The organism is Pseudoxanthomonas sp. UC19_8 (assembly GCF_042700505.1).
GTDB classification, from domain to species: Bacteria; Pseudomonadota; Gammaproteobacteria; order Xanthomonadales; family Xanthomonadaceae; genus Pseudoxanthomonas_A; species Pseudoxanthomonas_A winnipegensis.
In genome coordinates this window covers 3374356-3604144 of the sequence record NZ_CP170559.1, presented here as the reverse complement: position 1 = coordinate 3604144, position 229789 = coordinate 3374356, and the positions used below count along the sequence as shown (strand labels likewise).

The window sequence follows — 229789 nt, the reverse complement described above, 5'->3', positions numbered from 1 at the left end:
GTAGAACGCATCCCGCGCGCCGTCCGGATACTCGCGGCTGGCGTTGAAGAAGCGCGCGACGCCGTCGCGGTCCAGCTTCCACGTCTTGCAGGCCGCCTCCAGCGCCGGGTCCGGCGCGCGTCCCGCATCCGGCACGTAGACCGACGCGCCGACGCTCAGCACTTCCACCTTGGGATGGCTGGCGCCGGCGGGCGCCGCGCCGCTGTCAGCGGGTCGGGCCTGCGGGCTGCTGCACGCCGCCAGCAGCGGCAGCGCCAGGCACGTACAGACCATCGCCCTCGCCCGCAGTCTTGTAGGAAATGGTGTCGTGCTTGTAGATGTCATGGTTGTCCAATCCATACTGCTGCTGCAGTACGCCGACCAGGCGATTGATCGAGGCGGTCTGCTCGGCGGTCGGCGCGTCCCAGGTCTTGGTCGTCGCGTTGTAGGCGCCGACGACCTCGATCCCGATGCTGTCGCTGTTGTTGGGATAGCGGATGGGATAGGGGTTCGCGTTCTCGTGGCTGTTGATGGCCGTGGGTTTGAAGCCGGTCTTCGCATGCCAGGTCTTGTCGGGCTCGATCAGCGTGCCTTCCTCGGCGCCGCGCGAACGGATCTTGCCCACGTGCCAGGTCTGGTGGTCCAGGCTCGCGGTCTGGTAGATCGTGCCGTCCTTGTCGATCAGGAAGTGCGCGCCGGCAGGCTGACCGCCGGCGTTGTAGCCGTCCAGCGTGCTTTTTGCGGTAGAGGACTCGGTGCGGTGCATCACGATGGCTTCCGGCGATGTCAGCGCGCCATGCTCGAGCGCGGTGACGCGCGCATTGCGAATCTCCGGGACCGTGAGCATGCCGTCCTTGTCCACCTGGGAGGCAGGCAATGCGAAGGGACGCAGGCTGTCCGCCGCGGGCGTCTGCGCGCTCGAGGTCGGCGCGCTGGCCCGCATGGGGTCCGCCCCATAAGGCGGGGTGTAGGTGGCGAAGACGGAGGGAACCTTTGCGGACGGATCGCCGAGCACCACCTGGCTGATCTGCTCCGGGAAGCGCGGGTCGGCCTTGACCTGCGCATAGAGTGCGGCGGCGACGTTGGCGTTCTGCTCGCCCTGCCAGCGGTGCAGCCCCTCGACGCCCCGCAGGAGTTGCTGATACAGCGCGTGGTCGGGGTGGGATGGATCGCTGGGCATCCGGTTCGGATCTGCCATGTCAGCTCCTTTGCATGGTGGGGTGCGTCCCCCTTGTTTCGATACTAGCGCACGGGATCGATCGACCGGCTGTGCCAGATCGAGATGCTTGTCCCTGATTCGCCGCTGCGCGATGCGGTGCAACGGACGTGGTGCAGCGGGTCTTCGCGGCGCAGTGGAAGCGCGCGCGGCTGTCTGCGGTCGACTCCTGCTTGCGGCGAGCGGCAGCGACGGGGCAGCCGCTGGCGACCTCAAGCCTCGGAGGACGCCGCGCTGCGCACGTACCGTTCCACCGGCTTGCCGTGCAGCTCGGTGTTGCCGTCGAAGCGCAGGCCCAGGCGCTCGGCCACGCGCCGCGAGGCGATGTTGCCGGGGTCGATGAGGGCGTGGACCTGCGGCTCGCGGCGGGTCTGGAAGGCATAGTCGAGGACGGCTGCGGCGGCTTCGCCGGCCAGGCCCTGGCCCCAGAACGGGCGGTAGATGCTCCAGCCCAGTTCGAGGTCGTCGCTGCCTTCGCGCAGGAAAGCGCCGACATGGCCGGCCGGTTCGCCGCCCTCGCGCAGCGTCGCCGACCACCAGCCGGCGCCGTACAGCTGCCACATGCCGACGTGCGAGCAGAAGAAGCGCCAGGCGGTGGGACGGTCGACCACGCCGAGGAACTCGGCGCTGACCGGGTCGGACAGGTGCCGGGCGAAGGGCTCGAAATCGGCGGCGCGGTACTCGCGCAGGATCAGGCGCGGCGTCTCCAGCACGGGGACGGTCGCGGCGGAGGCGGGCGTGGCAGGCGACATGGAAGCGGGCCGATCAGATGCGTGGGAAACGGCATTGGGCCAGTCGATCCCGGTGCGGTGCAAGCACGACGCGCAGCGCTGCCGTGCTACCCGGCCGTGTTCGATGGCTGATCGTGTTCTGTACCCGCCAAATCCATGCGCTCTTCGGCGGAACCGGATGACGAGAGGTCGAAGTCGAGTCGCGCCTCAGCGATACGGCCCCGGCCCCTTCCACACCAGCTCGCCGCGGTGATACACGCGCTGCATGTTGATGATGTCGCGCGAGTCGCCGATGCCCTTGAGCTCGGGCGAATCCGGCGGCAGCGCGCGGCACGGGCCGGAGCCGTTGCGCAGCACGATCTCCAGCGGGCACACCATCAGGTACTCGGTGCCGGGCAGGGGGATGAAGAATTCCTTCATGCCCTGCGCCATCCAGGTGCGCACGCGTTCTTCCACGCGCGGTTCGTAATAGGCCTGGTAGCCGCCGACCGACAGGCTGGCGCCATCCATGCCGCTGTCGCGGCCGCGGCCCTGGTTGAGCGCGGGGCTGTCGTCGAAGCCGGCGTTCTCCGGCGCGCTGTCCTGGGCGATGTAGCCGGGCGGGTGGCCCCAGTTGGGCGAGCGGCGGTCGGTCGGCGGCGGGTTGGCCGGCGGGCGCGTGGACGCCTGCGGTGGGGTCTGCGCCGGCGCGGGCACGGGCGGGCTGGGCGTGGCGCTGGGCGCGGGCGTGGTGTCGGCCTCGGTCAGCAGCGGGTCGGCCGCGTGGTCCACGCGCGTGGTCTGCAGGCGCGAGGCCGGCGGCGGCTTGCGCGCGATCTTCGGCTTGGGCGGGACCGGCGTCGGCGGCGTGGGCTGGCGCGAGGGCCGTGGGCTGGGCGGGGCCGGATCGGCCGGCGCGGTGCTCTCGCCGATGAAGTCCACCCGCGTGCGACCGCCGGCCGGCGCGCCCTGGGTGGTCTGCACCACCGGCACGTCGGCATGCAGCAGTACCCACAGCATCAGCAGGTGCAGCAGCAGGCTCAGCAGCGCGCCGACCCAGGGGTCGACGCGGTCGTTCCAGGGCCGGGTCCGCGCACGCGCGGGGTTCGACGCGTCGCTCATGCCGTCGGTGCGTCGAGGGGGCGGGACTTCATGGCGCTCTGGTGCGTGCAGCGGTGGGATGCGCGCATCGTAGCGCGCCGGCACGCGGCTTCCGTGGCAGGCGTTGACGCGAGGTCGCGTGGGTCTCGGGGAGGACGCCAGCGGCGCAATGCCGCTGCCGCCCCGGGTGCGCCGGGCTGGCTGGCTCGCACCGGACGGCGGCGGGGCGCGCGCACGGCACGGCCACGACATCCTCTGGACGCCCAGTGTGCGATTCACGTATACAACAGCCGTTGGATCGATTCGAACCCTGGCGCGGAACGGCCCGGGTGTCGGGAGGAGCGGCGAGTGCAGAACGAAAGCGTGCAACACCAGGGCCCCGCAAGGGGCGCAGGCATCGCACAGGGTGCCGACCTGACAATGGCGCCGTTGCACGGCCTGGCCTGCGTCACCGATCGCGCCGGCCAACTGCTGCAGCTGGGCCAGGACCTGCGCCGGCTGACCCTGGCCGACGGGGCCGAGGCGCCGGCCGCGCTGCTCGACCTGGTGGCGGCGCAGGGCCGGCCCGGCCTGCGCGCGACCCTGGATGCGCTGGACGCCGGTGCCGCGCCGCAGACCCTGGAGCTGCCGCTGCGCACGCCGGCCGGCCTGCGCTGGTGCGCGTTCGAGGTCAGCGCGCAGCCGGCGCTGGACGGCGGCACGCCCACCCTGCTGTGGCAGGGCACCGACATCCACCGCTACAAGCAGCGCATCGCCGAGCTGGAGCAGCTGACCACGGCGCAGTCGCGCATGCTCGATGTCAGCCAGGACTGCATCAAGATCATCTCCCTGGACGGCCGCCTGCTGCACATGAACCGCGCCGGCTGCCAGGCGCTGGGCGTGGCGGCCGACTCGGGCTTCGGCATGCCCTGGCTGCCGCTGCTGCCGCAGGACGTGCATCGTCCCGGTGCGCGCGCCCTGGAGCGCGTGCGGGAGGGCCACGCCGACCGCTTCACCGGCCGCAGTGAGACCGAGGGCGGGGCGCCGGAGTACTGGGACAACCTGTTGACGCCGATGCTCGACGAGGCGCAGCAGCCCAAGGCGATCCTGTGCATCTCGCGCAACGTCACCGGTGAGCGGCTGGCGCTGGAGGCCGCGCGCGACAGCGAAGCGCGGCTGGTGGTGGCCGCCCAGGTCGGCGGGCTGGGCATCTGGGACTACGACGTGTCCGAGGATCACTTCGAATGCGACGAGACCTGGTGCCGGATCATGGGCCTGCCACCGGGGCAGGCGGTGTCCACGCTGGAGGAGTTCCAGCGGCTGATCCACCCGGACGATCGCGAGCGCGCCACGCAGGTGGAGACCCTCGCCGCCGAGATGCTGAGCGGCGCCAAGCACTATTCGACGGCCTACCGCGTCGTGCGTCCGGACGGCGAGGTACGCTGGATCCGTTCGGCGGCGCGGATGGAGACCCGTGGGGGCGCCGCGCGGCGCGCGGTGGGCTTCGCGGTCGATGTCACCGATGCGATGCGCGGCGAGCATGCCCTGCGCGACGCCAACCGTCGGCTGCGGCACGAGCGCGATGTCCTCAGCCGCGAGGCGCAGGAGGATGCGCTGACCGGCTTGGCCAACCGGCGCGGCATGGACCGGCAGCTGGACGATCTGTTGGCCGGCGCCGGTGGCGCACCGGTATGCGTGGGCATGATCGACCTGGACGACTTCAAGGCGTTCAACGACCTGCACGGCCATCTGGAAGGCGACCGCGCGCTGCGCCAGGTGGCGCAGGCGCTGGGCGACGCGGTGCGGCCCACCGATCTGGTTGCGCGCTATGGCGGCGAGGAGTTCGTCTTCGTGCTCGCCGGCACGGAGAACCCCGAGCCCTTCCTGCGGCGCGTGTTCGAGCGCGTGCATGCGCTGGGCATCGCCCACGCCGGGACCCAGGCCGGCATCCTGACCATCAGCTGCGGCTGCGTGGTCTGCCATGACGCGGCGCCGGACCAGGTCGAGACCATCCTGGCCGCCAGCGACGCCGCCCTGTACGAAGCCAAGCGCCGCGGCCGCGATCAGTACGTGATCGTGCGCCAGACGCTGGCGCCGGGGGGATGATGGTTGCGGATACCGTCATTCCCGCGAAGGCGGGAATCAGGGACTTTCGCGCAGTGGGTCAAGGCGCTGGGTTCCCGCGTTCGCGGGAACGACGGGTGCGGGTTTCCTCAGGAAGGAAAGTCCGACTTCTGGGTACAGCTGGGAGGGCCGAGAAAGCGGGGAAAGCCCGTCGCCACGGTCGGCTACCACCTGTAGAGCGGAGCTTGCTCCGCTGCTCTTCGTTCGGTTCGTGGGAAAGGCCCCAGCGGAGCAAGCTCCGCTCTACAGGCAGACCGCCGCGAAATTTGAGGAGACAGTTGCTCCCGCAGGTGCAGTGACTGACAGCCGCCAGCCACTTCCTCCCATCATTCCCGCGTTCGCGGGAACAACGGGTTGGGTTTTCTCAGGAAGGAAAGTCTGATTTCTGGGTACAGCTGGGAGGGCCGAGAAAGGGGGGGAAAGCCCGTCGCCACGGGCGGCTCCCACCTGTAGAGCGGAGCTTGCTCCGCTGCTCTTCGTTCAGTGCCTGGGAAAGGCCCCAGCGGAGCAAGCTCCGCTCTACAGGACCGCCGCGAGGTTTGAGGAGACAGTTGCTCCCGCAAGTGCAGTGACTGACAGCCGCCAGCCACTTCCTCCCATCATTCCCGCGTTCGCGGGAACGACGGGTTGGGTTTCCTCAGGAAGGAAAGTCTGACTTCTGGGTACAGCTGAGAGGACCGAGAAAGCGGGGAAAGCCCGTCGCCGCCACGGGCGGCTCCCACCTGTAGAGCGGAGCTTGCTCCGCTGCTCTTCGTTCGGTTCGTGGGGAAGGCCCCAGCGGAGCAAGCTCCGCTCTACAGGCAGACCGCCGCGAGATTTGAGGAGACAGTCGCTCCCGCAAGGGCAGTGACTGACAGCCGCCAGCCACTTCCTCCCGTCATTCCCGCGAAAGCGGGAATCCAGGGACTTTCGCGCGGTGGATCGAGGCGCTGGGTTCCCGCGTTCGCGGGAATGACGGCTCTTTGCGTCTTCAGCGGCCGCTCGAGCGTTCCAGCACGGTCTTGACGGCGGGGTCGTGCGCCGTGGCCTGCATGAAGCGGGCCAGGTTGGGATACTTGCGCCAGCTCTCGCCGGCCTTGTCCGACCAGCGCGCCATGACGAAGGCGTAGGCGTCGGCCACGCTGCGGCGGCCGGCGTAGACGTGGTCGGTGTCGCCGATCAGCGCGTCCAGGTGGGCCAGCACGCGCGCGATGCGTGCGGGTGCGGCGTCGCGCACCGCCTGCAGGGCCGCCTCGCTGGCATCGGTGGTGTAGCGCTCAGGGGTGAAGAAGGGCCAGAACGCCGGATGCATGTCGCCGGTCAGGAAGGCCAGCGTCTCGTTGAACACGAACTGCGCCTCGATGCCCGCGTCGGCGCCCAGCCCAGCCTCGGGATGGCGCTGGACGATGTACTGCAGGATGGCGTCGGCCTGGGTCATCGCGCGTGCGCCGCCGATGTCCAGCGCCGGCACCGTGCCCAGCGGGTTGATGGCGCGGTAGGCGTCCGCGTGCTGGTCGACCTTCACCGCCTCGTAGTCGGCACCGGCCCATTCCAGGGCGATCCAACAGGCCAGGGCGCATGTGCCGGGGGCGTAGTAGAGCTTCATCATGGGGCTGTTCCTTGCGTATGTCCGGCGGGTGCGGGCCGCATGATTCCATGTGCCGGGTCGATCTGCTGTCGTCGGGTGCCCTGCGGCGTTGCAGGCCCGTGCCATCGGGCATGGTCGATGCGGATTCCGAGCTTCCTCCTGCCATGCTGTCCGCTCCCCCACTGTGCTGCTGGTCGGCGACGTCAAAAGCAGCAGCATCAATCGCCGCCTTACCGGTCGCCTGCTCCGGGTGAACAGTGCCGCGTTCCTACGGCTCCCGGCATTGCGCCAGGACCAGCTCGCGCAGCCAGCGATGCGCCGCGTCGCCGTGCAGGCGCGGGTGCCACATCTGCGAGACGGTGATGCCGGCGAGCGGCACCGGCAGGCCGAAGGCATGGAGCGCCGCCGCGTCCGCGGCGCCCTGGCTGGCGGCATAGGAGGCGGGCACCAGCGCGATCAGGTCCGAAGCGCGGGCCACGGCCACCGCGGCTGGGAAGCCCGGCACCACCGCGACGATGCGACGTCGCAGGCCGAGCCTGGCCAGGGCGTCATCGACCGGGCCGTGGTCGCGCGCATGGCGCGAGGCGACCACATGGCCATGCGCGACGTAGTCCTGTGCCGTGACCTCGCGCGGCCTGGCCAGCGGATGTCCCGCACGGACCACGCCGACGAAGTGGTCGCGGAACAGCGCCTGCACGCGCACTTCCGGGCCCATCGCGTTCAGCACGCCGATCTCCAGGTCGGCCTCGCCCGCGCGCAGCGGCGCGGCGGTCTTCTGCGCCTTGGCCGCGAAGCGCAGCTGCACGCCAGGGGCCGCGTGCGCGACGGCGGCGATCAGGCGCGGGCCGAAGGCTTCGATGAAGCCGTCGTTGGCGCGGAGGGTGAACACGCGCTGCAGCGTGGCCAGGTCGAGCGTCGTCGGCGGCGGCTGCAGGACGGCGCGCGCGTCCTCGACCGCGGTGCGCGCACGGTCGCGGAGCGCTTCGGCATAGGGCGTGAGCACCATCTGCCGGCCAGCGCGCACCAGCAGCGCATCGCCGGTGGTGTCGCGCAGCCGGGTGAGCGTGCGGCTCAGCGCCGAGGGGCTCAGGCCCAGCCTGCGCGCGGCGCCGGCGACGCTGCCGCTGGCCAGCAGCGCGTCCAGGGCGATCAGCAGGTTGAGGTCGGGCGCGGGCATGGCGTGCGGCGGCGGGTCGGGGACGCGTGCATGCCATGCACTCTATCAATGCATGCCGTGCGTCTTCCGCATGCGTGGGGACGCCCCTAGCCTGAGGGGACTGGCGCACGGCGCCGCACGGGAGTTGCACCATGAAACCCTCATCCAACACCGTCCTGCTGATCGGCGCCTCGCGCGGGCTTGGCTACGCGATGGTGGAGCAGTTCCTGGCGCGCGGCTGGCGGGTGATCGCCACGGCCCGCGCGCATTCGACCGAGCGCCTGGACGCGCTGTCGCGCCAGCATCCCGGGGCGTTGCGCGTGGAGACGGTGGACATCACCGAGCCGGCGCAGGTCGCCGCCCTGCGCGCGCGCCTGGAAGGCGAGGCGATCGACCTGCTGTTCGTCAATGCCGGCGTGGTCAATACCGATGACGACGCGATCGTGGCGGACGTGGCCACCGACGAATTCCTGCGGGTGATGCTGACCAACACCCTGAGCCCGATGCGCGTGGTCGAAGCGCTGCAGGACCTGGTGCCCTCAAGCGGCACGATCGGGCTGATGTCCTCGGGCCAGGGCAGTCTGGCCAACAACACCCGGGCCGGGCATGAGGCGTACCGGGCCAGCAAGGCGGCGCTGAACATGTGCATGCGCAGCTTCGCCGCGCGCCATGCCGACGACCCGCGCACGCTGCTGCTGATGGCGCCGGGCTGGGTCAAGACCGACATGGGCGGGCCGGACGCGCGGCTGACCATCGAGGAGAGCATCCCGAACCTGCTCGACGCCATGGAGGCGCAGCGCGGCCGCGCCGGGTTGCAGTATCTGGATTATCTGGGCCGCACGGTGCCGTGGTGAGGGCGGCGACTCAGGCGTCGGCAGCCTTGGTGGCGGGCGGCGGGGCGCCCTGCGGGTCGTACCAGAACGGGATGAAGTAGTCGCGCTGGCGCTGCACGCCGCGCTCCCCGCCGCCGGCGTTCCACAGCAGGCGCAGGTCGTGCCGGCCCGGCGCCTTGCCCTCCAGGTCGAGATAGCCGACCAGGCCGCGCATGCCCAGGTCGCGACGCTCCATCGGGACGAAGTCGGTCAGCGCGACCGGCCGGCCATCCAGCGTCACGGTCCAGATCTTCGCCAGGCAGGCGACGGCCTGATCGGCGGCGGCGCGGCCCTGGGCCGCGTTGCGGCCGTGCGCCAGGGTTGGACAGGCCTGCTCGGCGCGTGGATTGTCCAGACGCGGGCGATGCGGGATGAACACCCGCAGCCGTCCCTCCTCGATGCGGTCGGAGGGAATCATCGGATAGCGCAGCATCACATCGTCCGGCCCGCGCATGGATTCGTAGTGGGCGCTGAGCATGCCGTGATCGACCGCCTCGCTGGTGACCACGCGATAGCGGCTGAGCAGGGAGAAGCTGGCCGAGGAGACGATCTGCATCCCGCCGATCACCATCGCCGCGGAGAGGACGAGGAAATACACCGCGCTGAAGCCGCGGTTGCCCAGATTGCTCTGCAGGGTGAACTGTACCGGGCCCCCCAGGCGCTGCAGCGCGATCGTGGAGAACACCCGCAGCAGGCGATCCGTCGTCCGCTCCAGCCCTTGCGCGAGCTGATCGCGCTGGTCGCGGCGCGCGACGAGCTTGTCGAGCACGAAGATCGCCATGCCGCCCAACAGGAACGCGACATAGGGCACCGCGAAGGCGATGAATGTCGCGCGCTCGCTGTCTTCGAACAGCAGGCCGATCAGCGTCGCCGGGATCAGCAGCCCCAGGCCGAGCACGCCGATCCACGCCAGCGTCAGCGCGACCAGCACGGTCGTGGCGAACAACACCGAGGCGGTGCGGTCGACGCGATCGATCACCTGGCCCAGGTCGCCGATCGCGCCGCGATAGAAGCGGCGCGAGACCGGGCCCATCGCCGACAGGCGCTCCCAGCGGATGCCGCCGGGGAAGTGCGATTTCAGGCCGACCAGGCCGACCCAGTAGCCGCGGATCGCCAGGTGGACGAGGAAGGCGAACCCCAGCGCGTAGCTCAGTCCGACGCCGATATTGAAGGCGAACTGCAGCACGTACCAGGTCGCGCCCTCGGCGTGCAGCTCGCTGCCGACCCAGGCCTCGAACAGGCGCGGCGGCAGCGTGAGCAGCGCGAAGGCGAGCAGGCCGGAGATCAGCAGTTCCAGCTCGTCGGTGCGCTCGCGCAGGCGCTCGAAGCTGATGCGGCGACCCGCAGGCATGTCGGCGTCGCCGTCCTGCACGGCCTGGTCGGTGTGGTCCATCCTGACTCCCCGGTTCCCCGCGGGCGAGTGTAGGGGCGTCCCGCGTCGGCGGATAGGTCGCGGGGTGCCGCATCGGCAACGCATGCGTGTGACGTGTCGCCGGTGCCATGTGCATGGCATCCGGCATCGGCGGGGTCGGCGATGATGCAGTCGCGGCGACAGCGCACCGCACGGGGATTACAGCGGGCAGGATCCAGACCGGACGGGCGCCCGATGTCAGGTCGGCGGACCGATGCTACGGTGGTCCATCGCCCTGATCCTGTGCTGGAGCCCGTCATGCCCTTCATCCACCGCGCCGCCGCTTCGGTGCCGCGTCCCCACACCCGACTGGCCGCCGCGCTGGGCCTGGCGCTGCTGGCCGGCACGGCCTCGGCGCAGATCGTGCGCAAGGCCGATGTCCCGCCGCCGCAGGACGTGGCCTATCCCGGCCAGATCCAGCTCAAGGTCGATGCCAGCGACACCCGCCAGGGCATCTTCCGCGTCCACGAGTCCCTGCCGGTGCAGGCCGGCCGGGTCACGCTGCTGTATCCGGAGTGGATCCCCGGCGCACATTCGCCCAGCGGCCCGGTCGCGCAGCTGGCCGGGCTGAGCTTCAGCGCCAACGGCAAGCCGCTGCCGTGGAAGCGCGATCCCTATGACGTCTACGCCTTCCATGTGGACGTGCCGGCCGGCGCGACCACGCTGGAGGCGGACTTCCAGTATCTGTCCAGCCGCGGCGGCGGTTTCCAGATGACCGACCGCATGCTGATGCTGGACTGGGACCAGATGTCGCTGTATCCGGCCGGCTACTACACGCGCGGCATCCAGGTGCAGCCCAGCGTGACGCTGCCGGCCGGCTGGCAGTTCGGCAGCGCCCTGCGCGCGGCGTCGAAGGACGGCGCCAGCACCACCTTCAACCCGGTGTCCTACGAGACGCTGGTCGATTCGCCGATCTACGCCGGCCTGCACTTCAAGCAGGTCGATCTGACGCCCAAGGGCGGCGCGCCGGTGATGCTTAACATCGTCGCCGACGAGGCCAAGGACCTGGAGATCACGCCCGAGCAGCTGGCCGCGCATCGCGCGCTGCCGGTGCAGGCCACGCGCCTGTTCGGCTCGCACCATTACGACCACTACGACTTCCTGTTCTCGCTGTCCGACGAGCTGGCCGGCAACGGCCTGGAGCATCACCAGTCCAGCGAGAACGGCCTGGACCGCGGCTACTTCACCGGCTGGAAGGACAACCCCACCGACCGCGACCTGCTGGCGCACGAGTTCACCCACTCCTGGAATGGCAAGTTCCGCCGCGGCGCGGACCTGTCCACGCCCAACTTCAGCGAGCCGATGGGCGATTCGCTGCTGTGGGTGTACGAGGGTGCCACGCAGTACTGGGGCTTCGTGCTGACCGCGCGCGCCGGGCTGTGGACACCGCAGCAGTTCCGCGACGCGCTGGCGATGGTGGCGGCCAACTACGACCGCAACCGGGTCGGCTTCCAGTGGCGCACGCTGGAGGACACCACCAACGATCCCACCGCTGCCCATCGCGAGGCGCTGCCCTACCGCAGCTGGCAGATGAGCGAGGAGTACTACAGCGCCGGGCAGATGGTGTGGCTGCAGATCGACGCACGCCTGCGCCAGCTCACCGGCAACCGCAAGTCGCTGGACGATTTCGCCAAGGCGTTCTTCGGCGTGGACGACGGCAGCTACGTGGTCCATCCCTACACCTTCCAGGACGTGGTCAACACGCTGGATGGCGTGGCGCACGACGACTGGGCGGGTTTCCTCAAGACGCGCGTGCAGACGGTGGCCCCGCCGCTGCTGGACGGTATCGCCGCCAGCGGCTGGAAGCTGGTCTACACCGACACGCCCAGCGAGTACGAGGCCCAGTACAACCGCGCCGCGCAGTCGCCGCGGCATCGCTACAACTTCGCCTGGTCGATCGGCCTGACCATGAACCCGGACGGCAGCATCAACGACGTGCGCTGGAACGGGCCAGCGTTCAAGGCCGGGGTCAGCACCGGCGCCAAGCTGGTGGCGGTGAACGGGCAGGAGTATTCGACCGAGACGCTGGCCCAGGCGATCTCCGCCGCCAAGGGCCGCCAGACGCCGATCACCCTGCTGCTGCAGTTCCAGGGTGGGTTGCGCACGGTGCAGGTGGACTACCACGATGGGCTGCAGTATCCGCACCTGGTACGCGTGGAGGGCACGCCGGATTACTTGAGTCAGATCATCCAGCCCAGGGGTTGAGCGCGGCTGGTGGGGCGGTGGTGGCCGGGGTGCGGACAAGCCACGGTCATCCCGTAAGCACTTCAACCCTTTCGCGTAGCCACAGCCGTCGTTCCCGCGAACGCGGGAACCCATGGACGTTTGCGCAGACCTTTACAGACGCATGTCTGACCATCCAGCGCCTTTGCCGTTGGCGCGGAAGTCCATGGATTCCCGCTTTCGCGGGACCTTTGCAAAACTCCCCTCGGCTGCGTTCGGGTGGCACTCATCGGCTGACTGCGCCGATCTAGGTCAAAGCCAAAAGCAAAAGCACCCCACCCCAACCCTCCCCTTCGCCTTCGGCGAAAGGGAGGGGGCCAAGCCCAGTAGGCGGTGGCACAGCAAGCAACCTACTGCCCCCTCCCTTGCGCGCAGCGCAGGGGAGGGCTGGGGAGGGGTCGGGGCTTTCCCGATCAACTGGCCAGCCACCAAGGCGCAATCGTCGTTCCCGATCAGCGATGTTTTGCAAAGGTGCCGCTTTCGCGGGAATGACGGTAGAGGGGTCTGCGTGTGCTGAAGCGGCGTTGCGCTGCGCAGCGCGCTCGGCCTTTGCCGGAACGACGGCGTGGGCCGCCGGCCCGGCGTTCAGCCGCCGCGTGCCGCGGTCTCGACGATGCGGTAGAGCTTGAGGACGGCTTCCATCTCGGCGTCGCTCATGTCGCCGAAGGTCTTCTTGCGCAGGGCGTTCAACTGGGTCTCCAGCTGCTGGCGGATGGCTTCGCCGGCCTCGGTCAGCCAGAGCTTGTTGGCGCGGCGGTCGCTGACATCGTTCTCGCGCCGGACCAGGCCGGCGGCGGCCAGCTTGTCCAGGATGCGCACCAGCGAGGGCCCCTCGACGCCGATCAGCTGGGCCAGCTCGATCTGGCGCACGCCGCCGCCGGCACGGCCGATCATCAGCAGGGGTGTGGTCATCGCGTTGGACAGGCCGTGGCCGGCCAGCGCCGCGTCCACCACCTTCTGCCATTGACGGCCGGCCTGCATCAGGCCGGAGGACATGCGGAAACGAAGCGGATCGGAGGCGGCCATCGGGGCGGTGGGGACGCGCGGGGAGTGATGAACATACTATCGATTGCGCGACGCTTGTCACGCCGAATTCACGCTCTTTTTGTCTGGGCGGCGCGGACGACGATCGAAGCCGACCGCCGGGCGAGCGATGCCATGTGCTGACGCGACCTCGACAAGAGCGCCCACATGCTCCGTCCTCCCCACTGCGGCCCCCCACGATGCCCAACGCTCCAACCCCGAAGTACGCCAGCCCCTCGCGCGTGCGCGAAGGCCGCCCGTTTCCCCGCGGCGCCACCTATGACGGCAAGGGCACCAACTTCGCCTTGTTCAGTGCCAACGCCACCGCCGTGGAGCTGTGCCTGTTCGACGAGGCCGGCAACGAGACTCGCATCGAGCTGCCCGAGTACACCAACGAGATCTGGCACGGCTATCTGCCCGACGTCGGCCCCGGGCAGCGCTACGGCTACCGGGTGCATGGCCCCTACGCGCCGGCCGAGGGCCACCGCTTCAACCCCAACAAGCTGCTGCTGGACCCGTACGCGGTGGAGATCGAGGGCGACCTGATCTGGGCCGACGAGCTCTACGGCTACACCGTCGGGCACCCCGATGGCGATCTGAGCTTCGACGAACGCGACAGCGCGCCGTTCATGCCCAAGGCCGTGGTGGTGCAGGACGACTACGACTGGGAGGACGACGAGCGGCTGCTCACGCCGTGGAGCCAGACCCTCGTCTACGAGACCCACGTGCGCGGCTACACCAAGCGCCATCCGCAGGTGCCGCAGGACCTGCAGGGCACTTTCGCCGGCCTGGCCCAGGCGCCGGTGCTGGACTACATCAAGTCGCTCGGCGTCAGCGCGGTCGAACTGCTGCCGGTGCACGCCTACCTGGACGACCAGCACCTGCTGGATCGCGACCTGCGCAACTACTGGGGCTACAACACGCTGGGCTTCTTCGCGCTGAAGTCGCGCTATCTGGCCAGCGGCCACCGCGACGAGTTCCGCGACATGGTCAAGGCCATGCACCGCAAGGGCCTGGAGGTGATCCTGGATGTGGTCTACAACCACACCGCCGAAGGCAACGAGATGGGGCCGACGCTGTCGTTCAAGGGCATCGACAACGCCAGCTACTACCGCCTGGCCGACGACCCGCGCTACTACATCAACGACACCGGCACCGGCAACACGCTCAACCTGAGCAACTTCCGCGTGGTGCAGTTCGTCAACGACTCGCTGCGCTACTGGGCGCGCGAGATGCATGTGGACGGCTTCCGCTTCGACCTGGCCACCATCCTGGGGCGCGAGCCCAGCGGCTTCGACCAGCGCGGCGGCTTCCTCGACGCCTGCGGCCAGGATCCGCTGCTGAGCCAGGTCAAGCTGATCGCCGAACCCTGGGACTGCGGGCCGGGCGGCTACCAGGTGGGTCACTTCCCGCCGGGCTGGGCCGAATGGAACGACAAGTTCCGCGACAACGCGCGCGCGTTCTGGCGCGGCGACGAGGGCAAGCTCGCCGAATTCGCCACGCGCTTCACCGGCTCGGCCGATCTGTTCGACCGACGCGGGCGGCGGCCGTGGTCGTCGGTGAACTTCATCACCGCCCATGACGGCTTCACCCTGCGCGACCTGGTCAGCTACAACGAGAAGCACAACGAGGCCAACGGCGAGAACAACCAGGACGGTTCCAACAACGACGGCTCGTGCAACTACGGCGCGGAAGGGCCGACCGACGATGCGCAGATCAACGCGCTGCGCGAGCGGCAGATGCGCAACCTGCTGGCCACGCTGCTGCTGGCCAAGGGCACGCCGATGCTGCTGGCCGGCGACGAGCGCGCGCAGACCCAGGGCGGCAACAACAACACCTATTGCCAGGACAACGAGATCACCTGGATCAACTGGGACGCCGACCCGACCGAGGGCCGCCTGGCCGACTTCGTGCGCCAGCTCACCGCGCTGCGTCGTCGCTATCCCATCCTGACCCGTGGCCGCTTCCTCAATGGCCAGTATAACGAGCAGGCCGGGGTGCGCGACCTGACCTGGCTCAACCCGGGCGGCAGCGAGATGGAGGACGCGCACTGGAGCGATGGTGGCGCGCGTTCGGTGGGCCTGCTGCTGGAAGGCAAGGCGCAGGTGTCCGGTGTGCGCGAGTACGGTCAGGACGCGACGCTGCTGATCCTGATCAACGCGTATCACGAGGGCGTCAATTTCAGGCTTCCCGATTCGGAGACGCATCTGAAGTGGGAGCTGGTGCTGTCCACCGACGATGCGCTCGGCACCGATGTGGTGCCCGAGGGGGCGCAGGATTTCCTGGCACCGCCGCGCAGCATCAGTGTGTTCGAGTGCAAGAGCTGAGGGGCGGGCGCCGGCGCTGAGCGATCGGCGCCGCGCGCTTCTTTTGAAGATGCAAGGTGAAGCGTCGCTCGCAAGGGCGGCGCTTCTTGCGTTATGCGCGCGCTGGGGCTGGTGCGGCTTCGTGCACGCGTGGCCATCGCGTCGCAGCGCTTTGTCATGCCCGCATGAGGAATCGCCATGGATAAGTTCACGGTCGCTTTTTACGCGAGCCGTGAGGATGGATCACTCCCGCACGCGCATCGCCGTGCCCCATCGACACATCGACCGCAGGAGTCTCGCCATGCCCGACTATCCCCGCCCGCCGTTCCCGCCACAGCAGCAGAGCTTCCCGGGCAAGACCAGCAAGATGGATCCCAAGCCCGACATCGGTGAGGACAGTTATGAGGGTCACGGCCTGCTCAAGGGCAAGCGCACCCTGGTGACCGGTGGCGACAGCGGCATCGGCGCGGCCGTGGCGCTGGCCTTTGCGCGCGAAGGCGCCGACGTGGCCATCGCCTACCTGCCCAGCGAGCAGGACGATGCCGACCAGGTCGCCTCGCTGATGGAGCAGGCGGGCGTCAAGGTGCTCAAGGTGGCCTGCGACATCAGCCAGCCGAGCGAGGTCGAGCGTCTGGTCGGCGAGGTGAAGTCCGCCTTCGGCGGCCTCGATGTGCTGGTCAACAATGCGGCCTACCAGAAGTACTTCCAGTCCATCGACGAGGTGACGCTGGAGGAATGGCGCAAGACCTTCGACACCAACGTGCACGGCACCTTCTACCTGACCAAGTGCGCGCTCGAGCTGCTTGGCAAGGGTGCCTCGATCATCAATACCGCCTCGGTCAATTCCAAGGATCCCACGCCCAACATCCTGCCGTACTCGACCACCAAGGGCGCCCTGGCCAACCTCACCCTGGGCTTGGCGCAGTGGCTGGCCGAGCGCAAGATCCGCGTCAATGCGGTGCTGCCGGGGCCGATCTGGACGCCGTTCATTCCGGCCGGCATGGCCGAGGACAAAGTGAAGAACTTCGGTTCGCAGACGCCGTTCGGCCGTCCTGGCCAGCCGGCGGAACTCGCCTCGACCTACGTCATGCTGGCCAGCGACAGCTCCAGCTATACCTCGGGTGCGTTGATCACCATCGCCGGGGCGCAGGCGGTGCTGTAAGGCGCAACGTCGCACTTGTAGAGCGGAGCTTGCTCCGCTGCTCTTCGCCCGGTTCGTGTGAAGCCTCCAGCCGAGCACGCCCAGCTGCTTCTGGTTCGTGGGGAAGGCCTCAGCGGAGCAAGCTCCGCTCTACAGGCGGGAGCCGCCGTTGTGACCTTTTCGGCCAATGGCGGCAATGAAGCGCGTGCGGTGCTGTAAGGCGCAGCGTCGCACTTGTAGAGCGGAGCTCGCTCCGCTGCTCTTCGCTCGGTTCTTGGAAGCCCTCAGCCGAGCAAGCTCAGCTGCTTCTGGTTCGTGGGGAAGGCCCCAGCGGAGCAAGCTCCGCTCTACAGGTGGGCGCCGTCGTTGTGACCTTTTCGGCTAATGGCGGCAATGAAGCGCTATCGGCATTGCGTGAGCGGGGTCGGCTTATTCGCTTTCGCCCTGCGCGCCGGCCGACAGCGAACGATCGTGCAGCGGGCAGCCGGACTTGCGGGCGCGGAAGTCCTGCGAGGCCTGGTAGGCGCGCTTGCGGATACGCATGATGTCGCCCAGCGGGCGGTGGTCCTGCACGCCGTGCCAGGGACTGAAGCCCATCCGATCGTCGACCAGGCGGGCCCTGTCCTGGCTCCAGCCGACCTGCGGCGATGCGGTCAGGCGCGCCACCGTGCGGAACGGGCTCTCCTCTTCGTCCCAGACCACAGTGGCATCGTCGATGGGCATGCGCTCCAGATCGGTGGACAGCTGCGCGCGCAGTTCCCACACGCCGCCCTGCGAGGCGAAGTGCGCGCTGACCGCATCACGCAGTGCATTGGCCTGCTTGAGGTCGATGCGTTCGTCCTGGTGTGCCAGCAGCGCCGGGTCCACCGGGACCAGCTGCAGCTTGGCCACGTGCGCGCCGTAGCGCAGCGGCAGCTGAGTGAAGAAGGTCTCGCCCAGGATGTGGTGCGGCGGCTCGCCGCCCATCGCCTTGAGCTTGGCGCTCTGGCCGCCGACCGCTTCGAGCGCGCGTTCGGTGCCACGCAGCAGGGCGGAGAGCACCTGCTTGGTGCGCTCGGCGCGGTCGGTGGTCGGCGCCAGCAGCTTGAGGCTGCGCAGGAAGGCCCTGGCGTTGGGCGCGTTGAACTGCGGGCCGTTGACCATGAGCAGGTCCTGGCAGTGCGCCGCTTCGCTGCCTTCCAGGCGCTCGCCGGGGACATCGAGGAACTTCAGCGCCAGCCCGCGCGGCGTGGACACGCGGTCGGGCAGCAGGTCGCCGGGCGTGGTGGAGAAGCGCATCACCGCCTCGTAGCGGCCGGGCTGCGCGAACAGGCCCTGGGCCAGTGCCGGCGGCAGGTCGGGCAGCACCTCCAGCGTGGCGGCGAGCAGGCCGTGGCTCTTGGCGTGCACGCTGCGCAGCGCGTGGTGGCTGTCCTCCCAGGTCTGCTGCGAGATGCGCAGCAGGACTTCGCTCATCTCCTCGGCCAGCGCGGCCTCGTCCGGATGGGGGAGGGCCATCTGCGGTGAGTAGGCGGCATAGCGGCGGGCGTCTGACATGGCGGGGCGGTCCTGTGGCCGGCGGAGGCGAGCGAGATCGCGCGAGCCTTGCCCGGGTGCGGTAAATGTGCTGCGAAGCAAGCGGCGCGCAGGCCTCACCCGGCGTTACGCGAGCGCGGGGCTTGGCGCGGGTAGAGACCCGGCGGGTCTCCAACCGACTGCTTGTCGAACCAAGCACCGTGGGACGCTGCCCTAGACCTGGCCTTCGCCGAGCTCTGAACCGTCGCGCGATCCAAATCCTCGTCGCTCCCGCGCACGCGGGAGCCCATGGACGTTGCGCCACGGGACCGAACGTCCATGGATCCCCGCGTTCGCGGGGATGACGTGACGAGGTTGGCTGAGGCCGTTTCCTCGGCCGCGCGATGTACACGCCGTGCGAAGCCAACCTGCACACGCCCCACACCAGGCGGACGCAATGCTCGCGCTCCACCTCAACCGCCCCGGCCAGGCCATGCCCCAGCTCCAGCTGTTCTTCCTCCACGCGCTCGGCGCCAGTGCGGGCGAATGGGAGCGGGTGATCGCGCGGCTGGGCGACCGGGCCGATTGCATTGCGCTGGATATCCCCGGCTTCGGCGGCACGTCCGCGGGCGGATGCACCGATGTGCCGGCGCTGGTGGACTGGTTCTGCGCCACCGTGGCCGCGCGTGCGCCCTCGCGCTGGTGTGTGGTCGGCCACAGCATGGGCGGCAAGATCGCCACGCTCGCCGCCGCCCGCGCGCGCGAAGGCGCCCCGGGCCTGGCCGGCCTGTGCGGGGTGGTGCTGGTCGCCGCCTCGCCGCCATCGCCCGAGCCGATGGAGGAGCAACGCCGCCAACAGATGCTGGACTGGTTCGCCGATGGCGCGCCCACGCCGGCGCAAGCCGCGCAGTTCGTCGACGACAACAGCGCGCGCCGGTTGGACGAGGCACCGCGCGAGCAGGCCATCGCCGATGTGCGGCGCAGCGATCCGCGCGCCTGGCGCGCCTGGCTGCAACAGGGCAGCAAGGAAGATGCCTCCGCCCAGGCCGGCCGGATCGCATTGCCGGCGCTGCTCCTGGCCGGCGCCGAGGACGGCGACCTGGACGCCGATGCGCAGCGGCGCCTGAACCTGCCGCATTACCCGGAGGCGGGAGAGGTCGTCGCCATCGCCGATGCCGCGCATCTGATCCCCTACGAACAGCCCGATGCGCTGGCCGCGCACATCGACGCGTTGCTGCAGTGGGCGGAAGCCAGCGCCTTGCCGCCCGCGTTCATCGACCTGCTCAACCTGCCGCGCGTGCAGCCGCGCATGCGCGCCACGCTGCTGGCGCGCCACCGCGGCCCGCCGCGCGATGCGCCGCGCGTGCTGTCCGACGCGCAGCGCGCGGTGCTGGCCGCCGTGGTGGCCAGCGTGCTGGCGCTGGACGATGCGACCCAGGCGGCCGACCTGGCGCGTCGCCTGGACGTGGGCTTGGCCACGCAGGCCGGCGACGGCTGGCGCTTCGCCGAGCTGCCCGCCGACGCGCAGGCCTGGCCGCTCGGGCTGGATGCGCTTGATGCGATGACCGGCGGCTGGTGCGCGCGCGATCCGCTCGCGCAGGAGGCGTGGCTGACCCGCATCGCGCGCGGTGACGCGCAGCCCAACCCGCAAAGCGCGCTGGATGGCGCGCAGTTGGCGCGCTGGTTCGAGGACGTGCGCGCCGAGATCGCACGCACCTGGGCCAGCCTGCCGGCGACGATGGCGGCGATGGGCTACGACGGCTTCGCCACCGGCAGCGCGCCGGGCGAGGGCGAAGGCTACGTCCTGGCCGGCGCCGACCAGCGCGAGCCCTGGCAGCGGCTGCCGGACAAGCGCGAATGACGGTGGCGCAGGCAGACCGCGTCCAGGCGGTGATCGTGGGCAGCGGCGCCGGCGGTGCGCCGCTGGCCGCGCGCCTGGCGCAGGCGGGTGTCTGCGTGCTGGTGCTGGAAGCGGGTGCGGCGTTCGCGCCGACCGATCATCTGCCCGACGAGCTGACCACCGACCTGTACTGGATGGAGGAACGCCTGAGCGGCGGCGCCACGCCGACGGCCTTCGGGGCCAACAACTCCGGCCAGGGCGTGGGCGGCTCGACCCTGCACTGGGGTGCGTTCTGCCCGCGTCCGGATGCGGCCGAGCTGCGCCTGCGCCGCAGCAGCGGCCAGGGCTGGGACTGGCCGATCGCGCACGCCGAACTGATCGACTACATCGCCCGGGTCGAGGCCTTCATCGGGGTGTCCGGCCCCTCGCCGTATCCCTGGGACCCGGCGCGCGCCTATGCGTACGCGCCGCCACTGCGCAACGCGCCGGCCCAAGCCATGGCACGCGGCTGCGCGGCGCTGGGCATCACCGCCACCGACAGCCCCGCCGCGCTGGTCACCGCCGCGCACGCGCAGCCGCACTGGGGCACGCGGCGCGCCTGCACCAACTGCGGCGCCTGCCATCAGGGCTGCATCTACGCCTCCAAGGCCGCCACCGACACCAGCTGGCTGCCGCTGGCGCGCGCACACGGTGCGCAGGTGCGCGCCGACTGCCGCGTGGTCGATGTGCATCGCGACGCGCGCGGCCGCATCGCCGGTGTGGTCTATCGCCATGACGGGCGCGAAGTGAGCGTGGGCTGCGACGCGCTGTTTCTGTGCGCCGGCGGCGTGGAGACCCCGCGCCTGCTGCTCAATCTGGGGCTGGCCAATTCCAGCGGCCAGGTCGGGCGCAACTTCATGGCGCACGTGGCCACCCAGGTGTGGGGCAGGTTCGACGCGGACATGCGCATGAACCGCGGCTACCCTTCGTCCCTGATCAGCGAGGACATGCGTGTGCCGGCCGATGCCGACTTCGCCGGCGGCTATCTGATCCAGAGCCTCGGTGTGCAGCCGCTGACCCTGGCCAACACGCTGGCGCGCGGCGCCGGGCTGTGGGGCCGTGCGCTGACTTCGCGGCTGCGCGACTACAACCAGCTGGCCGGCATCGGCATCAACGGCGACTGCCTGCCGGCGCAGGGCAATCGCCTGACGCTGTCCGACGAGGTGGACGCCTTCGGCCTGCGCAAGGCGCGCATCGACTTCAGCTACGGCCCCAACGAACGCGCGCTCGATGCCCATGCCCGGCGCACGCTCACCGCCATCTGGGAGGCCGCCGGCGCGCGCGACATCCTCGCCGCCGACCGCTCGGCGCACACGCTGGGCACCTGCCGCATGGGCAGCGATCCCGAGCACGCCGTGGTCAATGCCGACGGCCGCAGCTTCGACATCGACAACCTCTACGTCTGCGACAACTCCACCTTCCCCAGCGCGCTGGCGGCCAACCCGGCCCTGACCCAGATGGCGCTGGGCCTGCGCACGGCCGAGCGCTTCCTGGCGGCCTGACTTCCCCCTATCCACCACGAGGAGCACAGCATGGATCTTGAAATCAACGGTCGCATCGCCCTGATCAGCGGCGCCGACTCCGGCATGGGCAAGGAGACCGCGCGCCTGCTGCTGCAGGCCGGCGTGCGCGTGGCCATCACCGATCGCGCCGACGGCACCTTGCCGCAGGCGCTGGAAGAGCTCTCGCCGCTGGGCGAGGTCATCGCCGTGCCCGGCGACGTCACCCAGGCGCAGGACGTCGAGGACATCTGGCAGCAGGTGCGCGCGCGGCTGGGCGAGCCGGACATCTACGTCAACGCCGCCGGCGTGACCGGCGCCACCGGCGACTTCCTCGAGGTGGACGATGCCGGCTGGCTGCAGACCCTGGACATCAATCTGATGGGCGCGGTGCGCATGTGCCGCCAGGCGATCCCGGCGATGCGCAAGCGCGGCTGGGGCCGCATCGTGCTGTTCGCCTCCGAGGATGCCGTGCAGCCCTATGTGGACGAACTGCCGTACTGCGCCTCCAAGGCCGGCATCCTCAGCCTGGCCAAAGGCCTGTCCAAGGCCTACGGGTGCGACAACGTGCTGGTCAATACGGTCTCGCCGGCGTTCATCGCCACGCCGATGACCGACGCGATGATGAAAAAGCGCGCCAAGGAGAAGGGCGTGAGCTTCGAGGAGGCCATCGCCAGCTTCCTGGACGAGGAGCGCCCCGGCATGGTGCTCAAGCGCCGCGGCCGCGCCGAGGAAGTGGCCGCGGCGGTGGCCTTCCTGTGCTCCGAGCGCGCCAGCTTCATCAACGGCGCCGGACTGCGCGTGGATTCGGGCTCGGTGTTCACCATCGCGGGTTGAGCGCGCGCAGAGGCGCGCGGTCGACTTTTATCCCCCTCCAACTCCACGCCGTCATCCCCGCGAACGCGGGGATCCATGGACGTCCGGCCGGGTTGCGTAACGTCCATGGACTCCCGCTTTCGCGGGAGTGACGAGCGTTTGGATGTCGGAGAGGGACGCTGCGTCGCCCGCGAAGCACTTGAATTCGTCATCCCCGCGAACGCGGGGATCCAGGGACTTTCTGTCCGATCGCGCCAAGGCGCTGGACTCCCGCGTTCGCGGGAGTGACGGTGGGTTGGATGGCGAGGTGCGGTTGGATAGCCGCTGTGGGTTGGAGCGCCAAGCCGTGGATCGCAGGTTGCATCGCACCCGAAAACCAAGCACATGCGGCACATCCCACCCCCTCATCCCCCGCCTTCAATCTCTGCCAGCGTCGACAGCGCCATGACATGCGCCAGATGGCTCAGCCCCTGCGGCGTGTTGCCCAAAAGCGCACCGGTGTCCGGGTCGATCATCTCGCTCATCACCCCATTGCACGGCGTCAGCGCCTGGCCGAGGCGCTCCAGCCGGCGCCGCGCCTCCTGCGGATCGCCCAGGCGCGCGTAGCTCTCCGCGATCCAGAACGAGCACGCCAGGAAGCAGCCTTCCTCCTGGTCCATGCCGCTGTAGCGGTAGTGGAAATCGCCGGCGCCCAGTTCCCGGTCCAGCGCCGCCATGGTCAGCTTCAACCGCTCCGGTCCGTCGAAGCCGAAGCGCGCCGCCAGCGCGATGGCCGCGTCCAGCTTGTCGCTGCCCGGGTACATCGCGAAGGCCTGCAGGTCCTCGGACCAGCAGTGCGTCTCGATCCAGTCCTTGATGCGATCGCGTTCGCGGCCCCAGCGGTCGCGGCAGGTGGTCGGCAGCTGGCCCTGGTCGGCCAGTTCGACCGCGCGCGCCAGCGCCTGCCAGCAGCTGACCTTGGACATGGTGTAGTCCTGCAGCTCCTGCAGCTCCCACATCCCTGAGTCGGGCAGGCGCCAGCGGTCGGCGCATTCGTCGGCGATATGCGAGAGCAGCTCGGCGCTGGCCGGATCCAGGATGTTGCCGCAGTCGACGAAGCAGTACGCGGTCTCGAAGATGTCGCCGTAGATGCCGTGCTGGTGCTGGGCGCCGGCCAGGTTGCCTCTCACCACCGGCTGGCTGCCGCGATAGCCCGGTGCGCGCAGTTCCGACACGTCCGGCACCAAGGCGCCGTCCAGGGTGAAGACCACGCGCGAGCCATGCCGGCGCAGCTGGCGCAGCAGCCAGGTGAAGGCGGCCTTGGACTCGGCCTCCAGCCCCGCCGCCAGGAAGGCCTGGATGGTGTAGCCCGCGTCGCGGATCCAGGCGTAGCGATAGTCGTAGTTCTTGTGACCGCCGATGCGCTCGGGCAGCGAGGTCGTGGCGGCCGCGGCGATCGCGCCGGAGGGCGAGTACAGCAGCAGCTTCAGCGCCAGGGCGCTGCGCACGAAGGCCTCGCGCTGGTCGCCGTCGAAGGACACGTTGCGCGCCCAGTCGCGCCACTCGCGGTCGGTCAGGTCGATGCGGCCGTCGATCTCCTCGATGGTCGGGGCCACCAGCGGCTCCTCCTCGCCGACCACCAGCGCCACGGTGATGCGCTCGCCGGCGCTCACCTCCACCGTGCCGCAGGCGCCGGCATCAGACCAGGCGATGTCGAGGCGGTCGTGGTGGATCATCAGTCCCAGCAGCCGCTCGACATGGAAGACGGTGTGCGGGCCGATGCGCGAGTGGTACGGGTTGGCGTTGCGCGCGCGCATGCCCAGCTTCATCTCCAGCCCGAAGCGCACCTGCCCGCGCACGCCGTCGATGCGCCGGGCCAGCTCGGACCAGGGCAGGCGGCCGGCGTTGCCGCTGTTGAGCGACTCGGTCAGCGTCGCCTCGCCGGTGTCGGTGGTGAAGGTGGTCACCAGCACGTTGCTGTCCGGCAGGTAGCGGCGCCGGGCGGTGAACGCGCCCTCCGGCGCCAGGGTGAAGTGGCCGCCTTCGGGGCCGTCGAGCAGCCGGTCGAACAGGGGCGGGCTGTCCATGTTCGGCGCGCACCACCAGTCCAGGCCGCCATCGAGCCCGCTCAGCGCCACCGAGCGGCCTTCGCCCAGCGCGCCGTAATGCGCGATCGGCAGCACCCCCTCCACGCGCTGCGGCGCGATGGCGCCGGTCTGGGCCCCGCGCGCGTCAGTCGACATGGCGCGGGCCGGTGCGGGAGGTGCGCGGGCACCGGGCAGGGGAGGGCGTCATGCCGGCATCTTTTCGTTGGGCGGGTGGGCCCTGGACGTTAGGGGCGCCACCGCCCAGGCCGGGTGAAGGTGGCCGGGCAACACGGCGTTTCGCCGCGCGCGCGGGCGCGGCGCCAGCCGGTCCGGTACGATGCCCGCCCCCTTTGGTGGTGCAGCAGAAGGCTGTTCCGATGAGCGAATCCGACAACACCCGTGGCGGCGTCAGCCGCGACCAGGCCGAGGATGCCGTGCGCACCCTGCTGCGCTGGGCCGGCGAGGACCCGCAGCGCGAAGGCCTGCTGGACACGCCCAAGCGTGTGGCCAAGGCCTATGGCGACTGGTTCAGCGGCTACCAGCGCGACCCGCACGAGTACCTGGCGCGCACCTTCGAGGAAGTGGCCGGCTACGACGAGCTGATCGTGCTGCGTGACATCGAGTACGAAAGCCATTGCGAGCATCACATGGCGCCGATCATCGGCAAGGTCCATGTCGGCTACCTGCCCGACGGCAAGGTGGTGGGCATCAGCAAGCTGGCGCGCGTGGTCGACGCCTACGCCCGGCGCTTCCAGGTGCAGGAGAAGATGACCGCGCAGATCGCCCAATGCATCCAGGACGTGCTGCAGCCGCGCGGCGTGGGCGTGGTGGTCGAGGGCGCCCACGAATGCATGACGACCCGCGGCGTGCACAAGCGCGGGGTCAGCATGGTCACCTCCAAGATGCTGGGCGCCTTCCGCGAGGACGCGCGCACCCGCGCCGAGTTCCTGCGCTTCATCGAGGTCGGCGGCAAGCGCTGACCGGATCGTCAGCGCCGCATCGGCTCGGCGCTGGCTAGGATCGCGCTGGAGCCCCCCACCGCCCAGGCAATCGCCATGACCCAGGTCGAGACCGCGCGCTACAGCCGGCGCGCCCGCATCTTCCACTGGACGACCTTCGCCCTGGTCGTCGCCGCCTACGTGACCATCAACCTGCGCAAGGCCTTCGAGCGCGGCAGCGACGCGCGCATGCTGGTGGTCGAGTCGCATTTCCTCATCGGCATCGCGGTGCTGCTGGTGGTGCTGCCGCGGCTGGCGGCGCGGCTGGGCGAGCGCGCGCCGCCGATCGTGCCGCCGCTGCCGCGCTGGATGCAGCGCGCCGGCGATGCCACGCATGTGCTGCTCTATGCCTTCCTGATCGTGCAGCCGCTGCTGGGCATCGTCGCGCGCCTGGCCACGGGCCGGGGCATCGGCCTGCCGTTCACCGACTGGGCGATCCCGTCCTTCTTCGGCACCCACGAGCACCTGGCGCATACCCTGGAATCGGCCCATGTCTGGCTGGGCGAGGCGTTCTACTGGGTGATCGGCCTGCACATCCTGGCGGCCCTGTTCCACCTGCTGGTGCGGCGGGACAACGCCCTGCAACGCATGACCTGATCGGATGTGTATACTGCGCGCCCCGAAAGGCGCTCAGTGCGGCTGACGGGGTCTCCTTGGGGAGTAGCCAGCGTCCGCCCAACAGCGCACGCGTAGCCGTCAACACACTTGGCCTGTACCGGCCATGGCGGATGCAACCACACCGGTTGGCGAGACCAACGAGCAGTCCAGCACGGCTGATGGCCGGCGTGTTGGGCGGTTCGTGTCGTCCGCATTCCCGGCCCGGTGTCCCAACCCCCATGAACCCGATTTCCATCCTCCTGCTCGGTCTGGCCATGTCCACCGATGCGTTCGCCGCCGCCCTGGGCAAGGGCGCGGCCATGGCCAAGCCCACGCTCGCCCAGGCGCTGCGCGTCGGCCTGATCTTCGGCGTGGTCGAAGCCATCACCCCGGTGATCGGCTGGCTGATCGGCTCGGCCGCCTCCAAGTACGTGGAGCGCTTCGACCACTGGATCGCCTTCGTCCTGCTCGGCGCGCTGGGCCTGCACATGATCTGGAAGGCGCTGCACGAAGACGATGAGGATGCCGCCGAGGCCGGCGAGAACCGCCACGGCAATATCGTCACCCTGGCCCTGACCGGCCTGGCCACCAGCATCGATGCGATGGCCGTGGGCGTGGGCCTGGCCTTCGTGCAGGTGCCGATCTACCTGGTGGCCGGCGTGATCGGCCTGTGCACCTTCACCATGGTCACCATCGGCGTGATGGCCGGGCGCGCGCTGGGCGCGGTGATCGGCCGCCGCGCCGAGCTGGTCGGCGGCGTGATCCTGATCCTGGTCGGCGCGGCGATCCTCTACGAACACCTCAGCGGCGCGGCCGGTGGTTAAGCCGGCACCGAAGGCGTGCCCCTGCGACAGCGGCGCGCCCTACGCGCGCTGCTGCGGCCCGCTGCACGGCGGCGCGCCGGCAGCGGATGCCGCGGCGCTGATGCGTTCGCGCTACAGCGCCTACGTGCTGGGCGAGGCCGACTACCTGCGCGCCAGCTGGCATCCCAGCACGCGTCCGGCGCAGCTGTCGCTGGCCGACGCGCCCGGCCAGCGCACCGTCTGGCTGGGGCTGAAGGTGGAATCGCACACCGTCTCCGGCGCCGATACCGCCGAGGTGGCGTTCACCGCGCGGCTGCGCGTGGGCGGCGGCTCGGCCCAGCGCATGCACGAACGCAGTCGCTTCGTGCGCGAAGGCGGGCACTGGTTCTACGTGGACGGCGACGTCGGCTGAAAGCGGCGCGACGCGCGCGCACGAAGTGGCGGTCAAGACCAGCCGCGCGTGATGCAGCGTTGCAGTGCTGCGGTGGGTTTCTCGCGCAACGGGTCTAGCATCTGTTGCATGACGTTGCGCCTTAGTGCGCGCGCTTTCTTCGACACTTCGCCAAGGAGACTCCCCCATGTCCCAAGCCCACGGCTATGCCGCGACTTCCGCCGATGCGCCGCTGGCGCCGTTCGTGTTCGAACGTCGCACCCCCGGTCCGCACGATGTGCAGATGGACATCCTGTACTGCGGCATCTGCCATTCGGACCTGCACACCGCCCGCAACGAATGGCAGAACACGATCTTTCCCTCGGTGCCGGGCCACGAGATCGTCGGCCGTGTCACCGCCGTCGGCAGTGAGGTCAAGGGCTTCAAGGTCGGCGACCTGGCCGGCGTCGGCTGCATGGTGGACAGCTGCCGCACCTGCCCTTCCTGCGCGGCGGGCGAGGAGCAGTACTGCGACAACGGCTTCACCGGCACCTACAACGGCCCGCTGTTTGGCGGCGGCGAGAACACCTACGGCGGTTACTCGGACCATGTCGTGGTCGACGAGCGCTACGTGCTGCGCGTGACCCACGGCACCGACAACCTGGCCGCGGTCGCGCCGCTGCTGTGCGCCGGCATCACCGTGTACTCGCCCATGGCGCACTGGCAGGTCGGTCCGGGCCAGTCGGTCGGCGTGGTCGGTCTGGGCGGCCTGGGGCACATGGCGGTCAAGATCGCCAAGGCGCTGGGGGCGCACGTGGTGTTGTTCACCACCTCGGAGAGCAAGCGCGAGGACGGCAAGCGCCTGGGCGCCGACGAGGTGGTGATCTCCAAGGATCCCGAGCAGATGGCCGCGCAGGCCGGCAAGCTGGATTTCATCCTCAACACCGTGGCCGCCTCGCACAACCTGGATCCGTTCCTCAATGCGCTCAAGCGCGATGGCGCGATGGTGCTGGTCGGTGCTCCGGAACACCCGCATCCGACGCCGACGGTGTTCAACCTGATCATGCGCCGCCGGACCATCGCCGGCTCGCTGATCGGCGGCATCGCCCAGACCCAGGAGATGCTGGATTTCTGCGCCAAGCACGGCATCGTGTCGGACATCGAGATGATCGAGCCCCGGCAGATCAACGAGGCCTACGAGCGCATGCTCAAGGGCGATGTGAAGTACCGCTTCGTGATGGATCTGGCCAAGCTGGACAAGGCCGCCTAAGGCCTCATACGACAGGCGGCGAAGCGACGGGCGGCTACACTGGCCGCCCGTCTTCATGTGCGATGTCATGACCCACACGCTGACCGAGACCACGCTGCACGGCCTGCCCGTGCTGCGGATCGAAACGCCGCTGTGCACCGCGCAGCTCTCGCTCCACGGCGGCCAGCTGCTGTCGTTCGTGCCCGCCGGCGGCGCCGATGTGCTGTGGCTGTCGCCGCTGGCCCAGGGCGCGCCCAAGGCGATCCGCGGCGGCGTGCCGGTGTGCTGGCCCTACTTCGCCCGCGAGCATCAGCCGGCCGACGCGATCCAGCATGGCTTCGCGCGGATCAGCGCGTGGACGCTGGCCGAGGCGCGCGAGGACGGCGACGGCAACGTGCACCTGACGCTGGACCTGCCGACGCACGCCTCCACACCGCTGCGCCTGAAGCAGACCCTGGTGCTCGGCGCAGGCCTGCAGCAGGCGCTGACCACGCACAACCCTTCCGCGGAGGCGGTCGCCTTCACCGATGCGCTGCACAGCTACTTCCACGTCGGCGACGTGCGTCAGGTCCGCCTGAGCGGGCTGGACGGGCTGGACTACGACGACAAGTTCACCGGGCAGACCTTCCCCCAGTCCGGCGACTGGACCCTGTCCGACCCGCGCGATCCCGGCCGCAGCGACCGCATCTACCACGATGCCGGCGGGCACTACGTGCTGCACGATCCGGTGCTGTCTCGGCAGCTGCGCATCAGCACCACGGGCAGCCGCTCGGTGGTGGTGTGGAACCCCGGCCAGGCCGGGGCGCAGGCCATGGCCGACGTGCCCGATGACGCGTGGCCGGCCTTCGTCTGCGTCGAGGCGGCCAATGCCGGGCGCGATGTCATCAAGCTGGCCCCCGGCGCAAGCCACACCCTCGGCCAGGCCGTGGAAGTGCTGCCCGCTTAGGCGGCGTCCGCCTCACGCAGGCCGCCCGCCTGAAGATGCGCGGCCTGGCGTCAGGGCACGGCCGCCGTGGCGCAGGCCCGCTGCGCGCCGCAGGCAGGCGCGACCAGGCTCAGCCGTCGACCCGCGCCCATCGACACCGGCACGCCGGCCACCGCGTCCGGCGATGGCAGCGCGCGCGGGATCCATTGGTGCGTGCCGGCCAGATCGGCCGCGCCGCTGGCTTCGCAGCCGACCTCGCCGAACCGCTGGCGCAGCAGGGCGACGCGTCCGCGTCCGGCCAGCGGCTCGGCCGCGCCCAGCCCGGCATCGGTCGTCAGTGCGCACACCAGGCTGTCGCTGGGCGCACGGCTCGCCGCGGGTGACGGGCTGATCTGCGAGGGCGCGCGCGCGTCGGCCTCGGGCCGGCAGCCGCACAGGCCGACGGCGATCAGCAGGCCGCCGAGACTGGCGCCTGCCGCTTTCCACTCCCTCATCCAAGCCTCCCGGCGGTCCACACTGCGGAACCGCACAGCTGGAAGAACCTCGATTGCGTCCGGAACCGGCCATCGGCGGCCGGCGGCCCTTACAGCCTGGGATAGGCGAAGCGCCCCAGCTGCACCAGCTTGGCCAGCGCCGCCTGGCGCTCCATGCCCTCCAGGCCGTTGGTCAGGAACACCAGCGTCTGCCCGTCCCGGGCGATGGACAGCACCGCGATATCGGCCAGCACGCCGCGCTCGAGATCGCGCGGCTCGACCACGGCGGTGGCGTAGTGGCCCAGGCCCGGGGGCGAGACCATGCGGACGCTGGCGCGCGCGCCGGGCTTGCTCGCGTCGATGAAGCCGGTCACCAGGTCGCTGACCTCATCCTGCGGCGTATGACCCTTGGAAGGCCATTGCTGCACCAGCAGGCGGCCGAAGTCGCCGTTCCACTCGCAGGCCTTGATGCCGAAGGTCTGGTGGTGCTCGGGCGTGGCGGTGGAGGTGCCGCTGAAGACGGTCTCCAGCTCGTCCGCGGTGATCAGGTCGCACACCGTTTCGGCCTTGGCCTTGGCCTCGGCCACCGGCGCCGTGGACGGCGGCGCAGCGACGGGCGCGGCGGCAGGCGGCGGCGGACGCGAGCACGCCGCCAGGACCAGGACCAGCGCGAAGAATGACGAACGCAGGGCATGCAGCAGGGCAGGAGACACGCGGACCTCCGGCGTGGCGCCGGGCGGGGGAATCCCGGCTTGTCCCTGTGCTAACACCAAAAGCGGCCAATTCAGGACACCTGTCACGTTTCCGGCCCGTGGCAGGGGCCGAGGCGGGGGACGCAGGCACCGTCACCGGTTCTGTACATCTGCCGCGTTTGCCTGCCGACGTTGCAGCGCTGCAACGGACGCGCCGCGGCGCGCACCTACACTGAACCACCGTCTCTGCGGCGTTCGATCAGATGGAAGACAGCGTGCGTTCCCCGTCCGGGGCGAGGGAACCGCAGGGCACGATGCGCGCCAAGGAGCGCATCGACATCGTCGATGCCGACGGCCGGGTGCGCCTGACCAGCGCGGCGCACCCCGATCCCCAGCCCGGCGATCTCTGGCTGGCGCGCTGGGACCAGGCGCAGCGCGCTCAGCTGCGACAGGCGCTGGACGCAGCCTGGGCCGGGGAGCCGGAACGCCGCGTCGCACCGCAGGCCCAGACCGCGGACGGCGAAGCCGACGGCTGGGAAATCCACATGGCCCCGCTGCGCGATGTCCACGGCGCGATCGACGCGGTGGTCGCGATCAGTCGCCAGACCAGCGAGGAGCGCCACGACCAGGCTGCGGCGTACGCCCATGACGCCCTTCCATACGCGGGCACGCTTCTGCAGGCCGCAGCGGCGGACGCCGAGGATGGCCTACAGCGCGAGCCCGACCCGCACAGGGCCGACCATCGGCTGCTGCGCGCCCGCGACGATGTGGCGCTGGGCGTGCGCCGCGAACAGGCGCTGCAGGACCAGCTCGATCTGGCCACCGTGGCCCGCGACAGCGCCGAGCAGGTCAGCCGCCAGGCGCAGAAGCGCGCGGCCATGGGCCAGCTGGTGGCCGGCATCGCGCACGACTTCAACAACATGCTCCAGATCGTGCAGACCACGTTGGACATGATGGCGCTGCAGGCCGCGACCGATCCGCGCCAGGCGCGCCTGCTGGCCCGGTCGCAGGAGGCCGTCGGCCATGCGGTGGACCTGGCCCGGCGTCTGCTGGCGTTCGGGCGCGAGCATCCCTATCGCGCCGAGGCCCTGGACCTGGCGCAGGTGGTGAACGACATGCTGCCGCTGATCGCGCATGGCCTGGGCGCACGCATGACGATGGCCCTGGCGCCGGCCGAGGTGGCGCTGCCGATCCGCTCGGATCGGCATTCGATCGAGCAGGCGCTGATGAACCTGTGCGTCAACGCGCGCGATGCCTGCCAGGGGCACGGCCGTATCGACGTCGCGCTGGGCCTCGAAGACGTCGCCGCCGGGCAGGACGGCACGCTGCAGCGCGCCGGCGGCCGCTATGCCTACGTGGAGGTGCGCGATGACGGCTGCGGCATGGACGCGGCCACCCGCGCGCGCATCTTCGAACCCTTCTTCACCACCAAGCCCGAAGGCATGGGCACCGGGCTGGGCCTGGCCCAGGTGTCCGGGCTGATGCGCCAGTCCGAAGGCTTCGCCACGGTGCGGTCCGAGCCGGGCCAGGGTGCCTGCGTGCGGCTGTACTTCCCCGCGCTGCAGGCGTGAGCCTCGATGCGCTGCGACCACACGTCCGGGTATGGCGCCGCTGACCGCGCTGGTAGGCTTGGCGCGATGCCCTCCCACCCTCGTCCGACCCCGCATGCCCGCTGACGCCGCCCTTGCCCCCGTTCCCCTGGCGCGTGCGCTGCGTGAGGCGACCGCCCAGGCCCACGCCGCGGTCGAAGCGTTGCCGCACATGCACGCGCTCGCGCACGGCGCGCTGCCTTCCGATCAGTACGTGCGGGTGCTGCAACAGCATCTGGCCCTGGTCGAACCCTGGGAGCGCACGCATGCGGCCTGGCTGCAGACGCTGGCGGCGCAGGGCTGGCATTACCGTGCGCGCGGGCCGGCGCTGCGCGCCGACCTGGCCACGCTCGGCGTCACCGCGCCCGCGGCCGCGCCGTTGACCGAAGCGGAGCCGGCGGCCGCGGCCTGGGGCCAGCTGTACGTGATCGAAGGCTCGCTGCTGGGCGGGCGTCTGATCGCGCGCGCCTTCCGCGCCGCGCAGCCGGCGCTGTCCGCCGCGCTGGCCTACTTCGATCTGGGCAGCGAGGCGCCCGGCGCATGGCGCCAGTTCCAGGCCTGCCTGGAGGCGGCGCTGCCCTCCGCCGCGCAGCGCCAGGCCGCCATCGGCGGCGCGCAGTCGATGTTCGCCCGTTTCCATCAGCAGCTCGCCGCCGGGGTGGCCGCATGAGCCTGTCGCCGGACACCGTGGACATGGATGCCTGCGCGCGCGAGCCGATCCATATCCCCGGCTCGGTCCAGCCGTACGGCGCGTTGCTCGTCATCGAGCCTGCCAGCGGACAGGTACTGCAGGCCAGCGGCAGCGCCGCCGACCTGCTGGGCGTGCCGCATGCGCAGCTGATCGGCCAGCGCTGGGACGCGCTGCTGACGCTGGAGGCGCGCACGCTGCCGGCGGCCGACGAGGTACGCGAGCCCCTGCACCTGGCGCACGAAGCCGTCGGCTTCCCCCAGCGCGCCGATGCGCCGTCGGAGGTCTACGTGGCGGCCTGGCATCTGGCGCCCAGCCAGTGGCTGGTGGAGATCGAGCCGCGCGACTCGCAAGCCTCCGACGTCGGCGTGCGCGACGTGCTGCCGGTGCTGCGCCTGGTCGAGCGCGACCGCCACATCCACGAGGCCAGCCTGCGCGTGGCGCGCGAGATCCACGCCCAGCTCGGCTACGACCGGGTGATGGTCTACCGCTTCGACAATGAGTGGAACGGCGACGTCATCGCCGAGGCCAGGCGTCCCGAGCTTGAGGCCTACCTGGGCCTGCACTACCCGGCCACCGATATCCCGGCGCAGGCGCGCGCGCTGTACCTGCGCAACCGCGTGCGCCAGATCGCGCACGTGGGCTACCGGCCCTCGCCGATCGAACCGCCGCTGGACCCGCGCGATCACGCGCCGGTGGATCTGAGCGACGTCAGCATCCGCAGCGTCTCGCCGGTGCACCTGGAGTACCTGGGCAACATGGGCGTGAGCGCCACGCTGGTGACCTCCATCGTGGTCAACGACGTGCTGTGGGGGCTGATCGCCTGCCATCACTACGCGCCGCTGTTCGCCAGCCACGCCATGCGCGATGTTGCCGATGCGCTGACCCGCGGCCTGGCCGCGCGCATCGGCGCGCTGCAGGCGGTCGAGCGCGCGCGCACCGAGGCCGTGCTGCTGACCGTGCGCGAGAAGCTGATCACCGCCTTCAACAATGCCGACACGCTCTCCACCGAGATGCTGACCGAGCTGGCGCCGGAACTGATGGACGTGGTCGATGCCGACGGCGTGGCGATCTACAACGGCGATGAGGTGATCGGCTACGGCACGCTGCCGTCGGTCGAGGATCTGGTGCGCATCCGCCAGCAGATCGAAGCGCGCGACGACGAGGTCCTGCGCGAGGGCGTGGTCGGCGCGCTGCACGTGGACGCCATCGGCAGCGCCTTCCCGGAACTGGCCGACCTGGCGCCGCTGGCGGCCGGCCTGATCTTCGTGCCGCTGATGCCGCAGGCGCGCAGCGCGCTGCTGTGGACGCGCCGCGAGCAGATCGAGACGATCAACTGGGCCGGCAACCCGGAGCTGGCCAAGCTGGTGGACATCCCCAACTCGCGCCTGTCGCCGCGCAAGAGTTTCGATCTGTGGCAGCAGACCGTGCGCGGCCAGGCGCGGCCGTGGTCGCTGCTGCATCTGGAATCGGCGCGCAGCCTGCGCGTGCTGATCGAGCTGATGGAGCGCAAGCGCGTGCAGCAGGACTTCAGCCTGCTGGAAGCCTCGCTGGCGCGCCTGCGCCAGGGCGTAGCGATCATCGAGCGCGGGCCGACCGGGATCGGCCGGGTGCTGTTCGCCAACGACGCCTTCGCCCACCTGGCCGACGAGGACGCCAGCGGCATGATCGGCCGCGACATGCGCGCCCTGCTCGACCCTTCGGTGTCCGAGGCGCAGCTGCAGGCGCTCAAGCAGGGCCTGCACGCGCGCGAACCCAGCAATGCGGTGCTGCCGCTGCGCGTGGCCAATGCCGACCCGGTGTTGCAGCAGTTCGACTTCGAGCCGCTGCCGGCCAGCCGCGGCCAGGTCAGCCACTGGCTGCTGCAGCTGCGCGACCCGGACTGATCCCGGGCGTGGAGCGGCGCTGGCGCCTGGCCTCAGCGCTTGGCCTTGACCTTGATCTCGACCGGTTGAGTCTTGGCCGTTTGCGACTCGCCGATGGATAGACGTGCCGCCGTCGCGGCGGCGAGCGCCTGGCGCGCACGCTCGGACAGGATCGCCATCTGCGGCTTGGCGCTGCCATCGTCGTTCGGCTGCACGCTGAACATGTAGTCGCCCCACCACGCACCGCCGGCCCAGTAGGTCCAGCCCAGCCAGACCTCGGCGTTGTCCTGGATGTAGCCCAGCATGCCGTCCAGCGCGGCCAGGCAGGTGGCGTTGGCGGCGGCGCCGAACTCGCCAAGGAAACCGCGCTTGCCATTGGCGCGCAGCCAGTCGGTGAAGGCCTCGAGCTTCTCGGCGCCGATGGTGGTGCTCACGCAGGTGGGCGAGGTGCCCGAGGAGTCGCTGTCCAGATACTGGTGGACTTCGTAGGCCAGGTTGCTGGCCGGGTCGCGCAGGCCGACCAGCGCATCGGCGTTGGACACGCCGCCGCCGGCCTCGGCACTGGTCCAGCTGTGCGCGCCGGTCCAAGGCCACGCCCGGCACCAGGATGAGGTTGTTCGCTCCGGTGGCGCGGATGGCGTCGATGGCCGTCTGCGCCGTGCGCGCCCAGCGGGTCGCATTGAGGCCCACCGGCTCGTTCATCAGGCCGAAGATCACCGTCTCATCGTTGCCGAAGGCGAGCGCAAGCCGCCGCCAGAGATCGGCGAAGGCCGAGTCGGGCACCGCCTGCGAGCCGATCGCCTGGTCGTTGAACACCGCGTAGTTGTGCGGATCCAGGATCAACATCTGGCCATGGTCGTGCGCGCGGGTGACGGCGGTGCGCAGCTGCGCCAGCTGGGCGCTATCCAACGCGCCGCCGAGCGCCGGCTGCAGGCGCTCCCACAAAAACGGCAGGCGGATGACGTTCATCCCGCCATCGGCGAAGTCGCCGAAGTCGCCGTCGGAAGGGTAGGTGTAGTCCTTGAACAGCACGCCGGGCTTGTTGTCCGAGGCGAACTCGGCGCCAGCCAGGTTGACGCCCACGTACGCGAGCGCGCGGGTCTGCGCGGCGGCGAGCGCCGGCAGGCAGGCCAGCGCGACGGCCAGGGCGAAACGCATCAGGACTGGGAAGGCGATCGGGCGCATGGCGATGGCTCTGGTGTCGGTCACCGTCGGAGCGGACGCGGGCGACGGCAAACGGGCGAAGGAGCGGCGAGCACGAGGCAGGCCGATGGCGGCGTTGCGAAGCGGGCGAACTCGGCGGCGACCACGATCCTGCGCAGACGCTAAAGGCGCTCGATGCTGCGATCGCGCCGCGTCCTCACCGATGCGCTCGGTGGTTGGTCCCTGGGCTCGGGAGCCGAGCGCACGCATCCAGCATAGGCGCAAGCCGGATGCCGGATTCGATGGATTCTTGGGTCGTGTCGCGTTCTGGAACACGTCGCATGCTTCGTTCCGGACCGATCGCGCAAGCCGCGTGCGGCCTTGCGTTGCGCGCTATCCAGGTCGCGCCGTGGCCGTGCCTCCCGGCCGCGTGCGCCAACGCCGGACCGCCGCCCACACGGCGGCGATTCCGGCTTGGTGGTGCCGAATTAGTCGTGCGCGGGCTTGCCGGTGACCTGCCCGGCGTACTTGCGCAGCGTCGGCAGCTGCGGCTTGGCGCTGCCATCGCGATTGGGCTGCACATTGAACGGATAGCTCGGTGCCCACCACGCCCCGGCCGCCCAGTAGCTCCAGCCCAGCCACTGCTGCGGATGGGCCTGGATGTAGGCCAGCATCGCGTCCAGCGCCGGGATGCATTCCGCGCTGGCGCCGAACTCGCCCAGGAAGCCGACCTTCTTGTTGGCCTCCAGCCAGCGCGTGAAGCCTTCCAGCCGGCGCGCGCCGATCTGCGGATCGTCGCCGCACTCGGGCTTGGTGCCGGAGGAATCGCGGTCCAGGTATTGATGCGCCTCGAAGGCCAGGCGGTTGGCCGGATCCTTCAAACTGGCCAGCGCATCGCCGTTGGAGACGCCGCGCCCGGCCGAGGCGCTGGTCCAGCTGTGCGCGCCGCTCCAGGCCGTGCCCGGCACCAGGATCAGGTTCTTGGCGCCGGTGCCGCGGATCGCATCGATCGCCGCCTGCGCGGCGGCGGCCCAGTCGTTGGCGCTGATGTCGTGCGGCTCGTTCATCAGGCCGAACAGCACCTTGTCGTTGTTGGCGAAGGCCGGCTCGCTGGCCAGCCGCCGCCATAGGTCGGCGAAGGCCGCGACCGGCACGGCCGCGCTGCCGATCGTCTGGCCGTTGTAGCCGCCGTAGTTGTGCACATCCAGCAGCAGGGTGATGCCGTGCTTGCTCGCGGTCTGCGCGGTCTTGCGCAGCAGGTCCAACTGGGCGCGGTCGAACTCGCCGTTCAACGTCGGCTGCAGGCGTTCCCACAGGAACGGCAGCCGCACCACGTTCATGCCCTGCGCGGCGAAGTAGGCGAAGTCCGATTCGGACGGATAGGTGTAGTCCTTGTACAACGTGCCGGGCTTCTTGCTGGACTGGAACTCGGCACCGGCCAGGTTGACGCCGGCGTAGCGCAGGGCCTGTTCGGCGTGGGCCAGGGGGGCGAAGGCCAGGGCGGTCGCCAGCAGCAGGCCGGCGGGGCGATAGCGGATCGGGCGCATGGGACGTCTCCGGATCAGGCGCCGCCGGCCGTCGGCGGTTCCGCGCGAGCGCGGAGCACGACAGGCCACGATGCGAAAGACTCACGGCTGCGAGCAGCCATCGGCGGCAGGTGGGGGAACGGCCGCATCGTGATCCCGAGCCTAGGCGATCGTGTGCGACCGCAGCATGAAACCCGCGGTGACTGACGCAGGTGTCATGCCTTGCGGGGCTTCAGGACGAGCAACGTCAGCACGCCGCCGACCAGGCCCCAGAACGCCGCGCCGATGCCGGCCAGGCTCAGGCCCGAGGCGGTGATCAGGAAGGTCACCAGCGCCGCCTCGCGGCTGCCCTCGTCCTTCACCGCCGTGCCCAGCGCGCCGCCGAGCGTGCCCAGCAGCGCGATGCCGGCGATGGCCATGACCAGCTCCTTCGGGAACGCCGCCAGCAGCGTCACCACCGTGGCGCCGAACAGGCCGACGACCAGATAGAACAGCCCCGCCCAGACCGCGGCCATGTAGCGCCGCGTGCGGTCCGGATGCGCCTCGGGGCCCATGCAGATCGCCGCGGTGATCGCCGCCAGGTTCAACGAGAACGCGCCCAGCGGCGCCAGCAGCGCGGTGAGCACGCCGGTCCAGCCGATCACCGGCGAGACCGGCACCTCGAAGCCCGAGGCGCGGATCACCGCCACGCCCGGCACGTTCTGCGAGGCCATGGTCACCACGAACATCGGCAACGCGATGCCCAGCAGCGCGGCCAGCGAGAACCGCGGCGTCACCCAGTCCGGCTGGGCCAGGGTCAGATGCGCCTGTTCCAGATGCAGGGTGCCGCTGGCGGCGGCCACCAGCACGCCGACCAGCAGGCAGGCGATCACCGCATAGCGCGCCCACCAGCGACGCATCACCAGGTAGGTGACCAGCATCGCCAGCACCAGCAGCGGCTGGGTCTTGAGCGCGACGAAGGTGTCCAGGCCGAAGCGCAGCAGCACCCCGGCCAGCATGCCGGCGGCCAGCGGCAGCGGGATGCGGTGCAGCGTCTTCTCGAACAGGCCGGAGAACCCGGCCACGGCCACCAGCACCGCGCACACCACGAAGGCACCGATCGCCTCGGGCAGCGGCAGGCCGGTGTGGCTGGCCGCCAGCATCGCCGCCGCCGGCGTCGACCACGCGGTGACCACCGGCACGCCATAGCGCAGCGACAGCGCGATGCAGCTCACGCCCATGCCCAGCCCCAGCGCCAGGATCCACGAGCCGATCTGCGCCTGACTGGCCCCCACCGCCTGCGCCGCCTGGAACACGATCACCACCGAACTGGCGAAGCCCACCAGCACCGTGACGAAGCCGGCCGCCATGGCCGAGAGCGAAGAATCGCGCAGCACGCGCGCAGGCAAGGCAGGCATGTTCGAGGCGAAACGAGGGGAGGGAAGCGTTGAGCTTAACGGGCGGCTTCAACGACGCCCAGTTCGGTTGCATTGGCAACCGGATGCAGGACGTGGAAGGCCGCTGGATTCCCGCCTTCGCGGGAATGACGAAGGGGTGTCAGCTGCGGGCGATGCAGTCCGCCGCTGCGATAGTCAGACCCTCGTCGCTCCCGCGCACGCGGGAGCCCATGGACGTTACGCGGTCTGCCAGGCCGTCCATGGATCCCCGCCTTCGCGGGAATGACGATGGGGGTCTCTGTTCGTCGGGCGCTTTCAGCCCAGCAGCAGCTCGGCGATGCTCTGGGCGGCGTCGCGGCCTTCGGCCACGGCGGTGACTACCAGGTCGGCGCCGCGCACGGCGTCGCCGCCGGCGAACAGCTTGGGGTGCGTGGTCTGGTAGGGCAGGCGCTCGTCGCCGCCGGCGACGATGCGGCCGTTGGCCTGGCCTTCCACGCCCACCGCCGACAGCCAAGTGGGCAGGGTCGGGGAGAAGCCGAAGGCGATGATCACCACGTCGGCGTCCAGCAGCGATTCGCTGCCTTCGATCAGTTCGGCGTTGCGGCGGCCGCGCGCGTCGGGCTCGCCCAGGCGGGTCTCGGCCACGCGTACGCCGACCAGCTGACCGTCGGCGCCGGCCTCGATCGACAGCGGCTGGCGGTTGAACAGAAAGCGCACGCCTTCCTCGCGTGCATTGGCGACCTCGCGTGCGCTGCCGGGCATGTTGGCCTCGTCGCGGCGGTAGGCGCAGGTGACCTTGGCCGCGCCCAGGCGGATGGCGCTGCGCACGCAGTCCATGCCGGTGTCGCCGCCGCCCAGCACGACCACGCGCTTGCCGGTGAGATCGGGCAGGGTGATCTTGTCCTCCCAGCCGGCGATCGGCCGGCCCCAGCCGTCGCTGCCGGTGACGATGCGGCTGTTCTGCACCAGGAAGGGCAGGGCCGGCAGCACGTTGGGCAGGTCCTGCCCGGGCAGGCCGCCGTCGGTGTAGCGGTACGCGCCGGTGCCCAGGAACACCGCGTCGAACTCCTCCAGCAGCGCATCGAGGCTGACGTCGCGCCCGATCTCCACGCCCAGGCGGAACTCCACGCCCATGCCCTCGAGCACCTCGCGGCGCTGGGCGATCACGGTCTTGTCGAGCTTGAAGCTGGGGATACCGAACTGCAGCAGCCCGCCGATCTGCTCATAGCGGTCGAACACCACCGCATGGATGCCGGCGCGCGCCAGCCGGTCGGCGCAGCCCAGCCCGGCCGGGCCGGCGCCGATCACCGCCACGCGCTTGCCGGTGGGCTGCACGCTGGACAGGTCCGGGCGCCAGCCGGTGGCCAGCGCGGTGTCGACGATGTACTTCTCCACCGCGCCGATGGTGACCGCGCCGAACTCCTCCAGCGTGCAGCTGCCTTCGCACAGGCGGTCCTGCGGACACACCCGGCCGCAGACTTCCGGCAGCGGATTGGTCGAGTGGCACAGCGTGGCGGCCTCGTGGATGCGGTTCTCCTGCACCAGCTGCAGCCACTGCGGGATGGCATTGTGCACCGGGCACTTCCAGCTGCAGTACGGGTTGCCGCAGTCCAGGCAGCGGCCGGCCTGGTACTGCGCGTCGGCCTTGTCGAACTTGCCGTACAGCTCGCCCCAGTCGCCGGACGTGCGCAGCTCCACCGGGATGCGCGAGGGCATCTGCCGGGGCAGGTCGAGGAACTGGAAGGCGTGCTTGCGGCTCATTGTCTGGGGAATCGGGAATAGGGAATCGGGAATGGCAAAAGCAAAAGCGGCTCTGCCTGCGAGGTAGGAAACGGGGGGAACCGGGCTTTTACCACTCCCGATTCCCCATTCCCGATTCCCGGCGCCGCCATCAGGCGGCGCGCCTCAACGCGTCAGTCAGCGACTCGATGCTGGCGGCCTTGGGTTTGACCAGCCAGAACTTACCGATGTAGTCGCGGAACTCGTCCAGGATCTGCTGGGCCCAGATGCTGCCGGTGAGTTCGCGATGGCGCTGGATCAGGGTGTGGATGTGCTGGCGGTAGCTCTCGAAGCCTTCGCCGCTGATGCGGTGGATGTCGATCAGCTCGTGGTTGTAGCGGTCCACGAAATCGCGGTCCACGTCCAGCACATAGGCCAGCCCGCCGGTGAAGCCGGCGCCGAAGTTCAGGCCGACCCGGCCCAGCACCATGACGATGCCATCGGTCATGTACTCGCAGCAGTGGTCGCCGGCGCCTTCCACTACCGCCAGCGCGCCGGAGTTGCGCACCGCGAAGCGCTCGCCGGCGCGGCCGGCGGCGAACAGCTCGCCGCCGGTGGCGCCGTACAGGCAGGTGTTGCCCAGGATGGCGGTGTTGCGCGCTTCGAAGCGCGCCCCGCGCGGCGGGCGCACCACCAGCCGGCCGCCGGCCATGCCCTTGCCCACGTAGTCGTTGGCCTCGCCTTCCAGTTCCATGTTCAGGCCGCCGGCGTTGAACGCGCCGAAGCTCTGCCCGGCCGTGCCGCGGAAGCGCAGCTGGATCGGCGCATCGCTCATGCCGTGGTTGCCGTGGGCGCGGGCGATGGCGCCGGACAGGCGCGTGCCGATCGAGCGGTCGGTGTTGTGGATCAGGTGGCGGTGGTCGCCGCCGGCCTTGGTCGCGATCGCCCGGGCCAGCTCCGAATCCAGCTGCGTGGCCAGGCTGTCCGGCGGCTCGTACATGCGCTGCGCGGCGCAGGTGCCGCCGTCGACCTGGGCGCCGGCCAGCAGCCGCGTCAGGTCCACGTGCACGCCCGGACGCGGGCTGTGGACGACCTGCTCGAGCAGGTCGGTGCGGCCGACGATCTCGTCCAGCGAGCGCACGCCCAGGCGCGAGAGCCACACGCGCACTTCCTCGGTGAGCAGGCGGAAGTAGTTCTCCACGCGCTCGGGCAGGCCGGTGAAGTGGTCCGCGCGCAGCCGCTCGTCCTGGGTGGCTACGCCGGTGGCGCAGTTGTTGAGGTGGCAGATGCGCAGGTACTTGCAGCCCAGCACGATCATCGGGCCGGTGCCGAAGCCGAAGCTGTCCGCGCCCAGCAGCGCGGCCTTGATCACGTCCAGGCCGGTCTTCAGGCCGCCGTCGGTCTGCAGCACGGTGCGCTCGCGCAGCTGGTTCTGCACCAGGGCCTGGTGGGCCTCGGCCACGCCCAGCTCCCACGGCACGCCCGCATAGCGGATCGAGCTGATCGGCGAGGCGCCGGTGCCGCCGTCGTGGCCGGAGATGGTGATCAGGTCCGCGCCGGCCTTGACCACGCCGGCGGCGATGGTGCCCACGCCGGCATGGCTGACCAGCTTCACCGACACCAGCGCCTTCGGGTTGACCTGCTTGAGGTCGAAGATCAGCTGGGCCAGGTCCTCGATGGAATAGATGTCGTGGTGCGGCGGCGGGCTGATCAGGCCGATGCCGGGCTTGGCGTAGCGCAGGCGCGCGATCAGCTCGTTGACCTTGTGCCCGGGCAGCTGGCCGCCTTCGCCGGGCTTGGCGCCCTGGGCGACCTTGATCTGCAGCACCTCGGCATTGACCAGGTACTCGGGCGTGACGCCGAAGCGGCCCGAGGCCACCTGCTTGATCTTGGAGCGCTTCTCGGTGCCGTAGCGGGCCGGGTCCTCACCGCCCTCGCCGGAGTTGGAACGCCCGCCCAGCCGGTTCATGGCGATGGCCAGCGCCTCGTGGGCCTCGGGCGAGAGCGCGCCCAGCGAGATGGCGGCGGTGTCGAAGCGGCGCAGCACGTCGCCGGCCTCGGCGACCTGATCCAGCGGCAGCGGCGTATCGGCCAGCTTGAGCTGCAGCAGGTCGCGCAGGGTCGAGACCGGGCGGTTGTGCACCGCGTCGGTATAGGCCTGCCAGTCCTTGGCATCGCCGGTGCGCGTGGCGCGCTGCAGCGTCATGACCACGTCCGGGTTGTACATGTGGTACTCGCCGCCGTGGACGTACTTGATCAGGCCGCCGACCTCGGGCTTGCGCAGGTCGTTCCAGGCGTTGCGGGTCAGCTGGCGGGCCTCGGTATCCAGGCGCTCGAAGCCCACGCCGCCCACGCGGTTGGCCGCGCCGGGGAAGCACAGCTCCACCACCTCGCGGTCCAGGCCGACCACCTCGAACAGCTGCGCGGCGCGATAGCTGGCGATGGTGCAGATGCCCATCTTGGAGATGATCTTGGACAGGCCCTTGTAGACGCCCTTGCGGTACTTGCGGCCGATCTGGGCCACTTCGCCGCCGGCCTTGAGCAGCAGGATGCCGCGCCGGCCCAGGTCGAACAGCGTCTGGTAGGCCAAGTACGGATACACCGCCGTGGCGCCCACGCCCAGCAGGCAGGCCATGTGGTGCGGATCGCGCGCGGTGCCGGTCTCGATGATCAGGTTGACGTCGCAGCGCAGGCCGACGTTGGACAGGTGGTGGTGCACCGCGCCGGTGGCCAGCAGTGCGTGGACCATCGGCCGGTCGGCGACCGGATAGCGGTCGGACAGCAGCAGCATGACCATGCCTTCGCGCGCGGCGGCCTCGGCCTCCCGGCAGATGCGCTCGATGCCGGCCTTGAGGCCTTCCTCGGGCGCATAGGACAGGTCGATCAAGCGGTTCTTGTGCGCGTACTGGTCCATCTTCAACAGCTGGCGCAGCTTGCGCTGGGACAGCACCGGCGAGTTGAGGATGACGTGGTTCACCGTCTCCGGGCCGGCGTGGAAGATGTTGGTCTCCCGGCCCAGCTGGGTGGACAGCGACATGGCGATGCCTTCGCGCAGCGGGTCGATCGGCGGATTGGTCACCTGCGCGAAGGCCTGGCGGAAGTAGTCGTACAGCGGCCGGGTGTGCTGGCTCAGCACGGCCATGGGCGTGTCGTCGCCCATCGAGCCGGTGGCTTCCTGCTCGGTCTCGGCCAGCGGGCGCAGGATCTGCTCCACTTCCTCGGTGCTGAGCTGGAACAGCTTGTGGTAGCTGCGCAGGGTCTTCTCGTCGAAGGGCTCCTCCACCAGCGAGGGGTCGATCAGCTCGGTCTGCAGGTAGGTCACGCCCTGCTGCAACCACTGCTTGAACGGCGCGCGGCCGCGGTTGATGCGATCGATCGCGTCGGAGTCGAGCAGGTCGCCGCGCTTGAGGTCGATGGCCATCATCTCGCCCGGGCCCAGCTTGCCCTTGCGCGTGATGCGCTCAGCCGGCAGCTCCCACACGCCCGCCTCGGAGGCGACCAGGAAGTGGCGGTCGGAGGTCAGCATCCAGCGCGCCGGGCGCAGGCCGTTGCGGTCGAGCATGCACGCCGCATAGCGCGCGTCGCAGGCGACGATGCCGGCCGGGCCGTCCCACGGCTCGGTGTTCAGGCCGTAGAACTCGTAGAACGCGGCCAGGTCGGCGTCCTTGAACTCCAGCGAGGCCGTCGCCGGCGGCACCAGGATACGCAGCGCCTGGATCAGCTCCATGCCGCCGGCGACCAGCAGCTCGAGCATGTTGTCCAGGCTCTGCGAATCGGAGCCGTGCATGGAGATCACCGGATCGAACTGGGCGATGTCGAACTTCGGCGTCTTCCACACCTTGCTGCGCGCCTGCGCCCAGGAGCGGTTGCCCTCGATGGTGTTGATCTCGCCGTTGTGCGCCAGCAGGCGGAACGGGTGCGCCAGCGGCCAGCGCGGCATGGTGTTGGTCGAGAAGCGCTGGTGGAACACCACCGCGCTGGAGGTCAGGTCGTTGCGCTGCAGGTCCGGGTAGAACACCGGCAGCTTGTCGGGCAGCACCATGCCCTTGTAGCCGATCACGTGCGGCGAGAGGGTCACTACATAGAAATCGGGCGTGGTCTCGCGCAGGGTCTGCTCAGCGCGGCGGCGCGCCAGGAACAGGGCCAGGGCGAAGGCCTCCACGTCCTGCTCGGCACCGGCCTCGACGAAGATCTGCTCGATGCGCGGCAGGGTGGCCTTGGCCAGCTCGCCGCACACCGATTCGTCGGTCGGCGGCACGCGCCAGCCGCACACGCGCACGCCGGTGGCGGTGAGCTCGGCCTCCAGGCGGTCGCGGCAGTCGTGCGCGGCATCGCCGTCGCCCGGCAGGAACACCAGGCCGGCGGCGAAGCGGGCGCCGACCTCGATATGCGCCTCGCGCGCCAGCGCCCGCAGGAAGCCTTCCGGTTTGCGAATCAGCAGGCCGCAGCCGTCCCCGGTCAGGCCATCGGCCGCCACGCCGCCGCGATGGGTCATGCGCGACAGGGCGGTGATGGCGGTATCGACGAGCTGGCGCGAGGGCTGGTCGTCCAGCTGCGCGATCATGCCGAAGCCACAGGCATCGCGTTCGTCGTTGGGGTCGTACAGCCCGTGGCGGTTGCGGGGGGCCATTGGTGCTACCTCGAAAACGAAGGAGGGGCAGGCGGCACCCGAGCCCTTCGATGGGCGGCGCAGACGTGAAGAAGGTGTCACCGGACTTGCGATGACACCACAACTTGGTGCGCCGCCGCAACGCCTGCGCCACCTTGGTGCAGTGACGGTTTCAGGGGCAACGAAACCGCCGCTTTTTCAGGGGTTCCGCGCCCGGGGCCGACCCGGGCGCGGGCGGGCTGTTCAGCCGCAGCGCACCGACACCGCCACGCCCTTCTCGTCGACCTCGATGTTGAGCCGGCTCTCGTTGAATTCCAGCGTCACCGGCTGGTTGGGCTTGAGCGTGCGCGCGCTCTTGGCGCCGGCGTCCTTCTGCGCCTGGTCCACGTCGGCCTGGGCCGGCGTCTTGCCGACGATCCACTGCGCCTGGGTGGCGTCGCAGGCGCTGGCGTCGGCCGGCGGCGCGGCTTCCGGCGTCGGGGTGGCGGCGGCATCGGCGCGCTGCTCGGACTGGGCCACGGCCTGTTCCTGTTCGTCGGGATTGGGCGCGGCGCAGCCGGCCAGCGCGAGCAGCAACATCAGCGAGGAGGCGGAGAGGGGGGACATGCGAAGGCTCCGTGACGATGAGGGCCTCATGTTAACCAGCCGACGCGCCCGCGCATGCGTCGGTTGACGGCGCTTTCATGCACGAGCAGACAACGTGCCGCCGGCATGGCTGCCTCTCCCAATTCCCGCAAGCGCACCCCCGCCCCGCCCGTGGTCCCGCCGCCGATGGCCGACGTGGCCAAGCTGGCCGGCCTGGTCTATGTCAGCGATGCCGAGCCCGGTTACTCGCGGCGACGCGCCGGCAAGGGCTTCGGCTATCGCGACCCGGAAGGCCGCGCGGTGCGCGATGCGCTGACCCTGACCCGCATCCGCGCGCTGGCCATCCCGCCGGCCTATACCGAGGTCTGGATCTGCCTGCAGGAGCGCGGGCATCTGCAGGCCACCGGGCGCGATGCGCGCCGGCGCAAGCAGTACCGCTATCACCCGGACTGGATGCAGGTCACCGGCGAGGGCAAGTTCGACCGCATCGTCCAGTTCGGCGCCACGCTGCCGCGCCTGCGTCGGCGCCTGCGCCAGGATCTCAAGCGCCCCGGCTTCCCGCGCGAGAAGGTGCTGGCGATCGTGGTGGCGGTGATGGCCGAGACGCTGGTGCGCATCGGCAACGCCACCTACGCCCGCGAGAACCGCTCCTTCGGCCTGACCACGTTGCGCAACCGGCACGTAGCCTTCGCCCGTGACCGGGTGCGGCTGAAGTTCCGCGGCAAGGGCGGGCTGGAGCACGACATCGGCATCGACGATGCGCGCCTGGTCAAGCTGATCCGCGCGGTGCAGCACCTGCCGGGGCAGGCGCTGTTCCAGTACCAGGACGACGACGGCACGCTGCAGCCGGTCGACTCCGGGCAGGTCAACGCCTACCTGCACGAGGTGATGGGCGAGGACTTCACCGCCAAGGACTTCCGCACCTGGGGCGGCACGCTGGCGGCGTTCAAGCTGCTGGCGGCCACGCCGCTGCCCGAGCCGCCCAGCAAGGCCGCGCTGAACCGCGCCAAGAACGGGGTGATCAAGGAGGTCGCCCGGGCGCTGGGCAATACGCCGGCGGTGTGCCGCAAGGCGTACATCGACCCCTGCGTGTTCGTGGCCTGGGAGGACGGGCGGCTGCAGAAGATCGCCGGCGACGCGCGCGGCGAGCGGCAGTGGGAGCAGGCCGCGCTGAAGCTGATGGCCAAGGTCCACAAGGTCTCGCTGGGCAAGGCCAAGCGCGCGGCCGCGGCCTGATCCGGACCCGGACACGACGACGCCGGCGCGAGCGCCGGCGTCGGGACAGCGGATGCGCCCGCGAGAGGCTTACTGCATCGCCACCGTGGTGCCGCTGCAGCCGATGGCGGTGATCGCGTTGTGCTCGCCGACCTGCACGTGCACGGTCGAGCCGCCTTCGGTCGCGGTCGCGGCCTGATCGCCGGTGGACAGCGCGGTGCTGTCGCTGTCCACGCGGATGCGCTCCAGCGTCGGCTGCGCGGCGGCCAGGCCGACCGCGCCCTTGACCATGTCGGTATGGCAGGTGCCGGAGATGGTGCCGTCCAGCGGCTGGAACGCCAGCGGCGCCGAGGCGCAGGCGGACAGGGCCAGGGACACGGCGGCGGCGGTCAGGGCAAGACGCATGGCAACTCTCTCCAGTGGGCAGCGGAGCCAAGCATTGCCGCGATCGTGTTGCGCCGTGATGAAGCCGCGTGTCATCGCATGTCAGCGGACCCTAGAGCCGCGCCAGCGTGCGGATGCGCACTTCGGCGGCGCCCACGCCGTGACGGTCGGCCGCGCGCTGCTGCAGGTCGTGCAGCCAGGCCGCGTCCGCGCCGGGCAGCGGGTCGCCGGGCGGCCCGGGCTGGATCAGCTGGCCCCAGGCGATCGGCTGGCCGCCCACCCACACTTCGTAATCGACGAAGTAGCGAACCGCGACCGGCGTGCGCGCCGGGCCCGGCTCAGGTGCCCACATGGACATCGTCCAGTCCGCTGCAGCCCAGATGTTCCAGCGCCAGCGACAGGGCCAGGGTGTAGCTGTGCGCGCCGTAGCCCTGGGCCCGGCCGACGCGCCGGCCGCTGGCGTCGGGCAGGCAGGCCTCGGGCTGGCCGGGCGGGTCATCGTGCACTTCGATGTAGGGCAGGGGCTGCTGTGCGAGCAGCGCCTGCAGCCGCGGGCTGGCGCTGCAGGCGCCGGGATCGAGCAGCACCAGCTCGACCTGGGTGCGCCGGCACAGGGTGAGGGTCTGCAGCAGCTCGCGCTCGCTGGCGCAGCTGCGCAGGGCGATGGTCTTGCCGGCGCAGCAGGCCAGTTCGGCCAGCCCGTGCATCACCGGCGAAGGAAGCGAGGCCGGCGGCGTCGGCGGGGCATGGAGGCGGTCGGGGCCGCGGACGATGACGATGGACATGGCGGCGGCCCTCAGTGCGCGTCGAGCGGCGCGGCGACCAGGCGCGCGGCCACGGCCAGCGCCATGGTCAGGCGCGCGGCGGCGTCGCGGTCGACGTTGAACACGGCCAGCGCCTCGTGCTGCGGATGGGCCCAGTGGGCGAACTCCTGGGCGCTGTGGTCGTGCAGTTCGATATACGGCGCGTCCAGCGCATCGAGCGCGTCGCGCAAGGCCGCGCCGTGCAGGGCGCAGTCGCGCGCGGACCACGCGCCGGGGTCGAGCACCACCAGCGGCGCGCGCTGGCGGCGGGCCAGGTGCAGGCCGCCGACCATGGCCGGCAGCGTGTCGCACTGGATCAGGTCGATGGACAGCGCGGCATGCGGGGGCAGTGAGACCGGGCCGGCGGCCGGCCCTTGGAGCAACACGATGGACATGAACATGGCAGCTGACAGCGCACCACGGTGCGGGACGCGCATGGTTCGCGCCGAGGGCATCAACGCGCCATGCGCATTGGCGCCTGCGGCATAAATTCTTCGCAATCTCTGCGCCGCGCAGCACGCGCACCTGGCGATTTGATGCGGTTTTTATGTCAGAGGCAGCGGGCGCGGATGGTGTCTTTACGCCGCCCCTTCCTATCTTGCGCTGGCCTTGCAGCGTGGCGTGGCGAGGCCGCCCACGCACCCAACCCAGCAGATCGACCTCCCGTGCAAAGGCCGTGGAATGTCGTCATACCGCGCGTCCGCTGATTGCCGGACGACGCCAAGGAAGCTTCGTTTTGAACATCGAGACCTCACTCAACGCGCCGCGTGGGCGCGCGCCGCTGGCCTCTGGCGCACTCGTGCTGCTCGGCCTGGCCTGTGCGGCCCCGGCCATGGCGGCCGGCGACGACGCGCCGCTCTGCACCGACCGCCCGACCAAGAGCAATGCGGTCTGCACCGTTCCCGCCGGCGATTGGCAGGTGGAAGCGGATGTCACCAGCTACACCCGCGATACCCAGCCCGCGACCAGGACCGAGACCTTCGCCTTCGCCAATACCGGGCTGAAGTACGGACTGAGCGACAACACCGACCTCCAGCTGTACTGGTCCCCGCAGCTGGAGGTCCGGACGCTGGATCGCACCAATGGCGCCAGCTCCAGCCTGTCCGGCGGCGGCGATGCGACCCTGCGCCTGAAGACCCGCTTCTACGAAGGTCAATCGGTGAGCATGGCGGTGATTCCTTTCGTCAAAATGCCGACCGCCGCCGACGGCCTGGGCAACGACAAGTGGGAAGGGGGCGTGGCCCTGCCGATCAGCCTCAGCCTGCCGCGCGGCTTCACCCTGTTGCTGGGGCCGGAGCTGGATGCGCTGGCCGACAGCGACGGCAGCGGCACGCACCTGGGCGTGACCAATCTGGTCAACCTCTCCCACGCGCTCACCCCGCGACTGGGCGTGGCGGTGGAGCTGTGGTCCTCGGTGAACAAGGACCCCGCCGGCACGATCAGGCAGGCCTCCGCGGACCTGGCGGTCAGCTACCTGCTGGCTCCGAAGTTCCAGATCGATCTCGGCGCCAACTTCGGTCTGAACGACCGGACGCCCGATGTCCAGGGCTACGTCGGATTCGCACATCGGTTCTGAGCCGCGCGGCCTGGCCGGGCGGAGAATTGATGAAGAATTTACGCAAGGCGGCGCATCGCGCCTAGCGCCTTTACCGGCACGCGCCCGACACTTTCGCCCGTTCCGGCACACCCGGTGCGGGCGCCGCATGCAGGGACCTGCATGCCCCCTTCCCTCATTCCCCTGCGGATCGCGTGGCACGCCTGGCCGCCGACCGCAGTCCATGGAGACACAACCAATGCCTGGCTGGCTAGCTTTGACCTGTGGTGCGCTGGTGATCCTCGCCGCTGCCTACCTGCTCTACGTCGTGCTGCGACCCGAAGACTTCTGAAGGAACCCACGACATGCTTGAGATCTTCCTGATCCTGGCCGCCGCGCTGCTGCTGGCCTGGCCGCTGGGTCTGTACCTGGCCCGGGTGATGCGCGGCGCACCGATGCGCGGCGATGCGCTGTTCGGCCTCGTCGAGCGGCCGCTCTATGCGCTGCTGGGCGTGGACCCGGCGCGCGGCATGTCCTGGCGCGGCTATGCCGGCGCCTTCGTGCTGAGCAATGTGGTGGTGGGCGTGCTGGTGTGGGCGATGTTCATGACCCAGGCCTGGCTGCCGCTCAACCCCGACGGCGTGCCCAACATGCGCTGGGACCTGGCGCTGCACACCATGGTCTCGTTCCTGACCAACACCAACCAGCAGCATTACTCCGGCCAGGCGCAGCTGTCCTACCTGTCGCAGATGGTGGCCATCACCGGGCTGCAGGTGATCACCCCGATGATGGGCCTGGGGCTGGCGGTGGCCACGCTGCGCGCGTTCTTCGGCAAAGGCCGCGCCGCCGAGGCGCAGGAAGGCGATGCGCGCGCGGTCGATGTGGGCAATTACTACAGCGATGTGATCCGCGCCTGCGTGCGCTTCATGCTGCCGCTGTGCCTGCTGTGGACGCTGCTGCTGGGCAGCCAGGGCGTGCCCTCCACGCTGCAGGCCGGTCCCACCGCCACGCCGATCGCGCACAGCGCGGACTTCAGCGCGCAGAAGCTGCCGCTGGGCCCGGTCGCGGCGATGGTCGCGGTCAAGCAGCTGGGCACCAACGGCGGCGGCTGGTACGGGCCCAACAGCGCGATGCCGCTGGAGAACCCGACCCCGTTCTCCAACGCGCTGGAATGCATCGCGCTGGTGCTGATCCCGATCGCGGTGGTGGTGATGGTCGGCGCGTTCACCGGCCGGCGCAAGCTGGCCGGGCTGATCTTCGGCAGCATGCTGGCGATGTCGGCCGCCTCCACCGCGGCGCTGGTGTGGGCCGAGGGCAATTCGGCCAGCGCCGCCAGCCCGCTGCTGATGGAAGGCAAGGAGGTGCGCTTCGGCGCCGATGCCTCCGCGCTGTGGGCGGCGCTGACCACGCAGACCTCCAACGGCTCGGTCAACGCCATGCACGATTCGCTCAGCCCGCTCAGCGGCGGCGTGGCCATGATCGACATGCTGATCAACGCCATCTGGGGCGGCATCGGCTGCGGCCTGCAGCAGTTCATCGTGTATCTGCTGCTGGGCGTGTTCCTGGCCGGGCTGATGACCGGGCGCACGCCGGAGCTGTTCGGGCGCAAGATCGAGACCGGCCAGGTCAAGCTGCTGGCGCTGCTGATCCTGCTGCAGCCGATCGTGCTGCTGCTGTTCACCGCCATCGCGCTGGCGGTGCCCGCCCTGACCGCCAACTCCAATCCCGGCTTCCACGGCATCAGCCAGGTGTTCTACGAGTACGCCTCGGCCTTCGCCAACAATGGCTCGGGCTTCGAGGGCCTGGGCGACAGCACGCCGTGGTGGAACCTCAGCTGCACCCTGGTGCTGCTGCTGGGCCGCTACCCGGCGCTGATCGTGCCGCTGGTGGTCGCCGCGCAGCTGGCGGCCAAGCGCGCCGCGCCCGAGTCGCCGGGCAGCCTGCAGATCGAAACCCCCACCTTCGCCCTGACCCTGATCGCGGTGATCGCCGTGCTGACCGTGCTGCAGTTCATGCCGGTGCTGGTGCTGGGCCCGGTCGCCGAACACCTGGCGCTGATGGCGCACTGAAGGACGCTGAACATGAACTCCCAAGTCCACTCCCACCGCGCGCCGCAGCGCCTGCTCGATGGCGCGGCCATCCGTGCCGCGCTGCGCGATGCGGTGCTCAAGCTCAACCCCGCCAAGCTGGTGCGCAGCCCGGTCATGGCCGTGGTCATGGCCGGCACCCTGGTCGCGCTGCTGGTCACGCTGACCGGCAACGCGCCGCTGGGCTTCGGCCTGGCGGTCAGCGCGATCCTGCTGCTGACGGTGCTGTTCGGCAATTTCGCCGAGGCCATCGCCGAGGCGCGCGGCCGCGGCCAGGCCGCCTCGCTGCGCACCGCGCGCCAGGACCTGATCGCGCGCAAGGTCGATGCCATCCAGGGCCATGCCAGCGAACGCAGCCTGCCCGCCGCGCAGCTGCGCCCGGGCGATCTGGTGATCGTCTCGGCCGGGCAGCAGATCCCGGCCGACGGCGAGATCGTGCGCGGCCTGGCGACCATCAACGAGGCCGCCGTCACCGGCGAGTCGGCGCCGGTGCTGCGCGAGGCCGGCACCGACCGCAGTGGCGTGATCGGCGGCACCAAGGTGCTGACCGACGAGATCGTGGTCAAGGTCACCGCCGAGCCGGGCAACAGCTTCCTGGACCGCATGATCGCCCTGGTCGAGGGCGCCAACCGGCAGAAGACGCCCAACGAGATCGCCCTGACCCTGCTGCTGGCGGCGATGACGCTGACCTTCCTGATCGTGGTCGCCACGCTGCCGGCCATCGGCGCCTTCGTCGGCGTGCGCGTGGACCCGCTGCTGCTGATCGCGCTGCTGGTGTGCCTGATCCCGACCACCATCGGCGGCCTGCTGCCGGCCATCGGCATCGCCGGCATGAACCGCGCCCTGGCGGCCAACGTGCTGGCCAAGTCCGGCAAGGCGGTGGAAGTTGCGGGCGATGTGGACGTGCTGCTGCTGGACAAGACCGGCACCATCACCCACGGCGATCGCCAGGCCACCCACTTCCACACCCTGGCCGGCATCGACGCGACCCAGCTGCGCGAGGCCGCGCTGCTGTCCTCGCTGGCCGACCCGACGCCGGAGGGCAAGTCGATCGTGCGGCTGGCGCGCGAGCAGGGCTGCACTGTGACGGAGCCGGAGAGCGCCGAGTACCTGGCCTTCACTGCGCAGACCCGCATGTCCGGCGTGGACGTGGCCGGTCGCGCGATCCGCAAGGGCGCCGTGGATGCCATCGCCGCCTACGTGACCGCGCTGGGCGGCAGCGTGCCTTCCGAACTGGCCGGCCGCGTCGAGCAGGTCGCGCGCGGCGGCGCCACCCCGCTGGTGGTGGCCGAAGGCCGGCACGTGCTGGGCGTGATCGAGCTGTCCGACGTGGTCAAGCACGGCATCAAGGAAAAGTTCGCCCAGCTGCGCGCGATGGGCATCAAGACGGTGATGATCACCGGCGACAACCCGCTCACCGCCGCGGCCATCGCCGCCGAGGCCGGCGTGGACGACTACATCGCCCAGGCCCGCCCCGAGGACAAGCTCGCCCGCATCCGCGCCGAGCAGGCCGGCGGGCGGCTGGTGGCCATGGTCGGCGACGGCACCAACGACGCCCCGGCGCTGGCCCAGGCCGACGTGGGCCTGGCGATGAACTCCGGCACCCAGGCCGCCAAGGAGGCCGGCAACATGGTCGACCTGGACAGCGATCCGGCCAAGCTGCTGGCGGTGGTGGAAGTGGGCAAGCAGCAGCTGATCACGCGCGGCGCGCTGACCACCTTCTCGCTGGCCAACGACGTGTCCAAGTACTTCGCCATCCTGCCGGCGCTGTTCGCCGCGGCGATCCCCTCGATGGCCGCTTTGAACGTGATGCACCTGTCCAGCCCGCGCAACGCGGTGCTGGCGGCGCTGATCTTCAATGCGCTGGTGATCCCGGCGCTGATCCCGCTGGCCCTGCGCGGCGTGCGCTTCCGCCCGGCCACGGCCACCGTGCTGCTGCGCCGGAACATGCTGATCTATGGCGTGGGCGGCGTGGTGCTGCCGTTCGTGGCGATCAAGCTGATCGATCTGGTCCTGGCCGCGGTGGTGGGCGCATGAGCCGCGTCGACCTCGCCCAGACCCTGATGTCCCGCCCTTCCGGAAAAGGAGCTGCCATGTCTTCCCCTGTTCTGCAGTACCGCGCCGCGTGGCGGCCGGCCCTGGTGCTGTCCCTGGTCGCGCTGCTGGTGATGGGGCTGCTGTACGCCCTGGCCGGCACGGGCCTGGCGCGCGTGGCGTTTCCCGAGCAGGCCACCGGCAGCCTGCTGCGGCGCGGCGATACCGTGATCGGCTCGGCGCTGGTGGCGCAGCCGTTCGCGGGCGATCAGTGGTTCCAGCCGCGCCCCTCGGCGGCCAAGTATGACCCGATGTCGGCCGCCGGCAGTAACCAGGCGCGCAGCAATCCCGACGCGATCAAGCGTGTGGACGACGCGATCGCGCAAGTCGCCGCGCGCGAGGGAGTGACACCCGCGCAGGTGCCTTCGGACCTGGTGACCCAGTCCGGCGGCGGGCTCGATCCGGACATCTCGCCGGCCGCGGCCCGGATCCAGATCGCCCGCGTGGCCCGTGCGCGCGGCTTGCCGGTGGAGACGGTGGCCGCGCTGGTGCAGGCGCATACGACCGGCAAGCAGTTCGGCGTGTTCGGGCAGCCGCGGGTGAATGTGGTGGCGTTGAATCTGGCGTTGGAGGACGCCTCCAAGCGCTGAGATCGAGGCAGGCGTCGGCTCCCCCCAAATCCGTCATTTTCGCGAACGCGGGAATCCGGGACGTTGTTTCTCGCTTTGCGCATGCGGCGCACTCCCAGCGGCAGGCCCCGGGAGAGCCCAAGGCAAGGGCAAAAGCGCAAAGTCCCCGGATTCCCGCTTTCGCGGGAATGACGAATTTTAGGTTGATGCCCGGTGCCGGCGCTTGGCTCTACGCAGATCGAAAGCCCCAACCCACCAAAACCCCAAGCAACCCAAGCAAAATCTCCCCATGACCGACCCCCGTACCCGCCAGGCCGACGCCCTCATCGAGGGGCTGCAACGCGAGCATGGCGGCCAGCTCACCGTGTTCCTCGGCGCGGCGCCCGGCGTGGGCAAGACCTACGCCATGCTCGGCCGTGCGCGCGAGCAGCTCCGGCGCGGCACCGACCTGGTGGTCGGCATCGTGGAGACCCATGGCCGCAGCGAGACCGCCGCCCTGGCCGAAGGCCTGCCGCAGCAGCCGCGCAAGCGCGTCGAGTACCAGGGCCGGGTGCTGGAGGAGATGGACCTGGACGCGCTGCTGGCGCGCAAGCCGGCCCTGGTGCTGGTGGACGAGCTGGCGCACCGCAACGCGCCGGGCAGCCGCCACGAGCGCCGCTGGCAGGACGTGGTCGAGCTGCTCGATGCCGGCATCGACGTGTGGACCACGATCAACGTCCAGCACCTGGAAAGCCTCAACGACATGGTGCTGCGCATCACCGGCGTGCGCGTGTCCGAAACCGTGCCCGATGCGGTGTTCGACCGGCTCAACGACATCGTGCTGGTGGACATCCCGCCGCGCGAGCTGGTCGAACGCCTGCAGCAGGGCAAGGTCTATCTGCCCGACCAGGCGGCGCAGGCGCTGCAGGCGTTCTTCTCGCCGTCCAACCTCACCGCGCTGCGCGAGCTGGCCATGCAGACCGCGGCCGAGCACGTGGACAACGCGCTGCGCGAGAACGCCGCCGCGCGCGGCCAGGCCGGCGTGCCCGTGCGCCGGCGCGTGCTGGTGGCCATCGACGGCGGCGGCCAGAGCGAATACCTGGTGCGCGTGGCCCGGCGCATCGCCGAACGCCGCGGCGCGCCGTGGACGGTGGTCACCGTGCAGCGGCGCGGCTTCGACGCCGACAGCCAGCAGGAGATCGACCGCGCCTTCGCCCTGGCGCGCCGCCTGGGCGGCGAGGCCGAGCTGCTGCACGGCCCCAACATCGCCGACGCCCTGCTAGACCATGCCGGCCACACCGGCGTGTCCACCCTGGTGCTGGGCCGCACCCGCGAGCGGCCGCTGGCGCGCATGGTCAACCGCACCCTGACCCAGCAGCTGATCCAGCGCGGCGCGCACCTGGAGATCAACATCGTCAGCACGCCGGCCGCGCGCGCCCGGGCGCGACGCAGCCTGCATGCGCTGCCGCAGCGGCTGAGCCGGCACGATGCCGGCTTCTCGCTGCTGGCGACGGTCGCCGCGGTGGCGCTGGCCTGGATCGCGCAGCGCTGGGTCGGGCTGGACGACCTGTCGATGGTGTTCATCGTCGCGGTGGTGGTGGTGGCCGCGCGCACGCGCATGGCCGCGGCGGTGCTCAGCGCCGTGCTGTGCTTTTTGGCCTACAACTTCTTCTTCATCGAGCCGCGCTTCACCCTGCACATCAGCGCCGAGCAGGGCGTGGTGACGGTGTTCCTGTTCCTGGCCGCCGCGCTGGTCGCCGGGCGCCTGGCCTCGCGCCTGCGCATGCAGGTGCTGGCGCTGGCGGCGGCCAACCGCCATGCCACGGCGATGCAGCAGCTGGGGCGCGAGCTGTCCACCGCCGCCGACCTGGGCCAGGTGCTGCAGGCCGGGCGCCGGGCGCTGGAGCGCGCGCTGGACGCGCAGGCCTGGCTGCGCGTGGGCGAGCAGGTCGAGGCCGCGCCCACCGCCGCGCTGGGTGACACCGACCACGCCGCCGCGGCCTGGACCCAGCGCCACGGCGCGCCCAGCGGCCGGCATACCGACACCCTGGCCGGCGCGGGCTGGTGGTTCGTGCCGATGACCGCCGGCGAGCGCACCACCATCGGCGTGGCCGGGCTGCGCATGGACGATCCCTCGCCCCCGGGCCTGGAACGCCGCCGCCTGGCCGAGGCCATGGTCGAGGACATCGCCCAGGCGGCCCTGCGCACGCGCCTGGTCGGCGACCTGGAGAACGCCCGCATGAGCGGCGAGACCGAGCGCCTGCGCTCGGCCCTGCTGTCCTCGGTCAGCCACGATCTGCGCTCGCCGCTGGCGGCGATGATCGGCTCGGCCAGCAGCCTGTCCGGCTACGGCCAGGCCATGCCGGTCGAGGACCGGCGCGCGCTGCTGGATACCATCCTCACCGAAGGCGAGCGCCTGGACCGCTACATCCAGAACCTGCTGGACATGACCCGCCTGGGCCACACCGGCCTGACCCTCAACCGCGACTGGATCGGCGTGGACGAACTGATCGGTTCGGCCGTGCGCCGCCTGCAGCGCTACCAGCCCGGCGTGCGCGTGGAGACCGCGCTGGCGCCGGAGCTGCCGATGCTGTGGGTGCATCCGGCGCTGGTCGAGCAGGCGGTGTTCAACGTGCTGGAGAACGCGGCCAAGTTCTCCCCGCCGGACCAAGCGGTGCGCGTGTCGGCCCAGCTGGCGCCCGGCGGCCTGCGCATCGATGTGGCCGACCGTGGCCCGGGCATCCCCGAGGACGAGCGCGCGCGCATCTTCGACATGTTCTACAGCGTCGAGCGCGGCGACCGCGGCCGCCACGGCACCGGCCTGGGGCTGACCATCTGCCAGGGCATGATCGGCGCGCACGGCGGCAGCGTGGAGGCACTTCCCGGTCAGGATGGGCGCGGTACGCTGATCCGCATCACCCTGCCGCTGATGCAGCCACCGCCCCGCAACGATGCCGACGACGACTGAAGCCCCCACCACGCCCGCGCGCGTGCTGGTGATCGACGACGAAGCGCAGATCCGCCGCTTCCTCGACATCTCCCTGCGCGCGCAGGGCTACGTGGTGCTGCAGGCGGCCGATGGCCGCGCCGGCCTGGAGACGCTGGCCACGCAGGGCGCGGACCTGGTGATCCTGGATATCGGCCTGCCCGATCTGGATGGCCACGAGGTGCTGGCGCAGCTGCGCCAATGGAGCCAGGTGCCGGTGCTGATGCTTAGCGTGCGCGCCGCCGAGAGCGAGAAGGTCGCCGCGCTCGACGGCGGCGCCAACGACTACGTCACCAAGCCGTTCGGCACGCAGGAGCTGATGGCGCGCGTGCGCGGCCTGCTGCGCCAGCACGTGGTGGCCGATGCCAGCGCGCCGCCGCTGTTCGACGACGGCCACCTGCACATCGACCTGGTGCGCCGCGAAGTGCACCTGGACGGCGCCCCCGTGGTGCTGACCCGCAAGGAGTTCGCCCTGCTCTCGCTGCTGGTGGCCAACGCCGGCCGCGTGGTCACCCAGCCGCAGCTGCTGCGCGAGGTCTGGGGCCCCACCCACACCGAGGACACCCACTACCTGCGCGTGCTGGTCGGCAAGCTGCGCGCCAAGCTCGGCGACTCGGCCCTGGCGCCGAAGTACCTGGCGACCGAGCCGGGGGTGGGGCTGCGCTTTCTGGGGTGTTGAGCTGCGGGTCGCTCCTCTACCTGCCCGGATCGGGCTTCGCGATGCGTGGTCGATCTTCGGCGTGACTTGAATGAGCCGAGCTCAAGCCGCCCGTACTCAAGGCAACTTGGAGGCGACGGCTTGGGCATGCCCGGCGCATGAGCTCATGCGCGATCGCCATATCGTGTAGTGCGATGCGCTGCCTACCATGGCCGCGAAGCACGCATGGGGTGCGTGCACAAGCCCTGGACCTGCACGATGTCTGCCACGCACGACGACGCCCTGCGCCCGCAGGATGAGGAACACGCCCACCGCCTGGTGGACCGCCACGGGCGCCTGGTGCGCAACACGCCGCAGGATCAGGACTGGGCCGATCTGCTGTCGCCGGCGCGGCGCCGCCTGATCGGGGCGAGCGCGCTGGCCGCCGGTGGGCTGGCGCTGTCGGCGCAGGGCGCGGTGGCGGCCCCGGCGGCTGGCGAAAATTTCACCGCGCCGGGCAAGCCCGGCTTCCGCGCCATCGTGCCGCCGCCGGACGCGGGCAAGAGCCCCTGGGGCGAGCACACCGCCGCCGAGCCCACGCCGCGGCCGCGCAGCATCCGGCCCGGCGAGAGGACGCTGCCGGCCAGGCCGCGCGCCTATACCGACGTGAAGAGCTATCACGCGCATATCTACTTCGACGAGGACACCTACGAGAAGGCCGCGCTGATCCGCCGCTGGACCGCCGAGCGCTTCCCGGTGGAGCTGGGCAACTGGAACCTGGAGCCGCGCGGCCCGCACGTCACCCCGTCGTTCTACTTCGGCTTCACCAACGACCTGCTGCCGGTGGTCGTGCCGTGGCTGCAGTTGAACAGCCTGGGCCTGACCATCCTGCTGCACCCCAACACCGGCGACGAGCGCGCCGATCACCTTTACTACGCGCTGTGGGTCAACCGCTCCCAGCCGGTCAACGGCTATCTGATGCCCGACCTGGAGAAGGGCGGCGAGCCGCACCTGGAGCGGATCTACCCGAACATCGTGCCGACCGTTCCCCTGGAGACCTGACACCCACGGCCGTTCGTCGGCCATGACCTCCGGCAGGGTTGACTACAGTTGTCGTCACGGCTAGGTTGACTACAAATGTAGGCAACCGGAGACGGCCATGCGCCGCAAGAGCATCGGGGACCAGGAGCTGGCGCTGCTCCAGTACATCGGCGAGCAGGGCGAGGCGACGGTAGGCGAGGTGGCCGCCGGCTTCGGCGAGGCGCGCGGGCTGGCGCGCTCGACCGTGCTGACCATGATGGAGCGCCTGCGCACCAAGGCCTACCTGCGGCGCAAGCAGGTCGACGGCGTGTACCGCTACGCCGCCACGGCCGGCCAGGACGCGGTGGTCCAGGGCGCGGTGCAGAGCTTCGTGGAGAAGACGCTGCAGGGCTCGGTCTCGCCGTTCGTGGCGTGGATGTCCCAGCGCAGCGAGGTCAGCGACGATGAGCTGGCCGAACTCGAGGCGCTGGTCGCCAAGCTGCAGTCGCAGCGCAAGGAGGGCTGAGCATGGACGCCCTCGCCTCGGAACTGATCACGCGCCTGGCCACGACCAGCTTGCAGACCGCGCTGCTGGTCGCGCTGGTGTGGGCCCTGTGCCGCGCGCTGCCGCGCCTGCCGGCGTCCACGCAATGCTGGCTGTGGTGGACGGTGGCGCTGCAGGCGGTGATCGGCCTGGTCGCCGCGCCGCTGGAGCTGCCGTGGCTGCCGGCCGCCGCGCGCGCATCGGCCGCCGCGCCCGCTTTGGTGCCTGCGGCCGAAGCGACCGCGCCGCTCGTGATCGCGCCGCTCGCTTCGGCGCCCACCCTCGCGCCGCTGTGGGTGCTGCCGGCCTGGCAGACGGCGCTGCTGGCGCTGTGGCTGGCCGGGATCGTCGTGATGGCCTTGCGAACGGCGCTGGCCTGGCGCGCGAGCCGCGCGCTGGTGCGCGCCTCGCATCCCTGCGACGACGCGGTGCTGTCCGGCGCCCTGCGCCTGGCGGCCGAGGCCCACGGCCTGCGCACCGCACCGCCGCTGCGGCTGTCGCGCCAGATCAGCTCGCCGCAGCTGGTCGGCGTGCGGCGCCCAGTGCTGCTGCTGCCCACGCCCGAAGCCGCCCGCATCGGCGACGACGACCTGGACATGGCCCTCACCCACGAGCTGGTCCACCTGCGTCGCCGCGACCTGTGGTGGGGCCTGCTGCCTGTGCTGGCCCAGCACGTGGCCTTCTTCCATCCGCTGGTGCATTACGCGGTGCGCGAATACGGCGTGGCCCGCGAGGCCGCCGTCGATGCCGCGGTGATCGCCGGCAACCGTCACTGTCGCGGCGATTACGGCCGCCTGCTGGTCCGCCTCGGCGTCGCGCCGAGACCGGGGGCGGGCCTGGCCAGTGCATCGCCGTCCTTCCTCAGCCTCAAACGGAGACTGCTCATGCTGCAGAACACGCACTCCTTCCCGCGCATCGGCGCGGTCCTGATCCTGGCCGGTGTTGCGGTGGCCGGCGTCACTCCGCTGCGGCTGGTGGCGGCCGCGCCGGCCCCGCAGACGCCGGTAGCCGAAGCCAAGCCCGCTGCCGCCGCGCAACCGGCCGCCGCCGCCGCGCCCGCGGCACCTGCGGCCCGGGCGGCCGGCATGCGTGCCCTGCTGGCGCCTCCCGCTCCGCCGCCGCCGCCGCCCGCGCCGCCGGCAGACGCGGTTCCTGCGCCGCCGGCCCCGCCCAAGCCGCCGGCCACGGCGTTCAGCACCCGGGGCCTGTTCCACCAGTCGCATGACGCCAGCCGCGACGCCTACGTGCTGGTGCAGGGCAATGAGAGCACGATGAGCGGGTCCTCCGAAGATCTGCGCCGGGCGCGCGCGCTGGACGATGGCAAGGGCGTGCTGTTCGTGCGTCGCGCCGGCAAGAGCTACGTGATCCGCGACGCGGCCACCCTGTCGCGCTTCAAGGCGGTGTATGCCGAGACCTCTCGCATTGGCGAGGCCCAGGGCAAGCTCGGCGAGCAGCAGGGCGCGCTGGGCGAACGGCAGGGCAGCATCGGCGGGCGCATGGGCGAGATCGGCAGTCGCCTGGGTGATCTCGCCGTGCGCGAGGCGCAGCTGAGCCTGGCCGGCGGCGACAGTGCCGCCGCACGCAAGGCCATCGAGGACGCCCACCGCGCCACCGAGAAGGCCCGCGCGGAAATGGACGACCCGGCCATGCAACGCGAGATGGCCGAGCTGTCCCGCCAGCAGGAGGCGCTGGGCCAGCAGCAGGCCGTGCTGGGCAAACAGCAGGCCGCCGCCAGCGCACGCGCGCAACGCGAGGCGGAGAGCATCATCAACCAGACCCTCCAGAGCGGCCTCGCCCAGCCCATCGACGGCTGAGTGCTTGGTGCGAGAAGCGGGCGGGTCGTGAACGAGGCTTCGGCACCCGCATGATGCGGGTGCCGAATGCTTTCCGGGTTCTTCGAATCGCGGCACCGCGGCCGGTCTCGGCACTCGCTGGGCCACGGCGACGGTGAGAGCGAAGCAGACATGCTGCAGGCCGGCATCCCGTCAGTGAGGCGAGCAGCGGTTACGGAACGCGTCGCGAATCGAAGCTTGGAGCGATCTATCTGAGCGGCACGCTCAGGGGCCGTCCTCGCCAGCCATCGGGCATGAACCAGCGTCCCGCAGCGGCTTCCATCCGCTTCGCCGCGACAGCGGTGCCGGCTTGTCGGGTAAGATGCGCGCCGGTCTCGGGCACCGGCCGCTTGCTGACGCCATGTCACGGTGAAGCCCCGAAGCAGTGAACCCTCACCCTCGAAGCATTTCGCAGGTGGGCAACGCAAGCGCCCCACCCCCATCGAAATGCCTCAGATGAGGAGTGAGCGATGTCGTCCCGACACGCCCAGCAAGCCGGAGCGGCGCAGCCGTTCCTGACGGCGCCGGTTGGCCGTCTATTCGTTTCCAACGCCCTGCCGATGGCGATCGTGTTGTCGCTGGGCGGCCTGCTCAATGCGGTCGATGGCATCTTCGTCGGGCGCTTTGTCGGCCCCGACGCACTGGCGGCCGTCAGCGCGCTCTTTCCCCTGGTCATGCTGACCACGGCGCTGTCCGCGCTGGTGGGCGGTGGCCTGTCCAGCCGCATGGCCCGCCACCTGGGTGCCGGGCAACACGCCGCAGCGTTCGATGACCTGCGCGCGGCGCGGGCCTTGGCCCTGGTCATCGGCTTCGGACTGATGGCGCTGTTCCTGGCGTGCGGCAGGCCGCTTGCGGCGGCGTTGGCAGGCGGCGGCTCGCGGGCGGCACAGCTGAGTCACGACTACCTGCGCGTCATCGTGCTGGCCGCGCCTTTGCAGCTGCTGCTCGGCGTCTACGCCGACGCCTCGCGCACCGAGGGCCGCGCCGCCGTGGTCGCGCGGCTTTCGGTCGTGATGAACCTGGTCAACATCGCGGCCAACGCGGTGCTGATCGCAGGGTGCGGCCTGGGCGTGGCCGGTTCCGCGCTCGGCACGCTGCTGGCGCAGGCCGTGGGATTGGTCCTGTTGGTCGCCGCACGCCGGCGCGCGGTGCGGGGGTTGCCGACGCCCCCGCGACCCGGCGCGATTCCCGCGCAGGCCTGGCGCAGCATCCTGCTGCTGGGCCTGCCGGTCAGCCTGGGGCTGCTGGGCACCGTCGTGGTGTCGGCGACGGTGATCCTGGCGCTGCGCACGGCGCCGGATCGCGAGACGACGCTGGCGGCCTATGGCATCGTGACCCGCCTGATGGGATTGGCCTTCCTGGTGCAGATGGCCATGGCGCTGGCGGTGCAGACGATCGTGGGCCATCACCTGGGCGCGGGCCTCCCGCAGCGCGCCACGGCGTGCGTGCGTCTGGGCATGGTCGCCGCCGCGCTCTGGTGCCTGTGCGTGGCGCTCGTGCTGCTGGCCGGCGGTGCCGAGCTGGGGTGGTGGTTCACCCCCTCGCGCGAGGTCGCCCACGACGTCGCCAGGATCCTGCAGGCACAGCTGCTGTTCTACGTCTGCTCCGGGCCGCTGCTGGTATTGGCGCTGTCCGTCCAGGCGGCGGGCAGGGCGCGCGAGGCGGCGCTGCTCACGCTGCTCAAGCCCTGGGTGCTCACGCCGGGACTTGTCCTGATCTGCGTCGCGTCGTGGGGCAACCGCGCGCTGTGGTGGGCGTTTCCGTTGGCGGACGCGATGCTGCTGTGCGCCGTGTTTGTCGTCTGGCGTCTGCGCCGTGGGCGAGGTCCGGTTGGCGATGCGACCCGCGAGGGGACGCCATGACCCTGACCCTCGTCGAAGCCAAACGCCAGGCCAAGGCATTGCGCATAGCGCTGCAGGCGCAGGGGACGGCAATCCGTCATGCCCAGGCGCTGGAGGCGATCGCCGCCCAGCACGGCGCGAAGGACTGGAACACCTTGCATGCGCGCCTGGCGCGGCAGCAGGGGCTGCCCGCCCTGGACTTGAACGCGCGTATGCATGGGCGCTACCTGGGGCAGCCTTTCACCGGCCGCGTCGTGACGTTGTCTGCCGTCGGCGACTTGTTCCGGATCGAGATCCGGCTCGATGCGCCGGTGGATACGGTGCGGTTCGCCAGTTTCTCCAACCTGCGCAGCCTGGTGCGCGCCACGGTCGATGCGCACGGGCGATCGCCGCAGAAGACCTCCGACGGCGTGCCGCATCTGGTGCTGGACGCAGGCGCCAGGCGGCGCTGAACGCGTCCGCGTCGCGACCCGTACGCGCGGCGTCAGCGGTCGAGCCTCGAATGCGATGCCTACAGGCAGGCTGCCCGGCGCAAGTTGAAGTCGTCACCGAAGTGCGCTTAGATCGGCCTGCCTGCTCGGAGCAGGCCGATCTCCCTCCCGCCAAGGACGCTGCCCATGAAATCCGCATCGGTCATCGCGCCCGGCCTTCTTCTGGCGCTTGTCGCCACCGCCTGTGGATCCACGCCCATGCAAAGCCAAGTCCCGCGCACCCATGTGGACGTCAAGGACAACCAGCCCCCGAAGCCGGTCATCCACCGTAATCCGCATCCCACGGCATACGAGGTCACCGTGGCCATCAAGGATGCGCCGGGGCCGTTCGAGGTGGTCGACGCGGCCATGCAGTACCAGGTGCTGGATCCGAGCTGTCGCCCCGATCTGGGCGGCATGGCGGGGACGCGCGCGACGCTCGTGGAGTGGGTGCCAGTTCAACTGCGGCCCGCTACGAATGGCGGTTACCGCGGCGTGATCTATGAGGATCTGCTCAAGGACGAGGACTACTACGGACTGGGCGTATGCCACTGGACGATGGTGGCGGTTCAATTCCGGCTCAAAGCGACCTCAAAACCCTCGGATGCTGAGTTTTCCTATCACCTGCATCGAGATGACATCAGAGATGGCGCGAGTCTCAAGGCGTACTTCTGGAAGGGGATGTATCCGAGGGCGCCTGTCGATGGCATGACCGTCCCTGGTAACGAAACTCCTGACAAGTTCAAGAATGAAGTCAGGGATCAGCTCTTCTATCTGCAGGTGGAACTGAAGAAGGAAGCGTGATGACAATCTCGACGGAGCAGGACGCTGCGTTAGCTGCTGATGCCTATCAGACCTATCCCAACGACGGTCGGAAGCACAGCATCAATGTCGATGGAATCGACTTCGATGTGGTCGCCCAGCGGAGCGATCCGAACGGCTACCAGGGAACCCTCTACCGCCGGGCCGATACCGGCGAGTTGGTGGTCGCGCATCGTGGCACCGAGTTCGATCGCGAGCTGGTGAAGGACGGGCTTATCGCCGATGGTGGGATGGTGTTCGTCGGCGCCAACAGCCAAGCCGACTCGGCAAAGCGATTCACGGAGCAGGCGCTTGAGCAGGCCAGAGCGCTCAACCTTGCGGAGGGCAAGGAAATCTCCGTCACCGTCACCGGCCATTCCTTGGGAGGAACGCTCGCCCAGATCACAGCGTACGAGTACGGCCTCAAGGGCGAGACCTTCGATGCATACGGCGCCGCGGGCCTGACCCGGCACATCCCGGAAGGCGGCCAGGACGTCATCAACCACATGCGCGCGACCGACTTCGTGAGCGCCGCCAGCCGCCATTACGGTGAAGTCCGCACCTATGCGACCGAGCAGGACATCGCCGCGCTCAAGGGCCACGGCTATGCCAACGACCATCGCGTGCTGACCGATCTGCGCAATCCGTTCGGCGTGGCGGTGGGTGTCGGCGTCGCCGCGCATTACAGCAGCAACTTCCTGCCGACCAATCCGGAAGGGGGCGGCTCGATCATCAACACCGAGGACGCGGCGCGTTACGCCGAGTATCGGCCGATGATCGACAAGTACCGCAACGACATCCATCTGGTGCATCAGGGCCTGGCCCTGCCGCGCAACGTCGTCCACGGCATGGCCGATGCGTTGGGCCATGGGCGCGAGGCGCGCCATCGGCAGGTCGGTGGCGAGGTCGAGCCGGTCTCCGTGCCGCTGCCTGGCCATGCGGATCTGCGGCTGGACCCGATGTTCCAGCAGATCCAGGGGCATGTGGCCCGGCTGGATGCCAGTCTGGGCCGCACGCCGGATGCGGCCAGCGAGCGCATGAGCGCCAGCCTCTACGCCAAGGCCGTCGAGTCGGGCATGACCCGGGTCGATGGCGTGCATCTGAGCATCGAGGGCGCGCAGTCCCGCGCCGGCGAACGCGTATTCGCCGTGCAGGGCAATCCGGCCGATCCGGCGCATCTGCGCACGTCCGTGTCCACGCAGGAGGCGGTGCAGGCGCCGGTCGAACAGTCCTTCAGCCAGGCCGAGCAGAGCCGAACCATGCAGCAGCAGGCGGCCGCGCAGTCGCGGCAGGCGCCGCAGCAGCACGAATCGATGGGTGCGCTCGGCCGCTGAGCGCGTCCTGACTCTACGGCGCCTCTTCGAACGACAGCACCTCGCGATCGTCGGCTTCGGCCTGCACCAGCCGGTGGAACAACTGGGCCAGCGTGACCACGTCCTGGTGGTTGTGCTCGGCGACGCGGCGCAGGTTGCCGGCGCTGCCGCCGCGCAGGAACGACAGCCACGCGGCCGGCGCCTCTGCGCCGGGCAGGTCGTCCTGGCGCACGATGCGCAGCAGCTGGCGCTCGATGGTGGCGAGCCGGCAGTTCTCCCAGGTGCCGCGATAGCGGCGGCGGGTGGGAAACAGCAGGTCGACATGGTCGAGCGCGGACAGCGGCTCGGCCATCCGCGCCAGGCGGTAGCGCGTCTTCAGCAGCGGCGCGTCGTAGCAGCGGCCGTTGTAGCTGGACAGCACCGTGGTCGGCGACAGCCAGCCGGCGAAGGCGCGCAGCATCGGCGCTTCGGCCGCCATGGTGGAGATCATCAGCTGGCGCACGCGCAGGCCTTCGTTGCCGTCGGCGTCCACATGCCAGTCCGCCGCGCCGATCATGAAGGCGCGGGTGCCGGTGCCGCCGGCCAGGCCGGTGGTCTCGGTGTCGAAGAACAGCAGGTCGCGCGGGTGCACCGCGTCTTCGTGGCGCTTGGCGAAGGCCAGCGACAAGGCCGCGCGAGGGATGGGTTGCGGCAGGAAGGCCTCGATCAGGTGCAGGCCGGGCGAGAGTTCGCGCCCGGGCAGGCTGCGATCCAGTGAGGCCGGCTTGCGTGCGGGTACCGGCGTCGTGCCGGGTTTGCGTTCGCGGGTGGCGATCAGCCGGCGCAGGGCGTCCAGGCTGCGCGGTGGTTGGGTGTCGTTGGCAGCAGGGTTGGAGGGCGTTCGCAGGCGGACCGGGCGTGTGGAGTGCGGATCAAGAGCGAGATCAAGATCAAGAGCTTGACCCCTCCCCCTCAATCGCTCGCCGCGATCTCGAGCTCCCCCTGCTTCGCAAAGGGAGGGGGCAGAAGCGGGGCTGGGGCGATCGGACGCATTGAGGGCTCCCTGTCTTTCGCGCTGCGAAGCGGAGTTCGGGATTGCGGGAAACGACTGAGAAGGTTGGGCACCGCTGTCCTGCGCCGTTTCCGCAGCAGCAGACGCGGCGGCGCTTGGCGCCGCAGGCGCCTGCCGGACCGTCGGATCGCCGGCCTGCCTGCGCAGCGCGCGCAGGCGCTCCAGGCTCATGCTCACGACCGCGCCTCCCGGGCCGGACGGTCTTCATCCAGCATCTGCGGCGCGGGGTCGATCGGCGCGAACACCGCTTCGCCGTCGAAGGGCGCTTCGCGCCGTGCATGCGCTTCCAGGTCCGACAGCAGCGCCAGCACCTTCAGCGCCAGGGTCTTGGGCGAGGTGCCTTTGCCGTCCTCGTGCGCGGCCAGGACCGGGCCGACGCAGGCGGGGCAGCCGGCGCTGCAGTCGCAGCGCTGCACCAGCTCGCCGGCGCGCTGCACCAGTTCGGCCTGGCGCTGCCACAGCGGTTCGCTCAGGCCCACCCCGCCGGGGAAGTTGTCGTACAGGTAGACGGTAGGTACGAAGGCCTGCTCCAGTTCCACCACGCCTTCGGCGCCATCGGCGCCGCGCAGCTGGCCGCGGCCGGTCTGATCGGCCAGGGCGAACCACGCGCCATCGCCATTGCCCACCGCCTTCTGCAGATCGCGCGCGTCGGCCATCACCGCCACCGTGGCAACCACATGCAGCGCGTAGGCGGCGCCGAGGAAGCCGTCCAGCGCGTCCTGCTTGGAGGCGAAGGCCTTGCCGAGCGTGGCCTGCGGCAGCTGCCACCACAGCGCAGTGGTGTGCAGCTCCTGGTCGGGCAGGTTGACCGGGCCGTAGCCGATGTTCTCGTGGGTGTAGTAGCGGATCTTCTTATAGCCGCTCACGCGCCGCACCACGTGCACCTCGCCGTGGTGCGCGTCGCCGCGCCCGGCCGGGCCGCCATCGAAGCGCTCCAGCACCTTGAGCTTGGTGTAGTCGATGCTGTCGGTGTAGTAGTCCACGTGCGTGCGGGTGACGAAGGCCTTGCGTCCTTCCCAGTCCAGATGCTCGACCTGGTAGGGCGTGGACTGGACCATGTGGATCGCACCCTCGTACAGGGTCAGCGCGGCGGCCGAGTAGTCGACCTCGGCGATGATGGTCTGCTTGCCGTTGGTCTTGTCGACCACCACGAAGTTGCCGTCGGCCACCGAGCGCAGGCTGACCGCGTTGGCCGGGTAGCTGTCGGCGATCCACTCCCAGCGCTCGCCTTCCTGGTGCACGACCTCGCTCTCGGCCAGGGCCTGCAGGTAGACCAGCGGGTCGATGGGGCCGAAGGCCTCGCCGGCATTGAACGGCAGCTCGAACGCCGCGCAGCGGATGTGGTCAAACAGGATCAGCGGCTGGTCCGGCGCGGTGCGCGCGTGTTCGGGCGGCGCGTCGGCGAAGAACTCCGGGTGCCGCACCACGTACTGGTCCAGCGGCTGCGAGCTGGCCACCAATACGCCCAGGCTGGCGCGCTGGCGGCGGCCGGCGCGGCCGAAGCGCTGCCAGGTCGCCGCCACGCTGCCCGGATAGCCGTTGAGCACCACCACGTCCAGGCTGCCGATATCCACGCCCAGCTCCAGCGCGGAGGTCGAGACGATGCCGTCGATGCGGCCGTCGCGCATCGCGCGCTCGGCCTCGCGCCGTTCGGTCGGCAGGTAGCCGCCGCGATAGGCGCGGATGCGCGGCGCCTTGCGCGGGTCGTGGTCGAAGATGTCCTTCAGGTACTTGGTCAGCACCTCCACCATCAGCCGGCTCTGCGCGAACACCAGCGTCTTCAGCCCCGACTTGATCGCGATGCGCGCGATGCGGTTGGACTGCGAACGCGCCGAGGCGCGCAGGCCCAGGTCGGCGTTGACCACCGGCGGGTTCCACAGCAGCACATGCTTGTCGCCGGTGGGCGCGCCGGACTCGGTGATGGCATGCACGCGGTCCTCGATCAGGCTTTCGGCATGCGCCTGCGGGTTGCCGATGGTGGCCGAGCACAGGATGAACTGCGGGTTGGCGCCGTAGAAGGCGCAGATGCGCTTCAGCCGCCGCAGCACGTTGGTGACGTGGCTGCCGAACACGCCGCGGTAGGTGTGGATCTCGTCGATCACCACGAAGGCCAGGTTCTCGAAGAACTGCGCCCACTTGGTGTGATGCGGCAGGATCGCCTGGTGCAGCATGTCCGGGTTGGACACCACGATGTCGCCATGCAGGCGGATGGCCTGGCGCGCATCGCCCGGGGTGTCGCCGTCGAAGGTGAAGGCCTTGACCCCCAGCTCGCCGGCGCGGTTGAGGTCCAGCAGCTCGGCCACCTGGTCCTGCGCCAGCGCCTTGGTCGGGAAAAGGTACAGCGCCTTGGCCTTGCCGCGCATCGCCGCACTCACCACCGGCAGCGTGTAGCACAGCGACTTGCCGCTGGCGGTGGGCGTGACCACGGCGATGTGCTCGCCGCGCTGCGTGGCGGCCCAGGCCTGCGCCTGATGCGCGTACAGCTGCTCGATGCCGCGCGCGCGCAGGGCGTCGGCCAGCGCACGCGGCACATCGTCCGGAATCGGCGCGTAGCGGCCTTCGCGCCCGGGCAGGGTGAAGCGCCCGGTGATGCGGTCGGCATAGCGCTGGGCCAGGCGCGCGCCCAGCACCGCGCCGTCGCGCGAGGGCTGCCCCTGGGTGGTCGCCAGGGCGCGTTCGCTGGCTTCGGTGCGGGGGGCGAGGGAGTAGGTCATGCGAGGGCCCGGGCGGTCAGGGCGAGGCAGGGGAGCACGGCGGCGTCTCAGCCGGCGAGACGGCGCGGGCGCCTTCGCTTCGTTTCGACCCGGGTTGCGGCTACTGTCTGCGCACTTGCCTACCTGGATGTCCTGGATGACCGCCACCCCTGTGCCTTCTTCCCCGCTGCGGCCCTTCGCGGCGCGCGTGCTGGTCGTGCTGGCGATCGGCGCGCTGGCGCTGCTGGCCTGGCAGCTGTCCGAGCTGCTGCTGATCATGTTCGGCGCGGTGGTGGTGGCCGTGCTGCTGCACGGGCTGACCCTGCTGGTGCGGCGCTGGATCCGGGTGCCCGACTGGGCCGCGCTGGGCCTGGTGGTCACCGTGCTGGTGGTGGTGCTGGCCGGGATCTTCACCCTGTTCGGCACCGAGGTGGCCGGGCAGATTGACACCTTCCGCGAGACCCTGCCGGCGGCCTGGAACAAGTTCCACGCCTGGCTGCAGGCCAGCCCGCTGGGCCCGCAGCTGGAGCGCCTGCCCGAGCAGCTGCGCCAGGGCGCCTCGACCCTGGCCGCGCACGCCGGTGCCTTCGTCATGTCGGCCGGACGCGGGGTGACCGACGCGGTGCTGATGGTGGTCGGCGGGCTATACCTGGCCGCGCAGCCGGACCTCTACCGCCGCGGCGTGCTGCGCCTGCTGCCGCTGGACCAGCGCCCGGTCGCCGACGAGGCCCTGAGCAGCAGCGGCAAGGCCCTGCGCGCCTGGCTGGGCGGCCAGCTGCTGGCGATGGCGGTGATCGGCACGCTGACCGGCCTGGGCCTGTGGGCGCTGGGCGTGCCGGTGGCGCTGGGCATCGGCCTGTTGACCGCGCTGCTGGACTTCATTCCCATCGTCGGCCCGGTGCTGGCGGCGATCCCGGCCATCCTGCTCGGTTTCACCGTCTCGCCGGAGGTGGCGTTGGGCACGCTGGCGCTGTTCGTGGTGCTGCAGCAGCTCGAAGGCCATGTGCTGCAGCCGCTGATCCAGGCGCGCGCGGTGGACCTGCCGCCGGCGCTGCTGCTGTTCTCGCTGTTCGGCATCGGTGCCCTGTTCGGGCCGATGGGCGTGGTCCTGGCCGCGCCGATGACGGTGGTGCTGTACGTGCTGGTCAAGCAGCTCTATGTGCGCCATGCGCTTGGCGATACCGAAGTCGATCCCCAGGCCTGAACCGCCCCTGCGCGCGGCGGGCGTGTTCGCCGGCCGCGCAACGGAAAACCAACCCGCGGCCCCGGGCGATGGCGGTAGAGTCTGGCGCGCCGTGCAACGGCGCCTTTCGCACTGACGGCCGACAAGGAGCAGCACTCTGAGCAGGATCGCCATCGTCCGTAGCCTCTGGCTGGCCATGCTGGCCTGCGCGCCGCTGGCCACTGCGCAGCAGGTGCCCGACGACCGCTCCGCCGGCACCCAGGCGACGCAGGACACGCAGGACACGGCCGCGCCGCCGCCCGGCCTGAGCGCCGGCAGCGACGTGCCCACCCTGGGCGAGGTCAAGGCGCTGCCGCCGGAAGAGGGCGAGGTGGTGGATCTCTATCGCTTCCGCAATCCAATCCAGGTCGATCCGAATCCCTTCTCCAAGGCCTATCAGCCGCCGCCGTCGGTCAAGGACATCTCCGAGAGCGGCGGCTATGTGGCCTACGGCCTCTCCAAGCTGGTCGGCGCCGCCGCCAAGGGCCTGCAGGCGATCCCCGGCGTCAAGGGTCAGGTCCACCCCCCGACCGCGCGCCCGCCACCGCTGAGCCTGGAGCAGATGGACCGCGCCGCCCGCGCCTGCGGCGAGGACAGCCAGGGCTGTGCGGACGGCGCTTCGGCCAACGATGTGAGCAGGTGAGCGCATGAGGGCGCCCCGGTGTGCGCGGCTGCTCGCCTACGCCGTGCTGGCGCCAGGCATTGGCGCGACTCCGGCCTTCGCTCAACAGGCATCGCCCCCGCCACCCACAACGCCGCCCACCGCCTTCACCACCCTCGATCGCGTCCAGGCCCTGCGCCCGGACGAGGAGGTGCTGGATCTCTACACCTTCAAGAATCCCGTCACCGTCGAGCCCAATACGTTCGATAAGGTCTACAACCCCGGCATCAGCCCTGAACTGATGGGCAAGGATCCTCGCGACGGCGGCTATGGAGGCTACGTCTACTACGGCATCAACCAAGGCCTGCTGCACACCTGGAAATGCATCAAGCAAGTCACCGGCATGCGCCCCTACGAGCATCCCGCCACTGCTCGCCCGCCGCCGTTGAGCCTGGAGCAGATGGACCGCGCTGCCCGCACCTGCGGCGATGAGCGGCAGGGCTGCACTGACAACGCCGCTGCCGGCGTCGAGTGATTGAGCGGTGGCCGATGCATCGGCGTGTCTCGCCGTTCGCACGATGCCCGATTTGCTCATCGGCTTCCGACCCTGCGCGCGCACAGTGGGTGCTGATGTCATCGGCGCTGCTCACACCGCTGCAGATGGCCGTGACGCACTCCGACTGCTGTTGCTTTAAGGTGGCCCCTGCCGCAGTGGGGTTCTGCGGTTCGGGGAACAGGCAGGATGCTCAAGAAAATGACATTGGTGCTCTGTGCTTGGGCGATCGCTTCGGCCGTCTTCGCCAACACGCCGTGCTCAGGATCCAAGGGCGGCATCAATCACTGCGCTAACGGGCGTTTTGTCTGCAACGACGGCTCGGTCAGCGCGTCCAAACGCATCTGCAGCGGTGGTGAGGGAGTTACGGATGCGTTGTCGCTGACACATCCTGTCCCGGCTTCGTCGGGAGGCTGCTCCTGCAGCACGGCAACGTTCTGCGCCGGCCCGCGCGGTGGACGCTATTGTCTGACGCCCTCTGGCCGCAAGAGCTATATCCCCAGGGACTGACGCCCGAATGCGAAAGTGCATCTCGATGCGAACACGCGAACATCAAGGAAGACGTCATGGGTGAGGTCTATCTGACTGTCATTGTCGGGACGTTGCTGCTAACGCTGTACCTCCTGTATAGCTTGCCGGCGCCCGAGAACACTCCATTGGTGCGGATCATGACGGTGCTTGGGTGTTGCGTGCTTGGATACTGGATGCTGTCCGCCGTCCAGGATTCATTCGAGTTGGGCAGGATCGATTGTGGACGGCGTCTACATCACACCTGCAAACGGGATAAGGATCCTTTTAGCTTCATCGCCGCGCAGAGCTTGCACGTTGGTGTAGCGATCGTGGCCTTTTCGGCGGCCATCCATTCGCTAATCAAGCGCAGTAACTAGTGCGACGAAACATACTCCGCCACCGCCTGCTTCGGCGGCACGGCGAAGCTGTCGCGCATGCGCCGCACTTCGCGCGCGGGGGGCAGGCCGAACAGGCGCTTGAACTCGCGGTTGAACTGCGAGGGGCTCTCGTAGCCGACCGCGTGGCAGGCTGCGGCGGCGGTCATGCCTTCGCGCACCATCAGCAGGCGCGCCTGGTGCAGGCGCGTGGACTTGAGGTATTGCATGGGCGAGGTGCAGGTGACGGCCTTGAAGTGGCTATGGAAGGACGGTGCGCTCATGCCGGCTTCCTCGGCCAGCTGCGCGACGGTCAGCGGCTGCGCGTAGGCCGCATGCAGATGCCGCAGCGCCTTGCCGATCCGGCCGAAGCGGCCCTGCATCGCCAGCGCCGCGCGCAGCGTGGGACCCTGCGGTCCGGTGAGGAGGCGGTAATACAGCTCGCGCAGCTGCTGCGGGCCAAGGATGGCCGCCTCCATCGGCGCGGCCAGCGCCAGCAGCAGGCGCTGCACGGCCTGGTGCAGCGGCGGATCGATCGGGCTGGACAGCAGGCTCTGCGGCGCGGCGGTGCGGGGCGGGCCGCCGTGGCGGTCGATCTCCAGCATCAGCTCGGCGGCGAGCGGGAAGTCCAGGTGCAGGTACAGCGCCAGCAGCGGCGCCTGCGCGGTGGCGTCGGTCTCCATGGTGAAGGGCACCGGCACCGAGACGGCCAGGTACTGGTGCGCGTCGTAGACATAGGTGCGCCGGCCGAAGTAGCCGCGCTTGCGGCCCTGGCAGACGATGACGATGCCGGGGTCGTACAGCACCGGCGTGCGCGCCAGCGGCCGGTCCGAGCGCAGCAGGCGCACGCTCTCCAGCGCGGTCAGCGTATAGCCCTCGTGCGGTGCCAGCGCCTGCACCAGCGGCGCCAGCGGCAGCAGCCCGGCGCCGGTCGCATCCGGCGGTGATGAAGAGTCGTTCATAGGAATAGGCAAGGATCGGAGGCGGATTGGCCTTCGAAGGCGGGTTGCGGATTTCTATTGTGCACTCCTCTCGCACAACCGGAGTCCGTCCATGTCCACCTCCAAACAGCTGCTCATCACCGGTGTCAGCAGCGGCTTCGGCCGCGCGCTCGCCCAGGAGGCGCTGGCCGCCGGCCATCGCGTGGTCGGCACGGTGCGCAGCGCGCAGGCGGCCGACGCGTTCGAAGCCCTGGCCCCGGGCCGCGCCATCGCCCGCGTGTTGGACGTCACCGACACCGCCGCGATCGCGCCGGTCGTCGAGGGCATCGAGGCCGAGCTCGGCGCGATCGATGTGCTGGTCAACAACGCCGGCTATGGCCACGAAGGCGTGCTGGAGGAATCGTCGCTGGAGGAGCTGCGGCGGCAGTTCGAGGTCAACGTGTTCGGCGCCGTGGCGGTGATCCAGGCGGTCCTGCCGCACATGCGCGCACGCCGCGCCGGCCACATCCTCAACATCACCTCTATGGGCGGCTTCATCACCCTGCCGGGCATCGCCTACTACTGCGGCAGCAAGTTCGCGCTGGAGGGCATCGGCGAGGTGCTGGGCAAGGAGGTGGCCGACCTGGGCATCCGCGTGACCTCGGTGGCGCCGGGCTCGTTCCGCACCGACTGGGCCGGACGCTCGATGGTGCGCACGCCGCGCAGCATCGGCGACTACGACGCGCTGTTCGATCCCATCCGCCAGCGGCGGCAGGAGGTCAGCGGCAAACAGCTGGGCGACCCGCGCAAGGCCGCGCGGGCCATGCTGGCGGTCATCGATGCGCCGGCGCCGCCCGCGCATCTGCTGCTGGGCAGCGACGCCCTGCGGCTGGTGCGCGAGAAGCTGAAGGCGCTGGAGGCCGAGCTGGCGCAGTGGGAAGCGCTGACGGTCTCGACCGACGGCTGAAAGCGGTGCGCCCCAAGCGCTAACCCAAGTTCGTCGCCGGAGCCAGAACCCAGGTCATTGGCGCCGTGGCCAGGGGCTGCGGAAGAATCCCGATGTCGGCGACCCGATGCGATCGTCCTTGGCGCTCCCACCACGCTGCTGCGCGCGTGCGAGGTCGCGCCGTGCTGCCCTGGTCACGCCCAAGCCCAGCAGACACTTATCTAAGAGTATTCATCAGTAAGCCCCATCGCAGGCGGCTTCGACGCCCGCGATGGGGGTGGTTCAATGCGCTGCGGAAGGGACCTAGAACGCGTACTCCGCCGTCAGGCCCAGCAGGGCGGTCGAGCGCTTGGGACCATCGAAGCGGATGCCGGTGACCGGGTCGCGCACCTCGCCGGCCTTGGCCCGGAAGTAATCGTAGTGCAGGCCGACGCTGAAGTTCTGCGTGGCGTTCCAGCCGGTACCGATGCCGGCGTAGTAGCTGTTGCGACCGCTGTCGCCGCCGCTCTTCAGGCCCAGGTTCTGGCCGACGGAGTTGTAGTAGTCGATGTTGTTGTCCGAGGCGCGGAAGTAGCCGCCGCGCGCGCCGATGTACCACTGCGGGGTCACGTTGAAGCGTGCGTTGCCGCCCACGTGCCAGCCGCGCAGGGCGTTCTCGCTGTCGCGCTGGTTGACCTCGTCGCTGTTGAACGCGTTGGAGACCTTGAGGTTGCCGAGGTCGGCGTAACCGCCTTCCACGCCGAGGCCCCACTGCGGGCCGACCTTCCAGCGGTAGCCCACGCTGCCGTCATAGCCGGTGCGGCGGCCATGGCGGCCTTCGAACACGTTGAAGTCGCCGCTGCCGAAGCGACCCGCGGTGCCTCCGTCGGTGCGGCCGACGCTGCCCGAGACGAACCAGTTGCCCTGGCCGACCTGCAGGTCCGGGCGATAGGTATCGCCGCCGGTTTGCGCAAACGCGGACGGGGCGATGAGGGCTGCGCTGATGGCCGCAGGGAGGAAAATCTTCTTCATACAAATGACCTTTCGACTGGGGGGCGAGCGTGGTGATGTCCACAGGGATCGCCGGTTTCAGAACCGTCGCTGGCGCGGATGCGCCGTGTGCGACACAAACCAGTAGGAGGCTTCGCATCTGAAGCGCATCCAAACCTTCACGTTTGCCTCAGACGGATTTAACGCGTGGGTTCAAGCGGGAGTTATGCGGGTGAGAAGCATGCGAAGAAGCGTCCTGTATGTAAGACCTTTCACCAGCGGTTGCGGCCAGGGCAGACCGTCGCCGGTACTCAGCACTCATGGGCGAGGCATGAAGCGCGACACGCACGACGGATCCCGATATCCAGGACGTTGAGGCTGTCCTGTCCGCGCACGATCTCGCGATATCGCAAGGCCTCCATGACACCCGCTCCTGGCGCAGCGACGACCTCGACCCCCACAGCTGTCGACAGAGCGTCGTGCGGGCAGGACCGGTCGCCCGGGACACCGCTAGCACCAAGGCATTAGCTCCAATGGGCTATCTGCCGCGTCGTCGCGCTGGTCTATAACGCCGCACCGGCTCTTCGCGTCTGTCTTCGATGTCAGGCGCGCAGGGCACGACAGCCTTGGGAGGGGTGGACGATGCGACGATTGATGCATGCGATGCGCGGGTGCATGGCCTGCCTGCTGCTGGCGACGATGCCGGCATGGGCGCAGACCGGCGAGACGGCGACACAGACCCTGGCGCTCTGGCCCGAAGGCAGCCTGCCGCAGGTGGTCAAGGGCCCGGAGAAGATCGGCAAGCAGGGCAGCGCCACCGGTTCGGTGAGCCAGGTCTCCAACCCGCGCATCGAGATCTATCGCGCCGCGCATCCCAACGGCACCGCGGCGCTAATCGTGGGCGGTGGCGGTTATTTCCGCATCCAGGTCGGCACCGCGGCGCGGCCGATGGCGCAGTGGCTGGCCTCGATCGGCGTGACCAGCGCGGTGCTGTACTACCGACTGCCGGCCGACGGCTGGAAGGCCGAGGCGCCCTTCCAGGATGCGCAGCGGGCGATGCGGCTGATGCGCCAGCATGCGGCGCAGTGGGGCTTCGATGCGGACAGGATCGGCATCATCGGCTCCTCGGCCGGTGCCAACCTGAGCGGCATCATCGCCACGCGCTGGGACTACGATTTCTATCCGCGCGTGGACGCGGCCGATGCGCTGTCCGCGCGTCCGGCCTTCTTAGGCATGCTGTATCCGGTGGTGTCGATGAAGCCGCCGCTGGACAAGACCCGCAGCGCGCGCGAGCTGTCCACCCAGGCCGACTATCGCACCGCGTATTCGGTCGAGGACCACGTGCGCCCCGATATGCCGCCGGTGTTCCTGGCCCAGGCGGTGGACGACCCCATCGTCGATGTCGGCCACAGCCTGCTGATGTACCAGACCGCGCTGAAGGCCAAGGTGCCGGTGGAACTGCACATCTTCGAACGCGGCGGCCACAGCTGGGGGCTGGGCAAGCCGGGCACCGAACCGGCGCAGTGGCCGCGCCTGTTCGCCACCTGGGCGCGCATGCATGGCTTCATGCAGACGGCCGGCGCGTCCGGCGCCGATCCTGCTGCGTCCGGCGCCGCCGACGGCGAATGACACCCGCGGCCCGCGGGCCGCACCTCTACGGGGAATCCTCACCATGAAGCACGTCCGACACGCCGCGCTGGCCGCGGCGATCGCCAGCGCCTTGTCCGCGCTCAGCGCCCCGGCGCTGGCCGACAGCGCCACCGAGGCGCAGCTGCGCAAGATGATCGAGCTGCAGGCGCAGCAGATCGCGCAGCAGCAGCAACAGCTCAGCGCCATGAACGCACGCCTGTCGGCGCTGGAAGGCGGCAAGCCGGGCGCGGCGGTGGCCGGCACGTCGGCCGATCCCACCCAGGCCCAGGTCGCCGCGGCGGTGGCCGACACGCGCAGCGACGACGAGCTGGCCATCCTCAAGGCCCAGGTCGCGCAGATGTCGGTCGCCGGTGGCGGCGCCAAGAGCGACGGCAACGTCAGCTGGAGCGACGGCGGTCCGGAGTTCAAGAGCGCCGATGGCCGCTTCAGCTTCCATCCGCGTGGACGCGTGCTGATGGACTTCACCAGCACGCACGGCTCGCGCTTCGACGCGCGCAACGTCACCGGCACCGACATGGCCAGCGGCCGCCTCGGCGCCGAGGGCGAGGCCGGCCCGCTGGGCTACAAGATCGAGGCCGACTTCGCCGGCAACGAAGTGACCATGAAGGACGTCTACCTGTCCTGGGACACCAAGCTGGGCGGGCTGCCGGCCGAGGTCTACGTGGGCAGCAAGCTCAAGGACCGCAGCATCGACGGCGCCACCGGCGGCACCACCACGCCCTTCATGGAGCGCAACGCGGTCGGCTCGGTGGGCGGCATGCAGAGCGGCTTCTTCGGCCTGGGCGTGACGACCAAGCTCTACGGCAGCAACTGGCACGCCAGCCTGGCGGTGACCGGCGACGACATCGGCGGCGACAGCAGCGCCAGCGACACCATCGCCTACACCGCGCGCGCGCACTGGAATCCGATCAAGACCAGCGCCGGCTTCCTGCATGTGGGCGGCTGGTACTGGTACGAGGACCTGGGCAAGGACATCACCAGCATCAACAAGACCTCGCGCGTGGCGCTGGGCTGGAACGGCCAGGTCGCCATCTCCGCCAGTTCGATCGGCGGGGTGACCGACGACCACGCCTGGGGCGCGGAGCTGGGCGGTACCTGGCGCAGCGGCTGGGCCTTCGCCGAGACCACGGTGCGCACCATCAATTCTTCCACCGAGGCCTCGCGCGAGCAGAAGGCCAGCAGCTACTACGCTGGCTGGCTGCTGACCGGCGAGAAGCCGGGCTTCTCCTCGCGTTCGGGCGTGTGGACCACCACCAAGGTGCTGCGTCCGGTGACCGAGGGCGGCTGGGGCGCGTTCGAGGTGCTGGCGCGCTACGACGACTACGACTTCACCGACGCCGCGCGCGGCGGGGAAGGGCAGGCCTTCACCTTCGGCGTCAACTGGTATCTGACCAGCTTCGCGCGGCTGATGCTCAATGTCGTGCACTGGCGCACCGACAACAAGGTCGGCAGCTACCAGGGGCCGGACTCGGGCAATACGGTCGGCGTGCGCGCGCAGGTCTCGTTCTGAGCCGAGGCCTTCAGTCGGTCGGGGCTTCGGCGCGCAGGCGCGTCCACAGGCGTGCGTTGGCCTGAGTGTCGGGTTCGAGCGCGGCCAGCTGGACCAGGGCGTCGGCGTCGCTCAGCTGGTCCAGGCGCGCCAGCGCGGCCAGCACGGCGGCCAGGCGGCCGTAGCGCAGGGCGATGCCCAGCGGCGTGGCCGGGGCCTGGCCATCGCGCTGCGGGCGCTGCTCCATCAGCGCCTCGGCCATCGGCACCGGCAGGTCCCAGCCGGCGGTGACGGTGCGGGCGGTGGCGATGGTATGGCGGTCCAGCAGGGTCGCGGCCACCGCGAGCTCCGGCGCGGCGCCGTCGTGGCGGGCGTAGGTCTCCTGCAGCACACGCAGCACCACCACCGCGCCCAGGCCCTGCAGCAGGCCCAGCAGCTGCGCGGACAGCGCGTCCTCGCCGCGCCCGTGGCGCGCGGCGTGGTCGGCCGCGGCGGTGGCCGCGTGCAGGGCGTAGCCCCAGATCGCGGCGGGGAGCTGGGCGAACATGCCGCCCTCCAGGCTCAGCACCGGCTGCATCAGGGCGGTCGCGGCGATGCGGCGGATGCCGTCGGTGCCGATCAGCGCCACGCCGCGTTCCAGCGTATCCACCGGCGGCGCGCCGGCGGCGCGGTACAGCGCGCTGTTGGCGATGCGCAGCAGGCTGGTCGCCAGGGCCGGGTCCTGGGCGATGATCGCGGCGATGGCGCGGCCGTCGGCGGCCGGGTCGTTGACCGCGCGCATCAGCTGCGGCAGCAGGTTGGGGCGGCGCGGCATGTACTGCGGCTGCAGGTCCAGGCAGTCCAGGATCGAGTCGGCCTGGTGCAGCACCTGCGCCTGGAGGCCCTCGATGGGCTGGGTCGCGTCGGCCAGGTCCGGCCGGTGCATGGTCGCCGCGTACAGCCTGCGCATCAGTGGGTGCAGGCGCGGGACCTCGGCCGGCGTCGAAGGCGGCGGCGCCTGCTCGGCCGCGGGCGTGGCCGCGACCACGGCGAGGGTCTGGCCGGGTCGACGACGCCGTGCCGCCCACCACACGCCAACGACGAGCAGCAGCACGAGACCCAGCAGCAGCGGCGCAAGTGTCATGGCGTTCGCCTGACGCAGAAGTTAGAGCTGCGTCACTATCCGTTGCCTTGCCGGTGCCGGCAAGGGCTCGAGCAGCGTCGGCGCAAACGACCGCGCCCCCGCAGGGGGCCTGCGGGGGCGCGGTGTTGGATCGCCTCGACCGGAGGCCGGCCGGGCGTAGGGGCTCAGCCGAAGACGCGGAAGCGCTGGGCGTCGTCGATGAAGTCCTTGTCGCCGATCTCGGCCTCGTGCGAGCCGAACGGCATCTGCGCGCGCAGCTTCCAGCTGGCCGGCAGGTTCCACTCGGCCGCCGCGGCGGCGTCGGGCAGCGGGTTGTAGTGCTGCAGGCTGGCGCCCACGCCGACGGTGGCCAGCGCCGTCCACACCGCCAGCTGGGCCATGCCGCTGGATTGCTCGGACCACACCGGGAAGTTGTCGGCGTACAGGGCGAACTTCTCCTGCAGGCCCTTGACCACGTCCTGGTCCTCGTAGAACAGGATGGTGCCGGCCCCGGCCGCGAAGCTGGCCAGCTTCTTCTCGGTCGCGTCGAAGGCATCGGCCGGCACGATCTTCTTCAGCTCCTGGCGGACCAGGTCCCAGAACTTGTCGTTCTGCGCGCCGTAGAGGATGACCACGCGCGAGCTCTGCGAGTTGAACGAGGACGGCGCGTGCTTGACCGCCTCCTGGATCAGCGCGGTGAGCTCTTCGCGCGAGACGGGCAGCGACTTGCCGAGGGCGTACTGGGTGCGACGCGTCTTGTGCGCGTCGAGGAAGGCGTTGGTCATGGCGGCAGGGCCTAAGGTGAGAATCCAGCGGCCAGCCTAAACAGCCCCAAGGCGGGCAGACAGCCCACTGCGCGACAAAGTCCGTTGCCGATGCTGCAACAGCACATCGCCCTTGGCGCCCAGGCCGCGTCGCTGCTGCGTCCGCAGGTGGGCCGATGTGCCTGCTGTGCGGGCGTGTCTGTACGGACGTTCAGGCAGGCCGGCGCCCGCCGTCCCTGCGCTCACTCCGGCATGCGCCCGGCGCAGGCAGGCTGCCCCGGCTTGTGCTCCGAGCCGGGCGCGCTGGCCCGATAATTCCTTTCAGGCCGGCGCCGCGCCGGACGGTCTTCCACGAGACGTTCGCATGTCCGCACCCGCCGATCCTGCCAAGCCGACGCCCCCGCACGAACCCGATCGACTGGCCGCCTTGCGCGCGCTGCAGGTGCTGGACACCCCGGCCGAGCCGATGTTCGACGATCTGGCCTGGCTGGCCGCCTGCCTGTGCCAGGCGCCGATCGCGCTGGTCAGCCTGGTCGATGAAGAGCGGCAGTGGTTCAAGGCGCGCGTCGGCCTGGGCCTGCCGCAGACGCCCCGGCACATGGCGCTGTGCGCGCACGCGCTGGAGCACGGCGGGCTGCTGGAAGTGTCCGACCTGAGCGCCGATGCGCGCTTCGTGGACAATCCGCTGGTGCTGGGCGAGCCGCACATGCGCTTCTACGCCGGCGCGCCGCTGGTGGGCAGCGGCGGCCATGTCTACGGCGCGCTGTGCGTCATCGACACGGTGCCGCGCCAGCTCACCGAGGCCCAGCGCGAGGGCCTGCTGCGGCTGGCCACGCGCACCACCGGCGCGCTGGAGACGCGCAGCGTGCTGCACCACGCCGAGGCGCGCGAGCGGACCCTCGAGCGCCTGCTCGAGTCCATGCCCGATGCGGTGGTCACCTGCGACGCGCAGGGCCAGCTGGGCCAGTTCAATCGCCAGGCGCGCGCCTGGCACGGCCTGGACCCGGCCAAGGTGCCGCAGGCGCAGTGGGCCCGGCATTTCGACCTGTTCCAGGCCGACGGCAGGACGCCGTTGAGCACCGACCAGATCCCGCTGGTGCGCGCGCTGTCGGGCGAACACGTGCAGGAGGCCGAGATCGTGATCCTGGCCGCCGGCCAGCCCTCGCGCTCGGTGCTGTGCAACGGCGATCCGCTGCGCGCGCCCGACGGCTCGCTGCTGGGCGCGGTGGTGGTGATGCACGACATCACCCGGCTGCGCGCCTCGCAGGAGGCGGCGCTGGTGGAAGGCCAGCGCTTCCGCGAGGCGTTCTCCGCCGCCGCGCAGGGCATGGCGCTGGTGTCGCTGGAAGGCCAGTGGCTGGACGTCAACGACGCGGTGTGCGCGATCTTCGGCTACACGCGCGATGAGCTGATGCGGCTGGACTTCCAGCGGCTGACCCATCCGCAGGACCTGGATGTCGATCTGGACCTGCTGGACGAACTGCTGCGTGGCGAGCGCACCAGCTACCAGCTGGACAAGCGTTACTTCCACCGGGACGGCCACCTGCTCCACGCCCACCTGTCGGTGTCGCTGATCCGCGACGCGCACGGCGCGCCGCTGCACCTGGTCTCGCAGATCCAGGACTTCACCCAGCAGCGTCAGGCCGAATCCGCGCTGCGCGAAAGCGAGCAGCGCCTGCGCACCATCACCGACAACGTGCCGGCGCTGGTGGCGCGGGTGGGCCAGGATCTGCGCTACGAGTTCGTCAACAGCCATTACGCGCACTGGCTGGGGCGGCCGCCCGGCGATGTCATCGGCCGGCACATGGCCGAGGTGCTCGCCCCCGAGCACTTCGCCAGCCTCCTGCCGCACGCCGATGTCGCACTGGCCGGGCAGACGGCCGAGTTCGACCTGGACGTGGTCGACCGCCACGGCGAGCTGCGCCATATGCACGCCATCTACGTGCCGGACACGACCCCGCGGGCACCCGGCGATGCGCGCCGTGCCGGCTTCCTGCTGACCGTGCACGACGTCACCGCCCAGACCCGGCTTTCGCGCATGCTGCAGGAGCGCGCGCTGACCGACCCGCTCACCGGCCTGCCCAACCGCCTGGCCTGGATGGTCGAGCTGGACATCGCCCTGGCCCGTGCGCGCACCACCGGCGAGCCGCTGGCGGTGCTGTTCATCGACCTGGACGGCTTCAAGCCGATCAACGACACCTACGGCCACGAGACCGGCGATGCGGTGCTGTGCGGCTTCGGCGAGCGCCTGCGCCAGACGCTGCGCCCGGAGGACTTCGTCGCCCGCCTGGCCGGCGATGAATTCGTGGTGCTGCTGCACCACGTGCACGATGCCTCGGACCCGGAAGCGGTGGTGCGCAAGCTGGAGTACGCCATGCGCACGCCGCTGCTGGCCAATGCGCACGCGCTGCAGGTGACGCCGAGCATCGGCGTGTCGGTGCAGTACGGGCCGCATTACGACATCGCGGCGCTGATGCGCGAGGCCGACGTGGCCATGTACCAGGTCAAGCGCGCGCACGCCGCGCGGGCCTGACCCTCATGCGGGCTCATCGCGCAAGTGCTTGCCGCAGTGCGGCTTGACTGCGCCAGCGAAGGCGTCCGGGGCAGCCCGGCGATCACATTCCCAACCGCTTGTTCAGTGGCAAACGCCGTGGCGGCAAGGCTTGCACGCCCTGCAATGCGGATGGCATCTGGCCTACACCCCTCGTAAACATCGCTGTGCCCACCATGCCGCCCGGTCTCGACCCGCCGCCAGGCAGCGCATCGCATGAACGCAGTAAGACAACAGCCTCTGTCGGCCGCGGCCCGCGACATCGAGGAGCGCATCTTCCGCCGGGGCGTGAGCGACGCAGGAAGTGCGCCAGGCCATCGATCTGGTGGCCGAGTACGTGGCCACGCACACCGAGCAGGCGCCCGAAGGGCAGGACTGGTGGAGCGCGTTCGCCGAGGTCTATGAGGACCTGACGCGCAACTTCAGCGTCGCCCAGACCGAGGCCTTCGAGATCGCCACCGATACCATCCTGGTCGCCTGCGGCCGCCCGCGCTGGAGCTGCATGCGCGGCGGCGCCGGCGCGCGCCGCGCCATCACGCAGTCGGGCGGCATGCCGGGCCGTTGGTCGTCGGCGGCCTGAGGCGGGCCATCGCAGCTCTCCGCTCCCTCCTGTAGAGCGGAGCTTGCTCCGCTGCGTTTCGTTCGGTTCGTGGGGAAGGCCCCAGCGGAGTCCCCAAGAGGGGATTGCCACAAGCTCCGCTCTACAGGCAGGCCACTGCGGGATTTGAGGAGACAGTTGCTCCCACCGAGCGGCCAGGTCCTGTGATCCGGGGCGAAGGTCGTGACCGGGTGTGCAGTCCTGCGCGCATTCGGATTTTTCCTACGCCGTATCGGGATATCGCCCGACGGCCTGCGTCAGGCGAGACGGGCGATGCTCGATCCGCCCCGGCAGCAGCCCTCGCAACGGCAAGGAACGCCGCTCGCAAGGACCATGGGCGCGACCCTGAGCAAGTCGCACGCAGTGCCGGTGGCGTTCTCCTTCTGGCCGGTTCCCCCCGGCCTTTTTTTTGCCCGCGCGCCGCGGCTACGGCAGCGCGACCGGCGCGGCCAACGGCGACACGCCGCGTTCGTCGAAGGCTTCCACCGATACCACATAGCCAGGGTCGGTGTTCAACGCGCGCAGGTCCAGCGTGGTGCCGCGGTCGGCGAAGACCTGGTAGGTCAGGGTCAGCCGGTCGGCGCGCAGGCCCCAGCGCACGTTGTAACCGACCGCGCCGGGGACCGGGTTCCAGTGGACGGTCGCGTTGCGGCGATCGGTCTCGCGGGTGGCGCGCAGGCCGGAGGGCGCGGGCGGGGCGGGGCCGTCGGCGTTGCCGAACACGCGCAGGTCGCTGATCGCCAGGTGCTGCGCGCCGACATGGCCGTGCACGTAGCGGATGTAGCGCGTGCGCACCGGCTCGGGCAGCGGCAGGTAGGCGTTGGGGCGGTCGCGGCGCGTGGCCGGGTCGTCGCCGACCTCGGCCAGCGGCGCCCAGTGCCGGCCATCGTGCGAGTGCTGCAGCCGGAAGCTGGTGTACACCTGCGGCCCGTCGCCGAACACCCCGGACTGGAAGTCGGCGAAGTCGACCTGCACCGCGCGCACCGTGCGCTCGCCGCCCAGGTCCACGCTCAGCGTCTGGCCGGCGTCGGCCGAGGCGGCCACCCAGAACGTGCGCGGATCCTCGTCGGTGACATTGGCCGCGCGATGGGTGCCGTCGTCGGACGAGGCCGTGGCCCGCTTGCGGTAGGACAGCAGCATCCAGCCGGTGAACAGCGCCTCGGGATCATCGACCGGGCCGTCCGGCATCCAGTGCGGGAAGTCGCCGAAGCGCGTGGACACGCGCATCTGGCCGTCGGGGTAGAAGCCGGCCGGGAACAGGGCGATGCGCCGCTCGAAGGTCCAGTTCGCCCCGATCCACGGCGTGCCGCTGTTGAACCAGTTGCCGTGCGCGTCCTGGAAGGTCGAGCCGTGTCCGGCGCCCTGGACGAAGCCGCCCGGCTTGTAGGCGACCGGGTTGTACGCCGCGTAGGTGAACGGCCCCAGCGGCGCATCGCCCACATAGGTGCCGGTCGCGTAGCTGTTGTGTTCGGTGCCTGGCGCGGCGTACTGCAGGTAGTAGCGCCCGGCGTGCTTGGTCATCCACGCGCCTTCCAGGTAGTTGCCCACCGGCCGGCCATCGGGGAACACCGCGCCGCGATGGTCCTGGCCAAAGCGCTCCCAGCCGTGGTGCGCCGGGTCCAGCGCCAGCAGGGCCTGGGGATGGCCGCGATAGGCCAGGCCGCGCGCGGTGCGGTCCAGCGCGATGCCGTAGAGCGGGAACACGTCCGAGCTGCCCCAGTACAGATACCACTGGCCGTCGTCGTCGATGAACAGGTCCGGGTCCCAGGGGCCCGACGGGATCATGCCCGGCGGCACCTGGCTGTCCCAGTTCTCCTTCACCGCATCGGGCAGTTCGGGCAGCAGGCGGGTGAGGAAGTCCAACCGGCCGCTGGCCGGATTGGTGCTCTGCAGCACCGCGCGCGGGGCGAAGGCCGACTGCATCAGCACCAGGCGCTGCCCGTCGGACACGGCCGCCGGCGCGACCAGGGCTTCGAACGGCCAGCGGCTGGGCCGGACGAAGGTCCAGTGCAGCAGGTCGGTGGAGCGCCAGTAGCCGTCGGCGATGGTCAGGAACAGGTACCAGGCGTCGCCGTGGCGCACGATCGCCGGGTCCGCGCCGGTGCGGTAGCTGATGCCTTCGTTGAGCTGCTCGAAGTTGTAGCGATAGTCCAGGTCGACCGGATTGGCCCAGGTGCGCGCCGGCGGCTGCTGGGCGAGCGCGGCGCCGGCGCACAGCGTCGTGCACGCCAGCAGGAACAGGGGACGGAACATGGCGCTCCCGGCGCGCGTTGGGGAAGCGCATGGTGCCGCAGGATCGCGTCGCCGGCTGGCGCGGCGCAGCACGCCCGGGCGGCGGGGGAGTGGGATTGCCGTCACGCCGGCTTCCCGGCCGCCGGGTAACGTCCAACCCATGGATCAGGACCCGAGCCGCCGCGATTGGCCAGACTGGCTGGACCTCGAGGTCGAGCAGGAATACTGGCGGACGCGCTTCATGGACCTGCCCTGCGCCAAGGCGGGCGACGACATCCACCGCTGCTGGCCGCTGATCGAGCTGGTCTACACGCTGTACGTGCGTTACCCGCGCGCCTCGCTGATCGAGGCGCTGGCGCATTACGAGGCCGGATCGCGCGGTCATCCGCACGGCATGGACCATCAGCAGCTGACCGAGCTGTTCGCCCGCATCTGGGGCCGCATCCTCAAGGTCGCCCGCGGCCGCACGCTGCCGGCCTGGGCGCCCGGCGGGCCGGGGAAGGCCCGTTCCTGACGACCGCCGTGCGCGGCATATGCCATCGAAGGCGGACGACATGCCCGATGGCTATTTCAGTCGCCGTCTGACGGCCCCTAGGGTGGCAGGTCCGGCGGCGCACGGCGCCGTTGGACGTGATCCCTCCCGGAGCCGCCCATGGCTGTCGCTGCCCACGCCGTTTCCCCTGCCATCGCCGACGCGGTGGAGATCGTCCCCTTCGACGCGCCGCTGGGCGCGGAAGTCTGGGGCCTGGACCTGTCGCGCCCGCTGAGCGTGGCGACCTTCGCGCGCATCCACCGCGCGCACCTGGACCACCACGTGCTGGTGTTCCGCGATGCGCGCATCACCCCGGCCCAGCAGGTGGACTTCAGCCGCCGCTTCGGGCCGCTGCAGATCCACGTGCTGCGCAACTTCCAGCTGGCCGGGCATCCGGAGGTGCTGGTGGTGTCCAACATCAAGCAGGACGGCAAGCCGATCGGCCTGGGCGATGCGGGCCACTACTGGCATTCGGACCTGTCCTACAAGGAGCGGCCCAGCCTGGGCTCGCTGCTGCATGCGCAGGAGCTGCCGCGCGAGGGCGGCGACACCTTGTTCGCCAACCAGCACCTGGCCTTCGACACGCTGCCGGCCGAGCTGCGCCGCGCCATCGACGGCCGCCTCGCCGAGCACAGCTACCTGGCCAAGTACGAGGAGCTGCGTGCGCGCAATCCCTATCGCCCGGCGCTGACCCAGGAACAGATCGACGAGGTCGTGCCGGTACGGCATCCGGTGGTGCGTATCCATCCGGAGACCGGCCGCCGCGCGCTGTTCGTCAGCGAGCACTTCACCACCCGCATCGTCGACCTGCCGCAGGACGAAAGCGATGCGCTGCTGGCCGAGCTGTTCGCGCTGAGCACGCGGGAATCCCTGGTGTACCGCCATCGCTGGCAGCCGCACGACCTGGTGTTCTGGGACAACCGCTCGGTCATGCACCTGGCCGCCGGCACGCCCGACAGCGAACGCCGCCTGCTCTACCGCACCACCATCGAGGGCGACGCGCCGTTCTGAAGCGACGCGCCCAACCACTAATCCCGAATCCCCAATCCCGAGCCTGTCCAATGCCCCCACGTTCCGCATCGACCCGCGCGTTCCTGCGCCGCCGCCTGCTGCCCGCCACGGCGCTGCTGCTGTGCGCCGCGCTGCTGGCGGCCTGCGGCAACGCCGGCCAGGGCGAGGCGCCGGCGGGCGCGGCGCCGCAGCAGGCCACGCTGCGCATCGGCAAGCAGTTCGGCATCGTCTACCTGCTGCTGGACGTGGCCGACGCCAAGGGCTTCATCGTCGAGCAGGCCAAGGCCCAGGGCTTGGCGGTCAAGGTGGAGACCCGGCAGCTGTCGGGCGGCGCGGCGATCAACGATGCGCTGCTCAGCGGCGCCATCGACGTGGCCGGCGCCGGCACTGGGCCGCTGTTCACCCTGTGGGACCGCACGCGCGGCCGCCAGGACGTGCGCGGCGTGGCCTCGCTGGGCAACTTCCCCTATCAGCTGATCAGCAACGCGCCGTCGGTGCGCAGCATCGACGATCTGCGCCCGAGCGATCGCATCGCGGTGCCGGCGGTCGGCGTGTCGGTGCAGGCGCGCATCCTGCAGTACGCCTCGGCCCAGCGCTGGGGCCAGGCGCAGGCGCTGAAGCTGGACGCGCAGCAGGTCGCCCTGCCGCATCCGGACGCGGCGGCGGCGATCATCTCCGGCGGCAGCGAGATCACCGCGCATTTCTCCACTCCGCCGTTCCAGCAGCAGGAGCTGGCGCGCAATCCGGCCGCGCACGTGATCCTGGATTCCTACCAGGTGCTGGGCGGTCCGTCCTCGGCCACGGTGCTGTACGCCACGGCGAAGTTCCGCAAGGACAATCCCGCGCTGTACCACGCCTTCCTGGCCGGACTGGACCAGGCGGCCAAGTTCATCGTCGCCCATCCCGAGGAGGCGGCCGAGGTCTACGTGCAGCGCAATCCGGGCAGCGAGCGCGAACAGGTGCTGGCCGTGCTGCGCGATCCGCAGGTGCAGTTCACCATCGCGCCGCAGAACACGCTGGGGCTGGGCCGCTTCATGCAGCAGGTCGGCGCGATCAAGCAGGCGCCGGGCGCGGTGGGCGACTACTTCTTCGACGACCCGCTCATCGCGGGCGGGAGCTAGGCCGGTGAACGTGCACGCATTGCCGCAGCCGATGCTGCAGGTGGACCACGTCAGCCTGGAGTACGCCGAGGCCGGGCGCGTGGTGCGCGCCACCCATCGGGTGAGCTTCGACGTGCACGAGGCCGACCGCTTCGTGCTGCTGGGGCCGTCGGGCTGCGGCAAGTCGACCCTGCTCAAGGCGGTGGCCGGGTTCCTGACGCCGAGCGAGGGCCAGATCCGGCTGGACGGGACGCCGGTCGCCGCGCCCGGGCCGGATCGCGGCGTGGTGTTCCAGGAGTTCGACCAGCTGGCGCCGTGGAAGACGGTGCGGCAGAACGTCGAGTTCGGCCTGCGCGTCGCGCGCAGGTTGGGCCGGGCCGAGGCGCGCGAACGCGCCGGCGATGCGCTGGAGAAGGTCGGCCTGACCGCCTTCGCCGACGCCTATCCGCACACTCTGTCCGGCGGCATGAAGCAGCGCGTGGCCATCGCCCGCGCGCTGGCGATGCAGCCGCGCGTGCTGCTGATGGACGAGCCCTTCGCCGCGCTGGACGCGCTGACCCGCCAGCGCATGCAGGCCCAGCTGCTGGCGCTGTGGGAGCAGGTGCGCTTCACCCTGCTGTTCGTCACCCATTCCATCGACGAGGCGCTGGTGGTCGGCAGCCGGGTGCTGCTGCTCTCGCCGCACCCGGGCCAGGTGCGCGCCGAACTCAACGCGCACCAGTTCGATGCCGGCAGCGGCGCCAGCGTCGCCTTCCAGCAGGCCAGCGCGCATATCCACCACCTGCTGTTCGAGGCGCCGCATGCCGCGCCGACGCCGCTGCGCGCGCGCAGCGAGGCCCAGGCATGAGCGCGGTGGCCACGCCGCTGCGCCGGCAGCCGCCGGTGCGCCCGGAATACACGCGCAGCGTGGTGCCGGTGGAGGCCGCGCGCGCGATCCCGCAGGCGCGGCGCCGGCCTTGGCCGGACGGCCTGCGTCGCGCGCTGGTGCTGGTGGTGCTGGCCGTCGTCTGGGAGATCGCCGCGCGCCTGGTCGGCAACGACCTGCTGCTGCCGAGCTTCCTGCAGACCGCGCGCGCCTTCTACGACGGGCTGATCTCCGGCGAGCTGCCGCGGCGCGTGGCCGCCTCGCTGTGGGTGCTCGCGCAGGGCTATGCGCTGGGCGTGCTCGGCGCGTTCGCGCTGACCGCGCTGGCGGCCTCCACGCGCATCGGCCGCGATGTGCTGGGCACGCTGGTGGCGATGTTCAATCCGCTGCCGGCCATCGCGCTGCTGCCGCTGGCGCTGCTGTGGTTCGGGCTGGGGACCGGCAGCCTGGTGTTCGTGCTGGTGCACTCGGTGTTGTGGCCGCTGGCGCTGAGCACCTTCGCCGGGTTCGAGGCGGTGCCGCAGACCCTGCGCATGGCCGGGCGCAACCTGGGCCTGCGCGGACCGCGCTATGTCGTGCAGCTGCTGGTGCCCGCGGCGCTGCCCTCGATCCTGTCGGGGCTGAAGATCGCCTGGGCCTTCGCCTGGCGCACGCTGATCGCCGCCGAGCTGGTGTTCGGCGCCACCTCGGGTCAGGGCGGGCTGGGTTGGTACATCTTCCAGAACCGCAACGAGCTCTACACCGACAAGGTGTTCGCCGGCCTGGCGATGGTGATCGTGCTGGGGCTGCTGGTGGAGGTGGTGGTCTTCAGCGGCCTGGAGCGGCTGACCGTGCGGCGCTGGGGCATGCAGCGCAGCTAGGGACGCGGGCGAGGCGGGGCGGTGAGCGCACCGCCGAGCGTTCGCCCACGCCCGCCACCAGGCTCAGGAAGGCGTCGGCTCGCCGACCTGCGCCCGCGCGCGGCGGAACAGCACCAGTGTCGCCACCAGGCCGATCAGCGCGGCCAGCGACAGCCACAGCGCCGGGGCCGCCTTGCTGCCGGTGGCGTGGATCAGCCAGGTCGAGACCGCCGGGGTGAAGCCGCCCATGGTCGCCGTGGCCAGGCTGTAGGCCAGCGAGAAGCCGGTGGTGCGCACCGAGGCCGGCATCACCTCGGTCAGCGCCACCACCATCGCGCCGTTGTAGGCGCCGTAGAGCAGCGAGAGCCATTCGCCGGCAATCAGCAGCCGCACGAACGAGGGCGAGGCCACCAGCCAGTGCAGCAGCGGCCAGGCGGTGAGCAGGGTGGCCAGGGACGCGGCGACCAGCAGCGGGCGGCGGCCGACGCGGTCGCTCAGTGCGCCGAACACCGGCAGCCAGACGAAGTTGGACAGGCCGATGCAGCAGGTCACCAGCAGGCTGTCCAGGTCCGACAGCTGCAACGCGTCGCGGCCGTAGGTCGGCATGTAGGCGGTGATCAGGTAGAAGGACACCGTGGTCATCATCACCATGCCCACGCCGGCCAGCACCACGCCGGTGTTCTGCCGCAGCGAGCGCAGCACCGCGCGGCCGTCCGGGCGCTCGGTGCGCGCGGCGAACTCGGGGCTTTCCTCCATCGAGCGCCGGATGAGGAAGATCACCGGCACGATCAGGCAACCGATGAAGAACGGGATGCGCCAGCCCCAGGCGTCCATCTGCGCCGGCGCCAGCCACGAGTGCAGCGCCACGCCCAGCGCGCCGGCGAACACCACCGCCACCTGCTGGCTGGCCGACTGCCAGGCCACGTAGAAGCCGCGGTGGCCGGGCGTGGCGATCTCGGACAGGTAGACCGACACGCCGCCCAGCTCCGCACCGGCCGAGAAGCCCTGCAGCAGCCGGCCCAGCAGCACCAGCAGCGGCGCCAGCACGCCCAGCGTGGCGTAGCCGGGCACGAAGGCGATCAGCAGCACGCCCAGCGACATCAGACCCAGCGTCAGCAGCAGGCCTTTGCGCCGGCCGTGGCGGTCGATGTAGGCGCCCAGCACCAGCGCGCCGAGCGGGCGCATCAGGAAGCCCGCGCCGAACGTCGCCAGCGACAGCATCAGCGAGGCGAAGGCGTTCTGAGAGGGGAAGAAGGTGTGACCGATGGTCGTGGCGTAGAAGCCATAGACCATGAAGTCGTACATCTCGAGGAAGTTGCCGGCGGTGACACGGATCACCGCGGGTGCGCCGTGGGGGGGCGAGGCTGGATTCATCGTGGTGGAAGTGGGGGAGACAAGGGGAGAGCGGAAGCGGCAAACATACGCCGCGCGGGGAAATGTTCCGTGAGAAACAGGAGCGAGGGCGGAGGAATGGAGCGCGAGCAGGAGCCCGCAACCAACTCCCTATCGTCATTCCCGCGAACGCTGGAATCCATGGACGTTCGCGCGGTAAAGCCAGCGGCGCCGCATGGTCAGACGTGCGTCTGCCGAAAAGCATTTCCCGCGTTCGCGGGAATGACGGCGGGAGGCTCGAGGGAGGCGCTTACGCGTCCCTCGTTCCTCCCTACTCGTTCCTGCTAAAAGCTCCTCAGAGCTCGATCACATCGAACTTCACGTCCGGATCGACATCGGCGTCGTAATCCACATCGTCGCGCTCGAAGCCGAACAGCCTGAGGAACTCGCGCTTGTAGTTGGCGTAGTCGGTCAGCTCGAACAGGTTCTCGCTGGTGACCTGCGGCCAGATCGCCTTGGCCGCGGTCTGCACCTCGGGCTTGAGCTCCCAGTCGTCCAGGCGCAGGCGCTGCTCGTCGTCCAGCTCGGGCGCGGCGCCGTCGGCGCGGTACATGCGCTCGCGGAACAGACGGTCCAGCTGCTCGATGGTGCCCTCGTGCAGGCCCAACTCCTTCATCACCTTGAAGACGATGGAGATGTACAGCGGCATCACCGGGATGGCCGAGCTGGCCTGGGTCACCACCGACTTGAGCACGGCCACGTTGGCGCTGCCGCCGGTGGCGGCGAGCCTGGCGCCCAGGCGCTGCGCGGTCGCGTCCAGGTCGGCCTTGGCCTTGCCCAGCGCGCCGTGCCAGTAGATCGGCCAGGTGATCTCGGTGCCGATGTAGCTGAAGGCCACCGTCCTGGCCGCCGGTGCCAGCACGCCGGCCTGGGCCAGCGCATCGATCCACAGTTCCCAGTCCTGGCCGCCCATCACGGTGACCGTGTCGGCGATCTCCTCCTCGGTGGCCGGCTCGATGCTGGCGGTGGTGATGGTGTCCTTGTTGGTGTCGATGGCGGTGGAGGTGTAGGGCGCGCCGATCGGCTTGAGCGCCGAGCGCTTGAGCTCGCCGGTGGACGGCAGCTTGCGCACCGGCGAGGCCAGCGAATACACCACCAGGTCCACTTGGCCGCCCATCTCGGTCTTGATCAGCTCGATGACCTTGGCCCGCGCCTCGTCGGAGAACGCATCGCCGTTGATCGAGCGCGCGTACAGCCCGGCCTGCTTGGCGAACTTGTCGAAGGCGGCCGCGTTGTACCAGCCCGCGGTGCCGGCCTTCTTGTCGCTGCCGGGCTTCTCGAAGAACACCCCCAGCGTGTCGGCGCCGAAGCCGAACGCCGCGCTGATGCGCGCGGCCAGGCCGTAGCCGCTGGAGGCGCCGATCACCAGCACCTTCTTCGGACCGTCCTGGCGCACGCCGCGCGCGCGCGTGGCGGCGATCTGGTCGCGCACGTTGAGCTCGCAGCCCAGCGGATGGGTGGTGGTGCAGATGAATCCGCGGACCTTGGGATGGATGATCAAGACGATGCCTCTCGAATGGGGAACACGTTGCGCGCGGCATCTTAAGCCCCGCGTCGCCCCACGACCACGTGCGCCGGCGTATGGCGCGGCCCGGCGCCGGAGGCTAGCGGCGCGATTCGGTGGCGATGCGCACCGCCAGCGCGGCCAGCACCGTGCCCATCAGCCAGCGTTGCACGCGCTGCCAGGTCGGCCGCTGCGCCAGGAACTGCGCGATGCGGCCGGCGAACATGGCGATCACGGCATTGACCGCCACGCTGATGACGATCTGGGTGGAACCCAGCACCAGCGACTGGCTCAGCACATCCCCGCGCGTGGGATCGACGAACTGCGGCAGCAGGGACAGATACATCACCGCGATCTTGGGATTGAACAGATTGGTGAGGAATCCCATCGTGATCAGCTTGCGGGCATCGTCCTTGGGCAGGTCGCGCACCTGGAACGGCGAGCGGCCGCCGGGCCGCAGCGCCTGCCAGGCCAGCCACAGCAGATAGGCCGCGCCGGCCAGGCGCAAGGTGTCGTAGGCATAGGGCACGGCCACCACGAAGGCGGTGATGCCCAGCGCCGCGCACAGCATGTAGAACACGAAGCCGAGCGCGACGCCGATCAGGGAGATGAGGCCAGCGGACGTGCCCTGGCTGATCGAGCGCGAGATCAGATAGATCATGTTCGGCCCCGGCGTCAGGACCATGCCGAGCGCGACAAGGGCGAAGGCAAGCAGATGGCTGAACTCGGGCATCGGGGACGTCCCTGGAGCGGAAGGAGCCGGAGCGCTGCGCGCAGGCATCCAGTATAGCGAGCGCATCACTGCGTCCTCCCTCAATCGCACCCGATGCGCCGGTGTGACATTGGCAGGCCAACGCGATCTGCTACTTTCGCCCGCCCGCTCCGCCGCGTGACGCTCGTGATCTCAAAACGCCTGCTCCTGCTGTCCTGCTCCGTTCCCGCCGCGCTGGCCGGCTGCGCCTCGGCGCCCGCTACGCGCTCGGCGCTGGCCGATGGCGCCACCGCGCAGGTGGCGATCCTGGAAACCACCGACGTTCACTCCAACATCCTCAGCTACGACTACTACAAGCAGAAGGAAGACCCCACGCTGGGCTATGAGCGGGTGGCCACGCTGATCCGCCGCGCGCGGGCGGAGTTTCCCAATACCTTCCTGTTCGACAGCGGCGACACCATCCAGGGCTCGGTGCTGGCCGATTTCCAGGCCAAGGTGCAGCCGGTCGGCTGCGAGGAGGAGCTGGGCATCTACCAGGCCTTCGACGCGATGGGTTACGACGGCGGCACCGCCGGCAACCATGAGTTCAACTACGGCCTGGGCTTCCTGTCGCAGGTCACCGGCACGCCGATGAACGTCGAGGGCGGCACCAAGGCCAAGTGCAAGGGGCCCGACTTCCCGCTGGTGCTGTCCAACGTGTTCAGCGCGCGCGACGGCCAGCCGATCTTCCAGCCATGGACCATCGTGTCCAAGGACATCACCGTCACCGGCGCCGACGGCAAGCCGGCGCGCGTGCCGCTGCGGGTGGCCATCATCGGCTTCACCCCGCCGCCGATCCTGGACTGGGACAAGCAGAACCTGGAAGGCAAGGTCACCGTGACCGGCGTGGTCGAGGCCGCGCAGCGCTACCTGCCGCAGATCCAGGCCCAGCACCCTGACCTGGTGGTCGGCATCCTGCACGGCGGGCTCAACGCCGCGCCGTACACGCCGGACATGGAGAACGGCGGCTGGCACCTGGCCGGCGTGCCCGGCATCGACGTGCTGCTGCTGGGCCATTCGCATACCGAATTCCCGGGGCCGCGCTACAAGGATCTGCCGCAGACCGACGCCACGCGCGGCTTCGTGCGCGGCAAGCCGGCGGTGATGGGCGGCTTCTTCGGCAAGGACCTGGGCGTGATCGACCTGAAGCTGGTACGCCGCGACGGGCGCTGGGCGATCGATCCGGCCGGCACGCACAGCGAGGTGCGCCCGATCTGCACGTCCAAGACCGAGTGCGTGCCGGTGGATCCGGCCATCGCGCCGCTGGTGGCGCGTGCGCATGCGGCCGCGCAGGCCTATGTCGACACGCCGATCGGCACCAGCACCGTGCACTTCTCCAGCTACTTCGCCGATGTGGGCAACAGCACCGCGCTGGCCGTGGTCAACGCCGCCCAGCGCGACTACGTGCTGCGCGAGCTGCCGGTGCAGCATCCGGAACTGAAGGACGTGCCGGTGCTGTCGGCGGCCGCGCCGTTCCGCACCGGCTTCGGCGGGCCGGACGACTACACCGACGTGCCCGCCGGCACGCTGACCCTGCGCAGCGCCGCCGATCTGTACTTCTATCCCAACACGCTGACGGCGGTGAAGACCGACGGCGCCGGGGTCAAGGCCTGGCTGGAGACCTCGGCCCAGCGCTACAGCACCATCGACCCGGCCAAGCCCGGCCCGCAGGCGCTGATCAACACCCGCTACGTGCCCTACAACGTCGATCAGCTGCAGGGCGGCGTGGCCTATGTGATCGATGTGACCAAGCCGGCCGGCCAGCGCATCACCCAGCTGACCTACCGGGGCAAGTCGATCGATCCGAAGCAGCCGTTCGTGGTGGTGACCAACAACTACCGCGCCAGCGGCGGTGGCGGCTTCCCGGGCCTGGACGGCCGCAACATCGTGCTGGCCGCGCCCGACGGCAGCCGCGAGATCCTGGCGGCCTGGATCAAGGCCAAGGGCAGGATCACGCCGGCCGACCTCGAGCCGACCTCCTGGCGCTTCGCCCCGGTCAAGGCCGCCGGCCCGCTGACCTTCGACTGCCCGGCCGGCAAGCTCGACGTCGCCCGGGCGCAGCAGCTGCCGCCGATCCGCGAGCTCTCCGGCAGCGGCGACGGCGCGGCGGTGTGCGCGATCGATCTGTCCGCGCGCAAGTAGGCCAACACAGGCCTGCCGGCCAGACCCTCAGCCGGGCAGCAGGCCCTGACTTTCGTCCTTGAGCGCCACGCCGGTGGCGCCTAACAGCTGCGCAGCGCCGATCAGCCACCAGAGCTTGGCGGCGGCCTGGGCCGGCGACAGCCCGGCGGCGTGGATGTTGGAGATGCAGTTGCGGTCGGCATCGGTCAGGCCCGGGCCCGGAGTGTGGGTCAGGTAGATCCCCAGGCTGTCGCAGGTGCTCAGGCCCGGGCGCTCGCCGATCAGCACCGCCACCATCGGCGCGCCGAGCAGATCGCCGCAGGCATCGCCCAGCGCCACGCGCGCCTGCCGGGCCAGGATCACCGGGCCCACCGACCAGTCGACCGGGCGCTGGGCCAGGATCTGGGCGCAGACCGCTGCGGCGTGCCGCGCGATGGCGGTGGCCGACAGGCCATCGGCGATCACCAGCAGCAGGGCGTCGTCCTGGCGCAGGCGCGGCTGCTGGCCCAGCGCCTGACGGCTCTCGGCGGACAGCTGCCGTCCAAGGTCGGGACGGCGCAGATAACGGGCGCGATCGGGCGCGGCGCTGTCCACCTCGATCGCCTGCAGGCCCAGCGCCGCCAGCGCGGCGCGCAGGGCCGCGCAGTCCATCGCGGCGTGGACCGCATCGCGCGCCCGCGCATGCGCCACGCCGGCGGCGAGCACCTCGCGCGTGGGCAGGCTGGTGCCGCTGCGGCCCAGGCCGATCCTGGCCGGGGTGTGCTCGCGCAGGGCCTGCCAGGGGTCGGGCAGGGGCGCGCGCAGGTCCGGATCGGTGTCCCCGCTCATGGGCCGGCCTGCGGCGGCATGCGCTCAAGCAGGCGCTGCATCATCTCCGGCTGCCGCCCGTGCTGCAGCAGCGCGCCGTTGGCGTCCGCCAGCGACACGCGCTGCAGCCAGCGCTCGAACTCCGGCGCGCGCCGCAGTCCCAGCAGCCGGCGCAGGTACAGCGCGTCGTGGAAGGCGCTGCTCTGGTACATCAGCATGATGTCGTCGCCGCCGGGCACGCCCATCATGTAGGTCAGGCCCGCGGCGGCCAGCAGGGTCATCAGCGTGTCCATGTCGTCCGCGTCGGCCTGCGCATGGTTGGTGTAGCAGACGTCGCAGCCCATCGGCAGCCCGAGCAGCTTGCCGCAGAAGTGGTCCTCCAGCCCGGCGCGGATGATCTGCTTGCCGTCCAGCAGGTATTCGGGGCCGATGAAGCCCACCACCGTATTGACCAGCAGCGGCTGGAACCGGCGCGCCACCGCGTAGGCGCGCGCCTCGCAGGTCTGCTGATCCACGCCATGGTGCGCACCGGCCGACAGCGCGCTGCCCTGCCCGGTCTCGAAGTACATGACGTTCTGGCCCACGCTGCCGCGCCCCAGTGCGCGCGCGGCCTGGTGGCCCTCCTCCAGCAGCGCCAGGTCGATGCCGAAGCTGGCGTTGGCCGCCTGGGTGCCGGCGATGGACTGGAACACCAGGTCCACCGGCGCGCCGCGCTCGATCATGCGCAGGCTGTTGGTGATGTGGGTCAGCACGCAGCTCTGGGTGGGGATCTCCAGCCCGGCGATGAGGTCGTCGAGCATGCGCACCTGCGCGGCCAGACCGCGCGGATCGTCGCTGGCCGGGTTGATGCCGATGACCGCATCGCCGGCGCCGTACAGCAGGCCATCGACGATGCTGGCGGCGATCCCGCGCAGATCGTCGGTGGGATGGTTGGGCTGCAGGCGCACCGACAGCGTGCCGGCCAGCCCCAGCGTGTTGCGGAAGCGCGTGACCACCTCGCAGCGGCGCGCGATCAGGATCAGGTCCTGGTTGCGCATCAGCTTGCTGACCGCGGCCACCATCTCCGGGGTCAGGCCCGGCGCCAGCTGGGTCAGCGCCGCGGTCGTGGCGCGCTCGGACAGCAGCCAGTCGCGCAGCTCGCCCACGGTCAGGTGCGCCACCGGTGCGAAGGCGACCGCGTCGTGCGTGTCCAGGATCAGCCGCGTCACCTCGTCCTGCTCGTAGGGGATCAGCGCCTCGTGCAGGAAGCGCCGCAGCGGCACCTCGGCCAGGCACAGGCGCGCGGCCATGCGCTCCAGTTCCGAATCGGCGGCCAGCCCCGCCAGCTGGTCGCCCGAGCGCAGCGGGCTGGCCTTGGCCAGCAGCGCGCGCAGATCGCAAAAGTCCCAGACCGTGCCGTCGATGACGTGGCGATAGCTCATCGCGTGGGCCCGGCGCCCGCCATCACCAGGGCGCTGGCGCCGCTGTGCAGGCCCAGCGCCTGGCCCGCGCGCACCGCGTCGAGCAGGGTGTCGGCCCGCGCCTGCAGGGCCAGCGCGGCGCGCGCGATCTCCGCGGCCTCCTGGCGCGGCAGCACCAGCACGCCGTCGGCATCGGCCACCACCGCATCGCCGGGCTGGACCACCACGCCGCCGCAGCTCACCGGATGGTTGAGGCGACCGCCCCAGTCCAGCAGGCGGGTGGTGACCGATGAGGTGCCGCGGCACCACACCGGCAGGCCGCTGGCCTGCAGCTGCTCCAGGTCGGTGCAGGGGCCATCGAGGATCACGCCGGCGGCGCCGGTGCGCTGGATCGCCGCGGCGACGATGCCGCCCAGGCAGGCATGGTCGCGATCGCCCAGGCGGTCGATCACCAGCGCATCGCCGGGGCGCAGCAGGCTCAGGGCGTGGTGCAGCAGGGTCGAGTCGGCGCCCGGGATGGCCAGGGTGACCGCGGTCCCCACCAGGCGCAGCCCGGGCGCGACCGGACGCAGGTCGCGGCGCATCAGCCCCCACGGGACGCCATGGCCGACGGTGGAGGTTTCCACCTGGGCCAGTGCGGTGCACAGGGCGGCGTCCAGCGGCTCGGGGAAGTCGCCGAGCCAGTAGCGGGGCAGGGCGCTCATGCCTCGGCCTCCGCGGTCGACGCCAGCCGGTGCGCCGGGTCCTCCAGCGTCGCGGCCACGCCGGCGCGCAGGAAGCCCACGTCCGCGCCCAGCGTGACAAGTCCATAGCCGCGCGCGGCCAGGCGCGCGGCGCCGTGGCCGGGCAGCACGGTGCCGCCCAGGGCCAGCCCGGCCTCGCGGCAGCGGCGCTCGCCCTCTTGCCAGAGCTCGAGGAACTCCGGCGCGTCGTAGCGGCCGGGCACGCCGATGCTGGCCGACAGATCCAGCGGGCCGAAGAACAGCATGTCCAGGCCCGGCACCTGGGCCAGCTCGGGAATGGCAGAGACGCCGCGCGCCGACTCGATCATCGCCACCACCAGCGTGTTGGCCTCGGCCTGCGCGGCATAGGCCGAAGCGTGCGCGCCCCAGCCGGCGGCGCGGCAGACCGTGTAGTGCAGGCCGCGCCGGCCGGCGGGCGGATAGCGGCAATGCGCGACCAGCTGGGCGGCCTGCTCGGCCGACTCCACGTTCGGCGCGAGGATGCCCTGCGCGCCGGCATCCAGCAGCGGCTTGATCAGCCGGCTGTCGGCCGCGTCCACCCGCGCCAGCGGCGTCGGGCCGTGCGCGCCGATGGCGCGCAGCTGGGCCAGCGCCACGTCCAGGCTGGTCGGCGTGTGTTCCAGGTCGAGGATCAGCGCGTCCAGGGCGAAGCCGGCCAGGATCTCGGCGACATCCGCACTGGGGGTGAACAGCCACGCGCCGCGCGAGACCGCGCCCGCGCGCAGGCGTTGGACCAGGCGATTAGTCGGCAGCTCATTCATCGCCCAGCCCCCGCTGCCGCAGGAAGAAGCGCGCCGCGGCGGCCTGCAGCGGCGCGCGCTGGTGGCCGGCCCCGGGCACCAGTTCGAACTGGTGATCGACGCCGCAGCTGCGGTAGTTGGCCGACAGCGCCTGCAGGCGTTCGATGCGGGTCTGGCCCGCGCCATGCTGCAGGGTCGGCACGCCGGGCGCGGCGCGCGGCGAGAGCGGCGGCAGCTCGGCGGTGTCCAGTTCGCCCACGGCCAGGTGGATGGCGACCTGGCGGATCGCCGGCAGGTCCACGGCCTGCCCGTACTGCTGCTCCAGATCGGCCACGCCCAGCCAGCACGGCGCGTGCAGGTTCAGCGGCGTGGGATGGCCCGGGGCGCAGATCGACACCGCCTCCAGCGTGCGCGGATGCAGGTAGAGGAAGCGATGCGCGAAGTGCGCGCCGCCGGAGAAGCCGAACAGCTGCAGCGGCGCCGGCTGCAGGCCGTAGCGCTGGCGCACCTCCTCGACCATGCGCAGCAGCACCAGGTCGAAGCGGATGTCGTGGTAGCGGATGTACTTGTAGTTGTCCATGTCGTCCGGGTCGCCGATGCCGCAGGGAAACAGCGGCGCCAGCACGACCGCCCCGGAGCGCTCGGCGAGCTGGGCGAAGCCATCGCAGTAGTCCTGGTGGCTGCGCTCGCTGCCGTGCATGGCGACCACGATCCGCGAGGCGGTGGTGTACGGCGTCTGCGGCAGATACAGGCAGTAGCTGAAACGCTGGTCGTAGCGGCACGCGAGCTGCGGGGTGCGGCCGCGGGTGAACAGCTTGCTGTTGTTGACGGTGATGTTGATGGCGCGACTCCGGAAATAAATGGGGAAATCCAAGGCGATCGGTGCACATCAATCCGTTGGGGCCTGCGCGCGCGTGCGCCGAAAAAACCGCGCTATGATCCGGACGCAGGCGCTCGGGGTTGCACCAGCGCGCCTGGCGATCGGTCGGCACGGATGCGCGAGGCAGCGCGACGCAAGGCGCACGGTGGGCCGCAGCACCGGCCCGCGACCGGCCAGGACCCCGCAAGCGACCCTGGGGAGGGGCGCTATACGCCCGGACAGGACGACCGGGTTCGCCATTGCCGCTTCCTGGCCCGCAGCGGGCCGGGGCGAGATGCTTGGGGACATCCGGCTCATGCACGCCATCGACAATTCGTGGGAACTGCCCGACATGGTGCCCGCGGCGACCAGCGTCCAGGATTGCCTGCGCAATGCGCTGCAGATCGCGCGTCGCTTCGGATTCGACGCGCTCATCTACGACTTCGCCCCGGTGCCGACCACGCCCGAAGGCGTGCTGATGACGCCCAGCGTGATCGAGCCCTGCAACGTGCCCTCGGACATGCGCGACCTGTGGGTGCGCCAGGGCCTCTACCAGAAGGATCCGGTACAGGCGCTGGCACTGCGCGGGTCCTGCCCGTTCTTCTGGTCCTATCACCGCAAGGAGGCCTCTGCGCTGCAGCCGCATCTGGACGAGGACAGCCACGCGGTGGCCGAAGTGCTGCACGACTGGCACTACACGCGCGGGGTCACCGTGCCGCTGCACATGCCCGGCAACCGCTTCGCCACCATGACCGCGCTGTGGCACGACGCGTGTTTCGCCGAGGCGCGCCAGGCGCTGGACCTGCACGTGCTGCGGCTGGCCTATCTGGCGCATGCGACCAACGATCGGCTGGCGCAGTTGTTCGGCCGCGAGGAGCTCACCCCGGTCGGCATCGGCCTGAGCGTGCGCGAGCAGGAGTGCATCGTGCTCTCGGCCCAGGGACTGTCCTCCAAGCAGATCGCCTGGAAGCTCAAGCGCTCCGAGTCCACCGTGGTGCTGCATCTGCAGAGCGCCGCGCGCAAGCTGGGCGGGCGCAACCGGGCGCAGGCCATCGCCCGTGCCGCGCATTTCGGCTATCTGCGCGAGCCGCTGGATTGATGTGCGGATTCTCAAAGAGCGGGCCGTCGCCGCGGCGGTGAGGCCGGCGGGGTCTGGCGGGTTGCGGATCCATGCTAGCGACCGGCCCTCGCAATAAAACTGCAATTTCTTACAGTTGTCGCAAGGCCGCCGGATCGCGAGTCTTGGTTGCGAAGGGGACTGTCCCCGCAACCGGAACGATCGATGCACCAGCGCAGTGTCCCCCGCGAAGGCCATGTCTCTTTCAGGGGGCATGCCACGTGGTATCGGGTGATCGGCGATCTGCGCTCCGGCCTGGTCCCGCTGGTGCTGCTGCACGGCGGGCCGGGCTGCACGCACGACTATCTGGAGGCCTTCGCCGACCTGGCGCGGGGCGGCCGGCCGGTGGTGTTCTACGACCAGCTGGGCAACGGGCGCTCCACGCACCTGCGTGAGGCGCCGGATGCCTTCTGGACGGTGCAGCTGTTCCTGGACGAGCTGGACGCGCTGCTCGAACACCTGGGCATCGCCCAGCGCTACGACCTGCTGGGCCAGTCCTGGGGCGGCATGCTGGCGGCCGAGCACGCGGTGCGGCGGCCGGCCGGACTCAACGCCCTGGTCATCGCCTCCTCGCCTTCGTCGTTTCCGCTGTGGGTGCGCGAGGCGCAACGGCTGCGCAAGGCCTTGCCGCAGGACGTGCGCGAGGCGCTGGAGCGCCACGAGGCCACCGGCGACTACCAGCATCCGGACTACCAGGCCGCCACCCAGGTCTTCTACCAGCGCCACGTCTGTCGCCTGGACCCTTGGCCGGCGGAAGTGCAGCGCACCTTCGCCGCGATGGCCGACGATCCCACCGTCTACTTCAGCATGAACGGGCCGACCGAGTTCCACGTCATCGGCAGCCTGCGCGACTGGGACATCGGCGCGCGCCTGGACCAGGTGCAGGCGCCGACGCTGGTGATCTCCGGCGCCCATGACGAGGCCACGCCGGCCTGCGTGGCCGCCTATGTCGAACGCATCCCCGACGCGCGCTGGGTGTGCATGCCGGCGTCCTCGCACATGTGCCATGTCGAAGAGCGCGAGGCGACGATGCGGCATATCGATGCCTTCCTGGCCGCGCACGATCGCCTCGGTGGAGGTACAGCATGAGCGCGCCGGTGCAGGTGGCCGCCGTGCAGCTGTGCAGCGGCGCGGACGTGGCCGCCAACAACGCCGCCATCGCCGCGGCGGTGCGCGCGGCGGCGCACGCCGGTGCGCAGCTGGTGTGCCTGCCGGAAGCGGCCAACCTGCTGCTGCGCGACAACCGCGACTATCCGGGCACCTGCCTGCCCGAGGCGCAGGACACCACGCTGGCCCTGTGCGCCGACCTGGCGCGCGAGCTCGGCATCTGGCTGCACACCGGCTCGCTGCTGCTGCGCACCGAGGACGGTACGCGCATCTGGAACCGCAGCCATGTGATCGACCCGCGCGGCGAGGTGGTGGCGCGCTACGACAAGCTGCACACCTTCGACGTGCGCCTGGGCGGCGCCGGCGACTTCCAGGAGTCGGCCAGCGTGCGCCCCGGCCAGGGCGCGCCGACGGTGGTGGAGATCGTGCCGCTGGGCCTGCGCCTGGGGCTGTCGATCTGCTACGACCTGCGCTTCGGCTATCTCTACGAGGCCCTGGCCCAGGCCGGCGCCGATGTCCTGCTGATCCCGGCCTCGTTCTCGGTGGTCACCGGCCCGCTGCACTGGGAGGTCCTGCTGCGCGCCCGCGCGATCGAGACCTGCAGCTACGTGGTCGCGCCGGCCCAGTGCGGCCAGCGCGATGGCGTCCACACCTACGGCCACAGCCGCATCGTCGCACCGTTCGGACAGGTCATCGCGGCCGCCAGCGATGACCCCACCGTGCTCGGCGCGCGCCTGGATCCGGCCGAGGTCATCGACGCGCGCCAGCGCCTGCCCACCCTGTCCCAACGGCGGCAGCTGCCGCCGACGCACTGCATCCGCATCGGCGACTGACCCGCTCAGCGCGCCTGCTCCTCCCGCCGTTCCACTGCTCGCCAGCCCTCCCTGTCAGCCTTCTCAGGAACACCTCCCCATGACCCGCTCCGCCTTCCCCGTCGTGTCTCATGCCCATGCGCGGCGCGCCCTCGCGCGGCCCCGCCTGCTGTGTTGTGTCATCACCGCCGTGCTGCTGGGCGCGGCCGCCGGCCCGCTTGCCGCGCAGAGCGCCACGCCCGCCGATGGCGGCGAGGACAACGTCAAGGAACTGGGCAAGGTCATCACCAAGGGCACCCGCCAGATCAAGGACGTGACCGGCGGCGCGCTGGGCGTGGTGTCCAAGCTCAACACGCCGTTCTCCATCTCGGCCGTGTCCTCCGAGGCCCTGCAAGACAAGCAGCCGGCCTCGCTGTACGACGCCTTCGGCGGCGACGCCAGCGTGACCCGCCAGGCCGGCAGCGCCTACACCGGCTGGTCGTCCTTCATCTCGGTGCGCGGCATCGCGATCTCCTCCACCGACGGCAGCCAGAAGCTCAACGGCGTGCCGGTCACCACCTGGGGCCTGAGCCTGCCGATCGAGGTCATGGACCAGATCCAGCTGATGAAGGGCGCCTCGGGCTTCATGTACGGCTTCACCTCGCCGGGCGGCGCGGTCAACTACGTGACCAAGAAGCCGGTCGAAGGCAGCCTGCTCAGCGCCGATGTGGGCTGGACCTCGAACAACATCCTCAAGGAGCACGTGGACATCGGCCGCGGCGCCTCGGACGGCAGCGGCCTGGGCTTCCGCCTCAACGCGGTCAACGAGGACGGCACCACGCCGACCGGCACCGACGTCAAGCGGCGCGCGCTGTCGCTGGCCACCACGGCCAACCTCACCGATGCGCTGACCTGGTCGTTCGACTCGATCTACGTCAAGTCGCGCTTCGGCAAGCCGGCGCCGATGGTCTTCCTGACCTCCTACAACCAGGAGCGGCTGCCCTCGCCCGAGGGCGTGGTGCGCAATCCGCAGGCCGACCAGGCCTACGACAACCCGCGCTTCCTCTACGTGGGCACGGGGTTGAACTGGAAGTTCGCGCAGGACTGGGCCGCCGACCTGCGCCTGACCCACAGCCGCACCGACCAGGTGTTCTCCAAGGACTACCTGAGCCTGATCAACGCCGCCGGCCGCTATCAGGACCGGACCTTCGAGGGGCTGCAGATCTACAACAACGACGCGGTGCAGCTGCTGCTGACCGGCACGGTGGACGTGTTCGGCCTGGAGAACCGGCTGGTGCTGGGCGGCACCACGATCAAGCAGCGCGAGACGCGCGGCCTGTCGCACCAGCTGCCGGGCTATCGCAACTACGGCTATCGCAACCTGTATGTCGATCAGGACTTCAACTACACGCCGATCGACGTGGACGGCCAGGCGCGCTTCCCCAACAACTGGAACCGGCAGCAGGCGCTGTTCGTCAGCGACACCGTGCAGCTGACGCCGCACTGGCTGGCCATCGCCGGCGTTCGCTTCACCCACTACAGCCAGCAGCAGAGCCGCTACACCTTCGCCTCGCCCACCAGCTATACCAAGTCCAGTCTCGAGGTGACCACCGACGAGACCACCCCGACGCTGGCGCTGATGTACAAGCCGCGCGAGCAGACCACGGTGTACGCCAGCTATTCGGAGGCCCTGGAGCCGGGCAGCGCGGTCGGCGCGCAGTACGTCAACTACGGCGAGCTGAAGGAGCCGGGCACCAGCAAGCAGTGGGAGCTGGGCTTCAAGAACGATGGCAGCCTGGTGCGCACCGCGCTGGCCGCCTTCCGCGTGGACCGCGCCACCGGCTACGGCAACGAGCGCAACGTCTGGGTGCAGAGCGGCATCAGCCGCTATCAGGGCCTGGACGGCCAGCTGGACCTGAAGCTCAGCGACGATCTGGTCGTCGGCGGTTCGGCCGTGTGGCTGGACAAGGCCGATTACCTCAACGCCTCCTTTCCCTGGCTGCTCAACAAGCGCGTGCCCGGTGCGTATCGCACCAGCGCCTCGCTGCACGCCGACTACACGGTGCCGACGGTGGAGGGGCTCTCGTTCTCGGCCCAGGCCCGCTACACCGGCAAGACCGTGGCCTACCAGAACACCGCCCTGAAGCTCACCGTCAGCACGCCCAGCTACACGCTCTACGACCTAACGGCCAAGTACCAGCAGCTGGTCGGCAGCCACGCGGTGACCTACCGTGCGGGCGTGAGCAACCTGTTCGACAAGACCTACTGGATCGGCGGCTCGGCCACGTACATCTTCCTCGGCGATCCGCGCACCTTCTTCGCCAACGTGACCTTCGACTTCTGATCCAGCGCCATGGCCTGGCATCGGTCCATCGGCCCGATGCCAGGTCCGGTTCCCCCCACCAGAGGATGCAATGAGCATGGGTGAGCAGAGCGCGCGTACCACCGGTGCAGGGATCCGGCCCTGGGTGCCGTTCTTCTTCGCGCTGGCGCCGATCAATCTGATCCTGTCGGTGGATCGCAACGCCTTCGTCATGGTGGCGCCGGTGATCCAGCGCGAGTTCGGCTTCGGACTGGCGCAGATGTCCTACATCCTGGCGGCCATCTCCTGGACCTATGCGCTGTTCCAGCTGCCCTCGGGCTGGCTGATCCAGCGCTACGGCTTCCGCAGGCTGCTGGCGATCGCGCTGTTCGGCTGGTCGCTGGCCATCGGGCTGATGCCGCTGGCGGCCGGCTTCTGGACCATGCTGCTGCTGCGCCTGCTGCTGGGCGCGGCGCAGGCCCCGGACTGGCCCAGTTCGGTGGCCGCGATCGCGCGCTGGTTTCCCGCCGAGCGGCGCTCGCGCTTCACCTCCATCGCGCTGTCGGGTCAGTACCTCGGCCCGGTGGTGGGCTCGATCCTCACCGGCGCGCTGGCCTATCGCTACGGATGGCGGGTGTGCTTCTACGCCTATGCGCTGATCGGCGTCGGCCTGTGCGGGGTGTGGTGCCTGCTCACCCGCGGCCAGCCCGGCGGGCCGGTCGCGGCGGCCGACGGCCAGACGCGGATCTGGCCCGAGCTGCGCCAGATGCTGGCCTCGCGCACCACCTGGCTGCTGTCCTCGTTCTACTTCTGCCTGATCAGCGTGCAGGCCTTCTTCCTCAGCTGGCTGCCGCTGTACCTCACCGGCGAACGCGGCGTCACGCTCACCGCCTCGGGCTGGTACAACGCCATGCCCTGGCTGGCGCTGTATGCCAGCGTGACCGCCTACGGCTTCTTCGCCGATCACCTGCTCAAGCGCGGTGGCTCGCTGCGGCAGGCGCGCCTGCCGGCCGGCGTGCTCGGCCTGTGCATGGGCGGCGGCGCGCTGGCGCTGGTGCCGTTCATCAGCAACCTGCACCTGGTGGTAGTCACGCTGTGCCTGTCGCTGTGCGGCGTGGGCCTGGTGCAGGGCGTGCTGTGGTCGTCCGTGCAGGACTTCGGCGGGCGCCGCACGCCGCTGCTGGCGGCCTGGACCGCGTTTTGGGGCAACGTGAGCGCGGGCATCTTCCCGGTGGTGATGGCGCAGCTGGTGGCGCACACCGGCAACTGGACCTATGCGCTGTGCGTGCCGCTGGTGTTCTGCGTCATCGGCATCGTGCTGATCTGCCTGCTGCGCTTCCCCGCCCAGCGGCCCTAGCCCGCACAGGGCAGGGAAGCGCCCGCGACTTCAGCGCGGGGCGTCGGTCTTGCCCAGCTCGGCCTTGCGCCGCCCGTAGGCCAGGTAAGCGACCAGGCCGATCAGGTTCCACACCAGGAAGTACAGCTGGGTGCGGCTGGGCAGGCTGAAGAACAGATACAGGCAGCCGGCGATGGCGACCGGGCCGACGACCCAGGCCAGCGGCGTGCGGAAGCTGCGCGCACGGCCCGGCTCGCGCTTGCGCAGCACCAGCAGGCAGGCGGCCACGGCGGTGAAGGCGGCCAGCGTGCCGGCATTGGCCAGCGCGGCGATCTCGTCCAGGCGCGCCACGCCGGCCAGCGCCGCGACCAGGATCGCGGTGAACAGCGTGGTCGCCACCGGCGTGCCGGTGCGCGCGTTGACCTTGGACAGCCCGCGCGGCAGCAGGCCGTCGCGCGACATCACGAAGAAGATCCGGCTCTGCCCGTACAGGAAGGCCAGCAGCACCGTCGGCAGCGCGATCACCGCGGCGATGCCGATCACCGCCGCGGCCGTGCCGTGGCCCAGCTCGCGCAGAATCAGCGCCAGCGGCTCGGCGCTCTTGCCGAACACGGTGAAGTGCATCGCGCCCACCGCCGCCAGCGCCACCAGCACGTAGATCAGCGTGCAGCCGATCATCGAGCCGACGATGCCGATGGACAGGTCGCGGCCGGGATTCTTGGTTTCCTCCGCCGCGGTGGAGATGGCATCGAAGCCGTAGAAGGCGAAGAAGATGATCGCCGCCGCGGCCATCACCCCATGCTCGACGCCATCGGCGCCCATCGACTTGGAGAAGCCATAGGGCATGAACGGGGTGAGGTGCGCGCTGTCGAAGGCCGGCAGCGCCAGCGCCACGAACACCGCCAGCGCGATCAGCTTGACCACCACCAGCACCGCATTGAGCGTGGCGCTCTCCCGGGTGCCGGCCATCAGCAGCCCGGCCACGGCGAAGGTGATCAGCACCGCCGGCAGGTTGAGCACGCCGCCGGCGTGCGGGCCGGCGATGAGCGCATGCGGCAACGAGACGCCCAGCCATTGCAGGAAGCCGACGAAGTACCCTGACCATCCCACCGCCACGGTGCTCACCACCAGCGAGTACTCCAGGATCAGGCTCCAGCCCACCACCCAGGCGATGAGCTCGCCCAGCGCCGCGTAGCTGTAGGTGTAGGCGCTACCGGCCGCGGGCATCATCGTGGACATCTCGGCGTAGGCCAGCGCCGCGCAGGCGCAGACGATGCCGGCGGCCAGGAACGAGATCAGCACCGCGGGCCCGGCCAGGTTGGCGCCCACGCCGATCAGCGTGTAGATGCCGGTGCCGACGATGGCGCCGATGCCCAGCGCCACCAGATGCGGCCAGGACAGCGTGGGCACCAGGCGGCGCCCGGCTTCGTGGACAGTGATCTGGTCGAGCGGTTTGCGGCGCAGCCAAGCGGACATGCGGTAAGCCTTGGAATCCGGACGGGTGCGCAAGTGTGGCCGAAGCACGGCGCCCATTGCACGCTGCGGCGACGCGGCGCTTCGTGGGCGGCGCGTAGGATGTCGGCTTTACGAAGGAGTCCACATGAAGCCCAAATCGCCGCTCAAGGCCGCCAGCGAGGACGACCAGCAGCGCCTGGCCGTGCTGATCGATGCCGACAACGCCCAGCCGGCGGTGATCGAAGGCCTGCTGGCCGAGGTCGCCAAGTACGGCGTAGCCAGCGTCAAGCGCATCTATGGCGACTTCACCAGCTCGCGCATGACCCAGTGGAAGGCCGCGCTGCTCAAGCACTCCATCGCGCCGGTGCAGCAGTTCGCCTACACCAGCGGCAAGAACGCCACCGACAGCTCGATGATCATCGACGCGATGGACCTGCTGTACACGCACCGCTTCGACGGCTTCTGCCTGGTCTCCAGCGACAGCGACTTCACCCGCCTGGCCCAGCGCCTGCGCGAGGAAGGCCTGGTGGTCTACGGCTTCGGCGAGCGCAAGACGCCCGATGCCTTCGTCCAGGCCTGCGACAAGTTCATCTACAACGATGTGCTGCGCGCCGAGCCCGCCAGTGCCGCGCCGGAGACGGCCAAGCCCGCGCCGGCCAAGCGCGCGAGCAAGCAGGCCGCGAATGCCCCGGCTGCCGAGCCGGTGCAGCCCAAGGGCAACACGCCGCCGCTGTCGCTGCTGCGCCAGGCCATCGAGGAGGCTTCCGACGAGGAAGGCTGGGCCTCGCTGGGCGCGGTGGGCACCTATCTCAACAAGATCCGCCCCGACTTCGATCCGCGCCTGTACGGCCATCGCAAGCTCAGCGACCTGTTCCGCAGCCAGTCGCGCCACTTCGCCGTGCAGGAGCGCGCCGCCGGCGGCAACGGCGGGCAACTGGTCTACGTCCGGGCGCTGTAGCCGGCCATGTGCTGGCCGGCGTCAGGTGCGCTGCGGTAGGGTGCGTTGCATCCACGCCTTGGGAGGGGCACCACGATGGCCTACACCGGACAATTCACCAGCCCCGAGCCGGCGCGCACGCAGATCGACGCGATGCCCGGCCTGACCGCCCTCGAGTTCGGCACCGCCTGGTGCCCGCATTGCATCGAGGCGCAGGCGCATTTCAAGCGCGCCTTCGACGCGCGCGGCGACATCGCCCACATGAAGATCGAAGACGGCCGCGGCCGCCCGCTGGGCCGCTCGTTCCGGGTCAAGCTGTGGCCGACAGTGGTGCTGCTGCGCGACGGCGAAGAGATCGCGCGCATGATCCGCCCCCGCACCGCCGAAGACGTCCAGCGCGCCCTGGCCCTGCTCGACTGAGCCATGGCAGGGCGCACGGGGCGCACGGCAAGCGCACAAGCTTTTAGCCCCCTCCCTTTCGCGCAGCGAAGGGGAGGGCCGGGGAGGGGTAAGCTGTTGCTGTTGCTTTTGCCGTTGTTACTGGCGTGGAACAACAGCAAAAGCGCAAGAGCAACCCCCTCCCAGCCTCCCCCTTGCGCTGCGCGCAAAGGGGAGGGGCAGAAGCGGGGCGCTTGGGAGACACGCCGCGTGCTCAGCCGACGGCCTCCCGCTTCCAGTCCCATCTCATTGCCAGTGCCAGTGCCGCTGTGAGTGCATGCGCCAGCTCCGGCGTCCATTCGCAGCTATGACGCGCCCGCTACGCCGCGCGCCGCTGCGCCAGCGCGCAGAAGAACCTCACGTACTGCGCATGGCCACCGGGGAACACCACATCCAGCCGCAGCGGATCGTCCGTATCGGTGATGCCGAGCGCCGCGGCGCGCGGATCGAAGCCCACATCGCCCGCGCCCGCCGACAGGCGCGCCACGTCCAACCCGGCCCGTCGTACTTCTCCGGCGCTGCTGTCCACGAACAGCACACGATTGTCGGTGCCGAAGGCCTCGCCCAGACGCTGCACCAGGCTCAGGAAGCCGCGGTCGCTGCCGCCGCGCAGCTGCGCACCGTCGTGCGCCACGCTGGTGACGGTGTCGCCCACGCCGACCAGGCGCGGCATGTCGGCCGGCGCGATCCGGGCTCGCGCCAGCGCCACCTGGGCCTCCAGCGTGCGCGGTGCCTGCCGCGCATTGAAGTCCGCGCCCAGCGGCCAGCGGCCGGTGCGCGCGTGCACATGGTGGTTGAGCAACACCAGCACACCGGCCTCCTTGACCGCGCCCTCGAGCATGAACTGGAAGTCGGTGGTGCCCGCATCGCCCTCCGCGGCCGGCTTGAGGCGCTCGGCACCGGCGTCGTCGCGCCCCAGATTGGGCGCGTAGTGGACGAAGAACGCGCCGTCCAACCCCTCCGCCTGCGCCTCGCGCAGCAGCGCCTGCATGAAGTCCGCCGCCTGCCGCTGCAGCTGCGCGTACAGCGCCGGCTGCTCGGCCAAAGCATGGTGCAAGGCGTTGAGGTTGAGCGTGGGCGAGGCCGGGTTGTCCAGCACGCAGGTGGCCGCCAGCGTGGCCACGCGATGCGCTTCGAGGTGGTAGGGCGCGCCGAGCAGCAGCGTGGAGAGCCAGCGCGTCATGCGCGTGGGCACGCCCTGCAGGAAGGCCAGTTCCGCGTCGCTGACGCCCGGATGGCTGAGCGTGCCGAAGCGGTCCTGCAGCTGCACGCCGCCGGCCGCCAGGCCAGGCAGATAGGCGCCGTTCGCAGCGGCATAGCCGGGCGCGCCGAACACGCGATCGACGATGGCGTTCACCCCGCGCGCGCCGATGTGCTCGCCATTGGTCAGCACGGCGAACGCATCGCCCAGCCGGGCCGCCGCCTCCAGGTATTCACGCTCCAGCGTGCGCGTCAGCGGATCGTGCACCAGCCCCATGCACACCCCGTCCAGATCCTGGATCAGCAGCAGGTCGGGCGTGGCCGCGAGCGAATCGAGCAGGGCGGCGTGGTCCTGCGAGAAGCCGTGGTTCACAGCAGAGGTCATGCGCACAGGGTAGCGTCCTGGCGCGCATCGGTTCGTGACCGCGCCGCGCCAGCGACACGACAAGGGCGCTTGCAGCGCGTGACGGCGCCGCCTGTCGCGGCGGCCGCGACCTCAGCGTCCGCCGTCGTGCGCGGGCGTGGCCTGATAGCGGCGGCGCGCGCTGCGGATCGCGTCGTGGTGGGTCTCCGCCCAGGCCACCAGCGCCTCGATATGCGGCACGAAGCTGCGGCCCAGCGGTGTCAGCGCGTACTCCACCGCCGGCGGCTTGCTGGGGAACACCGTGCGCGTGACCAGCCCATCTTCCTCGAGCCCGCGCAGGGTCTTGGCCAGCATCCGCTTGGATACATCGTCGATGGCCCGCTGCAGCGCGGCGAAGCGCAGCGGCGCGTCCTTCAGCGCCTGCAGCACCAGCGTGCTCCAGCGGTCGCCCAAGCGGTCGAGCACATCGCGCACGGGGCAGTGGGCGGCGTAGGGGGCGGTGGAGCGGTGCAGGGTCATGGCGCGGGATTGGGGATTCGGGATTGGGGATGTCGAGCATCAGCGGGCAGGGGGTTACACGCGGGTCACCTGGACACGTCGGGTTCCCTTCTTGGCAGACGCGGCGCTGACGCCCATCATGCCATGGTTCCTTTTCGTAACCACCAAGGAGAACTCCAATGGCATCCATCGCTCTGCTCGGCGGGACCGGCAACGTCGGTCGTCGTCTTCTGGCCGAGGCCCTGCGCCGCGGCCACACCGTCACCGTCATCGCGCGCAAGCCGGTCGACGATCTGCCCGAGGGCGTGGCCTTCGTCCAGGGCGACATCACCGCCGATCCGGCGGGGCTGGGCGCCAAGCTGACCGGCCACGATGTCTTCATCAGCGCCGCCAGGTTCGCCGAGGTCACGCCCGAGCACGTGCTGAGCGCGGTGCGCGCGGCCAAGATCCCGCGCCTGGCCGTGGTCGGCGGCGCCGGTTCGCTGGAAGTCGCCCCGGGCGTACGCCTGGTCGACACGCCGGAGTTCCCGGCCGCGTACAAGTCCGAGGCGCTGCCCGGCGCGACCTTCCTGGACGAGCTGCGCGGGGTGAAGGACATCACCTGGACCTTCCTGTCGCCGGCGGCGTTCTTCGGCCCGGGCGAGCGCACCGGCCAGTTCCGCCTGGGGGGCGACGCCTTCCTCACCAATGCCAAGGGCGAGAGCCGCATCTCCTACGAGGACTACGCGGTGGCCCTGCTCGACGAGATCGAATCGCCCAAGCACAGCGGCCAGCGCTTCAGCGTTCTGTACTGAGCTGACCATCGAACATTGCGCGAAAAGCACCCCCTCCCAGCCTCCCCCTTGCGCTGCGCGCAAAGGGGAGCAGCGAAAGCAGGCGCACGCGGCCCTAGCCGGCCGCGTCGGCCTCGGCGGCGACGGGCTGCACGATGTCCATCGCGAAGCCCCAGATGCGCTCGAACGGTGCCAGCGGCTGCATCATCGGCACCGCGCAGGCACTGAACAGCTTGAGCAGCAGCAGCACGTCGGTGGGCACCAGGTCGGCCCGGCAGCGGCCGGCGTCGACCGCGCGCTGCAACGGCGGCTGGAAGATCGTCATCAGCCGCATCATCGCCACCTCGATCTCCGGCTGGTCGCGGCCCTGGGTCTGCCAGTAGTCCACCAGCGGCGCATGGGTCGCCACCCGGTCCAGCACGAAGCGCAGCAACGGCACCAGCGCGTCGGCATCGTCGCCCAGGCGCTGGGCCTCGGCCTCGATCTGGTCCAGGCCGCGCTCCAGCAGCGCCAGCACCAGGGTGTGGCGGTCGGGGAAGTTGCGGAACAGCGTGGCGCGGCCGACGCCGGCGCGGCGCGACACCAGCTCCAGCGGCGCCTGCACGCCGTGTTCGGTGAACACCTCCTCGGCCGCCTGCAGCAGCAGGGTGCGGTTCTGCTCGGCGTCGGCGCGGCGTTTGGGGGCGGGGGCGATGGCGCTCATCTTCAAGAAGCGTCGGCGATGTGACCGTAGGCACAATACCGGCAAACGGCGACAGCCGCTGCGTCCGCGGAGCGGTCAGCCGATCACGCGTGCGAACGGGGGCAGGGCATCGATGATCTGGCGGCCGTAGCGGCGGCTGAGCAGGCGCGAGTCGAGGATGATCACCCGGCCGGTGTCGGTCGAGGTCCGGATCAGGCGGCCGGCGAACTGGGTCAGCGTGCGCAGCGCGTGCGGGATGGCGATCAGGTTGAAGGCGTTGTGCCCGCGGCTCTCCAGCCACTCGCTCAGGGTGGCCGTCTGCGGGTCGGTGGGCACGGCGAACGGCACCTGGGTGATCACCACCGTGGTGCAGGCCTCACCAGGCAGGTCCAGGCCTTCGCCGAAGGAATTGAGGCCGAACAGCACCGACCCTTCCCCGGCGGCGATGCGGCGCAGGTGTTCGCCGATGATCTGCGACTTGTTGCCCTCGCCCTGCACCAGCACGCGGTTGCGCTGGGTCACCGGCAGCAGGTCGGCGACCTTCTCCATCTTCCAGCGCGAAGTGAACAGCACCATCGAGCCCTTGCCCCAGTCCAGCTCGCGCACCAGATAGCGCGCGACCTCCTTGGGATGGCCTTCGCGGTCGTCGGGCGCGGCGGGGAACTTCGGCACCACCAGCTGCGCCTGGCGCGGCAGGTCGAACGGCGATTCCAGCGTCACCGTCTCGGCATGCTCGGGCAGGCCGGTGTCGATGGCCAGCGCGGTGAAGCCGTTGCCGCCGGTCAGCGTGGCCGAGGTCATCAGCACCGAATCGACCTCCTTCCACAGCAGCTGGCGCAGCACCTGCGCGGCCGAGACCGGCGAGCAGTGCAGCACCAGGTCGCCATCGCGGTCGCGGGTGATCCAGCGCGCCATCGGCGGTGCGCCGTCCGGGTCCTCGCGGCGCCAGCCGGCCCACAGGTCGTACTGCGCCTGGACCAGCTCCAGGGCCATGCCGAGGTTGCGCTGCACGCGCTCCTTGGTGGCGTCGTCCTGCTTGGCCTTGCCCACCAGCGGGGCGGCCGCGCTGACCCAGTTCAACAGGCTGCGCGTGTCATCGGCCAGCGCCTCGATCGGCACCGACCAGTCGGCCGGCAGCCGGCCGTTGGGCGCGCGCCACTGCGGCTCGCGCTCGGACGGGTCGGGCGTCCACGCCGCCTCCAGCAGGCCGTGGAAGGCCTTGAGCTGGCGGCTGACGCTGACCGCCAGCTCGATCGCCTCGTTGGGATGCAGCTTGGCGATGGTCTCCTTGTCCACCAGCCGGTAGGTGGCCGCGATCAGCGTCTGCAGGCGGCTGGTGCGCCGGCCCATGTCGTCCAGCGGCAGGCGCGCGGCACCCTGGTCGATGGCCACGCCGGCCACGTGGTGGCCTTCGTCCAGCACCAGCAGCATCTCGCCGGGTGCGGCGATCAGCGGCTGGCCGTTCTCGTTGTCGCCCAGCGCCAGGGTGGACAGCAGCAGCGCATGGTTGGTGACCACGATCTGCGCCTCGCGCACGGCGGTGCGCGCCTTCAGCACCGGGCACTGATTGGCGTAGGAACACTTGCGCCCGGCGCAGCCGGCGGCGTTGGTGGTGATGCGCCCGCGCAGGGCCGGGCCGACCGCCTCGGGCGCGGCGTCCAGGTCGCCGTTCCACTGGTTGTCGGTGAACAGCCTGGCCAGCCGGTTGGCCAGGGTCGCGTCGGCCGGGCTCAGCGGGCGGTCGTACAGCGCGCCTTCGTCGCCGAACATCGACTCCTGCGCCGGCGCGGTGCCCTGCAGCTCGGCCACGTTGCGCGTGCACAGGTAGCGGGTGCGGCCCTTGGCCAGGGCCACGCTGGCCTGGATGCCGGTGGCCTTGAGGAAGGCGGGCAGATCGCGTTCGACCAGCTGCGACTGCAGCGCGACCGTACCGGTGCTGATGACCAGCTTCTTCTTGGCCGCCAGCGCGATGGGCACGCCGGCGGTCAGATAGCCCAGGGACTTGCCGACGCCGGTCGGCGCCTCGACCACGCCAACGCCGCCGCTGCTGCCCAACGCGCGCGAGGCCACGCCGATCATCTGGCTCTGCGCGCGGCGCGTGGTGAAGCCGGGCGTGTTGGCGCGCAGTGCGGCGTAGGTGTCGCGGATGCGCGCCTTCAGGGCGTCATCGAGGCTGCGCTGCCCCTCGCCCGTGTCCTTGCCTGCCGCCGGGCGGGTGCCGTCACTCATGCGCGCTATTTTCGCATGGGGCGTCGCGGGGGGCGCGATTGGGTTTGGGCTCGCGCTACGGGCGGCTGAAAACCGTCGTTTCCGCGAAGGGGGAACCCGGCGCCTCAAGCGTTACGCGCCAAAGTCCACGGGTTCCCGCCTTCGCCGGAACGACGGGAGTGGGACTTTGGCGGCGCGGTGGGATCGCGGCGCCGGTCGAACAGCGCTAAGCCGCGGCGCCAGCGCGGCGCGTTACGCCGCCGCCTGCGCCGGTGCCGCGTCGTCGAAGCGGTAGATGTCCATCGCCAGGAAGCCCATGTCGATGCCCGCATCGATGCGCGTGGCGCGGAAGTGCTCGCCGGCCGCGCCCAGGGCCACGTAGATCGGCTGCCAGTGCTCGTCGGTGGGATGGGCCTGGGCGGCGTTGGGCGCGCGCCGGCGGTAGTCCAGCAGCGCCTGCACGTCGCCCTGGCGCAGCGTGGCCTCGACCCAGTCGATGTAAGGCTGCACATACGGCGCCAGCCGAGTGTGGTCGGCGCCGCGCCAGTCGTGCAGGTTGTGGGTGAGGCTGCCCGAGCCGATCACCAGCACGCCCTCATCGCGCAGCGGCGCCAGCGCGCGGCCCACCGCCAGCTGGTGCGCCGGCCCGGCCAGCGGCTGGATCGACAGCGGCACCACCGGCACGTCGGCGTCGGGATAGAGCAGGCGCAGCGGCACCCACATGCCGTGGTCCAGGCCGCGGTTCGGGTCGATGTGCGGCGCCAGGCCTGCCTGGTCGAGCAGCTGTGCCACGCGCCCGGCCACCTCCGGCGCGCCCGGCGCGGGGTACTGGATGTCGAACAGCGCCTGCGGGAAGCCGCCGAAGTCGTGGATCGTCTCCGGCCGTGCGCTGCCGCCCACCAGCGGCGAGCGCGCCAGCCAGTGCGCCGAGGCGATGACCACCGCGCGCGGGCGCGGCAGCGTGCGCGCCAGCTCGCCCAGGCGCACGCCGACCAGCTTGGGGTCCAGCGCGGTCATCGGCGAGCCGTGGGAGATGTACAGCGAGGGCAGGCGGGCGGCGGCGTTCATGGGCGAACCTGTCACGACAGGGAAGCAGGCCACCACCCTATTGTGGCAACGCTCGGGGATAAACTGTGCCCCGGGCCAGAATTTGTTACAGGGCGAGCAACAATGGACACCATCGATGCCATGCGCGTCTTCGCGACCGTGGTCGAACGCAGCGGCTTCTCCGCCGCGGCCGAGGCCCTGGACATGTCCACGCCCAGCGTCACCCGCCACGTGGCCTGGCTGGAGCAGCGCCTGGGCACGCGCCTGCTCAACCGCACCACCCGCCACGTCAGCCTGACCAGCGCCGGCGCGGCCTACCACGAGCGCTGCCTGAAGCTGCTGGCCGCGTTCGACGAGACCGAGGCCGCCGTCACCGCGCAGACCCTGGAGCCGGCCGGCCTGCTGCGCATCAACGCGCCGGTGAGCTTCGGCATCGCCCGCCTGGGCGAACTGGTGGCGCGCTTCGCCGAGCTGCATCCGCAGGTCACCGTGGACGTGGACCTGTCCGATCGCCTGGTCGACCTGGTCGAGGAAGGCTACGACCTGGCCATCCGCATCACCCGCCAGCCCACGCCCTCGCTGATCGCCCGGCCGCTGGCGCAGGCGCAGATGTTCCTGTGCGCCTCGCCCGCCTACCTGGCCCGCGCCGGCGCCCCGCGCAGCGTGGCCGACCTGGAGCGCGTGGGCGTGCTTGGCTATCGCTACTCGGCCGGCGGCGACACCTGGACCCTGGAGGGCCCGGGCGGCGTGGAGACCCTGCGCGTGACCGAGCGCCTGCGCGCCAACAACGGCGACCTGCTGCGCGAGGCCGCCATCGCCGGCATGGGCATCACCCTGCAGCCGGACTTCATCGTCGGCCAGGCGCTGGAAGAGGGCCGGCTGGTGCAGGTGCTGCCCGACTATCGCGTCGCGCCGATGCGGATCTTCGCCGTCTACGCCAGCCGCAGCCACCTGGCGCCGAAGGTGCGCAGCTTCATCGACTTCCTGGTCGAGTTCTTCGCCACCGACTGCCCGCATCCGTTGGTCGAAACCGCGTCGCCCGAGGCGGCCAAGGCCAAACGGCGGTGAGCGCAACGTCGTTCGATGTCGCCATCGTCGGCGGCGGCGCCGCCGGCACCCTGGTGGCGATCCAACTGCTGCGCCAGGCCACCACGGCGCTGCGCATCGCGGTGGTCGAGCCGCGCGCCGTGCTGGGCCGCGGCGCCGCGCACGCGACCGAGCGACCGGAGCACCTGCTCAACGTGCGCGCCGGCGGCATGAGCGCCTTCGACGCGGCGCCCGGCGATTTCGTCGACTGGCTGCAGGACGCCCTGCCGGAGACGCCGCGCGCGCGGATCGCCGAGGCCTTCGTGCCCCGGCAGCGCTTCGCCGCCTACCTGGCCGCGCGCCTGGCCCAGGCGCGTGCGGGCAGCCCGGCCACGCTGCAGCACCTCCCGGTCCGCGCGTTGAGCCTGGAACGTGAGGCCGAGGGCTTCCTGCTGCAGCTCGATGGCGCCGGCCCGGTGCTGGCGCGGGCGGTGGTGCTGGCCACCGGCAACGCGCCGCGTCCGCTGCCGGCGCGCGGCGCGCGCTCGCTGCCGCCGGCGCGCCGGATCGAAGCCTGGGACAACGCGGCGCTGGACGGCATCGAGGCCGATGCCGCGGTGTGCATCGTCGGCGCCGGCCTAAGCATGGTCGATGCGGCGCTGGCGCTGCTGGCGGCCGGGCATCGCGGTCCGCTGCATGTGCTGTCCCGCCACGGGCTGATGCCGCTGCCGCATGTCGACGGCGCGCCGGCGCGGGCCGTCGATGTGGAAGCGCTGCTCGCCCTACCGCTGCGCGCGCGCCTGCGCGCCGTGCGTCGCGAGGTCGCCCGCGCGCAGGCGCAGGGCGTGCCGTGGCAAGCGGTGATGGATGCCCTGCGCCCGCACGTGCAGCGGCTGTGGACCACGCTGTCCGGCGCCGACCAGCGCCGCTTCCTGCGCCACGTCGTGCGCCTGTGGGACGTGCACCGCCACCGCATCGCCGCGCCGGTGCACGCGCAGCTGCAACAGGCGCTCGCCCGCGGCCAGCTGCAGCGTCATCGCGCGCGCTTGGACACGGCCATGGCCGGCGTGCGCTGCGTGCAGCTGCACGGCCACGGCCCGCACGGCGAGATCCTCGCCCTGGAAGTGGCCCACATGATCAACGCCACCGGCGTGGAGCTGCGCGTGCAGGCCATGCGCAACCCGATGCTGGCCGCGCTGGTCGGCAGCGGCCTGGCCGCGCCCGGTCCGCACGGCATCGGCCTGGACACCTGCCCCAACGGCCGTCTGCGCGATGCCGATGGCCAGCCCGTGCCCGGACTGCTGGCGATCGGCAGCCTGCGCATCGGCGCGCTGTGGGAATCGCTGGCGATCCCTGAGCTGCGCGGGCAGGCCGAGGTCGTGGCGCGCGAGGCGCTGGCGGTGTCCGGGGGGCGCTGAAGCGCGGGGCGCCCCGCGCCAATCAATCCGGCGGTCGTCGCGCGTTTCCGCGCATGCGGCATCGACGTCGCGCGCGACGCGCTTCGCCGCCGTCACGCGCGGCTTCAGATGAACGAATCGGCCAAGCGTGCGATGCCCTCGCGGCTGCGCTTCCACGCCGGGCGCCTGTTCCAGCGCTCCAGCGTCAGCTGCTCGGCCTGGGCCAGATAGCCGGCCTCGATCCTGCGCATGCTGGCGACCACGTCGGCGTCGTAGCAGAGCATGCCGACCTCGGCGTTGAGCGCGAACGAGCGGATGTCCAGGTTCATCGAGCCGACCAGCGCGATCGAGTCGTCCACGCTCATGTGCTTGGCATGCAGGAAGTGCGGCCGGTAGTGCGCGATCTTCACCCCCGAGGCCAGCAGCTCGCCGTAGTAGGACTCCTGCGCCCAGGCGGTCAGGGTCTGGTTGTTGCTGGCCGACAGGATCAGCTGGGTGTCCACGCCGGACAGCGCGGCGATGCGCAGCGCGCTCAGCGTGGCGTCGTCGGGCACGAAGTACGGGGTGACCATCACCAGCTTCTGCTGGGCCAGATGGATCAGCGCGCACACCATGTCGCGCGCATTGGAGAACGGATAGGCAGGCCCCGAAGGCAGCAGCTGCGCGGCCACGTTGGCATCGCGCACCGGGGTGGTGGCGATCACCTCCAGGCGCTGCCCGGTTTCCAGGTACCAGTCGCTGGCGAACACCGCCTCCAGATGCGACACCGCCGGGCCCTCCACGCGCGCGACCAGTTCGCGGTTGGGATAGCCGCGCACGAAGGCGCCGGCATCGGCCAGGTTCTGCGAGCCGACATAGGCGGCGCGGTTGTCGATCACCGCGATCTTGCGGTGGTTGCGCAGGTCGATGCGCCCGCTGCGGCGCCAGCGCAGGCCGCCGGGCAGCAGCTCCTGCACCTGCACGCCGCCGGCGCGCAGGCGCGCGGTGTAGGCGCGCAGGCCGCGCTTGGCGCCGACCGCATCCAGCATCAGCCGGCACTGCACGCCGCGCGCGGCCGCCTGCAGCAGCGCCTCGCACACCAGATCGCCGACCTGGTCGTCGAACATCAGGTAATAGAGCAGGTGCACCCGATCGCGCGCGCCGGCGATGTCCTCCAGCAGCGCGCGCAGCGAACCCTCGTAGTCGTCCAGCAGCGTTACCGCGTTGCCGTGGGTGGGCATGAAATCGCCCAGCCGTTCCACCAGCGGCACCATCTCGGTGTCGGCGCCGTCGCCGGTCGGATGCCAGCGCAGCTGGACCAGAGGCTTCTGCTCGTCGCGGATCATCTGCGAGGCCTCGGCCTGGCGGCGGATGCGCTCGCGCGAGAGCCAGGGATGGCCGAACAGCAGATAGAGCGGCAGGCCCAGCAGCGGCACGAAGCCCACCAGCAGCAGCCAGCTGCGCGCGGCGGCCGGCGTGGTGCGCGAGGGAATCCACGCCAGCGCCGCCAGCCGGATCACCCAGTCCAGGAACAGCAGCCAGCCGCCGATGGCAGAGGTCTCGGTCATCCAGTCACCGCGGATCGGGTCATCGCCCGATTCTGCCGATCCGCGCGCCGCGCCGATAGCCGGTGCAGCCCCGCACATCCCGATCCGGTCGACGCTGTCATCCCGAAGCCCCTGCTGTTGTGGGAGCCGCCACGGCGGCTCCCAACTGTAGAGCGGAGCTTGCTCCGCTGGGGCCTTCCCCACGAACCGAACGAAGAGCAGCGGAGTCCCCAAGAGGGGATTGCCACAAGCTCCGCTCTACAGGCAGGCGGCTGCGAGATTTGAGGAGACAGTTGCTCCCACCGAGCAACGCGCATCGAGCTCGGTGCCCCACCATCGGCCCACGAAAAAGCCCGCCTTGCGGCGGGCTTTTTCTGGAGGCGCTGGATCCCCGCTTTCGCGAGGATGACCTCACGGCAAAGGCGGGCGCTCGCGCCCGCGCCGTGAGGTCACTTGATCTTGCCTTCCTTGTAGACCACGTGCTTGCGCACCACCGGGTCGTACTTGCTCATTTCCATCTTGCCCGGGGTGTTCTTCTTGTTCTTGTCGGTCGTGTAGAAGTGACCGGTGCCTGCCGAAGAAATCAGGCGGATCTTGTCGCGCTTGCCTGCCATGATTGATCTCCTTTAGATCTTTTCGCCGCGCGCACGCAGCTCAGCCAGAACGGAGTCGATGCCGTTCTTGTCGATGGTGCGCAGGGAGTGCGCGGAAACCTTCAGCTTGACCCAGCGGTTCTCGCTGGCGACCCAGAAGCGGCGCTCGTGCAGGTTGGGCAGGAAACGACGGCGGGTCTTGTTGTTGGCGTGCGAGACGTTGTTACCCGTCATCACTCGCTTGCCGGACACTTGGCATACGCGGGACATCTGTGCACCTCGATGTAATTTTGATCGCCCATAGCCTGGGAGATGGCGGCCCCGGCCCATGCCACGGATGCGGTCAGGCCATGCGATACGGGATGGGTCCGCTGCCAGGCGGGCAAGGAATCGCGCTTCCTGACCCTGATCCGGCCGAAAGCCAGACGCAGCGAGCCGCGCATTATGCGCAGCTTTCCCAGTCCACGCAAGCACTTGGCGCTGGCCCCGCGTCGTTCAGCCGCGCAGGGAGGCCTCGGCGGCAGCCGGGCAGGCGGCTTGATCCGGGCCGCAACCGCCTGAACCCGGAGCGGCGCTGGGGCCTGGGCTGGCCGCAGGCCGAACCGCGCTCTGCTCCGGCAGCGCGCCGCTGGCGCTCACCCGCTCGGTGGTCGGGGTTGCGGTTTCGGGCAAGGGCTGGTCGCGCACGGAGCTGATGACCGAGCCGATCGACAGGCCCAGCGCGAAGAACAGCAGGGAGGAGAGCAGTCGCATGACGCACTTCCAGCAGCCCCGGGGAGCCAGCTTCATGCCGCCCATGTGCGGGCCGTGTGACGGTGCCGGCGGGGGCGGAATGCGCCTGGGATCCGCGTCCAACGCCGGCCGCTCGGCGCGGCGCCGCGTTATCAGGATATGCCGCCATGCTCTTTGACGCGGTGCGGCAGATCCGGAGGATGAACACGAGCATGTCGGCTGCATGCCACACGCCAGGGGGCGTGGCGGCGCGGTCTCGCACCGAGGTGCCCATCGGCTCCAAAGGGGAATCCACACCATGTCGCCAACCAAGAATCCACGCCCGTCGCGCGCGGCGCTGCCCGCCGCCGTCGCCTTGTCGCTGCTTGCCGTCGCGGCCCCGTCGTTCGCACAGACGGCGGCGGGCGCCGACCCCGAGATCAAGCGCCTGGACCAGGTCAGCGTGATCGGCAGCCGGACCCAGTCGCGCACGGTGCTGGAATCGCCCGTCCCGATCGACGTGCTCAGCGGCGACGAACTGCGCGCCAGCGGCTATACCGATGTCAGCACCATCCTCCAGTCGCTGCTGCCGTCGTACAACTTCCCGCATCCGACCACGCCGGACGGCAATACGCATATCCGTTCGGCCACCCTGCGCGGGCTCTCGCCCGACCAGACGCTGATCCTGGTCAACGGCAAGCGGCGGCATACCAGCGCCCGGGTCGATACCGGCGGCACGGTGGGCAAGGGCGCGGTCTCCACCGACCTCAACACGATCCCGGTCAGCGCCATTGCGCGGATCGAGGTGTTGCGCGACGGCGCCTCGGCGCAATACGGCTCCGACGCCATCGCCGGCGTGATCAACATTGTGCTGCGCGAGGATGATGGCTTCGAGGGCACGGTCAGCCGCGGCACCACCGAGGACGGAGGCGGCGGCACCACCAAGGTCTCGCTGGACACCTGTTTCGCCTTTCCCGAAGGCGGCGGCATCCACCTGACCTGGGACTATCGCGACCGCAAGGCGGCCAACCGCGCGCTGGCCGATACGCGCCAGCAGTACTTCGGCATCGGGCGCAATGGACAGGCCGTCGCGCTGTCGGGCGCCTATGGCTCGGGCACCGGCCTCAACCCCATCGGCGGCGCGGCCGCCGGCACGGTGGCCGATCCGCGCGAGGCGACGATCGACCGCGACGCGCTGTGGCGCTTCGCCGACAGCGCCGATACCGAGGACAAGACCTTCTTCGCCAACCTGCGCAAGCCGCTGTCCTGGGCCGAAGGGCTGGAGTGGTACGCCTTCGGCGGCGCCACCGACAGCCAGGGCAGTTCGAATGCCTCGCTGCGCCGCTCCGGGCAGCCGGAGAACGTGCGCGCGATCTACCCGAACGGCTTCCTGCCCTGGGTGGACACCGACAGCACCGACCGCTCGCTGGGGACCGGGCTCAAGGGCTATCTGGGGCAATGGCGCTGGGATCTGAGCAGCGTCTATGGCCGCAACGAGCTGGTCTACCGCACGCGCAACACCTTGAACGCCACCCTGGGCGCGGCCAGCCCGACGCGCTTCTACAACGGCGCGCTCGAAGCCTCGCAGTGGACGACCAACCTGATGCCGGCAACAGTTTCGAAGTCGGCTGGCACGCGCCGCTGCGGCTGGCGCTTGGTTTGGAATACCGCCGCGACACCTACGAGATCCGGCCGGGCGAGGAGGCCTCCTACGTCTGGGGCCCGTACCGCGTGCTGGACGGCCCGGCCGCGGGTACCGTGCCGACGATCGGATCGCAGGGGTTCGCCGGCATCCAGCCGGGCGACGCGGGCGACTACAGCCGGCACAACGTCGCCGCCTATGTCGAGGCCGATACCGATGTGACCGAGCGCCTGCTGGTCTCGCTGGCGGGGCGCTGGGAGGACTACAGCGACTTCGGCTCGACCACCAACGGCAAGCTGGCGCTGCGCTATCAACTCGGCGGCGGCGTGGCGCTGCGCGCCTCGGCCAGCACCGGCTTCCACGCGCCCGCGCTGGCCCAGCAGTACTTCAGCTCGACCAGCAGCCGCACGCTCAACAACGCCGTCACCGGACTGCCCGAGTACGTGCTGGTGCGCACGGCGCCGGTGGACTCGGTCGAGGCCCGCGCGCTGGGCGCGCGCGACCTGGACCCGGAGAAGGCGACCAATCTGACGGCCGGCCTGACCTGGGGCATCGCCGGGCTGACGGCCTCGCTGGATGTGTATCGCATCGACATCGACGATCGCATCTTCCTGTCCAGCAACTTCGTCGACGGCGCGGGCTCCTCGGCGATCCGCGACTACCTGGCCGCGCTGGGTTCGCCGGGCGTCACCAGCGTGCGCTACTTCAGCAACACCGCCGACACGCGCACCACCGGTGTGGACGCGTCCGCGCGCTACGTGTGGCAATGGGAGGGCGGCGACCGCCTGACCGCCACGCTGGGCTACAACCGAAACAAGACCGAGCTGACCCGGGTGGCCTCGACCCCCGAGCAGCTCCTCGCGCTGGGCGTGCGCACGCCGCTGTTCGACATCACCGAGCGGACCCGCGTGGAGAAGGGGCAGCCCAGGGACAACCTGACCCTGGCGTTGGCATGGGATGTAGGCCCCTGGAGCGTGCACCTGGGCACCCATCGCTATGGCCGGATCGAGCAGGTCGCTGCTACCAACCAGAGCGCGGCCAACGTGGCGCAGTTCGCCAAGGGCAGCACCGCCTTCCGCGCCCTGCCCACCGAGGCCGGGACGGCCGGCAACTACGATGTGATCCAACGGCTGGACGCCAAGTGGATCACCGACGCGGACGTCTCGCTGCGCATTTCCAAGCACCTGGTGCTGACGCTGGGCGCGGACAACGTGTTCAACACTTATCCCACGCGCAATATCGCCACCACCCCCGCCGTCTCTGGCGCCGACACCTATGGCGTGTTCCCCTACAGCGAACTCTCGCCGTTCGGTTGGAGCGGCGCCTATTACTACGGAAGACTGCAGGTGAAGTTCTAATGTCCTCCCACGATGCCTTCGATCCGTCCCGGCGCGCCTGGCTGGCGCGCAACGCCGCGCTGGCCGTGGCCGCGCCGCTGGCCTCGCTCGTGCCCGGCATGGCGGCCGGCGCCAGTCGCGACGCGCCCGCCGCTGCCGAAGGGCTGGTGCGCCTGGATCTCAACGAAAGCAGCTACGGTCCCTCGCCGCAGGTGCCCGTGGCGATCCAGCGCGCCCTGCCGCTGGCGCCGCGCTACGTCACCGCCGAGCAGGGGCAGGCGCTGGTCAGGCAGATCGCCGCTCTCGAGGGCGTCGCGCCCGAACAGGTCATCGTGGGCGAAGTGCTCGAGCCGCTGGGCCAGCATCTGGCCGTGGCGGGCAAGGGCGGCACCTTCGTGTACTCGGTGCCCGGGTACGGCGCGCTGGTCGATGCGGCCGCGCCGTTCGGAGGGCGCGCCATCGAGGTGCCGCTGGATGCGTCGCTGCGCAACGACCTGCCCCGGCTGCTGGCCGCGATCCAGGCCGACACCCGGGCGTTGTTCGTGGTCAATCCGCATAACCCGTCCGGCACGGTGAGTCCGGGGAAGGACTTCGATGCCTTCGTGCTGGCCGCCTCGGCCAAGGCGCTGGTGATCGTCGACGAGGCGTATCTGGACTACCTGCCGGACGCGGCCGAGCGCACCGCGGTGCGGCACCTGCGCGCCGGGCGCAACGTCGCGGTGTTCCGCACCCTGGGCAAGATCCACGCGCTGGCCGGCCTGCAGATCGGCTACGCCCTGGTGCCGCCGGATCTGGCCGCCGCGCTGCGCAAGCGCGGCGTCGGCAGCCCGCACGGACTGAACCAGCTCTCGATCGCGGCCGCGGCCGCCTCGCTGGCCGATCCCGGTCACCTCGCGTGGGTGCGCGAACAGGTCGCCGCCGAGCGCACGCGCTGTCTCGACCACCTGCGCCGGCTGGGACTGCGCTACGCCGAGCCCGCGGGCAACTTCGTCTTCTTCGACGTCGGCCGACCGCAGGCCGAGGTCGTCGCCGCACTGAAGGCGCGCAAGATCCTGGTCGCGCGCGCCTTCCCGCCTTACGACACCTGGGTCCGGATCAGCATCGGCACGCCCGCGGAGAATCGCCTCGCGCAGGCCGCGCTGAGCGAGGTGCTGCGGCGCGGATAGCGATCCCCTGGCGCCGAAGGATCTGGAAGAAGCGCGCGAATCCTGCGCTGAGGCGAACATCCGGACGCGCGCCGTCGGCATCGGCGACGCTGGAATCGACACGCGCTGCCAGCCAGGCGTTCAGCGCTTCGATCCGGTTGGCCGGGGAGCAGGACGGGACCGCGTCACGCCGGCCCGCGCCATCAACGCTCAGCGCCCGCTGAAGACCGCGGCGCGTTTCTCGAGGAAGGCGCGCATGCCTTCGCGCTGGTCGGCGGTGTCGAACAGGCGCTCGAACAGGCGGCGCTCCAGGGAGAGGGCGGTGTCCAGCGGGGCGTCGGCGCCCAGCCGCAGGGCCTCTCGGATGGCCTGCACGGCCAGCGGCGGCATCCCGGCGATCTGCAGGGCGATCTCACGCGCGGCATCGAGCGCCTGGCCGCTGGGGACGAGCCTGGAAACCAGGTTGGCGGCGTAGGCCTCGCCGGCGGGGATCATCTCGCCGGTCAGCGCCCACAGCGCGGCCTTGTAGCGGCCGGCGGCGCGCAGCAGGCGCTGGGTGCCGCCCGCGCCGGGCATGATGCCGACCTTGATCTCGGGCTGGCCGAAGCGGGCATCCTCGGCGGCGACGATCAGGTCGCAGGCCAGCGCCAGCTCGCAGCCGCCGCCCAGCGCATAGCCCTCGACCGCGGCGATGATGGGCTTGGAGGCGTGACGCACGACCTCGAACAGGTGTCCCGAGCGCTGCAGCACATGATCGATCGGCCGCATGTTGGCCATCTCGGCGATGTCGGTGCCGGCCACGAAGTAGCCGCGGGCGCCGGTGAGCACGATCGCCGCGACCTCCGCGTCGGCCAGCGCCCGTTCCAGGGCGTCGACCAGTTCCCGCTTGACCTGCAGGTTGAGGGCGTTGCGGCGCGCCGGCCGCGACAGGGTCACCACCGCGACGCGCGCCTGCGTGGCCACGCTGACGAACTCAGCCATGCGACACCTCACGCGCACGCGCCTGCAGCCAGGGCGAGACGCGGTAGCGCTCTTCGCCGTAGCCCTGCGAGAGATGGGCCAGCACGGCGGCGACATAGTCCAGCCCCACGCGGCGGCCCCAGGCCAGCGGCCCGATCGGGTAGTTCACCCCGCCGGTCATGGCCGCGTCGATGTCGGCTTCCGAGGCGATGCCTTGCTGCACGGCGTCGGCGGCTTCGTTCACCAGCATGGCCACGGTGCGCGAGACCGCCAGCCCGGCGGCGTCGCCCAGCAGCGAGACCTGCTTGCCCAGCGCGGTGAACAGGCCTGCGGCCTGGGTGATGACGTCTGCGGGCGTGCCCTCGGCGGCCGACAACGCGATGCGCTTGCTGGCGGCGTAGTCCAGGGCCAGGTCGAACAGCACCACCGGCTCGCCCAGTGCCTGGCTGCGTGCGCCGGCGCTGCGGCCATCGGTCAGCGCCAGGGCGACGCCGTCCACGCGCAGCAGGCCTGCGCCTTCGGTCTTTTCGACATTCAGGCCGGCCTGTTCCAGCAGCGCCACCAGGCCCTGCGCGGGGCCGAGCGCGCCTTCGATGCGGACCCGTGTCGGCGCGGGGCCCTGAAGGTCGCGCACATCGGGGCGCGGCGCATCGTCGCGGTAGTCGTAGAAGCCGCGACCGCTCTTGCGCCCCAGCCAGCCGGCGTCCACCAGCTGCTGCTGCACCAGCGAGGGCTGGTAGCGCGGATCGTGGAAGAACGCCTGCCACACCGAGCGGGTCACGGCGAAGTTGACGTCATGGCCGATCAGGTCCATCAGCTCGCACGGCCCCATGCGGAAGCCGCCGCACTCGCGCATCACCGCATCGACGGTCTCCGGCGTGGCCTGCTGTTCCAGCAGCAGGCGCAGCGCCTCGCCGTAGAACGGGCGCGCCACGCGGTTGACGATGAACCCGGGCGTGGACTGGCACACCACCGGCGTCTTCTTCCAGGCGCACGCGGTGGCGACCAGCGTCTCGACGAGGGACGGGTCGGTGGCGTGGCCGCGGACCACTTCGACCAGCGGCAGGATGGTCGCCGGATTGAAGAAATGCAGCCCGGCCACGCGCTCCGGCGCGGGCAGGCGTGCGGCCAGCGCGGTCACCGACAGCGAGGAGGTGTTGGTGGACAGGATGGCATCGTCGTCCACGCGCCTGGCCATCTCGGTCAGCGCGGCGACCTTGATGTCGAGGTCTTCGACGATGGCCTCGATCACGAGGCCGACGCCTTGCAGCGGCGCGCTCGGGCCCGCGGCGATCACCCGGCAGAAGGCGGAGGCGGCGTCCTCCGCGCTGGCCCTGCCCTTGGCCACGCGCCGGTCGAGGCTGGCGCGGATCTGCGCGCGGCCCCGATCCAGCGCCGCTTCGTTGGTGTCGCAAAGGTAGACGCGGTGGCCGGCGACGGCGGCCACCTCGGCGATGCCGGCGCCCATGGTGCCGGCGCCGATGACGACCACGGCGCGATCCAGCGCGAGAGCGTTGGCCTCAGCCATCGGCCGGCTCCGTGGCGATGAAGGACGGGCGCTGCGCCAGCGTGGCGTACCAGGCGGCGAGCTTCGGCGCGCGCGCGCGCCAGGCGACCTCTTCGAAGCGATAGTCCAGATAGCCCAGCGCGCAGCCGATCGCGATCTGGCCGATGTCGATCGCCGCGCCGGGGCGGGCTTCGATCTCGCGCTCCAGGCGTGCGAGCGAGGCCTCGGTCTTGAGCGCGAAGGCATCGATCAACGACTGCAGCGGAAGCGCGCGTTCGCGTTCGTTGCGCCACAGGATCAGCACATCCAGCAGCCCGTCGCCCAACGCCAGCTGCTGCAGGGCCTTCCAGCGCGCATCGCCGGACGGGAACAGCGCGCCGTGGAAGCGCGCATCCAGGTACTCGCAGATGACGGCCGAATCAAACAGCACCTGGCCATCGTCCAGCACCAGGGTGGGGATCTTGGACAGCGGGTTGTCGGCCATGATGGCCGGATTGGGCTTGAGCATCGCCGCCACCGAGCGCTGCAGCTGCAGCGCCTCGACGCAGCCCAGCTCATGGGCCACCACCATCACCTTGCGCACGAACGGCGACTTGGGCGACCAGTGCAGTTTCATCAGATCACTCCCTTGGCCCGCAGGGCCTGGATGTCATTGTCGGTGTAACCCAGCGCCTGCAGCACGCGGTCGCTGTGCTGGCCCAGCAGCGGCGGCGCCACGCGCGGCTGCAGCGGCGCTTCGGCGAAGCGCATCGGGCTGGACACCAGGGGCACCTCCACGCCCAGCGGATGCGGGACGCGGCGGACCATTTGTCTGGCCACCACCTGCGGGTCTTGGAGCACTTCGGGCACCGAGTTGATGGCGCCGGCCGGCACGCCGGCCGCATCCAGTGCGGCCAGCAGGTCGGCGCGCCGCCACCCGGCGAAGGCCTCGGAGAGCCGCGCGGACAGCGCCTGGATGCCTTCCACGCGCCCGGCATTGGTGGCGAAGGCGCCCTCGGCCAGCGCGGGCTGGCCCAGCACCTGGCACAGCTTGGCGAACTGGCCGTCGTTGCCGACCACCAGGATGACGTCGCCATCGGCGCAGGCGAACACGTCCTGCGGCTGGATGTTGGGATGCGCATTGCCGTTGCGCTGCGGCGTGCGACCGGACACCAGGTAGTTCATCGCCTGGTTGGCCAGCGAGGCGACCTGGACATCCAGCATGGAGATGTCGATGGTGTCGCCCAGGCCGGTGACGTGGCGCCGGTTGAGCGCGGCCAGTACCGACACGGCGGTATACATGCCGGTCATCAGGTCGACGATGGGGATGCCGACCTTCTGCGGGCCGCCGCCGGGCCTGCCATCGCGCTCGCCGGTGACGCTCATCAGGCCGCCCATGGCCTGGATCAGGAAGTCGTAGGCCGGTTGTTCGGCGCGCGGGCCGTCCTGGCCGAAGCCGGTGACCGAGCAATAGATCAGCCTGGGGTTGATGGCGCGCAGGCTGTCGGCGTCCAGGCCGTAGCGCTTGAGCGTGCCGACCTTGTAGTTCTCCAGCACGATGTCGGCCTGCGCCGCCAGCCTGCGCACGATGTCCTGGCCCTCGGGCGTGTCGATGCGGAGGGTGATCGACTGCTTGCCGGCGTTGACGGCCAGGTAGTAGCCCGCCTCGCCGGTGTTGCGGCCGTCGGCGTCCTTGAGGAAGGGCGGCCCCCAGGCGCGGGTGTCATCGCCGGCGCCGGGCCGCTCCACCTTGATCACCTCGGCGCCCAGGTCGGCCAGGATCTGCCCGGCCCACGGTGCGGCCAGGATGCGGCTCAGATCCAGGACCTTGATGCCCGACAGCGGGCGTGCGTTGGAGCTCATCGGGATATCCGTGCGACATCGCCGCGCGGCGGCGATGGGAGAGGGAAGGAGGGCATCAGCGGCCGACAAAGACCGGCGCGCGCTTCTCGCGGAAGGCGGCCTGCGCCTCGCGCGCGTCCTCGGTGCGGCCGATCGCGGCGGTCATGTCCTGCTCGTAGCGATAGCCATCGCGCAGGCTCAGCTGCTCGATCGTGTTGAGCGTGTGCTTGCTCATGCGCGTGGCGACCGGGCTCTTGGCGGCGATGGTGTGGGCGATCTCCAGCGCGGTGGGCAGCAGCGCCTCCGGCGCCACGCAGGCCTCGACCAGGCCCAGCCGGTAGAGCTCGGCGCCGTCGACGCGCAGGCCGGTCAGCGCCATGCGGCGCAGGCGCGAGTGGCCGAACAGCCGCATCGCGTGGCGGCAGCCGCCGAGCAGGCCGACGTCGATCTCGGGCAGGCCCAGCGAGGCGCGCTCCGAGGCGACCAGGATGTCCGAGGAGGCGACCATCGCCAGGCCGGAGCCGAGCGCGGCCCCGTTGATGGCCACCACCACCGGCTTGGCGCATTCGCGGATCGCGTGGAAGCATTCGCGGGTGCGGCGCAGGTGCGCGCCCAGATCGCCCGGGCCCTTGATCACTTCGGCACGTCCCTTGAGGTCGGCGCCTGCGCAGAACACCTTGCCGGCGCCGGTGAGCACCACCGCGCGGACCTCATCCAGCTCGCCGATGCGGTCCAGCGCCAGCACCAGCTCGTCGTTGAGCGTGCGGGTCAGCGCGTTGACCGGCGGCGCATCCAGCGTCAGCACCGCCACGTGGGCTTGGATCTCCACGCGCAGCTGGGTCAGGTCGTCCATTGCGGCAAGGCCTTGATGATTCGTCGAAGGCCAGTCTAGGAAGCCCCCGCGCGCGCGCCGACGCGATGCCAGGCAGAGCTGCTATGCGGCTGCGCGCATAGCCGTTAGGACCAAGGTCGTATTGCGCGCGCACCGCGCCGGTCAGGCATACAGCGCGCGCGGATGGTCTTCCAGGATCCGGCGCGCCAGCGCGGCATCGCCCGCCCAGTCGCGGAAGGTCGCAAGCAGCGCGCCGGTGTCCGGCGCCGGTTCCACGCGCAGATGCGGCCAGTCGCTGCCCCACAGCATGCGGTCCGCGCGCGCGTGCTGCAGCGCCTGCTGGAAGGCACGACCGCGCTCGGGCTGCGGCTTGCGCAGCAGGTTGCGGTACATGCACAGCTTGATCCAGGTGTTGCCGCCTTCCAGCAAGGACAGCAGCGCGCGGAACGCCGGCGCGTCGACACCTGCATCCAGATCGAAGCCGCCCGCGTGGTCGATCACCAGGGGCACGGGCAGTTCGCGCAGCGTGCCGATGACGCCGGACAGCGCCGCGGTGTCGCTCCACAGCTCGGCATGCAGGCTCGCCGCGGCCAGCGCCGGCGCCAGCCGCATCAGGTCCTCCAGCGTGGCCGCGCCGGGGAAGTCGCCGCCGCTGCGGTGGCTGAAGCGCAAGGCCCGCACGCCGCGCTCGCGCAGCCCGCGCAGGTCCATACCATCCTGCACGCGCGCCACGGCTACCCCGCGCAGCTGCGGAAAGCGGTCCAGTGCGTCGAACAGCGCGGAAAAGTCCCGGCCGTAGGCGCTGGGATGGATCAGCACGCCATGCTGCAGGTCCAGGGCCTGCAGCAGCGCCAGGTACTGCTCGACGCTGGCCTGCGGGGGCGAATGCACGCTGGTGTCGGCCAGCGGAAAGCGCGCATACGGGCCGAAGACATGCGCGTGGCAGTCCCAGCCGCTCACAGGCCGTTGCGCTGCGGCAGGTCGAAGGCCGGCGCGACGCCCTCAGGCAGGGGGATCTCGTGGGTGTTCAGCGTCATCGCCACCATCGTGTAATAGCCCACCAGCGCGGTGAGCTCGACCACGGCCTTCTCGCCCAGCAGGGCCAGCGCCCGCGCGTAGGTCGCATCGCTGACCGAGTTGGCGGCGTTGAGCTCGCGGGCGAAGCAGACGATGGCGTGCTCGGTCTCGTCCAGCCCCGCGGGGATCTGCTGCGCCAGCAGCGCCTCGAGGATCTCCGCGGACAGGCCGGCCTTCTCGCCCTCCAGGCGATGCGCGTGCCACTCGAACGGCGAGTTGCAGGCCCGGCCGGTGACCAGGATGGCCAGCTCGCTCTGGCGCGGCGTCAGGGACGTGTCGTAACGCAGCAGTTCGCCCAGGGCCGACCAGCGCGCCGCCAGCTCCGCGTTATGCAATGCGGCGCGCAGCGGGCCCTGGATCCTGCCGCGCTTGCCGTTGACGATGCGGTCGTGGACCGCGCGCTGGTCGGCATCCATGTGGGCGGGATCGGGCAGGGTGATGCGGGGCATGGCAACTCCGGTTCGAACGCAGGACGGCGCGCATCGGACGCGCGATCGGCCGTTATAGGGTGGGGCGACGGGGCGCGCTACGCGTCCGCCGGCATGTCTGCTATGCGTCGGGGGTCGGGGCGAAGGCGCGCTGCCACAGGCCTTCGGCCGCCAGCGACTGGAAGGCGTGATCGATCTCGCTGGCCACGGCCGAGACCGCGCGGGCCGGCCCCTTGGAGCGGCTCAGCGCCATGGAGACGATCCGCTGCATGGGTGGGTCCACCAGGCGCGCGGCCTGCAGCACGCCGTCGGCCAGTTCCTTCCACACCGCGTGGATGGGTAGCACGGTGTAGACGCCGTCGCCGGCGGAGAGCGATTTCTGCAGCGGCAGCGAGTCCGCCTCGATCGCCGGCGAGAGCCCGATATGGCAGCTGCGCGCCAGCGCATCCAGCGCCGTGCGCAACCCGTTGGGCGCGCTGGGGACCACCAGGGGCAGCTGGTCGAGACGGGTGAACGGCACGGTCTCGGCGGCGGTCAGCGCATCGCCGCGTCGGCCGATCAGATAGCTGTCGACCACGGCCAGGGACTGCTCGCCCTCCGGCAGCGAGGTGCCATAGCGGTACAGCACGGCGATATCGACGCGGGCATCGGCCAGCCACTCCTCGACCTGGCCGCCGGAGCCTTCCAGGATCTTGAGCGTGACCGCGGGATAACGCGTGCGCAGGGTCGAGAACAGTCGGCCGGTCACCGCCTGCGAGATCGACGGCAGCATGCCGATCGTGACCCGGCCGGTCGGCTCCAGCGCTTCGCCGCGGATGTCGCGCTCGAGCTGCGCCGCGTCGGCCAGCAGCGCCTTGACCTGCGGGAACAGGCGTTCGCCCAGCTCGGACAGCTGCACGCCGCGCCCGGTGCGATTGAACAGGCGCGCGCCGCAGTCGCGCTCCAGTGCGTTGATCTGGCGGCTGAGCACCGACTGGTTGGTGTCCAGGAACAGCGCCGCGCGCGTGACGCTGCCCAGCTCGCCGATCGCCACGAACGCGCGCCAGCGCCCCAGATCGGTCACCAGATCGAGCGAAAGATTGGTGACCTTGGGTGTGGGCATGACGGAACGGCGGGCGCGCTGGATCAGGTGAACGAGGGTAGCAAACCGCCCGATGGCCAACGGCGCGAAACGCCTCAAGACGCGCCCTTCGACTAAAGGATAAGGGCCGCTCCGACGCCTTGAAGTCCCTGGAAACCTCGCGTTTGCGGGCGATCGGCAGGGCCGCTGCGAGCCATCGCATTCGCGCCATAGCTGGATTGACCGTCGACGGCGTGCGCCCGAAAAAACACCGTGCCTAGACTCCGCCCCATCGACGCCTGCAGCGCAACGCAGGTCCACGCCATCGAGGAGGAGGGCCTCATGTCCAGCCAGGACGCGCGCCAGGCGATCGCCCGCGGCACGCGACAGGTGCCGGTGCCAAGACCGGTCCACTAACACCGTCCGGCCGCGTCAGGCCGGTCGTCCGATTGAAGTCCGTCGTGCCGTCGTCCCCTGGATGCGGCGCACAGGCGTCGTGCGGCCGCGTCCGGCCCGGCGCCTGCAATACCGGGAGGGATTGCCTGATGAAGCGCTCGTGGGTGCGTGTTCTGTTCTGTCTGGCCTTGCCGGCCACCGTGGGCGCCGCCGAGGCGGCAGGTGCGCGTGCGCATCGCCAGCTGAGCTGCGGCGATGCCAGCATCGACGTGGTGGCGGACGGCCAGGGGCCGACCATCGTGCTGCTGCCGTCGCTGGGCCGCGATTCGCTGGATTACGACCCGATCGCCGAGGGCCTGGCCGCCAAGGGCTACCAGGTGCTGCGCCCGCAGCCGCGCGGGCTGGGCGACAGCCGCGGGCCGATGGAAGGCATCACGCTGGCGGATCTGGCCGACGATGTGGCCTGCACGATCGACCAGGCCGGCAAGGCGCCGGCGATCGTCGTCGGGCATGCCTACGGCAACTGGGTGGCGCGCATGCTCGCCGCACGGCATCCGCAGTCCGTGCGCGGTGTGGTGGTCGCGGCCGCGGCGGCCAAGACCTATCCCAAGTCCCTGTCGGCCAGCATCATCCGTATCGCCGATCCCAGGACCTCGCGCGAGGATCGGCTGAAGGAGCTGCAGGCGACCTTCTTCGCGCCGGGCAACGATGCCTCGGTGTGGCTGGACGGCTGGCACCCCGAGGTGCGCACCAGCCAGCGCAACGCCAGCGATGCCACGCCCAAGGCGTTGTGGTGGAGCGCGGGCGGCAAGGTGCCACTGCTGGACCTGCAGGCCGAATCCGATCCCTTCATGCCGGCCGATCGCCGCCAGGAGCTGCGCGAGGAACTGGGCCCGCGCGTCAGCGTGGTCACCATTCCCGGCGCCAGCCACGCCCTGCTGCCCGAGCAGCCGCAGCAGGTGGTCGAGGCCATCGCCCGCTGGTCGGCCGGCCTGCGTTGAGCCGCCGCGCGCCCGCTCCGCGCTTCATCCATCCAGCGTGCCGCCGCAGGCGGCCTCGCTCCCGCTTCTCGCATCCACTCCTGGGAGGGAACTCGATGCCTGTCCGCAACACCTCGCCGCGTCCGCGCCGCCATCGCATCGCCGTCGGCGCCTGCCTGATGGCCATGGTCGGCAGCGGCCATGCCGCCACCTTCGGCAACGAAGACGCCAACATCGAGTTCTTCGGCAACCTGTATCCGCAGTACCAGTGGACCTCGTTCGGTCAGCACACCGCGGTCGGCAGCCAGGTCGGCACGCTGACCACCAAGTCCAACACCAGCACGACCCTGCGCAGCGTCACCGACAAGCCGGATGCCGACCGGGTCAACTGGTCGCAGTCGTTCTTCGCCATGCGCGGGCACTACCGCTTCAACCCGGACTGGGACGTCGGCTTCCGCCTGGACGAGCAGGTCACCGAGCCCTACGACAACAGCGAGTACTTCAACCGCAGCCGCGATGCGTACGTCTACGTGGCGCATCGCGTCCTGGGGACCTTCACCGGCGGACGCATCAACAGCATCCTGTCCAACTGGGGCGATCCGGTGCGCATGCTCGGCGTGAGCGAAAGCAATTTCGTGTCGACCTCCGCGTTGCTCGGTGGCGCGGCCTTCGGCACGGGCAGTCGCGCAGGGACGACGACATGGGTCACCCGTGCCAGCCACGGCTACAAGTGGGAGAGCGCCAAGTGGAACGGCTTCTCCCTCGGGACCAGCTACATGCCGCACCGGGACGGCCCCGACTACGGCCGCCCCCGCCGGGCCTACTCCTACGGCATCCGCTGGGAGCAGGGGCCCTGGTACGCCGCGCTGCAATACGAGCGGCATACCAACCATCTGGTGATCAGTGGTGTGCCGACCACCACGCCGGCGGCCACTTCGATCACCAACCAGGGCGGCGGTTCGCAGGACCGCAACCTGCGCCTCAGCGCCGCCTACCAGACCAAGCGCGTCAAGCTGGGCGTGGACCTCTCGCGCGTGCAGTACGCCGAAGACCCGACCGCGGACTACGGCAAGTTCAAGTCCTACACCGTGCCGACCTGGAAGGTCAGCGCGGAATGGCAGGCCACGCCGAAGCTGACCCTGGCAGCCAACTACATCCACGCCGGCGCCGGCCACTGCGTGCTGTCGGGCGCGGCGCCATGCAGCACCTACGGGCTGGGCGCGCAGGCCTACAACGTCGGCGTGCAGTACAGCCTGTTCAAGTACACCTCGCTGGTCGCCCTGGCCGGGCGCATCGACAACGGCGTCTCGTCCAGCTACGGCTCGCCGGTGCGCGCGCCGGTGGGCGCCACGGTCGACAACCTGGCCCTGGGCCTGCACGTCAAGTACTGAATGCCCGCCCGCAGCCTCCTCCTAACGCAGCGCGTCGCCGCCGGCCAGTCTGGCGGGGCGCGGCGCCGCCTGACACCCTGACGCGAGATTTTCGATGAGTTCCCAGGTGCAACCCTCTTCCGCTACCGGCGTGGCCGCGCCCTCGCCGGCCGATGCCACCTACCGCAAGATCAAGTGGCGCATCCTGCCGTTGATCATGCTGTGCTACACCGTGGCGCTGATCGACCGCAACGTGATCGGCTTCGCCCGCCTGGACTTCATGCACCAGCTGGGCTTCAACGAGGTCATGTACGGCATCGGCACCGGCATGTTCTTCATCGGCTACTTCGTGTTCGAGGTGCCCAGCAACCTGTGGCTGCAGAAGATCGGCGTGCGCCTGACGTTCCTGCGCATCATGATCCTGTGGGGGCTGGCCTGCGCGGCGTTCGCGATGATGCGCTCGCCGACCGAGTTCTATCTCTATCGCTTTCTGCTGGGCGCGGCCGAGGCGGGCTTCTTCCCGGGCGTGCTGCTGTACATCACCTTCTGGATCCCCAAGGCGCGCCGCGCCAGTGTCACCGCGCTGTTCATGGCCGCGCTGCCCATCGCCGGCATGCTTGGCGGACCGCTGGCGGGCACGATCATGCGCCTGTTCGACGGTGCGCTTGGCCTGCACGGCTGGCAGTGGCTGTTCATCGTCGAAGGCCTGCCGGCCTGCGTGCTGGGCGTGGTCGTCTACTACTTTTTGGACAACAGGCCGGCCGACGCCAAGTGGCTGACGGCGCCGGAGAAGGCGCTGGTCCAGGCCGACGTGGACCGCGACAGCGCCGCCTCGCCGGGCCAGCACCACTCGCTGTGGCAGGCCTTCGGCGACAAGCGCGTCTACATCCTGTCCTTCGTCGCGCTGGCGGTCTTCAGCGGTGCGGCGGCCAATGCGTACTGGATCCCGACCATCATCAAGAACTCGGGCATCAAGGACGTGCTGCACGTCGGCCTGCTGTCCTCGATCCCGTTCCTGGCCGGCCTGGTCACCCAGTTCCTGGTGGCCCGCCACTCGGACAAGGTCGGCGAGCGCCGCTGGCACGTGGCCCTGTGCCTGGGCACGGCCGCCGCCGCCTGGCTGGTGCTGGGCACGACCCACCTGACCACCGCCCCGGCGATCGCGCTGCTGACCGTGTGCACCGCCGCCACCCTGGGCGCGACCGGACCGTTCTGGACCCTACCGGGCAGCACCTTCTCCGGCCCCAAGGCGGCGGGCAGCATCGCGCTGGTCACCACGCTGGCCGGCCTGGGCAACGTGTTCGTGCCGATGATCGTCGGCGTGCTGATCGACAAGACCGGGACCCTGGCCGCCTCGCAGCTGGCCTACGGCACGCTGCTGCTGGCCGGCGCCATCACCATCGTGGCCGCCACGCGCGCGCCGGCCCGGCCCTGACTTCCCCCTCGCTTCACGGAGTTCCCATGCAGGACGTTTTTCTCTGCGATGCCGTGCGCACGCCCATCGGCCGCTATGGCGGTGGCCTGGCGCCGGTGCGTACCGACGATCTGGCCGCGCTTCCGCTGCGCGCGCTGATGCAGCGCAATCCCGGCGTGGACTGGTCGGGCCTGGACGAGGTCTTCATGGGCTGCGCCAACCAGGCGGGCGAGGACAATCGCAACGTCGCGCGCATGGCGCTGCTGCTGGCCGGCCTGCCCCAGGAGGCGCCGGGCGTCACGCTCAACCGCCTGTGCGCGTCCGGCATGGAAGCGGTGGGCGCGGCGTACCGGGCCATCGCATTGGGCGAGATGGAGCTGGCGATCGCCGCGGGTGCCGAGTCGATGTCGCGCGCGCCGTTCGTGATGGGCAAGGCGGGCAGCGCGTTCGGCCGCGATCAGAAGCTGGAAGACACCACCATGGGCTGGCGCTTCGTCAATCCGCAGCTCAAGGCGCTGTACGGCGTGGACACCATGCCGCAGACCGGCGACAACGTGGCGGCCGACGCGAGCGTGTCGCGCGAGGACCAGGATGCGCTGGCCCTGCGCAGCCAGCAGCGCGCCGCGCGTGCGCAGGCTGCGGGCTACTTCGCCGAGGAGATCGTCCCGGTGCGCATCCCCGGGCGCAAAGGCGAGACGGTGGTCGATACCGATGAGCATCCGCGCCCGCAGACCGATGCGGCGACCCTGGCCGCCCTCAAGCCGGTGAATCCGGGTGGCACGGTCACGGCCGGCAACGCCTCGGGCATCAACGATGGCGCCGCGGCGATGATCGTGGCCTCGGCCGCCGCCGTGCAGCGCCATGGCCTGACGCCGCGCGCACGCGTGCTGGGGATGGCCAGTGGCGGCGTCGCGCCGCGCGTGATGGGCCTCGGCCCGGTGCCGGCGGTGCGCAAGCTGCTGGCGCGGTTGCAGCGCCCGCTGCAGGCCTTCGACGTGATCGAACTCAACGAAGCCTTCGCCGCCCAGGCGCTGGCGGTGACCCGCGCGCTCGGCCTGGCCGACGACGACGCCCGCGTGAACCCGAACGGCGGCGCCATCGCCCTGGGCCATCCGCTGGGCATGAGCGGCACCCGCCTGGTACAGACCGCAGTGCACCAGTTGCATGTCGGCGGCGGCAGGCTGGGCCTGGCCACGATGTGCGTCGGTGTCGGCCAGGGGCTGGCGATCGCGGTGGAAAGGGTCTGACGCTGCGCGGTCCGCGCGGCGCCGTGTTCGCCGTCGCGCGGCCAGCCTCTAGCCGGCTAGGGCCTGGCGACACGCCTCCGGCCTGGCGGAGAAGCGCGCGGCGTTCAACGCGATGCGCTGGAGCCTCACCGTCTCCCGCCCGAGGGGCCGGAAACGGATGCGATGCTGGCCGGACGCGTCCTGGGCCACGAGCGCGATCTCGACCTGTGGGTCGGCCGGGTTTCCGCCGGACTGCGAGAGCAACTTCATCCCGTTCCGCAGTCCCGCGGCATAGGCCATGGAGGTCGGGTCGAGCCCGGTGACGACGTCGCCCTGCCGCGTCGTCGCCTCGGTGTCCCAGCCTCTGTCGAACACCGGCGTGTCGACGGAGACCACGCGGGCGCATTCGCCAAAAGCGTCTTCCGGCAGCAGCACGGGCGCTGCGTGGTCGACGTACCTGGAGATCTCCGGCCGCAGGTCCAGCCCGGCGTGGGCCGCCGCGGCGATCAGCGCGTCCTGCAGCGCAAGCGCGGGATCCGCCTGCGCGCGCCTGCGTTGGTCGTGAAGTACATCGTCGAGGCTCGTGCGCCCGCCGGAGCGCTGACGCAAGCGGCGATCCCAGACCGCGGCCAGCAGCGCCCCGCGCTGGTACGGCATCATGCGGGCGCGCTCGTCCTTCCAGAAGCGATCGGCGACGACGGCATTGGGCGAGGTGCGATACGGCGAGCGGGCGTAGCGCGCGAGGGCCTCGTTCCACTCTTCGACGAACTGCTCCGGCGAAAGCAGCCCCGCCCGCAGCATCAGCCTGCGCGCGAAGAAGTCGGTAAACCCCTCGCTGATCCAGTACGTCCGGGCCTCGGTGGCGTCTTCGGTATGCCCCAGCTGCCTGGGATTCCAGCTATGGAAGTATTCGTGCGCAAGGAACCAGGCCAGATCCGGCAGCGGCGTGTCCTGTCCGATCCAGGTGGCAAAGGCATCGCCCAGGCCCGTCCCGCTGAATCCCGTCTGCTTCGGCTCCGAAGCCAGGGGGATGGCCGTGATCAGGAAGGGGCCTGCCTGGTCGTCGCCCCAGAACGCGCGCTCGGACGCAATGACCTTCCCCGCAAGGCCGGCGAAGGCCGCCATATCGAAACCGAAACGGCCGATGGAGGCCACGCGCAGCGGCTCACCACCCACCCGCATGGTCGAGACCCGCAGGTCGCGGCCGCCGATGGCCACGCTTTCCCGAATGTCCTTGCCCGTGCGCGGTTGGTGCATCAATCCTTGCAGGTGCTGCGCGTCCGAAGCGAAGCCGATGCCGTGCGGACCGCGCCAGGTGAACGTCGCCGGCCGGTCCTCGCGTCCGGCGGGCTGGGCATAGAGCGAGAACCCGACCGCGTAGAACCAGTCGGGACGCACGATCGGATCCGGCTGCCTGCTGTTCGAGACAGCGGGAGCGGCCTGATGGGCCGACACGATCCGATAGCGCATCACCAGCGGCGCGCCAGGCGCCGAGTCCACGATGCGTCCCCCGTGTGGCGCCACCGCGGTGCGCCGCGCACCTTCGACTGAAATATCGCGCGCCCACTGGCCCAGATGCTCCTCGCCCGCCCATTGCTCGGCCCAGTCGATCACGGTCCGCCCGGAGGGGTCGGCCTGCAGCCGGATGGTCACATCGAGCGCGGTGATCCGGCCGTCGTCGGTCTCGGCGCTGAGCTCGTAGCGCGTCGAAGCATCAAGCCGTGGTTGGCTGGAAACCAGCGACAGCAGCGTCAGCGCCCCTGCAAGTGCATGGCTCGGCATCACTTCGATCCTCCATTGCGGCGTACGAGATCGCCCGGCTGGAAGTCTCTTACGCAGGCCACGTGCCAACCGTCGGCGCCCGTGGTGCGGCGTGTTCTGGATGCAGGGTGTCCGACCGGACAGCGTCGCGTGTCCGGTCGGACGCGGGATGATGAGCGCCGGCGTGCTCACAGTCAGGGGGCGGAACTCAACGCATCTGAGTGGATCGACCAGGACGCCGGACAACAAAAAACCCCCGATCGCTCGAGGGCTTTGGGCGGCTCCGTCATGATCCGGAACGGGTGCTGGCGCGCCTGGAGGGATTCGAACCCCCGACCAATGGCTTCGGAAGCCACTACTCTATCCGGCTGAGCTACAGGCGCATGGTGCAACAAGACGCCGCGGCGGGCCGACGGCGGCGCGCATTATCCCTGAAAACATCGGCCGACGCGAACTTGCCGCCAGCCGCGTCAGCCAATGTCGCGGCGGCGCGTGCGTCCGATGCAACCGGGCGGGACCGCCGCACCCGCGGAACGCGCCCCGGGCGCTGTGCAGGCCGCTCGCGGCGGATCTCAGTACGCCTGCGCGCGATGCCAGCGCCAGGCGCTGCCGATCATGGCGTCCAGCGTGGCGTGCCGCGGCTGCCAGCCGAGCACGGTGCGCGCCCTGTCCCCGGAGGCCACCAGCATCGCCGGATCGCCCGCGCGGCGGGGCGCGAGCGTGTAGTCGATCTGGCGCCCGCTGATCGCGCGCGCGGCCTGCAGCACCTGCAGCACGCTGAAGCCCTGGCCGTTGCCCAGGTTGAACGCATGCGCGCCCGCCGTGCGGTCCATCAGCGCCAGCGCGCGCAGGTGCGCGTCGGCCAGATCCAGCACATGGACGTAGTCGCGCACGCAGGTGCCGTCGGCCGTGTCGTAATCGTCGCCGAAGATCTGCAGCGCCGGCCCGCGGCCCAGCGCCGCGCGCAAGGTGTTGGGGATCAGATGCGTCTCGCGGGCATGCGATTCGCCGATGCCTTCCTCGGCCGCGGCGCCGGCCGCGTTGAAGTAGCGCAGGCACACCGAGCGCAGCCCGTAGGCGCGCGCGGCGTCGGCCAGCATGCGCTCGACCATCAGCTTGCTGGCGCCGTAGGGGCTGATCGGGGCGCAGGGATGGGCCTCGTCGATCCGTGCGCCCTGCGGATGGCCGAAGATCGCCGCGCTCGAGGAGAACACCAGCCGCTCCACCCCGTGCCGGCGCATCGCCTGCAGCAGGTTGAGCGTGCCGACCACGTTGTTCTCGTAGTACGCGTACGGATCGCGCACCGACGCGTCCACCAGCGAGTGCGCGCAGAAATGCATCACCGCATCGACCGGGCGCTCGAAGGCCGCGTCCAGCGTCCGCGGCTGCAGCAGGTCGGCCTCGACCAGCCGCCCCCAGCGCACCGCCGCGCGGTGGCCGGTGCTGAGGTTGTCCAGGACGGTGACCTCATGGCCCGCACGCGCCAGCGCCAGCGCGGCGTGCGCACCGATGTAGCCGGCTCCTCCACAGACCAGAACGTGCATGCGATCGAGTTTTCCTGGGGTGTGGAGGGGAATGGGGGGCGTCGGGGGGCTGCGCAGCGCGCCCTGCGGGGGACTAACGCCAGTTGTGGCCGGAAGCGGCAATGCGGTGCGGGGCGGCGTGGGGAAGGCCTCTCGCCGCCATGGGGCGAAGGGCTGCTCCCGCCTGTAGAGCGGAGCTTGCTCCGCTGGGGCTTTCCCGCGGACCGGACCAAGAGCATCGGAGTCCCCGAAAGGGGATTGCCACAAGCTCCGCTCTACAAGAGGGCGCGACGTGATCGGAGGAGTCAATGGCTCCCCCGGGAGGCCGACGAAGCGAGGCAGGCGACGACTTTGGGCGAGCGCACGCCGCGGTGGTGGCTTGCGCGGGCCTGCTACCCTTTTGCGATGGCTTACGAACGATTCGACGCGCCGCCGGCGCCGCGGCCCGGGCGGCTGGCGGAATACTGGAAGCTGGTCCGTGGCGACCGGCCGATCGGGGCGCTGCTGCTGCTGTGGCCGACCTGGTGGGCGCTGTGGCTGGCCGCGGGCGGTCTACCGCCCTGGTGGACGCTGCTGGTGTTCACCGCCGGGGTCTGGCTGACGCGCTCGGCCGGGTGCGTGATCAACGACTACGCCGATCGCTGGCTGGATCCGCAGGTCGAGCGCACCCGCGAGCGGCCGCTGGCCGCCGGTCGGGTCAGCGGCCGCGAGGCGCTATGGGTGTTCGCGGTGCTGATGGTGGTGGCCTTCGGCCTGGTGCTGACCATGAACCGGCTGACCATCGGCCTGAGCGTGGTGGCCGCCTTCCTGGCCGCCAGCTACCCCTATCTCAAGCGCTACACCTATCTGCCGCAGGTCTATCTTGGGCTGGCGTTCGGCTTCGGCATCCCGATGGCCTTCGCCGCGCTACAGGGCACGGTGCCGGCGCTGGGCTGGCTGCTGTACGCGGCCAACATCCTGTGGGCCACCGCCTACGACACCTGGTATGCCATGGTCGACCGCGAGGACGACCTGCGCGCCGGGTCCAGGTCCACCGCCATCCTGTTCGGCGATCTGGACCTGGTGATCCAGGGGCTGCTCTACGCGCTGGTGTTCGTGGCGCTGGCGCTGGTCGGGCGGCAGGCGGCGCTGGGCTGGCCGTACTGGCTGGGCCTGGGCGTGGCGGTGGCGCTGGTGGCCTACGAGTTCTGGCTGTGCCGGCACCGCGAGCGCGGACCCTGCTTCCGCGCCTTCCTGCACAACAACTGGGTCGGCGCGGCGGTGTTCGCCGGGATCGCGGTGTCGCTGGCGCTCAAGGCCTGACGCGCCGCGGCCGGGCGACCGGCGCGGCCTTGCCTAGACCATCGTCCAGCAGACCGCGCCGGGCCAGGGCTTGGACAATGCGGGCCGGGGATCGGATAACGAGGGCAGGCTCATGGCGGCGAACGAAGGCGAGGCCCGGCAGGGCGTGATGGCCCGCGCGGCACTGCGCAGCGCGGCCTGGGCCGAGAAGTGGTTCCCCGATGCCTACGTGTTCGCGGTGCTGGGCGTGATCCTGGTGGCCATCGCCGCGATGCTCGCCGGCGCCACGCCCAAGGCCACGGCCGAGGCCTTCGGTGGCGGCTTCTGGAGCCTGATTCCCTTCACCATGCAGATGGCCTTCGTGGTCATCGGCGGCTACGCGGTGGCGACCGCGCCGATCGTGGCGCGCTTCATCGACCAGTTGGCCCGGGTGCCGCGCAGCGGCCGCGGGGCGATCGTGTACGTGGGCCTGGTGAGCATGCTGGCCTCGCTGCTGAGCTGGGGCTTCTCGCTGGTGTTTGGCGGCCTGCTGGTGCGCGCGCTGGCCAGGCGCAGCGAGCTGAAGATGGATTACCGCGCCGCCGGCGCCGCGGCCTACCTCGGACTGGGCGCGGTGTGGGCGATGGGCCTGAGCTCCTCGGCCGCGCAGCTGCAGGCCAATCCGGCCTCGATGCCGCCGGGCCTGCTGGAGATCACCGGTGTGCTGCCCTTCACCGAGACGATCTTCCTGTGGCAGTCGATCGTGCTGACCGCGGTGCTGATCGGGGTCTCGCTGCTGATCTGCTGGGTCACCGCGCCGCAGGGCCGGGCCGCGCGCACCGCGGCCGACTTCCCCGAGGCGGCGCAGAGCGAGCCGGACAAGGCGCTGCCGCCGCGCACGCGTCCGGGCGAATGGCTCGAATACAGCCCGCTGCTGACCGTGCTGCTGTCGCTGCTGGCCTTCGGCTGGCTGGCCGGCGAGTTCGCCTCCAAGCCGGTGGTCACCGCGATCGCCAGCCTGAACACCTACAACTTCCTGTTCCTCTCCCTGGGCCTGCTGCTGCACTGGCGTCCGCGCAGCTTCCTCAACGCGGTGGCCAAGGCCGTGCCCAGCACCACCGGCGTGCTGATCCAGTTCCCGCTGTATGGCGGCATCGCGATGATCCTCACCGGGGCCAAGGGCGCCGATGGCGACACCCTGGCGCACCATCTGTCGCAGCTGTTCGTGCACGTGGCCACGCAGGACACCTTCCCGGCGGTGATGGGCGTGTACTCGGCCATCCTGGGCTTCTTCGTCCCTTCCGGCGGCGGCAAGTGGCTGATCGAGGCGCCCTATGTGATGCAGGCGGCCAACGAACTGCACGCCCACCTGGGCTGGGCGGTGCAGGTCTACAACGCCGCCGAGGCCCTGCCCAACCTGATCAACCCGTTCTGGATGCTGCCGCTACTGGGCGTGCTGGGGCTGAAGGCGCGCGACATCGTCGGCTTCACCTTCATCCAGCTGCTGGTGCACATCCCGCTGGTGATCGGCCTGCTGTGGCTGCTCGGGCTGACCCTGCCCTATGTCCCGCCGGTGATGCCAGCCGGTTGAGCGAATGGGCTCAGGCCGCCAGGCGATGTCCGCGCAGGCGGAAGGCGACCACCAGCTGCAGCGCGCCGTAGACGATCGCGCCGATGCCGAACCACAGCGCCATCGTCAGCAGCCCGGCCGCCGGGTAGACGAAGAACAGCACGCCCAGCAGGATCGACAGCACCCCGCTGAGCACCAGCAGCCACTCGCCGCGGATGTGCTTGCGCACCTGCACGGCGAACACGATGCGCGCCACCCCGGCGATCACCAGCCACACCGCCAGCAGCCACAGCAGCGCGGCCGCCATCTGCGCCGGCTGGGCGATGGCCAGCACCCCGAAGGCGATGGAGATCAGCGCATAGAGCGCCAGCAGCCAGCGCGGCAGCACGTGTTCGCGACTGAAGGCACTGATCAGGCTGACGATGCCATCGGCCAGCGAGAACGCGCCGAACACCAGCACCAGCGCCAGCACGGTGCCGCCTGGCCAGATCAGCGTGGACACGCCGAACAGCACGGCCACCAGACCGAACAGCAGGAACACCCACCAACTGCGCGAAACCGAAACGGCGGCGAAGGACATCGGCATTCTCCTGACAAGCGGGCGAGGGCAGGATGACACGCGGGCGCGCTGCCACGGCGGTCTGCCCAGCAGCATAAACCTCTCGCCGTTGCTCCAGCATCCAAGACAGGCCCAGTGAGCAGCCGACTCACTCCACCCGCGCGCAGACCCAACCATCCACCCGCGCGACACCGGCGCGCTGCAGGGCGCGCGTCGCGGCGTGCAGGGTGGCGCCGGTGGTCATCACGTCGTCGACCAGGGCCACGTGCGCGGGCAGGGCGGCGCCTGGTCGCACGCTGAAGGCGCCGCGCAGATTGCGGCGGCGGGCTTGCGCGTCCTGTTCGGACTGGGGGGCGGTGTCGCGGCTGCGCAGCAGCGCGCTGTCCAGGACCGGCAGGTCGAGGCGGCGGCCCACGGCGCGCGCCAGTTCCAGCGCCTGGTCGTAGCCGCGGCGGCGCAGGCGCCGGTCGTGCAGCGGCACAGGCACCAGGGCCTGCGGCCGTGGCGCGCCGGACATGGCCTGGGCCATCAGCGCGGCGAGCAGCCGGCCGGCCGCCAGGTCGCCGTGGAATTTCAGGCGCGGCACCAGCCGGTCCAGCGGCGGGCCATAGACCAGCGCGGCGACGGTGAGAGTCATCGGCGGCGGATGGCGCAGGCAGTGTCCGCAGGTCTGGGCGTGCAGCATCGGCAGCGCGCAGCGGGGGCAGGCGGTGGTATTCCACGGCAGGGCGGCGGCGCAGTCCGCGCACAGGTCCAGCCCGCTCTCGCCGCGCGCGTCGCAGACCAGGCAGCGCGGCGCCAGCAGCGCGCGTCCCAGGCGTTGCAACCACTGTGTCGGGGAAGCCTCCATGCGGATCGTCCAGGGCAGTCCTTGCCGATGCATACGGCGACTTTAGCGCCTGTCGGGCCGGCGGGTGCCGTGGCCGGGCCGGCGCTGGCGGATACGCGGCGCCTTTAGGCGGCGTGGCCGGTCATCCGGGTCGCCATCGGCTGGATTACGCTAGCCGGCCGACCCAAGCCAGACGCACAGGACGCAGCATGGCCCGCCCCGATCTGCACGACCGCATCGCCGCGCTGCGCAAGCTGCGCGTGGCCCAGGACCGCGTGCGGGTGCGCCGCGCCGTCGCACGCCGCGACGGCGTGCGGGTCGAGGTCGACGGCCGCTGGCTGGTCGAATGCTGCGGCAACGACTACCTGGGCCTGTCGCAGCAGTTCCAGGTGACCAACGCGCTGGCCGAGGCGGCCGCGCGCGAGGGCGCCGGCGCAGGGGCCTCGCCGCTGGCCAGCGGCTACCACGCCGCGCACGCGGCGCTGGAACGCGACGTCGCCGACTGGCTGGAGGCGCCGGCGGCGCTGCTGTTCGGCAATGGATTCCTGGCCAACCTGGCCGTGCAGCAGGCGCTGCTGGGCGAGGAGGGCGATGTCTGCGTGCAGGACCGGCTCAACCACGCCAGCCTGATGGACGCCTCGCGCCTGGCCGGCTGCCGGCTGCGCCGCTATCCGCATGGCGACGCCGAAGGCGCGATCCGCCAGCTGCGCAACGTGCCCGATGGCGCGGCGCTGCTGGCCACCGATGGCGTGTTCGGCATGGACGGCGACGTGGCGCCGCTGCGCGCGCTGGCCCTGGTGGCGCGGGTGCAGAAGGCGCTGTTCTACGTCGCCGATGGGCACGGCGTGGGCGTGCGCGGTCCGGCCGGTCGCGGCAGCGTCGCCGAGGCGCGCCTGACCGTGGAAGACGTCCCGCTGCAGCTGATCAATCTGGACAAGGCGCTGGGCGGCTACGGCGCGCTGGTGGTCGGCGATGCCGCGCTGATCCAGCACCTGGCCGAGACCGCGCGGCCCTACAGCCACAGCACCGCGCTGCCGCCGGCGCTGGCCCGCGCCAGCAGCGAGGCGATCCGCCACGCGCGGCGCGACGACTGGCGGCGCGAGCGGCTGGCCGGCCTGATCGATCGCTTCCGCACCAAGGCCGCGGCGGCCGGGCTGGACCTGCTGCGTTCGGACACGCCGATCCAGCCGGTGCTGTGCGGCGCCGACGCGCAGGCGGTGGCCTGGTCGGCGGCGCTTGAAGCGGCCGGCTACTGGGTCAAGCCGATCCGCCCGCCGACCGTGCCCGAGGGCACTGCACGCCTGCGCGTCACGCTGACCGCGCTGCACACGCCCGAAGACATCGACGGCCTGGTCGAGGCATTGGCCCGCACCCGCGCGCCGCAGCTGCAAGAGGCGGCCGGCGTGGCGTGAGCGCGGCGCCTGTCGCCGTGCCGCGCGGGGTCGATGCCCGTTCGGCGTCCGCGCGCGTGGCAGATCGCTTGCAGCCCACACCGCGACCCTCATGACCCTGCACATCGAAACCCACGGCCGCGGCGCGCCCCTGGTGCTGGTGCACGGCTGGGCGCTGCATGGCGGCGTGTTCGCGCCGCTGGTCGAACGCCTGGCCGACCGCTTCGAACTGCACGTGGTCGACCTGCCGGGCCACGGCCTGAGCCGCGACAGCACGGTGCCGCTGACCCTGGCGGCCACGGTCGCGGCGATCTGCGCCGCCACGCCGCCGGCGGCGTGGCTGGGCTGGTCGCTGGGCGGCCTGTTCGCGCTCAAGGCCGCGGCCAGTTCGGGCCAAGTGCGCGCGCTGGCGATGCTGTCCTCGGTGCCGCGCTTCACCGCCGCGCCGGACTGGCCGCACGCGGTGCCGCCGGCGGTGTTCGCCCAGTTCGGCCGCGACCTGACGCAGGACTATCGCGGCACGTTGGAGCGCTTCATCGCCCTGGACACGCTGGGCAGCGCGCACGGGCAGACCACGCTGCGCAGCTTGCGCGCCATGCTCTTCGCCCGTGGCGAACCGGCGCCGGCCGCGCTGCAGGCCGGCCTGGCGCTGCTCGAACGCAGCGACCTGCGCCACCTGCTGCCGGGCCTGGGCATGCCCTCGCTGTGGATCGCCGGCGCGCGCGACCGGCTGGTGCAGCCGCGCGGCATGGCCGCCGCCGCCGGGTTGGCACCGCAGGCCGGCTTCGTGGAGATCGCCGGCGGCGGCCATGCGCCGTTCCTGGCGCACCTGGACGCGGTGGAAGCGGCGCTGGTGCCGTTCCTGGACGGCGCCTTGCGCGGACGGTGAACTGGAGCGTGCCAGGGCCGCGCCTGACGCGGGACGGTGCGCTGGCGGACAATAGGCCCATGCCTTTGTTCGATGTCCGCCATCAGCGCCGCGCCCTGGCGCGCGCCGCCGGCACCTATGCCGATGCCGCCGTGCTCCACCGTGAGGTCGAGCAACGCCTGTTCGAATCGCTCGACTACCTGGACCAGCGCGTGCCGCAGGTCGTGCTGGACCTGGGCAGCGGCCCGGGCAGCGCGGCGGCCAGGCTGCGCAAGCGCTGGCCCAAGGCGCAGGTGGTGGCGCTGGATTTCTCGCTGCCGATGCTGCGCGAGGCGAAGAAGCAGGCCGGCTGGTGGAAGCCGTTCGCGCGGGTGTGCGCCGATGCGCGCGCGCTGCCGCTGGCCGAGGGCAGCGTCGATGTGCTGTTCGCCAACCTGTGCCTGCAGTGGGTCGACGACCTGCCGGCCGCGTTCGCGGGTTTTCGCCGCGTGCTCAAGCCCGGCGGGCTGCTGCTGTGCTCCACCTTCGGTCCGCAGACGCTGATCGAGCTGCGCGAGGCCTTCGCCGGCGATCCGGCGCCGCACGTGAGCCCGTTCCCGCAGATCGCCCAGTTCGGCGATGCGCTGATGATGGCCGGCTTCCGCGATCCGGTGCTGGACCGCGATCTGTTCACCCTGACCTATCCCGATCTGCCGGCGCTGATGCGCGAACTGCGCGCGCTGGGCGCGACCAATGCGCTGGCCCAGCGCCGCGCGACGCTGACCGGCAAGGCGCGGCTGGCCGCCGCCGCGCGCGCCTACGAGGCGATGCGCACGCCGCAGGGCGTGCTGCCCAGCAGCTGGGAGGTCATCTACGCCCACGCCTGGGCGCCGCAGGCCGGCGCGCCGATCCGCGAAAGCGGCCGCGACGTGGCCGCGGTGCCGGTCTCGAGCATCCCCATCCGCCGCCGCGGCGAATGAGCCGCGGCGACGCGCGCCCGCTCAGGGCTGGCCGATCACGACCTCGCTGATCTGCATGACCGGCTCCAGGTCGGTGTAGTTGGGGATGTCGCCCAGGATTTCCTGCGCATGCGGCCCGAAGCCCGCGGTGAAACTGTCCACCGAGTCGCTATAGATGTGGCACATGGCCACGAAGGCCGGATCGCTGCCGGGCAGTCCGCCCGACAGGCCCTTGTCGACCGTGTAGAACAGACAGGCATCGCCCATGCGCGCCTTGAGCAGCGGCATGTGGGTGTCGGCGTAGTAGGCGTGATCGAACCGCGCGCCGGCCACGTAGGGATACATCACGCTGACCTTGATCATTGCAGGCTCCGTTGAACGGACAGGGACGCGGGGGGACGCCAGCATCGCACGCCCGCGTCGATCGCCATGGCACGCCGCAGCAACGGCCAGGGCGCCCGACACGCCGCTGGCGCCCGGGACGCGTGGAGCGTGCGCTCCCGATGCGGCCTCAGCCGCCGACCTGGGCGATCCAGTCCTGCAGGTTGTAGTAGTTGCTGACCCGCGCGATGCGCTCGTCCTCGATCTCGAAGAAGGCCCCGCCCGGCAGCACATAGGTCTGGCCGGAGGCCTCGGGCAGCCCGGCGTCGCTGTGGTGGTAGGTGCCGTGCACGACGTACTCGGCCGCCGCGCGCCGGCCATCGGGCGAGACCATCACCACGATGTCGCGCAGCTGCTCGCTGTAACTGGCATCCATGCGCTGCAGGAAAGCGGTGAACGCCTCGCGCCCGATCTCGCGCGCGCCCTGGTTGAGGTCATGGGCCACATCGTCGGTGAGCAGGGCCAGCATCGCCGCGCGATCGCTGCGGTTGAAGGCCGCGTAATAGGCCAGCACCAACTCGGTGGCGCGGTCCTGGCGCCGGGTACCGTCGATCTTCATGTAAGCCAGTCGCTTCTGTGGGGTGAGGCGGAATGATAACGCCCGGGGCATGGCGGGGCTTGAAGGGGCCGGCCTAGACCGCTTCGAGCACCAGGTCGCGGTGGAAGAAGTACAGCTCCTGCAGGAAGAACTTCCAGCTGGCCCGGACGCTGCGGAAGCGGCTGGTCGGCGTGGCCGAGGCGAGCGCGCTGATGCCTTCCTGGCGCGCCAGCCGCATCGCCCGGGCCATGTGCAGCGGGTCGGAGACGATGATCGCGGTGTGCAGCTGGTGCGCCTGCATCAGGCGCGCGGCCTGCTGCAGGTTCTGGCGCGTGGTACGCGAGGTGGTCTCGATCAGGATCGCCTGCTCGGGCACGCCGGCCTTGAGCGCGTAGCGCCGCCCGACCTGCGATTCGGCGAAGCGCGCCCCGGCCCCGCCGAAGCCGCCGGTGAAGATCAGATGCCCGGCCAGGCCGCGCTGGTAGAGGTCGATGCCGTGGCGCAGGCGCTCCTCGAACACGGGCGAAGGCCGCGCGTCGTAGGCCGCCGCGCCCAGCACGATGATCGCGTCGGCCGGCGCGGCCTCGTCGCGCCAGCCCACCCCGACGATGTAGGCCGAGACCCCGACCAGCCACAGCAGCAGCACGCAGACCAGGCGCCACGCCCAGCCCCACAGGCCCCAGCGGCGACGCGTGCGGCTCACACCCTGGACCAGGGCAGCGCGTCCAGGTCGACGTTGCCGCCGGACAGCACCAGGCCCACCCGCTTGCCGGCGAAGGCGTCGCGGTTGGCCAGCACCAGGGCCAGGACGATGGCCGAGGAGGGCTCGACGATCTGCTTGGTCACCTGCCACAGCAGGCGCATGGCGGCGATGGTGTCGGCGTCGGACACGGTGACCAGGCGGGCCCGGTGCTGACGCAGCAGGTCGAAATCGGGCGCGCCCAGCGTGCCGCGCAGGCCGTCGCAGACCGTATCGGGGACGAAGTCCAGCTGCAGCGTCCCAGCCGCCAGCGAGCGCGCGGTGTCGGCGGCGCCTTCCGGCTCGGCCAGCCACAGCTGCGCCTCGGGATGGCGCGCGTGCAGGGCCAGCGCCGAACCGGAGGCCAGCCCGCCGCCGCCGACCGGTGTGACCAGCGCATCGAGCGGGCCGGCCTGCTCCAGCAGCTCCAGGGTCGCGGTGCCTTGGCCTGCGATCACGAACGGGTTGGTGTAGGGGTGGACCAGGTGCGCGCCGGTCTCGGCCTGGATCCGGGCGGCGCCGACCTCGCGCGCGGCGATGGTCGGCGCGCACAGGTGCAGCACCGCGCCGTTGCGGCGGATCGCGGCCAGCTTGGTCTCGACGGCGTTCTCGGGTACCACCACATGGCAGGGGATGCCGCGCGTGGCCGCGGCCAGCGCCAGGGCGCCGCCGTGGTTGCCCGAGGAATGGGTGACCACCCCGCGCGCGGCCTGCGCATCGTCCAGCGCCCAGACCGCATTGCAGGCGCCGCGGAACTTGAAGGCGCCGGTGCGCTGCAGGTGCTCGGCCTTGAAGAACAGCCGGGCGCCGCTCATGGCGTCGAGGGTGGAGGAGGTCAGCGTCGGGGTGAGGCGCGCATGCGGCGCAATGCGGGCGGCGGCGTCGAGAACGTCGTCGAAATGGGGCAGGTCGGACATGGCCTTAAGCGTACCCGATGCGCTTTTGCCGCCGCACTGCAGCAAGTCACGCGCCTGACAGAATTAATCACGGGTTCAATGCGTTAGGCCCAATCTGGCGACCTTGAGAACGGTGCAGACCGGGGGGTCCACCATGAAACGCCTGCTGATCGCCGCCATCGCCCTCACCGCGCTGGGCGGTTGCGCCACCTACGACTACGCCGGCGGCAGTGGCCCGGGTGGCTATTACCGGGGCAGCCCGACCTACCGCTACACCTATCCCGACGGCTACTGGGGCGGCTACTACGGCGGCGCCCCGGGCTATGGCTATTACGGCTATGGCGGCTATGGGTATGGCTACGCGCCTTACTACTACAACCGCCCCTACTACGTGATCCGCCCGGCGCCGCGCCCGCCGCACGACGGCCGGCCCGGCGATGGCGACCATCGCCCGCCGCCGGGCGGCTGGCCGCGCCCGCCGATGACCGGCGACAACGGGCGCCCGCAGCTGCCCGACCGCCTGCGCCCGCAGCGGCCGTCCAATCCGTCCAACCCGGCGGGCATGCCGCGCCCGGCCATGCCGCCGCGCGCCGAAGGCGTCGAGCGGCCGACGCGGTCCATGCCCAGCCGCCCGGCCCTGCCGCCGCGGCTGACCCCGCGTTCGCGCAACGAGGAATAGGCAATGCCACGGGCGTCTCACTTCCGTCATCGCCCGATCGGCAACGATGAATGAGTGCTTGCGTCCGAGCCGGTCGCGCCCGCAAGCTAGCGCACGTTGACCGGTTGCGTCGTTTTCTGACGTAACACGAGCTGACAACGGCTTCCATGCCGACGCCCGGTGGGGAAATCTGGATCCCCCCTGTTCCGGCCCTTGCCGGTCGTCGGCGCCTAAACAGCACAACGCCCGGCCATGCCGGGCGTTGTGTTTTCTGGGGATCCGCTGGATTCCCGGCCAGGGCGCGCCGCTGTTCGACCGCCGCCGTGGCCACAAAAAAGAGGGGCCGGCAGTCCCCCGACTGCCGACCCCGGCGTCCCCAACGTGCGCTAGCGGCTGGCCCCTGTTCCAATACCAGCCTTAGGCGCCCGAAGTCGCTTGCCACGATGGGTGCCGATGGGATTACGCAGAAGCCGTGCCAACTTTTTCGCGCCGGCCCCCTTGCCGGGCCCGCGACCGCCCTTCGCATGAGAAAATCCGCGTCATGAATGCGTCCTTCCACCGCTACGAGGTCATCGTGGTCGGCGGCGGCCATGCCGGCACCGAGGCCGCGCTGGCGGCCGCGCGCGCCGGTGCCCGCACCCTGCTGCTGACCCACAACATCGAGACGGTCGGGGCGATGAGCTGCAACCCCGCCATCGGCGGCATCGGCAAGGGCCACCTGGTCAAGGAGATCGACGCCCTGGGCGGGGCCATGGCCCGCGCCGCCGACGTGGCCGGCATCCAGTGGCGCACGCTGAACGCCTCCAAGGGCCCGGCCGTGCGCGCCACCCGCTGCCAGGCCGATCGCGCGCTGTACCGCAGCGCGATCCGGCGCATGGTCGAGTCGCAGCCGGGCCTGACCGTGTTCCAGGCCGCGGTGGACGACCTGCTGATCGAAGGCGACGCCGTGCGCGGCGTGCTGACCCAGACCGGGCTGCGCTTCGAGGCGCCGGCCGTGGTGCTGACCGCCGGCACCTTCCTGGCCGGCAAGATCCATATCGGGCCGACCCAGTACGCCGCCGGGCGCATGGGCGATGCGCCGGCCACGACCCTGGCCGCGCGCCTGCGCGAGCGGCCCTTCGCCATCGACCGGCTCAAGACCGGCACGCCGCCGCGCATCGACGGGCGCACGCTGGACTACGCGGCCATGGCGCCGCAGCCCGGCGACGATCCGCTGCCGGTGATGAGCTTTCTGGGCGATGTGCGCGAGCACCCGCGCCAGGTCAGCTGCTGGATCACCCACACCACCGAGCGCACGCATCAGATCATCCGCGACGCGCTGCACCGCTCGCCGCTGTACAGCGGCCAGATCGAGGGCATCGGCCCGCGCTACTGCCCCTCGATCGAGGACAAGGTGGTGCGCTTCGCCGAGAAGGCCAGCCACCAGATCTTCGTCGAGCCCGAAGGCCTGGACGTGGCCGAGATCTACCCCAACGGCATCTCCACCTCGCTGCCCTTCGATGTGCAGCTGGAACTGGTGCGCAGCATCGTCGGCTTCGAGCAGGCGCACATCACCCGCCCGGGCTATGCGATCGAGTACGACTTCTTCGACCCGCGCGGGCTGAAGGCCTCGCTGGAGACCAAGCTGGTGGCCGGGCTGTTCTTCGCCGGCCAGATCAACGGCACCACCGGCTACGAGGAGGCCGCCGCGCAGGGCCTGCTGGCCGGGCTCAACGCCGCGCGCGCGGTGCAGGGCCGGGACGCCTGGTCGCCGCGCCGCGACCAGGCCTATCTGGGCGTGCTGGTCGACGACCTGATCACCCACGGCACCTCCGAGCCGTACCGCATGTTCACCAGCCGCGCCGAATACCGGCTGCAGCTGCGCGAGGACAACGCCGATGCGCGCCTGACGCCGATCGGCCGCGCGCTGGGCCTGGTCGACGACGCGCGCTGGTCGCGCTTCGAGGCCAAGCGCGAGGCGGTCGAGCGCGAGACCCAGCGCCTGCGCGCGCTGTGGGCCACCCCGGCCAACGCCCTGGGCCGCCAGTTGGAGGCCGCGCTCGGCGTGGCGGTCAGCCGCGAGAGCAGCGCGCTGGACCTGATCAAGCGCCCCGAGCTGGACTACGCCCGGCTGATGCGGGTCGAAGGCATCGGCCCGGGCGTGGACGATGCGCAGGTGGCCGAGCAGGTCGAGATCGCGGTGAAGTACGCCGGCTACCTGGATCGCCAGCGCGTGGAGATCGAGCGCCAGCAGCGCAACGAGGGCACGCCGATTCCGGAGGCGTTCGACTACGCCGGCGTGCGCGGGCTCTCGGCCGAGGTGCAGGGCAAGCTCGAACGCGTGCGCCCGCAGACCGTGGGCCAGGCCCAGCGCATCCCCGGCATGACCCCGGCGGCGATCTCGCTGCTGCTGGTGCACCTGGAGCGCGCGCGGCGCGGTGCCAGCCGCGTCGCCTGAGGCGCCAAGCCCTCACTTCGACGCGTGACCGATCCGACGCCCGGCGATGCCGGGCGTCGTGCGCTTCACGGTGCGGGCTTCGCTGGCACGCGCGGGCGGCTGAGGAAATCGGTCACCGCGCGCACCCAGCCGGCGTGGCCGTCCTCGACGTGGGCGACGTGGTCCGCGTCCGGCAGGGTGACCCAGGTCTTGTCGCCGCTGCCCAGGCGCCGGTACAGGTGGCCGCTCTCGTCCTGGGTGGCCAGCGGGTCGTGGGTGCCGCGCAGCAGCAGCACGGGCAGGCGCACCTGTTCGGGGGTGAAGCGGAATTGCTCGGTCGCGCGCCAGTCGCTGCGCACCGGGTCGGCCGCCAGCGCCTGGGCGACATAGGCCTCGCGCACCGCTGGCGGGAACGCGCCCGCAGTGATGAAGTCCGAGGCCGCCGCTTCGGCGGTGGTGGGCTGGCGCGGGGGCTGGGCCGGCGTGTCGGCGGGCGGCGAGGGCGGGGCGTCGACATCGACCGGGAAGCCGTACAGCACCAGCGTCGACAGCGCGGCCGGCTGCTGCTGCGCCACCAGCAGCGCCACCAGCGAGCCGTTCGAATAGCCCAGCAGGGCAGGCGCCGGCAGCTTGGGATGGCGCTGAGCGATCCAGCGCAGCGTGCCGATCACATCGCTGGCCGCGCGCTCCGGGGTGTCCCAGCCGGAGGCGTCGCGCGGGGTGGCGCCGTAGCCGCGCAGGTCCAGCGCGTAGGCCGCGTAGCCCGCCTTGGCCAGCGCCGCGAGCACCGAGCGCGCATCGGCCGGCTCGCCGGGAACCTGCAGGTCGAAGTTGGGGCGCGAGCTCCAGGTGCGCCCGTGCACCAGCAGGATCGTGCCGCGCGGACGCGCCGGCACGCGCGCCCAGACCGCCAGGGGCAGGCCATCGTCGGCGGGCACGGTCAGGTGGGCGGTGGGCGGTGCCGCGCCCTGCGCCGGCGTGCGCGCCGGGGCCAGGGACGAGGCGAACAGGCCCAGGATCAGCAGGGCGGCAAGGCGGCGCGACATCGACGATCTCCCCAGAAGCGATGGACCGCGATTATCGGCCACGCGCCGGCCTTGCGATGCCTGGCGCAGATGGCGATCGCGCATGGGCTCATGCGCGGGCGATGACGGGCGCATGCCCGCGCCGCGGCGGCTCAGCGCGCGGCGGTGGCCTGGGCGTCGGCGCCGCCGCCCAGCACCTGGTACAGCGTGACCCGGTTGCTGGCGTCTTGCTGGCGCAGGGTGATCAGCGCCTGCTGCGCGGCGTACAGCGAACGCTGCGCATCAAGCACCGCCAGGTGGCCGTCCAGGCCGGCACGGTAGCGTGCGTCGGCCAGGGTGTAGCTGCGCTGGCTGGCGTCCACCAAGGCCTGCTGCGCGGTCAGCTGCGCCTGCAGGTGGTCGCGCGTGGCCAGGGCGTCGGCCACTTCGGCGAAGGCCGACTGGATCGCCTTCTCGTACTGCGCCACGGCAATGTCCTTGCCGAGCTTGGAGGCATCCAGCGAGGCCTTCAGCGCGCCGGCATGGAAGATCGGCGCGGTGATGCTGGGCACGAACGACCAGGTGCGGCTGCCGGCCGAGAACAGCGTGGACAGCGCATCGCTGCTGCGGCCGGTGGAGGCGGTCAGGCTTAGCGAGGGGAAGAACGCCGCGCGCGCGGCGCCGATGTCGGCATTGGCCGCCTGCAGGCTGTGCTCGGCGGCGAGCACGTCCGGGCGCTGCAGCAGCACCGCCGAAGACAGATGCGCCGGCAGCGGCGCCAGGGCGACGCTGTTCTGCAGCGCCTGCTCGGTCGGCAGCAGCGACGGGTCGAGTGGCGCCCCGACCAGCAGCTGCAGCGCATCGCGCGCCTGCGCCAGCTGGGTGGCGGCGCTGGCCACGGCCACCCGTGCCGATTCGACGCTGGTCTGCTGCTGGGCCAGGTCCAATCCCGACACGCTGCCGACGCTGTGCTGGCGTTCGGTCAGCTGCAGGGTCTGCGCCTGGCTGTCCAGGGTCTGCTGGGCCAGGGTCAGCTGTGCTTGGTCGGCGGCCACGGTCAGCCAGGCCGCGGCGACCTGGGCGATCAGACTCAGGCGCACGCTGCGCTGGTTCTCCGCGCTGGACAGCCAGGTCTGCTGCGCCTCCTGGCTCAGGCTGCGCAGCTGGCCGAACAGGTCCAGCTGCCAGCTGCTCAGGCCGACCTGCACGGCGTCGTTGGTCGTCAGCTGGGACACGCCGTCGTCGTTGCTGGCGGGGCTGGTGCGCGTGCGGGTCATGCTCGCATTGGCATCGAACGACGGCAGCTGCGCGGCGCGCTGGAGGCGGTACTGCGCGCGCGCCTTGTCGATGGACAGCATCGCCACGCGCAGGTCGCGGTTGTTCTGCAGCGCCAGCGCGATGGTTTGGCGCAGGCGCGGATCCAGGAACACCTGCTGCCAGTCCGGCAGGGCCAGCGTGTCGACGGCGGGGCCGGCGGCGGGCGCGGCATCGGCCGCGGCCAGGTCGGCCGGCACCGGCGCGGTCGGGCGCTGGTAGGTCGGCGCCAGGGTGCAGCCGGCCAGGGCCAGCAGCGTGGCCGCGGCCACGCCGATGCGGACGGGCGTGCTCATGCCTGCACCTCCTTGCTGGCCGCCGTGCGATCCGGGAACAGCCGCCGCACGATCACGTAGAACAGCGGCACGAAGAACAGGCCCAGCGTGATCGACGCCAGCGTGCCGCCGGTGACGCCGGTGCCCAGCGAGTGCCGCGCGGCCGAGCCGGCGCCCTTGCTGAATACCAGGGGCAGCACGCCGAGCAGGAAGGCCAGCGAGGTCATCAGGATCGGCCGCAGGCGCATCTGCACCGCGTGCAGGGTGGCGGCGAGCAGGCTCTCGCCCTTGTGCTCGAGCTCGCGCGCGAACTCGACGATCAGGATGCCGTTCTTGGCCGCCAGGCCGACGGTGGTCAGCAGGCCCACCTGGAAGTACACATCGTTCTCCAGTCCGCGCAGGCTCATCAGTGCCACCGCGCCGAACACGCCCACCGGCACCGCCAGCATCACCGCGAACGGGATCGACCAGCTCTCGTACAGCGCCACCAGGCACAGGAACACGAACAGCAGCGAGATGCCGTACAGCGCCGGCGCCTGGTTGGCCGACAGCTTCTCCTGGTAGGCCATGTCCGACCAGGCGTAGCCGAAGCCGTGCGGCAGCTGCTTGCTCAGTTCGGCCATCTCGTCCATCGCCGCGCCCGAGCTGACCCCGGGCACCGCCTGGCCGGTCAGCTCCATCGCCGACACGCCGTTGTAGCGCTCCAGCGCGGCCGGCGCGCTGGTCCAGTGCGACTGGGTGAAGGACGACATCGGCACCATGTCGCCGCCGGCGTTGCGCACCGTCCAGCGGTCCAGGTCCTGCGGCGTCATGCGCGCCTGCGCATCGCCCTGGACGAAGACCTTCTTGATGCGGCCCTTGTAGATGAAGTTGTTGACGAAGTCGCCGCCGAGCGCGCTGTTGAGCGTGGCGTTGATGTCGCCCGGATCCAGGCCCAGCGCCTGCGCCTTGGCGTCGTCGATCTTGACCGCGTACACCGGCGCGTCCTCCAGGCTGGCGTAGCGCACGTTCATCAGCTTGGGATCGTGCTGGGCCAGGCGCAGCAGCTTGTCGCGTGCGGCGACCAGGGCATTGTGGCCGGCGCCCTCGTAGTCCATCAGCTCGAAGGTGAAGCCCGAGGCGTCGCCCAGGCCGGTGATCGCCGGCGGCGAGGTCACGAACAGCTCCGCATCCGGCACGTCGGCCAGCGCCTTGTTCAGATGATCGGCGATGGTCGCCGCGTCGTCGTCGCGGTCGTCCCAGTCCTTCAGGCGGATGAAGGCCATGCCGACGTTCTGGCCGGCGCCGGTCACGCTGAAGCCGGCCGAGGACAGCACCGAGCGCACGCCGGCATCCTTCAGCGCGGCCTGGGTCAGGCGGTCGGTCACCGCCAGGGTCTGCTCCAGGGTCGAGCCGGCCGGCAGCTTGACCAGCACGTTGAGCATGCCCTCGTCCTCGTCGGGCAGGAACGCGCCGGGCAGGCGCCACAGCAGCACGCCGGTGACCGCGATCAGCAGCGCATAGGCGATCAGGCCCAGCGCGCGCCGGCCCAGCACGCGCTCGACCAGTCCGCGGTAGCGCTCGGACAGCTGGCGGAAACGGGTGTTGAACCAGAGGAAGAACCGGCCCAGGCGCCCGTGCGAGCCGATCGCCTCCTCGCCCTGGTGCAGCGGCGTGAGGATGGTCACGCACAGCGCCGGGGTCAGGGTCATGGCCACCAGCACCGACAGGATCATCGAGGCGGCGATGGTGATCGAGAACTGCCGGTAGATCACGCCGGTGACGCCGTTGAAGAACGCCATCGGCACGAACACCGCGGTCAGCACCAGCACGATGCCGACCAGCGCGCCGCCGATCTGCTGCATCGAGCGCAGCGTGGCCTCCTTGGGCGGCAGGCCTTCCTGGCTCATGACGCGCTCGACGTTCTCCACCACCACGATGGCATCGTCCACCAGCAGGCCGATCGCCAGCACCATCGCGAACATGGTCAGGGTGTTGATCGAATAGCCGAACGCGGCCAGCACGCCGAAGGTGCCCATCAGCACCACCGGCACGGCGATGGTCGGGATCAGCGTGGCGCGCCAGTTCTGCAGGAACAGATACATCACCGCCACCACCAGCAGCACCGCCTCGATCAGGGTGATCACCACCTCCTTGATCGAGGTGGTGACGAAGGGCGTGGTGCTGAAGGCGATGTGGTAGTTGTAGCCGTGCGGCCAGTACTGCTTGAGTTCCTGCAGGCGCTGCTCGATCGCCTTGGAGGTCTCCACCGCGTTGGCGTCGGAGTTGAGCTCGATGCCCAGCGAGGCCGAGGGCTTGCCGTTGAAGCGGGTGATGCTGTCGTAGGTCTCCGGACCCGGGCCGATGGTGGCCACGTCCGACAGGCGCACCGCGGCGCCGCTGGCGTCGCTCTTGAGCACGATCGCGCCGAACTGCGCCGGGGTCTGCAGGCGGCTGCGGGTGGTCACGGTCGCGTCCAGGCGCTGGCCGCGCAGCGCCGGCTGGCCGCCGATCTCGCCGGCCGACACGTCGGTGTTCTGCGATTGCAGCGCGTTCTCCACATCGGACGGCATCAGCGCGTACTTGCGCAGCTTCTCCGGGTCCAGCCAGATGCGCATGGCGTATTCCGAGCCCAGCGGCTGGATGTTGCCCACGCCGCTGACGCGGCTGATCTGGTCATCGATGTTCGACTCCATGTAGTTGGCGACATCGAAGTTGTCCATGCTGCCGTCGTCGGAGGTGAACGCCACCACCTCGAACAGCGAGCCGCTGGACTTGGTGATGACCAGGCCGTTCTGCTGCACGGCCTGCGGCAGAACCGACATCACCGACTGCAGCTGGTTCTGCACCTGCACCTGGGCGGTGTCGGCGTTGGTGCCGGTCTCGAATACCAGGTTGACCTGGGCGCTGCCGTCCGAGGCGCTGGTGGAGGTCATGTACAGCAGGTGGTCCAGGCTCTGCTGCGACTGCTCGATCAGCTGGGTGACGGTGTTCTCCACCGTCTGCGCCGAGGCGCCGGTGTAGCTGGCGCGCACGGTGATGGTCGGCGGCGCCATCTGCGGATAGCGTTCGACCGGCAGCGCATGGATGGCGAGCATGCCGATCAGCACGATGACGATGGCCATGACCCAGGCCACCGTCGGGTGGTTGACGAAGAAGCGCGACATGCGAGGGGTCCCTTACTCGGCCTGGGCGTCGTCGGTCGGCAGCGCCGGCGTGGCGTCCAGCTGCGCGGCGCTGACCGGGTAGGGCTGCGCCGGCTTGCCCAGCTCGGCGCGGCTGGCGTTGATCACGATCAGCCGATCGCCCGGCTTCAGCCCCGACTCCACCACCCAGTCGTGGCCGACCACCTCACCGGTGCGGATGCGGCGCTCGACCACCTGGTTGTGCGCATCGAGCAGCTTCACCAGCGGCTCGCCCTTGCTGTCGCGGGTCACCGCCTGCTGCGGCACCAGCACCGCGCCCGGGTCGGTGGCCATCGGCAGTACCGCGCGCAGGTACATGCCGGGCAGCAGCAGGTGCTCGGGATTGGGCACGACCGCGCGCAGGGTGACGTTGCCGGTGCCGGCGTTGACCTGGGTGCCGACGAACTCCAGCGTGCCGGCGTGCGCATAGGGGCTGCCGTCCTCCAGCCGCACCTGCACCTGGGCCTTGCCGTCGATGGCATGGATCTGCCCGGCATCGAGCTGACGGCGCAGGGCCAGCATCTGCGTGCTGGACTGGGTGACGTCCAGGTAGATCGGATCCAGCCGCTGGATGGTGGTCAGCGCGGTGTCCTGGTCGGCGGTGAGCAGCGCGCCGACGGTATAGGCGGAGGTGCCGATGCGGCCGGAGATCGGCGCGGTGATGCGGGTGTAGTCCAGGTTGATCTTCGCCGCCTGCGCATTGGCCTTGGCCGCGACCACCGCCGCCTCGTCCTGGCGCAGGGTGGACAGCGCATCGTCGGCGTCCTGCTTGCTGGCCGCGTCCATGGCGGTCAGGGTGCGGGTGCGCTCGGCCTTGGGCCGCGCGCTGGCCAGCGCCGCCTCGGCCTGGACCAGATTGCCGCGGGCGACGTCGTAGGCGGCCTGGTACGGCGCCGGATCGATCAGATACAGCGGCTGCCCGGCCTTGACCTCCTGACCTTCCTCGAACAGGCGCTGGCGCAGCAGCCCGCCGACCTGCGGGCGCACATCGGCGGTCTCGTAGGCCACCGTCCGGCCGGGCAGGGTGCGCTCGACCGGCAGCGTGCGTGCGCCCAGGGTCATCACCCCGACCCGCGGCGGCGTCTCGGTGGTCGGCTTGTTGGCGGAGCAGCCCCCGGCCGCGGTAACGGCCAGCAACAGGGCACAGTGAACAAGACGACGAGGCGCCAGCGGAAGGTCGGACATGGGATTGCAGCCGGTGAGAAGCGCGCAACGCTACTCCGCAGATGTGTTGCATCGCGACATCCCCGCGGCGGGGCGTTGTACGCCCTTCACCAAGGTCGGAAAAACGTCGGAGCCGGCACAGTCCGTCGCATCCATCGGCCCTGGCACGTCTGTGCTATTACCGAACGCTAATGCGATAATCGCCCAACCCGCCGACGCCCGCCTGGGCCGCGGCATGCCATCCTGCGCCCCGGCGCCCGCCCTCGCTGCGGCCGTCCTTCGACGGCGGATGCCGCCATCACGTTGCAGAGGAATCAGAACGTGCAAACCCAAACGAACGTGCCGGCCGGTGGCCGGATCCTGCTGTGGAGCGTCGGCCTGCTGCTGGCGCTGATCGGCTTGGCGCTGCTGGCCGGCGGCATCAGGCTCGCCACCCTCGGCGGCAGCCTCTACTTCCTGCTGATGGGCGCGGCCAGCCTGGTCTCGGCGGTGCTGCTGGTGCTGCGCCGCCCGGCCGGTGCCTGGCTGTACGCCGTGGCCTTCGTGCTCAGCGTCGTCTGGGCGCTGTGGGACGCCGGCCTGGAATTCTGGCCGCTGGCCTCGCGGCTGATGATGCCCGCGGTGCTGGCGCTGCTGGTGGCGCTGGCCTACCCGACGCTGCGCCGCGCCCGCGGCCTGCCCGGCGGCCGCGGCGCCTACGCGCTGGCGGCGGTGCTGGCGCTGGCCTGCGCCGGCGGCCTGGCCGGCATGTTCGTGCCGCATCCGACGGTGGCCGCCAAGGGCCCCGGCCCGGCGCTGGTGCCGGTGGACCCGGCGCATGCGCAGACCGACTGGGCGGCCTACGGCAATACCGACGGCGGTAGCCGCTTCGCCGCGCTGGACCAGATCAACCGCAACAACATCAAGGACTTGAAGGTCGCCTGGACCTATCGCACCGGCGACATCGCCGAGAGCAACGGCAACGGCGCCGAGGACCAGACCACGCCGCTGCAGATCGGCCAGAAGGTGTTCCTGTGCACGCCGCACAACAACGTGATCGCGCTGGACGCGGCCAGCGGCAAGCAGCTGTGGAAGCACGAGATCAACGCCCAGTCCTCGGTCTGGCAGCGTTGCCGCGGCCTGGCCTACTTCGATGCGAGCAAGCCGCTGGTGCAGCCCACCGCGGCCGGTTCCACGGCGGTGACCCCGGTCAGCCTGCCGGCCGGCGCCAACTGTGAGCGTCGTCTGCTGACCAATACCATCGACGGCCGCCTGATCGCCCTGGATGCCGATACCGGCGCGTTCTGCCAGGGCTTCGGCACCGATGGCCAGGTCGACCTGAAGGCCGGCCTGGGCGCCGCGCCCGATCCGTTCTACCAGCTGACCTCCGCCCCGACCCTGGCCGGCACCACCGTGGTGGTCGGCGGGCGCGTGGCCGACAACGTGCAGGCCAACATGCCTGGCGGCGTGGTCCGCGGCTTCGACGTGATCACCGGAGCCCAGCGCTGGGCCTTCGACCCGGGCAATCCGGACGACAAGGCGCCGCCGGCCGAAGGCCAGACCTACGCGCGCAGCACGCCCAACGTCTGGGCGCCGATGTCCTACGACGCGGCGATGAACACCGTGTTCCTGCCGATGGGCAGCCCGTCCACCGACCTCTACGGCGCCGAGCGCACCGCGCTGGACCATCGCTTCGGCGCGTCGATCACCGCGCTGGACGCCAGCACCGGCCAGGTGAAGTGGGTCTACCAGACCGTGCACAACGATCTGTGGGACTTCGACCTGCCGATGCAGCCGAGCCTGATCGACTTCCCCACCGGCAACGGCACCACCCCGGCGGTGATGATCGGCACCAAGGCCGGCCAGCTGTACGTGCTCGACCGCGCCACCGGCAAGCCGCTGACCGAGGTCAAGGACGTCCCGGTCAAGGCCGCCGACATCCCCGGCGAGCCCTATTCGCTGACCCAGCCGCTGTCGGTGGGCATGCCGCAGATCGGCACCAAGCACCTGGCCGAGTCGGACATGTGGGGCGCCACCCTGCTGGATCAGATGCTGTGCCGCATCGCCTTCAAGAAGATGCGCTACGAGGGCCTGTACACCGCGCCGGGCACCGACGTGTCGCTGAGCTTCCCCGGCTCGCTGGGCGGCATGAACTGGGGCGGCCTGTCCTTCGACCCGGTGCATGGCTACGCCTTCGCCAACGACATGCGCCTGGGCCTGTGGGTGCAGATGATCCCGCAGAAGGCCGACAAGGCGGCCGCCTCCAGCGGCGGCGAGGCGGTCAACACCGGCATGGGCGCGGTGCCGCTCAAGGGCACCCCGTACGCGGTCAACAAGAACCGCTTCCTGTCCGCGCTGGGCATCCCCTGCCAGGCCCCGCCGTTCGGCACGCTGAGCGCGATCGACCTCAAGACCCGCCAGATCGCCTGGCAGGTGCCGGTGGGCACGGTCGAGGACACCGGTCCGCTGGGCATCAAGATGCACATGCCCATGCCGGTCGGCATGCCCACCCTGGGCGGCACGCTGGCTACGCAGGGCGGCCTGGTGTTCATCGCCGGCACGCAGGACTACTACCTGCGCGCCTTCGACAGCGGCACCGGCAAGGAACTGTGGAAGGCGCGTCTGCCGGTCGGCAGCCAGGGCGGCCCGATGACCTATGCGGTCAACGGCAAGCAGTACATCGTGGTCACCGCCGGCGGCGCGCGCCAGTCGCCGGATCGCGGCGACTACGTGATCGCCTACACCCTGCCGGACGCCAAGTAAGCCGCGTTTCCCGCGTCGGCCACGCCGGCGTTAACGCAGCAACGAGCGGCGGACCTTCACCGGTCCGCCGCTTCTCGTTTGGGCGCCCGCCGCGCGCGCCGCTACCATGGCGCTCCGCCCGCCCGCAGACTCGCCCGCCGATGACCGACTCTTCCAAGCCCCGCGCTCGCCGCAAGCCCGCTCCGGCTTCGGCGATCGCCGAGCGCGGCCTGGCGCGCGAGATCATGCGGCAGATCGACGCCGCCCAGGGCGACCCGGACTTCATGACCTCGCTGGCGCGCGGCATGGCCGTGCTGAGCGTGTTCGCCCAGCACGGGCGCGAGGTCACCATGTCGCAGATCAGCGCCGAGACCGGCATCCCGCGCGCGGCGGTGCGGCGCGCGCTGTACACGCTGGCCAAGCTGGGCTACGTGGGCGAGCACGGCCGCGGCTATGTGCTGCTGCCGCGCGTGCTGGGCATCGGCGGCGCCTACGTGGCCTCCGCGCCGCTGGCGGTGGCGGCCCAGCCGGTGCTGGACGCGCTGCGCGATGCCGTGCACGAGTCCTGCTCGCTGGGCGTGCTCGACGGCGACGACGTGCTGTACGTGGCGCGCGCCGAGACGGTGCGCATCATGTCCATCGGCCTGCGTTCGGGCAGCCGCCTGCCGGCGTACTGCACCTCGATGGGCCGCATCCTGCTGGCCTCGCTGCCTCCGGACACGCTGGAAGGTTATCTGGAGCGCAATCCGCTGCGCCCGCGCACCGAGCGCACCATCACCCATCCGACCGAGCTGCTCGAGGTGCTGGCCAAGGTGCGGCGCGAGGAGCTTTCGCTGACCGACCAGGAGCTGGAGATCGGCCTGCGCTCGATCGCGGTGCCGGTGCGCAACCGGGCCGGGGCGGTCATCGCGGCGCTCAACATCGGGACCCAGGCGGGACGGGTGAGTCTGCAGACGATGCATGCGCAGTTGTTGCCGCCGTTGCGGCAGGCGGCGGCGCGGTTGGGGGCGGTGTTGAGTTGAGCGCCTGGATGGCGGTATCAAAGGCGAAAGGCATCGCGCTTGCAGCGCGCCAAGGGCAAAGCTTTCGCGCCTGCGGGCGCGAGCTACTTTTGTCTTGTCAAAAGTAGCCAAAACCGCTTCTCGCCGGGACGCACGCCGACGCTGCGCGTCGGTCCCCTGCGCTCCTCGCCTGATCGGGCACGGCGCCCAAACTCGCTTCGCTCAGACAGGGCGCCTCTTCGGCCCGATCAGGCTGCGGTGCTCGGCGTGCTTTACGGCTCAGACAGGTAAGGCAACTGCAAAAGCAGAGGCTGCGAGCAACCGCAACCGCAACCGCAACCGCGACAGCGACAGCGACAGCGACAGCGGGAGGTGGGGCGGAGGCGGGGACGGGGCCTGGGCGGGGAGCCGGGGCCGAAGCAGTCTTTTCAGATCGTCATTCCCGCGAAAGCGGGAATCCAGGGACTTTGCGCTTCTCGCTCGTGCTTCTCTTTTGAGCTACCTGTGCGGGATCGCGCGAAGAGCGCCGTTTCAAATCGCCAAGGGTGATGCGCAGAACGCATTGGCTCTGCGGGTCACACCGACCAAAGCCTCACTTGGCCGACTCGGCCGCCTGCTCTTCCAGAATCGGTTTGGCCAGGGCGAAGGCGTGGTTCGCGGCCGGCACGCCGCAGTAGATCGCGGTCTGCAGTAGCACTTCCTTGATTTCGTCTGCGCTGACGCCGTTGTTGCGGGCGGCGCGGATGTGCAGCTTGAACTCTTCGTCGTGGCCCAGTGCGACCATCATCGCGATGGTCAGCAGCGAGCGGGTGTGCCGCGGCAGGCCGTCGCGCGTCCACACCTCGCCCCAGGCGGCGCGGGTGATGAAGTGCTGGAACTCGTGGGTGAAGTCGGTGCGTGCGTCCAGCGAGCGCTGCACGTGCGCCTCGCCCAGCACGGCCTTGCGCACGGCCAGGCCGGCTTCGTAACGGGCTTGTTCGTCCATCGTGGGGTCCTTCGAAGGCTTCAGGCGGTGAGGAAGTCGCGCAGCGCGGCGGTGAAGGCGGCCGGCGATTCGAGATTGCAGATGTGGCGGCCCGGCACCTGGGCGAAGCGGCCGTCGGCCACGTGCTGGGCGATGAACTGCAGGTCGGCCGGCGGGCACACCGGGTCGTCGTCGCCGGCGATGGCCAGCAGCGGCACGGCGATGCCGGCCAGGTCGTGGCGGAAGTCGGCCTGGCCGACCGCGTTGCAGCAGCCGACATAGCCCTCGGGCGAGGTCGCCAGGAAGGTGTCCAGCACCGCGCGCACCTGTTCCTCGTGCGTGTCGGTGTAGTGCTCGGTGAACCAGCGCATCACCGTGCCCTCGGCCAGTGCCTTGAGGCCCTGCGCGCGCACCTGCGCGATGCGCGCCTCCCAGCTCTCGGCCGTGCCGATCTTGCCGGCCGTGGCGCACACCGCCAGCCGTGCCAGCCGGTCGGCGGCGTTGAGGCCCAGCCATTGCCCGGTGAGCCCGCCGATGGACAGCCCGCAGAAGTGCGTGCGTTCGATCCCCAGCGCGTCCCACAGCGCGACCACGTCGCCGCCGAGCTGGTCGATCGTGTAAAGCCCGGCGGGCGCGGTGGACTGGCCGTGGCCGCGACGGTCGTAGCGCAGGATGCGGAAGTCGCGTGCCAGTTCGGCCACCTGCGGGTCCCACATCGACAGGTCGGTGCCCAGCGAGTTGCAGAAGGTCAGCCAGGGCGCGCCCTCGGCGCCGTCGATGCGGTAGTGCAGGCGATGAGTGGGCAGGTCGAGAAATGCCATGGTTGGCTCCGTCGCGGGAAAGGGATCAATCGGCCGCGAGCACGCGGTCAATCCAGGTGTCGCTCATGCCGCGCCAGCTGTCGGCGGCGAACAGCGCGTCGAGGCGCGCGGTATCGAGCAAGCCGCTGACTTGCGCATCTTCGGCCAGCACCTCGCGCAGGTGGCGGTGCTCGCCGATCGCGCGCTTGGCGGCGGCCTCGACCAGCGCATGCGCGGCGGACTTGCCGAGCGTGGCGGCCAGCGCGACCGACACCGCCTCGGCGTAGAGCAGGCCGCCGAAGCTGTCCAGATGCGCGGCCATGCGTGCGCGGTCCAGCTGCAGGCCATCGAGCACCACGGTCATCTGCGCCAGGCTGCCGGCGGTGAGGCGGATCAGTTCGGGCAGCGTTTCCCACTCGGCATGCCACTGGCCCGGCGCGCGCTCGTGCGGCTGGCTCATGGCAGCGAACAGTGTGGACACTAGCGCCGGCACGCGCGTGGCCGCGGCGATGGCCGCCACGCAGCCAACCGGGTTGCGCTTGTGCGGCATCGCCGAGGAGCCGCCCTTGCCGGCGCCGCTGGGTTCGAAGGCCTCGCCGACCTCGGACTGCATCAGCAGCACGATATCGGTGGCGATCTTGCCCAGCGCGCCCGCCAGCAGCGCGAAGGCGGTGCCGACCTCGACGATGCGGTCGCGCGCGGTGTGCCAGGGCAGGGCGGGCAGCGGCAGCTCCAGCTCCCGGGCGAGCGCCTCGGCCACGTCCAGGCCGCGGTCCTCGAGCGAGGCCAGCGTGCCGGCCGCGCCGCCGAACTGCAGCGCCAGCGCGTCGGCGCGCAGCGCCTGCAGGCGTCGTTGCGCGCGTTGCAGCGCATCGAGCCAACCGGCGGCCTTCAACCCGAAGGTGACCGGCACGGCCTGCTGCAGCAGGGTGCGGCCGGGCAGGCCGGTGTCGCGCTCGGCCTGCGCCAGCGTGCGCAGGATGGCGCACAGCCGGTCGAGCTTGGGCGTCAGGGTGTCGAGCGCCTGGCGCAGCTGCAGCACGGTGCCGGTGTCGATCACGTCCTGGCTGGTGGCGCCCCAGTGCACCCAGCGTGCGGCATCTTCGTCATGTGCCTTCACCTTGGCGGTGAGCGCCTTGACCAGCGGGATGGCGGGGTTGCCGGCCAGTGCGGTGGCCGCGCCGAGGGCGTCCAGATCGAAGTCATCGGCCCGGCAGGCCTCGGCGATGGGGCCGACGGCGCTGACGGGAATCACGCCGCAGCGCGCTTCGGCGCGGGCGAGCGCGGCCTCGAAGTCGAGCATGCCCTGCAGCTGTGCGCGGTCATCGAACAGGGCGTCGATGTCGGGATCGCCGAACAGGGGGGCGAGCAGGCGGGAAGTCATCGATGCGGGTCTTTGGTGTGAGGCTTGATGGGATTATGGTGGGCTGATGGCAGGAAGGATGACGTCAAACAGCATGTTGCCGTTGCCGTTGCCGTTGCCGTTGCCGTTGCCGTTGCCGTTGCTTTAGTTGTTGCTGTTGCTGTTGCTGTTGCTGTTGCACTTCGCTTTTTGTCTGAGCCGTAAAGCACGCCGAGCACCGCAGCGAAGCAGGGCCGAAGAGGCGCCCTGTTTGAGCGAAGCGAGTTTGGGCGCCGTGCCCTGCTTCGCGAGGAGCGCAGGGGACCGACGCGCAGCGTCGGCGTGCGTCCCGGCGAGAAGCGGTTTTGGCTACTTTTGACAAGACAAAAGTAGCTCGCGCGGCGAAGCCGTGCGAAAGCTTTGCTTTTGAAAAGCGCCCGCACGGCGTTCAAGTTTTGTTTGCAAATTAAATTCAAGTTTGGCTAAGAACTGGCGCAGCACTGATTGGACAAGAGCAACGCGCCTGCGGCGCGCCAAGTGCAAAGCTTTCGCGCCTGCGGCGCGACTTCCTTTTGTCTTGTCAAAAGGAAGCAAAACCGCTTCTCGCCGGGACGCGAGCCGCCGCTGCGCGGCGGTCCCCTGCGCTTCTCGGAAGACGGGGCACGTCGCCCAAACTCGCTTCGCTCAAACAGGGCGACTCTTCGGCCCCGTCTTCCTGCGATGCTCGGCTCGCTTTACGGCTCAGACAGGTGAAGCAAAGCAACCGCAACCGCAACCGCCAAATCAACAGCAACCGCTAATGCAAAGAGCGAAAAGCGGCGCTCAGTAGCTGAAGAACACCGTCTCCCGCTCACCCTGCATCTTCACATCCCACGCATACTGCCCCGGCGCCGTCTGCCGCGCGATCAGCGTCTCGCGGCGCGCTTCCGGCACCAGCGCCAGGATGCCGTCCTCGCCATTGCTGGCCTCGTCGGAGAAGTAGATGCGCGTCGGCGCCGCCTTGAGCAGCCCGCGCATGAACACCAGCGCCACCAGGTGCGGCGCCTGCGCGACCCCCTTCAGGCCCGGCACGCGGCCCGGCTTAATGGTGCTGAAGGAGAAGCGCCCCTGCGCGTCGGTCGGCACGCGGCCCCAGCCGTGGAACGCCGGGTCGTGCGCGTCGCGGCGCGGGTCCTCGGCATGGTCGTAGATGCCGTCGGCATCGGCCTGCCACAGCTCCAGCACCGCATCGCTGACCGGCGTGCCCAGACCGTCGTAGACCGTGCCGGTGATGGTGATGCGTTCGCCCTTGGCCTCGGGCGGGGCGATCTGCGTGTGGTACAGCGGCTCCAGCCCCAGACGGTAGTAGGGGCCGACGGTCTGCCACGGGGTCGATTGAAGGCTCATGCGTTACTCCCAGACGGTCTGCTTGCGGCCGCGCAGCACGATGTCGAAGCGATAGCCCAGCGCGTACTCGTTCTGCGTGGTCTCCCAGTCGAAGGCCGAGACCATGCGCGCCTTGGCCTGCGGGTCGGGCACGCAGTTGTAGATCGGGTCGAAGGCCAGCAGCGGATCGCCCGGGAAGTACATCTGCGTGACCAGGCGCTGGCCGATGCCCGCGCCATGCAGCGAGAAATGGAGATGCGCCGGGCGCCAGGCGTTGTAGTGGTTGCGCCACGGGTAGGCGCCGGGCTTGACCGTCTTGAAGCGGTAGTGGCCGTGCGCGTCGGTCAGGACCTGGCCGGTGCCCTTGAAGTTGGGGTCCAGCGGCGCGTCGTGCTGGTCGCCGGCGTGCAGGTAGCGGCCGGCGGCATTGCACTGCCAGACCTCGACCACGGTGTTGCGCACCGGCTTGCCGTTCTCGTCCAGCACGCGGCCGGAGACGATGATGCGCTCGCCCAGCGGCTCGCCCGCGAAGCCCGCGGTCAGGTCGGCCGCATGCTCGCCCAGGGTGAGGCGGTCCAGCGTGGGGCCGGTGACTTCCGACAGCGTCACCGGGATGGCGATGGGGTCGCTGCCCACGCCGCGCAGCACCGTGGAGGCGTAGGGCGGGTGGATGTAGGGCGGTTGCGAGCCGGGGTATGGCTTGCGGTAACCGGAAAGGGGGGAATCGCGCATCGCGGGCTCCGTTGGCTGGGCGACACCGAGGCGCCGCTGTTGCTTCATGTAGAGCGGAGCTTGTTGCAATCCCCTTTTGGGGGCTCCGCTGCTGTTGCTGTTGTTGTTGTTGCTGTTGTTGATTTTGCTTCACGCCAAAGACGCGCTGGTGTTCAGCTCGTTGGGAAGGCCCCAGCGGAGCAAGCTCCGCTCTACAGGACGGGGCGATGCTCGGGGAAGGCCTCAGCGGAGTCCCCAAAAGGGGATTGCCACAAGCTCCGCTCTACGAGGCAGAACGATCCTCGGGCCACTCAAGCCCGCTCGATCGCCAGCGCCACGCCCTGGCCCACGCCGATGCACATGGTCGCAAGTCCGCGGCGGCCGCCGCTGGCCTCGAGCTGGCGCAGCAGGGTCAGGGTGATGCGCGCACCGCTCATGCCCAGCGGATGGCCCAGGGCGATCGCCCCGCCATTGGCGTTGATGTGGGCGGCATCGTCGGCCACGCCGAGTTCGCGCAGGCAGGCCAGGCCCTGGGCGGCGAAGGCCTCGTTGAGTTCGATCGCGTCGAAGTCGCCGATGGACAGGCCCAGGCGCGCCATCAGCCTGCGCGTGGCCGGCACCGGGCCCATGCCCATGTAGGCCGGCTCCACGCCGGCGCTGGCGAAGCCCAGTACGCGTGCGCGCGGGGGCAGGCCCAGCGCCTGCACCTGCTCGGCGCTGGCCAGCAGCAGCGCGGCGGCGCCGTCGTTGATGCCCGAGGCGTTGCCGGCGGTGACCGTGCCGGGCTGGCGGAAGATCGGCTTGAGCTTGGCCAGGCCCTCGAGCGTGGTGTCGGCGCGCGGATGCTCGTCCACGCCGACCTCGATGGTCTCGCCGCGCTTCTTGCCGGGGACGGTGACCGGTGTGATCTCGCCCGCGAAGAAGCCGGCCGCCTGCGCGGCGGCGGTGCGCTGCTGGCTGCGCAGGGCGAAGGCGTCCTGGTCCTCGCGCGAGATGCCGTAGCGCGCGGCCACGTTCTCGGCGGTCTCGCCCATCAGGTCCACGCCGTAGAGCTGCTTCATCTTCGGGTTGATGAAGCGCCAGCCCATGGTGGTGTCTTCGATCTGCTGGTTGCGGGCGAAGGCGCTCTCGGCCTTGCCCATCACCCACGGCGCGCGCGACATCGACTCCACACCGCCGGCGATGGCCAGGCCCAGCTCGCCGGCGCGGATGCCGCGTGCGACGGTGCCGATGGCATCCAGGCCCGAACCGCACAGGCGGTTGACCGTGCTGCCCGGCACGCTGACCGGCAGGCCGGCCAGCAGCAGGCTCATGCGTGCCACGTTGCGGTTGTCCTCGCCGGCCTGGTTGGCGCAGCCCAGGTAGACGTCCTCGATCGCGGCCGGATCGAGGTCGGGGTGGCGCGCCAGCAGCGCCGCCAGCGGCACCGCGCCCAGGTCGTCGGCGCGCACGCCGCTCAGGATGCCGCCATAGCGGCCCACGGGCGTGCGGATGCCATCGACGATGAAGACTTCACTCATGCGCTTGCTCCGTTCAGTGCGCCAGGGTCAGGCCGGTCAGGCGCTGCAGTTCCTCGATGGACAGGCCATCGACCAGCTCGACCACGCGCGCCCCGTCGGGGCCGAGGTCGAACACGCCCAGGTCGCTGTAGACCCGGCTGACGCAGCGCAGGCCGGTCAGCGGATAGCTGCATTCGGCGACCAGCTTGCTCTCGCCGGTCTTGGTCAGCAGATCCATCATCACGTAGGTCTGCTTGGCGCCGATGGCCAGGTCCATCGCGCCGCCGACGGCGGGGATGGCGTCGGGCGCGCCGGTGCTCCAGTTGGCCAGGTCGCCATGCTGGGACACCTGGAAGGCGCCCAGCACGCAGATGTCCAGATGGCCGCCGCGCATCATCGCGAACGAATCGGCGTGGTGGAAATAGCAGCCGCCGGTCAGCAGCGTCACCGGCTGCTTGCCGGCGTTGATCAGATCCGGATCCTCCTGGCCCGGCGCGGGCGCCGGGCCCATGCCGAGCAGGCCGTTCTCGCTCTGCAGGAAGATCTCCTTGTCCGCCGGCAGGTAGTTGGCCACCTGCGTGGGCAGGCCGATGCCCAGGTTCACGTAGGCGCCCTCGGGGATGTCGCGCGCCACGCGCGCGGCCATCTGTTCGCGGGTCATGCGCTGGTAGTCGCTCATGCGCGGGCCTCCTCGTGGCCGACCGCGACCACGCGCTGGACGAAGATGCCGGGGGTGACGACGGCCTCGGGATCGAGCCCGCCGAGTTCGACCACCTCGTGGACCTGGGCGATGGTGCACTTGGCCGCCATGGCCATCAGCGGGCCGAAGTTGCGCGCGGTCTTGCGGTACACCAGGTTGCCCCAGCGATCGCCGCGGTGCGCCTTGATCAGCGCGACGTCGGCGTGGATCGGGTACTCGAGCACGTAGTGCCTGCCGTCGATCTCGCGGGTTTCCTTGCCGGCGGCCAGTTCGGTGCCGTAGCCGGTCGGGGTGAAGATGGCGCCCAGCCCGTTGCCGGCGGCGTGTATGCGCGCGGCCAGGTTGCCCTGCGGCACCAGCTCCAGCTCGATCTCGCCATTGCGGTAGGCCGCATCGAAATGCTGCGAGTCGCTCTGCCGCGGGAACGAGCACACGATCCTGCGCACGCGCTTGTGCTTGATCAGCGCCGCCAGACCGGTCTCGCCGTTGCCGGCGTTGTTGTTGACGATGGTCAGCTCGCGCGCGCCGTGCTCGATCAGCGCCTCGATCAGCGCATCGGGCATCCCGGCCGTGCCGAAGCCGCCGATCATCACGGTGGCGCCGTCGCGGATGTCGGCCACCGCCGCCGCGCACGAGGGCAGGGTCTTGTCGATCATGGCATCACCGCGCCGCCGCCGGCCGCGCGCGCTTGGGCAATCAGGGACATCGAAGTCGCATCCTCTCGCTTGGACAGTCCGCGCGCGCAAGCCGCGCGGGCCGTCAAGGTGGACCGCGCGAAAAATCGCGTCAATCCGAATATCGGTTTTAAGTTCGTTATTCGCACAAACTGGACCAAAGTCGAATGCCTCGCCTTGGCCGGCATCCGCCCGTCCGCGCCGGAGCTCAGCGCGCCGGCTGCAGACGCATCGTCAGTACCGCGGCGATGGCCACCAGCAGCGGCAGGGCCAGCACGTAGTACAGGTTGGCCGGCTGCCAGCCGGCGTCGACCAGCACGCCGACGGTCATCGGCGAGAGGATCGCGCCGACGCGGCCGATGCCGATCGCCCAGCCCAGGCCGGTGGTGCGCACGGTCGGCTCGAACACGATCGGCGCCACCGCGTACAGGCCGGCCATCGAGCCGAACAGCGCCGCGCCGATCACGAAGGCCACCGGGAAGGCCAGCTGCAGCTGCGTGCCCAGCGAGGCGAACACCACCATGCCCAGCGCGGCGATCAGGAAGCTGATGGCGGTCAGCCGCGGCAGGGCCAAGCGCGCGGCCAGCCAGCCGAACAAGGCCCCGCCGATGATGCCGCCCAGGTTCAGCAGCACCCCGCCGGTGACGCCCTGCTCGGCCGACAGCCCGGCCTGCACCAGCAGCTTGGGCGTCCAGCTCAGCACGAAGTAGAAGGCGAACATGTGCATGAAGAAGCCCAGCGCGATCAGCACGCTGTTGCGGCGCAGGCGCGGGGTGAACAGCGCCGCGTAGCCGGCCTTTTCCGGCGCCGGCGGCACCGGCGGCAGCGCGTCCAGCTTCGGGGCGCGCATGCGCGCCAGCAGCGCGTTGAGCCGGGCCAGCGCGTCGGGCGGGCGCCGGCTGAGCAGGAAGTCCAGCGACTCGGGCAGTAGCGCCAGCACCACCGGAATGCACAGCAGCGAGGCCAGCGCGCCGAAGAAGAACGCCGCGTGCCAGCCCCAGCGCTCCAGCAGCACCGTGGCGATCAGCCCGCCCAGCGTGGCGCCGATGGGATAGCCGGTGGCCTGCAGCGCCACCGCGGTGCTGCGCCACTTGGGGCTGGCGTATTCGGCGGTGATCACGCCCACGCCGGCGAGCATGCCGCCGATGCCCAGGCCGGTGAACACGCGCAGCCCGGCCAGCTGCCAGGCATTGCGCGCCAGGCCGGACAGCGCCATGCCCACGGTCAGGATCACCAGGCACCACAGGATCATCGCGCGCCTGCCGTAGCGGTCGGCCAGCGGCGCGAGCACCAGCGAACCGGCGGCCATGCCGACCAGGCCGGCGCTGAGCATCAGCCCGAGCTCCTTGCCGCTCAGGCCCCAGTCGGCCGACACGTGCGGCGCGGCGAAGGCCATCACCATCACATCGAAGCCATCGAGCATGTTGAGCAGCACGCAGATGGCGATGGCCAGCCACTGGAACGGACTCATCGACTGCAGGGTGAGCGGGGCGTTGGGGGCTGTGGCGTGGGCCATGGCGACTCCTTCAATCGGGCTGGCCGACGCGGCGCCGATAGCGCAGCGCTCGCGTCGAGAACGCCCGTGTGCAGCGTTACTGCGGCTTCTTGGTGGCGTTGTCGAGCGTGGTCAGGATGCCGCGCAGCGCGCCGACCTCGATCTGGCCCGGCGCCGAGGCGGTGCCGATCATGCCGAAGGTCATGGCCTGGCCGAAGGTCTCGCCGGACAGGCGCGAGACCACGCCCACCGGGCCCATCGACATGGTCAGCAGCGGCCGGTCGCTGCTCTGGCGCAGCTGCCAGGTGGCATCGAGCAGCTTGAGGACATCGCCGGGGTTCTGCGGCATCACCGCGATCTTCAACACGTCCGCGCCGAGGGCCTGCTGCTGGCGCAGCCTGGCGACGATCTCGGCCGTGTCCGGCGTGGCGTGGAAGTCGTGGTTGGACATCACCACGTAGGCGCCCGCCGCGTGCGCGGCGGCGACGATGGCCTCAACCACCGCGCGGTCGCGGAACATCTCCACGTCGTACAGGTCGGCGGCACGGGCCTTGATCAGCGCGGCGTAGAGCTTGCCGTAGTCGGCATCGGCGATCGCGGTGGCGCCGCCCTCGGCCTTGGTGCGGAAGGTCAGGATCACCGGCTTGCCGCCCGCCGCCGCGGCGATCTGCGGGGCCAGCTTGACCAGGGCCTTGGCATCGCTGGCGATGTCCAGGTAGTCGATGCGCCACTCGACCACGTCGGTATCGGCATTGGCGCCGATGCGCTGGGCCTGGGCCAGCTGCTCGGCTGCGGTCTTGCCGGTGATCGGCACGATGGTCTTCGGCGCGCCCTGGCCGATCTGCACGCCCTTGACGGCGATGGTGCGGACGGCGGGCGGGGTGGACGCGTTGGTCATGTCGGCGGCATTGGCGGCGGTGGCGGCGCCGGCCATCAGGGCGAGGGCCAGCAGCATGCGGGCGGCTAGGGTAGTACGGCGGAGCTTCATCTCAAGTCCCTCCCGGGAGCGATGGCGTGCGATGCGGCGTCTTTTAGAAGGTGATCTTGGCCTGCAGGCCGACGGCCAAGGCGTTGTCGGTCTGGGCGTAGGAGAAGGTGCCGGGGTTGGTGATGTACTGCACATCCGGGCGCAGCATCAGCCACGGATTGACCTGGAAGCTGTAGGACAGCTCGTACAGCTCCTCGGCGCCGGTGAGCGCGAACAGCGGCGAATCGGCCGGCACGCCGGCGGTGGTCAGCGCGACGCGGCGCGCATCGAGCAGACGGTGGTTGATGTCCGAGCCGACGTAGCCCAGCGCGATGCGGTCCTTGCTGCGCGCGCCCACGCCCTGCCACACCCCGCCGATGGCGTACCAGCGCTTGAGCTGGGCGGTGTCGCTGTCGGAGACCATGTACTCGGCGAAGGCATTCAGGCCGATGCTCGCGTCGCTGCCCGGCGTGTAGAGCTTCTGCTCGGCCAGCACGTAGGCGCCGTCGCGGCCGGTGACGCTGCTGGTGTCCAGGCCCTTCTTGGGCACGCGCGAGGAGTCGTAATAGCCGCCGAACTTGTACACGCCCGGATACAGCGTGCCGGCGCCCGGCTTCCAGGTCAGCTCGACCGGGAACAGCGAGCCGGTGGTGCCCTCGACGAAGGGCCGGAACGCGTTGCGCTCGATGTTGCCGCCCAGGTTGGGATTGACCTGGAACCAGCCGGCGCGCAGGTTCACCGAGGACGTCAGCTGCTCGGCGAATTCACCGCCCCAGCGCGCGGTCGGGTAGTTGTACCAGCCGCTGTTGCCGCTCATGGCCAGCGGGTGCGCGCAGAAGGCGGCGTTGACGAAGCTGGTGCCGGCGCTGAGCAGGCCGAACTGGTTGCCCATCGCGTAGAAGCCCAGCTTGAAGTACGAGCGGCCGGCGTTGAAGGTCTGGTCGTAGCTGAGCTCGGACAGGCGCGTGTACTGGCCGCCGTAGGCCTCCTGGATCGGGAAGCGGTTGCCCACCAGGTCGGCCGAGGTGCTGCGGCCGCGGCGGTCGTTGAGGGTGAAGCGGAAGGTGCCGCCGTCCCAGCCGGCCAGCTTGCCCATGTCCAGGTCGAAGCCCACGCGCACCTGCTGCGCGTAGCGCGCGCCGGTGTCCAGGCCGCCATCGACCACGCCCATCGCCTCGCCGACGTAGTCGCCGCGCAGGCTGATGCCCTTGTCCACCAGCGCGGCGCGCTCGCCGTTCCAGCCGCCGGTCATGGTGGTCGCATCGAAGCGGTCCTGCGCCTGGGCCAGCAGCGGTGTGGCCAGCAGGGCGAGCGCCAGCGGCGTCAGGGCGCGGGGAAGGGATCGGGAGACGTACGACATGGGGGATGACCTGTGAATGCGAAGGAATTACGGGTGCGGCGGTCGGGCAGGGACTTCAGCGCACCACGGCGCGTGGCGCGGACAGGGGCGAGGTGGCCCCGTCCACGGCGGTCACGGTCGCCGTGACGCCGGCGACATCGGCCGTGGCCGGCACGGCGAAAGAGAAGCGCGCCTGGCCCTGGGCGTCGGTGGTCACCAGGGCATCGCCCAGGTAGCGGGCCGCCTCGGTGTCGGTGGCGCGCGGGTTGCCGAAGACTTCCACGCGCTGGACGGTGTTGGCCGTGCCGCGCAGCTGGCCCTGGATCTGCAGGGTGGCGCCGCTGCGGCGGGCCTGTTCGACCACCGGCGCGGTCAGGCCGTCGTTGGGCGCGGGCTGGCAGTGGTCGGTGACCTGCGCGCTGCAGATCTTGGCCAGCTTGGCGGGATCGCTCTCCACGCCGCCGCCGCGCGAGCCGACGAAGTCGGCATGCTCCAGCCCCGGCACGCCGAACACGATCGCCCCGCGCGCCTGGCCCGGCACGCAGGCGCCGCCGGCCTGGCAGCGCTCGATCTTCAGCCCGTTGCCGAAGATCGCGTTGCCGGTGATCCGGTTGGGCCGCGACACCGGCTGCGGGCGCAGCGCCACGCCGATGCCGTTGCCGGTGATGGTGTTGCCGTCGACCACGTTGTCGCGGCCGGTCAGGCTGACGCCGATGGAATTGCCGGTGAAGGTGTTGGCGGCGATGGTGTTGCGGTTGCCCCAGTTGATCTGCAGGCCGTCGGAGTAGTCCTCGAAGCGGTTGCGCAGCACCAGGTTGTCGTTGCCCCACAGGATCTCGATGCCCTGGGAGGGCTCGGGATTGGCGTCGGTGGAGCGGAACAGGTTGTCGGCCACCAGGTTCCAGGCCGCGCCGCGGGTCAGCTCCAGGCCATCGCCGTTGTCGATGAATTCGTTGCGCACCACGCGGTTGTGCACGGTGGTCGTGGGCGTGGACTGGCCGTTGCCGTCGTCGCCGGTCAGCATCACGCCGGCGCCGCCCTTGTTGGCGACGATGCGATTGTCGTGCAGCCAGTTGTCGTGGCTGCGGTTGATCAGCACGCCGATGCAGAAGTTGCGCACTTCCAGCCCGGCCAGCTCGACGCCTTGCGTGTCGCGCAGGACCAGGCCCGGCAGGGTCGTGGTGCGCACGTTGGTGCCGTACTGGCCCGGCACCGCGCCCGGGCAGGCCTGGGTGCCGGTGCCGGTGACATAGGCGGCGCCGTCGATGGCCACGTACTGGCCGGACTGCGCGAAGGGCAGGCCGACGATGGCCACCGGGCCCTTGATCTCCGGCAGCGGCGCGCGCGGCTTGATCACATAGGGCGCGGCGCCGACCGCGGCGATCTCGATCCGGTAGGTGCCCGGGGCGGCGTTGGCGGTGGTGATGGCCCAGCGCAGCGAGCCCGGGGCCTCGTCATCGTCGTAGCGGTCCACCTTCAGCACCTGGCGCGGGGCCGGATCGGGCTCGGCCTGATGGCCGGCGGCCAGCAGCGGCAGGCAGGCCAGCAGGCCGCTGGCGACAAGGAGGACGGGGCGCATCTGGATCTCCGGCGGTACAGGGGTGTCTGCGCGGGCCGCGCAGCATGCCGCAAGGGCGGGGTGCGCGTGATGCCGCGGCAACGGCCGCCGTCGATCCGGCACCCGTGAGGACAGGTGCACACGCTAGTTTTATCGCAGTGCAGCATTCAAGTTCGATATTCGCTTGATGGTGCGAATATCGGATCATTGGGCTACTACCTTGGTCCAAGGGCCGGACCTCGAGCGCAAGGAATTTTCCCCGATTGAGGGCTTGTGGCGCGCCCGCTGCCTCGCTCGTTGCGTTGGAGGGCCCGTGTTGTTGGGTCCGCCATTGGCCGAAAAACGCCACAAGGGCGCTCCCACGTGTAGAGCGGAGCTCGCTCCGCTGGGGCTTTCCCCATGACCCGGCCGAAACGCAGCGGAGCAAGCTCCGCTCTACAAGGAGGGCGTGACGTGGTCGGAAGAGACAGCTGACCCCACAGGGCAAGAGGCTGTCCGATCAAGAGTCAACTGCGCTCGCTCCGCTGGGGCTTTCCCCATGACCCGGCCGAAACGCAGCGGAGCAAGCTCCGCTCTACAAAGAGGGCGTGCCGGATAGAGGCTGGAGGGCGAAGTCCGCTCACGCGCCTCAATCCAATGCCCCTCGACTGATTCGTCTCTCCCGCATCGGGACGAACAGCAAAAAAAACGCCGCCAGGCAGAGCCGGGCGGCGTCGGGAGGTGAAGCGTCGTGCGGGCTAGTAGCGCGCGTCGAAGGCGAAGATCGGCTTGCGCTGCTGCCACTGGCCGCGGGTGAAGTCCGGGAAGTCCAGCGTCTGGAAGCCCTGCGCGATGGACTGCTCGGACAGCGGGGTGATCGCGCTCCAGGTCACCGCATCGAAGATGTCGATCGGCATCGGCGCCTGGGCCTTGAGCGCCTCGACGAAGGCGTGCATGACGAACCAGTCCATGCCGCCGTGGCCCGCGCCGGCGGCATCCCCGGCGTACTGCTTCCACAGCGGATGCTCGTACCGGTCCTGGTAGGCCTTGAAGTCCTCCCACTCGTGCGGCGGGCTGCGGCCTTCGATATGGACGCCGTGATTGAGGTCCATCCACAGCCCCTTGGTGCCCTGCACGCGGAAACCCAGCGAGTACGGGCGCGGCAGCGAGGTGTCGTGCTGCAGCAGGATGGTCTCGCCGTTGGCGCAGGCCAGGGTGGTGGTGACCACATCGCCCAGCTTGAAGGTGACCTTGGTGCTGGGATGCGTGGTGCCGCCGCTCTTCTCCACCGTGTAGTCGTGCAGGCCGCGCGCCTTGGTGGCGAAGGCGTTGATGCGGGTGAAGCGGTTGCCGCGGTTGATGCCGGTGTACATCGCGCACGGGCCGATGCCGTGGCTGGGGTAGAGATCGCCATTGCGCTCGACCGAATGCTCGGTGCGCCAGCGCGCCTCCGACCAGCCCTTGGGGCCAAACTCCACGCCGCTGTCGTAGGGGTGGGCGGGATTGCCGTCGTTGAACTTCACCCCGCGCAGGTCGTGCTGGTAGCCGCCCTGCAGGTGGATCAGCTCGCCGAACAGGCCGGCGCGCACCATCTGCAGGGCCGCCATCACATCGCGCCGGTAGCACACGTTCTCCAGCAGCATGTACGGCGTGCCGGTGCGCAGCTGGGTCTCCAGCACGTCCCAGTGGTCCTGCAGGGTGATGCCGGCGACCACCTCGCAGCCCACCGCCACCTTGGCCTGCATCGCGCCGATGGCCATCGGCGCGTGCCATTCCCACGGCGTGGCGATGATGACCCCGTCCAGCCCGCGCGTTCTCGAGCAGGCGCTTCCACGCGTTCACATCGCCGTCGGCGCCGTACAGCTTCGGCGCCGGCTTGCCGGCCTTGGCGACCATCGCCTCGGGCCTGTCCGAGCATGATCGGCTCGATGTCGCACAGCGCCACCACGTCCACATCGTCGCGGCGCAGCAGCTCGGTCAGATGCACCTGGCCGCGCATGCCCGTGCCGATCACGCCCATGCGCAGCCGCCGGCCGCGCGCCCAGGCGGGGGTGGCCGACAACAGGCTGGTGGCCGCCAGCAGGCCGCCTGCGGCGATGAAGTCTCTGCGGTTCATGGATGCGGTGTCCTCTTCATTGGAATGCGATGAGCCGGCACGGCGCGCCGGCGCGTTGAAACGGTGCCACGTGTTGCTCGGCTTCCGCCCCTGCCTTTCGCCGTAGGCGAAGGGGGAGGAGGGGGAGCGGTTGCTCTACCACTACGCGCGCGGAGACAACCCCTCCCCGCCTCCCCCCGCTTCGCAAGGGGAGGGGCCCACGCCGGTCAGAACTTGTACCCCGCCTGCAGGCTGACCACCCGCCCATAGATGCTGGCGTAGTCGCTGGAGTCGCCCAGGAAGCTGTTGGGATCGTAGAAGGGCTTGCGGTCGAACAGGTTCTTCAGCGTCAGCCCCACGTTCCAGTGTGCGTCCGGCGCCAGGCCACGCTGAGGTTGGCCGTCCACCACGACGGCGCGCCGTCGCACTTGCTCTTCTCCAGCGGCAGGTAGCCGGCGGTGCAGGTATCGGCATTGTTGTCCTGAGCGTCGATCCGGTCCCAGCCCCACTTGGTGCCGCCGGTGTAGTTGAAGAACAGGCTGGTGGTGAAGGCCCGGTAGGTCCAGTCGGCGTTGAGCGTGGCGCGCAGGCGTGGGTTGTTGTAGTAGCCCACGGTGTTGCCGTAGTACCAGCGGTACTCCTCGTCGATGTAGCTCTCGCTGCGGCGCGCGATGGTGGCGGCCAGGCCCAGGTTCAACTTGCCCCAGGCCCCGAGCGAGAACTGGCTGCGCGCATCGATGTCGAAGCCGTCGATCAGCGTCTTGCCCTGGTTCTTGTACTGGCCCACCACGGCGGACACGTTGCCCACGCTGTAGCCGGGCAACGTGCCGGGGCAGGCCACGCCGGCGCTGGGGTCGGCGCACATGGCCGCCAGCTGCGCCAGGTTGGCGCGGTCGGCGTCGGTGATCGGCGAGCGGGTCATCGACAGGATGTCGGTCTGCTTGCTGTAGTCCGGCGCCACGATCTCGTTGCGGCGATAGACGAACCAGTAGTCGGCCGACACCGACAGCCAGCGCACGGGCTCGAACACGAAGCCCAGCGTGGCGATCTTGGCCTTCTCCGGCTGCAGGTTCTTGTTGGGCTGGGTCATGCGCGCCACGGTGCGGCTGCAGTCGCTGTTGAGCAGCGCATTGCCCAGGTCCACATCGCCGGCGCGCCGCGACTGCAGCAGCAGGTTGGCGATCGCGTTGGTCTCGGCGCAGCGGGTCTCGTCGCGGTAGCCGCCGAGCTGGGCGAACACGCCGCCGGTGCCGGCCTCGGCCAGGCTGGGCGCGCGGAAGCCCTCGGAGTAGGTGCCGCGCAGCATCAGCTGCGGCAGCGCCTGGTACTTCAGGCCGATCTTCGGCGCCAGGTTGGTGTCGAAGTTGGGGTACTTGTCCGCGCGTAACGCCGCGTCCAATTCCAGCTTCTCGGTCAGCGGGGCCACGGTCTCGGCGAACAGCGCATAGGTGTTGCGCGCCCCGTCGAACCACGAGCCGCCCTGCTGGGTGATCAGGCCATTGGCCGCGTCCGGGTTGCCCGGGGTGTAGAAGGTCTCGCGGGTGGCGTTGAAGCCGAACGCCGCGCGCATCTCGCCGGCCGGCAGCTGCGCGATCGGTCCTTCGATCTTGCCGTCCAGGGTATGCAGGCGCGTCCAGGACTGGATGTCGAAGGTCGGGAACGCCTCGCGGATCAGCGCCGCGTTGGCCTCACTGATCTCGCCGAACTTGTACGCCGGATGGTCGGAGATGATCACACGCCCGGTGCCCGGCTCTACGGTGAACGGGCCGAAGGCCTTCTCGAAGCCCTTCAGGTTGACGTTGACGGTCTGGTAGGTGACCGAGTGGCTGCCGGCGGTGGCGAAGGCCGTCTCCCAGTTCCATTGCCCCAGCTGGCCGCGCAGGCCGGTGACCACGCGATAGCTCTTGTCGGTGTTGCGCTGGCCGAAGTAGTCATCGCCGGCGTCCTGCAGCAGGTACTGCAGGCCGACCACGCCGCCCATCATCGCCTTCAGCGCCGGGCTGGCGCGGTTGTATTCGTTGTTCGGCCCCAGATACGGATACAGGAACTGGTTGACCGTGGTGCCGGTATTGCGCGAGAACCAGCTGGTCGGATTGCCGGTGGTGGTGTTGAACGCGCGCGGTGTGCCGCCGTTGGCGCGCAGGTCGATGTCGGTGTAGGTGCCCTCGGCGAAGGCCTCGGTGGTGTCGCCGACCAGGAAGTGGCTGTTGAGGTAGACCGTGGTGCGCTCGGACTGCGCGCCGCCATCGATCTCGTTGTTCATCCAGGTCTGCCAGATGCAGCGCGGGCCGGCGGCCTCGGCGGTGAGCACGTTGTTGCAGCCCGGCGCGGCCTCCTGCACCTTCTTGCCGGTGACCGGGTCGAAGGCGAAGTAGCTGCCCGGATTGAACTCGCCGGGCTTGCTGCCGGTGCCCAGGCGCAGGTTCTTCAGGTAGTTGGGATTGTTGACGTAGTACTGCGCCGGGCGCTTGTCGTAGACATCGCTCAGCGGGATCGCATCGCGCTTGTAGTAGTTGACCGAGCCGTAGACGTTGTAGCGGTCGCGGTCCAGGTCGCCGAAGCCGCCGGTGATGCTGGCCTGGTGCTCGCCGTAGGAGTCGATGCGCGAGGAGCTGTCGGTGGTCAGGTTGATCTCGGCGCCCTGGTAGTCGCGCTTGGTGATCACGTTGATCACGCCGGCGATCGCGTCGGTGCCGTACACGGCCGAGGCACCGTCGGTGAGCACTTCCATGCGTTCGATCGCCGCGGCCGGAATGGCGTCGATGTTGACGAACTGGGTCTGGAAGCCGGCCGGCGCGCCGTAGTAGGACAGGCGGCGGCCGTTGAGCAGCACCAGCGTGCCCTGCGCGCCCAGGCCGCGCAGGTTGGCCTGCGAGGCGCCGTCGGAGCCTGAGAACAGCGAGCGGAAGTCCTGCTGCGCCGGCCGCGCCGCCGGCAGGTTGTCGAGCACCTGCAGCAGCGTGCGCGCGCCCATGTTCTCGATTTCCTGCTTGCTGATGACCTGCACCGGCGAGGCGGTTTCCACATCGGTGCGCTTGATGTTGGAACCGGTGACCTGGATGCGGGCCAGGTCGGTGGCCTGGCTGTCCTTTTGGGTCTGCTCGCCGTCCTGGGCGGTGGTGTCCTGCGCGGCGGCGGGCAGGGCGAGGGCCAGCAGCACGCTGGCCACGGCCAGCGACAGCGGGGAACGGGAGCGGGGGCGGAACGGGCGTGCGGGCAACATCGAGGGTCTCTCCTGGCAGATAACGGCGCGGGGGTGGCGGTGCGCCGGACAAAGCGATCCCAGGGCCGCGGCCTTGCGGTCGCGGCTGGAAGGGCGGGGCAGAGCGGTGTTACGCGGGGGTCATGGGCGCAGGACGCTGGCGGTGTCGCCCTCCTGGCCGATCAGTACGGCATTGGCCCAGTCGGCGCAGACCTGGGACGGGGAGGCGCCGGTCGCGCCGGTGGTGCGCAGGCTCAGGGTCGACAGGCCGCGGATGTCCAGCTCGGGCTTGACCACGCCCGGCGCCTGGACCAGCCCGCTGTCGTAGAGCAGGCGGCCGTCGCCGAACACCTGGAACTGCAGCCCACCGGCCTGGCGACAGGCATCGTCGATGCCCAGGTCGGCGCGCAGCAGGCGCCACTGGCCCTTGAGCGCCAGGTCGATGCGGCTGTCGGGGCCCACGCCCAGCCCGCGGCGGAACAGCAGGCCGTTCATGCGCAGCTCGCCGCCGCGCAGCGCGCGGTCGGGCATGACCCGGCCGGCCAGCGCCGCCGGCAGCGGCAGCTCGGACAGGAAGCGCTGCTGGGCGGGGCGCTCGCGTTCGACGTGTTCGAGGATGTGGAAGGTGGACAGGGTGATCGGCCCGACATCGCGCGGCTGCAGCGCATCGATGGCGCGCGCGCCGCCGCCACCCTGGGCGGCCAGCACCATCGGATCGGTGGCCGAGGCGCCGTCGCCCTCCGGGTTCTGCACGCTGAGCACGCGGAAGCGCAGCAGGCGCCCGGCGTGGGCGGGGAAGTCGATGCGCTGGGTGCCCTGCGCCAGTTTGAGCGTGCCGCGCGCGACCGGCGCGCCCCATTCGCCGTTGCTGTCGGCCAGGTAGACCTCGTAGTCGCGCACCTGGCCATGTTTCCAGTTGGCGTCGTTGCGCGGGGCCAGTTCGATGCCGTCGATCAGCTTGCGCTCGCCGAAGCCGACCACCCACTCGTGCGCGCCGGTGCGCACGGCCTGGTTGCGCACGGTGCGGAACCAGGTGCCGGGGTCGTCGTCGAAGGCGTTCTCCAGCGGCTGCCCGGGCTCCTCGGCCGGTCGGTTGACGACCAGCAGGCTGTCGGCCGGCAGTGCGCGGCCCAGCTCCGGCGCGGCCGGGTAGGCATCGTCGGCCGGCGCGGGCGCGACGGGGAAGTCCAGCTCCAGCGCCAGCGCCGTGCGGATATCCACCGCCGCGGTGCGCACGTGCAGCGTGCCGCGGCGCTCGGCGGCGTCGAAGGACCAGCCTTCGGTCGCGCGTTCCAGCGCGGCGGCATCGGCCACGTGCGGCAGTGCGCGACCATCGAGCCGCACGGCGCGCGGCGCCTGCCGGCTGGACACGCGCAAGGCGTAGCGGCGCTGCGCCAGCTGGCCCTGGTACTGGCCCTGCACCGCGCCGAGCTCCACCCGCACCGGGTCGGCGCCCTGCTCCGGAGCGTGCACGACGACGTCCTGCGTGCTCGATTCGCCCTGCTGGTAGCGGCGCGTGCTGCCGTCGTCCTCGTACAGCGTGTACTGCGAGTCGCCCTGCGGATACAGGTCGAAGGTCACCTCGTCCAGCGGCTTCTGCCCGTCGAACAGCATCTCCGGATACATCGGCACGATCGCCCCGGCGCGCACGAACACCGGCAGCGTGGCCAGATCGACCTGGCGGTCCAGCTGCCGCCCCTGCGCGCCGGCCTGCACGCGGCGGCCGTCCCAGTAGTCGATCCAGGTGCCGGCCGGCAGGTGGATGTCGCGGCGCCAGCCGCGGCTGGCGGCCTGGCTGCGGTAGACCGGCGCGATCAGCAGGTCGCGGCCGAGCAGGAACTGGTGCTTGTAGGTCTCATCGTGCGCATGCGGGTCGCCGGGGAAGTCCCACATCAGCCCGCGCACCGGCGGCGCGCCGGTCTGCGCGGCCTCGTGCACCAGCCCGTACATGTACGGCGTCAGGCGCATCTTCAGCTTGAGCGCGGCGCGGTTGATGCTGCGATAGGGTTCGTCGAACCACCACGGGTGCTTGCGGTCGTTGGCCGACCAGCCGGACATGCCCATCAGCACCGGCGTGAACGCCTTCCACTGCAGGTCGCGGGTGTAGGTCTCGGCGCTGCCGCCGAAGATGCCGTCCACATCGCCGGTGGCGTAGGCCAGCCCCGACAGTCCCGAGCCGATCAGCGTGGGGATATGCCAGGCGATGTAGTCCCAGCTGCCGCTCTGGTCGCCCGTCCAGGCCACCGCGTAGCGCTGGATGCCGGCCCAGCCCATCACCGTCCACAGGAACGGGCGCGAGTCGGAATTGTCCAGGATGCCCTGGTAGGCCGCGCGGTTGGCGTCCATGGCGAACTGGTAGCCCTTGCCGGTCCAGGCCACGTCCAGCTTCTGCACCCGGCTGCCGGCGGTGCCGACCTCCCAGGCGATCTTGTCCACGCCGTTCTCGGTCCACAGCCCGGTCCTGAAGCCGTACCTGGCCAGGCCCTGCACGACCTGCGGCAGCTGGGTGTAGCCGCAGCCGTAGCCGTCGTTGGGCAGGATCCAGCCGCCGGGCATGTCGTGCGCGCGGTACTGGCGCGCCACCGTGTCGATCACGTCGGGCGTGGTGCCGGTGGGGCCGTCGTGCCAGCCGTCGGGCACGGTGCCGGGCTTCCTGGCGTTGTCGCCATCGTTGTAGCAATCGGCATCGCCGTAGGACAGCGCCCAGCGCGCCAGCAGGGTGGGCCGGCCGGTGAGCCGGGTGTAGCGCTCCACCAGCTGCGGCAGGCCGGCACCGACGAAGTAATAGGCGTCGAAGCGGTCCTCGCGATGCAGCAGCGTGGCCTGGTCGGGCTGGCGCAGGTCGTAGTCGCCGTCGCGCCAGGTGTTGCGCAACATGCCCCAGCCGCGGTCGCTGAGCAGCATCGGCGCCGGGCTGGGCCGGTCGCCGTCCTCCCAGCCGCCGGAGTAGGAGATCTCCAGCTCGCGGCCCTTGAACTGGTAGCGCCCGTTCTGCTGGCCGCCGCCGTAGAAGCCTTCGTCCGGCTGCGAGGACAGCACCTGCACGCTGCGGTCCTGGTCCAGGTCGAGCGGCTGCAGCTCCTGCCACAGCGCCACCGCCCGGCCCTGGTCCAGCCGCTCCAGGCGCAGGCGCAGGGGCGCGCGCTGCACGTGCAGCACCAGCGCATCGGTGCGCACGCGCAGCTCCTGGGCGTCTTCCTCCAGGCGCGCCTGCGCGGCGGTGGCCGGCTGCGGCAGCACGATCGGCGTCGCCTTGTCGCCGGCGCCGGTTAGCCTGCCGTCGCGCCCGGCCTGCACGCGCACGATGTCGGCGGCGACCACCTCGATGCGCATCACCCCGCCGTTGTCGGTGCGCAGCAGCCAGGCGTGCTCGCCCTGCGCGCTGACCGACCGCACGTTGCCGATCGACATGGCCCCGGCCGCACCGGAGGCCAGCAGCAGCGCTGACAGGAGGGTGGCACGCAGCGGCGATCGCGGGGCTCGGACTTGCACCTGGAAGGCTCCGTTTGCCGGTTCAACCGACGTGCGAATTGCAGTTCGCCGCCGACTGTACGGCAGTATTTCGAAAGGTGTCAACGAAATGAAAGGCAAAAGCAACTAATCGCGTGCTGAAAAGAAAGATTGGCCGGCGAGATAGTTTCGCTTTGCTGGCGCCTCCCGAGTTGAGCCGTCCAACGCTGGCTCGATTGATGCACTGGAGCAGCGACGACCCGCCTACTGTGAGGTGCATGCAATGGAGAACCTTTTCATTTTCTTTCGTTATTTGACATTTCGAAAGGAAGACGGGATGTTGCGCCGGCCCAACTGGATGCTTGCATGGACCTGATTCCGCTTTCCGATGCCCCCGCCTGGCAGCGCCTGGGAGGCGCGCACACGGCGGCCGAGATCGCCCAGCAGCCGGCGCTGTGGGAGGCGCTGGCCCAGACCCTCGCCCAGAGCTGGCCGCAGCTGCAGGCCTTCCTGGGCGATGCGCTGACCGACCCGCGGCAGCGCGTGCTGTTCACCGGCGCGGGCAGCTCGGGCTTCATCGCCGAGATGGTGGCCGACACGATCAACGCGCAGTGGCCGGCCGAAGTGCGGGCCCTGCACACCACCAACCTGCTGACCCATCCGGCGCTCTACCTGGAGCGCGAGCGGCCGACCCTGCTGGTGTCCTTCGGCCGCAGCGGGTCCAGCCCGGAGAGCGTGGCGGCGGTCGAACTGGTGCGCGCCAGCGTGGACCAGGCGCGCTTCCTCGACATCACCTGCAACGCCCAGGGCGAGCTGGCGCGGCGCGGCGCCGGGCGGGCCGATACCTTCACCCTGCTGATGCCGCCGGCCAGTTGCGATCAGGCCTTCGCCATGACCAGCAGCCTGACCTGCATGCTGCTGGCGGCGCTGGCGGTGTTCGACCGCGGCGATGTGGACACGCGCGGCGCGCGCCTGCACCAGGTGGCCGCGCTGGCGCGCCAGGGCCTGGCGCAGTGGGACGCGCCGGTGGCGGCGTTGGCCGCGCGCTCGTTCGAGCGGGTGATCTATCTGGCCAGCGGGCCGCTGGAGGCGCTGGCGCGCGAGGCGGCGCTGAAGGTGCTCGAACTCTCCGCCGGGCGCGTGCTGGCGCTGGCCAATACGCCGCTGGGCTTCCGCCACGGCCCCAAGTCCACGCTGGATGCGCGCACCCTGGTGATCGTGCTGCGCAGCGTGCAGCCGCTGGCGCGCCGCTACGAGCAGGACCTGCTGGCCGAACTGCGCCGCGACGGCGTGGCCGGCCAGGTGCTGGCGATCGGCCCGCACGCCGACATCGGGGCCGACGACGACTTCACCCTGACCGTGCCGGCGACCACGCCGGCGCTGGACGATGCGTGGCTGGCGCCGGTGTGGCTGGGCCTGGCCCAGCTCTACGCGCTGCGGCGCTCGGCGGCGCTGGGGCTGACCCCGGACAATCCCTTCCCCGACGGCACCGTCAACCGCGTCGTGCAGGGCGTCACCATCCACCATGGCTGACGCATCGCCCGCCTGCTACGGCATCGACATCGGCGGCACCAAGATCGAACTGGTGGCCTGCGATGCGGCCGCGCAGGTGCGCTGGCGCCAGCGCGTGGCCACGCCGCAGGGCGACTACTCCGGCTTCCTCGACGTGGTGGCGGCGCTGGTCGCGCAGGCCGATGCCGCGCTGGGCCAGGCGACCAGCGCCATCGGCATCGCGCTGCCGGGCGTGCGCGAGCGCGGCAGCGGCCGCCAGCTCAGCGCCAACGTGCCGGCGCTGACCGGGCAGACCGTCGCCGCCGACCTGCGCGCGCGGCTGGCGCGGCCGCTGGCCTTCGGCAACGACCTGCAGTGCTTCGCCCTGTCCGAGGCCCACGGCGGCGCCGCGCAGGGCTATCCGAGCATGTTCGGCGCCATCCTCGGCACCGGCGCGGGCGGCGGCTACTGCGTGGACGGGCGGCTGATCACCGGCTTCAACGGCCTGGCCGGCGAATGGGGCCACTGGAGCGTGCCCGGCCACCTGCTGCAGCGCCATGGCCTGCCGCTGCTGCCCTGTGGCTGCGGCCTGCAGGGCTGCGTGGAGCGCTATGTCTCCGGCAGCGGCCTGGCCATGCTCGAGCGCCACCTGGGCGGCGCGGCGCCCGATGCGGCCGCGGTGATCGCACTGGCCGAGGCCGGCGATGCGCGCGCGCGCCAGGCGCTGCACATCCATCGCGACCTGCTCGGCCACAGCCTGGCCGCGCTGGTGCTGGCCCTGGACCCGCACGTGATCGTGCTGGGCGGCGGGCTGTCGCAATACGCGCCGCTGTACGCGCTGCTGCCCGCTGCGGTGGCCGCGCACCTGTTCGCCGGCGCGCAGGTGCCGCCGATCGTGCCGCCGCGCTTCGGCGATGCCGGCGGCGCGCGCGGCGCGGCCCTGCTGGCCTGCCAGCCGGCCTTGTCGTGAGAGCCGGGGAGCCCGCCATGTCTTCGCCGCCGCCGCCGTCGCCTGCCGCCCGTCGCGCCAGCGACGCGACGGGCTAAGCTTCCGAGCCCCTCCGGCACACCCGCGATGGCCATGCGCAACACCCGCTCCCGCCGCCAGCAGATCCTGCAGTCCCTGATCGAGCAGGGCGGCGTGCAGGTGGGCGAGCTGGTCGAACGCTTCGGCGTCTCGGCGGTGACCATCCGCGCCGACCTCAACCACTTCCAGGCCCAGGGCCTGGCCACGCGCACCCATGGCGGCGCCAACCTGGTGCGCACGCCACCGCAGGAACGGCCCATCCACGAGAAGGACGCGCTCAACCTGCCGCTGAAGGATTCCATCGGCCTGCGCGCCGCGCAGCTGGTCAAGCCCGGCGACAACATCATCATCGACTCCGGCTCGACCACGATGACCCTGGCGCGCCACCTGCACGACCATCACGACGTGTCGGTGATGACCAACGGCCTGAACATCGCCTGGGAACTGGCCACCGCGCCGGACGTCGACGTGCTGCTGTCCGGCGGCCAGCTGCGCAAGCAGTCGCTGTCGCTGCAGGGCAGCCAGGCCGAGCTGAGCCTCAACGCCTACAGCTTCGACACCCTGTTCCTCGGCGTGGACGGCCTGGACCTGCAGTTCGGCCTGACCACCCACGACGAATCCGAGGCCCGCCTCAACCAGCGCATGGTCGAACACGCCCGCCGCGTGGTCGTGCTGACCGACGCCTCCAAGTTCGGCAGGGTCAGCCTGCACCGCATCGCCAGACTCGAGCAAGTCCAGACCATCATCACCGACGCCGGCATCGATGCTGCCACGCGCGATGGACTACAGCGGCTGGGGGTGGAGGTGATCATTGCGGAGCCGGCGGGGTGAGGGTGTTGTGGTGCCTCGCACTCACGACCGAATGCTTTTTACTGCGCAGGGCAATGTTGACCAAGCATACGAATCACTGACAGCAGGTTGAGCTTGCGCTGTGCCTCCACGGCCGCGGACCTGTGGACACAGCGAGGCGTTCAAGGGCCATTTCCGGAGCTGCCTAGACGGCAGTGAACAGCCCGCGCACGACGGTGCCGGCCCACACGAGTTTCTGAGCTGCCTACGCGGCAGCGAACTGCCGCGAGTTGCGCAGCAGGGCGCGCAGCGTTTTCTGAGCTGCCTACACGGCAGCGAACAAGCCGGACCTCTCCGAGAGCGACAAGCTCATTTTCTGAGCTGTCTACGCGGCAGCGAACACGGTCTACGAGGAAGTGGTCAGCGCCGCCGATTTTTGAGCTGCCTACGCGGCAGCGAACGGCCTAGAGCTGCGCTGCCTGGCGCACTTCATTTTCTGAGCAGCCTACGCGGCAGCGAACATGTCATTGCTGCCCAGGTCACCGACATCACCGTTTCTGAGCAGCCTACGCGGCAGCGAACTCCCTACACGACCCGCGCCCCGAATACCTCCGTTTCTGAGCTGCCTACACGGCAGCGAACGCCTGCGTCCCGTCTTCCAGGTCGCTGTCGTATTTCTGAGCTGCCTACACGGCAGCGAACCAGCCTCACGCGGCGGGACAGCTCGGACATGCTTTCTGAGCTGCCTACGCGGCAGCGAACGCGGAGTGACCGCGTCCGCCCGTATCCGGTATTTTCTGAGCTGCCTACGCGGCAGCGAACCTTGACCCCTGGGCCGAGTGGAACCAGGAGATTTTCTGAGCTGCCTACGCGGCAGCGAACGGCGATATCGCCCGCGAAATCCTGGACCACAATTTCTGAGCTGCCTACGCGGCAGCGAACGCGCCGGGTATGCGCTGAGGGCGAAGCAGACGTTTCTGAGCTGCCTACGCGGCAGCGAACTTCGACGAAAATACCTTGCGTCTGCCATACCATTTCTGAGCTGCCTAGGCGGCAGCGAACTGCTGACCGCGTCGACCACGTTCACCTTCGCTTTTCTGAGCTGCCTACGCGGCAGCGAACCGGAGGATCTCGTCGCACAGCGTGATACTGCGTTTCTGAGCTGCCTACGCGGCAGCGAACGGTACGAGTCCGGAAAGGGTTTCTTCAAGGTCTTTCTGAGCTGCCTACGCGGCAGCGAACAGGGCGGCGGCCAGGTCGGCCGCTTGGATCATTTTCTGAGCTGCCTACGCGGCAGCGAACGCCGCCAAGGCCGCCGCCCCTGCGCCGGGTGTTTTCTGAGCTGCCTACGCGGCAGCGAACGTGTCCTCGAGCAGGGTCAGGCCATCGAAGCTTTTCTGAGCTGCCTACGCGGCAGCGAACCTCTTGCCGGCGAGTGCACCCTGGCCCTGGAATTTCTGAGCTGCCTACGCGGCAGCGAACTTGATCCAAGCCACAGCGGCCGGACCGGCATCATTTCTGAGCTGCCTACACGGCAGCGAACCAGACTTCCGAGCCGCCGGCCGATCCCGAGCCTTTCTGAGCTGCCTACACGGCAGCGAACGAACCTCTACATCGTGCAGGGCAAGCCGTCGTTTTCTGAGCTGCCTACACGGCAGCGAACGCGGACGAAGTGAGAGGGCGGCACAGCGCAATTTTCTGAGCTGCCTACACGGCAGCGAACCTGCGCAGGCCGGATCGCCTCGACGCGGCACTTTTCTGAGCTGCCTACACGGCAGCGAACCCGCGCACCGCCTCGATGATGCGCGTGACGTTTTTCTGAGCTGCCTACACGGCAGCGAACTACCCGGTAGAGGTCTCACGCCTGCAGATGGCTTTCTGAGCTGCCTACACGGCAGCGAACCAGGAGGCGGACTTCCGGCACCGCTGGCAAGTTTTCTGAGCTGCCTACACGGCAGCGAACGCCTGGAATGGCTACCTGGACCGCAGCGTTGTTTTCTGAGCTGCCTACACGGCAGCGAACGACCAGCATAGGCGCAGGCCCGGGCGATCGAATTTCTGAGCTGCCTACACGGCAGCGAACCTGATCAGCGACGGTGAGCCGGACGACGAAGCTTTCTGAGCTGCCTACACGGCAGCGAACACGATGGAAAAATGGTTGTTCGTGCCTTTTATTTTCTGAGCTGCCTACACGGCAGCGAACTGGGAGGTCACGGTGTTGCGCAACCGGCCACATTTCTGAGCTGCCTACACGGCAGCGAACGAAACGACAATTGATTCAGAGCCGCGCTCATTTTTCTGAGCTGCCTACACGGCAGCGAACCCGGTTCGCCTGCACGTTCCCCTTGCGGATCATTTCTGAGCTGCCTACACGGCAGCGAACAAGATGACTGAGATCGTGCGCGAATTCGGCCTTTTCTGAGCTGCCTACACGGCAGCGAACTACTCCGATTGGGAACAATTGGTTACATGATTTTTCTGAGCTGCCTACACGGCAGCGAACATGGGCAGGACCTTGCCTACCAGAGTCATGAATTTCTGAGCTGCCTACACGGCAGCGAACGGGTCATGCCGCCGCCTCCCCCTTCGGGGTCGTTTCTGAGCTGCCTACACGGCAGCGAACCGTTCGCCACGGCCTTTAGCGCGGCTCCTTCGTTTCTGAGCTGCCTACACGGCAGCGAACTCGAGGCTCCGCTAGCTGGCCTGGACCTTTCTTTTCTGAGCTGCCTACACGGCAGCGAACGCCGGCGACCTTGATCATCTCCGGCACGTTCTTTTCTGAGCTGCCTACACGGCAGCGAACAGAGCAGGTTGCGAGCGCGGCTGTCGGGCCTTTTTCTGAGCTGCCTACACGGCAGCGAACGTCTGCATCCCTCCGCGCTCCAGCTCCGCGATTTTCTGAGCTGCCTACACGGCAGCGAACTCTCGGGCTGGGTGGTGGGTGGCTCTGGCAGGTTTCTGAGCTGCCTACACGGCAGCGAACAGGACGAACTCGGCCGCCTGCTGCGGGACGATTTTCTGAGCTGCCTACACGGCAGCGAACGGCTTGCGCAGCCTCAGTCGCCGAACCCCCGATTTCTGAGCTGCCTACACGGCAGCGAACGTCACCGTTGTAGATGGCGACCGAGACGTACCTTTCTGAGCTGCCTACACGGCAGCGAACTACAAGGGACTGGCGGCCGCATGGTTCGTAATTTTCTGAGCTGCCTACACGGCAGCGAACGTCGACGCAGAACACGCCCAATTCTGCGGTCATTTCTGAGCTGCCTACACGGCAGCGAACAGTATCACGGCGGTGTCGCCAAGCCCCACAGCTTTCTGAGCTGCCTACACGGCAGCGAACTAGACACTTCTCTCCCTAAATCCCTGAATCTCCAAAGGATAGACGCAGAAAAGCCACGACCCCCTTTCTGGTGAGTCGTGGCCAAGCGCTTGATTTTCAAAGAGCCTCCGCCCGGCGCGGAGAAAAGGGTCAGAACCAGGGCACGGTTGTGGTGCTGCTCAGGCCGTGGCTGTTGAAGGGACCTGGCACGGGCTGTTCGCGCAGCGGCCCGCGGGCGAGGAACAGACAGAACGGCTGGGCGGTGCTGCTGCTGCGCAGATGCACGTAGGGCAGGTCGGGTTGCCGCTGGACACTTTCGGGAATCGCATGGGCCGCCTGCTCGGCGGTCTCGCCCTTGCGCTGCATGCGGCGGCGGCGCAGGCGTTCGACGCTGGTCTTGAACTGCCGTCGCTGCAGGGTGCGGTGCTCGGCATGCGGGGGCGCGGGCGCCAGTTCGCCGATACGGACGTGGTCACGCACGCCACCCAGCCAGGCGGTGTCCATCAATCCGCGCAAGGCCTCGGCCGTCCCATGCAGACGCAGGACGGACCCCAGCGCGCGCGGGTTGAGGCTGTAGTGGGGAAAGCTGACGCCGATGTCGTCGCGGCGGTGACGGACCAGGGCCAGGTGCAGGCGGTCGTACAGCGCGCCCAGCAGCTGCGCCGGCCCGGTCTCCGGGTCGGGCAGGACGCGCAGGTCGATGAAGTGGGTCGTCATGGCATCAGCCCGCCTCGCCGAAGACACCGCCGCGCACCAGCGTGGCGATCACGAAGTGCTGCTGCTCGACCGGCGGCGCCTTGTCCTTGAGCACCCAGGCGTCCAGCAAGGTGTAGAAGTCCTGCTTCTCCTTGGGCTGGCGATACGCCTTGCCCTGGGTCGTGACCGACCCATACGGTTCCACGGCGATGGCGCCGTTCTCATCGACGCCTGCATACCAGGTGTCGATGGTGCGCACGGCGTTGCCGATCTTCTGCGAGTGGATGGCGGCCACGTCGCCGACCGCATACAAGGTCTTGCTCTTGCCGCCACGTTCGCGGTCCAGGATCAGTTCCTGCGAGGGAAACACCTCCTGGCCATGGCCCAGGCGGACGAAAGCCGTGACGCGCAGCAGCGCATGGGCCGCCCCGGCAAGACCGGCTTCGATCACCGCGGCCAGCGCGCTCACGGAGGCGGCCTGCGTCGGCGGCGCGGACAGGGTGGGCATGGCGTGGGTCAGCGCGTCGAAGCGCCACTCGGCGACCGGCCGACCTTCCTGCAGGTGGGCCACATGGATTTCGACCTGCTCGGCGCCGATGCGATTGCGCCAGAGGAAACGCCCGTTGGCGAGATTGGCGGCGTAGCGCCGTGCCAATTCGCCCAGGCCGTGTTCGCGCACGTAGCCGGCCACGGTGTCCAGCAGCTTGCGGCGATAGCCGGCGTCGTTGCAGGCGGACGGATCGCCCACGCCGCCGAGGACGCGCAGGGTGAACTGCACCTTCAGCGTATCGGCGTCGGCGGGCAGGGCGGCCACGTCCACGGTTTGCAGGTTGGGATTCTGGATGGCCGCATCCAGCTTGGCCGGATCCTGGCCGCTGGTCTTGAGGCGGTTGGAAATGGTGCCGCGCACCGATTTCTCGCGGATGAGGACCGGCTGCCAGCCGGCATTGTCGTCGCGCTGCTCCCAGGGGCCGGCGAACAGCAGGGCATCGGACGGGTCGAGCTTGCGCTCGAAGGCGAGCACGGAGGCGGTCTTGAGGGCTTGGGTTGCCATGGTGGAATTCCTTGTCGTGATGGGCATCAAGCGGAGAGTGGATCGGCCGAGGAGACGGCAGGGCGGTAGTCGTTGCGGCAGCGATACAGGCCGTCGTCGGGGCGGCTGTCGGCGTACCAGAGCAGGTGGTGCGGCGCCTGCAGGCGGTGGGTGCCGATCCACTCGCCCAGGGAGTACAGGCTTTCGACGAAGCGGAACGGCGTGGCGGCATCGCGGGCATGGGCCACGCTGCCTGCGGCGTGCACGGGGCCGAGCGCGCCGTAGCCCACCGGGATCGGCACGATCCAGCCGCTGCCCTTCCTGCGGTCGCTGACCCAGCGGCCCTTGCCGTGGTCCGCCTGCGGGTCGTGATGCCAATGGAGGCGCGCGAACGACAGCCAGGCATCCAGGCGCGTGGTCTCGGGCATGGCCTCGCGCAGCTGGGCCAGGCGCGTATCGAGCAGGTCATCGCGTGCGACCAGCGCCGAGCCCGGCAGCAGTCGCAGGCAGACCTCGCGGAAGGCCTTGCGCTTGCCCTCCTCGTCGCCGGTGAGGTCGGCCAGCCAGGGGCGCTGGCGCCACGCCACGGGGTGCGCCGGCGGCAACACGCTGCCGCCGGCCACGCGCATGCCGGCCACCAGCTCGGCGATGCGCGAGACATCCGCCGCCTGTGCCTGTGTGTCCCAGTGCTCGGCATGGATCGCCAGGACCAGGCTCAGGTCGAGGTGGATGCGGCCTTCCTCGACGATGGCGACGGTGCTGCCGTCCTTGTCCACCGGGTTGCGGGTCAGGCGGAAGGACTTGATGAAGCCGCCCTCGGTCACCTGCTCCTGCCAGCCATGGCTGACCACGCCGACCGCATTGAACTCCAGCGCCAGTCCGGCCTGGCGTGCCTTGCGCTCCAGCGCCCACATCAGGCCCAGGAAGGCCGTCATGGAGGGAAAGCCGTGGGTCAGCGGGCTGGAGATGGCATTGGCGTTCTGCACGCGCAGATGCGGCAGCACCAGCAGATGGTTGAAGCGGGGCAGGGCGCTCATGGCGTACCCCCGTTCGCGCGGCGCTGCATGGGCACCGGCCAGGCGACATCGAGGACCACCTGTTTGGCCCAATGGCGCATCTGCGGTTCGTTAAGCCCGACCAGGGTGTCGCCTCCGCGCTTGCGCAGCTGGTCGTTGAGCCACAGGCCGAAGCGGGTGGCCAGTTCGTCGGGCCAGTCGCCCCAGTCGTATTTGCGGCGGAAGGTCTCGTCCTCCGTGGTCCACTCCGGATGCTGCGGGTCGCGGCGGATGTCCAGGTCGTACCGTCCCGGGTCGAGCCACAGCCGCTCGCAGTCGGGCAGCTGGCATTCCGCGTCGCGCGACCAGCCTGGTTCGTAGCCGCCGCGGATCGTCGCGCCGAACATGCCCAGTTCGTCGGCGATCGCCTGGGCCAGGGTGTCGCGCCGCTTCTGGGTGTCCGCCACCTGATCAGGATTGGTCTTGAGAAAGTCGGCCAGTGCGTAAACCAGCTCGCGCACCGCGCCGAAACGCAGCAGCTCATCGAAGGCGGACTTCCGCTTGAACAGGTTGGTACCGCGCGGCGCCCATGCGGGCGGTGGCAAGGACGGCAGCAGGTAGTTCACGCCGCCGCGTTCGCTATTGAGCTGGGAGATGTTCTGCGGCTTGGTGCCGCCCAGCTTGCGCGCGACCAGACCGCGATAGTCGCGATAGACGACCTCCGAGGGCGCGCCGGCGCGGAAGGCCTGGCGCGCGGCCGTGTTGGCCTCGCCGAAGCGCGCGTCCTGGATCTCGGCATGCACCGCATGCGCCAGCGTGCTGGAGAACATCGGTTGCAGCACGTGATAGCCGCCGTCGTCCAGCGGATCATCGCCAACCAGCCAGTAGACCTGCTTGGCCATGGGATGCGAGGAAGGCCGCTGGTCGTCGCGCACCAGCGCGCCGAAGGCCTGCGTCCATCCCGCCGCCTGCGCGGCATCGTCGGACAGGGCGGCCAGCAGGTCGGCGTCGCCGGCCTGCATCCAATCGAGCAGGCGCCGGCCCTCGACTTCGACCTTGAGGAACTTGAACACGTCCAGCGCCGCCGCGTTGCCGACCACATCCTCGGCATAGTCCCCGCCCAGCACATGGCTGCCGATCTCGGCGTGCGCTGGCAGGTCGCCCGGCGCGACGTGCAGGCTGCTGCCGCGCGCGTCCGGATGGGTGGCCTTGAGCACGTGGGTGACCGCCTGGATCTGCCCGACCCGGCGCGCGGCATCGGCCAGCCAGGTGGCGTAGTCGTACTTGGACGCGGCCCCGGCCGCGTCCTCCTGTCCCTTCAGCTTGGCCGCGCGGCGGGCCTCGATGAAGGCGGCGATGGCCTGGCGAAAGCGCCCGGCCCGAGAAGTGGGGTGAAGCTCTTCGGTCATATGAGTCCTTTCTGGTCTGAGCGCGGGTCCGTTCCGGCTGGCTGTTCAATTCCAGCCCAAGCCCCAGCTGCGCTGAGGCAGTCCAAAGATTCCACGTTGCAATAGGGTTGTCAATCCACTGTACTCTTACTTTTTAAAACACTGTGCTCTTGCTTGGTATGCTGATTAACGGTTTATCGCTGCCGCGTAGGCAGCTCAGAAAACTGTGCTCCTCCTTTTGCAGCACGCTTGCTGCCGAACAGGCAGTTCTTCCCTCCGGGAGTGCCTACAATGCAATCATTGCAGTCACTACCCGGAGGGCTTCCCATGGCCACCATGACCATCCGCAACCTCGACGACGATTTGAAGGCGCGCCTGCGCCTGCGTGCGGCACGGCACGGGCAGTCGATGGAGGAGGAGGCGCGCAGCATCCTGCGCAACGCGCTCAAGACCGAACCACCGAGTGGACGCTCGCTGGTGGAGGACATCCGAGCGCTGGTCGAACCTTTCGGTGGCGTCGAGCTGGAGCTTCCGCAGCGCACACCGCTGCGTGAGCCGCCGGACTTCAGCGGGGCCGAGTACGACCCATGATCGTGCTGGATACCAACGTCATCTCGGAGCTATTCAAGCCTGCGCCCGAGACCCGGGTGCTGACCTGGATGGCGCAGCAGCCCGGCGACGTGCTGTTCACCACCTCCATCACGCGCTTCGAGCTGCTGTTCGGCGTGCACCGCATGCCCGAAGGCCGGCGCAAGCAGGTGCTGCTCCAGGGTCTGGCGCGCCTCCTCGACGAACGCCTGTCCGGACGGCTCCTTCCCTACGACGACCGTGCCGCCGATGCCCACGTCGGAATCGCCGTGGCGCGGCGCAAACGCGGGGTCTTGGTATCGCAATCGGACGAGATGATCGCCGGCATCGTCCAAGCGCACGGCGCGACCCTGGCGACCCGCAACGTGCGGGATTTCGCGGACTGCGGCATCGCGCTGGTCGATCCCTGGCATTGAGCCGCCTCAGCGCCTGCGGGTGAAGCCCAGCCACCGATGCCAGCGCCAGCCCTGGGCGCTGGGCGGCAGCTGCAGCATGGAGTAGGCCGGTGCGATGGCGGTCAGGGGGCGGTCCAAGGCCTCGGCCTGTTCGGTCAGCAGCTCGGACAGTTCGAAACCGCCCCAGACGGCGATGCCCGGTGCCGGGTCCAAGGCGATCTCGTGCAGCAGTTCGCGCGCGGGCACGTGGGGCGACTGGCCACTGCGCTCCAACGCGTCCTCGACACGATGTGGAATCCATTCGTCCTCTTCCCCGCCTGGCAGGAATACCAGCGTGACCTTGGGCTCGCGGTCGTTGCGGAAGGGCTGCTGTTGCGGCAGCATGCCGGTCAGCGCCGCCTGCGGGTATCGCCAGGCCAGCGGCGCATGATCGGCTTCCGACTCCGGCGAGGGCGGCGGCGCCCGGCGTGAGGAACCGGATGGCGCAGGCGCGAGGTACGGCCGCATGCTGGCGGCGATGCGGGCCTGCTCCAGATCGACCAGGTCGTGGCGAGGCCGCCAGTCGGCCTCGGCGCGCGGGCGGATCCGCGCGATGGCATCCACGCGACGGAAGTCCTGCGCGCGCAGCACGTCGGTGAGCCGGTGCGAGGCCAGCAGAAAGCGTTCGTCCGCGGTGCGCTTCTCGAATCCGGGCAGGCAGAAGGCGGGCCTTCCGCTGCCTGGCGATTCAAGTGCTTTCAGATTGGTGTCGAACACCAGGACGTTCGCGGTACGGGGCGCGATGCGGCGGTGCCGTTGAACGCGGCCGGCCAGTTGGATCAGTGAACGCATCGAGGAGGGTTCGACGACGGCCCAGTCCGCATCCCAGTCGCGGCCCACTTCGCACACTGGCGAGGCGAGCACCACGAACAGATGATCGGACGCCGGATGCGAGTCAAGCGCATCGCGCACCGTGGGCATTCGCCAGACGGCGTCCTGGTCGCGGCGATTGAACGCGGTGTCGAGCATCTGCTCGATCGCCGAGCGCTGCACCAGCGGAAACCGCGCATGGTAGGCGCACAGATGGATCCGCATCCCCTCCGGCGCGCCTTGCGCGTACAGGGCGCTGGCGACATCGATCAGCCGATCGATGTTCGCCATGCGCACGATGCCGAAGCTGACGCGCTTGCCGCTGACCGGATCGATGTTGGCGTGATCGGCGTGCAGACGCTGGCAGGCGCTAAGCAGATGGGTGGCGAAGTCGCTGCGGATGCGTTCGCGTTGCTGCGCGACGATGGGCAGCGGAATCACTTCGGCCAGGCGCAGTGGTTCGGCTTGTTCCAGCCTGCGCACGCGCTTGTCGACGAACGACCGATGGCCCGCCGCGAACGTCGCATCGTCAGGACAGGTCTGCACGTGGACTCCGAACTCGTCTGTCCACAGGCAAGGCACCTCGACCAGCGCCTCATCGCGGCCACCGTCGGCGCCACGATTGCGACGATGGAGACGGCGCCCGGCCTGGTAGGCCACGAACATGCCCTCCACCAGCGCCGGCGGCAGCGTGGCCGAGGACAGCACCACCCGCGTGCCGAGCATGCCGGCCCAGTGCACCAGGCGCGTCAGCGCCGGCAGATCGTCGAGGTCGTAGTCGTCCAGTTCGTCCAGCACCAGGTCGGCGCTCATCAGGCGCAGCATCGGCGCGATCTGGCGCCCGGCGCGCAATGCCTCGGTGGCGGGCGCCAGGTGGTCCACCGTGCAGACCAGCATCGGCGCGGACAACAGCTTGCGGATGTCGGCATCGGTCAGGGCGCGCGACAGCAGCGGGTGGTCGGCCACGTTGCCGTCGTAGAGCACGCGGCTGTCCTCTTCCAGCAGCGATTGCACCGAAGCCGAGCCGCCGGCTTCGGCCTGGCGCTGGTGGAATTCGAACAGCGCGCGGCTGGCCGATCCGCCGACCAGCACCGCCAGTTCGTCCTCGCCCAGGTGCAGGTCATGGCGGTAGCTGCGACCGGTCTGCAGGGTCAGCGTGCGCAGGCCGAGCGCGTAGCTGGCGCGCAGGCCAAGCTGCGGATCCGCCAGGGCGTACAGGATGCGCGCATTGGCCAGGGTCTTGCCGCAACCGGTGGAGGCCATGTTGACCACGAAGGCGCCGTGTTCGGCGGCCTGCTCGCGCAGGCTGGTCGCGGCATCGAAGGCCTTGTCCTGCCAGGAGAAGCGCGGATCGGCACTGCGCCTGCGCAGGCCGCGATGCTGGGCCAGCCGTGGCAAATGACGCTCGAAGCCGGGCAGGGCATGGGCGATCAGGCCGGCGCTGTGGGCGACGCCGAGCAGGTGTTCGAGCAGCGACTGGTTGGCGATGCGCTCGCCGTGACGGTTCCTCGCGGTATTGGCGAAGAGCGTCTGCCCGCCCCGCACGAAGCCCCGACGCGCGGCAACCGGTTGACCCGTCTTGTCCACGCCCAGGCTGGAGTAATGGTGGTCGGCCAGCATCAGGCACAGCCGCGCCAGGTGCATGACGTAGGTATTGCCGAGCCAGTCGCCGTCGCGTCGCCCGCGCAGGGCCACGAGCCGGCGGGCAAGTCGCGCCGCCTGCGTGCGCCATGCCGGGGCGATGACGGGCAGCTCGCCAGCCAGTTCCCAATACGGCTTCGCATCGGCGTCGGGAGCGGGCCGCATCTCGTTCCAGTCGTGCGCAACCTCCGCCAACGGCGTGGTGAGCCAGGCCTGCTTGAACCCCGAGGCACGCCGACCCAGCAGGGCCTGGGTGCCGTCCTCTTTCCACGCAGGGATCACGGGCAGGCGATGATGGGTGACGATCAGCCAGGCCACCGCGGCCGCCAGCGGTGCGCGCGCCTGCAGAGGCCGGAACGGGTGGCGTTCGATGCCGACATCGAGGCCATCCCGCAGATAGCGGCCTTGCGCGATCCATGCGCTCTCGTCGTACTCCCCGGCCGCGAGCCGCGCCAGCCAGCCGGCATCATCATCGTCGCCGACGAAGGCCTGGAACAGCCGCAGCGAGACCCACTCGTGGCGATACAGGTTCTTTTCCTGCAACTGGCCGCGCAGGCGTCGCTGGAAGGCGAGGCTGGCCTTGCCCAGGTCGTGCAGCAGGGCGGCCAGCTGGGCGAGCAGCCGGATGTCCTCGGCGCTGTGCCAGTCGTTCTCGTCCCGCCCTCGCAGCACGTTGCGCGCGGTGGTGTTGGTGGGCACCGCGCCCTCGGCATTGAAGCGGCGCGCATCGCCGACGATCCACAGCAGTTCGCTGTGGTCCAGTCCACGGATCCAGTGGCAGGCCACCGCCGTGTTCTTGCGTGCGGTGTTGCGCAGCAGTCGGCGCAGTGCGTCCAATCCGGCCTGGGTGATCGGCGTCTGCCACGTGCGCTCGCCGCGGCGTTCGGCGAACTGGTCCAGGATGCGCCGGGTCTCGGTCAGTGCGCGTTTGTCGCACTCGGACACCAGCAGGATGTTCATGCCTTGACCTGCGCGGCGGTGTCCAGCGCCACCGCCTTGAGCGTATCGATCATGAAGTCCAGCGACTCGCTGCGTGTCAGCGCTTCGATGCAACCTCTGCGGAAGGTCTGTTCGTCATCGCCGCGCATCGCCGAGATGAAGGCCTGGGGCAGGATGCTGGCGTCCTTGACCAGATCGGCCACGTCGAACACCAGCCCGCCGCGCCGGGTCTTGCCGTGCAGCACCGCCAGCCCATGCGGCAGCCCCAGCACCCAGGCGGCGGTGGCGCCCAGGCCGTAGGCCAGATAGTTGCCGTGGTCGAGGAAGCGGTTGGCCGGGTCGCTACCTGTGCCGCGCTTGGCGCGGGTGAAGTCGCCATAGCCGACCGTCTCCACCGCCAGCTTGAACAGTGCCTTGGTCAGGCGCGCTTCCTCGGTCAACAGCGCGGTGCTGTCCTGGGCAAGCTCGATCTGCCTGGCGGTGCTTGCGAGCAGCGCGTCGAGCCGGCCGGTATCCGGCGCGAAACCGGCCTCGCGCAACGCGCGATGCCGCCATTGCTCGCCAATGCGTCGTGCGCGCGCCTGCTGGAAGGCTTTGGCCGCTACCAGGCGCAGGTCGTCGTCGAACCAGAACCGCACCCAGGCCTGCAGGTACTCGGTCGGCCGGTACTCGCTCTGCGGACAGAACCAGGCCACCTCGACGTCCATCTCGTTGGCGGTGAACAGCGGTGTGCCGCCACCACCGCAGAAACCGACCAGCACGCCAGCCTTGGCCAGTTCGCGCATCGCCGCCTGCGTTACCGAGGTGCCGGTGCCGAGCAGGATCGTGGTGGTGTTGGCGATCGGGATGTTCCAGTACAGCGATCGCTTGCCCGCGTCGGTGACGTATTCGACCCGGCCGCCGTTGACCAGGACGCGGCAATGCTGGAGGTAGTAGAGATTGGCCCGCTTGGAATGCAGGATCGTCTTGAGGTCCGACGGCGACAGGTCTTCCATGGCGACACGCCCCCAACCGGTGCGCACCTGCGCACCGCCCCTGTTGGCCGGGCTGCCCCGAAGTCTACGCGTGCTGGTCGCTCAGGTTGCGACAGAGAATGGCTGCTGGCGCATCCTCGTCGACGCGTGCGATGGCGCTGGCAAAGCCCGCGCGAAACTCCCTGGCTTACCGCCTGCGCGGGGATGGCGGTTGGGCGGGCTGGGCGCGTGCGGATCACCCGTCCTCAGACCGCCACCGCGATCACTTCCCCCGCGCCCGCGCAAACGCCGCGGCCAGCGCGTTGTCCGCCGGCGGTGAGGTGGGCTTGGGCGGCCGTGCGTTGCCGCCGCCGTGGCGCGGGCCGCCACGTTCATTACCCCGCGCATTGCGGTCCTCGCGCGGGCCGCTGGTGGGGGCGCCGGGGACGTCGTCCAGGCGGCGGGTCAGGGCGATGCGCTTGCGGGCCACGTCCACCTCGAGCACCTTGACCTTGACGATGTCGCCGGCCTTGACCACCTCGCGCGGGTCCTTGACGTAGGTGTCGGACAGGGCGGAGATGTGGACCAGGCCGTCCTGGTGCACGCCGATGTCCACGAACGCGCCGAAGGCGGCCACGTTGCTCACCACGCCTTCCAGGATCATGCCTTCGCGCAGGTCCTTGATGTCCTCCACGCCCTCGGCGAAGCGCGCGGCCTTGAACTCCGGGCGCGGGTCGCGGCCGGGCTTCTCCAGCTCCTTGAGGATGTCGCGCACGGTGGGCACGCCGAAGGTCTCATCGGTCAGGCGTTCGGCCTTGAGCCCGCGCAGGAAGGCGGTGTCGCCGATGATCTGCTTGATGGTCTTGCCGTCGGCCTGGGCCAGGATGCGCTCGACCACCGGGTAGGCCTCCGGGTGCACCGCGGAGGCGTCCAGCGGCTGCTCGCCGTCGCTGATGCGCAGGAAGCCGGCGCACTGCTCGAAGGTCTTCTCGCCCAGGCGCGGCACCTTCAGCAGCGCCTTGCGGGTGGGGTAGGGGCCGTGCTGGTCGCGGTAGACCACGATGTTCTCGGCCACGGCCTGGGACAGGCCCGACACGCGCGTGAGCAGCGCGGCCGAGGCGGTGTTGACGTCCACGCCGACCGCGTTGACGCAGTCTTCGACCTTCGCATCCAGGGCGCGCGCCAGGCGGAACTGGTCCACGTCGTGCTGATACTGGCCCACGCCGATGGCCTTGGGTTCGATCTTCACCAGCTCGGCCAGCGGATCCTGCAGGCGACGGGCGATGGACACCGCGCCGCGCAGCGACACGTCCAGGTTGGGGAATTCCTTGGCCGCGGTTTCCGAAGCCGAATACACCGAGGCGCCGGCCTCGCTGACCACGATCTTCTGCAGCTTGGGGTTGTTGCAGGCCTTGATGACCTCGCCGGCCAGCTTGTCGGTCTCGCGGCTGGCGGTGCCGTTGCCGATGGCGATCAGCGCCACGTCGTGCTGCTGGCACAGGCGCTTGAGCGTCTGCAGCGACTGCTCCCACTGGCGCTTGGGTTCGTGCGGGTAGATGGTGTCGGTGGCCACCAGCTTGCCGGTGGCATCGACCACGGCGACCTTGCAGCCGGTGCGGATGCCCGGGTCCAGGCCAAGCACGGTCTTGGGCCCGGCCGGGGCGGCCAGCAGCAGGTCCTTGAGGTTGTCGCCAAACACTTCGATGGCCTCGCCTTCGGCCTTCTCGCGCGCCTGGTTGAACAGGTCCAGCATCAGATGCAGGTGCAGCTTGGCGCGCCAGGTCAGGCGGCAGGCCTGCGCCAGCCAGGCGTCGGCCGGGCGGCCGCGGTGGTCGATGCCCGCCGCGCGCGCGATGCGGCCTTCGGCGTAGGCGTTGCCGGCCTCGACGTCAGCGCCGGGCTCCAGGTCGAGCTGGATGAACTCCTCGCGGCGCGCGCGGAACAGGGCCAGCAGGCGATGCGAGGGAATCCTGGCCAGCGCCTCGCTGTGGTCGAAGTAGTCGCGGTACTTGGCGCCGGCGTCTTCCTTGCCTTCCACCACGCGGGCGCGGATCACCCCGTTGTCCTGCAGCCAGGTACGCAGTTCGCCCAGCAGCGCGGCGTCCTCGCCCCAGCGCTCCATCAGGATGGCGCGCGCGCCCTCCAGCGCGGCCTTGGCGTCGGCCACGCCCTTGTCGGCATCGACGAAGCCGGCGGCGAAGTCCTCCGGTACGCGCGTGGGGTCGGCCAGCAGGCCGTCGGCCAGCGGCTCCAGGCCGGCCTCGCGCGCGATCTGCGCGCGGGTGCGGCGCTTGGGCTTGTAGGGCAGGTAGAGGTCTTCCAGGCGCGACTTGCTGTCGGCGGCGAGCAGTTCGTTACGCAGTTCGTCGGTCAGCTTGCCCTGCTCGTCGATGCTGGCCAGGATCGAGGCGCGGCGGTCTTCCAGCTCGCGCAGGTAGACCAGGCGCGTTTCCAGTGTGCGTAGCTGGGTGTCGTCCAGCCCGCCGGTGACTTCCTTGCGGTAGCGCGCGATGAACGGGACCGTGGCGCCTTCGTCCAGCAGGGCGATGGCGGCCTGCGCCTGCGCGGCCTGCGCGCCGATCTCGTCGGCGATGGTCTGGGCGATCTGGCGCGCGAGCGCCGCGGAGAGTGCTGCCATTGCGTGGTTCAACCGGGACTACAGGGCCGGCGATTGTGGCGTCCTGCGTGCGCCAGTCCAAGCGGTTGACTTTCACCGCGCATGTCCAAATTGCGGTTTGACGCGATGCCGAGCCGCTGCTAGAAGAACTAAGGGCCGTGGATCGCCGGCCGGCTCGGAAGTACCACCCCTGACAGGACGTCACCATGATCCCCGATCCAGAGCAGTTGGCAGAACAACACGCGCGCGAATTCGCAGGCCCGCAGGATCGGATGCTGCGCCAGGCCGGTCGCGCGCTGGAGGCCGTCGTCCAGCAGTTGCCCGAGGCCGAGCAGATCGCCTTCGCCGACCGCTACATGGCGCGGCTGACCCAGCTGACCCTCGCGCAGTCCTCGTCCGCTCGCCCAGCCGAGGCCACGACGCGTCGATCGCCGGAGGCGGCGGGATTACCGGGTGATGCGAATCCGCGAACCCGACGGTCGGGCGTCCGGCGGTTGGTGCCGGTGCTGCTGGTCGTCGTCGCGGTGATCCTGGTCCTGCTGATCAGCGGCATCGGCGCGCGGTAGCTGCTGCCGCGCGGGCCGGGCCGCACACCGGCTCAGGCGTGCCGGCGGTTGGGCAGGAAGGCGGCCACGATGCCCAGCAGCGGCAGGAACGAGATCACCTGGTAGACCCAGAAGATGCTGGTGTGGTCGGCCAGCACGCCCAGCACCGCCGCGCCCAGCCCGCCCATGCCGAAGGCGAAGCCGAAGAACAGCCCGGACACCGTGCCGATGCGGGTCGGCATCAGCTCCTGCGCATAGACCAGGATCGCCGAGAACGCCGAGGACAGCACGAAGCCGATGATCACCGTCAGCACCGTGGTCCAGCCCAGGCTGGCGTAGGGCAGCAGCAGCGCGAACGGCGCCACGCCCAGGATCGAGGCCCAGATCACTGGCTTGCGGCCGATGCGGTCGCCCACCGGCCCGCCGATCAGCGTGCCCGCCGCCGAGGCCAGCAGGAAGCCGAACAGATGCAGCTGCGCGCTGGGCACGGACAGGTGGAACTTCTGGATCAGGAAGAAGGTGTAGTAGCTGCTGATGCCGGCGATGTAGAAGTACTTGCTGAAGATCAGCACCAGCAGCACGCCGATCACCCAGGCCACCGTGCGCCGCGGCAGCGGCGCAATGCCCGCCGGCGCCGCCGCCTTGGGCCTGGCCGCGCTGCGCGCCAGCTGCAGGCCGTACCAGCGCCCGACATAGGTCAGCAGGCCCATGCCGATCAGCGCCGCACCGGCGAACCAGGCCACGCTGGTGCGCCCGTTGGGCACGATCACCGCCGCGGCGATCAGCGGGCCGATGGCCGTGCCGGTATTGCCGCCGACCTGGAACACCGACTGCGACAGCCCATGCCGCCCGCCCGAGGCCAGCCGCGCGATGCGCGAGGACTCGGGATGGAATACCGCCGAGCCGATGCCTACCAGCATCGCCGCGCACAGCACCATGACGAAGTTGGGCGCATAGGCCAGCAGCAACAGGCCGCACAGCGTCGAACCCATGCCCATCGGCAGCGAGTACGGCGCCGGCTTGCGGTCGGTGCGCAGGCCGATCAGCGGCTGGAACAGCGAGGCGGTGAGCTGATAGGTCAGGGTGATCAGGCCGACCTGGGCGAAGCTGAGTTGGAACTGGCCCTTGAGGATCGGGTACAGCGCCAGGATCAGCGACTGCATCATGTCGTTGACCAGGTGCGAGCCGGTCAGCGCGGCGAGCACGCCCACCGCGACCGGGCCGCGCGCGGGCGCTGACGTGGCGGGCTGGGCGGGCAGGGGCGCGGTGGTGGTCGACATGACGGCGGCACGGTCCGGGACGGGCAGGGGGCGCATGGTAAAGTCGCGGCCGACGCCTTTCTTGCGCGATCTGGTCATGACCTCCCGCGAAAAGGACATCGAGGGCCTGGGCGAATCCCGTCGCGTCGGGGCGGCCGCCGACGTGCCGGTGACCTGCCTGGCCCGCGATTACCCCGCCGACACCCTGATTCCGCTGCACCACCATCCCGACCGGCACCAGCTGGTCTATGCCGAAGGCGGCGTGCTGGCGGTACGCGCCGGCGATGGCCGCTGGGTGGTGCCGAGCACGCGCGCGCTCTGGATGCCGGCGGGCGTCGGGCATCAGGTGCACTGCATCGGCCTGGTGCGCATGCGCAGCCTGTACATCCTGCCCGGCGCGCTGCCGGCCGCGCCGAAGGCGCCTTCGACCGTCTCGGTGACGCCGCTGCTGGCCGCGCTGATCCATGCCGCGGCCGAGGTCGCCTCGCCGTGCGCGGCCGACTCGCGCGATGGCCGGCTCATGCGCCTGATCCTGGACGAACTGCAGACCCTGCCGGTGCTGCCCCTGCATCTGCCCGAGCCACGCGACGCGCGGCTGCGCGCGATCGGCCGCCAGCTGGAACAGGCGCCCGACGATGCCTCCACCCTGCATGACTGGGCCGCGCGCCTGGACGTGGACGTCAAGACGATCCAGCGCCTGTGCCAGCGCGAGCTGGGCATGACCTTCGGCCAGTGGCGCCAGCAGGCGCGGCTGCTGCGCGCGCTGGAACGCCTGGCGGTGGGCGAGAAGGTGATCGATGTGGCGCTGTCGCTGGGCTACGACAGCCCCAGCGCATTCGCGACCATGTTCAAGCGCCGCTTCGGGCAGACGCCGAGCCAGTTCTTCCGGTGAAGACACTGAAGCTGGGACAGACGTCGCAGCTGACGGGTTTGACCGCTTTCCGGGGCGCTGCTAGAAGGTGAACCGGGCCATCCGGGGGTGGCCTCTCTCTCGCAGCGAGACCGATCTCCATGCACCGTCCGACCCCATCTGCCGCCGTCGTCTCCCTGCGCCTGATCTGGCTGGCCCTGAGCGGCCTTGCGACCACGGGCTGCGCGACACCGACGCGTCCGGACGCCGCCCCCGCCGCCGCTTCCATCCCTTCGAAGGATCCGATGATGAATGCCACCACCGCGCCGCCCCTGAGCCTGGACGATCTCAACCAGCGCGTCCTGCGCCTGATCGACGGCATCCACAGCCGCGAGGATCTCGCACCGGCGCAGCTGCAGCGCCTGACGGGCGTGGAGGTGGAAGTCAATGCCGAAGATCCGACGATCTATGGCATCGCCGGCCCGGTCGAAGGCCAGGGCCGCTACAGCCTGGTGTCCTCGCACAAGAACGCCTCCGGCCAGGTCGACAGCCTGCTGCTCTCCTTCGAGCCCGACGATGCGGCCGCGCCCTGCGCCAGCGTCGAGGGCTACCGCAGCGCGCTGGCGGCCGCCGGCTTCTCCGGCCAGCACCTGCCGGCCGGCCACCGCGGCAACGAAGCCTGGTACTTCACCCGCCAGGGCGTGAGCGTGAACCTGCATGTCCGCCCCGCGCGCGGCGCCTCGCCCGCGCCGGACTGCGTGGCGTCCATGGTGATCGGCGTCTACCAGTAGCGTCGGCGAGGACCAGGACATGAACGACAAGCACGTCGCAGGCAAGCCCTCGCCCACTCCGGAACAGCAGCTGCAATCGATGCTGGAGGCCTTCGACAAGGCCAATGCCAGCGGCAGCGTGCATCCGGGGGAAGACCTCAAGGCCGTGCTGGACAGCACGCCGGGCCTGAAGGCCAATGTGCTCGACGCGATCGAGAAGAAGCAGCTGGACAGGATCGAGGCGCTCAACGTCAACGGCGCGCTGGGCGTCTACATGGGCGATTCGCGCACCATCCAGATTTCCCCCAGCCAGCTGCACATCGCGCGCACCGACCCGGAGATGCTCAACTCGGTGCGCTTCACCCTGGGCCACGAGGTCAAGCACGCGGCCGATCGCGCGCAGATCATGACCTCGGACGCCAGCCTGGAGAAAGGCGTCAATGCGCTGGCCGGCAGCGGCGGCAAGGTCCACGACTACACCGCGGTGATCAAGCAGTTCAACGAGACCTCGCGCAGCCTGGAGACGCATGCCGAACTGACCGGTTACAACGTCGTGGTCGCCCAGGTGCTCAAGGACAATCCCAAGGCGACGCTGCGCGATGTCTACAACACCTCGCCCAGCGACATGGATCCGTACATCCAGAAGGGCGGCACGCCGGCCAACCCGACCTACACGCCGCGTCCGGGCATCACGCTGGACGGGCTGAAGATGGCGGAGACCAAGGAGAACCTGGCCGCGGTCAACACCTACTTCTACGAAGCGCGCGGCTACCCGCAGCAGAACGTTTCCCAACTGCTCGACTACGCCGGCCAGGCCGAGGCGCATTACCACCCGGGCAAGGGCGCGCCGCAGATCGAGGTCGACCTCAAGGCGCTGGGCGTGTCCAAGGGCCAGGTCTCCACCAGCGCGACGTATGTCGATACCAGCGCCAAGCCACGGCTCGGCGCGCCGGCTGCGGCGCCTGATGGCCTGTCCGGCAACCGCCTTTACGACGATGCCGCGCAAGGTCTGGGACGCACGCAGACCGGTGCCGCCCTGGACAGGATGGCCTTCCGCCAGACCGCCGCGGCGATGGCGGCACAGGCGCAGCAGGATGGCCTGCGCCGGATCGACAGCGTGCACGAAGGCCGCGATGGCCGGCTGTTTTCCGTCCAGGGCCAGCCTGGCGCGCCCGACGCCCTGCGCAGCCATGTCGAAAGCGCCCAGGCCAGCCGCCAGCCGCTGGAGCAGAGCGCACAGGTCCTGCAGGTCCCGCAGGCGCCACCGCCGCAGGTGCAGTCGCGCGAGCAGGACGTGCAGCTGCACGCGCCGTTGATGCGCTGAGAGCAGCGGCCGCGCGTGGTGCGTTGACGGGCGGTTCGTTGGTTTAGGGCGGGATTGCGCGGGAGACTTGCGCTGGAGGCCAGAGGCCAGAGGCCAGAGGCCAGAGGCCAGAGGCGAAGAGGATTGCAGGGATTGCGAGGTTGGCGGGCCGTCAGCATGCGCCGGCCCGCGCGGCTATGGGATACCTCAGCAACGCGCCACGCTGCCGTCGCGAGCCGGGCCGGGCTACGCGGGATGTGAGCATCGCGTCTGCGCGTCCTCACCCGATGCGCACCGCGCGCTGGCTAGGGTGCCGCCATCTGACCGTGCAAGGAGACATCCCATGCTCAAGTGGGCGCTGATTTTCGCCATCATCGGTGTGGTGGCCGGCGTACTCGGCTTCGGCGGCATCGCCGGCGGCGCGTTCGCCATCGCCAAGTTCCTGTTCTGGGCCTTCATCATCATCGCCGTGATCCTGTTCGTCCTGGGCATCACGGTCTTCAAGAAGGTCACCTAGCTCACGCTCCGCCCCTCCCCTTGCGCAGCAGGGGGAGGCCGGGAGGGGGTTGCCTCAGCCGAGGCGATTTCTACCGAAGAGCAGCAGTCTTTTCACTGACTGGTTCGCTAATCGCAGTTCCCGTTGGATTGCGCCCCAGCGCGGCGACATCGTCGAACGAAGTGCTGCTAATCACTTGGACTGCAGGCGCGGCTAGGCCTCTCACGCGCCCGATCATTCCGCTGGCGTCTGCATGAACTCGATCGTGATGCGATCGGGGCCTGCGACATAGGCAACCAGTGTCCCCTTGCGCGGCCCGCCGGGAATCGGCTGCGGGCTGCCTTTCGCTTTCCAACCCGCCGCCTCGACGCGCGCGATGGCGGCGTGGATGTCCTTCACGGCCAGCGCCAGGTGGGCGGCGCCGATCGCACCTGCGCTCTCCGGTACGGCTCCATGCTCGCGGCCTCCGGAGTACTGCAGCAGTTCAATCGCGAACCCATCCGGCGCCTCGACGATCGCGGTCCGCACGCTCGGATCGGCCACCCCTGTGACCTCACGGAGGAATTCGCCGCCCATCTCCGACTGCCGCCGCAGCGTGAAGCCGAGCGCTTGCGTCCAGAAGCGGAGGGACTCGTCCAACGAGGAAACGGCAAAGCCCGTGTGATCCACGGCGATTACGGTTGCGGGATGGGTCACTGCTGCATGCTTCCGGTGAGGGGCCAGGGAAGCAGAGTAAGGCACGCACCTTGCCCCTCCCCTTGCGCAGCAGGGGGAGGCTGGGAGGGGGGGCGTCAGGTCGCACAGATCTTGAAGCGAGGAGCGAAAAGCGCCCCTCCCCCTCAGTCGCTAGTTCGCGACTTCGAGCTCCCCTTCGCCTTCGGCGAAAGGGAGGGGGCCAAAGGCAGAGCGTTGCCTACTGCGCCGGCACGCCCATCTCGCGCAGCAGGGCGGGGGCCGGATAGACCTTGGCCAGCAGCCAGCGAATGTAGCGCGCGTCGACGTGGATGGCGCGCTTGTAGCGCGGGTCGTACCACCAGCTGGCGCTGACCGCTTCCCAGTTGCTGTCGAAGTTCAGGCCCATCAGCTCGCCCCTGGCGTTGAGCACGGGCGATCCGGAGTTGCCGCCGGTGGTATCCAGGTTGGTCAGAAAATCCACCGTCTGGGTCTTCAGCACCGGGTCGGCGGTGCTGCCGAAATCGCCCTTGGCGATCGCCTCCAGCAGCGGCTTGGGCGCATCGAAGGGCACGGTGCCGGTGTTCTTCTCCACGATGCCGGTCACCGTGGTGAGCGGCGCATAGGCCACCGCGTCGCGCGGCGCCAGCGGGGTCACGCGGCCGAAGCTCACGCGCAGGGTGCTGTTGGCATCGGGATAGCTGGCGCGGCCCTGCTTGGCGCGCCAGGCGGCCAGCGCCTGCATGTAGGCCGGACGCAGGCGCAGCAGATCGCCCTCGCGCGTCTTGCGGGCGTTCTCCAGCTCCAGCTGCGCCGGCACCAGCCTGGCGGCCAGCGCGATCAGCGCGTCGTCGGCCAGCGGCTGGCCCTGGCGCGCGGCGGCCAAGCGCGACAGGCGCTCGCGCTCGGTCCCCAGCGTGGTCGCGCCGTACAGCGCGTCCAGCGCCTTGGCCAGTTCGGCCGGCGTGCGGCCGAAGGCGGCATCGAAGGCCGGCACGCGCTGCGCCTCGGGCAGCTGCTGGTAGCGGCCCAGCAGCACGGTCAGCAGCGCCTTCTCGGTGCTCGCGTCGTAGCGGCGCTGCACCTGCTTGAGCTGGCCCTCGATCAGGGCCTGGTCGCGCTGCTGGTAGCCGGTCTCGCGCTGCGCATCGGGTTTGGCCGATTCGAGGCGCAGGCGCTCCAGGGTCAGCGCCGAACGCAGCAGCTGGGTCTGCCCGGCGACCAGGCCCAGCAGCAGGTCGCGATCGCCCATCGCCTGGCCCTGGGCCAGCAGCTGCTGCAGCTGATCGATCTGCTGCTTCTGCGCGCCGCGCGTGGCCCCGAGCATGCCGGCCTCGTCGGCGCCCCGCAGGCGCGCGGCGTCGCTGCGCTGCAGGCCTTCCAGCTCGCCGGCGGCGCGCTTGCGGTTGTTCTTCAGCGACTGCAGCTGCGAGGCATAGCGCGTGCGCGCCTCGGCATTGGTCTTGCCGGCCTGTTCGATCTGCGCGATCAGCGCATCGAACACCGCCACCCGCGCCGGCAGCACATGGCCGACCTGCGCCTCGAACTCGGCCGCGGTGCGGTTGCGATAGGTGATGCCGGGATAGCCGGCCAGCATGGCGAAGTCGCCTTCCTTCGGCCCCTCGACGGCCATCCTGAGGAACGCCGGCGGCTGATAGGGCACGTTGTCGGCGCTGTAATCGGCCGGCTTGCCGTCCTTGCCGACATAGGCGCGTAGGAAGGTGAAATCGCCGGCGTGGCGCGGCCACATGAAGTTGTCGATCTCATCGCCGTAGTTGCCGATGGCGCGCGGCGGCGCATAGACCAGGCGGATGTCGCGCAGCTCCAGCTGGGTCACGCGATAGAAGTCCGCGCCGTAGTCCATCGTGGCCACGCTGCAGCGCACGTTGCCGGCGGCCTCGCACGCGGCCACCAGGCGCTTGCTGGCCGCGTCCACGGCATCAAAGTAGGCGCGGCCGGTCTTGCCCTTCGCATCGGCCAGCACCTGGTCGGTGACCTTGTCGAAGGCGGTGGTGACCAGCACGCGGAAATCCGGATTGGCCGGCAGCTCCTCGCCGCGCGCCTGCGCGACGAAGCCATCGTCGATGAGGTTGGCGCCGGCCTTGGTGTTGTACTGGATCACGCCGTAGGCCACGTGGTGGTTCGTGACCAGCAGCCCGTCGCCCGAGACGAACGAGCCGGTGCCGCCGCCGACCTTCACCACCGCGCTCAGCGGCGCCTGCGTGACATCGGCCAGCGCGGCCGGATCGCCGCGGAAACCCGCCTCACGCAGCGGCTCGGCCAGCGACGGTAGCTGCGTGGGCAGCCACATGCCTTCGTCGGCACGGGCGGTGGAGGACAGCAGCAGTGCCAGCGAGGCGGCCAGGGGCAGGGTGCGGGTCATGTGGATCCGGATGCGATGCGAAACGTGGCGGCGACAGTAGCGGCCGCCCGCGCGCGCGGGCAAATGGGAAGCGCATGACGGTTTGGTCATGGGCGGCGTGTCGTGCGAAAGCCGGTGCGCTGCAAAAGTCCGCCAGATCGTTGTCCGCGGAGCCGAGTGCGGTCAGGCGGAGTCGAGGTCGCGGCCGTATCGCACACGGGTGACGAGGCGCTGCAGACCCGTGCTTCCGAAGATCATCCAGACCGCCAGGACCAGCTGCAGCAAGGTCGAGACCACGCCGCCCAACTGCTCGGGGCCCCAGGCGAAATATCCGGAGGCTTCGTGTCGCGTCAGCAGGTAGATCGTGACCCAGTAGCTGGCGTCGGGCAGGGCCGTCAGCAGCGTCCAGAATCCGAGCAGGGTCAGGCCTACCGACAGCGCGGTCGAGGCGCCCATGGCGTGATCGGCGCGCGGCTCCTTCATCACCGGCAGCAGCTTGCGCGCGATGGTCAGCGGGAAACGCCAGAGCGCGGCGCAGATCAGCAGGCCCAGGACCAGCACCGCCAGGCTCCAGGCCATCGCCGTGGTGTCGTGCTGCGCGCGCAGCGCCGCCATGCTCGGCAGGAACGACCGCAGCAACGTGATCAACAGGAAGATCGCGAACAGGCGCGATCCAACAGCGATACAGTCTTCCCGGTTCATGGCCTGATTCCTTGACCTTTGAAGATGTTGAGCTGGCCGCGCAGCGCCTTTGCGCTGCTGGCGATGAGGACTACTTCTCCTTGCGCCAATTGATCGACCCGCGCGTTTCCACGGTGGACGATTCGATCTCGGCGTTGAAGCCCTTGCGCAGCAGGTATTTGAGGGTGACCACCGAGCCGCCGCCGACCATGGCCACGCCGTAGCTGACGTAGAGCTTGGGCGAGAGGTACTTGCCGATGCCGAACACCGAGGCGCCCATCGTGCGCGACTCCAGCACGCCGGCGTCGTCCAGGCCGATCTTGGCGCCCAGCTGCGAGGCCAGCAGGCCGGCGCCGGCCGACAGCGCCGAGGACGCGGCGCTGACCTGCGCGCTTTCCTGGCTGCTGGCGGTGCTCAGCGGGCGGCCCAGCACCAGGTAGGCCAGCGCGTCGGATTCGGAGGTCTCCGGGTTGGACCAGACACTGGCGCGCGGCGCGCTGGCGCGGCCGGTGACGTCGATGCCGGCGGTCACCCCGGCGCTGACCACTTCGCGTTCGGCGCGGATGTTGATGTTGGGGTCGGAGACGTCGTCGTTGCTCCAGCTCAGCTCGCCGCGGGTGATGGTCAGCTTCTGCCCATAGGCGGTGTAGCGGCCATCGACGTTGAGCTGGCCGGTGGCCGACATGGCGCGGCCGGCGCGCGAATGCACGCTCATCTGGCCCTGCAGCGAGCCTTCCAGGCCGAAGCCCTTCATCCGCACCTGGTCGCCCAGGTTCACCGCCAGGTCCAGCTTGAGCAGCGAGCTGCCGCCTTCCTCCGGGTCGGCCGGGTCCAGCACCACCACGTCCTCGGAGGTGGACACGCCTTCGCTGAGCTTCTCCAGGTTGAGGTTGGCCGAGGGCACGGTGACCTGTCCGCCGACGCCCAGCACCTTGCCTTGCAGGGCGATGGTCATGTCCGGGTCGATCACCGCGCGCAGCTGGGTGGTGTCCGAAGCCAGGAAGTTCTCGCCGCGCACGTGAAACAGCAGCGGCTCGTCGCCGCCCTGCCAGCCCAGCGAGCCATCGATGGACAGCGCGCCGCCGGTGCCACCGCCGCCGGTGGCCGACTGCGACTTCACGCTGCCCTTGATCTGCGCGGTGCCGTCGGACAGCGCGGTCAGCTGCGCATTGCCCTGCACCAGGGTGATGCCCAGCGCCGGCAGGTCGCCGGTGAAGTCGCTCAGGTCGGCCTCGCCGCTGAGCAGCGGCGCGCCGCGCGTGCCGGCCAGGCCGATGTGGCCCTTGAGCTTGCCCTGCGGGCGCACCAAGTCCGGCGAGAACAGCTCCAGCCAGAACAGGCGGTCGTTGTAGAGATAGATGTTGCCGGTCAGCGGCGCGTAGCTGTCCCAGCCGGTATCGAAGGTCGCATCGACGAAGCCATTGCCCGCAAAGCCCGTGCCGAGGCGGCCGTGGATCTTCTGCGGCGTCATGTCCACATCGATGCTGAAGTGATCGTAGTGGACCAGTTCGCCGCGGCTGTTCTTGCCCATCTTCAGGCCGCCGTCCATCGAGGCGATGTGCACCTGGCCCTGCCAGGCGTTGGCCTGCGGCTTGAGGTTGGCCTCCAGCGTCAGGTCACCGCGCAGGCTGAGCTGGCGGCCGTCCTGCTGCGGCAGCCACGGCTGCACCAGGGTCAGCGGCAGGCGGTCGGAGTGCGCGCGCACGCCGTTGCGCGGCCAGTCGGCCGACACGCACAGGCTGCCGCCGTCGCCGCCGGCCAGGCAGCTGTCGGACAGGGTGAAGGCCTGGCCCTTCTGGCTGAAGCGTGCGGCCTGGGTCAGCGCCCAGGCATCGCCCTTGGACGGGACGATGCGCAGCGTCTCCAGCGTGCCGGACCAGGCGCCGTCCTGCGCCTGGCGCGCGTCGCCGGCGAGGGTGAGCGAGGCCATCTGGCTGTCGGCCTGCGCACGCAGCTGCAGGTCCTGCACCGCGCCGCGCGCCTGCACGTCCAGGCGGTCCAGCGCCAGCCCGGCCTGCACGCCGGTGCCGGTCAGCGCCAGCTGGCCATCGCCGCTCTTCCACGGCAGCCGGCCCTTCAGGCTCAGGGTCTGCGCGGTATAGGTGTCGAACTTGAGCGCGTTGCCGGTGAGGTCGGCCTCGATGGTCGGCGCGGCGCGCGGGCCGGAGAGCTTCAGCGTGCCGGCCAGCACGCCGGTGGCACCGGGCAGCAGGTCGGCCAGCTCCAGCGGATTCAAGGTCGCATCGATATCCAGCGTGTCGGCCACCTTGCCCTGCGCCTGCACGCGGCTGGCGCCCAGGCTCAGATCCAGCTTGCCCTGGCCGCTGTCGCCCTGCAGGACGAAGTTGCCGCTGCCGGCCAGCTTGCGGTCGCGCAGGCGGCCGCCCAGCTGCGGGATGTCCAGCGTCGCATCGAAGCCGGTGCCCTTGCCCGCGGCCGGATCGCGCTGCGCGCCCTTGCTGGACAGCTGGCCGGTGACCGCGCCCTTCCAGCCGGCGGCGAAGTAGCTCGGGTCGAAGTTTTGCAGCGTCGCCGCCACGTCCCAGGACAGCTGCGGCGCCCAGCCGACCTGGCCGGTGACCTGCAGCCCGCCGGCCGGGGTGGTCGCCTTGAGCGTCTTGAGCAGCACCTTCTCCAGGTCGCCGCGGCCGTCGAAGTCCACCTTCGCCTTGTCCTGTCCGCGCGCCAGATCGGCCGTGCCGATCGCCGCCCAGTCCGCCTTGCGCCCGGCCACGCCCAGGTCCGCATCGGCCTGGATGCGCGCCTCGCCCTCGCCCCACTTCAGGCCGCGCGCGTTGACCGCGAACTTGAAGCTCGGGTCCTCGGTCTGGGTGAAGTCGGCATGGCCGTTGAGGGTGACGCGGCCGTCGAGCAGCTGCACCGCCAGCGGCTGCACGGTCAGCGTGGTGTCGTCGATGCGCACGTGCGAGGGCTCGATCACCACCGCGTTCTCGCCCTGCTGGGCGTGGCCGCTGATGGCCGCGCCGCCGTCGGTGCCGCTGGCCTGCAGGTCGAAGGCCAGCGGCGGCGCATCGGCCGCACCCACGCCGAGCAGGGACAGGTCCAGCTGCTTGCTGACCGCGCGCATGGCCCAGTCCGGCTTGGTCGCGCCGCGCACGTCCAGGTGCACGCGCACCGGCGCCGGCGCGTTGCCGCCCACCGCCACCTGCATGTGCTTGACGTCGCCGCGCGCGACCAGCCCCAGCCGCGCCGGCGTCTTGCCGCGCGGGGCGGGGAAGCCGGCCGACACGGTCAGGTCGGTGTCGTAATCGTCGCCCGGCCGGTAATGGCCGTCGATGGAGAAGTTGCCGCGGTCGCTGGTGATCTTCACCGCGCTGGCTTCGGCATAGCCATCGCCCAGGTCCACGCCGCCGCGGATGCTGCCGAGGAAGATCACCGGTTCGCCGCCGGAGGTGTAGCGCAGCCGGTCGACCTGCAGCGTGTCGGCCTGCAGGTTCAGCGGCAGCTCGATCTGCGGCATCACCTCCGGCCAGCGCGGCAGCTCGAACGGCTTGTCCGGGCTGGGCGCGACCTCCAGCGTGGCGTCCTCCACTTCCAGCCGGTCCAGGCGCAGGCGCTTGCCCAGCAGCGGGCGCAGGTCCGGATCCAGCAGCACACGCTTGGCGGTGAAGTCGATGCCGTCCATGTGGAAGTGCACGTCGCGCAGCGTCAGCGGCCCGGCGACCGGGCCTTCGGCACTGGCGTAGGTCAGCGAACTGCCGGCCGGCAGGCGCGCGATCACCTGCGCCAGCAGCACGTCGCGGCCGGCCACGGTCTGCAGCAGCCAGTACAGCGCGACCAGCGCCACCACCACCAGCGTGGCCACGCCGATCGCGCTGCGGATGGCCAGCGTGCGCATGCGCGCCTTGCGCCGGGCGCGCAGCTCGGCGATGCGCGCCTCGCGCTCTTCCGGGGTGAGGTCCTGCGGCGTGCGGCTCACAGGCTGGTCCCGATGCTCAAGTACAGCTGCACGACCGAGTCGGGATCGTTCAGGCCGTGGGCGATGTCCACCCGCACCGGGCCGATCGGCGAGCGGTAGCGCACGCCGACGCCCACGCCGGTCTTGAGATCGGGCGAGTCGTTGTAGGCGCTGCCGGTGTCGACGAAGATCGCGCCGCCGAACGGGCCGCCCTTGTAGTAGTGCTCGTATTCGGCGCTGGCGGTGATCAGCTTCTTGCCGCCGACCGAATACTCGCCGCCCTCGGTGCGCACGCGCGGACCGACCTCGCGGTACTGGTAGCCGCGGATGCTGTTGTCGCCGCCGGCGTAGAAACGCAGGCTCGGCGGCAGCGCGTCGGGCGAGCCGGCGCTGGTCTGGCCGATCTCGCCGCGCAGGATGAAGCGGTCGTTGGCGCCGATGCCCTTGAACCAGCTCGCGCCGACCTGCAGCTGGGCGAAGTTGGTGTCCGAGCCGGCGCCTTCCAGGCCGCCGCGCAGGGTCGAGCGCGCGACGATGCCGCTGCGCGGGAACAGGCGATCGTCCACGTTGACGTACTGCGCCTCCAGCTGCGGATAGACGTAGGTCGCGTAGCGATACGGCGCGGCCGCCTCGGCGCCGTCGCCGTTCTCGTCCTCCAGCTCCAGCTCCAGCTTCCAGCGCTCGCGCAGGGCGTGGATCGAGGCGGTGAGCGTCCAGTTCTCGTTGAGCTGGCCGCTGCGGCTGCCGATCAGCTCGATGCGGCGGGTGTCGATGTAGTCGGTCTGCTCGTCGTATAGCTGCGCGGTGGCCGCATACCAGCCATCGAGCCACTTGAACGCCGGGATGCGGTAGGTGCCGGTGAGCGACTTGCGGTTCTGCGCGTAGTCCAGCAGCGCCTTGAACTTGTGCCCGCGCGAGTTGACGTAGCGGCGCTCGATGCCCGCCAGCACACCGGCGCCGTATTCGGTGCCGTAGCTCAGGCCGGCGGTGTAGATGTTGCGCTTGGCCAGTTTGAGGTTGACGTCGATCGGCACGCGGCCGTCCACCGCGTGATCGGGATCGGGCTGGATGTCGATGTTGCTGAAGTAGTCCAGCGCCACCAGCGACTGGCGCAGCCGGTCCAGCTTGCCCTGGTGGTAGTAGCTGCCCTCGTCCCAGTAAACCAGCTGGTCGAGCAGGCCGGGCCGGAAGTAATCCTGATGGAAGATCGTCGGGCCCATGTCGTAGCGGATGCCGCTGACCCAGGACAGGTCGATGTCGGCGGCATGCTGGGCGCGGGTGATCTCGACCCGGCGGTCCTGAAAGTCCGCATCCAGATAGCCGCGCTCGGCCAGGCGGCGCACGATCTTCAGCTTGCTGGCCTCGTAGGTCTGGTGGTCGAATACCTGGCCCGGGCGCGGCGCGAAGTCCTTCAGGTCCTGGGCTAGGTAGCGGTCGCTGCCGCCTTCGCCCTCGATGCGGATGTCGGCATCGCGCACGCGCACCGGTTCGCCCGGGTCCACGGTGACCACCACCGTGAGGTGATCGGCCGGCGCGCGCACGCGCGGCGCGTTGGCGGCGCTCGGCGCGGCCTGCCCGGTGGCCTGCTGCGCGGTGGTGCCCTCGCTGGCATCGGGATTGACGTCGGCCGGGGCCACCGAGGTGGTCACCTTGCCGTCGGCGTCACTGGCGTCGCGCTGCACCTGGGCGCTGGGCTGCGGCGCGGTGTCGCGATCGTCGTCGTCATCCTCATCGTCGTCCTTGTCCTTGCCGCCGGTCTTCTTCTGCCGCTCCACGCGCGCGGCCTGGCTGGCATCCAGGCGGGTCGTGGTCACGGTGATGGTCGGCCCGTAGTAGCCGAAGGGTTCCAGCGCGTGGGCGGCCTCGTCCTTGGTCTGCTCCAGCAGATATTCCAGCCGCGCCTCGCCCAGGCGCTTGCCCAGCGCGTCGTTCAGCGTCAGGGCCACGCGGATGTTCTCGGCCATCGCGGCCTGGGTCTCATCGTCCTCGTTCAGGCCCTTGATCTGGACCTGGTCGACGATGGCCGCCGCCCACGCCAGCGCCGGAGACAGAGACAACGCGGCGGCGAGGGCAAGCGAGTAAAGGACGCGCATGGGGAAAGCATACCCAACCGCCGTCCTGCGCCGGGTTAAGGCGCCATGACGGCGTTGCGTCCCGAAGGCGGCGCGAGACGCCCCACCGTCGTTCCCGCGAACGCGGGAACCCAGCGCCTTTCGCCTGGAAAAGCCTAAGCCCGCTGTGTCCGACTGCGCGGGACCAGCGGGCCTCCCGGGCCGTCCTCAGGCCGAAAGCTGCGCGATATCGGCCACCTTGCCGAAGCGCGCATGCAGCCGATGCAGCAGGGCCAGGCGATTGCCGCGCACGGCCGGGTTCTCGGCGTTGACCATCACCATGTCGAAGAAGCTGTCCACCTGCTCGCGCAGCAGCGCCAGGCGCGCCAGCACCGCGACGTAGTCGTGCTGATGCAGGGCGGTGTCGGTGTCGCCGATCGCGGCCTGCACGGCCTCGGCCAGCGCGGCCTCGGCCGGGTGTTCGATCAGGCCGCGATCCAGGTGATCGGGGATCTGCACGCCCTCGGCCTGGGCCTTCTTGAGGATGTTGCCGATGCGCTTGTTGGCCGCGGCCAGCGCGGCGGCCTCGGGCAGCGCGGCGAAGGTGCCGATGGCCTCGATGCGGCGGTCGAAGTCGTACAGCGAGGCCGGCTTGAGCTCGGCCACCGCGTTGAACTGCGTGGTCGGCACGCCCTTGTCGGCGTAGTAGCCCTTCAGGCGGTCGAGGATGAAGTCGTAGAGCTCGATCACGTCCGCATGCGTCGTGCCGCCGGCATTGGGCACAGCCTTCGCCTCAACGCCGGCCGCCTTCGCCTGCTCGGCTGCCTTCTGAGCGTTCTTGTCCTTCTGCTGCGTTTTCGCGAAGGCGACGGCTTCCAGCGCGGTGTCCAGCAGCGATTTCAGATCCAGATCAAACCCACTCTCGATGATCGTCCGCGCCAGCCCCAGCGCATTGCGGCGCAGCGCGAAGGGATCCTTGTTGCCGGTCGGCTTGAGGCCCGCGGCGAAGCCGCCGGCCAGCGTGTCCAGGCGCTCGGCGATGGCCAGCACCTTGCCCAGCGGCGAGAGCGCGATGTCGTCGCCCGCGAAGCGCGGCTGGTAGCCCTCGTCGATGGCCAGCGCGACCTCCTGCGGTTCGCCGGCCGCCAGCGCGTAGTGGCGCCCGGCGATGCCCTGCAGCTCGGGGAACTCGCCGACCATGCGCGACTGCAGATCGTTCTTGGACAGCTCGGCCGCGCGCCGGGCCAGCGCGGCGTCGGCGCCGACCTGCGGGGCGATGGCCTGCGCCAGCGCGGCCACGCGCGCGACCTTGTCGGCCACCGTGCCCAGCTTGGCCTGGTAGGTGACGGTCGCAAGGCCGCCGCCCATCGCCACCAGGCCCTGCTTGAGGTCCTCGTCGAAGAAGAACTTGGCATCGGCGAAGCGCGGGCGGATCACGCGCTCGTAGCCGGCGCGCACCTGCGCCGGATCGCGCGAGGCGATGTTGGCGATGCCGATGAAGTGCTCGGTCAGCACGCCGTCGCGCAGCACCGGGAAGAACTTCTGGTTGATCTCCATCGTCTCGATCAGCGCTTCCTGCGGCACGGCCAGGAAGGCGGGTTCGAAACTGCAGGCGACCGCGTTCGGCCACTCGGTCAGGCACACGACCTGTTCCAGGTTGTCGTCGGTGACGCGCGCGTCGCCATCGACGCTGCGCGCGGCGGCCTGGACCTGTTCGATGATGCGGGCGCGGCGCTGCTGCGGGTCGACCAGCACGCGCGCGGCCTCCAGCGCGGCCACATAGTCGCCCGGCGCGACGATCGACACTGGCGCGTCGTGCTCGAAGCGATGCCCGCGGCTCTCGCGGCCGGCGGCCACGCCCATCAGCGTGGTGTCGATGACCTGCTCGCCCAGCAGCGCCACCAGCCACTGCACCGGCCGGGCGAAGGCATAGTCGTGGTCGCCCCAGCGCATCGGCTTGGGGATCGGCATGGCGGCCACGGCCTCGGCGATCACCTCGGGCAGCAGGTCGGCGGTGCGCGCGCCGGCGCGCGTGGCGCGCAGCACGAAGCGCTCGCCCTTGGCATCGGTGGTGCGCTCGAGCTGGGTCCAGTCCACGCCGGCCTTGGCCGCGAAACCGCTCAGCGCCTTGGTCGGCTGACCGTCGGCGTCCAGGGCGATGTTCACGTACGGGCCGAACACCTCGCTGGCCTGCTCGGGCTGCTCCACCGCCACGCCGGGCAGCAGCACCGCCAGCCGGCGCGGGGTGAACAGCGGCCGCGCCTCGCGCGCGTCCACCGCCACGCCGCGCTTTTCCAGCCCGGCCTTGATGCCGTCGAACAGCGCATCGGCCAGCCCCGGCAGCGCCTTGACCGGCAGCTCCTCGGTGCCCAGTTCGATCAGGAGGGGAAGTTGTTCGCTCATGTCAGGAAACCTTGCTGTTCCCTTCTCCCCTCGGGAGAAGGTGCCCCGAAGGGGCGGATGAGGGTTGGGCGGAGTCGGTGAAGTCCGAGCGCTGCAGACTCCGCCGGCCCTCACCCCAACCCCTCTCCCGGGGGGAGAGGGGCTCAATGCACGTCACGTCGGTGCGTCGAAGGCCACGTGGAACTTCTTGAGCACCGGCAGCGCCTCGTAGCGGGCCACGCGCGCCTGCACGGCCGGATACGGAGACAGATCGAACGGCACCGCCTCGGCTGCGAAGCTGCAGCAGCAGGCCAGGGTGATGTCGGCCTGGGTCATGCGCTCGCCGATCAGCCAGTCGTGGCCTGCGCGCGCGGTGCAGTGCGTCTCCAGCGCCGCCAGTGCGTGTTCCACCTGGGTCTGGCAGCGCGCGAGCCAAGGGCCATGACGCTTGTCCTCGGGGCGGAATACGCGCTCGTACACCATCGTCACCGCCTTGTCGGCCACGCCTGTGGCCAGCGCGATCAGCTGCAGCGCCTGGCGACGTTCCGCGCCGGCGGCGGGCAGCAGTGCGCGTTCGGCGCCGACGGTCTGGTCCAAGTGATCCAGCACCGCGGACGATTCGAACAGCACCGCTTCATCGTCCAGCACCAGCGTCGGCACGCGGCCCAGCGGGTTGTAGGCGCGGATCCTGTCGGCATCGCGTCCGGTGGACCAGTCGCGATGCTCGAAGGGCATGCCCAGCACGTCCATGCTCACCGCCACGCGGCGCACGAACGGCGAGTCGAACATGCCGATCAGGATCATGCCGCCGCCTCGTGCGCGGCGCGCTTGAGCCCCGGGAAGCCGAGCTTCTCGCGCTGCGCGTAGTACGCCTTGGCCACGGCCTGGGCCAGGGCGCGCACGCGCAGGATGTAGCGCTGGCGCTCGGTCACGCTGATGGCGCGGCGCGCGTCGAGCAGGTTGAAGCTGTGGCTGGCCTTGGTCACCTGCTCGTAGGCGGGCAGCGGCAGACCGGCCTCGACCAGCTTGACCGCCTCGCGCTCGCAGGCGTCGAAGCGGTGGAACAGCTCGGCCACGTCGGCATGCTCGAAGTTGTACGCGCTCTGCTCGACCTCGTTCTGGTGGTAGACATCGCCATAGGTCACCGGCGTGCCGTCCGGGCCGTAGGTCCACACCAGGTCGTAGACGTTGTCGCAGTCCTGCAGGTACATGCACAGGCGCTCGAGCCCGTAGGTGATCTCGCCCAGCACCGGGCGGCATTCCAGGCCACCGGCCTGCTGGAAGTAGGTGAACTGGGTGACTTCCATGCCGTTCAACCACACTTCCCAGCCCAGGCCCCAGGCACCGAGCGTGGGCGATTCCCAGTTGTCCTCGACGAAGCGCAGGTCGTGCACCAGCGGGTCGATGCCCAGCGCCTTGAGCGAATCCAGATACAGCTGCTGCAGGTTGTCCGGGTTGGGCTTCATCGCCACCTGGTACTGGTAGTAGCGCTGCAGGCGGTTGGGGTTCTCGCCGTAGCGGCCGTCGGTGGGGCGGCGCGAGGGCTGCACGTAGGCCGCGTTCCACGGCTCGGGGCCGAGCGCGCGCAGGAAGGTGGCCGGGTGGAAGGTGCCCGCGCCGACTTCCAGGTCCAGCGGCTGGATCAGCACGCAGCCTTGCGCCGCCCAGAACTGGTTGAGGGTCTGGATCAGGCCCTGGAAGGTGATGGGTGTGGCCGTCGTGACAGTCATGCGGCGAAGGGCGGAAAAAGGGGTGGGCTAGTATACGGGCGTGATGCGACCGCTTCTGGCCGCATGGACACGGCCAGGGGGCCGATGCCGCAATGGAACAGACCCAGCGCAGGGCCGATTTCTCGCCGGAGTCCACGGTGCTCGGGTCGGGCCGGCTGGACTTCGCCCAGGTCGCCCGCGCGGTGCTGGCCGACGGCCTGGTCGCCGAGGCCGACCGCGGCCGCATCCAGATGTCCGCCGCCGGCGCGCGCAGCGCCAGCGAGGTGCACCCGCTGGTGCTGCTGGCCAACCTCAAGCTGGCCGCGGCCGCCGGGGGCGAGCTGAGCCTGGAGCGCCTGACCGAATGGCTGGCCCGCCGCGTGGAGGTGCGCTACCTGCGCATCGACCCGACCCGGGTGGACGTGGCCAGCGTCACCGCCGTGGTCAGCCAGGCCTATGCGCGCCGCCACCGCATCCTGCCGCTGGCGGTCGAGCACGACCGCGTGCTGATGGCCACCAGCGAGCCGCTGGACCTGAGCTGGAAGCCCGACCTGACCCACCTGACCCGGCGCCACATCGAGCTGGCGCTGGTCAATCCGCTGGACCTGCACCGCTACACGATGGAGTTCTTCGGCGTGACGCGCTCGGTGCGCGGCGCCAAGGACCAGCGCGATCGCGAGCAGAACGCGTCCATGCCCAGCTTCGAGCAGCTGGTCGACCTGGGCCAGAGCGGCGAGGTCGGCGCCGACGATCACCACGTGGTGCAGATCGTCGACTGGATGCTGCAGTACGCCTACGAGCAACGCGCCTCGGACATCCACCTGGAGCCGCGCCGCGAGCTGGGCCGCATCCGCTTCCGCATCGACGGGGTGCTGCACAAGGTGTTCGAGCTGCCGCCGCCGGTGATGACCGCGGTGGTCTCGCGCATCAAGGTGCTCGGCCGGATGGACCTGGCCGAACGCCGCCGCCCGCAGGACGGCCGCATCAAGACCCGCTCGCCCGGCGGGCGCGAGGTGGAGATGCGCCTGTCGACCATGCCCACCGCCTTCGGCGAGAAGTGCGTGATGCGCATCTTCGACCCGGACACCGCGTTCAAGCCGATCGCCGAGCTGGGCTTCAGCCCGACCGAGGCCGCCGGCTGGAACGCGCTGGTCGAGGCGCCGCACGGCATCGTGCTGGTGACCGGCCCGACCGGCTCGGGCAAGACCACCACGCTGTATTCGACGTTGCGCAAGCTGGCCACCGCCGACGTCAACGTGTGCACGGTCGAAGACCCCATCGAGATGATCTCGCCCGAGTTCAACCAGATGCAGGTCCAGAACAACATCGACCTGGACTTCGCCTCCGGCGTGCGCACCCTGCTGCGCCAGGACCCGGACATCATCATGATCGGCGAGATCCGCGACCTGGAGACCGCGCAGATGGCGGTGCAGGCCTCGCTGACCGGCCACCTGGTGCTGTCCACCCTGCATACCAACGACGCGCCTTCGGCCATCACCCGCCTGCTGGACCTGGGCGTGGCGCACTACCTGGTCGCCTCGACCCTGAGCGGCGTGCTGGCCCAGCGCCTGGTGCGCACCCTGTGCCCGCACTGCCGCCAGCCCACCACGCTGCCGGCCCACGCCTGGGACGCGCTGCTGGAGACCGGCCGCCAGGTGCCCGAGGACGCCGCGCCCAACGCCCCGGTCGGCTGCCTGGAATGCCGCCGCACCGGCTACATGGGCCGCGTGGGCCTGTACGAGCTGATGCCGCTGACCCCGCAGCTGCGGGCGATGATCCGCGCCGACATGGATCTGGCCGCCTTCACCCGCGCCGCGCGCATCCAGGGCATGCGCACGCTGCGCGACGCGGGCCTTGACATGGTGGCGCGCGGTCTGACGACAATCGAGGAAGTCGTCTCCGTCCTGCCCCCTCGGGAATGAACCCGCCCTTCCTGATCGTCGAAACCGGCCAGCCGCTGCGCAGTCTCAAGCGCCACGGCGGGTTCTCCCACTGGATCCGCGTCGCCGCCGGCCTGGAGGCCGACGAGGCGGTGGTGGCCAATGTCGAGCGCGGCGACACGCTGCCCGCGCATGGCGACTTCGCCGGGATCATCGTCTCCGGCTCCTCGGCCATGGTCACCGACCGCGCTGAGTGGAGCGAGCGCGCGGCCGGCTGGCTGCGCCAGGCCGCGCACGAGGGCCAGCCGCTGCTGGGCATCTGCTACGGCCACCAGCTGCTGGCCCACGCGCTGGGCGGCGAGGTGGCCTACAACCCGGCCGGGCGCGAGTCGGGCACGGTGCGCATCGACCTGCATCCGCCGGCCGCGCAGGACCCGCTGTTCGCGCACCTGCCCGAGGGCTTCATGGCCCACACCAGCCATGTGCAGACGGTGCTGCGCGCGCCGGAAGGGGCCACGGTGCTGGCGCGTTCGCAGCGCGACGGCTGCCAGGCCTTCCGCTGGGGCGAGCGCGCCTGGGGCGTGCAGTTCCACCCCGAGTTCGCCACCCACCACATGCGCGGCTACGTGGTCGCCCGCGCCGAGCACCTGCGCAGCACCGGCCAGTGCCCGGTGCGCATCCACCGCGAGGTGACGGCCGCGCCGCAGGCGCGCACACTGTTGCGGCGGTTCGTGCGCCACGCGCGTCAGGCCCGCGCCCGCTGACCCGGCCAGGCGCGCCGGGCCTTTCCTGTCCTCCCCCCTGCGTTCATTCGGAAGTGTCTCGATGTCGATGATCAACAAGGTGCCCGCGAGCGCCGGCGCGCAATGGCTGCTGGACGGGCTGGCCGCGCTCAAGCGCGCGCCGCTGCAGCTGGGGGCGCTGGGCGCGCTGTGGGCGCTGCTGTCGCTGCTGGTGGCCCAGGTCATGGCGCTGGCCACGGTGCCGGGGCTGTTCCTGCAGCTGCTGCTGGGGCTGGCCTCGCCGGTGCTGTTCGCCGGCATGGTCGGCGCGGCGCGCAAGGTGGCCGGCGCGCAGCCGGTGGTGCCGGGCGACCTGTTCGGCGGGTTCCGCTCCGGCCGCATCTCCAGCCTGGTGGCCACGCTGCTGCCGCAGGTGCTGCTGGCCATCGCCGCCGGCCTGCTGCTGATGGCGCTGTTGGGCACCGAGGGCGTGCAGAAGCTGCAGGAGGTCATCGGCCATCTCGAGCAGCAGGCCGCCAGCGGCGGCGAGCCCGATCCGGCCATGGTGGCGCAGCTGCCGGCCGGGCGCCTGCTGCTGTGGCTGCTGCTGCTGATCGCCGGCGGCCTGGTGGCCAGCCTGCTGGTGTTCGTGGCGGTGCCGGACGTGCTGTTCGGCCAGCGCCGTGGCATGGAGGCGATGTTCAACAGCCTGCGCGCCTGTCTGCACAATCTGCCGGCGGTGGTGGTGTTCTACCTGCTGCTGGTGATCGTGCTGGTGCCGCTGCTAATCGTGGTGCAGCTGCTGGGCCTGGCCGTGGCCATGGTCGCCGGGCAGCTGCTGGGCATCCTGCTGACCAATGTGCTGCTGATGGGCGTGATGCTGCC

The 229789-nt window shown here is 70.3% G+C and carries 180 protein-coding genes, 1 tRNA gene, 6 pseudogenes and 1 CRISPR repeat array (2 of these 188 running past the window's edge); of the genes and pseudogenes, 87 read left to right on the top strand and 100 right to left on the bottom strand.

What is annotated here, in order from left to right:
- From ACFJIT_RS15910 to ACFJIT_RS15895, 4 genes are all read right to left on the bottom strand, one after another.
- A protein-coding gene (locus ACFJIT_RS15910) for a hypothetical protein (protein ID WP_379654220.1) crosses the window boundary here: on the bottom strand, positions 1–273 show its 5' portion. It extends 180 nt beyond the left edge of the window; 273 of the gene's 453 nt are visible here — the first part of the coding sequence; its start codon is at positions 271–273; its stop codon lies off the left edge, out of view.
- Positions 206–1177, bottom strand: coding sequence for an N-acetylmuramoyl-L-alanine amidase (locus ACFJIT_RS15905; protein ID WP_379654219.1), 972 nt, complete (start codon positions 1175–1177; stop codon positions 206–208). The genes ACFJIT_RS15910 and ACFJIT_RS15905 overlap by 68 nt, the downstream gene beginning before the upstream one ends.
- A gap of 230 nt (positions 1178–1407) precedes the next feature.
- Positions 1408–1947, bottom strand: a complete 540-nt coding sequence (locus tag ACFJIT_RS15900; protein WP_379654218.1) for a GNAT family N-acetyltransferase — start codon at positions 1945–1947, stop codon at positions 1408–1410.
- 186 nt (positions 1948–2133) lie between these two features.
- Entirely contained in the window at positions 2134–3027 is an 894-nt protein-coding gene (locus ACFJIT_RS15895; protein ID WP_379654217.1) for a type II toxin-antitoxin system RelE/ParE family toxin, read from the bottom strand.
- Positions 3028–3426: 399 nt separating this feature from the next.
- On the opposite strand from ACFJIT_RS15895, the gene ACFJIT_RS15890 reads away from it, so the two are divergent.
- Positions 3427–5091: a diguanylate cyclase domain-containing protein gene (locus tag ACFJIT_RS15890; protein ID WP_379654216.1), complete on the top strand. Its 1665-nt coding sequence runs from the start codon at positions 3427–3429 to the stop codon at positions 5089–5091.
- A gap of 988 nt (positions 5092–6079) precedes the next feature.
- Here ACFJIT_RS15890 and ACFJIT_RS15885 read toward each other — a convergent pair.
- Positions 6080–6697, bottom strand: coding sequence for a glutathione S-transferase family protein (locus ACFJIT_RS15885; RefSeq protein ID WP_379654215.1), 618 nt, complete (start codon positions 6695–6697; stop codon positions 6080–6082).
- Positions 6698–6944: 247 nt separating this feature from the next.
- Positions 6945–7853, bottom strand: a complete 909-nt coding sequence (locus ACFJIT_RS15880; RefSeq protein ID WP_379654214.1) for a LysR family transcriptional regulator — start codon at positions 7851–7853, stop codon at positions 6945–6947.
- Positions 7854–7984: 131 nt separating this feature from the next.
- Between ACFJIT_RS15880 and ACFJIT_RS15875 the strand changes: the two genes are divergently transcribed.
- Positions 7985–8686, top strand: coding sequence for an SDR family NAD(P)-dependent oxidoreductase (locus ACFJIT_RS15875; RefSeq protein ID WP_379654213.1), 702 nt, complete (start codon positions 7985–7987; stop codon positions 8684–8686).
- A 10-nt stretch (positions 8687–8696) separates the two neighbouring features.
- On the opposite strand, the gene ACFJIT_RS15870 is transcribed toward ACFJIT_RS15875, so the two are convergent.
- Positions 8697–10097, bottom strand: coding sequence for a hypothetical protein (locus ACFJIT_RS15870; RefSeq protein ID WP_379654212.1), 1401 nt, complete (start codon positions 10095–10097; stop codon positions 8697–8699).
- A 276-nt stretch (positions 10098–10373) separates the two neighbouring features.
- On the opposite strand from ACFJIT_RS15870, the gene ACFJIT_RS15865 reads away from it, so the two are divergent.
- Positions 10374–12320: a M61 family metallopeptidase gene (locus tag ACFJIT_RS15865; protein ID WP_379654211.1), complete on the top strand. Its 1947-nt coding sequence runs from the start codon at positions 10374–10376 to the stop codon at positions 12318–12320.
- A gap of 603 nt (positions 12321–12923) precedes the next feature.
- Here the strand turns inward: ACFJIT_RS15865 and ACFJIT_RS15860 are convergent.
- The gene (locus ACFJIT_RS15860) at positions 12924–13364 is read right to left on the bottom strand and encodes a MarR family winged helix-turn-helix transcriptional regulator (protein WP_130520578.1); all 441 of its coding nucleotides are present in this window, start codon (positions 13362–13364) and stop codon (positions 12924–12926) included.
- Between the two features lie 197 nt (positions 13365–13561).
- On the opposite strand from ACFJIT_RS15860, the gene glgX reads away from it, so the two are divergent.
- Positions 13562–15688 carry a glycogen debranching protein GlgX gene (glgX, locus tag ACFJIT_RS15855; protein ID WP_130520580.1) on the top strand — a complete coding sequence of 709 codons (2127 nt, stop codon included), beginning with the start codon at positions 13562–13564 and terminating at the stop codon, positions 15686–15688.
- A 280-nt stretch (positions 15689–15968) separates the two neighbouring features.
- A complete protein-coding gene (locus ACFJIT_RS15850; RefSeq protein WP_379654210.1) occupies positions 15969–16829 on the top strand; it encodes an SDR family oxidoreductase in 861 nt (286 codons plus the stop codon).
- A 408-nt stretch (positions 16830–17237) separates the two neighbouring features.
- On the opposite strand, the gene ACFJIT_RS15845 is transcribed toward ACFJIT_RS15850, so the two are convergent.
- Positions 17238–18344 (bottom strand): catalase family protein, encoded by a 1107-nt coding sequence (locus ACFJIT_RS15845; RefSeq protein WP_379654209.1) that lies wholly within the window; start codon positions 18342–18344, stop codon positions 17238–17240.
- A 451-nt stretch (positions 18345–18795) separates the two neighbouring features.
- On the opposite strand from ACFJIT_RS15845, the gene ACFJIT_RS15840 reads away from it, so the two are divergent.
- The 3 genes from ACFJIT_RS15840 to ACFJIT_RS15830 are packed head-to-tail and all read left to right on the top strand — an operon-like array spanning position 18796 to position 22517.
- On the top strand, positions 18796–20163 hold the full coding sequence (locus ACFJIT_RS15840; RefSeq protein ID WP_379655788.1) for an alpha/beta fold hydrolase: 1368 nt from the start codon (positions 18796–18798) through the stop codon (positions 20161–20163).
- Positions 20160–21683 carry a GMC family oxidoreductase gene (locus tag ACFJIT_RS15835; protein ID WP_379654208.1) on the top strand — a complete coding sequence of 508 codons (1524 nt, stop codon included), beginning with the start codon at positions 20160–20162 and terminating at the stop codon, positions 21681–21683. The genes ACFJIT_RS15840 and ACFJIT_RS15835 overlap by 4 nt, the downstream gene beginning before the upstream one ends.
- A 30-nt stretch (positions 21684–21713) precedes the next feature.
- On the top strand, positions 21714–22517 hold the full coding sequence (locus ACFJIT_RS15830) for an SDR family NAD(P)-dependent oxidoreductase (protein ID WP_130514531.1): 804 nt from the start codon (positions 21714–21716) through the stop codon (positions 22515–22517).
- A gap of 383 nt (positions 22518–22900) precedes the next feature.
- Here the strand turns inward: ACFJIT_RS15830 and ACFJIT_RS15825 are convergent, their stop codons facing one another.
- Positions 22901–24718, bottom strand: coding sequence for a glycoside hydrolase family 15 protein (locus tag ACFJIT_RS15825; RefSeq protein ID WP_379654207.1), 1818 nt, complete (start codon positions 24716–24718; stop codon positions 22901–22903).
- A 221-nt stretch (positions 24719–24939) separates the two neighbouring features.
- Here ACFJIT_RS15825 and folE point away from each other — a divergent pair, with 221 nt between their 5' ends.
- The 6 genes from folE (at position 24940) to ACFJIT_RS15795 (ending at position 29525) form a co-directional block, all read left to right on the top strand.
- Entirely contained in the window at positions 24940–25542 is a 603-nt protein-coding gene (folE, locus tag ACFJIT_RS15820) for a GTP cyclohydrolase I FolE (protein ID WP_130514534.1), read from the top strand.
- A 75-nt stretch (positions 25543–25617) separates the two neighbouring features.
- Complete coding sequence (locus tag ACFJIT_RS15815; protein ID WP_130514536.1) at positions 25618–26157, top strand: cytochrome b; 540 nt, start codon at positions 25618–25620, stop codon at positions 26155–26157.
- 239 nt (positions 26158–26396) lie between these two features.
- Positions 26397–26981 (top strand): manganese efflux pump MntP family protein, encoded by a 585-nt coding sequence (locus ACFJIT_RS15810; RefSeq protein WP_130524022.1) that lies wholly within the window; start codon positions 26397–26399, stop codon positions 26979–26981.
- Positions 26974–27372, top strand: coding sequence for a YchJ family protein (locus ACFJIT_RS15805; RefSeq protein WP_379654206.1), 399 nt, complete (start codon positions 26974–26976; stop codon positions 27370–27372). The genes ACFJIT_RS15810 and ACFJIT_RS15805 overlap by 8 nt, the downstream gene beginning before the upstream one ends.
- A 166-nt stretch (positions 27373–27538) precedes the next feature.
- Positions 27539–28600 carry an NAD(P)-dependent alcohol dehydrogenase gene (locus ACFJIT_RS15800; protein WP_130514542.1) on the top strand — a complete coding sequence of 354 codons (1062 nt, stop codon included), beginning with the start codon at positions 27539–27541 and terminating at the stop codon, positions 28598–28600.
- Between the two features lie 67 nt (positions 28601–28667).
- The gene (locus tag ACFJIT_RS15795) at positions 28668–29525 is read left to right on the top strand and encodes a D-hexose-6-phosphate mutarotase (RefSeq protein WP_379654205.1); all 858 of its coding nucleotides are present in this window, start codon (positions 28668–28670) and stop codon (positions 29523–29525) included.
- Between the two features lie 50 nt (positions 29526–29575).
- On the opposite strand, the gene ACFJIT_RS15790 is transcribed toward ACFJIT_RS15795, so the two are convergent.
- A complete protein-coding gene (locus ACFJIT_RS15790; RefSeq protein WP_379654204.1) occupies positions 29576–29998 on the bottom strand; it encodes a hypothetical protein in 423 nt (140 codons plus the stop codon).
- A gap of 89 nt (positions 29999–30087) precedes the next feature.
- The gene (locus ACFJIT_RS15785) at positions 30088–30690 is read right to left on the bottom strand and encodes a hypothetical protein (RefSeq protein ID WP_379654203.1); all 603 of its coding nucleotides are present in this window, start codon (positions 30688–30690) and stop codon (positions 30088–30090) included.
- A 293-nt stretch (positions 30691–30983) separates the two neighbouring features.
- Here ACFJIT_RS15785 and ACFJIT_RS15780 point away from each other — a divergent pair, with 293 nt between their 5' ends.
- The 3 genes from ACFJIT_RS15780 (at position 30984) to bphP (ending at position 34832) form a co-directional block, all read left to right on the top strand.
- On the top strand, positions 30984–32240 hold the full coding sequence (locus ACFJIT_RS15780) for a sensor histidine kinase (RefSeq protein ID WP_379654202.1): 1257 nt from the start codon (positions 30984–30986) through the stop codon (positions 32238–32240).
- A 94-nt stretch (positions 32241–32334) separates the two neighbouring features.
- A complete protein-coding gene (locus ACFJIT_RS15775; protein WP_379654201.1) occupies positions 32335–32928 on the top strand; it encodes a biliverdin-producing heme oxygenase in 594 nt (197 codons plus the stop codon).
- Entirely contained in the window at positions 32925–34832 is a 1908-nt protein-coding gene (bphP, locus tag ACFJIT_RS15770; protein ID WP_379654200.1) for a bacteriophytochrome BphP, read from the top strand. The genes ACFJIT_RS15775 and bphP overlap by 4 nt, the downstream gene beginning before the upstream one ends.
- A 32-nt stretch (positions 34833–34864) precedes the next feature.
- On the opposite strand, the pseudogene ACFJIT_RS15765 reads toward bphP, so the two are convergent.
- The 6 genes and pseudogenes from ACFJIT_RS15765 to ACFJIT_RS15740 all read right to left on the bottom strand — a co-directional run bounded on the left by ACFJIT_RS15765 (position 34865) and on the right by ACFJIT_RS15740 (position 45790).
- Positions 34865–35996 (bottom strand): annotated as a pseudogene (locus ACFJIT_RS15765) (glycoside hydrolase family 5 protein).
- 446 nt (positions 35997–36442) lie between these two features.
- Positions 36443–37501: a glycoside hydrolase family 5 protein gene (locus tag ACFJIT_RS15760; RefSeq protein WP_379654199.1), complete on the bottom strand. Its 1059-nt coding sequence runs from the start codon at positions 37499–37501 to the stop codon at positions 36443–36445.
- Between the two features lie 194 nt (positions 37502–37695).
- A complete protein-coding gene (locus tag ACFJIT_RS15755) occupies positions 37696–38877 on the bottom strand; it encodes a benzoate/H(+) symporter BenE family transporter (RefSeq protein WP_306994383.1) in 1182 nt (393 codons plus the stop codon).
- 294 nt (positions 38878–39171) lie between these two features.
- On the bottom strand, positions 39172–40617 hold the full coding sequence (locus ACFJIT_RS15750; protein ID WP_130534308.1) for an FAD-dependent oxidoreductase: 1446 nt from the start codon (positions 40615–40617) through the stop codon (positions 39172–39174).
- A gap of 130 nt (positions 40618–40747) precedes the next feature.
- Complete coding sequence (gene gltB, locus ACFJIT_RS15745; RefSeq protein ID WP_379654198.1) at positions 40748–45205, bottom strand: glutamate synthase large subunit; 4458 nt, start codon at positions 45203–45205, stop codon at positions 40748–40750.
- Between the two features lie 222 nt (positions 45206–45427).
- Complete coding sequence (locus ACFJIT_RS15740; RefSeq protein ID WP_165394609.1) at positions 45428–45790, bottom strand: I78 family peptidase inhibitor; 363 nt, start codon at positions 45788–45790, stop codon at positions 45428–45430.
- A gap of 54 nt (positions 45791–45844) precedes the next feature.
- Between ACFJIT_RS15740 and ACFJIT_RS15735 the strand changes: the two genes are divergently transcribed.
- Entirely contained in the window at positions 45845–47005 is a 1161-nt protein-coding gene (locus ACFJIT_RS15735) for a DNA topoisomerase IB (protein ID WP_379654197.1), read from the top strand.
- 69 nt (positions 47006–47074) lie between these two features.
- Here ACFJIT_RS15735 and ACFJIT_RS15730 read toward each other — a convergent pair whose 3' ends face one another.
- The 4 genes from ACFJIT_RS15730 to ACFJIT_RS15715 all read right to left on the bottom strand — a co-directional run bounded on the left by ACFJIT_RS15730 (position 47075) and on the right by ACFJIT_RS15715 (position 48566).
- Positions 47075–47389, bottom strand: coding sequence for a hypothetical protein (locus tag ACFJIT_RS15730; RefSeq protein WP_337053056.1), 315 nt, complete (start codon positions 47387–47389; stop codon positions 47075–47077).
- Positions 47390–47480: 91 nt separating this feature from the next.
- The gene (locus ACFJIT_RS15725; RefSeq protein WP_379654196.1) at positions 47481–47720 is read right to left on the bottom strand and encodes a hypothetical protein; all 240 of its coding nucleotides are present in this window, start codon (positions 47718–47720) and stop codon (positions 47481–47483) included.
- Complete coding sequence (locus ACFJIT_RS15720) at positions 47707–48153, bottom strand: 3-dehydroquinate dehydratase (RefSeq protein WP_379654195.1); 447 nt, start codon at positions 48151–48153, stop codon at positions 47707–47709. The genes ACFJIT_RS15725 and ACFJIT_RS15720 overlap by 14 nt, the downstream gene beginning before the upstream one ends.
- Before the next feature lie 11 nt (positions 48154–48164).
- Complete coding sequence (locus ACFJIT_RS15715) at positions 48165–48566, bottom strand: type II 3-dehydroquinate dehydratase (protein ID WP_379654194.1); 402 nt, start codon at positions 48564–48566, stop codon at positions 48165–48167.
- Positions 48567–48907: 341 nt separating this feature from the next.
- On the opposite strand from ACFJIT_RS15715, the gene ACFJIT_RS15710 reads away from it, so the two are divergent.
- The 14 genes from ACFJIT_RS15710 (at position 48908) to ACFJIT_RS15645 (ending at position 65899) form a co-directional block, all read left to right on the top strand.
- Complete coding sequence (locus ACFJIT_RS15710) at positions 48908–49747, top strand: transporter (RefSeq protein WP_379654193.1); 840 nt, start codon at positions 48908–48910, stop codon at positions 49745–49747.
- Positions 49710–50057 carry a potassium-transporting ATPase subunit F gene (locus ACFJIT_RS15705; RefSeq protein ID WP_379654192.1) on the top strand — a complete coding sequence of 116 codons (348 nt, stop codon included), beginning with the start codon at positions 49710–49712 and terminating at the stop codon, positions 50055–50057. Before ACFJIT_RS15710 ends, ACFJIT_RS15705 begins: the two co-directional genes overlap by 38 nt.
- Before the next feature lie 13 nt (positions 50058–50070).
- On the top strand, positions 50071–51774 hold the full coding sequence (gene kdpA / locus ACFJIT_RS15700; protein ID WP_379654191.1) for a potassium-transporting ATPase subunit KdpA: 1704 nt from the start codon (positions 50071–50073) through the stop codon (positions 51772–51774).
- 12 nt (positions 51775–51786) lie between these two features.
- Positions 51787–53829 carry a potassium-transporting ATPase subunit KdpB gene (gene kdpB, locus ACFJIT_RS15695; RefSeq protein ID WP_379654190.1) on the top strand — a complete coding sequence of 681 codons (2043 nt, stop codon included), beginning with the start codon at positions 51787–51789 and terminating at the stop codon, positions 53827–53829.
- Positions 53830–53885: 56 nt separating this feature from the next.
- The gene (kdpC, locus tag ACFJIT_RS15690; protein WP_379654189.1) at positions 53886–54476 is read left to right on the top strand and encodes a potassium-transporting ATPase subunit KdpC; all 591 of its coding nucleotides are present in this window, start codon (positions 53886–53888) and stop codon (positions 54474–54476) included.
- A 268-nt stretch (positions 54477–54744) separates the two neighbouring features.
- Positions 54745–57402 (top strand): ATP-binding protein, encoded by a 2658-nt coding sequence (locus ACFJIT_RS15685; protein ID WP_379654188.1) that lies wholly within the window; start codon positions 54745–54747, stop codon positions 57400–57402.
- Positions 57386–58099, top strand: coding sequence for a response regulator (locus tag ACFJIT_RS15680; protein ID WP_130514587.1), 714 nt, complete (start codon positions 57386–57388; stop codon positions 58097–58099). Before ACFJIT_RS15685 ends, ACFJIT_RS15680 begins: the two co-directional genes overlap by 17 nt.
- A gap of 237 nt (positions 58100–58336) precedes the next feature.
- The gene (locus ACFJIT_RS15675) at positions 58337–59119 is read left to right on the top strand and encodes a DOPA 4,5-dioxygenase family protein (protein ID WP_379654187.1); all 783 of its coding nucleotides are present in this window, start codon (positions 58337–58339) and stop codon (positions 59117–59119) included.
- A 97-nt stretch (positions 59120–59216) separates the two neighbouring features.
- Entirely contained in the window at positions 59217–59603 is a 387-nt protein-coding gene (locus ACFJIT_RS15670) for a BlaI/MecI/CopY family transcriptional regulator (RefSeq protein ID WP_130514591.1), read from the top strand.
- A gap of 2 nt (positions 59604–59605) precedes the next feature.
- Complete coding sequence (locus ACFJIT_RS15665) at positions 59606–61435, top strand: M56 family metallopeptidase (RefSeq protein WP_379654186.1); 1830 nt, start codon at positions 59606–59608, stop codon at positions 61433–61435.
- A gap of 488 nt (positions 61436–61923) precedes the next feature.
- Entirely contained in the window at positions 61924–63315 is a 1392-nt protein-coding gene (locus tag ACFJIT_RS15660) for an MATE family efflux transporter (RefSeq protein ID WP_379654185.1), read from the top strand.
- Positions 63312–63746, top strand: coding sequence for a glyoxalase superfamily protein (locus ACFJIT_RS15655; RefSeq protein WP_379654184.1), 435 nt, complete (start codon positions 63312–63314; stop codon positions 63744–63746). The genes ACFJIT_RS15660 and ACFJIT_RS15655 overlap by 4 nt, the downstream gene beginning before the upstream one ends.
- 165 nt (positions 63747–63911) lie before the next feature.
- On the top strand, positions 63912–64568 hold the full coding sequence (locus ACFJIT_RS15650) for a hypothetical protein (protein WP_379654183.1): 657 nt from the start codon (positions 63912–63914) through the stop codon (positions 64566–64568).
- A complete protein-coding gene (locus tag ACFJIT_RS15645; protein ID WP_379654182.1) occupies positions 64568–65899 on the top strand; it encodes an XVIPCD domain-containing protein in 1332 nt (443 codons plus the stop codon). The genes ACFJIT_RS15650 and ACFJIT_RS15645 overlap by 1 nt, the downstream gene beginning before the upstream one ends.
- A 13-nt stretch (positions 65900–65912) precedes the next feature.
- On the opposite strand, the gene ACFJIT_RS15640 is transcribed toward ACFJIT_RS15645, so the two are convergent.
- Positions 65913–66545, bottom strand: coding sequence for a ribonuclease H-like domain-containing protein (locus ACFJIT_RS15640; protein ID WP_379654181.1), 633 nt, complete (start codon positions 66543–66545; stop codon positions 65913–65915).
- A 557-nt stretch (positions 66546–67102) separates the two neighbouring features.
- Positions 67103–69643, bottom strand: a complete 2541-nt coding sequence (locus tag ACFJIT_RS15635) for a DEAD/DEAH box helicase (protein WP_379654180.1) — start codon at positions 69641–69643, stop codon at positions 67103–67105.
- Between the two features lie 199 nt (positions 69644–69842).
- Here ACFJIT_RS15635 and ACFJIT_RS15630 point away from each other — a divergent pair, with 199 nt between their 5' ends.
- From ACFJIT_RS15630 to ACFJIT_RS15615, 4 genes are all read left to right on the top strand, one after another.
- Complete coding sequence (locus ACFJIT_RS15630; protein WP_130516108.1) at positions 69843–70826, top strand: AI-2E family transporter; 984 nt, start codon at positions 69843–69845, stop codon at positions 70824–70826.
- Positions 70827–71001: 175 nt separating this feature from the next.
- Entirely contained in the window at positions 71002–71487 is a 486-nt protein-coding gene (locus ACFJIT_RS15625; protein WP_379654179.1) for a hypothetical protein, read from the top strand.
- A gap of 4 nt (positions 71488–71491) precedes the next feature.
- On the top strand, positions 71492–71980 hold the full coding sequence (locus ACFJIT_RS15620; RefSeq protein WP_379654178.1) for a hypothetical protein: 489 nt from the start codon (positions 71492–71494) through the stop codon (positions 71978–71980).
- Between the two features lie 584 nt (positions 71981–72564).
- Complete coding sequence (locus ACFJIT_RS15615; protein ID WP_379654177.1) at positions 72565–72885, top strand: hypothetical protein; 321 nt, start codon at positions 72565–72567, stop codon at positions 72883–72885.
- On the opposite strand, the gene ACFJIT_RS15610 is transcribed toward ACFJIT_RS15615, so the two are convergent.
- Complete coding sequence (locus ACFJIT_RS15610; protein ID WP_379654176.1) at positions 72882–73844, bottom strand: AraC family transcriptional regulator N-terminal domain-containing protein; 963 nt, start codon at positions 73842–73844, stop codon at positions 72882–72884. The genes ACFJIT_RS15615 and ACFJIT_RS15610 overlap by 4 nt on opposite strands.
- A gap of 91 nt (positions 73845–73935) precedes the next feature.
- On the opposite strand from ACFJIT_RS15610, the gene ACFJIT_RS15605 reads away from it, so the two are divergent.
- The gene (locus ACFJIT_RS15605; protein WP_379654175.1) at positions 73936–74769 is read left to right on the top strand and encodes an oxidoreductase; all 834 of its coding nucleotides are present in this window, start codon (positions 73936–73938) and stop codon (positions 74767–74769) included.
- A gap of 282 nt (positions 74770–75051) precedes the next feature.
- Here ACFJIT_RS15605 and ACFJIT_RS15600 read toward each other — a convergent pair whose 3' ends face one another.
- Positions 75052–75759: an outer membrane protein gene (locus tag ACFJIT_RS15600; protein ID WP_379654174.1), complete on the bottom strand. Its 708-nt coding sequence runs from the start codon at positions 75757–75759 to the stop codon at positions 75052–75054.
- 600 nt (positions 75760–76359) lie between these two features.
- Here ACFJIT_RS15600 and ACFJIT_RS15595 point away from each other — a divergent pair.
- Both ACFJIT_RS15595 and ACFJIT_RS15590 read left to right on the top strand, forming a co-directional pair.
- Positions 76360–77346 (top strand): alpha/beta hydrolase, encoded by a 987-nt coding sequence (locus ACFJIT_RS15595; protein ID WP_379654173.1) that lies wholly within the window; start codon positions 76360–76362, stop codon positions 77344–77346.
- Positions 77347–77389: 43 nt separating this feature from the next.
- On the top strand, positions 77390–78877 hold the full coding sequence (locus ACFJIT_RS15590) for an OprO/OprP family phosphate-selective porin (RefSeq protein ID WP_379654172.1): 1488 nt from the start codon (positions 77390–77392) through the stop codon (positions 78875–78877).
- A 10-nt stretch (positions 78878–78887) separates the two neighbouring features.
- On the opposite strand, the gene ACFJIT_RS15585 is transcribed toward ACFJIT_RS15590, so the two are convergent.
- Entirely contained in the window at positions 78888–79979 is a 1092-nt protein-coding gene (locus ACFJIT_RS15585; RefSeq protein WP_379654171.1) for an HDOD domain-containing protein, read from the bottom strand.
- A gap of 164 nt (positions 79980–80143) precedes the next feature.
- Complete coding sequence (locus ACFJIT_RS15580) at positions 80144–80743, bottom strand: nitroreductase family protein (RefSeq protein WP_379654170.1); 600 nt, start codon at positions 80741–80743, stop codon at positions 80144–80146.
- Between the two features lie 343 nt (positions 80744–81086).
- Between ACFJIT_RS15580 and ACFJIT_RS15575 the strand changes: the two genes are divergently transcribed.
- On the top strand, positions 81087–83255 hold the full coding sequence (locus tag ACFJIT_RS15575; protein WP_379654169.1) for a diguanylate cyclase domain-containing protein: 2169 nt from the start codon (positions 81087–81089) through the stop codon (positions 83253–83255).
- A gap of 322 nt (positions 83256–83577) precedes the next feature.
- Positions 83578–83853, top strand: a complete 276-nt coding sequence (locus ACFJIT_RS15570; protein WP_379654168.1) for a hypothetical protein — start codon at positions 83578–83580, stop codon at positions 83851–83853.
- A gap of 444 nt (positions 83854–84297) precedes the next feature.
- Here the strand turns inward: ACFJIT_RS15570 and ACFJIT_RS15565 are convergent, their stop codons facing one another.
- A complete protein-coding gene (locus ACFJIT_RS15565) occupies positions 84298–86124 on the bottom strand; it encodes a family 43 glycosylhydrolase (RefSeq protein ID WP_379654167.1) in 1827 nt (608 codons plus the stop codon).
- A gap of 139 nt (positions 86125–86263) precedes the next feature.
- On the opposite strand from ACFJIT_RS15565, the gene ACFJIT_RS15560 reads away from it, so the two are divergent.
- The 5 genes from ACFJIT_RS15560 (at position 86264) to ACFJIT_RS15540 (ending at position 90471) form a co-directional block, all read left to right on the top strand.
- On the top strand, positions 86264–86617 hold the full coding sequence (locus ACFJIT_RS15560) for a hypothetical protein (protein ID WP_286576157.1): 354 nt from the start codon (positions 86264–86266) through the stop codon (positions 86615–86617).
- Positions 86618–86755: 138 nt separating this feature from the next.
- Positions 86756–87646, top strand: coding sequence for a TauD/TfdA dioxygenase family protein (locus ACFJIT_RS15555; RefSeq protein ID WP_379654166.1), 891 nt, complete (start codon positions 86756–86758; stop codon positions 87644–87646).
- A gap of 50 nt (positions 87647–87696) precedes the next feature.
- The gene (locus tag ACFJIT_RS15550) at positions 87697–88767 is read left to right on the top strand and encodes an ABC transporter substrate-binding protein (RefSeq protein WP_130523977.1); all 1071 of its coding nucleotides are present in this window, start codon (positions 87697–87699) and stop codon (positions 88765–88767) included.
- A 19-nt stretch (positions 88768–88786) separates the two neighbouring features.
- The gene (locus tag ACFJIT_RS15545) at positions 88787–89593 is read left to right on the top strand and encodes an ABC transporter ATP-binding protein (RefSeq protein WP_379655787.1); all 807 of its coding nucleotides are present in this window, start codon (positions 88787–88789) and stop codon (positions 89591–89593) included.
- A complete protein-coding gene (locus tag ACFJIT_RS15540) occupies positions 89590–90471 on the top strand; it encodes an ABC transporter permease (protein ID WP_379654165.1) in 882 nt (293 codons plus the stop codon). Before ACFJIT_RS15545 ends, ACFJIT_RS15540 begins: the two co-directional genes overlap by 4 nt.
- A gap of 63 nt (positions 90472–90534) precedes the next feature.
- Here ACFJIT_RS15540 and ACFJIT_RS15535 read toward each other — a convergent pair whose 3' ends face one another.
- The 3 genes from ACFJIT_RS15535 to ACFJIT_RS15525 all read right to left on the bottom strand — a co-directional run bounded on the left by ACFJIT_RS15535 (position 90535) and on the right by ACFJIT_RS15525 (position 94079).
- The gene (locus tag ACFJIT_RS15535; RefSeq protein WP_379654164.1) at positions 90535–91824 is read right to left on the bottom strand and encodes an MFS transporter; all 1290 of its coding nucleotides are present in this window, start codon (positions 91822–91824) and stop codon (positions 90535–90537) included.
- A gap of 313 nt (positions 91825–92137) precedes the next feature.
- The gene (gene fabV, locus ACFJIT_RS15530) at positions 92138–93343 is read right to left on the bottom strand and encodes an enoyl-ACP reductase FabV (RefSeq protein ID WP_379654163.1); all 1206 of its coding nucleotides are present in this window, start codon (positions 93341–93343) and stop codon (positions 92138–92140) included.
- A gap of 103 nt (positions 93344–93446) precedes the next feature.
- Positions 93447–94079 carry a LysE family translocator gene (locus tag ACFJIT_RS15525; protein ID WP_130534847.1) on the bottom strand — a complete coding sequence of 211 codons (633 nt, stop codon included), beginning with the start codon at positions 94077–94079 and terminating at the stop codon, positions 93447–93449.
- 93 nt (positions 94080–94172) lie between these two features.
- Here ACFJIT_RS15525 and ACFJIT_RS15520 point away from each other — a divergent pair, with 93 nt between their 5' ends.
- The gene (locus ACFJIT_RS15520; RefSeq protein ID WP_379654162.1) at positions 94173–96239 is read left to right on the top strand and encodes a bifunctional 2',3'-cyclic-nucleotide 2'-phosphodiesterase/3'-nucleotidase; all 2067 of its coding nucleotides are present in this window, start codon (positions 94173–94175) and stop codon (positions 96237–96239) included.
- Positions 96240–96266: 27 nt separating this feature from the next.
- On the opposite strand, the gene eutC is transcribed toward ACFJIT_RS15520, so the two are convergent.
- The 5 genes from eutC to ACFJIT_RS15495 are packed head-to-tail and all read right to left on the bottom strand — an operon-like array spanning position 96267 to position 100782.
- Positions 96267–97046, bottom strand: a complete 780-nt coding sequence (gene eutC / locus ACFJIT_RS15515; protein ID WP_379654161.1) for an ethanolamine ammonia-lyase subunit EutC — start codon at positions 97044–97046, stop codon at positions 96267–96269.
- Positions 97043–98446, bottom strand: coding sequence for an ethanolamine ammonia-lyase subunit EutB (locus ACFJIT_RS15510; RefSeq protein WP_379654160.1), 1404 nt, complete (start codon positions 98444–98446; stop codon positions 97043–97045). The genes eutC and ACFJIT_RS15510 overlap by 4 nt, the downstream gene beginning before the upstream one ends.
- Positions 98443–99129, bottom strand: a complete 687-nt coding sequence (locus tag ACFJIT_RS15505; RefSeq protein ID WP_379654159.1) for an RraA family protein — start codon at positions 99127–99129, stop codon at positions 98443–98445. Before ACFJIT_RS15505 ends, ACFJIT_RS15510 begins: the two co-directional genes overlap by 4 nt.
- Positions 99126–99929, bottom strand: coding sequence for an HpcH/HpaI aldolase/citrate lyase family protein (locus ACFJIT_RS15500; RefSeq protein ID WP_379654158.1), 804 nt, complete (start codon positions 99927–99929; stop codon positions 99126–99128). Before ACFJIT_RS15500 ends, ACFJIT_RS15505 begins: the two co-directional genes overlap by 4 nt.
- On the bottom strand, positions 99922–100782 hold the full coding sequence (locus ACFJIT_RS15495; protein WP_379654157.1) for a hypothetical protein: 861 nt from the start codon (positions 100780–100782) through the stop codon (positions 99922–99924). Before ACFJIT_RS15495 ends, ACFJIT_RS15500 begins: the two co-directional genes overlap by 8 nt.
- A 301-nt stretch (positions 100783–101083) precedes the next feature.
- Between ACFJIT_RS15495 and ACFJIT_RS15490 the strand changes: the two genes are divergently transcribed.
- The 5 genes from ACFJIT_RS15490 (at position 101084) to ACFJIT_RS15470 (ending at position 107441) form a co-directional block, all read left to right on the top strand.
- Positions 101084–101866 carry a LuxR family transcriptional regulator gene (locus ACFJIT_RS15490; protein ID WP_205956729.1) on the top strand — a complete coding sequence of 261 codons (783 nt, stop codon included), beginning with the start codon at positions 101084–101086 and terminating at the stop codon, positions 101864–101866.
- Positions 101867–102049: 183 nt separating this feature from the next.
- Positions 102050–102973 (top strand): proline iminopeptidase-family hydrolase, encoded by a 924-nt coding sequence (locus ACFJIT_RS15485; RefSeq protein WP_379654156.1) that lies wholly within the window; start codon positions 102050–102052, stop codon positions 102971–102973.
- Positions 102970–103824 (top strand): nitrilase-related carbon-nitrogen hydrolase, encoded by an 855-nt coding sequence (locus ACFJIT_RS15480; protein ID WP_379654155.1) that lies wholly within the window; start codon positions 102970–102972, stop codon positions 103822–103824. Before ACFJIT_RS15485 ends, ACFJIT_RS15480 begins: the two co-directional genes overlap by 4 nt.
- A 79-nt stretch (positions 103825–103903) precedes the next feature.
- Positions 103904–106126, top strand: a complete 2223-nt coding sequence (locus tag ACFJIT_RS15475; protein WP_379654154.1) for a TonB-dependent siderophore receptor — start codon at positions 103904–103906, stop codon at positions 106124–106126.
- Positions 106127–106196: 70 nt separating this feature from the next.
- Positions 106197–107441 (top strand): MFS transporter, encoded by a 1245-nt coding sequence (locus ACFJIT_RS15470; protein WP_379654153.1) that lies wholly within the window; start codon positions 106197–106199, stop codon positions 107439–107441.
- Between the two features lie 30 nt (positions 107442–107471).
- On the opposite strand, the gene ACFJIT_RS15465 is transcribed toward ACFJIT_RS15470, so the two are convergent.
- Positions 107472–108896 carry an amino acid permease gene (locus ACFJIT_RS15465; RefSeq protein WP_379654152.1) on the bottom strand — a complete coding sequence of 475 codons (1425 nt, stop codon included), beginning with the start codon at positions 108894–108896 and terminating at the stop codon, positions 107472–107474.
- Positions 108897–109020: 124 nt separating this feature from the next.
- Here ACFJIT_RS15465 and ACFJIT_RS15460 point away from each other — a divergent pair, with 124 nt between their 5' ends.
- Together ACFJIT_RS15460 and ACFJIT_RS15455 are read left to right on the top strand one after the other, a co-directional pair.
- On the top strand, positions 109021–109833 hold the full coding sequence (locus tag ACFJIT_RS15460; RefSeq protein WP_130514666.1) for an NYN domain-containing protein: 813 nt from the start codon (positions 109021–109023) through the stop codon (positions 109831–109833).
- A gap of 75 nt (positions 109834–109908) precedes the next feature.
- A complete protein-coding gene (locus ACFJIT_RS15455; RefSeq protein ID WP_130514667.1) occupies positions 109909–110232 on the top strand; it encodes a thioredoxin family protein in 324 nt (107 codons plus the stop codon).
- 337 nt (positions 110233–110569) lie between these two features.
- Here ACFJIT_RS15455 and stpA read toward each other — a convergent pair whose 3' ends face one another.
- Entirely contained in the window at positions 110570–111835 is a 1266-nt protein-coding gene (stpA, locus tag ACFJIT_RS15450; RefSeq protein WP_379654151.1) for a glucosylglycerol 3-phosphatase, read from the bottom strand.
- 111 nt (positions 111836–111946) lie between these two features.
- Complete coding sequence (locus tag ACFJIT_RS15445) at positions 111947–112333, bottom strand: helix-turn-helix domain-containing protein (RefSeq protein WP_130534861.1); 387 nt, start codon at positions 112331–112333, stop codon at positions 111947–111949.
- Positions 112334–112491: 158 nt separating this feature from the next.
- Between ACFJIT_RS15445 and ACFJIT_RS15440 the strand changes: the two genes are divergently transcribed.
- Positions 112492–113106, top strand: coding sequence for an NAD(P)-dependent oxidoreductase (locus ACFJIT_RS15440; RefSeq protein ID WP_379654150.1), 615 nt, complete (start codon positions 112492–112494; stop codon positions 113104–113106).
- A 94-nt stretch (positions 113107–113200) separates the two neighbouring features.
- Here ACFJIT_RS15440 and ACFJIT_RS15435 read toward each other — a convergent pair whose 3' ends face one another.
- From ACFJIT_RS15435 to ACFJIT_RS15425, 3 genes are all read right to left on the bottom strand, one after another.
- Positions 113201–113788, bottom strand: a complete 588-nt coding sequence (locus tag ACFJIT_RS15435) for a TetR/AcrR family transcriptional regulator (RefSeq protein WP_379654149.1) — start codon at positions 113786–113788, stop codon at positions 113201–113203.
- 75 nt (positions 113789–113863) lie between these two features.
- Complete coding sequence (dinG, locus tag ACFJIT_RS15430) at positions 113864–115996, bottom strand: ATP-dependent DNA helicase DinG (protein ID WP_379654148.1); 2133 nt, start codon at positions 115994–115996, stop codon at positions 113864–113866.
- A 231-nt stretch (positions 115997–116227) separates the two neighbouring features.
- The gene (locus ACFJIT_RS15425; RefSeq protein ID WP_379654147.1) at positions 116228–117043 is read right to left on the bottom strand and encodes a dioxygenase; all 816 of its coding nucleotides are present in this window, start codon (positions 117041–117043) and stop codon (positions 116228–116230) included.
- A gap of 102 nt (positions 117044–117145) precedes the next feature.
- Here ACFJIT_RS15425 and ACFJIT_RS15420 point away from each other — a divergent pair, with 102 nt between their 5' ends.
- Complete coding sequence (locus tag ACFJIT_RS15420; protein ID WP_379654146.1) at positions 117146–118090, top strand: LysR family transcriptional regulator; 945 nt, start codon at positions 117146–117148, stop codon at positions 118088–118090.
- Positions 118087–119466 (top strand): FAD/NAD(P)-binding protein, encoded by a 1380-nt coding sequence (locus tag ACFJIT_RS15415; protein ID WP_379654145.1) that lies wholly within the window; start codon positions 118087–118089, stop codon positions 119464–119466. Before ACFJIT_RS15420 ends, ACFJIT_RS15415 begins: the two co-directional genes overlap by 4 nt.
- Before the next feature lie 104 nt (positions 119467–119570).
- On the opposite strand, the gene cls is transcribed toward ACFJIT_RS15415, so the two are convergent.
- The 4 genes from cls to ACFJIT_RS15395 all read right to left on the bottom strand — a co-directional run bounded on the left by cls (position 119571) and on the right by ACFJIT_RS15395 (position 122317).
- On the bottom strand, positions 119571–120992 hold the full coding sequence (gene cls / locus ACFJIT_RS15410; RefSeq protein ID WP_130514676.1) for a cardiolipin synthase: 1422 nt from the start codon (positions 120990–120992) through the stop codon (positions 119571–119573).
- A 428-nt stretch (positions 120993–121420) separates the two neighbouring features.
- Positions 121421–121588, bottom strand: a complete 168-nt coding sequence (gene rpmG / locus ACFJIT_RS15405; RefSeq protein ID WP_122231031.1) for a 50S ribosomal protein L33 — start codon at positions 121586–121588, stop codon at positions 121421–121423.
- A 9-nt stretch (positions 121589–121597) separates the two neighbouring features.
- Positions 121598–121834 (bottom strand): 50S ribosomal protein L28, encoded by a 237-nt coding sequence (rpmB, locus tag ACFJIT_RS15400; protein ID WP_014159265.1) that lies wholly within the window; start codon positions 121832–121834, stop codon positions 121598–121600.
- Between the two features lie 225 nt (positions 121835–122059).
- Positions 122060–122317, bottom strand: coding sequence for a hypothetical protein (locus ACFJIT_RS15395; protein ID WP_379654144.1), 258 nt, complete (start codon positions 122315–122317; stop codon positions 122060–122062).
- 202 nt (positions 122318–122519) lie between these two features.
- Here ACFJIT_RS15395 and ACFJIT_RS15390 point away from each other — a divergent pair.
- The 3 genes and pseudogenes from ACFJIT_RS15390 to ACFJIT_RS15380 all read left to right on the top strand — a co-directional run.
- A pseudogene (locus ACFJIT_RS15390) lies at positions 122520–123074 on the top strand (TonB-dependent receptor plug domain-containing protein); the annotation flags it as partial.
- A 659-nt stretch (positions 123075–123733) separates the two neighbouring features.
- A complete protein-coding gene (locus ACFJIT_RS15385; RefSeq protein WP_379654143.1) occupies positions 123734–125275 on the top strand; it encodes a TonB-dependent receptor plug domain-containing protein in 1542 nt (513 codons plus the stop codon).
- Entirely contained in the window at positions 125275–126420 is a 1146-nt protein-coding gene (locus tag ACFJIT_RS15380; RefSeq protein ID WP_379654142.1) for a pyridoxal phosphate-dependent aminotransferase, read from the top strand. Before ACFJIT_RS15385 ends, ACFJIT_RS15380 begins: the two co-directional genes overlap by 1 nt.
- A 189-nt stretch (positions 126421–126609) precedes the next feature.
- Here the strand turns inward: ACFJIT_RS15380 and ACFJIT_RS15375 are convergent, their stop codons facing one another.
- The 8 genes from ACFJIT_RS15375 to ACFJIT_RS15340 form a co-directional block, all read right to left on the bottom strand.
- Positions 126610–127380 (bottom strand): enoyl-CoA hydratase-related protein, encoded by a 771-nt coding sequence (locus ACFJIT_RS15375; protein WP_379654141.1) that lies wholly within the window; start codon positions 127378–127380, stop codon positions 126610–126612.
- The gene (locus tag ACFJIT_RS15370; RefSeq protein ID WP_379654140.1) at positions 127373–128887 is read right to left on the bottom strand and encodes a 3-hydroxyacyl-CoA dehydrogenase; all 1515 of its coding nucleotides are present in this window, start codon (positions 128885–128887) and stop codon (positions 127373–127375) included. The genes ACFJIT_RS15375 and ACFJIT_RS15370 overlap by 8 nt, the downstream gene beginning before the upstream one ends.
- Positions 128880–129482, bottom strand: coding sequence for a glutathione S-transferase family protein (locus ACFJIT_RS15365; RefSeq protein ID WP_379654139.1), 603 nt, complete (start codon positions 129480–129482; stop codon positions 128880–128882). Before ACFJIT_RS15365 ends, ACFJIT_RS15370 begins: the two co-directional genes overlap by 8 nt.
- Entirely contained in the window at positions 129482–130708 is a 1227-nt protein-coding gene (locus tag ACFJIT_RS15360; RefSeq protein WP_379654138.1) for a CaiB/BaiF CoA transferase family protein, read from the bottom strand. The genes ACFJIT_RS15365 and ACFJIT_RS15360 overlap by 1 nt, the downstream gene beginning before the upstream one ends.
- A gap of 55 nt (positions 130709–130763) precedes the next feature.
- Positions 130764–131540, bottom strand: coding sequence for an enoyl-CoA hydratase/isomerase family protein (locus ACFJIT_RS15355; RefSeq protein ID WP_130514688.1), 777 nt, complete (start codon positions 131538–131540; stop codon positions 130764–130766).
- Between the two features lie 141 nt (positions 131541–131681).
- Complete coding sequence (locus ACFJIT_RS15350) at positions 131682–132479, bottom strand: amidohydrolase family protein (protein ID WP_379654137.1); 798 nt, start codon at positions 132477–132479, stop codon at positions 131682–131684.
- On the bottom strand, positions 132476–133045 hold the full coding sequence (locus ACFJIT_RS15345) for a carboxymuconolactone decarboxylase family protein (protein WP_130514692.1): 570 nt from the start codon (positions 133043–133045) through the stop codon (positions 132476–132478). Before ACFJIT_RS15345 ends, ACFJIT_RS15350 begins: the two co-directional genes overlap by 4 nt.
- A gap of 100 nt (positions 133046–133145) precedes the next feature.
- Positions 133146–134126 (bottom strand): LysR substrate-binding domain-containing protein, encoded by a 981-nt coding sequence (locus ACFJIT_RS15340; protein ID WP_130523965.1) that lies wholly within the window; start codon positions 134124–134126, stop codon positions 133146–133148.
- Positions 134127–134629: 503 nt separating this feature from the next.
- Between ACFJIT_RS15340 and ACFJIT_RS15335 the strand changes: the two genes are divergently transcribed.
- The 4 genes from ACFJIT_RS15335 to pcaF (ACFJIT_RS15320) all read left to right on the top strand — a co-directional run bounded on the left by ACFJIT_RS15335 (position 134630) and on the right by pcaF (ACFJIT_RS15320) (position 139491).
- Positions 134630–135481: an alpha/beta fold hydrolase gene (locus ACFJIT_RS15335; protein ID WP_379654136.1), complete on the top strand. Its 852-nt coding sequence runs from the start codon at positions 134630–134632 to the stop codon at positions 135479–135481.
- A 95-nt stretch (positions 135482–135576) separates the two neighbouring features.
- Positions 135577–136851, top strand: a complete 1275-nt coding sequence (locus ACFJIT_RS15330) for a porin (RefSeq protein WP_379654135.1) — start codon at positions 135577–135579, stop codon at positions 136849–136851.
- Between the two features lie 94 nt (positions 136852–136945).
- On the top strand, positions 136946–138265 hold the full coding sequence (locus tag ACFJIT_RS15325) for an MFS transporter (RefSeq protein WP_379654134.1): 1320 nt from the start codon (positions 136946–136948) through the stop codon (positions 138263–138265).
- 26 nt (positions 138266–138291) lie between these two features.
- Positions 138292–139491, top strand: coding sequence for a 3-oxoadipyl-CoA thiolase (gene pcaF / locus ACFJIT_RS15320; RefSeq protein WP_379654133.1), 1200 nt, complete (start codon positions 138292–138294; stop codon positions 139489–139491).
- A 48-nt stretch (positions 139492–139539) separates the two neighbouring features.
- Here pcaF (ACFJIT_RS15320) and ACFJIT_RS15315 read toward each other — a convergent pair whose 3' ends face one another.
- The 3 genes from ACFJIT_RS15315 to galE all read right to left on the bottom strand — a co-directional run bounded on the left by ACFJIT_RS15315 (position 139540) and on the right by galE (position 142775).
- Complete coding sequence (locus tag ACFJIT_RS15315; protein ID WP_379654132.1) at positions 139540–141252, bottom strand: hypothetical protein; 1713 nt, start codon at positions 141250–141252, stop codon at positions 139540–139542.
- Between the two features lie 285 nt (positions 141253–141537).
- Positions 141538–141614: transfer RNA gene (locus ACFJIT_RS15310), tRNA-Arg, on the bottom strand.
- A gap of 189 nt (positions 141615–141803) precedes the next feature.
- The gene (galE, locus tag ACFJIT_RS15305) at positions 141804–142775 is read right to left on the bottom strand and encodes a UDP-glucose 4-epimerase GalE (RefSeq protein ID WP_379654131.1); all 972 of its coding nucleotides are present in this window, start codon (positions 142773–142775) and stop codon (positions 141804–141806) included.
- 384 nt (positions 142776–143159) lie between these two features.
- Here galE and ubiA point away from each other — a divergent pair, with 384 nt between their 5' ends.
- Positions 143160–144056 carry a 4-hydroxybenzoate octaprenyltransferase gene (gene ubiA, locus ACFJIT_RS15300; RefSeq protein WP_379654130.1) on the top strand — a complete coding sequence of 299 codons (897 nt, stop codon included), beginning with the start codon at positions 143160–143162 and terminating at the stop codon, positions 144054–144056.
- A 148-nt stretch (positions 144057–144204) separates the two neighbouring features.
- Positions 144205–145605, top strand: coding sequence for a short-chain fatty acid transporter (locus ACFJIT_RS15295; protein ID WP_130534988.1), 1401 nt, complete (start codon positions 144205–144207; stop codon positions 145603–145605).
- A 10-nt stretch (positions 145606–145615) separates the two neighbouring features.
- On the opposite strand, the gene ACFJIT_RS15290 is transcribed toward ACFJIT_RS15295, so the two are convergent.
- Positions 145616–146164, bottom strand: coding sequence for an HdeD family acid-resistance protein (locus tag ACFJIT_RS15290; RefSeq protein ID WP_130523952.1), 549 nt, complete (start codon positions 146162–146164; stop codon positions 145616–145618).
- Positions 146165–146291: 127 nt separating this feature from the next.
- A complete protein-coding gene (locus ACFJIT_RS15285) occupies positions 146292–146993 on the bottom strand; it encodes a ComF family protein (protein WP_379654129.1) in 702 nt (233 codons plus the stop codon).
- A 188-nt stretch (positions 146994–147181) separates the two neighbouring features.
- Here ACFJIT_RS15285 and ACFJIT_RS15280 point away from each other — a divergent pair, with 188 nt between their 5' ends.
- The 3 genes from ACFJIT_RS15280 to bioC all read left to right on the top strand — a co-directional run bounded on the left by ACFJIT_RS15280 (position 147182) and on the right by bioC (position 150190).
- Positions 147182–148384: an 8-amino-7-oxononanoate synthase gene (locus ACFJIT_RS15280; RefSeq protein ID WP_286576211.1), complete on the top strand. Its 1203-nt coding sequence runs from the start codon at positions 147182–147184 to the stop codon at positions 148382–148384.
- Positions 148385–148481: 97 nt separating this feature from the next.
- Positions 148482–149252, top strand: a complete 771-nt coding sequence (bioH, locus tag ACFJIT_RS15275; RefSeq protein ID WP_379655786.1) for a pimeloyl-ACP methyl ester esterase BioH — start codon at positions 148482–148484, stop codon at positions 149250–149252.
- A 59-nt stretch (positions 149253–149311) separates the two neighbouring features.
- The gene (gene bioC, locus ACFJIT_RS15270) at positions 149312–150190 is read left to right on the top strand and encodes a malonyl-ACP O-methyltransferase BioC (protein WP_379654128.1); all 879 of its coding nucleotides are present in this window, start codon (positions 149312–149314) and stop codon (positions 150188–150190) included.
- 21 nt (positions 150191–150211) lie between these two features.
- Here bioC and ACFJIT_RS15265 read toward each other — a convergent pair whose 3' ends face one another.
- The 4 genes from ACFJIT_RS15265 to ACFJIT_RS15250 all read right to left on the bottom strand — a co-directional run bounded on the left by ACFJIT_RS15265 (position 150212) and on the right by ACFJIT_RS15250 (position 152744).
- Positions 150212–150532 carry an EthD family reductase gene (locus tag ACFJIT_RS15265; protein WP_379654127.1) on the bottom strand — a complete coding sequence of 107 codons (321 nt, stop codon included), beginning with the start codon at positions 150530–150532 and terminating at the stop codon, positions 150212–150214.
- 148 nt (positions 150533–150680) lie between these two features.
- Positions 150681–151109 carry a ketosteroid isomerase-related protein gene (locus ACFJIT_RS15260; protein WP_130514722.1) on the bottom strand — a complete coding sequence of 143 codons (429 nt, stop codon included), beginning with the start codon at positions 151107–151109 and terminating at the stop codon, positions 150681–150683.
- A 73-nt stretch (positions 151110–151182) separates the two neighbouring features.
- Entirely contained in the window at positions 151183–151803 is a 621-nt protein-coding gene (locus ACFJIT_RS15255; protein ID WP_379655785.1) for a YdcF family protein, read from the bottom strand.
- A complete protein-coding gene (locus tag ACFJIT_RS15250; protein WP_379654126.1) occupies positions 151788–152744 on the bottom strand; it encodes a pyridoxal-phosphate dependent enzyme in 957 nt (318 codons plus the stop codon). Before ACFJIT_RS15250 ends, ACFJIT_RS15255 begins: the two co-directional genes overlap by 16 nt.
- Before the next feature lie 133 nt (positions 152745–152877).
- Here ACFJIT_RS15250 and ACFJIT_RS15245 point away from each other — a divergent pair, with 133 nt between their 5' ends.
- Together ACFJIT_RS15245 and mnmG are read left to right on the top strand one after the other, a co-directional pair.
- Entirely contained in the window at positions 152878–153402 is a 525-nt protein-coding gene (locus ACFJIT_RS15245; protein WP_379654125.1) for a hypothetical protein, read from the top strand.
- 520 nt (positions 153403–153922) lie between these two features.
- Positions 153923–155818 carry a tRNA uridine-5-carboxymethylaminomethyl(34) synthesis enzyme MnmG gene (gene mnmG, locus ACFJIT_RS15240; protein ID WP_379654124.1) on the top strand — a complete coding sequence of 632 codons (1896 nt, stop codon included), beginning with the start codon at positions 153923–153925 and terminating at the stop codon, positions 155816–155818.
- A 65-nt stretch (positions 155819–155883) separates the two neighbouring features.
- On the opposite strand, the gene ACFJIT_RS15235 is transcribed toward mnmG, so the two are convergent.
- The 4 genes from ACFJIT_RS15235 to ACFJIT_RS15220 form a co-directional block, all read right to left on the bottom strand.
- Positions 155884–156843: an alpha/beta hydrolase gene (locus ACFJIT_RS15235; RefSeq protein ID WP_379654123.1), complete on the bottom strand. Its 960-nt coding sequence runs from the start codon at positions 156841–156843 to the stop codon at positions 155884–155886.
- Between the two features lie 131 nt (positions 156844–156974).
- A complete protein-coding gene (locus tag ACFJIT_RS15230) occupies positions 156975–158411 on the bottom strand; it encodes an efflux transporter outer membrane subunit (protein WP_379654122.1) in 1437 nt (478 codons plus the stop codon).
- Entirely contained in the window at positions 158408–161536 is a 3129-nt protein-coding gene (locus tag ACFJIT_RS15225) for a multidrug efflux RND transporter permease subunit (protein ID WP_379654121.1), read from the bottom strand. The genes ACFJIT_RS15230 and ACFJIT_RS15225 overlap by 4 nt, the downstream gene beginning before the upstream one ends.
- Before the next feature lie 12 nt (positions 161537–161548).
- Positions 161549–162739, bottom strand: coding sequence for an efflux RND transporter periplasmic adaptor subunit (locus ACFJIT_RS15220; protein WP_379654120.1), 1191 nt, complete (start codon positions 162737–162739; stop codon positions 161549–161551).
- 300 nt (positions 162740–163039) lie between these two features.
- On the opposite strand from ACFJIT_RS15220, the gene ACFJIT_RS15215 reads away from it, so the two are divergent.
- Entirely contained in the window at positions 163040–165460 is a 2421-nt protein-coding gene (locus ACFJIT_RS15215; RefSeq protein ID WP_379654119.1) for a membrane-bound PQQ-dependent dehydrogenase, glucose/quinate/shikimate family, read from the top strand.
- A gap of 140 nt (positions 165461–165600) precedes the next feature.
- Positions 165601–166461 carry an IclR family transcriptional regulator C-terminal domain-containing protein gene (locus tag ACFJIT_RS15210; protein ID WP_130514733.1) on the top strand — a complete coding sequence of 287 codons (861 nt, stop codon included), beginning with the start codon at positions 165601–165603 and terminating at the stop codon, positions 166459–166461.
- 571 nt (positions 166462–167032) lie between these two features.
- Here ACFJIT_RS15210 and pcaC read toward each other — a convergent pair.
- From pcaC to ACFJIT_RS15195, 3 genes are read right to left on the bottom strand one after another with little or no spacing between them, the layout of a single operon-like run.
- On the bottom strand, positions 167033–167425 hold the full coding sequence (gene pcaC, locus ACFJIT_RS15205) for a 4-carboxymuconolactone decarboxylase (RefSeq protein ID WP_130523941.1): 393 nt from the start codon (positions 167423–167425) through the stop codon (positions 167033–167035).
- A gap of 20 nt (positions 167426–167445) precedes the next feature.
- Positions 167446–168225, bottom strand: coding sequence for a 3-oxoadipate enol-lactonase (gene pcaD, locus ACFJIT_RS15200; RefSeq protein ID WP_379654118.1), 780 nt, complete (start codon positions 168223–168225; stop codon positions 167446–167448).
- 25 nt (positions 168226–168250) lie between these two features.
- Positions 168251–169588 (bottom strand): 3-carboxy-cis,cis-muconate cycloisomerase, encoded by a 1338-nt coding sequence (locus ACFJIT_RS15195; protein WP_379654117.1) that lies wholly within the window; start codon positions 169586–169588, stop codon positions 168251–168253.
- 27 nt (positions 169589–169615) lie between these two features.
- Between ACFJIT_RS15195 and ACFJIT_RS15190 the strand changes: the two genes are divergently transcribed.
- Entirely contained in the window at positions 169616–169771 is a 156-nt protein-coding gene (locus tag ACFJIT_RS15190) for a hypothetical protein (RefSeq protein ID WP_379654116.1), read from the top strand.
- A gap of 597 nt (positions 169772–170368) precedes the next feature.
- Here the strand turns inward: ACFJIT_RS15190 and pcaG are convergent.
- From pcaG to ACFJIT_RS15130, 12 genes and pseudogenes are all read right to left on the bottom strand, one after another.
- The gene (pcaG, locus tag ACFJIT_RS15185) at positions 170369–170932 is read right to left on the bottom strand and encodes a protocatechuate 3,4-dioxygenase subunit alpha (protein WP_340648061.1); all 564 of its coding nucleotides are present in this window, start codon (positions 170930–170932) and stop codon (positions 170369–170371) included.
- 3 nt (positions 170933–170935) lie between these two features.
- Positions 170936–171643, bottom strand: a complete 708-nt coding sequence (gene pcaH / locus ACFJIT_RS15180) for a protocatechuate 3,4-dioxygenase subunit beta (RefSeq protein WP_379654115.1) — start codon at positions 171641–171643, stop codon at positions 170936–170938.
- Between the two features lie 290 nt (positions 171644–171933).
- On the bottom strand, positions 171934–173142 hold the full coding sequence (gene pcaF / locus ACFJIT_RS15175) for a 3-oxoadipyl-CoA thiolase (RefSeq protein WP_379654114.1): 1209 nt from the start codon (positions 173140–173142) through the stop codon (positions 171934–171936).
- A gap of 13 nt (positions 173143–173155) precedes the next feature.
- Positions 173156–173800: a 3-oxoacid CoA-transferase subunit B gene (locus ACFJIT_RS15170; RefSeq protein ID WP_379654113.1), complete on the bottom strand. Its 645-nt coding sequence runs from the start codon at positions 173798–173800 to the stop codon at positions 173156–173158.
- Positions 173797–174477 (bottom strand): 3-oxoacid CoA-transferase subunit A, encoded by a 681-nt coding sequence (locus tag ACFJIT_RS15165; RefSeq protein WP_130530196.1) that lies wholly within the window; start codon positions 174475–174477, stop codon positions 173797–173799. Before ACFJIT_RS15165 ends, ACFJIT_RS15170 begins: the two co-directional genes overlap by 4 nt.
- A 226-nt stretch (positions 174478–174703) precedes the next feature.
- Positions 174704–176011 (bottom strand): MFS transporter, encoded by a 1308-nt coding sequence (locus ACFJIT_RS15160; protein WP_379654112.1) that lies wholly within the window; start codon positions 176009–176011, stop codon positions 174704–174706.
- Between the two features lie 76 nt (positions 176012–176087).
- Positions 176088–176945: a type I 3-dehydroquinate dehydratase gene (gene aroD, locus ACFJIT_RS15155; protein ID WP_379654111.1), complete on the bottom strand. Its 858-nt coding sequence runs from the start codon at positions 176943–176945 to the stop codon at positions 176088–176090.
- 76 nt (positions 176946–177021) lie between these two features.
- Positions 177022–178317: a carbohydrate porin gene (locus ACFJIT_RS15150; RefSeq protein WP_379654110.1), complete on the bottom strand. Its 1296-nt coding sequence runs from the start codon at positions 178315–178317 to the stop codon at positions 177022–177024.
- A 55-nt stretch (positions 178318–178372) separates the two neighbouring features.
- The gene (locus ACFJIT_RS15145; RefSeq protein ID WP_379654109.1) at positions 178373–179875 is read right to left on the bottom strand and encodes a NosD domain-containing protein; all 1503 of its coding nucleotides are present in this window, start codon (positions 179873–179875) and stop codon (positions 178373–178375) included.
- A 716-nt stretch (positions 179876–180591) separates the two neighbouring features.
- A pseudogene (locus tag ACFJIT_RS15140) lies at positions 180592–181949 on the bottom strand (Gfo/Idh/MocA family protein).
- Positions 181950–182155: 206 nt separating this feature from the next.
- A pseudogene (locus ACFJIT_RS15135) lies at positions 182156–185151 on the bottom strand (TonB-dependent receptor domain-containing protein).
- Positions 185152–185271: 120 nt separating this feature from the next.
- The gene (locus tag ACFJIT_RS15130) at positions 185272–188541 is read right to left on the bottom strand and encodes a TIM-barrel domain-containing protein (protein WP_379655784.1); all 3270 of its coding nucleotides are present in this window, start codon (positions 188539–188541) and stop codon (positions 185272–185274) included.
- Between the two features lie 405 nt (positions 188542–188946).
- Between ACFJIT_RS15130 and ACFJIT_RS15125 the strand changes: the two genes are divergently transcribed.
- From ACFJIT_RS15125 to ACFJIT_RS15115, 3 genes are all read left to right on the top strand, one after another.
- Positions 188947–190113, top strand: coding sequence for an SIS domain-containing protein (locus tag ACFJIT_RS15125; RefSeq protein ID WP_379654108.1), 1167 nt, complete (start codon positions 188947–188949; stop codon positions 190111–190113).
- A complete protein-coding gene (locus ACFJIT_RS15120; protein WP_379654107.1) occupies positions 190106–191041 on the top strand; it encodes an ROK family protein in 936 nt (311 codons plus the stop codon). The genes ACFJIT_RS15125 and ACFJIT_RS15120 overlap by 8 nt, the downstream gene beginning before the upstream one ends.
- Before the next feature lie 111 nt (positions 191042–191152).
- Positions 191153–191929 (top strand): DeoR family transcriptional regulator, encoded by a 777-nt coding sequence (locus ACFJIT_RS15115; protein ID WP_379654106.1) that lies wholly within the window; start codon positions 191153–191155, stop codon positions 191927–191929.
- 151 nt (positions 191930–192080) lie between these two features.
- Positions 192081–195230: direct repeats of the CRISPR family, unit length 28 nt; unit sequence TTTCTGAGCTGCCTACACGGCAGCGAAC.
- Between the two features lie 129 nt (positions 195231–195359).
- Here the strand turns inward: ACFJIT_RS15115 and cas6f are convergent.
- From cas6f to csy1, 4 genes are read right to left on the bottom strand one after another with little or no spacing between them, the layout of a single operon-like run.
- Positions 195360–195926, bottom strand: coding sequence for a type I-F CRISPR-associated endoribonuclease Cas6/Csy4 (gene cas6f, locus ACFJIT_RS15110; protein WP_379654105.1), 567 nt, complete (start codon positions 195924–195926; stop codon positions 195360–195362).
- Positions 195927–195930: 4 nt separating this feature from the next.
- On the bottom strand, positions 195931–196959 hold the full coding sequence (gene csy3, locus ACFJIT_RS15105) for a type I-F CRISPR-associated protein Csy3 (RefSeq protein WP_379654104.1): 1029 nt from the start codon (positions 196957–196959) through the stop codon (positions 195931–195933).
- 26 nt (positions 196960–196985) lie between these two features.
- Entirely contained in the window at positions 196986–197975 is a 990-nt protein-coding gene (gene csy2 / locus ACFJIT_RS15100; RefSeq protein ID WP_379654103.1) for a type I-F CRISPR-associated protein Csy2, read from the bottom strand.
- Positions 197972–199342 (bottom strand): type I-F CRISPR-associated protein Csy1, encoded by a 1371-nt coding sequence (gene csy1 / locus ACFJIT_RS15095; RefSeq protein ID WP_379654102.1) that lies wholly within the window; start codon positions 199340–199342, stop codon positions 197972–197974. The genes csy2 and csy1 overlap by 4 nt, the downstream gene beginning before the upstream one ends.
- A 306-nt stretch (positions 199343–199648) precedes the next feature.
- Between csy1 and ACFJIT_RS15090 the strand changes: the two genes are divergently transcribed.
- The gene (locus tag ACFJIT_RS15090) at positions 199649–199912 is read left to right on the top strand and encodes a plasmid stabilization protein (RefSeq protein WP_379654101.1); all 264 of its coding nucleotides are present in this window, start codon (positions 199649–199651) and stop codon (positions 199910–199912) included.
- Complete coding sequence (locus ACFJIT_RS15085; protein ID WP_379654100.1) at positions 199909–200325, top strand: type II toxin-antitoxin system VapC family toxin; 417 nt, start codon at positions 199909–199911, stop codon at positions 200323–200325. The genes ACFJIT_RS15090 and ACFJIT_RS15085 overlap by 4 nt, the downstream gene beginning before the upstream one ends.
- 6 nt (positions 200326–200331) lie before the next feature.
- On the opposite strand, the gene cas3f is transcribed toward ACFJIT_RS15085, so the two are convergent.
- From cas3f to ACFJIT_RS15070, 3 genes are all read right to left on the bottom strand, one after another.
- Positions 200332–203847, bottom strand: a complete 3516-nt coding sequence (gene cas3f, locus ACFJIT_RS15080) for a type I-F CRISPR-associated helicase Cas3f (RefSeq protein WP_379654099.1) — start codon at positions 203845–203847, stop codon at positions 200332–200334.
- The gene (gene cas1f, locus ACFJIT_RS15075) at positions 203751–204728 is read right to left on the bottom strand and encodes a type I-F CRISPR-associated endonuclease Cas1f (protein WP_379654098.1); all 978 of its coding nucleotides are present in this window, start codon (positions 204726–204728) and stop codon (positions 203751–203753) included. The genes cas3f and cas1f overlap by 97 nt, the downstream gene beginning before the upstream one ends.
- A gap of 241 nt (positions 204729–204969) precedes the next feature.
- Entirely contained in the window at positions 204970–207324 is a 2355-nt protein-coding gene (locus ACFJIT_RS15070) for a Tex family protein (RefSeq protein WP_379654097.1), read from the bottom strand.
- A 185-nt stretch (positions 207325–207509) separates the two neighbouring features.
- Between ACFJIT_RS15070 and ACFJIT_RS15065 the strand changes: the two genes are divergently transcribed.
- Positions 207510–207869, top strand: coding sequence for a hypothetical protein (locus tag ACFJIT_RS15065; protein ID WP_130561377.1), 360 nt, complete (start codon positions 207510–207512; stop codon positions 207867–207869).
- 32 nt (positions 207870–207901) lie between these two features.
- On the opposite strand, the gene ACFJIT_RS15060 is transcribed toward ACFJIT_RS15065, so the two are convergent.
- Positions 207902–209128: an MFS transporter gene (locus ACFJIT_RS15060; RefSeq protein ID WP_130514808.1), complete on the bottom strand. Its 1227-nt coding sequence runs from the start codon at positions 209126–209128 to the stop codon at positions 207902–207904.
- A gap of 76 nt (positions 209129–209204) precedes the next feature.
- On the opposite strand from ACFJIT_RS15060, the gene ACFJIT_RS15055 reads away from it, so the two are divergent.
- The 4 genes from ACFJIT_RS15055 (at position 209205) to ACFJIT_RS15040 (ending at position 212547) form a co-directional block, all read left to right on the top strand.
- Positions 209205–209999 (top strand): AraC family transcriptional regulator, encoded by a 795-nt coding sequence (locus tag ACFJIT_RS15055; protein WP_379654096.1) that lies wholly within the window; start codon positions 209205–209207, stop codon positions 209997–209999.
- A 266-nt stretch (positions 210000–210265) separates the two neighbouring features.
- The gene (locus ACFJIT_RS15050; RefSeq protein WP_205954987.1) at positions 210266–210748 is read left to right on the top strand and encodes a hypothetical protein; all 483 of its coding nucleotides are present in this window, start codon (positions 210266–210268) and stop codon (positions 210746–210748) included.
- A gap of 19 nt (positions 210749–210767) precedes the next feature.
- Positions 210768–212051 (top strand): XVIPCD domain-containing protein, encoded by a 1284-nt coding sequence (locus ACFJIT_RS15045; protein WP_379654095.1) that lies wholly within the window; start codon positions 210768–210770, stop codon positions 212049–212051.
- Between the two features lie 322 nt (positions 212052–212373).
- Positions 212374–212547: a DUF1328 domain-containing protein gene (locus ACFJIT_RS15040; RefSeq protein ID WP_130514813.1), complete on the top strand. Its 174-nt coding sequence runs from the start codon at positions 212374–212376 to the stop codon at positions 212545–212547.
- A gap of 213 nt (positions 212548–212760) precedes the next feature.
- Here the strand turns inward: ACFJIT_RS15040 and ACFJIT_RS15035 are convergent, their stop codons facing one another.
- The 9 genes and pseudogenes from ACFJIT_RS15035 to glyQ all read right to left on the bottom strand — a co-directional run bounded on the left by ACFJIT_RS15035 (position 212761) and on the right by glyQ (position 226323).
- Positions 212761–213249, bottom strand: coding sequence for a VOC family protein (locus ACFJIT_RS15035; protein ID WP_379655783.1), 489 nt, complete (start codon positions 213247–213249; stop codon positions 212761–212763).
- Positions 213250–213439: 190 nt separating this feature from the next.
- Positions 213440–215581, bottom strand: a complete 2142-nt coding sequence (locus ACFJIT_RS15030; RefSeq protein ID WP_379654094.1) for a S46 family peptidase — start codon at positions 215579–215581, stop codon at positions 213440–213442.
- Between the two features lie 162 nt (positions 215582–215743).
- Positions 215744–216262: a hypothetical protein gene (locus ACFJIT_RS15025; RefSeq protein WP_379654093.1), complete on the bottom strand. Its 519-nt coding sequence runs from the start codon at positions 216260–216262 to the stop codon at positions 215744–215746.
- Between the two features lie 70 nt (positions 216263–216332).
- The gene (locus ACFJIT_RS15020) at positions 216333–220100 is read right to left on the bottom strand and encodes a translocation/assembly module TamB domain-containing protein (RefSeq protein WP_379655782.1); all 3768 of its coding nucleotides are present in this window, start codon (positions 220098–220100) and stop codon (positions 216333–216335) included.
- A gap of 77 nt (positions 220101–220177) precedes the next feature.
- Positions 220178–221731 (bottom strand): annotated as a pseudogene (locus ACFJIT_RS15015) (autotransporter assembly complex family protein); the annotation flags it as partial.
- 234 nt (positions 221732–221965) lie between these two features.
- A pseudogene (locus tag ACFJIT_RS15010) lies at positions 221966–222253 on the bottom strand (POTRA domain-containing protein); the annotation flags it as partial.
- A 186-nt stretch (positions 222254–222439) separates the two neighbouring features.
- A complete protein-coding gene (gene glyS, locus ACFJIT_RS15005; protein ID WP_379654092.1) occupies positions 222440–224614 on the bottom strand; it encodes a glycine--tRNA ligase subunit beta in 2175 nt (724 codons plus the stop codon).
- Positions 224615–224767: 153 nt separating this feature from the next.
- Positions 224768–225397, bottom strand: a complete 630-nt coding sequence (locus ACFJIT_RS15000; protein WP_130534923.1) for a glutathione S-transferase family protein — start codon at positions 225395–225397, stop codon at positions 224768–224770.
- Complete coding sequence (gene glyQ, locus ACFJIT_RS14995; RefSeq protein WP_130530262.1) at positions 225394–226323, bottom strand: glycine--tRNA ligase subunit alpha; 930 nt, start codon at positions 226321–226323, stop codon at positions 225394–225396. The genes ACFJIT_RS15000 and glyQ overlap by 4 nt, the downstream gene beginning before the upstream one ends.
- Positions 226324–226415: 92 nt before the next feature.
- Between glyQ and ACFJIT_RS14990 the strand changes: the two genes are divergently transcribed.
- The 3 genes from ACFJIT_RS14990 to ACFJIT_RS14980 all read left to right on the top strand — a co-directional run.
- A complete protein-coding gene (locus tag ACFJIT_RS14990) occupies positions 226416–228224 on the top strand; it encodes a GspE/PulE family protein (RefSeq protein WP_130514825.1) in 1809 nt (602 codons plus the stop codon).
- The gene (locus ACFJIT_RS14985) at positions 228221–228946 is read left to right on the top strand and encodes a glutamine amidotransferase (protein WP_379654091.1); all 726 of its coding nucleotides are present in this window, start codon (positions 228221–228223) and stop codon (positions 228944–228946) included. The genes ACFJIT_RS14990 and ACFJIT_RS14985 overlap by 4 nt, the downstream gene beginning before the upstream one ends.
- 61 nt (positions 228947–229007) lie before the next feature.
- Positions 229008–229789 carry the 5' portion of a BPSS1780 family membrane protein gene (locus ACFJIT_RS14980; protein WP_130514829.1) on the top strand. Its footprint extends 106 nt past the window's final position, so the window shows 782 of its 888 coding nt (coding positions 1–782); its start codon is at positions 229008–229010; its stop codon lies off the right edge, out of view.

Coding starts and splice junctions, on each gene's coding strand:
- cls (WP_130514676.1), bottom strand. CDS start 120,992: ATGACCGAGACCTCTGCCATCGGCGGCTGGCTGCTGTTCCTGGACTGG.
- rpmB (WP_014159265.1), bottom strand. CDS start 121,834: ATGTCCCGCGTATGCCAAGTGTCCGGCAAGCGAGTGATGACGGGTAAC.
- kdpC (WP_379654189.1), top strand. CDS start 53,886: ATGTCTTCCCCTGTTCTGCAGTACCGCGCCGCGTGGCGGCCGGCCCTG.
- ACFJIT_RS15720 (WP_379654195.1), bottom strand. CDS start 48,153: ATGTCCATCGTCATCGTCCGCGGCCCCGACCGCCTCCATGCCCCGCCG.
- ACFJIT_RS15230 (WP_379654122.1), bottom strand. CDS start 158,411: ATGAGCACGCCCGTCCGCATCGGCGTGGCCGCGGCCACGCTGCTGGCC.
- ACFJIT_RS15780 (WP_379654202.1), top strand. CDS start 30,984: ATGCGCGCCAAGGAGCGCATCGACATCGTCGATGCCGACGGCCGGGTG.
- ACFJIT_RS15725 (WP_379654196.1), bottom strand. CDS start 47,720: ATGTGGGCACCTGAGCCGGGCCCGGCGCGCACGCCGGTCGCGGTTCGC.
- ACFJIT_RS15840 (WP_379655788.1), top strand. CDS start 18,796: ATGCCCCAGCTCCAGCTGTTCTTCCTCCACGCGCTCGGCGCCAGTGCG.
- ACFJIT_RS15615 (WP_379654177.1), top strand. CDS start 72,565: ATGGGTGAGGTCTATCTGACTGTCATTGTCGGGACGTTGCTGCTAACG.
- ACFJIT_RS15825 (WP_379654207.1), bottom strand. CDS start 24,718: ATGTCGACTGACGCGCGCGGGGCCCAGACCGGCGCCATCGCGCCGCAG.
- ACFJIT_RS15680 (WP_130514587.1), top strand. CDS start 57,386: ATGCCGACGACGACTGAAGCCCCCACCACGCCCGCGCGCGTGCTGGTG.
- ACFJIT_RS15560 (WP_286576157.1), top strand. CDS start 86,264: ATGGATCAGGACCCGAGCCGCCGCGATTGGCCAGACTGGCTGGACCTC.
- ACFJIT_RS15775 (WP_379654201.1), top strand. CDS start 32,335: ATGCCCGCTGACGCCGCCCTTGCCCCCGTTCCCCTGGCGCGTGCGCTG.
- ACFJIT_RS15600 (WP_379654174.1), bottom strand. CDS start 75,759: ATGAAGAAGATTTTCCTCCCTGCGGCCATCAGCGCAGCCCTCATCGCC.
- gltB (WP_379654198.1), bottom strand. CDS start 45,205: ATGGCCCCCCGCAACCGCCACGGGCTGTACGACCCCAACGACGAACGC.
- ACFJIT_RS15195 (WP_379654117.1), bottom strand. CDS start 169,588: ATGACTTCCCGCCTGCTCGCCCCCCTGTTCGGCGATCCCGACATCGAC.
- ACFJIT_RS15875 (WP_379654213.1), top strand. CDS start 7,985: ATGAAACCCTCATCCAACACCGTCCTGCTGATCGGCGCCTCGCGCGGG.
- ACFJIT_RS15565 (WP_379654167.1), bottom strand. CDS start 86,124: ATGTTCCGTCCCCTGTTCCTGCTGGCGTGCACGACGCTGTGCGCCGGC.
- ACFJIT_RS15865 (WP_379654211.1), top strand. CDS start 10,374: ATGCCCTTCATCCACCGCGCCGCCGCTTCGGTGCCGCGTCCCCACACC.
- ACFJIT_RS15890 (WP_379654216.1), top strand. CDS start 3,427: ATGGCGCCGTTGCACGGCCTGGCCTGCGTCACCGATCGCGCCGGCCAA.
- ACFJIT_RS15045 (WP_379654095.1), top strand. CDS start 210,768: ATGAACGACAAGCACGTCGCAGGCAAGCCCTCGCCCACTCCGGAACAG.
- ACFJIT_RS15790 (WP_379654204.1), bottom strand. CDS start 29,998: ATGAGGGAGTGGAAAGCGGCAGGCGCCAGTCTCGGCGGCCTGCTGATC.
- ACFJIT_RS15330 (WP_379654135.1), top strand. CDS start 135,577: ATGCCTGTCCGCAACACCTCGCCGCGTCCGCGCCGCCATCGCATCGCC.
- ACFJIT_RS15070 (WP_379654097.1), bottom strand. CDS start 207,324: ATGGCAGCACTCTCCGCGGCGCTCGCGCGCCAGATCGCCCAGACCATC.
- dinG (WP_379654148.1), bottom strand. CDS start 115,996: ATGAGTGACGGCACCCGCCCGGCGGCAGGCAAGGACACGGGCGAGGGG.
- kdpB (WP_379654190.1), top strand. CDS start 51,787: ATGAACTCCCAAGTCCACTCCCACCGCGCGCCGCAGCGCCTGCTCGAT.
- ACFJIT_RS15115 (WP_379654106.1), top strand. CDS start 191,153: ATGCGCAACACCCGCTCCCGCCGCCAGCAGATCCTGCAGTCCCTGATC.
- pcaC (WP_130523941.1), bottom strand. CDS start 167,425: ATGGACGAACAAGCCCGTTACGAAGCCGGCCTGGCCGTGCGCAAGGCC.
- ACFJIT_RS15490 (WP_205956729.1), top strand. CDS start 101,084: ATGCACGCCATCGACAATTCGTGGGAACTGCCCGACATGGTGCCCGCG.
- ACFJIT_RS15850 (WP_379654210.1), top strand. CDS start 15,969: ATGCCCGACTATCCCCGCCCGCCGTTCCCGCCACAGCAGCAGAGCTTC.
- pcaD (WP_379654118.1), bottom strand. CDS start 168,225: ATGGCATTTCTCGACCTGCCCACTCATCGCCTGCACTACCGCATCGAC.
- ACFJIT_RS15845 (WP_379654209.1), bottom strand. CDS start 18,344: ATGTCAGACGCCCGCCGCTATGCCGCCTACTCACCGCAGATGGCCCTC.
- ACFJIT_RS15675 (WP_379654187.1), top strand. CDS start 58,337: ATGTCTGCCACGCACGACGACGCCCTGCGCCCGCAGGATGAGGAACAC.
- ACFJIT_RS15425 (WP_379654147.1), bottom strand. CDS start 117,043: ATGAACGCCGCCGCCCGCCTGCCCTCGCTGTACATCTCCCACGGCTCG.
- ACFJIT_RS15265 (WP_379654127.1), bottom strand. CDS start 150,532: ATGATCAAGGTCAGCGTGATGTATCCCTACGTGGCCGGCGCGCGGTTC.
- ACFJIT_RS15635 (WP_379654180.1), bottom strand. CDS start 69,643: ATGACCTACTCCCTCGCCCCCCGCACCGAAGCCAGCGAACGCGCCCTG.
- ACFJIT_RS14985 (WP_379654091.1), top strand. CDS start 228,221: ATGAACCCGCCCTTCCTGATCGTCGAAACCGGCCAGCCGCTGCGCAGT.
- galE (WP_379654131.1), bottom strand. CDS start 142,775: ATGCACGTTCTGGTCTGTGGAGGAGCCGGCTACATCGGTGCGCACGCC.
- kdpA (WP_379654191.1), top strand. CDS start 50,071: ATGCTTGAGATCTTCCTGATCCTGGCCGCCGCGCTGCTGCTGGCCTGG.
- ACFJIT_RS15060 (WP_130514808.1), bottom strand. CDS start 209,128: ATGTCGACCACCACCGCGCCCCTGCCCGCCCAGCCCGCCACGTCAGCG.
- pcaG (WP_340648061.1), bottom strand. CDS start 170,932: ATGAGCCTTCAATCGACCCCGTGGCAGACCGTCGGCCCCTACTACCGT.
- ACFJIT_RS15455 (WP_130514667.1), top strand. CDS start 109,909: ATGGCCTACACCGGACAATTCACCAGCCCCGAGCCGGCGCGCACGCAG.
- ACFJIT_RS15535 (WP_379654164.1), bottom strand. CDS start 91,824: ATGAATCCAGCCTCGCCCCCCCACGGCGCACCCGCGGTGATCCGTGTC.
- ACFJIT_RS15880 (WP_379654214.1), bottom strand. CDS start 7,853: ATGCCCGCGCCCGACCTCAACCTGCTGATCGCCCTGGACGCGCTGCTG.
- pcaF (WP_379654133.1), top strand. CDS start 138,292: ATGCAGGACGTTTTTCTCTGCGATGCCGTGCGCACGCCCATCGGCCGC.
- pcaF (WP_379654114.1), bottom strand. CDS start 173,142: ATGAGTGAAGTCTTCATCGTCGATGGCATCCGCACGCCCGTGGGCCGC.
- ACFJIT_RS15235 (WP_379654123.1), bottom strand. CDS start 156,843: ATGTCGCGCCGCCTTGCCGCCCTGCTGATCCTGGGCCTGTTCGCCTCG.
- ACFJIT_RS15280 (WP_286576211.1), top strand. CDS start 147,182: ATGGCCCGCCCCGATCTGCACGACCGCATCGCCGCGCTGCGCAAGCTG.
- ACFJIT_RS15315 (WP_379654132.1), bottom strand. CDS start 141,252: ATGCCGAGCCATGCACTTGCAGGGGCGCTGACGCTGCTGTCGCTGGTT.
- ACFJIT_RS15385 (WP_379654143.1), top strand. CDS start 123,734: ATGGCGCTGGGATCTGAGCAGCGTCTATGGCCGCAACGAGCTGGTCTA.
- glyS (WP_379654092.1), bottom strand. CDS start 224,614: ATGAGCGAACAACTTCCCCTCCTGATCGAACTGGGCACCGAGGAGCTG.
- ACFJIT_RS15670 (WP_130514591.1), top strand. CDS start 59,217: ATGCGCCGCAAGAGCATCGGGGACCAGGAGCTGGCGCTGCTCCAGTAC.
- ACFJIT_RS15170 (WP_379654113.1), bottom strand. CDS start 173,800: ATGAGCGACTACCAGCGCATGACCCGCGAACAGATGGCCGCGCGCGTG.
- ACFJIT_RS15585 (WP_379654171.1), bottom strand. CDS start 79,979: ATGACACTTGCGCCGCTGCTGCTGGGTCTCGTGCTGCTGCTCGTCGTT.
- ubiA (WP_379654130.1), top strand. CDS start 143,160: ATGGCTTACGAACGATTCGACGCGCCGCCGGCGCCGCGGCCCGGGCGG.
- ACFJIT_RS15295 (WP_130534988.1), top strand. CDS start 144,205: ATGGCCCGCGCGGCACTGCGCAGCGCGGCCTGGGCCGAGAAGTGGTTC.
- ACFJIT_RS15040 (WP_130514813.1), top strand. CDS start 212,374: ATGCTCAAGTGGGCGCTGATTTTCGCCATCATCGGTGTGGTGGCCGGC.
- ACFJIT_RS15055 (WP_379654096.1), top strand. CDS start 209,205: ATGACCTCCCGCGAAAAGGACATCGAGGGCCTGGGCGAATCCCGTCGC.
- ACFJIT_RS15285 (WP_379654129.1), bottom strand. CDS start 146,993: ATGGAGGCTTCCCCGACACAGTGGTTGCAACGCCTGGGACGCGCGCTG.
- ACFJIT_RS15440 (WP_379654150.1), top strand. CDS start 112,492: ATGGCATCCATCGCTCTGCTCGGCGGGACCGGCAACGTCGGTCGTCGT.
- ACFJIT_RS15625 (WP_379654179.1), top strand. CDS start 71,002: ATGCTGGCCTGCGCGCCGCTGGCCACTGCGCAGCAGGTGCCCGACGAC.
- ACFJIT_RS15120 (WP_379654107.1), top strand. CDS start 190,106: ATGGCTGACGCATCGCCCGCCTGCTACGGCATCGACATCGGCGGCACC.
- ACFJIT_RS15085 (WP_379654100.1), top strand. CDS start 199,909: ATGATCGTGCTGGATACCAACGTCATCTCGGAGCTATTCAAGCCTGCG.
- ACFJIT_RS15190 (WP_379654116.1), top strand. CDS start 169,616: ATGGGATTATGGTGGGCTGATGGCAGGAAGGATGACGTCAAACAGCAT.
- ACFJIT_RS15165 (WP_130530196.1), bottom strand. CDS start 174,477: ATGATCGACAAGACCCTGCCCTCGTGCGCGGCGGCGGTGGCCGACATC.
- ACFJIT_RS15830 (WP_130514531.1), top strand. CDS start 21,714: ATGGATCTTGAAATCAACGGTCGCATCGCCCTGATCAGCGGCGCCGAC.
- mnmG (WP_379654124.1), top strand. CDS start 153,923: ATGAATGCGTCCTTCCACCGCTACGAGGTCATCGTGGTCGGCGGCGGC.
- folE (WP_130514534.1), top strand. CDS start 24,940: ATGAGCGAATCCGACAACACCCGTGGCGGCGTCAGCCGCGACCAGGCC.
- ACFJIT_RS15655 (WP_379654184.1), top strand. CDS start 63,312: ATGACCCTGACCCTCGTCGAAGCCAAACGCCAGGCCAAGGCATTGCGC.
- ACFJIT_RS15755 (WP_306994383.1), bottom strand. CDS start 38,877: ATGCCTGCCTTGCCTGCGCGCGTGCTGCGCGATTCTTCGCTCTCGGCC.
- ACFJIT_RS15525 (WP_130534847.1), bottom strand. CDS start 94,079: ATGCCCGAGTTCAGCCATCTGCTTGCCTTCGCCCTTGTCGCGCTCGGC.
- ACFJIT_RS15290 (WP_130523952.1), bottom strand. CDS start 146,164: ATGTCCTTCGCCGCCGTTTCGGTTTCGCGCAGTTGGTGGGTGTTCCTG.
- eutC (WP_379654161.1), bottom strand. CDS start 97,046: ATGAGCGGGGACACCGATCCGGACCTGCGCGCGCCCCTGCCCGACCCC.
- ACFJIT_RS15225 (WP_379654121.1), bottom strand. CDS start 161,536: ATGTCGCGCTTCTTCGTCAACCACCCGACGGTGGCCTGGGTCATGGCC.
- ACFJIT_RS15130 (WP_379655784.1), bottom strand. CDS start 188,541: ATGTCGATCGGCAACGTGCGGTCGGTCAGCGCGCAGGGCGAGCACGCC.
- ACFJIT_RS15885 (WP_379654215.1), bottom strand. CDS start 6,697: ATGATGAAGCTCTACTACGCCCCCGGCACATGCGCCCTGGCCTGTTGG.
- ACFJIT_RS15000 (WP_130534923.1), bottom strand. CDS start 225,397: ATGATCCTGATCGGCATGTTCGACTCGCCGTTCGTGCGCCGCGTGGCG.
- ACFJIT_RS15020 (WP_379655782.1), bottom strand. CDS start 220,100: ATGCGCACGCTGGCCATCCGCAGCGCGATCGGCGTGGCCACGCTGGTG.
- ACFJIT_RS15420 (WP_379654146.1), top strand. CDS start 117,146: ATGGACACCATCGATGCCATGCGCGTCTTCGCGACCGTGGTCGAACGC.
- ACFJIT_RS15030 (WP_379654094.1), bottom strand. CDS start 215,581: ATGACCCGCACCCTGCCCCTGGCCGCCTCGCTGGCACTGCTGCTGTCC.
- ACFJIT_RS15895 (WP_379654217.1), bottom strand. CDS start 3,027: ATGAGCGACGCGTCGAACCCCGCGCGTGCGCGGACCCGGCCCTGGAAC.
- ACFJIT_RS14990 (WP_130514825.1), top strand. CDS start 226,416: ATGGAACAGACCCAGCGCAGGGCCGATTTCTCGCCGGAGTCCACGGTG.
- ACFJIT_RS15645 (WP_379654182.1), top strand. CDS start 64,568: ATGACAATCTCGACGGAGCAGGACGCTGCGTTAGCTGCTGATGCCTAT.
- ACFJIT_RS15500 (WP_379654158.1), bottom strand. CDS start 99,929: ATGAATGAGCTGCCGACTAATCGCCTGGTCCAACGCCTGCGCGCGGGC.
- ACFJIT_RS15375 (WP_379654141.1), bottom strand. CDS start 127,380: ATGGCTGAGTTCGTCAGCGTGGCCACGCAGGCGCGCGTCGCGGTGGTG.
- ACFJIT_RS15900 (WP_379654218.1), bottom strand. CDS start 1,947: ATGTCGCCTGCCACGCCCGCCTCCGCCGCGACCGTCCCCGTGCTGGAG.
- ACFJIT_RS15870 (WP_379654212.1), bottom strand. CDS start 10,097: ATGGACCACACCGACCAGGCCGTGCAGGACGGCGACGCCGACATGCCT.
- ACFJIT_RS15815 (WP_130514536.1), top strand. CDS start 25,618: ATGACCCAGGTCGAGACCGCGCGCTACAGCCGGCGCGCCCGCATCTTC.
- ACFJIT_RS15335 (WP_379654136.1), top strand. CDS start 134,630: ATGAAGCGCTCGTGGGTGCGTGTTCTGTTCTGTCTGGCCTTGCCGGCC.
- ACFJIT_RS15580 (WP_379654170.1), bottom strand. CDS start 80,743: ATGACCAACGCCTTCCTCGACGCGCACAAGACGCGTCGCACCCAGTAC.
- ACFJIT_RS15380 (WP_379654142.1), top strand. CDS start 125,275: ATGTCCTCCCACGATGCCTTCGATCCGTCCCGGCGCGCCTGGCTGGCG.
- bioC (WP_379654128.1), top strand. CDS start 149,312: ATGCCTTTGTTCGATGTCCGCCATCAGCGCCGCGCCCTGGCGCGCGCC.
- ACFJIT_RS15260 (WP_130514722.1), bottom strand. CDS start 151,109: ATGAAGATCGACGGTACCCGGCGCCAGGACCGCGCCACCGAGTTGGTG.
- ACFJIT_RS15540 (WP_379654165.1), top strand. CDS start 89,590: ATGAGCGCGGTGGCCACGCCGCTGCGCCGGCAGCCGCCGGTGCGCCCG.
- ACFJIT_RS15550 (WP_130523977.1), top strand. CDS start 87,697: ATGCCCCCACGTTCCGCATCGACCCGCGCGTTCCTGCGCCGCCGCCTG.
- ACFJIT_RS15860 (WP_130520578.1), bottom strand. CDS start 13,364: ATGGCCGCCTCCGATCCGCTTCGTTTCCGCATGTCCTCCGGCCTGATG.
- ACFJIT_RS15835 (WP_379654208.1), top strand. CDS start 20,160: ATGACGGTGGCGCAGGCAGACCGCGTCCAGGCGGTGATCGTGGGCAGC.
- glgX (WP_130520580.1), top strand. CDS start 13,562: ATGCCCAACGCTCCAACCCCGAAGTACGCCAGCCCCTCGCGCGTGCGC.
- pcaH (WP_379654115.1), bottom strand. CDS start 171,643: ATGCGCGATTCCCCCCTTTCCGGTTACCGCAAGCCATACCCCGGCTCG.
- ACFJIT_RS15340 (WP_130523965.1), bottom strand. CDS start 134,126: ATGCCCACACCCAAGGTCACCAATCTTTCGCTCGATCTGGTGACCGAT.
- ACFJIT_RS15470 (WP_379654153.1), top strand. CDS start 106,197: ATGAGCATGGGTGAGCAGAGCGCGCGTACCACCGGTGCAGGGATCCGG.
- ACFJIT_RS15760 (WP_379654199.1), bottom strand. CDS start 37,501: ATGCGCCCGATCCGCTATCGCCCCGCCGGCCTGCTGCTGGCGACCGCC.
- ACFJIT_RS15475 (WP_379654154.1), top strand. CDS start 103,904: ATGACCCGCTCCGCCTTCCCCGTCGTGTCTCATGCCCATGCGCGGCGC.
- ACFJIT_RS15065 (WP_130561377.1), top strand. CDS start 207,510: ATGATCCCCGATCCAGAGCAGTTGGCAGAACAACACGCGCGCGAATTC.
- ACFJIT_RS15150 (WP_379654110.1), bottom strand. CDS start 178,317: ATGTCGTACGTCTCCCGATCCCTTCCCCGCGCCCTGACGCCGCTGGCG.
- ACFJIT_RS15395 (WP_379654144.1), bottom strand. CDS start 122,317: ATGCGACTGCTCTCCTCCCTGCTGTTCTTCGCGCTGGGCCTGTCGATC.
- ACFJIT_RS15620 (WP_379654178.1), top strand. CDS start 71,492: ATGAGGGCGCCCCGGTGTGCGCGGCTGCTCGCCTACGCCGTGCTGGCG.
- bphP (WP_379654200.1), top strand. CDS start 32,925: ATGAGCCTGTCGCCGGACACCGTGGACATGGATGCCTGCGCGCGCGAG.
- ACFJIT_RS15665 (WP_379654186.1), top strand. CDS start 59,606: ATGGACGCCCTCGCCTCGGAACTGATCACGCGCCTGGCCACGACCAGC.
- ACFJIT_RS15590 (WP_379654172.1), top strand. CDS start 77,390: ATGAAGCACGTCCGACACGCCGCGCTGGCCGCGGCGATCGCCAGCGCC.
- ACFJIT_RS15705 (WP_379654192.1), top strand. CDS start 49,710: ATGTCCAGGGCTACGTCGGATTCGCACATCGGTTCTGAGCCGCGCGGC.
- aroD (WP_379654111.1), bottom strand. CDS start 176,945: ATGCTGCTGGCCCTCGCCCTGATGGCCGGCGCCGCCACCGCCGCCAAT.
- ACFJIT_RS15575 (WP_379654169.1), top strand. CDS start 81,087: ATGTCCGCACCCGCCGATCCTGCCAAGCCGACGCCCCCGCACGAACCC.
- ACFJIT_RS15555 (WP_379654166.1), top strand. CDS start 86,756: ATGGCTGTCGCTGCCCACGCCGTTTCCCCTGCCATCGCCGACGCGGTG.
- csy2 (WP_379654103.1), bottom strand. CDS start 197,975: ATGAGCGCCCTGCCCCGCTTCAACCATCTGCTGGTGCTGCCGCATCTG.
- ACFJIT_RS15660 (WP_379654185.1), top strand. CDS start 61,924: ATGTCGTCCCGACACGCCCAGCAAGCCGGAGCGGCGCAGCCGTTCCTG.
- ACFJIT_RS15160 (WP_379654112.1), bottom strand. CDS start 176,011: ATGGCCCACGCCACAGCCCCCAACGCCCCGCTCACCCTGCAGTCGATG.
- ACFJIT_RS15905 (WP_379654219.1), bottom strand. CDS start 1,177: ATGGCAGATCCGAACCGGATGCCCAGCGATCCATCCCACCCCGACCAC.
- ACFJIT_RS15730 (WP_337053056.1), bottom strand. CDS start 47,389: ATGCGTCTTGCCCTGACCGCCGCCGCCGTGTCCCTGGCCCTGTCCGCC.
- ACFJIT_RS15685 (WP_379654188.1), top strand. CDS start 54,745: ATGACCGACCCCCGTACCCGCCAGGCCGACGCCCTCATCGAGGGGCTG.
- ACFJIT_RS15735 (WP_379654197.1), top strand. CDS start 45,845: ATGCGTCGGTTGACGGCGCTTTCATGCACGAGCAGACAACGTGCCGCC.
- csy1 (WP_379654102.1), bottom strand. CDS start 199,342: ATGACCGAAGAGCTTCACCCCACTTCTCGGGCCGGGCGCTTTCGCCAG.
- ACFJIT_RS15050 (WP_205954987.1), top strand. CDS start 210,266: ATGAATGCCACCACCGCGCCGCCCCTGAGCCTGGACGATCTCAACCAG.
- cas6f (WP_379654105.1), bottom strand. CDS start 195,926: ATGACGACCCACTTCATCGACCTGCGCGTCCTGCCCGACCCGGAGACC.
- cas1f (WP_379654098.1), bottom strand. CDS start 204,728: ATGGAAGACCTGTCGCCGTCGGACCTCAAGACGATCCTGCATTCCAAG.
- ACFJIT_RS15365 (WP_379654139.1), bottom strand. CDS start 129,482: ATGAAACTGCACTGGTCGCCCAAGTCGCCGTTCGTGCGCAAGGTGATG.
- stpA (WP_379654151.1), bottom strand. CDS start 111,835: ATGACCTCTGCTGTGAACCACGGCTTCTCGCAGGACCACGCCGCCCTG.
- ACFJIT_RS15220 (WP_379654120.1), bottom strand. CDS start 162,739: ATGTCCGACCTTCCGCTGGCGCCTCGTCGTCTTGTTCACTGTGCCCTG.
- ACFJIT_RS15145 (WP_379654109.1), bottom strand. CDS start 179,875: ATGCGCCCCGTCCTCCTTGTCGCCAGCGGCCTGCTGGCCTGCCTGCCG.
- ACFJIT_RS15605 (WP_379654175.1), top strand. CDS start 73,936: ATGTCCACCTCCAAACAGCTGCTCATCACCGGTGTCAGCAGCGGCTTC.
- ACFJIT_RS15445 (WP_130534861.1), bottom strand. CDS start 112,333: ATGACCCTGCACCGCTCCACCGCCCCCTACGCCGCCCACTGCCCCGTG.
- ACFJIT_RS15520 (WP_379654162.1), top strand. CDS start 94,173: ATGCGCCGGTGTGACATTGGCAGGCCAACGCGATCTGCTACTTTCGCC.
- ACFJIT_RS15750 (WP_130534308.1), bottom strand. CDS start 40,617: ATGAGCCGCAAGCACGCCTTCCAGTTCCTCGACCTGCCCCGGCAGATG.
- ACFJIT_RS15740 (WP_165394609.1), bottom strand. CDS start 45,790: ATGTCCCCCCTCTCCGCCTCCTCGCTGATGTTGCTGCTCGCGCTGGCC.
- ACFJIT_RS15345 (WP_130514692.1), bottom strand. CDS start 133,045: ATGCCCCGCATCACCCTGCCCGATCCCGCCCACATGGATGCCGACCAG.
- ACFJIT_RS15245 (WP_379654125.1), top strand. CDS start 152,878: ATGAAACGCCTGCTGATCGCCGCCATCGCCCTCACCGCGCTGGGCGGT.
- ACFJIT_RS15650 (WP_379654183.1), top strand. CDS start 63,912: ATGAAATCCGCATCGGTCATCGCGCCCGGCCTTCTTCTGGCGCTTGTC.
- ACFJIT_RS15795 (WP_379654205.1), top strand. CDS start 28,668: ATGACCCACACGCTGACCGAGACCACGCTGCACGGCCTGCCCGTGCTG.
- ACFJIT_RS15435 (WP_379654149.1), bottom strand. CDS start 113,788: ATGAGCGCCATCGCCCCCGCCCCCAAACGCCGCGCCGACGCCGAGCAG.
- csy3 (WP_379654104.1), bottom strand. CDS start 196,959: ATGGCAACCCAAGCCCTCAAGACCGCCTCCGTGCTCGCCTTCGAGCGC.
- ACFJIT_RS15485 (WP_379654156.1), top strand. CDS start 102,050: ATGCACCAGCGCAGTGTCCCCCGCGAAGGCCATGTCTCTTTCAGGGGG.
- ACFJIT_RS15810 (WP_130524022.1), top strand. CDS start 26,397: ATGAACCCGATTTCCATCCTCCTGCTCGGTCTGGCCATGTCCACCGAT.
- ACFJIT_RS15715 (WP_379654194.1), bottom strand. CDS start 48,566: ATGTCCATCGTGTTGCTCCAAGGGCCGGCCGCCGGCCCGGTCTCACTG.
- ACFJIT_RS15465 (WP_379654152.1), bottom strand. CDS start 108,896: ATGTCCGCTTGGCTGCGCCGCAAACCGCTCGACCAGATCACTGTCCAC.
- ACFJIT_RS15355 (WP_130514688.1), bottom strand. CDS start 131,540: ATGGACGACCTGACCCAGCTGCGCGTGGAGATCCAAGCCCACGTGGCG.
- ACFJIT_RS15370 (WP_379654140.1), bottom strand. CDS start 128,887: ATGGCTGAGGCCAACGCTCTCGCGCTGGATCGCGCCGTGGTCGTCATC.
- ACFJIT_RS15210 (WP_130514733.1), top strand. CDS start 165,601: ATGACCGACTCTTCCAAGCCCCGCGCTCGCCGCAAGCCCGCTCCGGCT.
- ACFJIT_RS15505 (WP_379654159.1), bottom strand. CDS start 99,129: ATGAGCGCCCTGCCCCGCTACTGGCTCGGCGACTTCCCCGAGCCGCTG.
- ACFJIT_RS15800 (WP_130514542.1), top strand. CDS start 27,539: ATGTCCCAAGCCCACGGCTATGCCGCGACTTCCGCCGATGCGCCGCTG.
- ACFJIT_RS15360 (WP_379654138.1), bottom strand. CDS start 130,708: ATGAGCTCCAACGCACGCCCGCTGTCGGGCATCAAGGTCCTGGATCTG.
- ACFJIT_RS15125 (WP_379654108.1), top strand. CDS start 188,947: ATGGACCTGATTCCGCTTTCCGATGCCCCCGCCTGGCAGCGCCTGGGA.
- glyQ (WP_130530262.1), bottom strand. CDS start 226,323: ATGACTGTCACGACGGCCACACCCATCACCTTCCAGGGCCTGATCCAG.
- ACFJIT_RS15025 (WP_379654093.1), bottom strand. CDS start 216,262: ATGAACCGGGAAGACTGTATCGCTGTTGGATCGCGCCTGTTCGCGATC.
- ACFJIT_RS15460 (WP_130514666.1), top strand. CDS start 109,021: ATGAAGCCCAAATCGCCGCTCAAGGCCGCCAGCGAGGACGACCAGCAG.
- ACFJIT_RS15090 (WP_379654101.1), top strand. CDS start 199,649: ATGGCCACCATGACCATCCGCAACCTCGACGACGATTTGAAGGCGCGC.
- ACFJIT_RS15480 (WP_379654155.1), top strand. CDS start 102,970: ATGAGCGCGCCGGTGCAGGTGGCCGCCGTGCAGCTGTGCAGCGGCGCG.
- ACFJIT_RS15610 (WP_379654176.1), bottom strand. CDS start 73,844: ATGAACGACTCTTCATCACCGCCGGATGCGACCGGCGCCGGGCTGCTG.
- ACFJIT_RS15325 (WP_379654134.1), top strand. CDS start 136,946: ATGAGTTCCCAGGTGCAACCCTCTTCCGCTACCGGCGTGGCCGCGCCC.
- ACFJIT_RS15250 (WP_379654126.1), bottom strand. CDS start 152,744: ATGTCCGACCTGCCCCATTTCGACGACGTTCTCGACGCCGCCGCCCGC.
- ACFJIT_RS15595 (WP_379654173.1), top strand. CDS start 76,360: ATGCGACGATTGATGCATGCGATGCGCGGGTGCATGGCCTGCCTGCTG.
- ACFJIT_RS15510 (WP_379654160.1), bottom strand. CDS start 98,446: ATGAGCTATCGCCACGTCATCGACGGCACGGTCTGGGACTTTTGCGAT.